This window comes from Falsiroseomonas sp. HC035 (assembly GCF_050563525.1).
Classification (GTDB): domain Bacteria; phylum Pseudomonadota; class Alphaproteobacteria; order Acetobacterales; family Acetobacteraceae; genus Falsiroseomonas.
This window is the reverse complement of the sequence record NZ_JBNXUN010000010.1, coordinates 1-182,513: the sequence shown is the minus strand read 5'-3', so window position 1 is coordinate 182,513 and position 182,513 is coordinate 1. Positions and strand designations below refer to the sequence as shown.

The following is a 182,513-nucleotide window of genomic DNA, read 5'->3' as shown; positions in this document are numbered from 1 at the left end:
TGCGAATTCCACGGCATCGTGGGCAGTGATTCCACGGCATCGTGGGCGGCGGTTCCACGGGATGATGGGCACGGATTCCACGGGATCGTGGGCACCCGGCTGAGGGTTGCCTGGGGTGAATTGCCGACAGTCTGAGCCGGCTAAGTGGGCCTCGTCCTGAACGGGGTCTGCCGATGCCTACCGAGAGATTGTCGATGCGCCGGATTCGCGACGTGCTGCGTCTGAAGTTCGAGGCTGGGCTGAGCGACCGCGTCCTGGCGACGGCGGTTGCCATCAGCAAAGGCGCGGTCGCGTCCTATGTGTCGCGGGCGCGGGCGGCGGGGCTGTCCTGGCCGCTGCCGGCTGGGATGGACGATACGGCGCTGGAGCGTCGGCTGTTTCCGGGTCAGCCGGCGCCAGAGGCGGCGCGGCCATTGCCAGACTGGGCGGCGGTGGAGCGTGAATTGCGGCGGCGCGGCGTGACCCGGGCGCTGCTGTGGCAGGAGTACCGTGCGGAACAGCCGGACGGCTTCGGCTATTCCTGGTTCTGCGAGGCTTACGACGCCTGGAAATCCCAGGTCTCACCGACCATGCGGCAGAGCCACGTCGGCGGCGAGAAGGTCTTCGTGGACTTCGCCGGCGACACCATCGGCGTGATCGACCCGGACAGCGGCGAGATCTGGCAGGCCAAGCTGTTCGTGGCCTGCATGGGCGCCTCCAGCCTGGTATTCGCCGAGGCCCGGGCCAGCGAGGGCCTGGCAGAATGGCTGGGCGCGCATGTGAACCTGTTCGCCGCGCTGGGCGGGGTGCCGAAATTCGTGGTCTGCGACAACCTCAAGTCCGCGGTCACCAACCCCGACCGCCATGATCCCGGGCTGAACCGGTCCTACCTGGAGATGGCGACGTACTACGGCACCGCCATCCTGCCGGCGCGGCCGGGCAAGCCGCGGGACAAAGCGAAGGTGGAGCAGTCGGTGCTGCTGGCGGAGCGGTGGATTCTGGCGAGGCTGCGCAACGCCCGGTTCTTCTCGCTGGCCGAGCTCAACGCGGCGATCAGCGCCCTGACGGCCGAATTGAACGCCCGCCTGATGCGCGGCTTTGGGGCCAGCCGGGCGGAGCTTTTCGCCAGCCTGGATGTCCCGGCGCTGCGGCCGCTACGGACGCCGCCCTATGCCTTTGCACGCTGGCGCCGCTGCCGGGTCGGCCCCGACTACCACGTCGAGGCCGATGGCCATTGGTATTCGGTGCCCTACGGCCTGATCCGCCAGCTGCTCGATGTCCGCATCGGCGAGGCGACGCTGGAGGTGTTCCACAAGGGTGAGCGGGTGGCCAGCCATGCCCGGGTGCCGAACCGGCGCGGCCACACCACCATCCCCGAGCACATGCCGAGCGCGCACCGCCGCCACGCCCAGTGGACGCCGGCGCGGCTGCTGGAGGAGGCCGGCAGGATCGGGCCCTCCGCCATGGCGCTGTGCGACGCGGTGATGGCGGCGCGGCCGCATCCCGAACAGGGCTTCCGCACCTGCCTCGGCATCCTGGGCCTGGCGCGGAGCTATGGCGCCGTCCGGCTGGAGGCTGCCTGCGCCCGCGGCGTCAGCATCCGCGCCCGCTCCGTCGGCTCCATCCGTTCGATCCTCCAGAACGGCCTCGACCGGGCCTTCCTGGATGCGGAGCCGGAGCGCCAGCCACCGCCGGCCCACGGCAACATCCGTGGCGGCGGCTATTTCCATTGAACAGCAAAGGAGAACCTATGCTCGCCCATCCCACCCATGAGCGCCTGATCGCGCTCGGCCTTGCCGGCATGGCCCGCGGTTTCGAGGACCAGAGACGATCGCCCGACATCGGCGCGTTGAGCTTCGAGGAACGCCTTGGCCTGCTGGTCGATCGCGAGGCCGCCGAGCGGGAAACCCGGCGCCTGACCACCCGGCTCAAGCATGCCGCGCTGCGCCACAACGCCAGCATCGAGGATGTCGACATGCGCACGCCGCGCGGCCTCGACCGGGCACTGTTCCAGAAGCTGGTGGCCGGCGACTGGATCGACCGGCATGAGGGGCTGCTGGTCACCGGCCCGACCGGCGTCGGCAAGTCCTGGCTGGCCTGCGCGCTGGCCCATAAGGCCTGCCGAGATGGCCGGCGCGTGCTGTACCAGCGGGTTCCCAGGCTATTCGAGGCCCTGGCTATCGCCCGCGGCGACGGCCGCCACAGCCGCGCCCTGAAGGCCCTGGCGAAGGTCGAGCTGCTGGTGCTGGACGACTGGGGCCTGGCGGTGCTGACCCAGGCGGAACGCGAGGATCTGCTGGAGATCCTGGAGGACCGCCATGGCCGCAGTTCCACCATCGTCACCAGCCAGGTGCCGGTGGCCCAGTGGGACGCCGTGATCGGCAATCCGACGCTCGCCGACGCCATCCTCGACCGCCTGATCCACAACGCCCATCGCATCGAGCTCAGGGGAGAAAGCATGCGTCGCACTGCCGCCAGGCGAGCCGCGTTAGCCGAAACGCTTGACGCCAATCGGCCTTCCTGATCCACAAAGCCGTCGGCATGACACCTGCCCACGATGCCGTGGAATTCGTGCCCACGATCGCCTGGAATTGGTGCCCACGATCACTGGAATACGCAATACGGCGGTGGGTTTGCTGGATGGCAAGGGATGGGCGCCATCCCTGCTGCGCGTGCCTTCTGTCACTGCGGCGCCAACCGAGGCACCGGCGCAAATGGCGGCCGAGTAGCCGCTTACCTTATAGAATTGGAGAGCCGCCGGTTAACTGGCGGCTCGCCTTCTATGCAGGCGTACATGGTACGACGAGCGTCAGTACAAGGCCGCGTCACCTGGTCGGGGACGACCCCATCGACCGTTCCATCTGGCTGCACTGCGCCATCATCTGCTGCATGCTGGCGGACTGGCTCGCCCCCGGCTGGGGCTGCTGCCGCATCTGAGCACAGTGGGCCATCATCGCCTGGTGGTCCATTCCAGACATTCCCCGGCCCTGCATGCTGGACATGTTGTGGCCCTGCATGGACGAGGCAGGGGTGCTCGACGCCGCTGTACCCGAAGTACCCTGCTGAGGCGCGCACGCTGCCACGCCAAGGCCGAGCAGGAGCGTCAGAGCCAGTGGTCGCGCCAGGTTTCGTTCCAGCATGTTCGTCTCCTCGTTTGGGGTCGGCCTGCCTGCGGTGTATTCTTCAACAGGCCGGCAGACATTTCCTGGTAACGTCGGCGACGGCAGTGCGGTAGTGCCCGACACACTTTGTCGGATTATTACCGTGTCCGCACCGTCTGGATCATCCGGATCCAGCGCACTGGGCCGGTGCCTCATGCCCCGGCGCCGCGCGCTGTGGCGCGGAAGCCTCGCAGCCGCAGCGCGTTGCTGAGCACGAAGACGCTGGACAGGCCCATGGCCACCGCGGCCAGGATCGGCGAAAGCAGCACGCCAAAAGCCGGAAACAGCACCCCCGCCGCCACTGGAATCAGCGCGGCATTGTAGGCAAAGGCCCAGAACAGGTTCTGGCGGATGTTGCGGATCGTCGCCTGGCTCAGGGCGATGGCATCCGGCACGCCGCGCAGGTCGCCTGACATCAGCACCACATCGGCGCTTTCGATGGCGATGTCCGTGCCGGTGCCGATGGCCAGCCCAACATCCGCGGCGGCCAGTGCCGGCGCATCGTTGATGCCATCGCCGACGAAGGCGACCTTGCGCGTACCGCCCGCCTTCAGCCGCTGCACCACGGCGACCTTGCCGTCGGGCAGCACCTCCGCCTCCACTTCGTCGATGCCGAGCTTGCGGGCAATGGCATCCGCGGTGCGCCGGTTGTCGCCCGTCACCATTGCGATCTTGAGGCCGAGCGCGTGAAGGCCTGCGATCGCGGCCGGCGTTGTCTCCCGGATCGGGTCGGCCACCGCGATGGCGGCGGCGAGGCGGCCGTCGATGGCGGCATAGAGGGGCGTCTTGCCCTCGTCACCCATCCGCGCCGCGACCTCCGCGAAAGAGGATACATCCACGCCGTTGCGGGTCATGAAGCGGTCCGCGCCGACTGTCACCAGCTGTCCCGCCACGGTTGCGGCGATGCCGAAGCCCGCCATTGCCTCGAAGCCCTCCGCCTCGCCAATGGCCAGCCCGCGCGCCTTCGCAGCCTGCACGATCGCTGCCGCGACCGGGTGCTCGGAGCGTGCCTCGGCGGCGGCGACGAGCGCCAGCATCGCATCGGCCTCGAAGCCCGGCGCCACAACGAGATCGGTCAGCTCAGGCCGTCCCCTGGTTAAGGTGCCGGTCTTGTCTAGCGCGACCACGCGCGCCTCGCGCAAGGTCTGCAACGCCTCGCCCCGGCGGAACAGCACACCCATCTCTGCGGCGCGGCCGGTGCCGACCATGATCGAGGTTGGCGTGGCGAGCCCCATCGCGCAGGGACATGCGATGATTAGCACAGCGACGGCATTGACCAGCGCAAAGGTCAGTGCCGGCTCGGGTCCGAAGATCAGCCAAGCGAGGAAGGTCAGCGCGGCTACTGCCATCACGGCCGGCACGAACCACAGGGTCACGCGGTCCACCAAGGCCTGGATCGGCAGCTTCGATCCCTGCGCGGCCTCGACCATCCGCACGATCTGCGCCAGCACCGTATCAGCGCCGACTGCGGTGGCGCGGAAGCGGAAGGCGCCCGTCGTGTTGACGGTGCCGCCCACGACCTGTGCACCGGCGGACTTCTCCACGGGGACCGGTTCGCCCGTCACCATGCTCTCATCCACGTAGGACCGACCATCCAGCACCTCGCCATCCACCGGCACGCGCTCGCCGGGGCGGACCAGCACGGCGTCGCCGGCGCGCAGCTCGGCCAAAGCGACCTCGACCGCCTCGCCGTCGCGCTCGATGCGCGCCGTGCGGGGCTGCAGGCCCATCAGTCGGCGGATCGCCTCGGAGGTGCGGCCCTTGCTGCGGGCCTCCAGGTAACGGCCGAGCAGGATCAGCGTCACGATCACCGCGGCGGCCTCATAATACACTGCCAGTGCCTGTGCCGGCAGCAGCGCCGGCGCGAAGGTGGCAACCACGGAATAGGCCCAGGCGGCGCCGGTGCCGAGTGCCACGAGCGAATTCATGTCAGGCGCGCCACGCAGCAGGTTGGGCCAGCCCACGCGATGGAAGCGCAAGCCCGGTCCCGCCATCACGGCGGTGGCGAGGATGAACTGCACGATCCAGGACGCCTGCGTGCCCACCGTCATCGCGATCCAGTGGTGGAAGGCCGGAACCAGATGCGCGCCCATCTCCAGCACGAAGAGCGGCAGCGTCAGGGCCGCCGCCAGGATCGTCGCGCGGCGCAATCCAGCAATCTCCCGCTCGCGCCGTTCCCGCCCGTCCTCTTCCCGGGCCACGGCTTCCGTCACCCCGGCTGGGCGTGCCGCGTAGCCCGCACGGCGCACCGCCTCGACCAAAGCGTCGGGCGCAAGGCCGGCAAGATGGCGCACCGTCCCCCGCTCGGTCGCCAGATTGACGCTCGCGCCGAGTACGCCCGGCACGGCCATTAGCGCCCGCTCCACCCGGCCGACGCAGGAGGCGCAGGTCATGCCTTCGATGGCCAGTTCCCCGGTCGCTTCGGGCACCGCATAGCCGGCACGGCTAATGGCGGCCGCGGCTGCGGGCAGATCGGGCGCGCCGGCGAAGCGCAGCTCGGCACGCTCCGTCGCCAGGTTGACTGAGGCCCCGGTCACGCCCGGAAGCGCAGCCAGGGCCCGCTCGACGCGGCCAACGCAGGAGGCACAGGTCATCCCTTCGACCGGGAGGCTGAGCATCGTGCCATTTCTTAAGTCGGCCCGCTCCGGACCGCCTATCATGCTCTCTGGCGACATGCGCCTACTCCTCAACTTGGAACAGTCGCCAAGGCAGGTAGGGCCTCCCAAAATGGGAAGGTCAAGAGGGCATGCCAGATTTCTTTCGTGGCACGGCTTGCTTCACCTCAGCCGGGCTGCATGCTCCGCAGCGCCTCGCCGCAGGCCCGTTCGCAGGCGCGGCAGGCCTCGGCGCAGATGCGGCAATGTTCGTGATGTCCCGCGTGTCGCTCGCACTCTTCGGCGCAGGCGCGGCAGGCTGTTTCGCAGGCCGTCAGCATGGCCCGGATCACGGCCTCGTTCGACCCGGTGCGGCGCGAGGCGACGGCTCCGGTCGCGAAGCAGGCATCGGCGCAGTCGAGATCGCTGCGGATACACTGCGCCAGTTGCGCCACCATGTCCTCGCCGAGGCAGGCATCGGCGCAGGCGATGCAGGCTTGACCGCAGTCGTAGCATTGCTCGATGCAACGGATCAGGGCGTCGTTCGTGTTGCCCTTTACCTGCGGGTGGGTGGCGATAATTTGTTGGGCGTGCATGAGGGGTCTCCTGCGTTCGTGGTGGCGGGTCATCCAGGCGCGACCGTGGCTGGCGCTGGCGGCCCGCCGCTGAACCCGGCGGCTCCCCTCGTGGTTCGCGGCCATAATGCGACAAACTATGTCCCGCGGTTGGATGCCTTGACCTTCCCCTTGGGTGAAGCACCATGTCTCCTCGCGGAAGACGAGAGAAAGCACCATGGTCCGGTTCCGCATCCTGAACATGAGCTGCGGCGGCTGCGCGAAGGGCGTGACGGCAACCCTGCGTGAGGCGGCCGCCGAGATGTCGCTTCGCATCGACCTCGATCGGCGAGAGGTCGAGGTGGATGCCGAGGCGAACGATGCCGCACGACTGGGACAGGCCCTAATGGCGGCCGGTTGGAAGGCCGAACTTGTCGCGTCCTGAAGCGGCGAGGCTTGCGCTCAGACCGGCTCGCCGCCGCGGAAGCGCATGAAGCTCATCCTGCCGTTTCCTTCATCAAAGGCAATGATGTCGTACGTGTCAGGCGTCACGCCCGGCATCTCCATTCCCGGCGAGCCGGCGGGCATCGCCGGCGCCGCCAGACCCCGGATGCTGGCCGGCCGTGTCGCCAGCAGGCGCTTCACCGCGGCGGCGGGAACGTGCCCTTCCAGCACGTACCCATCCACCAGGGCGGCGTGGCAGGACAGCAGGTCCGATGGAGTGCGCAGCGTGCGGCGCATCGCGGCGACGGATTGCACAATATTGTCCTCCAACGGGAAGCCTGCGGCCCGCATGTGGTCTACCCAGCCGCCGCAACAGCCGCAGTTAGCATCCCGCCAGACCTGGACCCGCGGCAGCGGCTGCGCCCGCGCCACCGCCGGCGCCACAAGAAGGCCGAATGCCGCAAGGGCTAGGCCGCGCTTCGTTGGAATCATGCCATATCCTCCTTCAATGCCGTGGTTTCGGCAGCACGACCGCGGCCAGCAATCCGCCGCCGGGTCGGTTCGAAAGCTGCAAGGTACCGCCATGCTGCTCGATGGCTTGGCGCGCGATGGTGAGCCCGAGGCCGCTGCCGCCTGTACCGCGGTTACGCGATTCTTCCAGCCGCCGGAACGGCTCGAACACCGCCTCTAGCTCCGCTTCCGGGATACCCGGGCCGTGATCCTGTACCTGCAGGATGAGCCTGTCGCTCCGGTCCTCAAGTTCCACCTGGGCGCCGCCGCCATACTTTGCCGCATTGTCGATGAGGTTGGCGAGGGCGCGCTTCAGCGTCACCGGTCGGCACGTCAGGCGTGCCTGGGGCGGACCGGCATAGGTCGCAGCCGCGCCAGCATCGGTGGCAGCGTCGCACAGCGTCTCCACCATGGCGACGACATCGGCCGGCCGCCGCTCCTCCGTCTCCGCATCGCCACGTAGATAGGCGAGCGTCGCCGACACCATCGCCTCCATCTCGTCGAGGTCTGCATCGATCGCCTGCGCCGCCTCGGCATCGTCCAGGAAGCCGGCGCGCAGCCGCAACCGCGCTATGGGTGTGCGAAGATCGTGGCTGACCGCGGCCAGGGCCTGGGTACGGTCGGCGATGAGGCGGTCAATGCGCCCCTGCATCCGGTTGAAGGCCTGCGCCGCCTGACGGACCTCGCGCGGCCCTTCGTCCGGGATTGGCGCTTGCGGCCCGGCCCCGCCAATCCGATCCGCCGCCTCAGACAGTGCGCGCAGCGGCCGGCCAATCAGCCGGACCACGAACAGCGCGAGGATGAGGATGCCAACCCCCATGGCCGTGGTGGACAGGAGTGTCGCATGTTCAGGCGAGCCCGAGCGCAGCAGCGTCGCTGAGAAGTTGAGCCAGCTTCCATCCGCCAGCGGCAGGGCACCCAGCAGCAGGTGGCGCGCCGGGTCGGCTTGCATCGCGCCCTGCCCAGCATAGCCTAGGCGAAGTCCGGCGAGGTCGGAGGCCGGCACCAGCTCGCCCAACCTGGCCCGGAGCGCTTCGATGCGCGAGCTTGCCTCCTCCACCAGGTTCACGGCCGGTTCTGCCGTCCAATGCAGGTCGAGGCTAGCGGATGACAGGGCATGGGCCGTGCCATCGCGTTCCGCCAGCGGCAGCGCGGCCACGGCCCGCTTGGCAGAAACCAGACGCTCAGCCAGCCCCGATTCCCATGTCGTGCCGAGCAGCGCCTCCGTTCCCGCCTGGTGCAGCCAAAGGCTGCCGACGTGGAAGGTGAGCAGGCCAACCAGTAGGACGAGGACGACGCGCCCGCCGAGCGTCCTGGGAACCAGCCAGCCGAGCCGCGTCACGCGCCGCGCTTTACGGCAGGCACCAGCATATAGCCGGCACCCCGGATGGTTTTGATCACTGCTGGACTCTCGTCCGTCGGCTCCAGTTTCCGGCGCAACCGGCTCACCATAACATCCACCGACCGATCGGTGCCGTTGAAGGCGTGCCGATTTCGAGCAAGGTCGAGCAGCTGGTCGCGGCTCAGCACACGCTGCGGGTGCTCGCAGAAGGCGAGCAAAAGGTCGTATTCGCCGCCCGAGAGGTCCACCGCTACGCCTTCTGGCGAAGCCAACTCACGTCGGCGCGCATCAAGCGACCAGCCACCAAAATTCAGCGTGTCGCCCATAGCGCCCGCCACCGGCTCGCCGGCCGCTCCGCTGGACCGGCGTAGCAGCGCGCGCACCCGCGCCAGCAGTTCCGCGCGGCCGAACGGCTTTGGAATGTAGTCATCCGCGCCCAATTCGAGGCCGAGAACGCGGTCCGCCTCCTCCCCGCGCGCCGTTACCATGATTATCGGCACGCCGGACTTGGTCCGCAGGGCGCGGCACAGGTCGAGGCCCGATTGCCCGGGCAGCATGACGTCGAGGAGGACGAGGTCCACCGGCGCATTGCCCAGCACGTCCCACATCTCCCGTCCGTCGCGCGCACCGGTGACGCGGAAGCCGTTCTGGCGCAGAAACTTGGTGATCAGATTCCGCATCTCCCCGTCGTCCTCGACAACAAGGAGATGTGCCTCGGGCGACAACTGATCGCTCCGCATCTCTGCCTACCTTCCTAAACGCGGCCTCGGCGGCATCAGAAAAGCGACCGGATGCCAATGACGGCGTAGCTGTTGGCGACACGCTCGCCATTGGCGCGCGCCAGGTTCGCCGTCTCGCCCAGCTGCCGCTCCCAACCCACCTGGACATAGGGCGCGATCTGGGGCGTGAATTCATAACGCAGCTGCAGCGACAGCTCCATATCGGTCACCCCTCGTCTGACCTCCAGCTCGCGGTCGTTGCCGGCACTCGCGTTGAGCTCGATGGCGGGCTTGAGGTAGAGCCCTGGCCCGGTATCGTTGAAGACGCTGCGGGCGATGAGCAATTCGGTCGCCAGCTCCAGACGCCCGCTCAGCACGCCTTCCTCGCTGACATAGGCGGTGGCCTCGACCTCGATGAAGTAGGGCGCGATGCCCGAGAAGCCGAAGGCACCGTAGTTCCTGTTGGTCCGAAAGAAGTCGCGGCGCCATCCGACATTGACGTCCCAGAATTCCGAAATCGGCCGGTTATAGAAGAGCTGGATCTCGGCTTTGTCTGTCTGGCCACGGATCTGCTCGCCTTCTGTGCGGAACAGCAGCCGGTGGTCATAAGTGCCAACCCGCGCATCGAGGTCCCAGGAGAAGCGGTCGCCCAACGATGACCCGCCGTAGTCGAAATTGTTGAGGCGAACCACGTAGCCGATGGCGTCGTGGTTGTGGGCGAGCGCAGGTGTTGCCGCCGCGAGGAAAGATCCCGCGACGGCGCCAAGCAGGATAGCCCGCATCAGCCGGCGCTCGCCACGCGGGCCGGCTCGACGATGAAGCGCGTCATCATGCCGGCCTCCATGTGGAACAGGAGGTGGCAGTGCAGCGGCCAGTCACCCACCTCGTCGGCGGTAAGAAGGACCGAGGCTTCGGCACCCGGACGGACGAGTACGACGTGCTTGTAGGGCAGCCGGTCGCCCGCGCCGTTCTCCATCTCCATGAACATCCCGTGCAGGTGCATCGGATGCGCCATCATCGTCTCGTTCAGGAAGCGAATGCGCACCCTGTCGCCCTGGCGGACGCGGATGGCCTCTTCCATGCCGAAGCGGCGATCGTTCAGCGACCAGGAATAGCGCCCCATCTGGCCGGTCAGGCGCAGGACGATGTCCCGCGACGGTTGCGGCGCATTTGGGCGAGCTTGCGTGCTGCGGAGGTCCGCGTAGCGCAGGGCACGCTTGCCTTCGGGCGTGCCGGCCTGTTCCCAGCCCAGCGGATTATTCGGATCGGCCATGGCCGCAGCGCCAGGCATCGCATGTCCCGCATGGGGATTAGCCGCAGCCGGCGCCGGGGCGGCTGTGCCGGTGCCGCTTCCACCCATCGGCATGCCGCCATGATTCATGCCAGCCATCGCCGAGCCGCCTGCCGCGGCGCCACCCATTGCCATGGCACTATGGTCCATGCCGGCCATCGCCCCGCTGCCCATCGCCATGCCGCCATGAGCCATGCCCATATCCGCCATGGTCAACACGGTCCGTGGCCGGCGTGGCGGGATCGGCGCCTCCATCCCCTCGCGCGGCGCCAACGTGGCGCGCGCATAGCCGCTGCGGTCGAGGGGCTCTGACATGATGGTGAAGGCGCGCGCCTCCGTCGGGTTGACCACCACGTCGTAGGTCTCGCCGACGCCGATGCGGAACTCGTCGACCGGCACCGGGATCACCGGCAGTCCATCCGCCGAGATCACCGTCATCCGCAGGTCAGGGATTGCCACGTCGTAGATGGACATGGCGGAGCCGTTGATAAAACGCAGCCGTACCCGCTCGCCCGGCGTGAACAGGAAGGTCTTGTTGTCCTGCGGACCGCGTCCGTTGACCAGAAACTTGTAACCGGTGACATCCGCCAAATCCGTCGGGTCCATCCGCATTTCCCCCCAGGACATGCGCTCGGCCATCGTGGCGCTCCAGCCGTCGCGGCGGACGTCGCGCATGAAGTCCACGAGCGTACGCTGGCCACGGTTGTAGTAGCCTTCGCGGTTTCGGAGATTGCGGAAGATGGCGTCAGGTGCCTCCGGGCTGTGGTCCGAGAGCATTACGACGTAGTCGCGAGTCACCCGCACCGGCTCCGGCCGTGCCGGCTCAATGACGATTGCGCCGTACATGCCCGCCTGCTCCTGCGCCGCGGAATGGCTGTGGTACCAGTAGGTGCCGGCTTGGCGCAGCTGGAAGCGGTAAGTGTAGGTCTGACCGGGCTGGATTGCCTCATAGCCGTTGAAGCCGGGCGCGCCGTCCATGACGCCGGCGAGCAAAAGGCCGTGCCAATGGATGGAGGTCGGCTCGCTCAGGCGGTTGGTGACGCGGATCACCACCTCCTCGCCCTCGCGCCAATGCAGCAGCGGGCCAGGTACCGTCCCGCCGATGGTCAGCGCATTGGTCTGCGCGCCATCAACGGTGATGCGCGTAGCCTCCACCGCCAGATCCTGAACCCGATGCGCATTGGCGAAGCTCTGGCGGCCTGGGAAGGCGGTGACCACGCCCGCCATCCCGGCGGCGGCGGCCAGCTTTAGGGAGTCACGACGGGAAAGCGGGCTGGTCATGTGCGTTCTCCGTCGTTCAGCGCGGCGTCACGACGAGTTCGGCCGCCATGCCGCTCTCGTAGTGGCCGGGAACGTTGCAGGCGATCTCAATGGTGCCGGCGCGCGTGAAGCGCCAGGAGATTTCGCCGGTCTTGCCCGGCTCCACGAGCACCGTGTTGGGCGCAGTGTGGTCCATGCGCGTGCCGTCCGGCATCGTCATCGTCAGGCTGACGACGCGCTCCGGCGTGATCATGCCGTGCTCGAACATGCGTGCCATCTCGGGCCGGTGCGCGGCCGCGACGGCAGCCGGTGCGAAGCTGAACTCATGTACGAACTGGCCGCGGTTCACTGCAACGAAGCGGATCGTCTCGCCGGCGCGAACCTGGACGCGCGGCACGCTGTAAGCGTTTTCCGTCATCTCGATCCGCACCACGCGGCCGGTGCCGCGCGCGGCCGGCTGGCCGAGCAACTGGGCGTTGTTGCCATGGCCTTCCGGTGCGGCGAGCGCAGGGGCGGGAACGAGAATCGCCGGCGTCACGGTGGCGGCCGCCAGCAACGTCAGGGCAGCCAGATGGGACAGCTTGATCACAGGTCTCTCCTGGAATGGTTGGACAGGGGGCGGGCGGAACAACCCCTCGGCATGGAGGATGCATTGCCAACATGTATGGGACACGTCCCGATCATGACAAAGCATTGCTGACCAGGACGTCTGGAGGATGGTCAGCGGACCGAATTGGACAGCCGCTGGAGGTTCCAGAGTGCCGCATTATGGCCCCCACCCATGTCGGGCATCGTGTGAGGCGCGGCGGCGGTCGCGGCCTCGTCGCACTCGCTGCTGGCGTTCTCCCCGCTTCCGACAATGCGTGGATTGACGCAGCTGACGACAGGCCTCGGTGTGGCGGAGGTATCGTATTCGATTTCGATGTTTTGCCCGCTGCCGGTCACGCGCCGAACCGGCAGAGAGGTCACCGGCGAAGCGCGGTCGGAGTAGATCATGACGGGCAGCCGTCCGAGATACATTGGCTCCAGGGAGACCACTGGCCGGCCATCGGCGCGCGCGAAGCTGGGCAGTGCGGCGATGCCGACCGCGATGGCCACGGCAAATGCGGTGCGGAATAAGGGGGACATGTAAAGATCTCCTGGAAATGCCCGCACCCCTTTGGGGCGGTACACCGGGAGGATGGCAACCGCATATGACGAGCGTCTTGCGCGACCAAAACAAAGTATGTGGACCGGGTCACTATCCGACAGAACGTTCATGATGCGACGCACGAGCAGGCCGGGAGGGCATCGCTGATCTGCTGACCTTACCTTCTCCGATGGGTAGCAGGGCGTCTCCCCGTTGTGGCGGGGCCGCGCCCTACTCGCGGCTCAGGCCGCTCCCGGAGCCCCGCTGCGCCGGTCTCCGCCCTCCAGGTAACGGCCGCTGACGCGGAACGCTGGCCGCGGACGCGGCCCACCGCGGGGCACCACGGGGCGCCGCCCCCAGGTTCCCCTCGGCATGCGACCTACGGCGCGGCAGGGCCGCTCCCTCGCAGGGCGCTGCGCACCCCGCTCCCTCGCAACCCGGCCGCGCCCTGCCGCATGCCACCCCTCCTTCCCCGGTCTCGCCGACGGGCAAGGAAGCAGCGCGGCTGCTTCCCGCTGCGCGAAGCAGAGAGAAAGGGCTCAGACACCATGTCGTTCATCAACACCCGTCATGCCTTCCGTCCAAACGGCGTCACCGCGCTCTCTGACGAGGACATCCGCCGCCTCGCCCCATCCGCCTTCGCGGCGGAGGCGCATGACAGCCGCAGCCATCGCTACGCCTATATCCCGACCGCCGAGGTCATCGCCGGCATGCGGGAGAACGGGTTCCTGCCGATGTCGGCGACCCAGGCCCGCACCCGCGACGCCGGCCGCATCGGGCACACCAAGCACATGCTGCGCTTTCGGCACGCCGGCGCCGCGCCGGCCGAGCGGCGTGTGGGCGACACCTTTCCTGAGATTGTGCTGCTGAACGCGCACGATGGCACCAGTGCCTATCGCGTGATGTCCGGCGTGTTCCGCCTCATCTGCCTCAACGGGATGGTGGTGGCTGACCGGCAGGGGGCCGAGGTCCGGGTGCCGCACAAGGGCGACGTGGTTCACCAGGTGATCGAAGGATCCTATGCGGTGCTTGACGATGCGCGACGCGCGCTGGATGCGGCGGAGGCCTGGCAGGGCGTGACGCTGTCCCGGGACGAGCAGCGGGTCCTTGGCGAGGCCGCACGGACGCTGCGGTTCGGCGACGCCGAGGGCCACACCGACACGCCCGTTACACCGGAGCAGATGCTGGCGCCGCGGCGTGCGGCGGATGCCGGCAACGACCTGTGGCGCGTGTTCAACCGTGTGCAGGAGAATGCCATCCGGGGCGGGCTGACGGCTTGGATACGCGATGCGCAGAACCGGCCGCGCCGGGTCACGTCGCGGGAGGTTACCGGCATCGATGGCGACGTGAGGCTCAACCGCGCACTTTGGCAAATTACAGAGAGGATGGCCGAGCTGAAGGGCGGCTGACTTCATCGGGCGGGGCTCGGCAAAGTAGACCCTGCGTAAGGATCGTGTCCGAGCGCCCTCCAATCAGACGGTACGGCCGAGGCGTTAGCGTCCTCGCCGTGCCCTGTAGCCGAACGCCGCCACCTGCCAAACGACAGCACCGGGCGTGGTGGCGCCGGGGACCAGCCAAACGGGATCCTGCCGCTTCGAGACAAAGGCTCACAGAAAAACGAACTCCTCAACAGCGACCTTGGCCGGTCAGGCCAGTATCAGTGCCAGGATTCAGGAGCTTGCCGTGGTGCTCATTATCGGCAGTTAAGGTAGCCGCCGTAGCCAATGCGCAGCGCCTCTCCGACCTCAAAAACTAGGTCCGCATCGCGACGCCCCGCTGTGCTGCCTTCCGCCGCAACGAAAGGCATGATTGACATCCGCACCGGGCTGGCCGTGAGCAACAGGCGTTCGGGCGTCTCCGTAGCGCCACTGGCGGGTTCCGCCTCCAATCGCACAAGATGTCCGTTCAGCTTCACCACGCCGCCGAGCGGCTGTCCCTCCGGCTGCGCCGCCACGGCCAGGACAGGCCGACCGGCGCTGGTGTAGCGGAACTCGCAGCGCGGCCCCATACCGATCACCGCACGGATTTCGGCGTCGTTCAGCGTGCTGGGATCAAGCGTTGCGACGACCGCGTTGGCAAGCGCCTCCGCTGCGGGGGTAATGCGGGTGATCTCCTCCGCCCGCGCATGCTGGACAAGGTCGTCCGGCGCATCACTCCCGTCACAGCCAGCCAGCAGCGCCAGGACAACGACAAACGGCAGCGATGCAGCGAAAGAGAGATTCCGGCCAACCATCAGTCTCGCCTCGCGAGGTCGCGAATCAGGTACTTCATTTCTGCAATCTCCCGCTCCTGCGCTTCGATAATTTCATCCGCAAGCTTGCGCACGCGCGGGTCAGAGATCTGCGCGCGCGAGCTGGTTAGGATTGCAATCGAGTGGTGTGGGATCATTGCCCGCATATAGTCCTGGTCGTTTACCGTCGCCTGACCGCGCACAAGCCAGAGGGACAGCGCGAAGACAGCGGTGGAGCCACCTAAGATGGCGAGGTTGAATGCTCGGTTCTGGTACATGCCCAGCATCCAGCCGAGCATGATGACAGACATCGTCGCTCCCATTAGAAGCGCCATCCAAGCGCGTGTTTCGCTCCAGAATACCTGCTCCCAGGCGTAGGTATTGAGGTACATCAGCCCGTACATTACGACCGTCGAGGTTGCGATCATCGCAGCGAAGCGCCAGTACGACATGCCCATCTTCCCGCTCTTATCCGCCATCACTGCGCTTGGCTCCCGCCAAGCGATGCATAGCGCTCGGGCGTCATGGCCGGCAGTTCCTTGACGAAGGCGGCAATGCGCCAGATCGTCTCGTCGTCATGCGTCGGTCCGAAGGCGGGCATCCCCGACATCTTCACGCCGTGCCGGACGAGCCAGAACACTTCCGACAGCTCCCAGTCCGCCGCAGCCTCCATCAGGTGTGGCGGCCTTGGACGCATTCCGCTTGCCCACTCCGCCTGCTCGACGCCCGGTCCGGCGTGACAGTGCTGGCACATCGCCTTGTAAGCGGCGGCACCCGCCGTAGGCGTCAGTCCGTCCGGCGGCACGAAGGTGGCAGCGCGGCGCTCGACGGAATGGTGGAAGGTTGTGTCAAAGGCCCAGCGCGTGACGGCGGCGTGCTCCTCTGTCGCCGCGACGTTGTAAGCTCCAGTATAAACGATGATCAGCCCTGTTGCCCCGAGTACGACCAGAACTCCAGCCGCGCCGGCAATCAAGCCAAGGACGATGCTACTCCGCCTTTCGTTCATGCGCTCCCTGCTCCCTGTCGCCCGTGCCCCCGCATCGGCAGAGGCAGAACTGGCGAAAGGACGTTCGGTTGCGAGTTTTACGCCCTGCCCGCCGAGGGTCAGGCGTTGCGCCCTCCAACTGGGAAGGAGGGGGGCTACAAGCCATTGAGATAGAAGAACTTAGTGTGCCATGCCTTCTCAGTACCGCGCGCGGCGCAATGCTTTGTCAAATTATGACGGGGCTCAATGGCTCGACTTTCGCGTTTTGAACGAGAGACGGTCCTTGACTCTCCCACAAAGGGAATCACCACCTCCCTGCAGCCGGAGAGGAGGCCGGACGCGATGGTGACAATCTCAGTTTCGAATATGACTTGCGGCGGCTGCGCCAAGGGCGTCCTCGCCACCCTGCAGGAGGCAGTGCCTGGTGTGGAGGCAAAGGTGGATCCCCAGCTACGGGAAGTGCAGGTCGCCGCCGCCGAGGACGCCGCGCGGCTTATTGCGGCATTGCGTGCCGATGGCTGGGACGCGGTCGCCAAATAGTGCAGCCGTCTCCGACGCGACGCTAAGTGGCGGAGAAGCAATGGCACCCGGCGGGTGCAGGACGGCAGAACATAAAGATGTCGTTGCGCCGGTCGCGCAGACAGCTTGGCCAGAACTAGCTTGGGAGGGCTCCATGAACGAGCACGGCCATGATCAGCCGCGGCACCAGAATCGCCCACATGCCGGGCGCGAACGGCAATCGCTGGATAACCAATTCCATGATCATCGGGAGCGCCATACTGATCTTGGGCCCGACGATGCCGGCGACACAGTCATCGACCTCGTCTGCGGAATGCAGGTCGACCCGCAAGTTACGCCTCACCACGCCAAGCACGCCGAGCAGACCTTCCATTTTTGCTCAAGTGGCTGCCGATCGAAGTTCATCGCAGACCCAACCCGCTACCTTGGTGGGCCAGGCGCCCCAAAGCTCAAGGCCGACGCCGTGGCGCCGGGCACCATCTACACCTGCCCAATGCACCCGCAGGTGCGCCAGATCGGCCCCGGAAGCTGCCCGATCTGCGGCATGGCGCTGGAACCCGAGATGGTGACCGCCGAGGTGGGGCCGAACCCCGAACTGGTGGATTTCACCCGGCGCTTCTGGATCGGTCTCGTGCTCACCCTGCCGGTGTTCGCCTTGGAAATGGGCGGCCACCTGCTTGGCCTCGACCACCTGATCGAACGGTCCACCTCGAACTGGGTGCAACTGCTGTTCGCGACGCCCGTGGTGCTCTGGGCCGGCTGGCCCTTCTTCCAGCGCGGCTGGTTCTCGGTGGTGAAGCGCAGCCTCAACATGTTCACCCTGATCGCGCTGGGCACCGGCGTGGCCTGGGTGTTCAGCGTGGTCGCCACCGTCGCGCCCGGCATCTTTCCGCCCGCCTTCCGCGGGCCGGACGGTTCGGTCGCTGTCTATTTCGAGGCGGCGGCGGTGATCGTGGTGCTGGTGCTGCTCGGCCAGGTGCTGGAACTGCGCGCGCGCGAGCGCACCGGTGGCGCCATCCGTGCCCTGCTGAACCTCGCACCCGACATTGCGCGGCGCATCCGCGACGACGGGACCGAGGAGGAGGTGCCGCTCTCGGCCATCGCCGTCGGCGAGCGGCTGCGCGTTCGCCCCGGCGACAAGGTGCCGCTCGACGGCGAGGTGCTGGAGGGCGCCAGCAACCTTGATGAGAGTATGGTCACCGGCGAGGCCGTTCCGGTGCGCAAGGAGGCGGGCGCGCGGGTGATCGGCGGAACCTTGAATGGCCAGGGCGCCTTCGTCATGCGCGCCGACCGCGTGGGCCAGGACACGGTGCTGTCGCGCATCGTGCAGATGGTGGCGCAGGCGCAGCGCAGCCAGGCGCCGATCCAGCGCATGGCGGATCGTGTGGCGGGCTGGTTCGTGCCGGTGGTGGTTGCGGTCGCGGCCATCGCCTTTATCGCCTGGCTGGTCTGGGGGCCAGATCCGCGCGCGGCCTACGCCATCGTCGCCGCGGTCACTGTTCTGATCATCGCCTGCCCCTGCGCGCTCGGCCTGGCCACGCCGATGTCCATCATGGTCGGCGTCGGCCGTGGCGCCGGGGCGGGCGTGCTGATCAAGAATGCCGCCGCGCTGGAGCGGCTGGAAGGCATCGACACGCTGGTGGTGGACAAGACCGGCACCCTCACCCAGGGCCGGCCCGAGGTGGTGGCGGTGGTGCCCGCGCCCGGCTTCGCGCCCGAATGGGGGGAGGAGGAATTGCTGCGCCTCGCTGCCGGGCTCGAGCGCCCGAGCCAGCACCCGCTTGCCGAGGCGGTGGTCCGGGCGGCGGAAGAACGCGGCCTCGTGGTCCCGGCCGTCGAGGACTTCGACGCACCGGCGGGGCGCGGCGTGACCGGCCGCGTCGAGGGAAGGCGCGTCGCGGTGGGCAATGCGCGGCTGATGGCCGAGCAGGGCGTGGACAGCGCGCCCATCGCCGCCGAGGCGGAGCGCCGGCGCGCCGAGGGCGCCACGGCCTTCTTCGTGGCTGTGGACGGCCAAGCCGCCGGCATCGTCGCGGTGGCCGACCCGGTGAAGGAGACGACGCCCGCGGCCCTCGCCGGCCTCAAGGATGCGGGCATCCGCGTGGTGATGCTGACCGGCGACAACCGCACGACGGCCGAGGCGGTGGCCAGGCGCCTCGGCATCACCGAGGTCGAGGCGGAAGTGCTGCCGGAGGACAAGCAGCGCATTGTCGAGCGCCTGCGCGCGGAGGGTCGCCGGGTGGCGATGGCCGGCGACGGGGTGAACGATGCCCCCGCCCTGGCCGCCGCCGAGGTCGGCATCGCCATGGGCACCGGCACCGACGTGGCGATCGAAAGCGCGGGTGTCACGCTGCTGGGTGGCGACCTCACCGGCATCCTGCGCGCAAGGCTGCTGTCGCGAGCCGTGATGCGCAACATCCGACAGAACTTGTTCTTTGCTTTCGCCTACAATGCGGCCGGTGTGCCAGTCGCGGCGGGCGTACTCTATCCGGTCTTCGGCATCCTGCTCTCGCCGGTGATCGCCGCAGCGGCGATGGCGTTGTCCTCGGTGAGCGTGGTCGGCAATGCCCTGCGGCTGCGGAGCGCGCGTATTGGGTAATGCGCGCGCGGGCCGCGTCAGCCGCGGCAAGCATCGACGATGCGCTTCACCTGCATCGGGTGCCACGCACGTCCGCCAGCAGGCGCCGGCACGCCACGCGCGGTGAGCGCTGCGGCGAGCGCGCGCAGCGTCGTCGCGCCGGCGCGCCGTGCCGCCTCGACATAGGGCAGTACGTCGACAGCACGGGCGCGCGAGACCTGCTGCTTCACCGCCGCTGCCGCGCGCGCCTGGTCGGGCGTGCCGGCGCGCAGGCGCGGATTGCCGAGCACCATGCCCCGCGCCTTCGCCATGGCAAGCGCCGCGCGCGTGCGCTGGCTGATCAGCCCGGCCTCGAGTTCGGCGACGGCGGCCATCTGCGTCACCAGGAACTTGCCGACCGGTCCGGGCGGCACGGTGGGGAGGTCGCAGAACACCACGCCCCCTTCCCCGCTTCCCTCGACGACGCCGAGCAGGAAGCGCGCGTTACGCGCCAGGCGGTCGAGCTTGGCGATTAGCAGCGTCGCGCGTTGCGCGCGGCAGGCGGCAAGTGCTGCGGCGAGCTGCGGCCGTTCGGCACGCTTGCCGCTCTCGACCTCCTGGAACGCGGCCACGACCGCGCCGCCGGCCGTGGCGACATGGCGCGCCACCGCCTCGCGCTGAGCCTCGAGGCCGAGGCCGGAGCGGCCCTGCCGTTCGGTGCTGACCCGGTAGTAGGCGACGAAGCGCACCGGCCCGCTTGGGGTGGCGGCGAGGCTCTGGACCGTATTCCTAGGATCGGAGGGCATGCTGAGGTGGTTCTACCCCCTGCCCTGGCGGCTTGTCACGGATCCAAACGAGCGTTTGACGGTCCGTGACAGACTGCGGGCGGGGTACCCCACCGTTCAATCATCGGAACTATGAGCGTGACGCCCGATCTTACTGGGCGTCGCACGAGCCGCCGGATTGGGGCGCCTCAAGCGTGCAACGGTGGAGTAGCAACCATCTCTGGTATCTCGAGATCAGGCTCAGACAGCTCGGTTCCGACGCTATTCCAGCCTGAAGGATTGAGATGAACTGAGACCGCCACCGGCCCTCGGCGATTAAACCTCAGTCGAAAATATACCTGATGTCCGACTTCAATTTCGTCGACTTCCGCTTCCTCGAACGCAGAGCGATGCGAAAATATACGCTGCGGGTAAGTGCCGCTTCGCAACATGAAGTGAGAATGCCTCACAGAATCCACAATGCCGCTATAGACGGGCAGACCTTTTGTTAATACCGAATCCGCCTTGGGTGCAAACCGTCGGAACTCCTTTGGTGCACGTCTTTCGATCTCATCGAAAACGGCCTCTGCCCTCTCAGGAAAACCGGTAGCAAATAAAAACTGTCCGAGCGTGAACCTCTCTTCAAAATTCGCGTCGTTCACCTGAAAGCTCGACCCCAGATGGTGCGATATGGCCTTCCTATCCCATTCAGCTGGATCAGCGCTGGAAAGCAGATGCATAGACATCTCAAAATGGGCTAGTTTATCCTCTGGATTACGGGACAGAGCTTCCTCTAGTACGGATCGAGCCGCATCGGGTCGCCCTGCACTTGTGTGGATCTTACTAATCCGGATCGCCGTGCCCGATCCGCGCGGCATCTTCTTCCATGCACGCTCCAGTGCACGCAAGGCCTTGGTTTTGTCTTTCATCAAGCTCCAGAGCCGTGCCTCTGTTTCGACCATCTCCGGATCTTGAGGAAACTGCTGCTGAGCCCTGGTCAGTGATCTCTCAGTATCCTGGAGTTTGTCAGCAAAAAACCTATCGTCGGTAACACGCTCCTGATCACTCAAGTTCTCGATAAGGTCCGCGATCTCATCAACGGCCAGCTTACACCTCGAAGATATGCAAAACCGGTCCTGCTTGGGCATCTCTTCAAGGAACCGTCGAGCTTGTCGGCGAAGCTGATCCCTCAGGACAGGCGAAGCCTCGGCATTCGCCCTTCGGCGAGCCACTTCCGCCTGGGTATGGATAAAAGATGAATTTTTCGAGTCCATAGCAGCTGCCTCGGCTGCTAGACGTTCTGCATCCCTCAGATCGCCGTGCTCGTGGTTCATTTCGAAAATAGCCCACTGCTGGCGAAGATACGCATGGTTTGGTGCGACAGAGGTCGCGGTGCCGAAGACATCCCTAGCCCCGTCTGGCGCTTGAAACTGCCTTGCCAGTACCCGCCCCTTGCAAATTCCCTCCAGTGTACGTCGGTCGCTTGAATACCCTACATCGAATCCTTGAATGAGCCGTACAAATTGCGCTGCTTTGGCCTCATCGTCGCCGCATACCTGTATAAAGATCATGGAAGCAATGCTTGGATGTCTTGTGCGGTAGAAATAGTCGTCGTACCGATCCTCGGCGACGATGATCATGTCTTTTAGCGGGACCATAAACTCTTTTTGGTAGTCTTTGAACCTGATGCCAGACACGCGGGATATCGTACCGGCCCGTACAGATACCGCGAACTGGTGCATGGTGGCGATGTCAAGATAAAGGCGTCTTGCCTTCTCTGGAACGCGCTCATACTCATCGAGCACAATCTTCTCGAATGGATAGCCCCGAGTCAGTTCATGGAGGGCGACAAGGAGTTGGCGATCGGCCCGCTCCTCGTCCATAAAGGCAGCGACCTGATCGGACCGCGTTTTACCCGTCAGATCTCCCAGACAATTGTGACGCTCCAGTAGATCCAAAAGATCTCCGACTTCGCGTGACGACAACATACCAACGCGAAGAAAAACTGGTGCCAAGATCGATTCCAGTGAGAGGCAGTAGGTTGTCCAGTCCGCTTCACGCTCTGCTCCGATCAAGACTAGCGGGACGCGCCGCGCTTTCATCGCCTTTAGCAAGAGGGCCAATTTCTCGACGTGAAGGGCCACCTGATCAACAAAAAGATAGATCGGCCGATGTGTCAGCTCAAAGATTTCGGAGAAAACGTCAGGGCGAAGTTGCCCGCTTTCTTCCAGCCATAAGGCAACGACGTTGTTAGCGGTCGCCGCATCGAAAGCTGCCCGCTTAAGCGCGATCGTCTTACCAGCACCTGCCGGACCTCTTAGTAGAAACAACAGAGGCTCCGTCGGATCCGCATGCTCCAGCAAAGCTTTGAAGAGAAGATCATCAGTGACCTTCCGTCTTGCGTCCATGCGATTTATGATGCCACCCCAACCAGTGTCGTAGCCCGAGTAGAAATGCTCTGCGGTCTGGTCCTTGAAGGCCATTGTGGCATGTACGAGAGTTAGGTCCTTCGCAAGTGATGTACGAAGGCCATCGGTCTCCTGAGACGTTTGGGTGGTGTAGTGGGCGCGCAAAGGGAAGTTTACTGTCTCCGCTGAAGGAGCAACGAAACGCAGCAGCTTAGGTATCGCTTCATCTAGCGCTTGCATAAAGTCACCGAAGCGGCATTTGATGACCTCGATGTTTTTGCTGTTCCAAAGCTTAGTATCCTCTTCTTCCGCGCCGGGGTCGACGATGTACCAGCGAGGTCGGGCGCTTGCTTCAAGTTTGTAGATCAGACTGCGGATATGACTATCAGCTAGACCATATCCGATGAATATAATCGGACACTCGTGCGCCAAATATGAGAGCCGACTGAATAGATGTTTCCGGTTCAGTCCGTATTCATCGTACTGTTCCCATGACAGGACCAATGGGATGTCTTTATCAAGCCGATGACGAAGGCAGCCATGCAGCTTCAGATACTCAACGGGGTTGACGACCTCGCCCTTCCGGGCGTCGATCGGTTCATCATCCTTGACGAAAGGAACAAGAACCTGGCGCCGCCGCCGAGTGTCGTCGTAGGCACCCTCAAGAAAGAGGTCGTAGTTTGTGCTGGCGATCGCGCGCCAATTGAAGTCGGTGACCATCCGATGCGCATCGGAAGGCGCAAACCCTTCGAAAGCAGCGTTTACGGCATCAAAGACCAAGCTTCGGCCCGCGCCTGTGTTGATCGCGAGTTCGGCGACTGACATTACAGGGCGGGTCGGCATTGGCTTCCCGAAGAATTTCTGTGCTATAAGATCACGAAGTTGGTTGCTGTCGGGCGGCGTGTTTCCAGCCGCGTCCCGGCATTCCTTTGATGCTCCCGCGCCTAGGAAGAGGATTGCCCTTCCATTCTTGACAGCGTCTATCAGCAAGAAAGGAATTGCTACCTTCTTTGAGGTCTTTCTTGGCGGGTTAGCCATCGGTTCTGCCCTGATCGGTCTTAGGGATCGTAGGCGCTTGGCGCGGAGCCGGAAAGCGGTCGTTATCGCGATGCGTCCCGCACCTTTCCAGCGGCTCCCCCTCTGCGTTTATTCGGTCCTGGGCCACGTTCGCGCTTAAATCTGAGGAGGCCGCGTCAGCGAGCCGATGGCCCCGGCGGGGCCACCGCAGCCGGCTGCTCCTTGAATGCGGGGGAGGCGGCGGCCTCCCACTCTGAGCCGCATCGCGCCTGCCCCTCAAGGAACGTGGAGAGGTTGGAATTGTGTTTAGCTGACGCAAGCTGAGCGTATGGAGCGCGTGCAGACGCCCGTCGCCAGATGGTGTTGCGTCGTCACCTGGTTGCTGCCGAGCTTCGTCAATCGTCCTTCCACAGCTGGGCGGGGGCGGAAGGAGGAGCAGGCTCCCCGATTCGCATGCAAACACCAATGCTATCCCGTGGGGTCTCCCGACGCCCGCCGAGTTACCCACAGTGCCGCCGATTCGCCCCGTGGGGTCTCCTGACAGCATTTGTGGGGTCAGGTGACGCGAATCGGGGTTACCCCGTGGGGTCTCCCGACGACTCTACTAGTAAGAATCTAATACCCTTCAAATAGCTTCGTCGGTTAACCCCACACTTGACCTCCACAGTCCAAATCCTTCAACTTGCTCGAAAGGCGCATGACAGGAAGAGGCCATGGGGGAGCTGCACCGGCTGGTCCTGCTGCACGGAAAAGAAAAAGCTCGGGAGATGGTCCCGGCCAAGCAGCGCACACTTGTCGACATCGCTGCCGAGGTACTCTGCGACGATGCGCAGCGGCTCGGCATCACCTATTCCGGCTTCTGCCTGACCGGCTTCCCGCACAAGAAGCTCGACGATGACGAGGTTTGGGAAAAGCGCGGGCACAACGTCACCCTGCTCGTGGAACCAGGCCGGCTGCTGATGGGTCCTGGGCCTGCAACGCTGCTTGGCGTCCCCTATGGCGCCCGCGCGCGGATGATCCTGATCTACCTGCAGACGCAGGCCGTCCGAACGGGCAGCCGGGAAGTCAGGCTCGGTGGCTCCATGCGTGACTGGATGGGGCGCATGGGCATGTCGGTCGGCGGCGAATCCGTCCGTGCGCTGCGCGACCAGGCGCGCCGCATCAGCGCCTGCTCGATTAAGTTCTTTTGGACGACGGCAGACGCACAGGGCCGCGCCCAGGATGGCTTCGAGCGGGGCGCAATCGTTCGCAGCGGCCTCTTCTTCCGCGAGGCCGAGGCAAATGGTCAGGCCAGCCTGTTCGACGATGTCGTGACGCTTGACGAGACTTTCTACAAGGCGCTCCGAGACCACCCCGTACCGCTCCTGGAGAGCGCGATCCGGCGCCTGAAGGACCGGTCCATGGCGCTCGACATCTACATCTGGCTTGCATACCGGCTGCACGCACTCGACCGCGTCACGCCCGTCGGTTGGACCTCCTTGCATGCGCAGTTTGGAGGAGGCTTCAAGCATGTGCGGCAGTTCCGTCCGCAGTTTCTGGACGCCCTCTCTGCTGCGACAGCGGCATATCCCGAGGCAAACATAAGTCTTTCCGAAACGGGCCTGGTACTCGCTCCGTCAAGCCCGCCGATCCGGAAGATCGCCTAGCGTCACAAGACCCCACACCCGAAAGGGGCTTGAACCAGTCGGTCAACTGGTTCTATCTCTCATTTATGTCCATCACCCATCCTGCCGCGACCGTTGTTGGCGCGCACGACGCTAAGACCCGGCTCGCAGAGCTGCTCGACCGCGTCGAGCGCGGCGAGGAGGTGGTCATCACCCGGCACGGGCGTCCGGTTGCAAAGCTCAGCCGCACCGGCCCGGGCCACAATGTCGCCGCAGCCCGCGCCGCCGCCGCCGCCCTCATGAAGCTTCGTGAGGAGATCGCCAAGGAGGCCGTAAGCCCCTTCTCCCTTTCCGAGATCCTCGCGCTTCGCGACGAAGGCCGGCGGTACTGACCCGGTGCCCGGCTTCGTGCTCGATGCCTCAGTGACCCTCGCATGGGCGCTAGCCGGTGAGGTGCGTGCCGAGGACGCCCGTGCACTGGTGAACCGCGTGGCTGAAGAGGCTGCCGTTGTGCCAGCACTGTGGCGGCTGGAGGTCGGCAACGGCCTGCTAATGGGCGAGCGGCGCGGCCGCATCCGGGCGGAACGGGTGGATGCGGTCTGGCGCCAGCTTGGCGAGTTGCCGATCGAGATCGACGCCGAGACCAATGCGCGCGCTTGGAACGGCACTGCCGCTCTCGCCCGCCGGCACGGTCTCACTCTCTACGATGCGGCCTACCTGGAGCTTGCCGCCCGCCGCAGCCTGCCGCTGGCGACCTTTGACGGTCAACTCGCCCGCGCCGCCGCGGCCGAGAAGGTGCCGCTCGCGATGGATGCCACGCCATGAAGACCCTCGTCGTGATGAACGAGAAGGGCGGCGTCGGAAAGACGAACATCGTTGCTCACGCCGCTTGGTACTTCGCCGAGCGCTACCGCACCCTCGTCATTGACCTCGATCAACAGGCCAATCTCTCCTACACGCTCCAGGCCTATGCCTGCCCCGTGGAGAGCGTGCAGCTCTTCGGCGAGCCGACCGCTGTCCGGCCACGCGACGGGGAGGGCGCTACCCTTACCCGCTCGACACGGGCGTTGATGGAGGTGGAGCGGGCTCCGGAATCCGTCGTCGGGATGTTCCGCGACAGCATCCGCGCCAACGATGACGCCTACGACATCTGCGTCATCGACACGCCCCCTGCCCTCGGCATGCGGACCTTCGCCGGACTGCTGGCGGCCGACGCAGTGCTCGCGCCAATCGGTGTCAACGACTACAGCCTCGCGGGCATCACCGAACTCATGCGCGCCATCAAAGGCGTAGCGACGCACTACAAGCGAGATGAACCAAACTTCCTCGGCCTCCTCCCCTCCCTTTTCGACCGTAAGAGCAAGCGCGAGCGTGAACTGTTCGAACAGCTCGCCGGCCAGCTCGGCAAGGTCCTGTTCCCCGGCATAGTCGCCAAGCGCGACGCCTACGCGAAGGCCGGCAGTGAGGGCATCCCGGTCTGGCGCATGAAGGGCCAGGCTGGGCGCGAGGCCGCCGAGGAGATCCGCGCCATCTTCTCCCACATCGAGACCAGCATGGAGCTGACCCATGGCTAAGGCGGCTTTCGGCGGCGGCATGCTGACCTCGCTCCGTGCCTCTCTCGGCGACGACACCGGCGCCGCGATGAAGCTGCGGCTCGACCAGGTGGAGGAAGATCCGGACCAGCCGCGGCAGGCCTTCGACCCCGAGGCGCTTGAGCAGCTCGCCGCCTCCATCCGCATGGTAGGCGTCCTGCAGCCGATCGCCGTGCGCCCCCTGGCCGGCGACCGCTACCGCCTAGTCTACGGCGCGCGGCGGTTGCGTGCGGCGCGGCTGGCCGAACGCAGCCACATCCCTGCCTACGTGGTGGAGGACGAGCAGGCCGGGCTGACGGCGCAGGTCATTGAGAACCAGCTCCGGGCCGGACTCAACAACAGCGACCTCGCCGAGGCGATCCGGCGCCTGTCCGAGGGCGGGATGAAGGTGAAGGAGATCGCCGTCGTCACCGGCTTGCCGGACTGGCGCCTGCGCCACTTCCGCGCCGTGCCGACCTTGCCGCCCTTCCTGCTCGCGCGCCTGGACCAAGCCGATATGCGGGCGCTCTACGAACTCCAGGGCGCGTGGGAGAAGGCAAAGGAGCCGGCGCGGGAGGCGCTGGAGGCTGCGGTCGGGCAGCTGCCGGATGGCGAGACGCTAACGGTGACGGAGGCGCGGCGGATCATCGGCGCCGTGACCGGAAAGCCGACGCACAGCATTGCCCTGGAGAGACCCCAGGAAGCTCCGGCGGGTGCCCCTGCCCTGCCCGTCGTTGGAGATCCCGCGAGGCCGGAGCCCCCGCCCATCAGCCCATCGGCCGACAAGTCGGGCGATCCGCCCGCTCCGCCCCCCAAGCCCTCGGCAACGCCACAGGCTCCCAAGCCTGGCAAGCGGCCGGAAGTCGTCGTCGCGATGGCCGACGGTAAGCGCGGCATCCTCGTGCTCGACAGGAAGCCCGCTGGCAGCGGCCTCGCTTTGGTGGAAGTCGAAGGCGAGGTGGTCGAGCTGCCCTGCGGCGACCTGCGCCTCGTCGAGGTGCGGTAGCTCCCTTTTCCCGGCGCCTCCGGCGCCGTTCGCAGGGGAACCACGGGGCGCCGCCCCAAGGTCCCCCAGGCACGCGCCCTACGGCACGTCAGACCCGCTCCGGACCGCATGGCGAAGCCGCCACGCGCCCGTCGCAGGCCGGCCGCGCCCTGCCGCATGCCACCCCTCCTTCCCCGGTCTCGCCGACGGGCAAGGAAGCAGCGGGGCTGCTTCCCGCTGCGAAGAAGGAGAGCATCAGATGGCGAACACCAACCCGGCCGCGGCGACGGTCAACCTGCCCCTCAACCGGCTCCACCCCTCCCCGGACAACGTCCGGCGCAGCGGGGGCGAGGAGGGCATGCGGGAGTTGAAGGCCTCCATCCTGGCCCATGGGCTGCTTCAGAACCTCAACGTGCGGCGCGAAGTGGGGTCACGCGGCGGGCCGACGGGGCGCTACTTCGTGGTCGCCGGCGGGCGGCGGCTCGCGGCGCTGCATAGCCTGGCCGAGGCCGGCAAGATCGGGCGCACGGCGCGCATACCCTGCCGGATCGTGGAGGATGCGGAGGCGACGGAGGCGAGCCTTGCGGAGAACGTGGTGCGCGTGGCGATGCACCCGGCTGACCAGTTTGAGGCCTTCTCCCGGTTGGCGCAGGAGGGCCGCAGCGTGGAGCGGATCGCCGAGCGCTTCGGCGTGACGACGCTGACCGTGCGGCAGCGGTTGAAGCTCGCCGCCGTGTCCCCTGCCCTTCTGGACCGCTACCGCGAAGGCGGGATGGGCCTGGACACCCTCACCGCCTTCGCCGTGACCGACGACCACGCGGCGCAGGAACGGGCGTGGCACCAGGTGGAGCACCAGGGTGCGCATCCCCACACGGTGCGGCGGCTGCTAACCGAGGGCCGGGTGCCGGCGGACGACCGGCGCGTCGCCTTCGTTGGACTGACCGCCTACGAGGAAGCAGGCGGGAGTACCGAGACGGACCTCTTCGCGGAGGACGGCGCGGCTTGGCTGACCGATCCCGCGCTGCTGGACCGGCTCACCGTGGAGAAGATGGCGGCGGAGGCGGAGCGTCTCCGCGCGGCCGAGGGATGGAAGTGGGCCGAGACGCACATGGCCTTCCCGCATGACCGCGCGTGGCGGATGGCGCGGGCGCGTCCGGAGACGGTGCCCCTCTCTGCCAAGGACGAGGCTCGGCGTAACGCGCTGGCCGAAGAGCACGACGAGCTCGCCGACGCGCTGAACGCGGGTGACGAGGACGAGGCGACGCAGGCCCGCTACGACACGGTCGCCGAGGAACTCGAAAGCCTTGAGGCGCGGGAGCGGCGCTTCCTGCCCAAGGATTTGGCCCGCGCCGGCATCATCGTCGCGCTGGACGGCGCCGGCGGTCTGCGGGTGGAGCGGGGCTTCGTTCGGGCCGAGGACGTGCCCGCGCCGGAGCCGTCGAACGACGACGCGGAGGAGGCCGACCGCGACGAGGGCGAGGTGCGGGAGGAGGAAGCCGAGGAGCCAAGCGCGAAGCCGGCTCCCCTGCCCTCCGCCCTGCATGCCGAGTTGCTGGCGCAGCGCACGGCGGCGCTCCGGGCGTCGTTGGCCCGGCAGCCCGACCTGGCGCTCCGCGCGCTGACGCATGCGCTGGCCTCCAAGGCGTTCCACGGTGAGAGCTACGGCAGCCCGATCGGGGTCACGACGCACGGCCCCGACCTGAGGCAGGCCTGCCCGGGCATCCACCACACCAGGGCAGGCGAGCGTCTCGCGGATGACCGCGCCGCCTGGACAGAGCGGCTTCCGAAGGACCGAGACGACCTCTGGACCTGGATCGCCGCGCAGGACACGGCGACCGTGACGGCGCTGCTTGCCTACTGCGTCGCGACGGCCGCCGACGCCGGGCATGCTGAATGGGGCGGCGGTCAGCCGGGGTCGCATGCCGCACTGGCGAGCGCGGTAGGGCTGGACATGCGCGCGTGGTGGCAGGCGGACCGGGAGAGCTACCTCGGGCGGGTGCCCAAGGCCGTGATCCTCGCCGCCGTGCGGGAGGGTGCCGGCGACGATGTGGCGCGGCGGATCGGCGGTGCGAAGAAGGAAGCCATGGCCGAGGCCGCCGCAGCGCTGCTGGACGGCAAGGGATGGCTGCCCGCCATCCTGCGCAGCCCGACCAGCCAGGTCGCCGTTGTTATCCCCGACGAGGCCATGCCGGTGCACATGGCCGCTGAATAGGGGGCAATTGGGGAGGCGCGCTGTGCGTGCCTCCCCACGCAGACGGCGAGGGCAGCATGGCCGGATACGACGATGAGATCAGTGCACTTCGGGCGGGGGTGGATTGCAGGACGGTGCTCGAACGGGCCGGGTGGCAGTTCGACAAGGCGGAGAGCACGCGCCGGGCGATGAAGTACCGGCTCGGTGCTGGGCGCATCGTGATTGTGACCCATGAGGGCAGGGGGTGGTTTGACCCCCTCGGCAGCGGGCGCGGCGACGTGCTGGCCCTGGCGCAGCACGTGTGGGGCGGCAGCCTCGGTCACGCGCGGCAGCGGCTTCGGCCGTTAGCCGGCATCGCGCCGAGCCTGCGGCCGGCCGAGATGGCGCCGGAGCGGCCGGATTTCGACCCGGACGCCTGGCACAAGGCGCCGCCGCCCCGGCCCGGCTCGGCAGGGTGGCGCTACCTGACCGGTGAGCGGGGGCTGCCCGCCTCGACAGTCTCCCGCGCCGTGGCCGAGGGCTGCCTGCGTGAAGGCATCCTCGGCACAGGCTGGGGCGCCCATGCCGACGCGGAAGGCCGGATCGTCGGGTGGGAGATGCGAGGCCCGCGCTACAAGGGATACGTGGCCGGCGGGACCAAGGCGCTCTTCGGAGCCGGCGCCGAGCGACCGCAGCGGCTCGCGGTGTGCGAGGGCATGATCGACGCCCTGAGCCTCGCCAGCCTGGAGGAATGGCGGGACGACACGCTCTACGTCTCGACAGGGGGTGGCTGGCGGGATGCCGCGGTCGACGCCCTGCGAACCCGGCTGGTGCCGGGGAGCCTGCTGGTGGCTGCGACGGATCGCGGCACGGGGGGTGAGCGCCTGGCGGAGCGGCTCGCCGAGGTCGCGGCCAGGTGCGGAGTGGCGTTCGGGCGACTGCTTCCCGCCGCCAAGGACTGGAACGACGACCTGCGGGCGGGCACCGCGTAGGGGTGCCGGTCGCAGGGACCGCACACCGTGTGCGGTCGGATGGATCGCTGATAGGAAGGGAGCAGGCTACGGGGCACTTCCTCCCTCATGCCCAATTTCCATCGCACACGGTGTGCGGTCGGAGGAAGGAAGACTGTTCAAGTCGGTCTAGGGCCGGATATGCTTGTTGTAGGTATTCTAAGAGACAGGCATGCCCGTTCCCGTCGGCAAGACGCTCCTCAACGCCTATGTGGACCGCGATCTCGCCGATCGCTTCAAGGCCTGGGCCAGGCCGCAGGGCGGCGTATCCGCCGCGCTACGTTGCGTGATCCAGGGCGCCGTCGCAGAACATGAGCCCGAGCCGCCGCCTGGCGCCGCAGGCTTCCACGTTACGGTGCGGCTGCGCGAGCGGGAGCGCGAGCTGCTGCTCGCTGCCGCGCAGGTGCGGGGCATGCCGGTGGCTGCCTACCTGCGCTCCCTTGCGGTCGTCCACCTAGCTGGGCGCCCGCAGTGGAGTCCGGTGGAGGTGGAGGCGCTGCGCGAGCTGGGCAGCGAGGTCCGCCGCATCGGCAACAACGTCAACCAGATCGCACGGGCGCTGAATGTCGCCGTCCACAAAGGTGAGTATCCGGCCGGGCAGGGATCAGAAGCGAAGGAGGCGGCGCGGCTCGTCCGTGCGGAGCTGCGCCGGCTGCTGGCGATCTACACCGGCAATCTTGAACGCTGGGGGCAGGCTGCAAAGGATGCTGAGCAAGTCCCGCGCGGGCTACTTTCCAAAGCGGAGGCCGAAGAGCGCGAGGGACGGGAGCGGGCGAAACGCCGACCGAAGCTGAGAAGGCCCTCACCCTTTAAGGGCTGACAATCTTCGTGACGCTTGAATGCGCAATGGATCGGCGTAGTATTACGGGAGCGGAGTGTCTCCCGTGCCGTCCACAATGGCGAAGCCTTCGGGGCAAGTACGATTTTTTGACGCGGCAACCTTTCTGATCGCGCCGAACGGTAGAGTGGACCTGCCTTCCAAGGCGCATCGGAAGGTGTGTGATGAGAATTTTCCTGCCCAACTCCACGCGGCCCAAGAAGGCCGCGAAACACTTGTCGCGTCTGCTTGGCGTTACCCTGTCACAGTCTCAGATGGGTGTGGTGCGCGCCTGCGGTTACCGAGACTGGCACGAACTTGAGAGCGGACTTGCGGGTTCGCAGCTCAGTCCGCTGGACCAGGAACTGGCGGACTACGACTTCGTCCAGCGACACGCGCAGCTCAGTCTCGAGCTTGCCGCAGCACTCGGGATATCGGACGGCGATGCACAGTATGCCCTGTCAGGGGCAAGGCTGACAGGCGATCGTCCGCCAAGCTTGGCAGACCAGATCGCCATCCGGCTGGCCTGCTTCCGGGCTACGTCTATGCCAGTTGCGGCGTCTCGGACGCCTGGTGCAGTTGGTCGGCTCAAGTCGCCGGGGCTCGACGGGATGGTGGTCATCCTGCGGGAGTTCGGCAGAGGGGCGCTAGTGATGTCACACGGCAGCGCCCGCATGTTGGTCGCCGACTTCGAGTATGTCAGCCCGAAAGTCGCGCTCCCTTTATTCCTGCCTATGCGGCTTTACATGCCATACGGCTTCTGGACGGAAGCCGACGGGTCGCAGGTGATATTCTCGCGTGACTACAAGCCCATGTGGCGGATCCATCCGGATCGGCCGGTCGAGCGGGTGGAACCGTGGCTCTGGATTCAGCAGGTCAGACAAACCTACCTCTGGAGCGAGGGTGAAGAGCCGTGGGACGATCCTGACTTGGCCGCAAGGCTGCAAGACTGGCTTGCTGAACGTGGTATTCGGGCGCTGCCCGTCCTGGCGGACGCTTTACCCGCACTGGTGCATGAGCAGGATGCCTCGATGAGTGACGCTGCGCGCCTCCTGAAGGAGGCGCGCCGCCCGGCAGTTTCGCCCGCCTTGGCCTAATGGAACCGCAAACCTTGCCCGTGGCGTATGGCTTCTAGGTCGCCGTTCGTCACGAGTAAGGCTGACGGATGGTTCTTCCAGCTGCCAACGACAAGAAGGATCGCACACGGTGTGCGGTCCTTACCGCCTTCGTTGTGGAGGTTGGGGTTTCAGAAAAGCCGTCGGCTGCTTGCTTTGCTCACGTATCGGAGCCTCAGGTTCTACCGGGCGCAGCAGCGCCGAGGCGGCTGTGTCGCGGTTGCGCCGCAGCTCCGCGGCGAGGACTTGCCGCCGGTTCAGTGGCACCGGCATGTCCGCGATGAATGCACGCACGTCGGCCGCGAGGCGCCGGTCGTCCTCGTTGCCCGCATCCAGAATTTCCGCGTGCGTCAGGTAGGCGGTCCGGATAGATGCCTGCCGCGCCTGGATCGCCCTCTCCCACCCCTGCGGCTCGTGCTGCGGCCCTGCCGCGTCGCCGGCAGCCTTGCGCCGCTCCTCGCGGACGGCGCGCGGCTCAAGGCCGCGCAACCGCACCTCCCGCACCACGGTCCGCTCCGCCTTTGCCACCAAGCCCCGGGCGTGCCGGGGCGTGGCCTCCGCCTCCACGCCGAGCCGCCGAAGTTCGGCGGCGAATCGCTCCCGCCATGCCTGAAGGTCGGCCGGGCCGGCGACCAGGCGCCGGCCGTCGCTGCCCACGGCCCGGACGGTGACGTGCACGTGCGGGTGGTCCCGGTCGTCGTGTCGGACCATCAGCCAATCGTGGCGGTCACCGAAAGTCTCCCGCGCCCAAACGCGGGCTGCGTCCTGCACGCGGTCGGGCGGCGCGCCGGCGGGCATGGACAAGATGATGCCGACTGACTGCGCCTTCTCTGGCCCGACGCGCACGCCGCGGTCGCGCTCCATCAGCGCGTTCGCCATGAGCCAGTCGTCGTGCAATTCCCGCAGGGCGGCGCGGTTTGGGACCTGCTGGCCGTCCTGCGTCTCGGCCTCAAGGCGGCCGTTGCGGGTCAGGTAGTCGAGGTGGGACTTCAGGTGGACGATGCCGCGCGAGCGGCCGGTGATCTTCACCATGACCTCGGGCGCGCGGCGCACGATGCGCGCCAGCCGCGCCTTGGTCTCAGGCGAGAGGGAAGGGCGGTGGCCGGGGGCGAGGAGCGTGTCCGTGCCGCGCCGGGTCTCCGGCAGGCGCCAGGGTTCCTCGTCGTCGCGCGGCATGGTCAGCGCCGCCGCGCGAGGCGCTGCTCGGGCTGTTCGGGCGGCGGTTGCGCGGTCGCAGGCGAAACGGGCACGGGCGCCGGCTGGCGGGGCTCGACGAGCCTGACTGCGGTCGTCGCGCCACGCTGCCTCGGCGTCAGGGAGACCGGCCCGTCCCGGCCTTCCTTCCGGGCCAGCTCGGCGACGGCGAAGGCCTTCAGCTCCGTCTTCGCCTCATTCGTCAGCTTGCGCATGGAGGCGTCGATCTTCGCCTCAATGGCGCGGAGGACGAGCTGCCCGTCGGCCGAGAGGCCGGCTTCCGCCGTACGGCGGGGCTGCGACGGGGCGGCGGCGGCAGCCGCTGCGGGCGGCGCCGGGGCGAGCTGGACCGGTTGCTGCGCCGGCTGGCGCAGCGTGCGTCGGCGATCCGCCTCCTGCTGGTCGAGGTCGCTCACACGGTGACCCTGCGCGGGCAGGTCGCGCGCCGTTGCCTCAATCCACGCCTCGCGCCGGAAGGCCGCAGTTCCCTTGAGCGCGACCTCGCGCCAGCCGTGCGCCTCGGCGACGTCGAGCATGGCGCGGATGGTGTTCAGGTCCTCGCGCTTCGACGACACGCGGTCACCACCCGCGCGGAAGGCGAGGTTCTTGCCCTGGTAGTCGTCGAAGTAGCGACGCTCGGTGCCCTTGTCCTGCGTGTAGTAGCGGCGGCGGACGGCCTCCGGATCGGAGGGCCGCACCTCGCTCTCGGCGCGGCGCGGGGCGACGACGGGCGCCGCCTGCTCGATGACGTTGCTCGGCGTCAAGGCCTCGCGGGCACGCTGAAGCATGGCTACCTCCCTCTCTCCGGCTGCACAGGCAGAGCCGCGACGACGGCCTCGATCCAGGCCCGGCCCTGTGCGGCGTCCACGACGTCCCCGGGGTCGCTGACCGCACACCGTGTGCGGTCGGCAATCTCGGCTGCGATCTCCTGGCGGAGCCGCGCGACCTCCCGCGCGAGCTGGTCGCGGACGCGCCGCGGCACGAGGAAGGGGGGCTCGTCCGTCATCCGATCTTCCTCGCCCGCGGCCGCGGCTTCTGGCGCCCGCCCTCACCCTTGTCCTCGCCCTGCGCCTCGGTCGCCGCCGGCTTCCGCGTCGTCGGCACGGCCGCGATCAGGGCGGCGACAGCCGCCTTGCCGTCGTCGAGGCCCATCTCCGAGAGATCGACGGGCGCGCCGGCGACAGCGGCCCAAAGCGCGTCGGCCTGGTGGGGCTGCACCTCAGCCGGCGGCGCGGGCGCCGGGGCAGGAGCGGCGGGTCCAGCCGCCGGCTGCGCCGGCTCTGGCGGCAGCGTGGCCCCGCCGTCGTAGCGGACGTCGATGGCGATCGGCGGCACGACCGGCGCCGGCCGCAGGAGGCGCGTGAACCGCTTCTCCTCGTAGTGGCGGATGCGCGTCGCGCGCACCGGCCGCATGCCGGCCCGCAGGACGATCTCCTCGCGTGCGCCGAGGCGCGCGATTTCCTGCGGTAGCATGAGCGCGCGCCGCTGGGCCGAGGCGGATTGGCTCTGCCGGTCGCGCTTCCACCAGGCGCCGAAGCGCGGCCCGGAGCGGGTGAGGGATTCGACGGTGTCGTAGCCTAGCCGCTCCGACAGCTCCTTCATCAACGCCAGGTCCTTCGTGCCGAAGACGACCTCGGCGCCGCAGTTGTCGAGGACGGTCGCCGCGACGTCCGGGCCGTAGGTCGCGCGCATCTGCGCCTTGCTCTGGAGCACGAGCAGCATCCGCACGCCGTAGCCGGCAACGAAGGCGAAGGCGCTCGTCAGCGTCGGCATCGCACCGAGCAGCGGGAACTCGTCGAGCACCATGAGCACCTGGTGCCGCGCCGCCGGGTCGTGCTGCGGCAGCGTCTTCACCGTCACATCCACGACTTGCTGGAAGAACAGCGCGAGCAGCGGCCGCAGCCGGTCGATGTTGTCCGGCGTGACGCCGACGTAGATAGCGTGGAGGTTGTAGCGCAGCCGGCGGAGGTCGAAGTCGCTCTCGGCCGTCGCGGCGTCGATGCGCGGGTTGAACCATAGCACGAGCTTCGTCGTGACGGATTTGCGGATGCCGCTGACAGTGTCGGCCGAGCCGGCGAGATAATCGTTCAGCGCGCTGATGCAGGCGGCGGTGTAGGGCTTCCCGGCGAGGCGCCGCGCCTCGATCGTTCCCGTCAGGTAGCCCTGCAGGTCGCGGCGCGTGAACATGCGCAGCACCTCGCCGAGCGTGAGCGGCAGCTCCGGCGTCTCGGCGAGGAAGGCCGTGACGCCGATGAAGGCGGAGCGCGCGCTGTTCGTCCAGAATTCCTGGTCGCCGGTCGCCTCAGGGTAGAGCATCTGCGCGATGCGCTGGATGTCGTCGAAGGCGTCGATCGTGCCGCGGCGAACGTAGCTCAGCGGGTTGTAGCGGGCGGTGCGCCCCTCCGGGTCGAGCGGGTCGAAGAGGAAGACGCGCTGCCCGGCCTCGGCGCGGATACCGGCGCTCGCCCCCCAGTTCTCCTTCTTCACGTCGAGGACAACGAGGCTGCCGTCCCACAGCAGGCAGTTCGGAATGACGACGCCGACGCCCTTGCCGCTGCGCGTCGGCGCGTAGAGCGCGACGTGCTCTGGACCGCCGAAGGTCAGGTAGCGGCGCCCTGTGCGGCCCACATGGATGCTGTCGCTGGCGTCCCGGAACCGGTTCTCGCGGATCTCCGCTTCGCCCGCGTAGCCGGTCTCGCCGTGCAGCGGCCGGTCGCCAGCACGGAGGCGGCGGATCGCAAAGGCGGCGACGAGGGCGACCACGAGGGCCGTGGCGGCGCCGCCGGCGATGCGAAGCCAGGGACCGACAATCGGGTGGTTCGGGTAGTGGCGGAGGTATGTCCAGAACTGCGCGAAGGGCACGTCGCGCTGGGCGTCGAGCAGCCCCGTGCCGACCAGGAAGACGAGCGACGCCATGCTCGACCACAGCGCGACGAGCGCGCCGATCGCGGCCGTGACGGCGAGCGCCTTCGCCGCCACCGGCCAGGAACCGAAGGGCGTCACTGGGCGGCCAGGTGTGCGGGAGGGAGGGACCGGCGCTTCGCCGCCGGGTCGAACCAGACCTCGGTGATGCGGAAGCGGCCGGTGCTGCGGTCGCAGTGCGCAACCACGTCCACCAGCTGGCGCAGCAGCGTGCGCACGTCGGCGTCGGCGAGGTGCCGGCCCGCCGGGTGCTCCTTCACCATCAGAGCCATCGCGTCGAAGGCGCCGCGCGCGCCGTCGGCGTGAAGCGTGGTGATGGAGCCGGGATGGCCGGATGCGGCGCCGCGCAGCCAGGTGAAGGCCGAGCCGTCGCGCAGCTCCTGGAGCAGCACGCGGTCGGGACGCATGCGGAGCGAGGCCTCCAGCAGGTCGCCGGCGGCTACCTGCGCGAGGCCCTGCGCGCCCTTCGAGTAGAACAAATGGACGCGGTTGGCGTGCGGCACCTCCAGCTCGGGCGTGTCCTCGATCGTGACGACGCGCTCGTGCTCGGGGATGGTGCGGATCAGCGCCTTGGCGATGGTCGTCTTGCCGCTGCCCGTCGCGCCGCACAGCACGACGTTCTTCCGCGCCTCCACAGCCGCCGCCAGGAAGCCGCTCCAGTCGCGCGCGGCCAGCAGCGCGAGCAGCCTGGCATCGGCTTCCGGCAGCGCCCCGTCCGCCGCGCCCGTGCCCTGGAAGGTGCCGCCCTCGCGGAGCGAGTCCAGCGACGGCGCGTAGGTGCTCGGCTTGCGGACTGTCAGGCTCAGCGTGCCGGCCGCGACCGCCGGCGGGCGGACCACCTGCACGCGCTGCCCGTCGGGCAGCACGGTCGCGCAGAGCGGGCGCGACGGCCCAACATCCTGCGCCGTCATCGCGGCGGCGAGGGTGGCGATCGCGTCCAGCCGGGCGAAGTCGAGGACCGGAACCTCGTGCCGCTCCCAGGCGCCGCGGCGTTCGACGAAGACCTCGCCGGGCCGGTTCACGCAGACCTCGGTCGTGGCCGTATCGGACAGCCAGGCCGCGAGCGGTTCCAGCAGCATGCGCAGCGTGCGCTCGCCATTCCGGGTCATCGGGCTGCGGGTCCCGCCAGGCGCACGTCGTAGACCCCGGAAAAGTCCAGGTCCCGCGCGACGAAGATCGAGACCTCCTCACCCTGGTTCTTCCGAAGTACGGGCGGGATGTTGATCGTGTTGCGGATCGCCTCGGCCGCCGCGCCGCGCCCGGCCGTCGCGCCATAGCCGTAGTAGCGGGCCGCACCGCCGTCGCTGGCCTGGTCGCCCGCGAAGGCAGCGCCCGCGTCCACGAGGGAGAGGAGCAACGCACCGCCGAAGCGGTCCCAGAAGCGCGTGTCCACCTCCCCGCTGAAGCCAGATCGGCCGAGCGCGTCGGCCGCTGGGCTGGCCAGGTTCACCACCACGCCGTGCGGCGTTTCGGCCCGGGTCCACAGCACGAAGAGCCGGCGCTGTCCCTGGCGCATGCCGCCGCGGAACTCGCCGACGACGCGCGTGCCCTTCTCCAGCAGCACGACGGTGCCGGTGGAGCCGAGCACGTCGCGCGGCAGCACGCAGGTCGCGAAGCCGGGCAGGGTGCTGTCGAGCGCCGTCTCCAGCACGCAGGGGAGGACGGTGCCCTGCGTCACCAGCATTGGTCGGTTCCGCAGGACGTTGGCGCGCACGCCTTCGAGCCGCGTCGGCACGAGGCGGGCGGCGAGCTCGTTGTCATCCGCCTCACCCGAGGCGGTTCCGCGAGGCTCGGCCGAGACCGCCGCGGCCGGCGTGCTGCCCTGGCCGCCGAACGCCATCAGCGGCGCCCGGCGCGCCGCGGCGAGGGGATCCTGCGCCGGGCCGCCGGGGAGCTGGAGCGGCTGGGTGGGCAATGCCGGGGCAGGGACGGCGACCGGCAGGGCCACGGGCGTCGCCGGCAGGGGAGGGGGCGGCGGCGGAAGCCGTGCCGGCTCGAAGGCGCCGCGCTGGCCGACGCGGAGCGCGGCGGCGTCCTGCTCCGCGCGCGGGTCGACGCGCGTCGGTTCGGGGCGGAAGAGGATGAACAGCGACGCCAAGCCCCCGGCGAGTGCGACGAGCGCGATTCCCTGCGACCGGCTCAGGCGGCGTCGCTGCTCGCCGGCGACGGCGGAGACCGTGCGCTCGCCCGCCACGGCCTCGGTGTTTGTGTCACTCATCGCCGGGTGCTCCGGGGCGTGCGCACCTCGCGGGCGACCTCGGGCGTCACGGTGCCGGTGCCGGGGTTCTGCCCGAGGGGGTCGTAGCCGTGGTTGAAGACGCAGAGCACCTCGGCGCCGCGCCGGAGCCGGAACTGCGCCGCGGTCGCATGCACCAGCACCAGCTCGCCGCGCACGGTGCGCGGCGCGATCGCCTCGGAGCCGTCCGGCGCCACGGTGTAGATCGCCGGCACCTCGGCGTTGGCGGGGAAGCGGAAGGCGGTCAGGCGGCCGTTATCGCTGACCTCCGTCGCCTCGATCGCGGCCGAGCCCTGCGCCGAGTAGCGCCAGTTGCGCGGGCCGTAGAAGTGATCGACGTCGAGCCGGTCGCGGGCAAGCCGCTCGGTGGCGGCCGCACGGGCCTCGGCGGCCCGTGCCGCGGCGGCGCGCCGCTCGTCGTTGGGGTAGCGGAAGATGACCTTGAACATCGCCTCGCCCGCGTCGGCGGTGACAGCGCCGTCACGTGCCCGCAGCTCGAACTGGTAGCTGCGGCGCTCCCCGCCGCCGCGGCGCGTGACGACCTGCATGTTGGTGGGGCCGCGCAGCTCCGTGGGCTTGAGGAAGAGCAGGTTGGCGGCCGGCGCCACCTGCCAGGCGGCGGCATCGCCGACAGCGATGTGGGCGATCTCCTCCTCCGGCCCGAACACCACCTGCGTCGAGGCGAGCAGGGTGCCGACGACGCGCACGACGTTCATCTCGTCGTAGACGACGGTGCGTACGCGCGGATCGCGCGCGCCCGCCTGCGGCTCCTGGATCGCCGCGGCGGGCGTGGCGGAGAGGCCGGCCAGCAGGGCCACAGCGATTGCCATGCGCATCACGGCGCTTCCGGATCGACGCGGTAGTCGGTGACGAGGAAGCCGAGCGGGTTTTCCAGCCGGTCCTGGTTGCCGATGGCGTTGCGCGACCAGTCGAAGCCGAGCGTCGAAACCCAGTGCGACGTATCGACGGTGCGGCTCTCGCCTTGCCGCACCTCCCGCGTCCAGCGGACCTGCGCAAGCTTCGGGCCGATGAAGCTGATGGAGCGGATGGTCACGCGCGCCGTGCCGACACGGCCGAGCGTGACTTGCGGGCTTTCGGGATTCGAGCCGCGGAACCAGGCGGCGTAGCGCGCCTGCTCGGCGGCCGTGCTCAGCAGGGAAACGGCACGAAACTGGTATTCCGCCTCGGTGAAAGCGTAGCCCTCGCGGGCGCGGACATAGCGGGCGATGAAGTAGCGTCCGACGGCCTCGGTCTGCGTTTGCGGGCCGCCCTGGAGGTCGTGGACGGCGTCCACAATTCCGGTCGCAGCGTCCACCCTGAAGACGAGCGGCATTACGGTCTTGAGCGGCGTGAGCCCGGCGACGGCCACGCACGCCGCGAAGGCGACACCGGAGGCGACGGCCGCGACCGTCCAGGCGAGCCTGCGGGAGCGGCGCTCGTCGCGGAGGCGCTCGGCCTCGAAGCTCCGCACCTGCGCGAAATAGGCGGCGAGCAGCTCCGGGTCGGCGGGAACCGGGCGCGCGGTGAAGGCGGCCTCGGCCAGAGCCGCGCCGGAGGGCGGGATGGCGTTCACGACGCGGCACCCCGGCGCGTAGCCTCGGCTAGCAACGGCGGCGGGCAATTGCCGAGGGCGGCAATGCGCTGCGCGGCTGGCGCCGCCACAAGGTCATTCGGCGAGGCCTGCCAACGGTCCGGATTGAGCTGCCGCACCGCACCCGTGCAGCTTGGCGGCGCCCTGCCTGCGCAACCGGCGAGCGCCAGGAGCGCGAGCAGGGCGGCGGCCAAGTGATTCCGGTTATGTTCCTTTCGTCGGGCAGAGTCCGCTTGGCGCGCACGCATGGGGCGGTTCCTAAGGCAGGCGGGAAGGGGGTGTGGGCAGGCGCGAACTGACGCTGCCGCCGCTGCGGGTCAGGGCGCGGCGCGTGGTCGCGGCGGTCCAGGTGCCGGCCTGGGCGACGGCGGTCCCCCGGGCACGGGCATCGGGCAGGCTCCGCGCTGTCTGGATAGCATTGCCGAAGGTCAGGCGGGCGAGACTGCCGGTATGGAAGGAGAAGCCGCCAGCGAGGCCCGAGGCCAGCCCGGGGAGCTGCATCGCCAGCATCGCGCAGATGATGAACAGGACGCAGACCGCGAGGAGCATCTGCAGCCGCTGCGCCGGCGAGGAGACGCGACTGGTTGCCACGATCTGATCGACGAGGGCGCCTTCCGCCAGGATCATCAACTGGAGCAGCATGACCGCCAGCACGCCCAGGACGATGAACTGCACGACCTGCCCTAGCCAGCGCTCGAACAGGGCGCGCGTGGCGGGGAACAGGGCGAAGGCGATAAAGATCGGGCCGACCGCGATGACGAGGGCGAGCCCGATCCGCGAGGTGAGCCAGACGAGGTAGGAGAAGGAGATCGCGACGCCGGCGCAGACCCACATGAAGATCACGGCGAGCGAGGGGCCGATGTCGCTCCAGCCGAGCGTGCTCCAGACCGACATGCCGACGCCGAGCGCCTTGCGCCAGACCGTGTCGAAGGCTGCCGCGGACGGCAGCGATGCACCCGTGGTGGCCGTAATCTCGTTCGCCAGCTCGGTCGGCAGCGTCGTCAGGAAAAGGTCGCGGACCCAGGTGTTGTAGGTGCCCGCGTTCATGACGATCCACGCGACGACGCAGAGCCGCACGATGCGACCGAGGACTGCGGCAAAGGTCTCCTGCGACAGACCGCGCATCATCATGAAGCCGGTGAGCGCGACGTAGATGACGAGCGCCGTCGCCATTGGCCCAGCGAGCCACGCGACGAGCACGCCGATCAGCGCGTCCACCTGCGCCAGGAACGGCACCTCGATGAGGTTGTTCACCTGGCTGAAGATGTCGGTAATCACCTGAGCTGCACCTCGGGCGGGAGGCGGCCGGTCAGGCGGAGCTGGTCGTTGACGATCGACTGCCGTGCCGGCTCACACAGGCCGTATTGCCGCCTGGCCTCCGCGTTCATGTTGCGGCACGCGCCGAGTGCTGTGCGCCGCATGTCGGGGTGGTGCGAGAACCATTCCGGCGTATTCGGGCTGCCCCGGTAGGTACCCGTGAGGCGGTTGCCGGCATCGGCGAGGTCGGCCCGCTGGGCATTGATGCAGTCTGGGTGGTTCCGCAGCCGCCCCGGGTTGTTGCGGCACTGGTCGAGCACAGTCATCCGCACATAGGGATTCTGACCATACCAGTCGACGGTCCGCCCATCCCGCGCGTCGGACTGCGCCGCGGCAGCGCCCGCCAGCGCCGTGGTCAGGAGTAGGGAAGCCAGGAGGGTCCGCATTACCATATCTCCGGTCGTGTTCATCGGAGCAAAGCGTCGGAGGTGGCTTCGAGGTCGCGGCGCATCTCCTCGCGCCGCCGCTGCTCGGTGCTGCGCTCCTCGGCCGCCTGCCACATCATCACCGCCTGCGCCTGCTGCTGCTGCGTGGCGATGAAGGCCTGCTCGGCGCCGATCCGCGCCTGGAGGTCCATTGTCTCCTTCGGGTCCTGCGCCGTCGAAAGCCGCGCCTGAAGCTCCTGGAGGCCCGGCAGTCGGTCCACGGCCGCTTGGTAGAGGCGCTGCGCCATGCCAAGCGAGCCGGCGATCGACTGCGCGTTCCGCACCAGCTCCGTCGAGTGGAAGTCGCTCCCCGAGGGCGCGAAGACCTGCGTGCGCCCGAGCGCGCCCGACACCATCCCGCCGAGCGCGCCGAGGCCGGAGGGGCTGCCCGTGCCGGAGAGCAGCAGGCCGGCGTCGTAGGCGTTCGACGGCAGGGGCGAGCGGATGCCGCCCGCCGTCAGGCTGCCGGCCAAGCCGTTGATGTCCGTCAGGCGCGACAGGGAGCCGTAGAGCTGCTGCGCCTGCGCGAGCTGCTGCTGGAGCATGTTGAGCTGCTGCGTGAGCTGCGTCACCTGCTGGATCTGCTGGGCGAGGCTCGCCGCATCGGTCACCGGGATCTGCGCCCGCGCCGCGCCCGCCGTCGCCAGGACGGCCACTCCAGCCAGAAGCATCTTCCGCATCGTCGCCTCCTTCCTCATGCCCCTGCCGTCCGCCATTCGCGCAGGAAGACCGGCAGCCACGCCTCCGGCGCCGTCCCGTGCGCCGCCCGCAGGCGTTCCATCAGCGCGACCGTCGCGGCTCGTCCGGACAGCACGGCGACCAGCTCCTCCAGCCCCGAAAGATCGAGGTCGCAGGCGACCGAGGCGGTGCCCTGCTTGACCAGGAACCGGCCGCGCGCGCCGACTGCCAAGTCTTCCCTGACCATCCGGAACTCCGGCCCGGTCAGCTTGAGCCCGTGGCGGTAGTCCTCCTCCGCCGCGCGCGGGTTCGGCATGAGGAGCTGTGTCGGGCACTGCTCGACGAGGGAATGCGCGATCGGGCTGGCGAGGGCGTCGCGCGGCGACTGCGTCGCCAGCAGCATCACGCCGTTCAGCTTCCGGATGGTCTTGAGCTTGTCATTGACCACGGCGCGGAACGCAGGATCGGCAAGGGCCTTCCAGAACTCGTCGATCGCCACGACCAGGCGCCGGCCGTCGAGTAGGGCCTCGATCCGGTGGAACAGGTAGGCCATGGCCGGGCCGCGGAGGACGGGATCGTCGAGCAGCGCGGTCATGTCGAAGCCGAGGAAGGGCGCGTCGAGCGAGACGGCATCGGCTTCGCCGTCGAAGGCCCAGCCGAGGGCGCGGCCGTCGCACCACCTTTCCAGCTTAGCGCCGGCGCCCTCCGGGTCGGACTGGCCGAGGAAGGCGCGCAGCTCGCCGAGCGAGCGCGCCTCGGGCGGCAACGCCATGACGGTGGCGAGGCCGAGCTCGATGCGGCGCTCGTCCTCGGCGGAGAGCGGGGCGCCGTCCGGCGCGATCAGGCCGCGTACCCAGCCCGCGAGGAATTCGAGGTCGACGGAGCCGTTCGTCAGCGCCTTGAGCGGCGCCAAGCCGGTCGGCTCGCCGGAGGGCAGAACGAGGTAGGTGCCGCCGACGGCGCGGGCGAGGATCTCGGCGCCGCGGTCCTTGTCGAACAGCACGACCTGCGCGCCGGCCTTCTCCGACATCGCCAGCAGGAAGCCGAGCAGCGTCGTCTTGCCCGACCCCGAGGGGCCGAACATCGCCACGTTACCGAGGTCGCCGACGTGGAAGTGGAAGCGGAAGGGCGTGCCGCCGGAGGCGCGGAACAGCGCGAGGGGTCCGCCCCATTGGCCGGCGGCGGCGCCCTGCGGGTAGCCGTGCAGCGGCGCCATGGCGGCGAAGTTGCGGGAGCTGACCACGCCAGGCCGGGCGCGGAGATGGGCGTTGCCGGGAAGCTGCGCCCAGTAGGCGGCTTCCAGCCCGAGATCCTCGCGGACCACAACGGCGCCGCCGTCCGCCAGGTCGCGCCGAGCCTCGGCGGCCGCGTCCGCGAGCTGCGGCAGCCCGTCCGCCAGGACCATGAGGGAGAGGTGGTGGTCGCCCATGACGAAGACGTTGGACTGGAGCTGGTCGGACGCCTCGCTCAGCGCCTCGCGCTGCGAGGCGGCCTTGTCCTGCGCGCTGACCATCTGGTTCTGCTTGCGCGTCAGTACGCCCTGCCCGGCGGCCTTCGACAGGAAGCCGAAGCCCTGCGTCAGCACGCAGCGGTACGGCGCGGCGAGGATCGCGTCGAACTGGCCGGGCCAGGTCGTCGCCGGGTACTCGCGCAGGCCGAACATGGCGGCGTAGGTCGACCCGGCCGGGCCGCGCATCTCAATCGCCTCTCGGCCGACGATGACGCGGTCGGTGTGGATCGCGCCGCCCAGGTGCCCATTCACGAGAGGCACCGCCATCTCTTCGCCGGTCAGCACCAGGCGGAGCGCCTCGCCGATCTCCGAGAAGGCGATGCCGTTCGCCGCGCGCAGCCCGAGCCGGACCGCGCCGTACCCGTCGAGGTCGGCGGCGAGCACCTGCATCGTCTCGTCGAGGATGCGCAGGTCGGCGGCCGTAGCCTCGGCCGCCGGACTGCGGCGGCGCGCGAGCCAGGAGCCCATGCGCTGCCCGGCCGGCAGGGGAGGGCGGCGGAGAACGGAGACGAAGATGTGGTTGCGGTAGAGCGTGCGCCCGAGCAGGCGTTCCCGGTAGGCCGCGTCGAGCGCCTCGGCGAAGCCGCTGCGGAAGCGGCCGGCGGGGTATTCGCGCGCATCCGCAAAGGTGCGCACGACGTGGACGAGGAGCACCAGGCGGTCAGAGGCGACGTTGCGGAGAAGCACGTTGAGGCGGGCATGGGCGCCGTTCACCTCCTCCGGGTCGGCGGTCTCCCAGGCGGCGCCGTCGAGGCGCAGCATGCCGAGCAGGCCCCCGCCTTCCAGCAGCATCGCCCAAGGCGCGGCATGGCCGAGGTAGGGGAGGTAGTCCCGTGCCGTCCGCTCCCGGCGAATCGCGCGGGCCGCCGCCGGGGGCAGCGCGGCCGCGGCGCCGCGGAGGCGGGTCGTGCCGTCAGGCATGGATGCGCAGCTCCCGCGCCCGACGGACCGGATGCAGGTCGAGCGGGCTGACCGACGAACCGCCCCAGAGGCTGCCGTTGCGCGACCGGCCCTTGGTCTCCAGCCAGAGGAACAACACGCGGAAACCGTTATGGTCGCGGTTGGCGAGCGCCCGGAAGACGACATGCAGGCCGACGCCGACGACCCCGTAGAGCGGGTTCTTCATCAGGATAAAGACGAGGCTGGTCAGCATGGCGTTGACCGCCATCGCCTCGATCGGCACCCCCCACACCATGGCCGGCCTTGTGCAGGCCAGGAATAGCGTGTCCTCGGTGAGGCGGGCCTCCTCCATCGTCAGATGCCGCCGCCGCCGGTGATCTGCTGCACGATCCAGGCCGCCGAGAAGACGATAGCCACGCCGGCGACGGTGCCGAAGAAGGAGCGTGGGGAGGCAGCGCCCATCATCCATGCGACGCCGCTGATGGCGATCGCGATCACCGCGATGAGCTGGCCGACACGGCCGGTGATGATGTTCACGATGTTGGTAAGGAAGGTCTCCAGCGACCCACCGCCGCCCACGCCCTGCGCAAGGGCCGGGTCGGCGGCGAGCAGCACGGCGCCGCCGGCCAGGAGGCCGAGGGTGAGCGTGTAGGAGGGCAGGCGGAGGGCAGACGCGGTCATGGGACGAGACTTCCTGCTGGCGTGGACGCGGTCGCGGTCCTGACCGGCACGGCGGCCGGGGCCTGGACGGGGGCTGGAGAGGGTGTGGGGAGAACCGACGGATAGACGTGCTGGCGGGCCTGCCGCGCCTGGCCGAACACATCCCAAGCGGGCAGCGCGGGCTGGGCAGGAGCGGCGGGTAAGGCTGACCCTGGCTGTGGCGCAGAGGGTGTGGGGTTAACCGACGCCTCGCCCCGCAGCCGGAGGGCAGGTACCACCCGCTCGGCCGACGCCTCGACGCGGCCGACGTAGCCGTTGGCGAAGCCGCGCTCCGGGTGGCCAGTGTTGTAGCGGCTCAGGGCGACACGAAGCGCCCGCTGTGGGTCGGCCTCGCTGCGCGCTGCGGCGGCGTAGCCCTCCGCCAACACGCGGGCCCCGGCCTCCATGCTGCGGCAGGGATCGAAGGCGTCGGCGATACTCAGGCCGAGGCGCCCGAGGTTGGCGCTGTTCACCTGCATCAGGCCGAGATCGACTGAGCGCCCACGCACGACGACCAGCTCCGTCGCCAGCGCGATCGCCTCTTCCCGCGAGCCCACAGGCCGCGTTCCGCCGCCTGCGCCGTTCAGGTTGATGGCGTGCGCGTTGAAGCCGCTTTCGGCACGGGCGATCGCGGCGAGCGTCTCCGGCGCTACGGAGGGGGCGCAGGTTGCGGCGAGTACGGCGAAGGCGGCGAGGTCGAGGATCACGCGGCCGCCTCCCGGCCGCGCGCGGGGTCAGTCCGCCGAACTGCCCTGGTCGTTGGCGCTCCGGTCGCGCAGCAGCGCTGCGACCTGGCGCTCCAGTTCAGCGATGCGGGCGGCGGTGTCGCGCTTGCCCTTGGCCTTGGCTGCCACGCGGGACTGGGCGCGTGCTTCCTCCCGTTGGGCCGCGTTATCGGGAGATGCCGCAGCGCGGGCCGCGGAGAGGGAGCGGTGCTTGGACAGCTTGGGGTCGTCCTCGAGTGCGAGCTGGATGATGCCTGTGTAGCGGAACTCAGTGCGCAGGAAGCGCACCAGGCGGTCGAGGTCGCGGTAGCCGCGCAGCCCCGGGCCGCGAAACAGGCCGAGCACGACGAAGCCGCGCCGCCAGCTCGGCAGAAGGTAGGGGACGTAGTCCGTCTCGCCGTCCGACCCCTTGGTGGCGAGGACAACAACGGTCTCGATCTCTCCGCCTCCGGCGAGACCCGCGCGCACGTCAGCTTCCTGGACCACGCAATCCACGATTCGATCCTACCCCTCTCGGGGACCGGAATAGTCGAATCGTGCTCCGGCGGGAACGCGCGCTTTGCCATGGCTGCGTCAATCCGGAAGGCGGCAGTGCTTGGTGAGGCGGTCATGGCCGAGCCATGGAGGGGACAGACCACGCCGGGGGTGGGCTGGCACTCGGTTTTGGGCGTGGGGGCAGGGCGGCAAGAGACGCTTGCGGCTTAGGTGATGCCGCAGCTTCCCTATCCGGGGATGGCAGCCGGGGACGCCGGGATAACCACGCAAAGCGGAGATGCAGAGCATGCCCTCGCAGCCCCCGAGGTTCTTGGCGCGGGCTGTGGGACGGGCCATCAATGCGGGCGTCACAGACTAAGAACATAAAACCGACCTATTCATCTCGGTCTTCAAAATACCACCCAGACGTGTGTCTAGCAGCAGCTCCTCGCGCAGGCCAAGACCTTTCGTTATCATGAAATGGAGCCGCAATCAGTCTTTGCGCATGGGAGGTGAGCGACGACTCAAATGCCGAGCGCCGTCCAATTCCTGAATGCGGGCGACTGATTGATCAGTCAGAATATCGATAGGCCGCGGACGCGGCCCTTGAAGGGGACCATGGGGCTCTGCCCCAGAGGTCCCCCCGGCACGCCGCCTACGGCATGGCAGGGCCGCGGGCCGCAGGGACCGAAGCCGCTCCCCTTGCCGGCAACCCTGCCACGCCCGCCCGCATGCCACCCCCCCTTCCCCCGGTCTCGGCGACGCCAGGGGAGCAGCGCGCTGCTCCCCAGACGAAAGGCAGAGACCAATGAGCGACACCAGCACGACCGACCGGGCCGACACCTACCGCCGCGTCACCGACCGCATCGTGGCGGCGATCGAGGCCGGGACCGCCAAGAGTAAAGATTGGCGCATGCCCTGGCACCGCAGGCGCGACGCCGGCGCGCCGACGAGCCTGCCCATGAACGTGACGAGCCGCAGCGGGTATCGCGGCATCAACACCGTCATCCTGTGGGGCGAGGCGGAGGCGAGGGGCTACGAGGCCGGCCTGTGGGGCACCTATCGCCAGTGGAAGACGTTCGGCGCGCAGGTGCGCGGCGGCGAGAAGGCGACGACAGTCGTCTACTGGCAGTTTCCCGACCGGGCGAAGGGCGACGACACCCAGGACGGTGAGGAGGAGGGCCGCAAGCGGGCACCCTGGGCGAAGGCCTACAGCGTGTTCAACGTGGCGCAGGTCGAGGGCTACGCAGCGCCAGCGGACGCCGTACCCGTCCTCCCCGAGGAGCGGCGCATCGCCGCGGCGGAGGGCTTTTTCTCCCGCCTGCCCGGCTTGCACGTGCGGCACGGCGGCACGAGGGCCTTCTACGTGCCGGCGACGGACCAGGTGCAGATGCCTCGCTTCACGGACTTCCGCGACGCCGAAAGTTACTACGGCACGCTGGCGCACGAGGTGACCCACTGGACAGGGCATTCGTCGCGGTTGGCGCGAGACCTTTCCGGCCGTTTCCGGACCGAAGCTTATGCGGCGGAGGAACTTGTGGCGGAACTCGGCGCGGCGTTTCTCTCGGCGACGCTCGGTCTGGCCACTGAGCCGCGCGAGGACCACGCTCAGTATGCCGCCGGCTGGCTGGAACTGCTGCGCGGTGATCCGCGGGCGATTTTCACGGCAGCCAGCAAGGCGCAGCAGGCGGCTGATTGGCTGCATACTGCAGCCGTGGCGGATGCCGCGGCTGCTTGAAGCAAAACGGCGCGGGCTTTGCCCGCGCCGGATGCGCGGCAGGATAGAGGTCTACGTGAGGCTACGTACATCCGCGACGAAAAATCGTCGCAACCTCAATACCTTCAACAACGTTCGAGGCGCAGGGAGGGCCGCAGGCCATGCATGCGCACGGGCACGCCGAGCAAAGCAAAAATCCGGGCGGCAAAGGCAAGCGCCTGCTCGGGGCGCTGGCGCTCAATGTCGGAATCACCGTTGCACAGATAGTGGGTGGGCTGATGTCAGGCAGCCTGTCGCTGCTCGCCGATGCCGCTCACAACGCGAGTGACGCCGCTTCCCTAGGCATTTCCTACGCTGCCTGGCGTATCTCGAAGCGCAAGCCCGACCGCCGCCGCACCTTCGGCTATGCCCGCGCGGAGACGGTTGGTGCCCTGATCAACCTGACCACGCTCTTCGTCATCGCGATCTACCTCGCCTACGAAGCGGTCTCACGCCTGCTGGACCCGCCGCAGGTCGGCGGCTGGACGATGGTGATCGTCGGCGCCATCGCCTTCGTCGAGGACGCGATCTCGGCCTGGCTGCTGTGGAAGGATCGCGGCAGCCTGAACATCAAGTCGGCCTTCCTCCACATGTTCGCCGACACGCTCGCGACAGTCGGGGTGATCGTGGGCGGCGTGCTGATCCTCCTCTACGACATCGCCTGGGTGGATCCGCTGATCACCGCGGCAATCTCGGTCTACATCTTCATCCATGCCTGGCACGAGATCCGCAAAGCTATCGCCGTGCTGATGGAGAGCGCGCCGAAGGATTTCGACTACGAACGGCTCGAGGCAGAGCTGCGCGGGATGGAGGGCGTCAAGGACGTGCACCACCTTCATGTCTGGCAGCCGGACGAGGAGCGCATCGCCGTTGAGGCGCATGTCGCCGTGACGGAGAGCGACCTTGCTGCGGCTGATGCCCTGCGCCGGCGCATCCAGCAGCGTCTTCGAGAGAGCTTCGGCGTGGAGCACGCCACCCTGCAGCTGGAGCCTGCCGATGCGATCCGGCACGACCGGTCGCTCGTCGGGCAGGGTTGATGGCCTGCGTCGCGACGGAGGGTCGAGATGGACGGTATCTGGTACGTCCTCCTGCTGTCCCTCCTGCCCGGTGCCGGCAACTTCGCCGGAGGGATGGCAGCCGAATTCCTGACGACGTCCCCGCGCCTGCTGAACCTCGCCCTGCACGCAGCCGCCGGCATCGTCATCGCTATCGTATCGGTTGAACTCATTCCCGAAGCGCTGGGCGTGCTCCCCGCCTGGTGGCTTGCCGCCGCCTTCGCTGCGGGCGGCGGGGCCTACCTGCTGACCGAGACGCTGGTCGAGCGTCTGCAGGGAGGCGGGGGAGAGGGCGGCCGGACGGGCATGTGGATGATCTACGTCGCGGTTGCCGTGGACCTGACGAGCGACGGGCTGATGCTGGGGACCGGCGCGGCGGTGTCCTCAGGCCTCGGCCTTGTGCTTGCAGCCGGGCAGGTGCTGGCCGACGTGCCCGAGGGCTACGCGACTGTTGCAAACTTTCGGAACAAGGGGGTACCGCGTCGCCGGCGGATCCTGCTCTCGGCCTCGTTCTTCCTGTTCGCGACCAGCGCGGCGCTGCTCTCCTACCTGCTGCTCAAAGGCGCGTCGGACGAAGTCAGGATGGCAGCGCTCGCCTTTGTCGCCGGACTGCTGACCGTGGCGGCCGTGGAGGACATGCTGGAGGAGGCGCACGAGGCTCGCGAAGACAACCGCCTTTCCGTAGTGGCCTTCGTCGGCGGCTTCGCTCTGTTCACTCTTGTATCGGCGGGTCTGAAATCGGTCGCCGGAGGCTAGACGTACAGCTTGCAGGCGTTGCGGTGTCGCGAGAAGGCTGAGGCTGTGGTCGACGGCGGCGAGGGTGACGTTGATGACCTAGCCTGCGACGCCAACTATGAAGCGCGGCGGCGATGGCCATCACTCTCCAGATGGTTCAAAGATCAAGCCAACAAGCAGTCCAATGGCAGTGAGGCGTGTGATGGCGGTGACCTTGCCCAGCAAGGCATCCAATCGCGAAGGGAAAGCCTGGATTTTCCTCTTCGCGGCTTGGACGGTTGCCCTGGTATCCACCTTGGGCGCCCTCTTCATCGGTGAAGTCCTGGGGCAGGTGCCTTGTACGCTGTGCTGGCACCAGCGCATCTTCATGTTCCCGCTGGCAGTGTTGCTGGCGATCGCCTGCTATCGCTCGGATGCCGCAGTGTGGCCCTACGTGTCTGGTCTCGCCGCAATCGGCTGGTTGCTCGCCGCCTGGCATAGTCTTCTTTACTTCGGCGTGGTGTCCGAGGCCATTCAGCCCTGCGGTGCCGGACCATCCTGCTCAGGAAGCAACATGATGCTGCTGGGTACGGTGCCCATTCCCCTTCTCTCGTTGCTGGCCTTCACGGCCATCCTTGTCCTGATGTTGGCCCTGATTCGGGAGGAACGGTCATGAACCGGCGTGTGCTCGTACTGGGGACGACCGTCGCGGCGATAGCCGCATTCGGCGGCGCCGCCATTTTTTATTCCCGAGGCGAAGCCGGAGGTCCGGCCACGACTGGACCGAGCGATGCGTTCGTCCGTCCGCATTCACCTGTCATCGGCGAATCGGACGCCCGCGTCACGGTCGTCGAGTTTTTCGACCCCTCCTGCGAGGCGTGCCGCGCGTTCCACCCCATCCTCAAGCAAATCCTTGCCAGGCACCCCAGCGACGTCAAACTGGTGCTGCGCTACGCAGCCTTCCACCAGGGTTCGGACGAGGCCGTGCGCATTCTTGAGGCAGCCCGGCGACAGGATCGGTTCGAGGTCGTTCTTCAAGCCTTGTATGAGCGCCAGCCCGAATGGGCCATTCATGGCGCCCCCAACCTCGAAAATGCCTGGAGAATAGCGGGGGCTGCGGGCCTTGACGTGGATCAGGCGCGGCGGGACGCGCGCCTGCCGGGTGTCGCCCAGGTGCTCGCGGTCGACATGGCCGATGTCCAGGCGCTGCAAGTGACCAGGACTCCAACCTTCTTTGTCAACGGGCGGCCGCTGGTCTCGTTCGGGCCGCAGCAGCTCTATGATCTGATTCTCAGCGAACTTCGCCCATAACCGGGCCTCGCATGATTCGGGTTGCTGCCTTGCCCACGGCGGTCTGGGCAAGGCGGCCTGCTCAGCGCCACCGACGCAAGTCTCGCGATCTGCCTCAGCGAGACGCAGCAAGCATCCGCAGCTTCTCAACCGCCACGTCCTCGCTTTCCTTGTAGTCGAGGGTTCCGGCAAATCGCCCCGCGGCATCGAGCAGGAACACGCTCGCCGAGTGATCCATCGTATAGCTGCCGCCTTCGAGCGGGACCTTCCGGTAGTAGACCCGGAAGGCGCGCGCCACGTCGCTAATCTGCGCCTCGGACCCGCTCAGTCCGACAATCCGCGGATCGAAAGCCGTCAGATTGTCGGCCATCGCCTGTGGCGTGTCGCGCTCCGCATCGACGCTGACGAAGATCCACTGCACCCGGTCCGCATCGGCGCCGAGTGCTGCGATGAAGTTCGTCATGTCGCCCAGGGTGGTGGGACAGACGTCGGGGCAGTGGGTGAACCCGAAGAAGACCGCCATCGGCTTGCCGCGGAAATCCTGCTCCGTGACCGCTCGTCCACGATGATCGGTCAGGCTGAACGGCCCGCCGATCGACAGGCTTGCCGGCCCGGTCGCGACGCGTTCGGGCCCCAGCGGCCCGTCGGTCAGGAGCCAGCCGCCGGCGGTCGCCAGCAGCAGCAGACACACAACGACAACGGCGGTCCAGGCCGCCCAGCGGATCGCGCGGAGCATTCTCAGTCTCCGCGATGTTCGCCGGCAGGCGCCCGGGCCCCCGCGGTGGCCACTTCCAGTTCCACCGTCACGGCGCCGGCGCGCTCGAAGCGCAGCGTCAGGGGCACGCGCTCGCCTGGCACGAAGGCCCTGGTCGGCCCGACCAGCATGAGATGCATGCCCCCGGGGCGCAGCCACGCCGTGCCGCCGGGCGGAAGCCGAATGCCCTCCGGCATCGGGCGCATGCGCATCACGCCATCCGTCATGCTCATCTCGTGGGCCTCGACGCTCTCCGCCATCGGCGTCTCGGCGGAGATAAGGCGGTCTGGCGCGGACCCACGATTCACGATCGACATGTACCCGGCGGCGGTCGGCGCCCGCGCTCCAACGGCACGGGACCAGGGATGGTTGATGACGAGGTCTCCGGCACGGAAGTCGTGCGCAGAGCTTGGGAAGGCGGGCAGCAAGGCCGTGGCAAGGCAGGCCAGGAGACCCGCGCGGAGGAGTGGGCGACGCATGTGATGATCCTTCCAATACGCAAACAGGCATGCACCGGCAGCGGCGCCGGCATGACGACCGTTCAGGCGAGCGTCGGAAGGATGGGCGGTGCACGCGCCGGCGGAGGTCCGCGGGCCGGCGGCGTTAAGGTCCACTCCTCCCGCACAAGCGCGACGGCGGGCGCTGCCAGGAGGCATGGCTCTGGAAGCCGGACGAAGGGAGGCGGGAGGCCAAGTGCGTCAGGAAGCCGACACAGCGCGCAGTGATCACCCCGGGCGGGCCGGGGTCCGTCCGTCGTGTCGTCGGGCGTGGGTAGTCCCGAATTGAGGCAGAGCTGTCCCTGCAACGCGAGGTCGAAGGCAGCCCTCTGCGTGACTGCGAAAGCCCCGAGCGGCATCAGCAGGCGCGCGACGAGGCCTAGCAGGACCAGGACCGATATCGCGCCACGCAGCTCGCCCCAGAGTGTCCTCATGCGCTGCGCGGCCCCCACAGAATGATGGAGGCACCAACGAGGCAGACGGCACCGCCGATCAGGTCCCACCGATCCGGCGGCACGCCTTCCACGAAGCGCAGCCAAACCAGGCTCGCCGCGACATAGACACCGCCATAGACCGCATAGGCTCGGCCGGCAGCCGCAACATCAACGAGGGTGAGCAGCCAGGCAAATACAAAAAGCGAACCCATCCCCGCTGCCGCGAACCAGAGCGGCTTTCCGAGGCGCAGCCAGCCCCAGAAGGCGTAGCAGCCGGCGATCTCCGCCATGGCCGCGCCGAGGAAGATCGCTGCCTGCCTCACCGCACCGGTGCTGCCTCAGCAATCTCGGTCAGGCTCGTGCAGGCGGTGCGCGTCAGCCATGGCCAGGGATCGACCGGGCGGCCGCCGCGCCGCAACTCGACATGGAGGTTCGCCCCCGTGGTGCGGCCCGTCCTGCCGACGGCGCCGATGGCTTGGCCCACATCAAGCCGCGTTCCAACGGCGAGGCCGGGCCCAAGGCGCGAGAGATGCGCATATCGCGACCGCGTCCCGTCCTCGTGACGGAGCTCCACCATGAGCCCGTAGTCGAAGTAGCGTCCTGCGAAGATCACGGTACCAGGCAAGACCGCACGAACCGGCGTGCCGACCGGCGCCCGCAGATCGACCCCCGAATGCATCCGGCCGTGGCGCGGCCCGAAGCCGGAGGAAAACTCTCCTGCAACGGGCATGGCGACTGGACAGGGGGCTGCCAGGGCCTCCGCGGGTAGGGCGAAGGCCAGGGCCAGGAATGCTGAACGCGGCTTCATCATCGGCCTGGCTGTGGCGCAGGATAGCCAAGCGCGCAACCTCAGCCGGCTCATAGGCGCGGAAGCACCCTAGGCGCCGGCGCAGGGGTTGAGCTTGGCGGCAGAAGCGGCTGCACCAGCTGAGCGAAGCGCTCGAAGGTCAGGACGCCAGGATGTACCCTGCCGCCGATGACGAAGGTGGGCGTCGCCTGGACGTTGAACTCACGTGTCGCTTCCAGCCGTGACCGGATAATCGGATCGGTGAAACCGCGGTCCGTCCAGCAGGCTTCCAGGCGGCTGGCGGAAACCCCCGCCAGCCCGGCCATACGGCGCAGCCAGCCGCGGGCATCCGGGCTGTGCGCCCAGGCCTCCTTGTTGGTGTAGAGCACGGAGAGCATGGCTTCGAACCGCTCCGGCCCGGCACAATGGACGAGCGCGGCGGCATCGACCGCCACCCGGTCGAGCGGATAGTCGCGCAGCACGAAGCGCACCAGGCCAGGATCCACATAGGCGACCTTGATCCGGGGGAAATGCTGGGTGTGGAAGTTGGCGCAGTTGCCACAGGTCAGCGAGTGGAACTCGATCACCGTCACCGGGGCGTCCTCTCGGCCGATCGCGCGCTCACCAGGCAGCGGGCGCGGCGTCTCCGGACCAGGCTCGGTGACCGCGAAGGGCGGGGCACCCGCCTGCTGCCCCAGGGCTGGAGCGGACAAGGCGAGCACGGCCAAGCCAGCCAGGGTGCCGCGGCGTGACAGATCTTCGTTCATCGGATTTCGCTCCCGGAGTCTTGTAGGGCAGTGCGGTTCGCGGCCGGTGCGGGACGCAGGCCAGTGAGGATGAGCAGGGCGACACCGCAGACAATCGCGACATCGGCCATGTTGAAGGTCGGCCAGTGCCAGCCCGCGTAATGCGCGTCGAGGAAGTCGACGACCGCCCCGATGCGCAGCCGGTCGGCGGCATTGCCGAGGGCGCCGCCGATGACGAGGCCAAGCGCCAGGGCCTCAACCTTCGATGTCGTGCGCCAGAGCCAGTGCAGCAGGAACGCGGTGATGGCGAGGGTGACCAGCACCAGCACCCAGGCGGCGCCGGCTGCGCTGTCGGCGAACATGCCGAAGGTCACGCCAGTGTTGAAGCCGAGCCGCAGGTTCAGCACGGGCAGCACCGTGATGCCCCCGCTGTAGGGCGGCCAGAGAGCGGAAAGCGCCCAAAGCTTGGTGGCCTGGTCCACGGCGCCCGCGGCCAGGGCCGCCATGATTCCAATCGAGCGCATCAGCCTAGCCTCAGCAGGAAGGGAAAGGTCTGGACAAACCAGCCCGCAATTCTGGTCATCTCGCCCAGCATCATCAGGACGCCCATGGCGGCCATGACGAGACCGGAGGCGACCTGCGCCCCGCGGCCGAAGCCACGCCATCGCCGCAACGTCGCCGCGGCCGCCGGCAGGTAGAAGGCGACCAGCAGGAAGGGCACGCCCAGCCCCAGCGAGTAGGCAAGCAGCAGAGGCGCCCCCGCGCCATCACCCTGGATGGCCGCGACCGCCAGCACGGCACCCAGGACAGGGCCGATGCAGGGCGTCCAGGCGAATCCGAAGGAGACGCCAAGCAGCGCCGCGCCGCCGGGCGTGCCGCCCGCGGCGAAGGCCGGCAGCCGCACGTCACGCAGCAGCCAGGAGGGGCGCAGCGCGCCGATCTGCACCAGGCCGAAGGCCAGGACCAGCGCCCCGCCCGCGATCTGGAACTCCAGGCTCCAGCGTCGCAGCCATTGCGACAGCGCCGATGCACCGAGCCCGAGCAGCACGAAGACCAGCGAGAAGCCCAGGACGAAGCTGGCACCCAGAAGCATGGCCCGGGCGCGCGGCGGCGCATCGCGTACGCCGGTGCCGCAGGCATAGGCCACCCAGCCCGGAACCAGCGGCAGCACGCAGGGCGACAGGAAGGAGACCAGTCCGCCGCCGAACGCCAGGAGCAGGCCGAGGGCCGAAAATTCAAGCGTCATGCGGCTCGCTTTCCCTGCGGTTCGCGGCCAGGCCGGTCAGTCCTGCGAACAGGACGGCCAGCAGCGGCCAATCTCCGAGGCGCGCATAGAGCGTCTTGCCCGGCAATGCCGCGGGCAGTGCCGCGTCCAGCACGCCGCGCGTACCGAGTGCCAGGCTCCGCCGTACACGCCCATAGGCATCGGCGACGAAGGAAATTCCACCATTCGCGACGCGCACCATGGGCAATCCCAGTTCCACCGCACGGATCCTGGCCGCCAGCGCATGCTGATGCGGTCCCCAGGAGCGGCCGAACCAGGCGTCATTGGTGAGCGTCAGGATCCATCCTGCGTCGCGGGCCGTTCCTCCGCCTCCTCTGGGAAAGATCGCCTCGTAGCAGATCAGCGTCATGGCGGCGGGCAGGCCGGGAACCGGCAATGGCGCCGGGTCCGTGCCCGGCGAGAAGTCCACCGCACCGTCCGTCAGCTTCGGCACCCCCGGCAGCCACGCGCGGAAGGGCACGTATTCGCCGAAGGGCACGAGCCGTATCTTGTCGTACGCCGAAAGGATCCGGGCCGCGCCATCAAGGACGAGCACGCTGTTCCGCATTGAGGGCTGGCCGGTCGCATCCAGGCTGCGCCGCACCCCGCCGGTAACGAGGGCACCGTCCGGCGGCACCACATCCGAGAGTGCCGCGCGGACCGCAGCCTCCTCCGCGATCAGATACGGTACCGCTGTCTCGGGCCAAAGCAGGTGCGTCGGCTCTGCGCCCGATGCTCCCGGCACGCGGCTGAGAGCGAGGAGATCGGCGAGGATGCGCGCCCTTTCGGAGGATTCCCATTTGAGGGATTGCGCCACGTCGGGCTGCACCAGGCGCAGCCGAACATCCGGCAGGTTAGGTGGCAGCGGGACCACGAGCCTCGCCGCGCCGCCGGCCCACAGCAGCGCCAGGCAGGCGGCCGCGATGCCCATTGGCCAGACCCGCCGAACGGAAAGCGCGAAGGACGGCAGCGCCGCGAGGAGGATGGTCGCCAGACCGAGGCCATGGATCCCGATGAAGGCGGCGAGCTGTAAGGGCGCATCGGCGAAGCCCCAGACATGCCCCGCAAGATTCCACGGAAAGCCGGTGAGGATCGTCCCGCGCAGCCATTCCCCCGCCGTCCAGCAGATCGCGAGAGCGACGAGGAGACGCATACCGCGCCTGGGACCCGCGACCCAGCGCGCAGCCGCCAGCGACAAGGCGGGAAACAGGGCAAGACCTGCCGACAACGCCGCGAGGGACGGCAGGGCGAGTGCACCGAAGGATTCGGCATCCACGGCAAATGCCTTGGTGATCCATCCGAGCCCGACAGCGAAGTTGCCGAGGCCGAACAGCCAACCAAGCAGGAAGGCGCCGCGGACCGAACGTGTCCGCTCCAGCAACAGGAACAATCCGCCGAAGCCGAGAAGGAAGGCCGGCAGAAGGTACAGCGGCGCGAAGGCGAGCGGCGTTACGGCCCCAAGGACCAGGCCCGCGGCATTCGGCAGCACCACAAGCTGGAGTGACGACAACCTCGCCTTCTCCACCGAGGCGGCGCAGGCAGACGCGTCCCGAACGCCTGCCCTCATCTCTGCTCCGTCGCGCGTGTCCTCCGCGCCTCCCCCTGCTCGTCCATCCGCGCGATGGTGATGGCGTAGAACACGGCTACGAGGGTGAGGAGCACCGCAAGGATTGCGCGAGAACGGCGCTTCTGGGCGGCCTTGCGCAGATCATCAGGAGGCGCCTTGCCGTTCAATGATCGTGACCGCGAAGCTCAACGGCGATTTCGCCGGCTCGTTCGAAGCGGAGGAACACGCGGATCGCGTCCCCTGGCCCAAGGGGCTGACGCAAGCCGTCCAGAGCAAGGTGTGGTCCACCGGGTTCCATCGTGAGGGTGCCGTCGGGCGGAATGGAAAAACCCTCGGGCGGCGATCGGAATGCCGTGGCAGAGACCGGATCGCGCTCCAGCATCCGTACAGCTTCGACGTCGGGCGACCAGGCGGAGACCAGACGGGCTGTCATCACGCCGGTATTCCGAACAACAAGGAATCCTCGGCTTTCGCGAGCTTCCGGCGGCACGGCCTGCGCCCAGCCGCCGCTGACGACGACCGACCCGCCCTGTCCATCCTGCGCGGCAGCCGGGCGGGAGGAGACTGCCTGCCAGGCGATGGCGATTGCCAGCGCCAGCCAGCGGCGTCGAGGTTCACGCTGGTCCTTCAATCGAACATCTCCCACAATCAGGATTTCCGGCGGGTATGATCGCCCCGCTCCTCATGCCCCGCTGGAGCCCGCCTTCCGGCCGCCCCCATCAAGCTCGGGGCCGCCACCCCAGCAGGCGCAAGGCATTCAGCGTGACCAGCACGGTGGCCCCGGTATCGGCCAGGATCGCCGGCCAGAGGCCGGTCAGGCCGATCAGCGTCGTCACCAGGAACACGCCCTTCAGCCCGACCGCCACCGCCACGTTCTGCTTCACGTTGGCCATGGTCGCCCGCGACAGGGAGACCAGCTCCGCCACGCCCGTTACGCGGTCCTTCAGCACCGCGGCATCCGCCGTCTCCAGCGCCACGTCGGTGCCGCCGCCCATCGCCACGCCGACGGAGGCTGCCGCCAACGCCGGCGCATCGTTGATGCCGTCGCCGACCATGACGACCGGGCCGCCCTCCATCAGGCGGCCGATCTCCCGCAGCTTGTCGTCCGGCAGCAGTTCCGCCTTCACGTCCAGGCCGAGCGAGACGGCGATGGCCTCGCCGGTGCGGCGGTTGTCGCCCGTCAGCATCACCGGCCGCACGCCAAGCGCCGAGAGAGCCGCGATACCTTCGCGCGCATCCGCGCGCGGCTCGTCGCGCAGCGCGATCAACCCAAGCATGGTGCTGTCAGCGAGCAGGACGGCGACGGTCTTGCCCTCGGTCTCCAGTCGCGCCAGCTCCTTGTCGAGGTCGCCAAGCTGGGCGCCGGCCTCGCGGGCATGGCGCGGGCTGCCGACGCCGATGAGGCGTCCGCCGATCGCGGCCGTGACCGCCTTGCCGGGAATGGCGGCGAGGTCGGTTGCAACCGGAAGGGCGAGGCCCCGCGCCTCGGCTTCGGCCAGAATGGCCTTGGCCAGCGGATGCGCCGAGCCCTGCTCGACGGCCGCCGCGAGTTCGAGAACCTGCTGCTCCGTCTGGCCGGGCGCCGGCAGGATGTCCGTCACGCGCGGGCGGCCCTCGGTCAGGGTGCCAGTCTTGTCGAAGGCGACGGTGCGGGCGGCGCCGATGGCTTCCAGCGCCGCGCCTCCCTTGACAAGGAGCCCGCGCCTGGCGCCGGCCGAGAGGCCGGAGGCCATGGCGGCCGGCACCGAGATCACCAGAGCGCAGGGGCAGGCGATCAGCAGCACCGCCAGGCCGCGATAGAGGCTGGTGCCCCAGTCCCAGCCCAGCAGGAAGGGCGGCACCAGGATCACCAGGGCCGAGACGATCATCGCCCCGGGAGTCCACCACTCCGAGAAGCGCTCGATGAAACGCTGGGTCGGCGCACGTGAGGCGGTCGCGTCCTCCACCATGCGGATGATGCGGGCGATGGTGTTGTCGGAGGCGGCGCGCGTCACGCGGACCCGCAGCGCGCCATCGGCGTTGATCGACCCGGCAACCACCGCCTCGCCCGGTCCGCGCGAAACCGGGATGCTTTCGCCGGTCACCGCACTTTCATCCAGTGCCGAGGTACCGTCCTCGATGGTGCCGTCGCAAGGTACCCGGTCACCTGGCCGCACCAATACCAGGTCGCCAACCGCCAACCTGTCGGCGGGCAACTGCTCGGTGCTGCCATCCGCGCGCAGGCGCAGCGCCACGCGCGGCATGAGGTCGGCCAGGGCGCGGATGCCGGCGCGAGCGCGACCGGCGGCGACATTCTCCAGCAATTCGCCCACGGCGAAGAGCAGCACGACGACCGCGGCCTCCTCCGCCGCGCCAATGACCGTGGCGCCGGCGGCTGCCGTCACCATCAGGGTTTCGATGGAGAAGGGCGTTCCGGCCCGGGCAAGCGCCCAGGCACGGCGCCCAAAGGGCACCAGGGCGATCAGCGTCGCGGCCAGGAACAGCGGGTAGGTCAGGCGCTCCGGCAGGGCGAGAGACAGCCCATAGGCGCCGACCACCAGGCCGCCGAGCAGCCAGACGAGCTTCGCCTTGGAGGTGGCCCACCAGGCCTTCTCGGCATCCGCGGGATCGTCATGGTCATGGCCGTGACCATGCGGGGCCGGCGCCGCATCGTGGTCGTGCCCGGCATGGTGCTGTCCAGGCGCCTGCTGATCCGAAGCCGCCGCCGGCGCCAGCGTCGTCGCCGTGTAACCGAGCGCCGCCACCTGCTTCACGACAGCCTCAGGCGTGGTGGCGCCAGGGGCCAGTGAGAGCGACAGCCGCTCCGCCATCAGGTTCACCTCGACGTCGCCCACGCCGGGCAGTCGTTCGACGGCCCGCGTCACCTTGGCGACGCAGCCGGCGCAATCCATGCCCTCGACCCGCCAGGCCAGCCGTGTTGTCGCGTTCATCCGCGTCATCCCATCCCGTTGGGCATGGTATGGGACTTCTAGTGGCTGGAGGTTCAAGCCCCTTTCTGAGGGAAACTGGCAGGCGGCGTGTTGGCCAGGGGCTGCAGCAGGAGGCGATCCAGCCTTTGCTCCTTGGCGGTGCGCCAGCCTGGCACCCCGATCACCGCGCCCTCGAGCCCCGCCGCCGGGGCGGCCCTGTAGCTGCCGAACAGGTGGTCCCACCAGGGCAGGCAGAAGCCGAAGCAGCTATCGGTCTCCGCCCGGACCTCGGAATGGTGGGTCCGGTGCATGTCCGGCGTCACCACCAGGCGCCGCAGCCAGCGTTCCATGCGAGCCGGAATGCGGATGTCGGCATGGTTGAACAGGCTGGTGGCGTTCAGCAGCACCTCGAAGGCCAAGACCGCCACGGGCGGCGCGCCGAGTGCCACGACAACCGCCACCTTGATGCCAAGCGAGAGCAGGATTTCAACAGGATGGAATCGCAGCCCCGTCGTGGCATCCAGCTCCGGGTCCGCATGGTGCATCCGGTGCAGCCGCCACAGTGCCGGGACATGGTGGAACATCCGGTGCTGCCAGTAGATCGACAGGTCCAGCACCAGGACCGCCAGCGGCAGGGCGAGCCAAAACGGCGCACCCAGGGCCGGCAGCAGGCCGAGGCCCCGCGCCTCCGCCCAGACCGCCACGCCTACCGCTCCGGCCGGCGCCACCAGCCGCAGCAGGGCGGAGCCGATCACCGGTAATGCCAGGTTGGCCGGCCAGCGCCGCCAGCCGAGCGGCCGCGCCACGCCGCGCGCCCAGATCCGCTCGGCGAAGACCATGGCCGCCAGCACGCCAAGGAACGCAGCAAGCCGGATTGTCGCCTCGGCGGCCATCTTGGCGAACTCGCCGGTCAGGCCGGTTAGGCGCCGTGGAAGCGCATGTAGGGGCGGTGCGGCGCCTCACCGAAGGCGATGACCTCGTAGCTGTCGGCGGGCTGCCCCGGCACTTCCATGCCCGGCGAGCCCACCGGCATCTCTGGCACGGCAAGGCCCCTCACGCCGACAGGTCGTTCGGCCAGCAGGTGCCGGATCGCCGCGGCGGGCACGTGGCCTTCGAGCGCGAAGCCCTCGACCTCCCCGGCATGGCAGGAGAGCAGGTCGGCCGGCGTGCCGAGCCGCCGGCGCACCGGGGCGACCGACCGCACCACTTGGTCGTCCACGGCAAAGCCCTCCGCGCGGAGATGCGCCACCCAGCCGGAACAGCAGCCGCAGCTCGGGTCGCGCCAGACGGAGATGCGCGTGACGCGCTGGGCAAGGGCGGGGATCGGCAACACCGCGAGCGCGGCGGCAGCAAGAAGGGAGCGGCGTGACGGCATCTGGCGTTCCTCATGGCAGCCGGGGCGGACGGCAAAGCGCACCGCCCGCGGCATTCTCGGGTTTACCCTAATGGGAAGGTCAAGTCGGAGCCGCCGCCGTGACACGTGTCCCGAGGGTGGCGATTAGGGGGCAGGACTGGTCGAGCCCTGCATCGCATAGCCGCACCGCTTCGGTCAGCACCGCTGCCATCGCCTGGAGATCGGCGATGCGCGCGTGCACGGCTGTGAGGTGCCCGGCCGCGAGCGCGCGGCTCTCCGCGCAGTTGCCGCCGGGCGCGCTGGCGAGCGCAACCAGGGCGCGGACCTCGTCCAGCGTAAAGCTGAGCGCACGGGCGCGCCGCACGAAGGCTAGCCGTTCGACATGCGCGGCTTTGAAGACACGGTATCGCCCGCGGCGCTCGGCACGCGGCAGGACGCCGATGCGCTCGTAGTAGCGGATGGTCTCGATCTTGCACCCTGTCGCTCGCGACAGGCCGCCGATCGTCATGGCGGGCGCATTGGCCACCGCAGCCTCCCTGGCGAATGGAGCTTGAGTCTATAGTCACTACAGATCGTAGCCTGCTGGCGGTACATTAAGCGAAAGGCATCGAGCGATGACCGAACCGACCCTCACCCCCTCGGCTGGCCAGGCGCGGCAGGCGGGCGCTGCGGTCCTGACGGCTGGTGGCATTCTCGCCGGCCTGGGTGCGGCGGCCTGCTGCGCGCTGCCGATCATGTTCGCGACGATCGGCGTCGGCACGACATCGCTGCTTGAGCTTACCGCCATCACGGGTCCCTACCAGGGCGTCCTCCTGGCGGCGGCCGTGGTCAGCTTGGCGGCCGCCGCCATCCTGCTCTGGCGCGGACGCTGGGCCGCGACGGCCTGCGCGCCGGGCGCGGCCTGCGCACCGGGGGGCACGCTCCGTCGCACCACGCTGGCCGGGCTGGCGGCCGGCATCGTGCTGCTGTCCCTGTCCGTGGCGATCGCCTGAGGTAATGGCGATCCTGCGCTCGACGCTGACCTGCCCGGACTGCGGACACGCTCGAACCGAAACCATGCCGACGGATGCGTGCATGTTCTTCTACGTGTGCACCGGCTGCGGCACGCGCCTGCGCCCGAAACGGGGGGATTGCTGCGTCTTCTGCTCGTATGCAGATGTGCCGTGTCCGCCCATCCAGGCTATCCGGGCCGGCGAAGGGAACGGCGCGGACTGCGGCGATCAGCTTGGATGTGGGCCGGTTACTACAACCGGCGAATGAGCCGGATTGACCGCCGCTCATCGGCGGCTTCCATCGCGCCCGCGCCCTGGCCGCTGACGCGCTGTATGGCCGCCTGCGTGCTGACCGCCCCCGACCCGGCCTCAGACAAACAGCGCCGTCAGGTACATCACCGCGAGACCCGCTCCGACACCGCCGAGGGCGGCAGGCGAGAGCAGCGCGCCGCTCCCCTCGCGCCGGACGATCAGCCCGGTGACCTCGATGATTACCTGCAGGATCGCGCCAGCGCCGATGCCGAAGCAGATCGCCATCCAGAACGGGCTGACCGCCTGCGCGCCGATCCAGACGCCCGGTACCGCTGGCAGCCCCGCCAGCGCGGCGAGGCCGACGAAGGTGAGTAGCCGCGGTCGCCGGCCGACGAGCGGCGCGGCAATGCCGAACCCCTCGCTGACATTGTGGATGGTGAAGCCGACCACGAGGAAGGTGGCCAGCGCGGCTTCCCCCGCCGCGATCGCCGCGCCGACCGCAAGGCCTTCACCAAGGTTGTGCAGGCCGATGCCGAAGGCGATGAAGGCGGCTAGTGCCGCGCCTTCCGGCGCGCGTCCGCCGCGGCGGCCAAGCAGCATAAGCGCGCCGGCGCTGATGATCATCGTCACCCAGACCGCAGCCTGAGCGCGCAGGCGCTCCAGCGCACCGGCCGCCTGTTCCAGCCCCTCGCTTAGCGTGTCAAGGAACAGGTAGCCGAGCAGCCCAACAGTGAGCGCCAGCACGAAGCGCATGCCGGCTGGGCTGAGCGTACCGAGCGCCGGGAAGGCGAGCAGCCCGGTCGCAACCGGTGCCACGCCCAGCAGGATGCCGACCAGCGCGAGGATGGCGAGCGTCGGCGCATCGAAGGTCGGCGTCGGGCGCGCCACCTCGATCTCCCGCTCGAACGCCGCGCCGGTCGAGGACAGCAGCACGACCTTGTGGCCTTCGCCATCCACCCAGGGGTAGGGGATGTCGATGCGCGCGGTGCCGAGCCGGTCGATCGGGCCCGGCGGGTCGACCGCGAAGGTGCGGAAGGCAGCGTCCACCTGCACCTGCGCGATCGTCACCGGCTGCGAACCATCGGCGCGGATTGAGACGGAGATCAGCCCGGGAGTCAGACGGACGCGCTCGAAGCTCACCTTCTCTACTGGCGGCGAGCCTTCGGTCAGCCGCTCCAACGGCTTGCCAAGGATCAGCAACGCCAAGATGCCGAACAGCACGGCCAGCGGCAGCAGCAACCAGAACGCGGTGCGCCACGGCGAGGCCGGGCGGGCGAGGGCTTGGGCGGGGTTAGTGTCGGGTGCCATCACACCACCTCGAAGTGGCTCATCCAGCCGAGTTCGGCGAACTCGGACTGGTGCGCATGGAACATGTACTGGCCGGGCTCGTGCTCGGACCAATCCATCTCGATGATGCCGCGCTGGCCCTGGCACTGCATGATCGTGTCCACCATGCGCGACGTCGGCGTCAGCGTGGTGCCGTGGTCGTAGTAGTCGAAGAAGTTGCCATGGACGTGGAAGGAATTGATCGGGTCGAATTCGGTGATGTTGACGAGGTAGATGCGCAGCTTGCGGCCGCGTTCTACGCGGATTGGCTTCTGCTGATAGGCGAAGGGGATGGTATTGGCGGCGTAGATCTCGTTCTCGTCATCAAAGTTGGTGTCGAAGGCGTTCATGCAGATCATGATCTCCTGCCATTCGGCATTGCGGCCGGAACCGAGCAGGCGGGATTCGGCCACGGCGATGGCATCGGGATGCCGGGCCGGATCAGGGTCCACGATGAAGGCGCCGTACATGCCCTTGTGGATATGCCGCTTCAGCGGCAGCGCGTGGCAGTGGTAGAGGTGGCAGCCGAAGGGCTTGGCGTCGAACTCGTATGTGAACGTCCCGCCGGGCTGCACCAGGCCGGCATAGGACACGCCGTCCATGCGCCAGGAATGGATGCCGTGGAAATGCATGGTGTGCGGATGGGCGCTTCCGTTGTTGAAGACGACGCGCAGCCGATCGCCCTCGGTGCAGCGCAGCGTCGGACCGGGAATGCGGCCGTTGAAAGTCCAAGCTGGGAACATCAGCCCGGGCGCCACCTCCACCTCCTTGTCCACCGCGGTCACCAACCATTCGCGCACCCGGCGGCCCTGCGCATCGGTCGTGACCTCGCCGACATCCCAATCGGTCAAGATTTCATGCGGATCGAAGCCGTTGCGGGCGTGATCGACCTGGCCAATCACAGCATTCTCGCCCTCCATACCCGGAGCGCTATGCCCGGCCTGATGCCCGCCATGCGATGCGGCAGGGGGCTGCGCCTGGCCCAGCGCGCTGCGCACAGCGACACTGGCCGCCAGCGGGGCAGCAATGGCTCCCAGCGACACGCCTGCGCCTGCCAGCAGGCGTCGCTTCGGTATCGAGAACATCCCGCTACATCCTCTTGCCAAGCCAACCAGAGCCAGCACAAACTTCTAAATTAAGCCAGTGCTACACTACCAAGCTGTTGCAAGATTGCAAGCACCGGCTTGCACCGGGCATCATGCGCACCCATGACGAGCGCGCCTCCCAAACGCCTGCCGCCCGCCGAAGACCAGGCCGCCCGCTTTGCGCAGCAGCGCGAGGCGGACCGGACGGCTATTGCGGAGGATTACGTCGAGCTGATCGCCGACCTGCTGACGGAGGAGGGCGAGGCGCGCGCGGTGGACATCGCCCGCCGAATGGGCGTGGCACAGCCCACCGTGGCGGCGACGGTGTCGCGGCTGCAGCGCGATGGGCTGGTGGAGACAAAACCCTATCGCGGCCTGTTCCTGACCGAGGCCGGGCTTGCGGTCGCCGCCGCCGCCCGCGCACGACACGAGTTGATGGTCCGCTTCCTGCTGGCGGTCGGTCTCGACGCCGAAACGGCAGAGGCGGATGCCGAGGGGCTGGAACACCACGCAAGCGACAAGGCCCTGGCCGCCTTCGCGCGATTCCTGGAAACCCGCAGCTCAGGAGGCGGATGATGGAGACCTATGCGATCGGCGACCTTTCCCGCGCCACGGGCGTCAAGGCGACGACGATCAGGTGGTATGAGCAGGAGGGCTGGCTGCCGCCGCCGGCCCGCACCGCCGGCGGCCACCGTGCCTATGGCGTGGCGCATCTGCGCCGCCTTGGCTTCATTCGCCATGCGCGAGAGCTGGGATTCGAGAGCGACGCGATCAGGGCACTTCTGGATCTTGCAGACCAGCCGGATGCCGACTGCACGCGGGCGCATGCCCTGGCCACCGCACAGATCGCCGAAATCGACGCGCGCCTTAAAAGGCTGGGGGCGCTCCGCGCCGAGCTGGTCCGCATGGCGACGAGTTGCGAGGGCGGGGTGGTTGGGGAGTGCCGCATCATTGAGACGCTGGCCGACTTTGCGCATGGCCACTGCACCAATGCGTCCCATGGGGGCGAGCCAGCTGGAAGCGTGCGCTTGCCGTAAAGTAGCCAGTCCGTGTCGAGGTGCGGCCTGGATTGTCCTGGCAGCTGAGCAGGTGCCGTACGGGACTGGGGCGGAAGCGAACGGAGTGTGCAGCTACCCCTCCCGAGCCAACGGCCGTTGGCGGCGCAGAAGCCGCCGCGCAACTCCGGCCAGGTTGAACACCAGCCGGCCGCCGGACGTGGTGGTGTCGATCGCCTCGGTGAGGGAGCGGAACCAAACTCTACGTCGCTCCAGCGCCGCCTCGGTCTCGATAAGGTGCGGCAGGCTCCGCTAAGGCGAGGTGCGCTGTGCCGACACCGCCGGAGGAGGGGTCAGGCGACCGGGGCCTCGAGATGGGGGCGAGCGCCCAGGCTCCAGATAGACGGTCACCGGCGGAGGTACTTGATGAGCGCCGCTATACCAAGGACGAGAAGGACAAGCAGCATGAGCCCAAGCAGGCCCATGCCGCCCATCATCCAGCCCATCCCCTCCATCCCGCCGTGCATCATCTGCAATCCTCCGCCCGCGCCCCTTGCCGATTAGCGGCTAGGCGGGGTTGCCGGGGTCGGTATTCCTGCTCGCTCCTCAAGCTGCCGGAGGCGGGTGTCCATCGCGGCCATCCGCTGCATCATCGGGCAGCCGCCCATCATCATGCCGCCCTGGCCCTGCATCATCGGCATCTGCTGCATCGTGTCGCCTTGAGGTTGCTGGCTGCCCTGGGCAAAGGCGCCCGCCGTTACCAGAACCCCGGCCAGCGCGACAACCGGAGAGATGGACTTGTGCATAGGGTTTCCTCTCCTGTTGTGGACCAGGAAAAGGAAACGCCCCTCCCATGTAGGAGGGTTTCAGATGGTGAGGGCTTTATCCGCTTTGCCGCCGCTGGAACGCGTTAACCCCCAGCAGAATTGACGACGCGCTTCACTTGCATCGGGTGCCAGACGCGCCCGCCGGCCGGCGCCGGCACGCCGCGCGCGGTGCCGCGGGGTGCCGAAGGCGCTCATCGTCGAGGCGGTCCGCCAGGGCGCCGGCGAGGCCGCCGCGCGTGGGCTGGCCGGCGCCAAAAAGGACGACATAGCCGATACGGCTGCGAATTCCACGGCATCGTGGGCAGTGATTCCACGGCATCGTGGGCGGCGGTTCCACGGGATGATGGGCACGGATTCCACGGGATCGTGGGCACCCGGCTGAGGGTTGCCTGGGGTGAATTGCCGACAGTCTGAGCCGGCTAAGTGGGCCTCGTCCTGAACGGGGTCTGCCGATGCCTACCGAGAGATTGTCGATGCGCCGGATTCGCGACGTGCTGCGTCTGAAGTTCGAGGCTGGGCTGAGCGACCGCGTCCTGGCGACGGCGGTTGCCATCAGCAAAGGCGCGGTCGCGTCCTATGTGTCGCGGGCGCGGGCGGCGGGGCTGTCCTGGCCGCTGCCGGCTGGGATGGACGATACGGCGCTGGAGCGTCGGCTGTTTCCGGGTCAGCCGGCGCCAGAGGCGGCGCGGCCATTGCCAGACTGGGCGGCGGTGGAGCGTGAATTGCGGCGGCGCGGCGTGACCCGGGCGCTGCTGTGGCAGGAGTACCGTGCGGAACAGCCGGACGGCTTCGGCTATTCCTGGTTCTGCGAGGCTTACGACGCCTGGAAATCCCAGGTCTCACCGACCATGCGGCAGAGCCACGTCGGCGGCGAGAAGGTCTTCGTGGACTTCGCCGGCGACACCATCGGCGTGATCGACCCGGACAGCGGCGAGATCTGGCAGGCCAAGCTGTTCGTGGCCTGCATGGGCGCCTCCAGCCTGGTATTCGCCGAGGCCCGGGCCAGCGAGGGCCTGGCAGAATGGCTGGGCGCGCATGTGAACCTGTTCGCCGCGCTGGGCGGGGTGCCGAAATTCGTGGTCTGCGACAACCTCAAGTCCGCGGTCACCAACCCCGACCGCCATGATCCCGGGCTGAACCGGTCCTACCTGGAGATGGCGACGTACTACGGCACCGCCATCCTGCCGGCGCGGCCGGGCAAGCCGCGGGACAAAGCGAAGGTGGAGCAGTCGGTGCTGCTGGCGGAGCGGTGGATTCTGGCGAGGCTGCGCAACGCCCGGTTCTTCTCGCTGGCCGAGCTCAACGCGGCGATCAGCGCCCTGACGGCCGAATTGAACGCCCGCCTGATGCGCGGCTTTGGGGCCAGCCGGGCGGAGCTTTTCGCCAGCCTGGATGTCCCGGCGCTGCGGCCGCTACGGACGCCGCCCTATGCCTTTGCACGCTGGCGCCGCTGCCGGGTCGGCCCCGACTACCACGTCGAGGCCGATGGCCATTGGTATTCGGTGCCCTACGGCCTGATCCGCCAGCTGCTCGATGTCCGCATCGGCGAGGCGACGCTGGAGGTGTTCCACAAGGGTGAGCGGGTGGCCAGCCATGCCCGGGTGCCGAACCGGCGCGGCCACACCACCATCCCCGAGCACATGCCGAGCGCGCACCGCCGCCACGCCCAGTGGACGCCGGCGCGGCTGCTGGAGGAGGCCGGCAGGATCGGGCCCTCCGCCATGGCGCTGTGCGACGCGGTGATGGCGGCGCGGCCGCATCCCGAACAGGGCTTCCGCACCTGCCTCGGCATCCTGGGCCTGGCGCGGAGCTATGGCGCCGTCCGGCTGGAGGCTGCCTGCGCCCGCGGCGTCAGCATCCGCGCCCGCTCCGTCGGCTCCATCCGTTCGATCCTCCAGAACGGCCTCGACCGGGCCTTCCTGGATGCGGAGCCGGAGCGCCAGCCACCGCCGGCCCACGGCAACATCCGTGGCGGCGGCTATTTCCATTGAACAGCAAAGGAGAACCTATGCTCGCCCATCCCACCCATGAGCGCCTGATCGCGCTCGGCCTTGCCGGCATGGCCCGCGGTTTCGAGGACCAGAGACGATCGCCCGACATCGGCGCGTTGAGCTTCGAGGAACGCCTTGGCCTGCTGGTCGATCGCGAGGCCGCCGAGCGGGAAACCCGGCGCCTGACCACCCGGCTCAAGCATGCCGCGCTGCGCCACAACGCCAGCATCGAGGATGTCGACATGCGCACGCCGCGCGGCCTCGACCGGGCACTGTTCCAGAAGCTGGTGGCCGGCGACTGGATCGACCGGCATGAGGGGCTGCTGGTCACCGGCCCGACCGGCGTCGGCAAGTCCTGGCTGGCCTGCGCGCTGGCCCATAAGGCCTGCCGAGATGGCCGGCGCGTGCTGTACCAGCGGGTTCCCAGGCTATTCGAGGCCCTGGCTATCGCCCGCGGCGACGGCCGCCACAGCCGCGCCCTGAAGGCCCTGGCGAAGGTCGAGCTGCTGGTGCTGGACGACTGGGGCCTGGCGGTGCTGACCCAGGCGGAACGCGAGGATCTGCTGGAGATCCTGGAGGACCGCCATGGCCGCAGTTCCACCATCGTCACCAGCCAGGTGCCGGTGGCCCAGTGGGACGCCGTGATCGGCAATCCGACGCTCGCCGACGCCATCCTCGACCGCCTGATCCACAACGCCCATCGCATCGAGCTCAGGGGAGAAAGCATGCGTCGCACTGCCGCCAGGCGAGCCGCGTTAGCCGAAACGCTTGACGCCAATCGGCCTTCCTGATCCACAAAGCCGTCGGCATGACACCTGCCCACGATGCCGTGGAATTCGTGCCCACGATCGCCTGGAATTGGTGCCCACGATCACTGGAATACGCAGACCGGCGATGGTGACGGCGAGATCGCGCATGTCGGTGAAGTCCGACAGGCCGAGGTGGCCGGGCTGATGGAGCTGGCGGAAGATCACCTCCTGTTCCGGTCCGTGCAGCGCCCGCCAGCCCCGGATCCGGCGCTCCAGCGTGCGGCGGATACCGGCGCCGAGTTCGGGATGACGGCGCCTGATCTCCTCGAAGACGGCAATCGGCCGCAGTCCGGGCGCGGACTGGAGCAGCGGGACGACCTCACCGTCCCAGATCGCCGCCAGCGGGTCCGGCCGACGCCGTCCGCGGGGCGTGGTGCGGGCCGAAGATGGTCGGGGGTCCCCCTCGATCCGATAGGCGGTGGCCGTGCTGAACCCCGCTCTGGCGGCGTCGATCGGCACGGGCTGGGTGCGGCGAAGTGTCATGTACAGCCTCATCTGGCAGTCGGTGACATGGCGGCCGGGCACCGGAAGACCCCTCGTAGCGAAGGAGCCATTCCGATGCCGGCCGGCCGCAACCGCCAGCCACCCACCCCCGGCAGGGGCGAGGCGCTCGCCTGCATGGCCCCGTCGGTCGGGCTACGCCCTCCCGCCGACGCCATGCAGGCGTTTCTCATCCTGATCGCCGCGCTTTCTCACCATGATCGCCGCGCAGCAGGCGCCGATGCCCACGGGTCGGGAGATGCGCGAGGATGTGGATATGCAGGCCCAGTCGCTTCGCGCGCTCGACGGCGTAGAGATAGACGGGGGGGATGCCGATGTCGGCCATGAACTTCGCCAGGACAGCATGCAGAGCCTTCCGGCGGCAGGTCTCAATGTGCTCAGAGGTGACATCGCCGCCGGGGTAGAAGCGCGAGCCGATGAAGCAGATGGTGATCCACGTGTTCAGTGGCTTGCCGATGGCTGCCGCGTAGTCCCTGGCATTCAACATGTTCAGTGCTGACGCACATGAGACCGAACGTGTCGGCTTCCTGGGTGATCTCTTGGATCGGGGCTTGCCTGGTGAAGCGATGCCAAGGCTTTCACTACCATAAGCAGGGGCCTCGGCCGGCGACGAAGACCCAGAAGTGAGGCGGGAGCTGGCGTGCAGCTCGATAGCCCGGGACTTCTGCCGGCTAATTCTGTCCTGGCGCTCCGATCGCTTTTCACTCCGGGTCTGGACGCTCTTCGTGCGGATCCATGGTGGAGCTGGTGGGCCGGGCTGGTCGCTATCGTCTTGCTGGCGGTCGCCGGGACGGTCCACGGCGCTGGAGGTCGGGGTCTGGGCTGGCATGATGACAACTCGTCCAGTGTTTGGTTCCACAGTAGGTGCCGGCCGAAAATCACCAACCGCCGACTGCAACAACGTTCTGGTGTTGCGAAATTGTCACTTGATCGGCCGCTGACGCCAGCCGATCGACGAGCGAATGTGTCCTGCTTTTTGGCGTCCGGGTCGTCGACGGAAGGGGGTCGGCCGGTCTCTGTTTCCTCTATGACTTCGGTCGCCGCGCAGGTCATGTCGAGCTGCTGTCGGTGGAGAGACCGTCGTCGCCTTCGCTGATGAGGTCGTCGTCTTCGTCATCGTCGTCGTGCATGTGCGCCAAGCCCTCGGCATCGTCGGCGAGCTGCTGGGCGCGCATCGCGGCGATCTCGGCCGGCGTGATCTCGCGTATCGGCAGCTCGGGTAGGTCGGCTTCGGTGATCGGGTTGATGGCGCCGAGGCCGGCCGCCGCCCTTTTGATCGTGGTGAGCCGGGCGAGAGCGGATGCAGCGAGGTCGAGCGCCCGGAGCGCGGGGATGCCACCACCGGCCACGGCGTCATTGACCGCCAGCATGGTCAGCGCCTCCAGGTGCACCGCGTTGACGTATGCGCTGTCGATTGCGCCGCGCTGCCGGTCGGCAGGTTTGGCGGGCGGCGCTGGGATCGGCGGCACCGCAAGAACACGCGGGGCGGGTCTGGCCCCGCCTTTCTTCGGCGAGCCGAGCCGGATCAGCGCCTGCTGGATGCCGCGCCGGGACATCCCGAACCTGGCTGCGAGGTCATCAGCCGTCATGCCGCCGGCGCTCCATAGAGCGACCAGGTCGGCATCCTCGGTCGGCTTCAGCTTGGCGTAGCGGCGGGCGGCGGGCATGTCCTGAACATCCTGACGAATGTGCTGATGTGCAGAGTCTACCACGCCTGGAGGGTGAGTATGTTGCCTTTTTAAGATTTGTCTCACGCTGAGAGAGGCACGGCTCTATCCTAGGTGGTCCCTGGGTTTTACCCCTCCTGCATCGGCCATGAGCGGTTCCAGTCGCTGACGGCGGCGACCTGGAGCGTGTGCTCGGCAACAGTCAGCTGCGCACAGTCAATACCCTGCATCGGTGGATGCAAGTTGCCACCGCAGCGGGCTGGAGGCTGCGGTAGCACGCTGCCGGAAGCCATCCACATGGCCACACCGCACCCAAAGTTCAAAAAGCTCCCAGGGGAGGTCGTTCGTGGCCTTTTGCCAGGTCGGGGGTGCGGCAGGTTCGTTCCGGGCTAGGCCTCAGGGACTAGCCCGGCGCGGAACCGGCGAGATCGCAGAAGTGAAACTCCGGACAGGAGGTAGCCCTGTCATGGGCGAGGCGACACATGGCTTGTCAACTGTCGCTCGAGCTGACGGCTGTCACTGACTGACATTGACGTGCCGCCTCCGGTAGATTGCTTGATGAACACGACGAAATACGAACGGCTATCGACGACAACCGTTGCCGCAGCCGAGTCATCGTCGGCAGCGGTCGCCCCTTTAGCTACAGCATAGGCGCGCGCTGCATCGTAGTAGAGGTCGGGAAAATCGGCCGTGGCAACCCCCGCCCCAACCATCCTTCTGACGCGACTTTCAATGGCATCGTCTCGACGAGACTTTCGAGACGCATAGAGGTAGATGCCGTAACCAACCAAGCCTAGCCAAGCAGGCGGGAAAAAGAACCCGCATACCAGCATCAACAGGCCGATGATCACCATGCCTAGGTCCGCACCGCTGCCCGAATGGCTCGTAGCACGGCATGATCCTGGGATGACCTCAAGTGGGTCCCGGCGAGGCTCTCAAACCCTTTGAATTTAAAGAGCATGAAGGTCTTGATCTTAAGACTCGTGACATAGGAGCTGTCGACAGGGCAGGTGACCATGACTTTCTGAAAGCCTTCGCAGATAATATCAATCTGTGTTTCGTCGAACCAGTGAGACTGTCCGCACGCGCACGCGAAGCTGTCTCGGTAAATGCTCATGTTCATCGTCGGCTTCGAGGCCCGTCCGAAGAAAGATCCAAACTCCTCGATCCCCATCATTTGCATCTGCCATGCCTCAACCGGTGGTTTACATGACCACCTTTCCGGATTGCTCGCGCAGCGTCAATCCCGTTAGCGGTTCGGGGTGAAATAGCCTCACTCGACGCCTCAGAAACCTCTGGCGGTGAACTGCCACGGGCGCTGCTGGCCGAGGTTAGAGGAAACATGCACCGAGCGGCGCTGACTCGCCCCCAAGGAGACGAGCATCGCGCTGTCCCAGATGGGCAAGCCCGTGTGAGTCGTCTCGAACTCGACCAGAAACGTCTCACAAGAATTATCCTTGACGGTTGAGACGGCCAAAGGGAAGATGTCTATGAGCCTAGTGAGACAGGAGCATTGTTATGCTGGTCGGATACGCCCGGACTTCCACCGTGGAACAGGAAGCTGGCCTGGAGGCACAGTTGCGGGACCTCATCGGCATTGGCTGCGAGAAGACCTACTCAGAGCGCGTGTCCTCGGTTGGCAAGCGCGCCGAGCTGGAGGCGGCCATCGACTTCATCCGACAAGGTGACGTGCTCGTGGTGACGAAGCCCGATCGTCTGGCCCGCAGCGTCGCCGATCTTCTGGCGCTCATCGCCCGGCTTGAGGCCAAGGGCGTCGGCCTGCGGGTGCTGTCCATGGGCGGGCAGGAAGTGGACACGCGGACCCCAACAGGCCGCCTGACCCTCACGATGCTGGGCGCGGTAGCCGAGTTCGAGCGTGCCCTGATGCTGGAACGTCAGCGCGAGGGGATCGCCAAGGCGAAGGGCGAGGGCAAGTATCAGGGACGGGTTCCCACAGCTCGCCGCCAGGGCGATGCGGTGCGACAGATGAAGGCCGAAGGGGTGAAGCCCACCGACATCGCGGTTCGTCTTGGCATTGGCCGGGCGAGCGTCTACCGGATCCTGAGCGACAATGCATTGCCGGAGTAAGCATGGCAGATAGTGAGAAGCTAACCGCCGAGAACATCGCGTCGATGACTAAATACTTCGCTAGAGCTGAACGATTAAGGGGGTTATTGAGGGAAAGTTTAACTATCCTCGGGCCGCGCTTTGGCCCCGATTTTTTTGAGAAACTTAATGACCAGATCCGACAAGGGGCTATTGTAAATAATCCAACCTTGGCGCGTGATGCCGTAGTGGTCGGCGACGCTATGATGTTTATAGATTACTGGCATTCGGCGCTCTGGGTGGTGCTAGAAGGTTATGGCAAGCTTGCAGCGCTTGGGGTCAAGGACAAGAACATCGACAGACTCCGAAGCAACCCCCTCACGTCCCGGCTGAAAGACTACCGAGACGGTATTTATCATTTTGATATGAATTACCATAATAAGAAAACTTACTACCTACTCGCGCACCCAAACGCTTATCAGTGGTCGAATGACCTTCATGAGGCATTTCATGAGTTTTTTGATAAGAAGTGGCGAGAGAATCCCGCCACGCAGGGAATACCGGACCCGATGGATCAATATCTGCTGCGTGAGCAAATGACCTCCAAGCTCCGAGACTCAGGTGTCGTTACAAATCGGAGAGATATCTCACGCAATGCGAAATGTTTTTGCGGCTCTGGAATTAGATACAAGCACTGCCACGGGATTGCGCCAGAATCTTCCTGAAGGGAGATGGACGGACTGGGGCAGCCAATGCGTGTGGGCATAGCTCTGGGTGGGTGAGGCGGCGCAGGAAGCAGCTTGGCAGGTTGCGGTGAGGGCCGGGTTCCGACAGCTCGTCCCCAGGGCGGTGCGGCAATCGTCTGAGGCAAATTCTGTCACCAACCCAACAAAAGGAGTAGTGTTATTTGTTTAGAAAGATCCCCCTTGGCAGCGTAGTTCCGCTGACTGAGTTTCTGTCAAAAGCTCTCGATCGACCGTTTCAGCAATACGATATCGAGAAGCTTGATTTCAGTTTAAAAACCGTGGAGGCGCTTCGAGATCAGTGCTTCGAGTATCAGAGGCAATTTCTTCCTAATATTGGACTTGGCAAACGAGCGCCGCATGACCGATATGTTGAGTCTCGTATTTACCCTGAAAAGCCAGAGACAGAGCTATGGCCCGGAATCTTCAATCAGCGAAATATCATTAAGGAGGAATCGGTAGGGCTAGAGATTTTTGTTCGGGGAGACAACCTTATACCGTTCATCAAGAAAGCACTTTTGTTTTGTCACGGGGTATTTGTCGAGCCTCCTCATTTTATCCTTCCTGGCCGAGCGTTTGACGAAGATGACTGCGTCGAACATGCTCGCCAAACGGTTCTCGATCTGGCACCAGTTAATACGCTTATTTCTCGGAAAATTGTCGTGCCTATAGATCCCTCTTATGATCCAGGAATGGTTTCAGGGAACGTCTGGAGCAGTTTCAACAAGCCATTAAAACTGGACCAATCAACTAAAAAAGAGATAAGCGCGATCGCGAAAAGGCTGGCGGGTCGAAACCATGGGGTGAAACAACAGGATGCTGAACGCGCGATCATCCAGGCGCTGCTTGACCAAAATGCCACCAAACAAAGGAGCGGCTTCTTTGATCCACTTTTTTATGACCGGCTCGAAGCAAAAGCCTATGGTGAGATCTTGTATCATCTAAACGCGAGTATAACTTCAAAGGAAAAGATCCAACCAATCCTTGCTCAGAAACTAGTATCCGGTTTCGGGATATCTCCTGACAAAGTATCTGCACGCGATTTAGTAGCCATGCGCGACGATCATGAATTGTTCCATGAGTGGCGTCAGATAATCAGCGGGGCACTGCTGCATCTCAGTGAGAACGAAGATGACTACCGGGACTCTGCTCGGGAGCTTCGCGAGTATTTGGCGGATAACCAAGCTAAATGGACTGAGCAGGCCGAGAAAGCGGTTGGGAAGGGCTTTCTCGGTCAGATGATCGATGGAGCTCAGGATGTTGCCAGCCATTTTGTCGCCGGGATGGTTGTCGGGGGACTATCGGGCGCGCAGGGAGGTCGATGGGCTGGTGGCGTTGCAGCGTCAGCGGTGCCGCTGCTCAAGCTCTTTATGAAGCTTCCGAAAAGCCTACCCGACGGTCGGAAGAGGGCGCTATTACGCAGTCATTTTTTGGCAATTGGGGCAAAACTCTAGTCGCACCAAGCACTTCTAGTTTTCCCGAACAGGCTGACGCCCTGATGCCGATGCTCATCTCGCCGAAGACCGCGTGCATGTCTCGATCCGAAGGGTCGAACACCGATCGCGGACGTTTCGCAAAACCGCGACTGCTACCCAGCTGAAGTCAACGACGGGCACAAAGGCGATAGCCCGATCCTCGTTCTGCCCCAGAGGAAGGATCCCCGCTCAGATGATCGGGCGCCGTATCCAGCGGCTTTCCACTTCCGCGAGCGCAACACAGGCTGTAACACCCACTTAGGCTAGCGCCCGCGCGAGGTCCGGGTTTCTGAGGCAGAGCTGATGCGAAATCGGTGGTGGAGATCCCGCTCATACCCACCAGCGCCCATCCACTTCGCGATCGAGAACATGGCCGCCGAGCCGAACTGAAATGCGGATGCCAGCTTCCCGCGTGGAGCCTTCCCGACGACCTGGCCCGCGCTACCAGCCGCAGTCAGCCCTGTGCTGCTTCAGGGCCTTCTCGCTGGGTGCCGAGGCCTCCGTTTTGGTCTTCCGAAGCAGCCGGCCATGCAATGCCCGATACACCGGGTCCTTTATGGTCGCGGCAACGAGGACCTCCTTGGTCTTCGGCTCCACGGCGATCAGACCAGCGTCGAACAGCGTGTGCAGGTCTGTGCGCAGCAGCAGCCCGTTGGTGACGTGGTTGGTCTGGGGGCCTAGGTATGGCGTGATGTGAGCGGCCTCCAGGATGTCGACGACGTCGCATCCGGTGACGGCGCACCGGCCCTGGTAGACGTCGATTAGCTTCTTGCGGAACTGAGGCTGCCCACGACGCGCCTTGATCGCGCGCAGCACCCGCTTGCGTGCATCTCGGGCGTTCTTCGGGTCAAACGGCTCAGTGTCACCATCCTCAGGTTCTATGGCTTTGCGGTTGGTCCTGGGCTTGCCGCTGCGGACGCCGTCCACCTCGACCTCAAAACCGAGCCGCTCCAGGGCTTTCTGCACGGTAGCTGACCCGCCGGAAAAGTCCTCGCGGTCAAGCGCCTGCCCGATGCCCTTCTGATACTTGAAGGCTACGCCCACGATGGCCTTGCTGTCGTAGCGCTCGCCGTTGTGCAGGAGCCAGAACTCCCGGGCTTCGCCGTAGCCATACTTCGCCAGGAAGGCTTCTCGTCCAAGGTCATCAAGTTCGCGGATAGCCTGGAGAACGGCGTTGGGATCTGTAAGCGCTGCAAGGTTGGCCACTGGAAGGGGTCCTAGCGTTTTGCGCGGAAGACTGCTGGTTCGAGATCCCACCCGTCATCCAGCGGCCCCTTCACGCAGTAAACCCGGGGCTCGTTGCTGAGGTTGTAGACGCGGTAGAGCCAGTAGGTATCCGGGTTGGCTCGCGACACCTCGACCTCGTTGGCCGTGACCAGGAAGCTGGTGGATGCCGAGCCGTTCGTCGTCTTCACCTCGATGAGCCGCTGGGTGCCATCGACGCTGAACGAGGCGATGTCGTATCCCGCGCCGTCACCCTGCTCATCAGCCACCCAGAATACCTTGTCGGCAAGGTCCTTGCATCCTGCGGCCACCAGGCGGGCCATCTCGAACTTGAGGACGAACTCTTCGCCTGCGCGGCCCAGTTCCCGGTTTTTTGCGTCCGTCAGTTCCCGGTCGAACTTCCTGACGTTAGACCCGGGCGGTAGCTGCGCTTTTGCGCCGGAGGGCGGAGATCGTGGTGGCGCGTCAGCGAACACATCAGAGCCAGTCCCGGGAGAAGCCGCTGGCGAGCCGCTGGAAGCCGGAACCTCGAGCCTTGCAGCCAGCTGTGCCCGAGTGCCGAGGAGCCGCATCACGGCATCCTGGATGGCCCCGGTCTGCGCGTTTGGTGCGGGCTTGTAGCCCTGGATCCAGCGGAACCCGAGCCGGTCCATGACTGCGGTGACATTGCCGAACTTGAACTCGACGGATCCCTTGGACCGACCTGTGGCTGCCTGAACGCGCCGGTTGAACGCGATTTTGCTGTAGGGCGTGCCGGCGATCTCCAAGTCGAGCATCTCCAGGTAGGCTTCAACACAGGCCTCGACTTCGTGTCGGGTCCAGTCTGATCCACGCTGCCCATCTACAGGATTAGCTTCATTATTTTCTTGTTTACCTTGATTTACTGAGCCATTCTCTTGTGAGGTATGTGTATTTTTGAGGGTGAAGGCACCTTTCCCTTGTGCAGCCAAGAGATTGTTCAAGGACATCTCCAGGGCATCTGATTGACCATGCTTATTCGGCTGATATTCAGGAAGCCACTCGAGACCCGCGCTCTGCAAGGCCCAACTAATGCCTCTAAAAACCTCGGCCACATCGGTGTAGCTACGATGCGTTTTTCGGCGAACTTTTATAGTAGCAGCGGCAATTTCTTTTGAGATGCTGATCATGGCTTCATGGTATGACGATACTGCTGCGGAGAGTTCATCTTGAGACCAACTTCCGCTGGGCGGTTCGCTTACGCGGGTGACGGACTGAATGCGTCTTGAAAGGCCCAGTTGAGCTTTGCGAAGTTCGGCATCTTTCGCGGACGACGACGACGCCCCCATTCTGAGGATGATAAAATCCGTCTCAAAGGGATCGTTCCTGTCACTTTCAGTCAAATACTGTTGCGCTTTTGCCAGTGGTATTTGGAGCACGTCAGCCATGGCACTAAGCTTCAAACCAGCTGCTTTTCCGCGGCGCAGTAGGAGGCCTAACTCACCTGGTTTGTGAGGCGCTTTGTAAACATCGAGATCAGTTTGAGCCCGTGCCCATTGCTCCCAGGTCCACGCATCTCGGCTAATGCCACGAGAAGCAAGAGCTTCCCAGATCCAGGCAGATGAGCGCACCGAAGGTGGATCGTCTGACGCCAACGAGTTTTCTTCTACTGACATCGAAGCCCCGGTATCCATAATTGTTTCGAGAACTGTAAGGCAGCTTGCGCCGCTTTCCTGACGCAGCCAAGACCGGGGGACGTTCGCCCGCCAGACCCCAAGACGTGCTGCGATCTTCGTCAGCCTGGAGCGCCAGCGCGAGGCATCGCCAAAGCCAGGGCCAAGGGCGATGGCAAGTGTCAGGGGCGGATGCTGGCTGCCTAGCAACAGGCCGCAACATTGCGGCAGATGCAGACTGAGGACACCTGCCTGACCGAGATTGCCCGTCGCCTCAGGATTGGCCGTGCAAGCGCCTACCACATGCTCGGGGCTAAAGCGGCCCGAAGTTATTCAGACGCCACTCCCTCCGCCGTCGGAACCTCGGCAAGGTGCTGACTACAGGAGGCGTTGCCCGTGATCGCAGAGCGGTGCTACATAACGAACATCGTCGCCGGGTTGAGTCCGTTGATTTTGTTGGATTTTTCTTTCCGTCTGGATAGTTCAATCCTGTCCAGCAGCACCACCGCAACCCTCCAATCCGCCCCCCGACCAGCCTCGCCCCAGTGGCGCGCGGCCTGTGCCGCGCGCGTTCTGGTGGTCAGCCGATCAACTCGGCGACCGAATAGGCCACGCGGCCTTCCGCCACGCCATAGCGCAGGAAGTGGTCCAGCGGGTTCATCCCCGCCGACGCGACGTCCGAATTGGCGGCCAGATAGCGCGAGCTGTCGAAAAAGCCCGAACTGTCGCGGTCCTCCAGGTGGCCATATTGGGTGAAGTGGTGCAGCGGGTTCATCCCCGCCGCCGCGACGTCGGCATAGGTGTTGAGGTACCAGCTGCCATCGAAGAAAGCGTTGGGGGCACGCCCCTCCAGGCCGCCATGCGCCATGTAATGCAGCCGCGCCGTGTCCAGGTTGAACCCTGCGGCGCCTACATCGGCGTTCTGCGACAGGTAGAAGCCGGCATCGAAGCCGTCCTGGCCAACGCCGACCGGGCGCCGCGCGGCAGTGTTGCCGTCCTCGAACACCAGCACCTCGATGCTGCGCAGCACATCGGTACCGGTGCCGGTGAGGATCACGCTGCCATCGGCCTGCTCCAAAATCGCATGGGCGTAGCGGCTGCCTTCGTACAGGGCGGCATCCAGCCCCACGCCGCCATCCAGCAGGTCGTCGCCGCCACGGCCTGCCAGCAGGTCGTTGCCACGACCGCCATGCAGGTGATTGGCGGCGTCGTTGCCGAACAGCCGGTCGTTGCCGTCGCCGGTGTAGAGGTTCTCGATCGTGGTTCCCCCGCCGATGCGGAAGCTGGCGCCGCCGATGCTGCCCTCGGTGCCGGGGGCAAGGTCCACGGAGACCGGGCCCAGGACGGCGGCGGCATTGATGGTATCCGTCCCGCCATCGGTATCGGCCAAAACGCCGCGCGCCGGGTCCAGCGCCAGGAGTTCCGCGTACTGGCTGGTATAGACGTAGCGGTCATCGGCGCTTGCCGCCGCGCCGGCCAGCGTCAGGTTCCAGCCCTCCAGCGTGCCGACCGTGCCGGCCTTGGTATCAACCACCTGCAGCGTCCAGGTGCCGAGTGAGCTTTCGCCATAGACCTGGGTGCTCATCAGCGAAGCCGTGTTGCCGCCGGACACGAAGGTGCCCTTGTCCAGCTCGGTCTGCGGCACCGCCTGGTTCGGCCGGATCAGATTGTAGATCCCGTAGTCCGGGTTGTGGATCAGGTGGCTTACCGTGCCCTGCGGCGAAACCAGCCGGATCTGCAGGTCGCCGATGGCGCCGTGCGGCAGGTTCACCTCCACCACCGCCGCCTCGACCCGGATATCGGTCTCGATGGTCACGCTCTGGCTGATGCCGTTCGGATCGGCATCGGGAATCGCCTCGGGGGCTTCGCGACCGGCCTGGGCGATCGCCAGGTTGGCGGTGGTGCGTGGGGCGGAATTCCAGGTTTCCGCCAAGCGCACCGCGGCGCGCGCATCGACCTGGCCCAGGCCGAAATCATGGCTGACGGTCAGCCCGCCGCCGTTCCAGTCCGTCGCCCCGTTGGTCACCACTGTCCAGGGGTAGCTGGTGACGCGCAGCGCCGCCGCCTCGATCGCCTGCCTCTGGGGGTCCGGCACCTGATCCGGGATCGTGGGCGTGCCGAGGATGTCACGGTAGACATCCTCGATCGTGAGCGGTGCGCCGTGGGTGTCGTAGGCCGACAGGCCGAGGATATCGAAGACGTCCCGGTAGCCGAGCCCGGGATTGGCCTGCAGGACCAGGGCTGCGACGCCGGAGACGATCGGCGTGGCGAAGGAGGTGCCATCGGTCAGGCCATAGCCATGCGTCTCCAGCCCATCGACCCCAAGGACGCGCGCGCCTGGGGCCGCGACGAAGACGTTGGCCCCGGGGCTGGAGAAGGCGGCAATGCGGCCATCATGGTCGGTGGCGGCGACGGTGATCTGGTAGGGCGAGTTCTGCGCATCGCCATGCGTCGCCAGCACCACCAGCGAACGCTCGTTGCCCGCGGCAAAGACATGCACGGTGCCAAGACCGCCTCGCCCGAGCGTCGCGCCCGGTGCCAGCGCATCGAGGCCGTTGTCAGGTACGGCGAACACCTCGTTGCCGTAGCTGTTGTTGGTGATGTCGAAGCCGATTGCCGCATTCAGGCCCTGCGGGATCGTCACGTAGTTTCCATCCGAATCGGCGATGTTGTAGGCGGTGAAGCGGGCGCCGTGGGCGACGCCCACCAGGCCAACGCCATCCAGCGCGGCGCCGAGGAAGCCTGCGACCTGCGTGCCGTGCGAATAGGTGCCGAGGCGCGGCGTCGCATCGCCCTGGCCGGACACGAAGTTGAAGTCGGCCACGGTCTCGTAGTTCGCGGCGAGGTCGGGGTGCTGGTGGAAGACGCCGTCATCGATGATCACGATACGCACGCCCTGGCCGGAATAGTCGCGCCAGGCGCCGTCGATCCGAATGTCCATGCCGGGCGTGCCGCCGGATTGTCCAGTATTCCGCAGGTACCATTGGTCGGCGAACAGCGGGTCGCGGGGCGTGAGGGTCATAACGAGGCCGGCTCCTTTTCCGGTGCCGGACGGTATAAATTATCCTTGATGTAATCAAGTTGCTTTAGAAGGCAATCCGCTAACCTGGGCGCGTACTGCCGGCAGTCGGGCCTGCCTGGCAGCACGCGGACCTGATCCCGGTCGGCCGCTATTCCGGTGTGACCGTCAGCGCATTGCCGGTGAAAATCGCGACTCCAGGCCCCGCAACCGTCAGCGGCGCCTCCAGCGTCGACCACGTCAGGGCGTTGCCGCCGGTCACGGCATCGAACAGCCCGATATGCGTCATGGTGCCCGCCGCGCCGGTGAAGGTGAAGCGGATCGCATCCACGTTGCGCTGCATGCCGGTACCCGTGAAGGTAGCACGCTGGCGGGCATACCCGGTGCCGGCGGGCTCGCCCGTCAGGCCCGTCGCATCGCTGCCGCCGGTGCCAAGCGCGGCGAAGACCGCCGTCGGCAGGGTCGGCAGCCGGGCGCACAGGGCGCGGGCCAGCAGGTTCTTGGCATGGTCGGTCAGATCGGTCATCCGGGGATTCCTCGGCAGAAAGGGTCAGAAGCTTCCGAGCAGGGCACGGAACAATTCCGGGCCAGCAGGCGAGAGGCCGGGCGGCGCCTCGATGGCGGCGTTGGCCGCGACCGCCACATAGGCGACGCCGTCGAAGCTGCGCATCGCGGTGCCGGCGGCCGGCAGGAAGCCGCCGATGCGGGGGTCCGGCAGCGCCGACGGCGCCTCATCCGGCCCGAACCAGCCAAGATTGCGCAGCGCGGCGGCCGCGGCCTCCGGCGTGCCCTGCCAGGCCTGCATCGTCCATTGGGTCATCGTGGATGTCCTGTCGTCTCGGGGTTGAGGGGCGGCGCCAAGCGGATCAGGGCGCCGCCGCGCCGGCCAGCAGCAGCAGCCGGGTGATGCCGCCATCCGGGCTGAAGGCGAGCAGCGTGGCCAGGCCGCCGGCGCGGATCTTCGTCAGGCCGTCGGGGTTGGATGGCGTGGTGCCGGCAAAGCCGGTCATCGTCACGGCAAGGTCGGTGGTGCCGCGATTGGCGACCAGGCAACTGAAGCCGTCGCCGGTCGCGGCCCAGTCGATGCTCAGGCTGGTGCCGGCATTGGCGCTGACCAGGCGGCCGTTGTGGGCGGCCAGTGTCAGCGGCGTGGCGGTGGCGGTCGCCAGCACGGGCATCCGCCGCGTGGTGAACTGCGCATCGACATAGCCCTTGCTCGCCGCCTGTGTGGCCGCGGTCGGGTCGCCCGGCAGCACCAGCGGCCCGGTGAGGGTCACGGTGCCGGAGGAGGCGACGCGGAAGCGTTCCGCCAGCCCGCCGCCGCCACGGGTCTCGACGACGAAGGCGCCGGCCTCCGCCCCCGTCGTCACCACCTCGCTGATGCCGCCGGCGCGGGCATATTCGGTCTGCGTGCCCGCCGCGTTGCCGCCGCTGAAGGCGAGGCGCCCCAGCGCATGGCCGGCGGCGGGGGTGGTGGAGGCGCGGCGCAGCGTGACCGTCATCGGCGCCGTCATCCCGGATGCGGCGCCGAACACCACGCCGCCATTCGGGTTGCCGTCGGCCTCTCCGCCGATGTTCAGCGGCGCCAGCGCGCCGGACCCGACGGTGAGCGAGTAGGTCACCAGTGCATCCTGGTTCTCCACATCCAGCGCGCCGCCCAGCAGGTCCGTCCGCCGCCGCAGCAGCGCGCGTTCCTGATCGGCGGAGGAGCCCAGCGCCTGCAGCCGGTTGCCGACCAGGGCGATGCGCGCCAGGTCGGCGCCGGTCTGCGCCTCGAAGGTGGCGGAGCGGGTGTCGGAGGCGACGACGGACAGGCTGTCGCCGGCGGTGGCGAGGTAGACGCGCGCCGCCGGCAGGTCGCAGGCCACCAGCGTCAGCCCGCCGTCGAAGACCTCGACCGCCCGGCCGCCGCCGCCGCCGCCGACCATGACGCCGACGAACTGGTTGTCGCCCTGGTTGGAGGCGTTGGAATTGACCCGGATGGCGGTGCCCTGGCTGCTGATGAAGCCACCGACCCACTTGGTTCGGAAGGCGCTGCCCTGGATCAGCGCGCCCACGGTGTTGGGGTCGGCGAGCGACAGCAGGTCGTCGACGCTGCAATTGTGCAACTGGATGGAAGCCGCGCCATCGCCGAGGTCGAAGCCACGATCGTAGCCGAAGCTGAAGCAGTTGACGAACTCGGCCACGTCGCTGCTCTCGATGCGGAAGCCGGTGCCGAGGCGCCGGTTGTTCCAGACCGCCACGGTGCCGCCGCTGGTCCAGGCGCCGGAGAAGCTCGACCCCTGCAGGTCGATCCGCGTGCTGTCGACGACGGTGGCGAGGAAGCGGTTGTTCGCGCCCGGCACGCCGCCCACGCCGTAGACGTTGACGATATCGCCCGTCACCAGCCCATGCGCGGCGGAGGTGGTGACGCGCACCGCACCGGCGCCGTTGTTCGCGACGCCCGAGACCGTGCGGGTGACGATGGAGACGTTCGCCAGATTGCCCGTGAGGAACGGCCACAGATGCACGTCGTGCACCCGGCTGATGTCAAAGGTGCGGGTCATGAAGATGCCGTTGCGGTTGTCGCCGCGCACCCGCCGCAGGTTCAGCCGCTGGCTGTTGTCGGACCGCACCGCCAGGTCGAAGCCGAGCACCAGGAGATCCTCGACCAGCACGTCGTGATGCGTGCCGGAGGCATCGCCGATGGTGATGGCGGTGCCGGCCATGGCGGCGCGCAGGTCGATGGCGGCGCGCATGGTGGTGGGCGGAGCAGGCATGCCGTCGCGGATCAGCGTGATGCCGCGCAGCGTGGAGGCGCGCAGCAACTGCACCGTGCGGTTGGAGGCCACCAGCAGCGTGCCGGGGATGTTGCGGTAGTCGCCCGCCAGGCGCTGGCCGCCGGGGAACTGCACCGGGCCTTCCAGGCAGACATTCTCCTTCACCACCAGGTTCGCGGCGCTGATGCGGTAGCGGCGCGGCCCGAGGCGGACGATGCCCCCACCGCCGGCCACCGCCGCATCGATCGCGGCCTGGATCGCCGCGGTGTCGTCCGTGGTGCCGTTGCCGACGGCACCAAAGTCGCGGACATGCAGCATGCGTTCGGCATGCACGCCGGCGGTGATCTGGGCGAAGGTGGCGCGCCGGGTCTGGGCTGCGACGCCGCTGCCCTGCACGATGGGGGCGAGGTCGGCGACGGCGAGCGCCGCGGCGGCGGGAAGGTCGGAGATCTTGGCATCGGCCATGTGTCGGGATTCCTGATCGTGGGCGGGAAAGGCAGGCCGATGCTCAGACCAGGACGCGGTCCCCGCTCTCCAGCAGCAGGCCGCCGCCGGATTGCAGCAGCAGCCCGTAGGGCAGCGTCACCGTGAAGGCCGGGGAGGTGGCGGCGACGCCGGGCTCGCCGGTCGCCTGCACGCGCAGTCGGTAGCCGGTGCCGGCGGCCGGCGCGGCGAAACTGGCGGAGGCGGTGCCGGCGCTGACGGCGGCAAGCGTCGGGCCACGCACGGTGGCGCCGGCCGCATCGCTGATGCTGAAGGCGACCTGCGTCACCGGCCCGGCAATGGCCGCCTGCGCCTGCACCGTCCCGCCCACCAGGATGCCGGCGGCGAGCGGCGCCAGCACCACCGTCATCACCACGCCGCTCGCGGCCTGCCGCGCAAGGAAGCGCTGCGCGGCGCGGATCTGCGCGCGGAACGGCGCGGCGGCGGTGTCCAGCACCAGCCCGGCCGCGACCACGTCGCCGGCCCGCACCGGCAGCAGCGACACGGCGTCGGAGGTCAGTGCGATGATGATGTCGCCGGTTTCGAGCCGCGCGGCGGCCGGGCTGAAATAGCCGGCGGCGATCGCCGTCGCGCGGGTGTCCGTGGTGCGGTACAGCCACATGGTGAAGCCGCTGTTGCTGAGCAGCGACACCAGGGCGCTGTTGTTGAAGGCCATGGGCGGTTCTCCGGTTCGGAATGCGCGGCGGGCCGGGCGGACGGCACCCGTGCGATCTATTGATCGGTATATTTTCCTAGACAGCGAGCGCGGTAAGGCCGGGGCGGGCCTCTCGGGGACGCCTGCGACGCAGTTCTCGCCTTGGTGAGCCATGACTAGCGCCGGGCTAGGAACAAGTCAAGAACAAATTCCTGTTTCCGTTCCGGATCCGCACCCCCCGTGCAGCATCGCGGCCGCGTGTTAGCATCGCTGTCGTTCCGCCTCCGGAGGTGCCCGAGATGCTGCGTCGCCTGGCCCTGATCGCCGCCCTTTTGCTGCCCCTGGCCACCGCGCCGGATGCCCGGGCGCAGGAACGGGTCGTCAACGTGTTCAATTGGAACGACTACATCGACCCCTACATGGTGCAGCGCTTCACCCGCGAGACCGGGATCCGCGTGCGCTACGACATCTACGACAGCCTGGAGACGCTGGAGGGCCGGCTATCTGCCGGTCGCAGCGGCTACGACATCATCGTGCCGACCGGCGAGCCCACCTTCTCCCGCCTCGCCCGCGCCGGCGGCCTGCTGCCGCTGGACCGCGCGCTGATCCCGAATCTGGCGAATTTGGACCCGGCCCTGCAGACGCAAGTCGCGTCTTCCGACCCGGGCAACCGCTTTGGCGCGCTGTACCTGTGGGGCAGTATCGGCCTTGGCCTGAACCCGGACCGCGTGCGCGAACTGGCGCCCGACGCACCGATGGACAGCCTTCGCCTGCTGCTGGACCCGGCGAATGCGCGGCGTCTCGCACGCTGCGGCATCAGCATGATGGACAGCGCGGCGGACGTGATCCCGACCGTGCTGCGCTTCCTCGGGAAGGATCCCAACAGCACCGACGCCGGTGACCTGCGGGAGGTGGAGCGCACGCTGCTGGCGGTGCGGCCCTTCATCCGCAACTTCTCGACCGGCGGCACGATCGAGGCGCTGGCCGGCGGCCAGGCTTGCCTCGCCTTCGCCTATTCCGGCGATGCGATCCAGGCCGGCGTCCGCGCGCGGGAAGCCAACCGCGGCGTCAGCGTGCAGTACGTGGCGCCGCGGGAAGGCGCGCAGCTCTGGTTCGACCTGCTGGCGATCCCGGCCGATGCGCCGAACCCGGCGGAGGCGCATGCCTTCATCAATTTCCTCCTCCAGCCGGACGTGATGGCCGCCATCACCAACCACGTCCGCTACCCCAACGGCGTGCCGGCCAGCCGCGCGCTGGTGGCGCCCGAGGTCGCGAATGATCCGGCCGTATTCCCGCCCGAGGCGGTGCGCGCGAACTTCTTCACCATCGGCCCCGTCGCGCAGGCCGCGGAGCGTGCCCGCAACCGCGTCTGGTCGCGCTTCAAGGCGGGGAGATGAGCCAGCCGGCCAGGCCGGGCACTGCCGAACCCTGGCGCGATCCGGCGGCCGAGCCCTTCCTGCGTATCGAGAAGCTGACGAAACGCTTCGGCGATTTCGTCGCGCTGGACGAGGTCAGCCTCCCAATCTACCGCGGCGAGCTGTTCGCGCTGCTCGGCGGCTCCGGCTCCGGCAAGTCCACCCTGCTGCGCTGCCTGGCGGGATTCCTGGAGCCCGATGCCGGCCGCATCCTGCTGGACGGCCAGGACATGGCCGGCGTGCCGCCGTATCGCCGGCCGGTCAACATGATGTTCCAGTCCTACGCGTTGTTCCCGCACATGACGGTGGCGCAGAACATCGCCTTCGGCCTGAAGCAGGACGGCACGCCGAAACCCGTCATCGGCGAACGCATCGCGGAGATGCTGGCCATGGTGAAGATGGAGGGCTTCGACGCGCGAAAGCCGGCGGCGCTGTCCGGCGGCCAGCGCGCCCGCGTGGCGCTGGCCCGCGCGCTGGCAAAGCGGCCGAAGCTGCTGCTGCTGGATGAGCCGCTTTCCGCGCTCGACAAGAATCTGCGTGAAGCCACGCAGTTCGAATTGATGAATATCCAGGAGCGCACCGGCACCACCTTCGTCATCGTCACCCACGACCAGGAGGAGGCGATGACGATGGCGACCCGCCTCGCGGTGATGGACCGCGGCACGCTGGCGCAGGTCGGCACGCCCAGCGAGGTGTACGAATTCCCCAACAGCCGCTTCACCGCCGAATTCCTCGGCACCGCCAACATCCTGGAAGGCGTCGTCGAGCGCATCGACGCGGAGGGTGTGCGCATCGGCAGCTCGGAGATGGATTTCGACATCCTGGCCGAACCCGCCGCCTCCAAGCCGCCCGGCAGCCGCGTCTTCGTCGCCCTGCGGCCGGAGCGGATGCGGATCGAGCGCGCCGCGCCGGATGCCCCGCACGGCGACAACCGGCTGGTCGGGCGGGTGCGCGACATCGGCTATTACGGCGACTTCTTCGTCTATTACGTGGTGCTGGACGGCGGCAAGGAGATCCGCGTCAGCCAGCCCAACCTGCGCCGCCGCACCGAACGCCCGGTGGATTGGGAGGATACCGTCGCCATCACCTGGGACCGCCAGGCCAGCATGGTGCTGCCGGAATGACCGCGCGCCTGCGCCGCGCCCTGGTGCTCGCGCTGCCCTGGGCCTGGATGGGCCTGTTCTTCCTGGTGCCCTTCGTCATCGTGCTGTCGATCGCCTTTGCCGAGCCGGCGGAAGGCCTGCCGCCCTATGCCGCGCTGCTGCGCTGGTCGGGCGAGGCGACTGCCATCCTCCAGCTCAACCTGGCCAATTTCCAGCTGCTGCTGGAGGATCCCTACTACCTCGACGCCTATCTCCGCAGCCTGCGCGTCGCGGCTGTTTCCGCCACGCTCTGCCTGCTCGTCGGCTACCCGATGGCGCTGGCGATCTCGCGCGCGCCGCAGCGGCAAAGGAACCTGCTGCTGATGCTGGTGATCCTGCCGTTCTGGACCAGCTTCCTGCTGCGCGTTACCGCCTGGATCGGCATCCTGCAGGACCAGGGCTGGCTGAACGGCCTGCTGCTTGGCCTCGGCCTGATCGCGGAGCCAATCCCGCTGCTCTACACCGAAGCCGCGATGTATCTCGGCATCACCTATTGCTACCTGCCCTTCATGGTGCTGCCGCTCTACGCCACCCTGTCTAAGCTGGACCCCGCGTTGCTGGAGGCCGCCGAGGACCTGGGTGCACCGCCCTGGCGTGCCTTCCTGTCGGTGACGCTGCCGCTGTCCCTGCCGGGCATCGTCGCCGGCTTCCTGCTGGTCTTCATCCCCGTTGTTGGTGAGTTCGTCATCCCCGAGCTGCTCGGCGGCCCCGGCGCGCAGCTCATCGGCCGGGTGCTCTGGACAGAGTTCTTCCAGAACCGTGACTGGCCGCTGGCCTCGGCGCTCGCCATCGTGCTGCTGCTGGCGCTGGTGGTACCCATCGCCGTGTTCCAGGCGCGCGCGGCGCGGGAGGGCCGGCGATGAAGCGCCTCGCCATCCCGCTCGCGCTGGGCTTCGCCTTCCTGTACCTGCCGATCCTGCTGATGGCGCTGTTCTCCTTCAACGACAGCCGCATGGTCACCAGCTTCACCGGTTTTTCGCTGCGCTGGTACGAAAGCCTGTGGCGCAACGAGGTGCTGATGGGTGCGCTGGGCCTGTCGCTGCGCATCGCCGCCATCTCCGCCACCATGGCCACCATCCTCGGCTTGCTCGCAGGCTTCGCGCTGGCCCGGTTCGGGCGGTTCCGAGGCCGGGCGGGCTTCGGTGCCGTGATGGCGGCGCCGCTGGTGATGCCGGAGGTGATCACCGGCCTGTCCCTGCTGCTGCTGTTCGTGGCGCTGGAATCGCTGTTCGGCTGGCCCGCCGGCCGCGGCGCCAGCACCATCGCCATCGCCCATGCCACCTTCGGCGCGGCCTATGTCGCGGTGGTGGTGCAGTCCCGCCTGGCAGATTTCGACCTGAGCCTGGAGGAGGCGGCGCTGGACCTCGGCGCGCGGCCCTGGACGGTGTTCTTCGCCATCACCCTGCCGCTGATCGCGCCGGGCATCGCCGCCGGCTGGCTGCTGGCCTTCACGCTGTCGCTGGACGACCTGGTGATCGCCAGCTTCGTCTCCGGCCCCGGCGCCTCGACCCTGCCGATGGTGATCTTTTCCTCCGTCCGCCTCGGCCTGACGCCGGAGCTCTATGCGCTGGCGACCGTCCTGGTCGTTGTGGTGGGGGTGGGCATGGCGCTGGCGCTGCGCTTCATACGTTCGCGATAACGCCGTCGCGCCATGGCATTGCCTGAATGACCGTGCATATGGGGTCCATGCGCCGCATCGCCCTGCTGCTGGTCCTGCTCCCCCTCCTCGCGGGCTGTGCCGAGCGCTGGTCGCGGCCCGGCACCTCGGAGGAAACCGCGGACGCCATGAATGCCGCCTGCGGCAACGAGGCGCAGCTTGCGGTGCCACCGCACATGGTCTGGCAGATGGTGGAACCCGCGCGGATCGAGCGGGATCGCCAATGCTGGCGCGACGGCAACCGCGAACGCTGCCGCGTCACCGAGCGTTTCCGGCCGGCGCGCTACGACATGGTGGACCTGGCCATCAGCGCCCGCGAGCAGCACCGCACCGCCTGTATGCGCGAGAAGGGTTTCACCTTCGAGGGCTACCGGCCGCTGCGCCTGAACTAGGGCCCGGATGGACGCGCCCTGCTGCCTTCGGTAGGAAATGCCGGCCCGCCCAGTCACGGGGCCGGGCAGGGACCCCGGGAACCGTCATGAACCTCATCGCCGACCGCCTCAACCGCATCTCGCCCTCGCAGACCATTGCCATGACCGGCAAGGCGCGCGCGCTGAAGGCGCAGGGCCGGGACATCATTTCGCTCTCCGTCGGCGAGCCGGATTTCGAGACGCCGCGCAACGTCAAGGACGCCGCCATCGCCGCCATCGAGCGGGGCGAGACGCGCTACACCGATGTCGCCGGCACGATGGAGCTGCGCCAGGCAATCTGCCAGAAGTTCAAGCGCGACAGCGGCATCGACTACAAGCCGGAGGAGATCCTGGTCGCCACCGGCGGCAAGCAGGTGATCTTCGACGCGCTGGTCGCCACCATCAATGCCGGCGACGAGGCCATCATCCCGGCCCCCTGCTGGGTGTCCTACCCGGACATCGTGGCGCTGGCCGAGGGCACGCCCGTCATCGTCCCTTGCGGCCCGAACCAGGGCTTCCGCATGACCGGGGAGCAGCTCGAGGCCGCGATCACGCCAAAGACGAAGTGGCTGATCCTGAACAACCCCTGCAACCCGACCGGCGCGGGCTACAACGCGGCGCAGCTCAAGGAGCTGACGGATGTTTTGCTGCGCCACCCGGATGTCTGGATCTTCTCCGACGACATCTACGAGAAGCTTGCCTATGACGGCATGAAGCCGGCCACCATCGTCGAGGTCGAGCCGCGCCTGAAGGACCGCACCGTCACCATGAACGGCTGCTCCAAGGCCTATGCCATGACGGGCTGGCGCATAGGCTTCGCCGGAGCGCCGATCCAGCTCATCAAGGCGATGGACAAGCTGCAGAGCCAGTCCACCTCCAACACCAGCTCCATCAGCCAGGCCGCGGCGATCGAGGCACTGACCGGCCCGCAGGACAGTGTCGAGGAAATGCGTCAGGCCTTCGAGCGCCGGCGCAACCTAGTGGTCGGCATGCTGAACCAGGCGCAGGGCATGCGCTGCGCGACGCCCGAGGGCGCCTTCTACGTCTTCCCGGACGTGCGCGGCTGCCTCGGCAAGACCAGCGCCGGCGGCGCGAAGATCGACAGCGACGAGGCGTTCTGCCTGGCGCTGCTGGACGAAACCGGCGTGGCGACGGTGCACGGCGCCGCCTTCATGTTCCCCGGCCACATCCGCATCAGCTACGCGACCGACGACGCGACGCTGACCGAGGCCTGCACCCGCATCCAGGATTTCTGCGCGAAGCTGACGTGACACCGGCGTATAGCCTCCGCTCCGCGGCGGAGGCGGATTTCGAGGCGCTGCTGGACCTGTCGATCCGCGTCATGCGGGCGCATCTGGAGCGCCTCGGCCGTTACGACCCGGCCCGCCGGCGCGCCCGGATGCGGACCGCCTTCGAGGGCGGCGGGATGCGGGTGATCGAGGTGCAGGGCCTCACCGCCGGCTGCATCGGCATCGAGCCGGGGCCGGAGGGCGTGGAACTGCACAGCCTGTACCTGGAGCCTGCGCTGCAGGGCCGGGGCCTGGGTGCCGCGGTGGTCGCCGATGTCCTGGCCATGCATGCGGGCGCTGCCTTCCGCATCGAGGTCCTGAAGCAGAGCCCGGCGCGCCGCTTCTGGGAACGCCAGGGCTTCGCGCTGGTAGGCGAGCAGCCCTATGACTGGCTGCTGGCCAGGCCGGCCCGTGGCGTGCCGTCCGTGTAGAAGGACCGCGCCGGCACCGCAGTCTTGGCCGGGGCCGCGCCGGCCGGCAGGAAGACGATCCGCGCCACCAGCCCATCGGGCGCGAAGTCCAGCGTCGTCGTCGGCATGTGGCCCAGGTCGGTCGGCAGGCCACGCTCCAGCAGCCGCGTGCCGAAGCCGCGTCGCTGCGGTGGCGCGGCGATTCGGGGACCATCGACCTCCTGCCACAGGATCTCGACCCGGCCCTGCGCGACCGCCTGCCGCCGAAGCCGAACAAAGCCCCCCTGCACCGACAGCGCGCCATATTTCGCGGCATTCGTCGCCAGTTCATGCAACGCCAGCACCAGCGCCTGCGCCTGCCGGGGCGAGACGATGAAACGGCCACCGCCCTCCAGCCGCACCTGCTGGTCGTCGTTCTGCCAGGGTGCCAGCGCGGCGCGCAGCACCTCATCTAGCTCCGCCTCCACCCAGCCGACCTGGGTCAGCAGGTCATGCGCGCGCGCCAGGCTGCGCAGCCGGCCGCGGAAGTCCCCGGCGAAGCGGTGCGGGTCGGCGCCGGCGCTGCGCAGTGTCTGGTCCGCCACGGATTGCACGCTCGCCAGCATGTTCTTCACCCGGTGGTTCAGCTCCGCCACCAGGACCGCCTGGTGTTCCTCCGCCACCTGCCGCTGCCGTGCCTCCCGTCGCAGGGTCGCCGCAACCTCCTCCACCTCGCGGAAGCCCGGGTCGGCGGCCGCCTCGCCCCGCCCGAGGGCCGAGAGCACACCGATGGTCCGGCCCAGCCGGCGGCCCAGCAGCAGCGCGGCGATCAGCCCGATGGCGGTAACCGTCGCCCCGATCGGCACCACCTGCCACAGCGCAGCGTGGAACGGCGCGGCGAAGGCCTCCGCAGGCACGGAGGCCGCGGCGACGTAGCCGCTGAGCGCGGCCCGGGCATAGGCCACGACCACCGGCTGACCGTGGATGTTCCGCGCCGCGCTCGACATCGCACCCTCGCCGACCCGCAGCGCCGCCTCCCGCAGGTCCGGCGGGGCCAACTGGCCGACGAGGTTGCCGTCGTCCCCGGTACGGGCGACGAACCGCATCTCGCGGTCGAACACCACGCCGGTCAGCCCATCCGTCAGCCGGTTCTGCACGACCAGCGCCGCCAGCCTCCCCCGCGGCAGCGTGGTGGCGAGAAGGCTGCTGGGGGACGTGGCGCCGGGCGGGATGATCGGCAGGGTGATGCTGATCGCGGCCCCACCCAGGCTGGAGGAATAGATCAGGTTGGAGATGGTGGGCTGCGCCTGCGCCCGGGTCGGACCGGTCCCGATGCTGTCCGGCGCATCCATCGGGCCCCGGCCCGGCATGCGGATCATGATGCTGAGCGGGGCGCCATCCGGCCCGATCAGGCCGATGGGCGTGCCGTGGAAGCTGCGTTCCGCGGCCTGCAGTTCCAGGTCGAAGCGATCCATCTCGCCACGTGCCAGGCTTTCTGATCCAGCCAGGGTGCGCAGCATGGCAAGGCTTTGCAGGAATTCATGATCCACTGCCGCCGCCAGCGTGCGCGCCTGGCCGACAAGGCTGACCCGGGCCCGCTCCAGCGCCGCCTGCTGGACCAGCCAGACGGAAAGACCCGTCAGGCTCAGCAGCAGCAGCGCCACCACGGCGATGACCGCCATCATGCGCCCCCTCAGGCTGGGGAGCCGCAGCGCAGGGCGTCCGGCGTCGTCTATGCGGGGGGCATTGAATGCCATCTACAAAATGTTTCACCTTCCCGACTTGGCGGCAAGCGCGTGGTGAGGTGGCGAGCCTTGGCGCATGCCGCCGCACGGCCTAACCTGCTGGCACACCCTTGCAGGACCAGTCCGGACCCATGCCCGCCCTTGCCAAGCGCCTCGACGACATTGCCATTTCCGCCTCGGCGGTGATGACCACCAGGGGGCGCGAGCTCGCGGCGCAGGGGATCAAGGTGATCAGCCTGGCGATCGGGGAGCCGGATTTCGATACCCCCCGCCACGCGAGCGACGCCGCCTACCAGGCCGCACTGTCCGGCGACACCAAGTATCCGCCGCAGGATGGTACCAAGGCCCTGAAGCAGGCGGTGCAGCGCAAGTTCAAGCGCGACAACAACCTCGACTACGCGCTGGACGAGATCATGGTCTCGAACGGCGGCAAGCAGGTCATCATGAATGCGCTGTTCGGCACCTGCGACCCGGGTGACGAGGTGCTGATCCCGGCGCCGTTCTGGATTTCCTATGCCGACATGGTGAAGCTGGCGACCGGCACGCCGGTGCCCGTCACCTGCCCGCAGAACAACGGCTTCAAGCTGCGGCCGGAGGATCTGGAAGCGGCGATCACGCCGAAGACCAAGTGGCTGATCCTGAACTTCCCGAACAACCCGACCGGCGCCGCCTGTTCGCCCGCGGAGATGAAGGCGCTGGCCGAGGTGCTGCTGCGCCACCCGCATGTCTGGGTGCTGACCGACGACATGTACGAGCACATGGTCTATGACGGCTTCGAGTTCTGCACGATCGCGCAGGTCGAGCCGCGCCTCAAGGATCGCGTGCTGACCGTCAACGGCGTGTCCAAGACCTATGCGATGACCGGCTGGCGCGTCGGCTTCTGTGGTGGCCCCAAGCCGCTGATCGCGGCGATGGTGAACATGCAGAGCCAGCTCACCTCCGGCATCAGCACCGTGGGCCAGGCCGCCGCCGTCGCGGCGCTCGATGGGCCGCAGGACCTGGTGAAGGAGCGTGCGCTGATCTACCGTCAGCGCCGGGACCTGGTGGTGGACATGCTGAACCAGGCACCGGGCATTTCCTGCCACAAGCCGGAAGGCGCCTTCTACGTCTTCCCGAACATCGCCGGCTGCCTCGGCAAGACCAGCAAGGGCGGCCGCAAGATCGAAACGGACACCGACTTCGCGCTGGCATTGCTTGAGGAAGCGCATGTCGCGCTGGTGCAGGGCGCGGCCTACGGCATGAGCCCCTATGTCCGCGTCTCCTACGCCACCGACACGGACAGCCTGCGCGAGGCCTGCACGCGCATCCAGGAGTTCTGCAAAGGTCTGTCGTGACGCTCCGCGAGGGACGGGATGCAGACGCCGAGGGCTTTATCGCCCTCGTCGGCAACTGCTGGGCGGAATACCCGAACTGCGTGCTGGACGTGGATGGCGAGGTACCGGAACTGCGGCACCTCGCCACCTATTTCGCCGAGGCCGGAGGTGCGTTGTGGGCCGCGGAACAGGACGGCCGCATCGTCGGCATGGCAGCGACCCGCCCGCTCGGCGATGACGCGGCGTGGGAGATCTGCCGCGTCTATGTGGCGAAGGACGCCCGCGGCACCGGCCTCGCGCAAAAGCTGCTGACGGCGGCGGAGGCACATGCCCGCGACGCCGGCGCGGAACGGCTTGTGCTCTGGACCGATACGCGGTTCGAGGCGGCGCACCGCTTCTATGAAAAGACCGGCTACGTCCGCCAGGGCTCCATCCGCATCCTGGACGACATCTCGAACAGCCTGGAGTTCCGCTACACCAAGCCGCTGCGGGGCCTCGTCGTCGAAGCGCTGGATGCCGCCGCGGCGGCGAGTGCGGAAGCGCAGTTGGCGCGCATCCTGGTGAACTGCGTTGCGGCCGGCGCCAGCGTGTCCTTCTTTCCGCCGCTCGCCCCCGCCGTGGCGCGCGACTTCTGGAAGCGCGTCTCCTCCGACGTGGCGCTCGGCAAGCGCGTGCTGCTGGCGGCCTGGATGGACGGCGTGCTGGTCGGCACCGTTCAACTGCTGCTCGACACGCCGCAGAACCAGCCGCACCGCGCCGAAGTGGCGAAGCTGCTGGTGGACCCTTCAGCCCGCCGCCGCGGCGTCGCCCGCGCCTTGATGCGCCGCGCCGAGCAGGCTGCGCGCGGCCATGGTCGCCGCCTGCTGGTGCTGGATACCGCGAAGGGGGAGGGCGCGGAGGCGCTGTACCGCGAACTCGGCTGGGTCGAGTTCGGCACCATCCCCGGCTACGCGCTCTGGCCGGATGGCAGCCCCTGCGACACCGTCTTCTTCTGGAAACACGTCTGATGGTGACCCCCGCCTGGTGCCACCTGATGGCGACCTACAATGCCGAGATGAACCGCCGGATCTACGCCGCCGCCGCCACGCTGACGGAGGCGCAGCGGCGCGAGGATCGCGGCGCCTTCTTCGGTTCGGTCCATGGCACGCTGAGCCACCTGATGTGGGGCGACGCCACCTGGATGGCCCGCTTCGCCGGCTGGCCCGCGCCCGAAGGCGGCATCAAGGACAGCCCGCTTCTGCATCCGGAGTGGTCCGCGATGCGGGCGGCGCGTATCGACCTGGATACCCGCATCACCGCCTGGATGGCGACGCTCGACCCCGCCGCTCTGTCCGGTTCGCTGGGCTGGTACAGCGGTGCGATGCAGCGGGAGGTCAGCAGGCCGCGCTGGGTGCTGCTGACGCATTTCTTCAACCACCAGACGCATCACCGTGGCCAGGTTCATGCCCTGCTGACCGGGCTGGGCGCCGCCACCGGCGACACCGATCTTCCCTTCATCCTGCCGTTCGACTGAGGAAGCCCTCCAGCGCCGCCAGCACTTCCGCCGGCGCTTCCTCCGCCAGGTAGTGCCCTGAATTCACCGCGTGCCCGCTGACGTCGGCGTTCGAATAATCCCGCCACACCGCCAGCGCGTCGTACCACACCGCGATCTTGCCCTTGGCGCCCCACAGCACCAGCAGCGGGCACGCCACCTTCTGCCCGGCGGCGCGGCTTTCGCGGTCGTGCAGCAGGTCGATGCCGGTTGCCGCGCGATAATCCTCGCAGATGCCCATCACCGTGCCGGGCTGGTGCAGCGCCGCGACATAATCCGCGCGCGCCTCGGGCGCGAAGACATCGCCCTGTGGCGCGCGCGTGGTGTGGCCGGCGAACCAGTCCTCCACATCCCGCAGGATCATGCGCTCCGGCTTCGGATGCGGCTGCGCCAGGAAGAACCAGTGATGGTAGCCCATGGCGAAGTCCATGTTCGCCGTCTCGAAGTGATGCAGCGTCGGCACGATGTCCATCACGCAGAGCCGTTGCACCGCCTGCGGTGCATCCAGCGCCAGCCGGTGCGCGACGCGCGCGCCACGGTCATGCGCGACAACCTGGAACCGCTCGAAGCCGAGGCCGCGCATCAGCGCCAGCATATCCGCCGCCATCTCTCGCTTCGCATAGGCGCCGCTGTCCGCCGAGGCCGGCGGCTTGTCGCTGAAGCCGTAGCCGCGCAGATCGGGGCACACCACGGTGAAGCGCTTCGCGAGGTCCGGCGCCACCAGGTGCCACATCGCGTGGGTCTGCGGGTTGCCGTGCAGCAGCAGCAGCGGCGGGCCGTCGCCGCCGCGCCGTAGCCGCAGCGTGATGCCATTCACCTCGCGCCGTTCCTCCACGAAGCCCTCGAACATCGCATCCTCCACTGGGTTGACCGCGGCCTGACTTGACCCCAGTCGGCCGCGCCCTCAGCCTTGCGTGAACAGCGTGGGGGAAAACGATGTCCGGCACCATCGGGCGGATCGGCTTCATTGGCATCGGGCGCATGGGCTGGCCCATGGCGCTGCGCCTCATCGAGGCCGGATTCGCGGTCGCCGTGCAGGATGCCGTGCCCGGCCGTGCCGAGGATTTCGTGCGCCGGCACGGCGGCACCGCCGGCGATGCCGCGCGCGGGGCCGACGCCCTCATCACCATGCTGCCCACCAGCCGCGAGGTGGCTCAGGTGCTGGCCGGGGCCGCGCCGCTGCTCGCGCCCGGCGCTGTGGTGGTCGAGATGTCCTCCGGCGAGCCTTCCGCCACCCGCGCCATCGCAGCCGATGTGGCGGCGCGCGGCATCGCCATGGTGGATGCCCCCGTCTCCGGCGGCGTCGCCCGTGCCGAGACCGGCAGCCTCGCCATCATGACCGGCGGCGAGGCGGCGGCGTTGGACCGCGTGGACCCGGTGCTGCGCGCCATGGGCACCACCATCACCCGCTGCGGCGACATCGGCGCCGGCCAGGCGATGAAGGCGCTGAACAACCTGGTCAGCGCCGCCGGCTTCCTGGTCAGCGTCGAGGCGCTGCTGATCGGCAGCCGCTTCGGGCTCGACCCTGCGGTGATGGTCGATGTGCTGAACGCCTCCACCGGCATGAACAACAGCACGCAGCGCAAGCTGAAGCAGTTCGTGCTGTCGCGGTCCTTCGATTCCGGCTTCGGCCTGGATCTGATGGTGAAGGACCTGTCCATCGCCCTTCAGGTCGGCCGCGAGACGGCCACCCCCGCGCCGCTGTCCGCCCAGACGCGGGAATTGTGGGCCGCCGCCGCCGGCCTGCTGGGCCCGGGCCAGGACCACACCGCCGCCGCCCGCTTCAGCGAGGCGCTGGTGTCCGATGAGTTGCGCTCGCCTCAAGTGAACCGGAAGGAATAGCCCGATGTGGCAGGTCTTCGCTTCGCGCTACGGTGCACATGAGGCGCGCGCCGCGCAGGCCAACTTCATCATGCCGCTGCCCGACCCGCACGAACTCATGCCGCTCGACTACTTCGTCTGGCTGCTGCGGGGGCCGGAGGGGCAGGAGGTGCTGGTGGATACCGGCTTCCACCCGGAGACCGCCGCGAAGCGTGGCCGCCCGCTGATGCGCCCGGTGGAGGACTGCCTGCGCGCGCTGGGCACCAGCGCGGAGGCGATCCGCGACGTCGTCATCACCCACCTGCATTACGACCATGCCGGCAACCTGGACCTGTTCCCGAACGCCCGTTTCCACATCCAGGACCGCGAGATCGCCTTTGCCACCAGCCGCCACATGTGCAGCCCCTGCCTGCGCCACGTCTTCGAGGTGGAGGACGTGGTCCGCCTGGTCCGCGCGCTCTACGCCGACCGCGTGGTGTTCCACAGCGGGGAGGGCGAGGTGACGCCCGGCGTCACGGTGCACGGCATCGGCGGCCATTCGGACGGGTTGCAGATGGTGCGCGTGGCGACCGCGCGCGGCCCGCTGGTGATCGCGGGTGATGCCAGCCACTTCTACGCCAACATGCAGCGGGAAAACCCGTTCCCGATCGTCTACGACCTCGGCGCCATGGTGCAGGGCTGGCGCCGCGCCCGGAAGCTCGCGGGCGGCGACGAGAGCCTGATCATCCCGGGCCACGACCCGCTGGTGCGCGCCCGCTTCCCGGTCTCGGAGCAGGACCCAGAATCCTGGCGCCTGGACCTCGCCCCTTATTCGTAGAGAAACGAATACACCGCCAGCGGCAGCCCAACCGCGGCGAACAGCATGGACAGCGCCGGCCAGGTCGGCCGCGGCCCGCGATGGCCGAACCACCAGTTCACTGCGAAGGACCCCAGCAGCGCCGAGGTGCCGTCCGCCCAGTGGCGGGTGGCGAAGCCGCGCAGGATCAGCGCCGCCCAGGCCAGCAGCGCGGCGAAAGCCAGCGCCCGCCAAAGCAGGTCGATCGATTCATGCTCCGGCCGCATCTCCGGCGTGGTGGAGCGGGTGTGCAGGTAGGCGGCTACCGAAAGCAGCAGCGCGGCAACGAAGAAGGCTGACATGGCGCAGGCTGTTACGCTGGGCGCGCGGGTGCGCGCAAGCGGCTCAGCCCGGCCGGCCGGCCGCCAGCAACCGCAGTCCCAGGCCGAGGAACAGCGTGCCTGCCGACGCCTCCAGCCACCGCGCATGCGCCGAAAGCCGCGCCGCCGCGCGTCCGGCGCCGGCGATCAGCAACCCGTAGGCGGGCAGGGACATCAGTGGCACCAGCGGCCCCAGGATCGCCATCTGCAGCCACACCGCGCTCCGCGCCGGATCCACGAATTGCGGCAGGAAGGCCAGGAAGAGAAGGATGACCTTGGGGTTGGTCAGGTTGGTCAGGAAACCGTCGCGAAACGCCCGCCGCGCCGGCGCCGCCGGCACCAGCCTTCCGTCGCCCCGCCAGGCCGCGCGCAGGGTACCGGCGCCGAGCCAGATCAGGTAGGCCGCCCCCGCCAGGCGCAACGCGTCGAACAGCAGGGGTGACGCCGCGATCAGCGCCGCGGCGCCGGAGGCCGCAAGTGCCACATGCACGATGGCCCCGCTGAAGATCCCGAACATTGCCGCCCAGCCGCGTCGCGCACCGCCTGCCAGGGTCTGCCCGACCACGAACAGCATGTCCGGCCCCGGGGTCAGGATCAGCACCCAGGCGGCGATCAGAAAGGCTGCGAAAAGCTGCGGGTCGATCGGCATGGCGGCAGCCTGCGCCGTGCGCCCTACGGTCGGAAACGAATTGCGATGATGCGCCGGATCAGCGGCGCTGATGCTCAGCCGAGCCCTGCCAGCTCCCGCCACTCGGCCTCGGTCAGCACCCGCAGCCCGAGTTCCGCCGCCTTCTTCGCCTTGCTGCCGGCATCGGTGCCAACCACCACGAAGTCCGTCTTCTTCGAGACGCTTTTCGTCACCTTGGCGCCAAGCCGTTCCGCCTGCGCCTCCGCCTCGTCGCGGGACATGGTCCCGAGCGTCCCGGTGAAGACGATGGACTTCTGGGCGAAGGCGCTGTCGGCGGCGGCGCTTTGCGCCGCATCCTCCGGCGTCACCTCGCGCGCCAGGTCGTCCAGCGCGGCACGGTTGCCCGCTTCGGCGAAGAACTCGGCGAGCTCGGTCGCGATGGCCGGTCCGATGCCCTGGATCGAGCCCAACTCCTCCCGCGCCTCGGACCCCACCACCGTCGCCGCCTGCATCTTCTCCCGCCATTCTGCGAAGGAATGGTAGTGCCGTGCCAGCAGCTTCGCGTTCGCCTCGCCGATCCGCCGGATGCCGAGCGCGAAGATGAAGCGTTCCAGCGGCACGCGCCGCCGCGCCTCGATGGCCGCCAGCAGGTTGGACAGGCGCTTGCCGGATTTCGCGCCCCAGCCTTCCCAGCCGCGAATAACCTCGGCGTGGTCCTTGAGGCGGAAGATGTCGGCGGGCGTCTTCACCAGGCCGCCATTGAACAGCGCCTGGACATTCTCCTCGCCCAGCCCCTCGATATCCATGGCGTTGCGGCGGGCGAAGTGGATCAGCCGTTCCACCGTCTGCGCCGGGCAGATCAGGCCGCCGGTGCAGCGCTTCACCACCTCCCCGTTCGGGCGGATGGCGTGGCTGCCGCAGGCCGGGCAGCGATCCGGGAAGACGTAGGGCGCGGCGCCCTCAGGCCGCTTGTCCAGCACCACGGAGACGATCTGCGGGATCACGTCGCCGGCCCGTTGCAGCACCACCGTGTCGCCGATCCGCACATCCTTGCGGGTGATCTCGTCCTCGTTGTGCAGCGTCGCGTGGCTGACCATGACGCCGCCGACGCTGACCGGCTGCATCACCGCCCGCGGCGTCAGCGCGCCGGTGCGGCCGACCTGGATCTCGATGTCCAGCAGCACCGTCGTCGCCTGTTCGGCCGGGAATTTCCAGGCGATCGCCCAGCGCGGCGCCCGGCCGACGAAGCCCAGGCGCTTCTGCCAGTCCAGCCGGTCCAGCTTGTAGACCACGCCGTCGATGTCGTAGCTGAGCGCCGCGCGCCCTTCCGCCATCCGCTTCTGGAACCCCAGCGCCGCATCCTCGTCCGGCAGGATCTCGGAGGCCGGGTTCACCCGGAAGCCCCAGCCGCGCAACCGATCCAGCCAGCCGGAATGGGTTTCGGCCGGCGCCTCGCTCGCCTCGCCCATGGCATAGGCGAACAGCTTCAACGGCCGCTGCGCCGTGATGGATGCATCGAGCTGCCGCAGCGATCCCGCCGCCGCATTGCGCGGATTGACCGGCACGACAAGGGCCGGGCCGAGCTTCTCGCCACGCTCCCGCCTCTCCTCCCGCTCTGCCAGCGCGCGCGCCTGCTGGTCGCGGAAGGCGAGGAAATCGGCCTTCTCCATGAAGACCTCGCCGCGGATCTCGATGCGGGCGGGGAAGGGGGCGCGCAGCTTGCGCGGCAGGTCGGACAGGGTCAGCAGATTGCGGGTGACATCCTCGCCCTCCGCCCCGTCGCCGCGCGTCGCGCCGCGGGTGAAGGCGCCGTTCTCGTACAGCAGGTTGATCGACAGCCCGTCGATCTTCGGCTCCCCGACGAAGACCAGTTTCTCCTCCGCTTCCAGCCGCAGGAAGCGGCGGACGGAGGCGGTGAATTCCAGGAAGTCGGCATCGGCAAAGGCATTGTCGAGCGACAGCATCGGCACGCCATGCCGCAGCTTCGCAAAGCCCTCGGCGGTATCGGCGCCGACCTTCCGGCTTGGGCTGTCGTCGCGGATCAACTCCGGGAAGCGGGCCTCGATGGCGCGGTTGCGGCGGACCAGCGCGTCATAGGCCGCGTCGCTGATCTCCGGCGCGTCCTCGCGGTGATACAGCACGTCGTGATGCGCGATCTCGGCAGCGAGCGCCGCGAGTTCCGCCGCCGCCTCCGCCTCCGTCAACTGTTCGACCGGTCGTTCCCTCATGAGGCCAGCGCCTCGAAGGCGGTGCCTTCCAGCAGGAAATCCGAGACCACCGCCTCCTCCGCCCCCAGGCTGCGATGGAAGTGCAGCGCCAGCGTGTCGCCCTCATCGGCGTTCCACCAGATGCAAGCCATGCCCTGCCGCCTGGCCGCCGCCGCGACGCCGCCCACCAGCGCCCGCCCCAGGCCACGCCGGCGGGCCTGGGGTGCCACATACAGGTCGTTGAGCCAGAGGCTCCAGCGGCTGCGGCCACTGTCATAGGTCGGATGCGCCACCGCCAGCCCAACCAGGCTTCCGGCCTCCTCCGCCACCAGGACCAGGGCGCGCGGGTCGCAGATCAGGTCGCGCGCCACGCTGTCCGGCGTGATCAGCTCCGGCCGCAGCCCGGGTTCGTCATTCAGCCCCCGCAGCAAGGCGGCAAAGACCTCGGCATCTGCCGCAATCGCCTCCCGGATCACAGCAGCCCGCCCGCGAGCAGGCTGTCTGCCGCCATCCGCGCCGCCTCCGTCACCGTCTCCCCGGCCAGCATCCGCGCGATCTCCTCCCGCCGCTGCGGCGCATCCAGCGGCGTCACGCGCGTCTCCGCCCGCCCGGCCTTCACCTGCTTGGCAACCGACAGGTGGCGGCTGCCGCGCGCCGCGACCTGTGGCGAATGCGTCACCACCAGCACCTGCAGGCGCTCCGCCACCCGCAGCAGGCGTTCGCCGACCGCCGCCGCCGTGGCTCCGCCGACGCCGCTATCCACCTCGTCGAACACCAGGGTCGGCACCGGGGAGCCGCGCGCCAGCACCACCTTCAGCGCCAGCATCAACCGCGACAACTCGCCGCCCGAGGCGACCTTGTCCAGCGCGCCCGGCGCCTGGCCAGGGTTGGTGGAGACCAGGAAGGTGACGCGGTCCACCCCCTCCGGCCCCCAGGCCGCCTCCGGCTTCGCCGCCACCTCCACCACCAGCCGCGCCCGGTCCAGCTTCAGCGGCGGCAATTCGCGCGCCAGCGACTTCTCCAGCTTCTGCGCCGCCTCCCGCCGCGCCTCCGTCAGCCTGCCCGACGCGGCCAGATAGGCCGCACGGGTTTCCGCCAGCCGCTTCTCGGCCGCCGCCACCTGGCCGGTTCCGGCATCCAGCGCCGCCAGCCGGTCCTTCAGCTGCGCCAGCAGGCTCGGCAGTTCCACCACCGGCACCATGTGCTTTCGCGCCGCCGCGCGAAGGCCGAAGAGCCGTTCCTCGACATGTTCCAGCCGGCGCGGATCGGGTGCCGCGTCCTGCACCAGGCGCTCCAGCGCCGTTTCGGCCTCCGCCAGCGCATCCAGCGCCCGGCCGATGGCTTCCAGCGCCGGTTCCGCGTCGGTGTTCGGGGCCGGCAGCCGCTCCAGCGCCCGCGCCGCACCACGCAGCGCATTGCCGGGATGGGCGCTGCGCCGGTCCCGTGGTTGCAGGCTGGAGAGCGCCTCCGAGATCGCCTCGCCACGCCGCTCGCCCTGTTGCAGGCGCTGGCGCTCCGCCGCCAGATCGTCCTCCTCCCCCTCGGCCGGGGCGAGTGTTTCCAGCTCCGCCACCGCGTGGCGCAAAAATTCCTCGTCCCGCTGCGCCGCCGCGATGCGCTCCCGCGCCTCCGCCAGAGCGCGCTCCGCCTCCCGCCAGGCCCGGTGCGCCAGCGCCGAGGCATTGCGCAGCGCCTCGAGCCCGCCCGAGGCATCGAGCAGCCCGGCATGGTTCGTCGAATCGGTCAGCCCGACCTGGTCATGCTGCCCCTGCACCTCGACCAGCAGCGCGCCCAGCCGGCGCAGCAACGCCAGCCCCACCGGCTGGTCATTGACGAAGGCGCGGGATCGGCCGTCGGCGGTGACGATCCGCCGCAGCACGATCTCGTCCTCCGCCTCGATCCCCTGTTCGGACAGCAGTGCCCGCGCAGGATGTGCATCCACCGGCGCGAAGGCCGCGGCGACACTGGCCTGGGACTGACCGGACCGTACCAGCCCGCTTTCCGCGCGCGCGCCGAGCGCCAGCCCCAGGCTGTCCAGAAGGATGGATTTGCCCGCGCCCGTCTCGCCGGTCAGCACCGTGAGGCCAGGGCCGAAGCCCAGGTCCAGGCGCTCGATCAGCACGACGTCGCGGATGGCGAGCGAGGTCAGCATGGCGCCAACCAGCCCCTGTCGCTCAGAAGATGGAGCCTACGACGCGCCGGACCAGGCCGGGCCGGTTCGGCTCGGAACCCTCCGCGCCCTCGACCAGCAGCGCGTAGCTGTCCTGGTACCAGGGGCTGCCCGGGTAGTTGTGGCCGAGCACGGCGGCGGTGCGCCGCGCCTCATCCACCAGGCCGAGCGTCAGGTACAGCTCCGTCAGCCGGTGGAGCGCCTCGGGGACGTGGTTGGTGGTCTGGTACTCATCGATCACGCGGCGGAACCGGCCGATCGCGGCCGTGTGCAGGCGCCGGGTCTGGTAGAAGCGCCCGATCGTCATCTCGCGCCCCGCCAGGTGGTCGCGGGCCAGGTCCATCTTCAGCCGGGCGTCGCGCGCATAGGGCGTGTTCGGGAAACGATTCGCCACGTCCTGCAGCGCCGCCATCGCCTGTTCGGTCGAACGCTGGTCGCGCTGCGTGTCGTTGATCTGTTCATAGTAGGACAGCGCGCGCAGGTAGTAGGCATAGGCAATGTCGCGATGCGCCGGGTGCAGCTGGATGAAGCGGTCCAGCGCGCCGAGGGCCTCCGTGTACCGGTTCCGCATATATTCAGAATAGGCGGACATCAGCTTCGCGTTGGTGGCGAAGGCAGAATAGGGGTGCTCGCGCTCCACCGTGTCGAAGGCCGTCACCGCGGCGGCATAGCGCTGTGCCTCCAGCGCCTCCATCCCGCGCGCATACAGCGCCTCGGGCGAGGTGTCCTGCCCGGTGGCGCCGGCCGTGGCCCCCAGCGTGTTCATGCGCCCGTCCCAAGCCGTGCAGGCGGCGATGGGCAGGATGAGGATCAAGGGCAGAAGGCGTCGAAGCATCGCGCACCGGTCCGGCATGGGGCTTCCCTATACCATGCCGCGGCATGGTCACGGCAAGGCGCGGTTCGCCGCCGTGTGTCTCCGCCAGTCCTAGGCCATCGGCGCCACGCTGTCACTTCACCGGGCAGCGGAACCCAGCTTCGCGTTCAGGCCATCGCCGGGACGGCGTCTAAGCCATAGCCGGCGCGGCGGCGGCCGGCAGGCGGGTGGTGACGCCGTCCATCGGCACCTCGCCATCCACCAGGCGCCAGGCGCGGTGGTCCGCGAACAGGGCGCGCAGCACCTTGTTGTTCAGCGCGTGGCCGGAGCGGTTGCCGACGAACCGGGCGGACAAAGCCGCGCCGGCCAGGGCCAGGTCGCCCACCACGTCCAGCATCTTGTGCCGCACGAATTCATCCGGCCGCCGCAGCCCGCCGGGGTTCAGCACCAGCGGGCCGTCGACCACGATGGCGTTGTCCAGGCTGCCGCCCTGCGCCAGGCCGGCGGCGCGCAGCCGCGCGATGTCCTCGGCCAGGGTGAAGGTGCGCGAATCCGCGAGTTCGGCACGGAAGCTGCCCGGGCTGAGGCGCAGATTGACCGACTGCTGGCCGATGGCAGTGGACGGGAAATCGATCGCCAGCGACGCCTCGAAGCCGGGCAGGGAGGCCGGCTGCAATTCGGCGAAGGCGTCGCCTTCCTCCACCCGCACGCGGGCCAGGACCTCGATCACCGGGGCGGCCACGTCCAGGCCGACGGTGCCGGCGCAGTCGATCAGGAACACGAAGGGCGCGGCGGAGCCGTCCAGGATCGGCACTTCCGGCCCATCCAGCTCGACGATCGCGTCGGTGACACCGGTGCCGGCGAGTGCCGCCATCACATGCTCCACCGTGCCGATGCGCGCCTGCGGCGCCCCTTCGGCAACCAAGGCGGTGCAAAGGCGGGTATCGACAACGCGGTCGAAGCGGGCGGGAATATCAATGCCGAGGTCGCTGCGGCGAAACAGGATGCCGGTGCCGGCGGGGGCCGGGCGCAGGGTCAGCGAGACGCGGCGGCCACTGTGCAGGCCGACGCCGACGCAGCCGATCACGGTCTTCAACGTCTTGCGCCGTCTCAGATCGACAGGAAGGAAACCGTCCATAGCTTGCTCGCGCCCCTGACCCCGCCCTGTGCCGCGGCCGCACCAGGCGGCCGAACCTCAGGGACGTGCCCTAGAAACCCGCTGCCGGCCGGGATGGGCCGATCTGGGAGGGACGCCAGACCCGGCGTCCCGAGTGGTTGATGCCACCACCACCCGGGAAACACCATTCAAGCGTTGTTTCTCCGTATTACGTCAGAACCCACTGAAAATGAACGATTTTTGCGGCGCAGCAACGCCGCAATTCTGCCCCAATCGCAGAGGGTGCGCCTCAGTTGCTCTGCCGGCGCAGGAAGGTCGGAATGTCCAGGCCCATCTCGTCCTGCTGCGTCGGCGCGGCCACCGGGCGCGGTGCCGCCTGCGGCTCCTGCCGCACGGGCTGTGCGGCCTGGGGCGCCGGCGCGTCCACGTCGCGGCGCCGTAGTCCCGTCGCCTGGAGGAACAGGTTCTTGAAGCCACCGGACTGAACCGGCGGCATCGGCGCCGCTTGGCGGGTTCCGGCCGGGGCGCGGAGCGACGCCTCGGCGGGCTGCTGCATGCTGACCGGTGCCTCGCTCGGCGGGGCCTGCACCGCCTGGACGTTGGCGGCCTGCATCGGAGCCGGCTGGGGTGCCGCGTAGGTCTGCGCCGGGCGCATCTGCGCCGGCTGCGCGCCACCGGAGGCCACGCGCGGCGTGAACCCGGCCGGGCCGCGCATGGAGGGCGGCATCGGCTGGCCCTGCGGCGCACCCTGGCTGGCCGCTTGCGGCACCGGCGCGCTGGCCACCGCCTGCACGGAACCACCGCCACCCATCGCCACCAGCTTCGGCCGCTCCGCCTCGCGCGTGTCGCGCGCGTCGATGCCCGTGGCGACCACGGAGACCCGCAGGCGGCCATTCATGGATTCGTCGACGGAGGATCCGAAGATCACGTTCGCGTCCTCGTCCACCTCCTTGCGGATGCGGTTGGCCGCCTCGTCCACCTCGAACAGCGTCATGTCGAGGCCGCCGGTGATGTTGATCAGCACGCCGCGCGCGCCGTGCATCGAGGTGTCTTCCAGCAGCGGGTTGCTGATCGCCTCCTCGGAGGCCTTCACCGCGCGGCCTTCGCCCTCGGCCTCGCCGGTGCCCATCATCGCCTTGCCCATCTCCGCCATCACGGTGCGGATGTCGGCGAAGTCGAGGTTCACCAGGCCGGGGTTGACCATCAGGTCGGTCACGCCGCGCACGCCCATGTACAGCACGTTGTCGGCCATTCGGAACGCTTCGGCAAAGGTCGTGCGCTCATTCGCCAGCCTGAACAGGTTCTGGTTCGGGATGACGATCAGCGTGTCGACGAACTGCTGCAGTTCCTCGATGCCGGCATCGGCGGCCTTGCGACGCTTCGGCCCCTCGAAGTCGAAGGGCTTCGTCACCACGCCGACCGTCAGGATGCCACGCTCGCGCGCCATGCGCGCGATGACGGGCGCCGCGCCGGTGCCGGTGCCGCCGCCCATGCCGGCGGTCACGAACACCATGTGGCTGCCTTCCAGGTGGCGCGCCAATTCGGTCTCCGCTTCCTCGGCCGCGCCACGGCCGATCTCCGGCTTCGCGCCCGCGCCGAGGCCCTGCGTCAGGTAGGAGCCGAGCTGCACGCGGCGATCCGCCTTGCTGTGCTGGAGCGACTGCGCATCGGTGTTGGCGACCAGGAACTCAACGCCCTCCAGCCCCATCGTAACCATGTTGTTCACGGCATTGGTGCCGCCGCCGCCAACACCGATGACGGTGATGCGCGGCGTGAAGTCGGTGTGCTGCTGGTTCGGGATCGTCAGGTTGAGGGTCATGAACGGGGCCTTTCCTGGAAGCTCAGCCAAGGGAAGTTGAAAATCGGTATCGGGTTGCACGTCGGTCGGACGCACACCGTGAATCAGTTGCGCGTCGGTCAGACGCGCACCCGTAGCCAGTCGATCAGGCGACGCACGCGGCCACGCGACCGGTCGGCGCCAGGGGCGATGTCGATCAGGGGCCGGCCCTCGCCGGCGCCCCAGGCCAGCAGCCCGATGGCCGCCGCGAAGGGCGGGCCGCCGGCGGTCTCCGGCAGGCCACGCACGCCGCGCGGTCGGCCGATGCGCACCTGCCGGTCCAGCACGCGGGCCGCCAGTTCCCGCGCGCCGATCAGCTGGCTCGCGCCGCCCGTCAGCACGACGCGGGACCCGGCCTCGCGCGCGACGCCGGCCTGCTCCAGCCGCTCGCGCACGAATTCGAAGGTCTCCTCCAGCCGCGGCCTGATGATGTTCACCAGCATGGTGCGCGGCACGCGCGCGATGTGGTCCTCATCCTCTCCGACCAGCGGCACAGGCAGCATCTCCCGCTCGTCATCCGCTGCCGCCATGGCGCCGCCATGCAGCGTCTTCAGCCGCTCGGCATGATTGATCGGCGTCGAAAGCACCCGCGCCAGGTCGTTCGTCACCTGCCAGCCGCCGACCGGGATCTGCGCCGTATGAATCAGCTGCCCCTCGCTGAACACGGCGATGGAGGTGGTGCCGCCGCCCATGTCGATGACGGTGGCGCCGATGCGCTTCTCGTCCTCCACCAGCGTCGCGAGGCCAGCGGCGAGCGGGGAGGAGACCAGTTCCTCCACCTCCAGGTCGCAGCGGGCGAGACAGGCGCCGAGGTTACGCAGCGCCGCCTGCGAGGCATCCACCAGGTGCACCCGTGCACCGAGCTGGTCGCAGACCATGCCACGCGGATCCTCGACACCGGGCGTGGCATCGACGGTGAAGGACACCGGCGAGCCATGCACCGTCTCCCGCCCATCCTCCGCACCACGGCGGCGGCCTTCCGCCAGGATCGCGCGCAGGTCGGCTTCCGTCACGGCGCGGCCGCTGATCGGCCATTGCAGGTTCATCAGCCGCGACGTCGGCTGGCCGCAGGACAGGTTGACGATGGCCCCGGTCAACTGCGTGTCCGACATCTCCTCCGCCTGGCCGACGGCGGCGCGGATCGCGCGCTCCGCCTCCTCCAGGTCGACGATGGAGCCACCCTTCACGCCTCGACCGCGCTGCCAGCCGAAACCGAGCACCCGCGGGTCGCCATCGCCCTCGATGCGCGCGATCAGGCAGACCACCTTCGTGGTGCCGATGTCGAGCACGCCGAAGGTGCCGCTGCGCGCACCGCGCCGGCGACGCTCGGAGGGCGGCTCGACGCCGATGGGCAGGCGCGACAGCGCGTTCATGCGCGGAGGACCTGGCTTGCGTTCATCCGCGCGTGCTCCGGGTGGCGTTGCGTCGTGCGGGCGGCGCCGGCTGTTCCGCCACCGGCTGCTGCCGCACCACCAGCCGGTCCGGCAGGCGCATGTCGACTGCGACCAGCGGACGGTCCAGCAGCGCGTTGCGGGCGTGCAGTTCCGCCAGCCGGTTCAGCGCCGGCGCCTCATGCCCTTCCGGCAGCAGCACATCCGTGCCGCTGTGCAGCCGCAGGTTCCAGCGCCGTTCGCCGATGCGCACCAGCGCCTGGGTGCGGGCCAGGATGTTGCGATGCGCCTGCAGCAGGTCGTACAGCTCCGCCGCGTGCTTTTCCGCACCGGCACCGACCACCAGCGGCAGAGGGCCGAAGGCGTCCAACGTTTCCGTCTCCACCACCAGCCCGTTGCGGTCGATCACCGCGAAGCGACCCTGGTGCTGCCAGATCGCGAAGGGCGCGCGTTCCTCCAGCCGCACCAGGATGGTGCCGGGCAGGCGGCGTTCCACATGGGCGGAGGCGATCCAGGCTATGCTCTGCAAGCGCTCCCGCGCCTCGCCCGGCGAGAAGCCGAGCATCGGGTCGCCACGCTCGACGCCGATGGCCGAGCGGATAAGATCGAGCGGCGCATTCTCGCGCCCCTCCACCAGCACTTCCGTCACCTCCAGCCCCGCCGCCAGGCCGAGTTCCGCCGCATTCTCCACCACTGCCCGCACGCGGCCGGCCGGGTCCGCGGCATAGACCGCATAGCCGGTCACGCCGAGCAGCCCGAAGCCGATGGCCCACAGCGCCGCCGGTCGCAGCAATCCGCGCCGCCGCTTGATCCACAAACGCAGCGAGCTGGGCCGGTCCGGCTCCCGCCGTGCCACCGGGGCGCGACGCGCGCTGCTGACGGGGCTACGCGCCATGCCGGGCCTCCCGCACCATCCAGGCACACAGCTCGGGGAACCCGATGCCGACATGAGCCGCCTGTTCCGGCACCAGCGAGGTCCGCGTCATGCCCGGCTGGGTGTTGACCTCCAGCAGGAACAGCCGTCCTGGTTCACCTGCCGTGTCGTCGTAGCGCAGGTCGGCGCGGGACACGCCGCGGCAGCCCAGCGCCTGGTGCGCCCGCAGCGCAATCTCCATCGCCTTTGCCCGCGTCTCGGGGTGCACGGGGGCGGGCAGGGTGTGGCGGCTGCCGCCGTCGGCGTATTTCGCCTCGTAGTCGTAGAACACGTGGCCGGTGTCGATTTCCGTCACCTCAAGCGCGCGGTCGCCCATCACGGCGACGGTCAGCTCCCGCCCGGGAATGAAGGCCTCCGCCATGATGCGCCGGTCGAACTTCCAGGCCCGTGCGACGTCGGCGCGCCGGTTGTCGCCCTCGCGAAGGATCTCGACGCCGACGGAGGAACCTTCGTTCACCGGCTTCACGACATAGGGCAGGGGTAGCGGGTCCGCCGCCTCCAGCTCCTCCGGCGTCACCAGCCGGCTTTCGGCGACGGGCAGCCCGGCCGCGAGGAACACCGCCTTCGCCGCGGATTTGTCCATGGCGACGGCAGAGGCGCGCACGCCGGAATGCGTATAGGGCAGGCCCATCCAGTCCAGCACGCCCTGGATGCAGCCATCCTCGCCGTAGCGGCCATGCAGCGCGTTGAACACCACATCCGGCTTCGCCGCCTGCAGCGCGCCGATCACCGCGCCGAGGTCGGCGCCCACGTCGATCGGCGCGACCTCGAAGCCCGCCGCGCGCAGCGCCGTCATCACCTGCCCGCCGGTCGCGAGGCTGACCTCGCGCTCCGCCGAGACGCCGCCGAACAGCACTGCCACGCGCGCGCTCATGCCGAAACCTCGCCGATCCGCTTGATTTCCCATTCCAGTGTGATGCCGGAATGCGCCTGCACGCGCGCCCGCACCTCCTCGCCGAGTGCCTCGAGGTCCGAGGCCGTTGCGCCGCCCGTGTTCAGCAGGAAGTTCGCGTGCAACTCGGACACCTGCGCGCCACCGCGCACCAGCCCGCGGCAACCCGCGGCATCGACCAGCGTCCAGGCCTTGTGGCCCGGCGGATTTTTGAAGGTGGAACCACCCGTCCGTGCCCGCACCGGCTGCGTCGCCTCCCGCGCCGCGCGGATTTTCGCGATCTGCGCCGCGATCGCCGCTGCGTCGCCCGGCTGCGCATGGAATCGCGCCCGCACCACGACGCCGCGCGTTGGCAGCGTCGCATGGCGGTAGGCGAAGTGCAGGTCTTCCGCCGAGAGGCGCAGAAGCCCATCCGGTGTCGCGACCTCCGCCCAATCCAGTGCGTCGCGCACCTCGCGCCCGTAGGCGCCGGCATTCATCGCGACCGCGCCACCGATGCTGCCCGGGATGCCCGAGAGAAACTCCAGGCCGCCAAGCCCCGCCGCCGCCGCATGTTCCGCGACCACCGCATCCAGCGCCGCCGCACCGGCCACGATGCCGTCGGCCTCCACGGTCACTTCCCCAAAACCGCGCCCCGCCAGGCGCAGCACCACGCCGCGCACGCCGCCATCGCGGATGATGAGGTTGGACGCGGCACCGATCACCGTCAGCGGCACCGCATCCGGCAGGTCGCGCAGCAGCAGAAGCAGGTCGTCCACATCGGCCGGCCGAACCAGCCATTCCGCCGGCCCGCCGACGCGGAACCAGGTGAAGGCCGCCAGCGGTGCCTCCTGCTGCACGCGCCCGCGCAGCGGCGGCAGGGTGGCGTGCGGGGCCATGTCGCGGCGCGCCGTCACGTGTTGCCGACCAGGCGCGGCCGCGTGCGCGACTGCAGCGCAGCAAGCTGTTCCGGCAGCGCATGTGCCCAGGTGGTGATGGTGCCGGCGCCGAGGCAGATCACGTAGTCGCCCGACTTGGCGATGGCGTTCACCATCTCCGCCAGGCTGTCCGGCCCCGGCAGCGGCACCACGCTGCGATGCCCGCGTGCGCGCAGCCCCTCGACCAGCGCGTCGCGATCCACGCCCGGCATCGGTTGCTCACCCGCCGCATACACATCCGCGACGATCACCGTGCCCGCGTCATTCATGCAGGTGCAGAAATCCTCGAAAAGAGAGGCGAGGCGCGAATAGCGGTGCGGCTGCACCACGGCCACCACGTCCCGCGCGCCGGCCTGCCGCGCCGCCTTCAGCACCGCGGCGATCTCCACCGGATGATGGCCGTAGTCGTCGATCACCGTGATGCCGCCGGCCTCCCCGGTGCGGGTGAAGCGCCGCTTGACGCCCTTGAAGCCCATCAGCGCCGTGCGGATGGTGGCTTCGGGGATGTCCATCTCCAGCCCGATGGCGATGGCGGCCAGCGAGTTCTGCACATTGTGGCTGCCGAGCATCGGCAGGCGCATCGGCTTCAGCAACCGGCTGCGCCCGGTGGCACGGTCGCGCACCGCAACCTCGAAGGTCGCACCGGTCCGGTCCGTGATCAGCTTCTCCGCCCGCACATCCGCCTGCGGGGAGAAGCCGTAGGTGATGATGCGACGATCCGACAGGCGCGGGATCATCGCCTGCACTTCCGCGTGGTCCGCGCACAGCACCGCAAAGCCATAGAACGGGATGTTGCCGACGAACTGGGCGTAGCCCTCCTTCATCGCTTCCTCGGTACCCCAATGGTCCAGGTGTTCCGGGTCCATGTTGGTCACCACGGCGCAGACGGCGGGCAGCTTCAGGAACGACCCATCGCTCTCATCCGCCTCCACCACCATCCAGTCGCCGGAGCCCAGGCGGGCGTTCGTGCCGTAGGCGTTGATGATGCCGCCGTTGATCACGGTGGGGTCGAGCTTCGCCGCTTCCAGCACGCAGGCGACCAGGCTCGTCGTCGTCGTCTTTCCATGGGTGCCGCCGATGGCGACCGCCCATTTCAGACGCATGAGTTCCGCCAGCATCTCCGCACGCCGCACCACCGGCACCAGCCGCGCGCGCGCCGCCTGCACCTCCGGATTGTCGCGCTTCACCGCGGTGGAGACCACCACCACCTGCGCCGTGCCGAGATTCGCCGCGTCGTGCCCGATCGACACCGGAATGCCGCTGGCGCGCAGCCGCAGCACATTTGTGCTTTCGGACAAATCGCTGCCCTGCACGGCATAGCCGAGGTTGTGCAGCACCTCCGCGATGCCGGACATGCCGATGCCGCCGATGCCGACGAAGTGGATGGGCCCGATGGAAAGGGGCAGCGCGCGCATCAACGGGACTCCGACTGCGCGATCGTGCGCGAGAAATCTTGCGGTGCAGGCCGGTGGACCAGCCCCTGCACCAAATCGGCCAAGCGCCGTGCCGCGTCCGGGCGGGCCAGGCGCGCCGCCGCGGCCGCTGCCTTCGCCAGCACCGCGGGCGTCGAGAACATCGCCGTCATCTGCCGTGCGAGCAACTCCGGAGTGAAGCCCGGCTGCGGCATGATCCAGGCGGCACCGGCGCGTTCCAGCGAACGGCCATTCGCCGTCTGGTGATCGTCGATCGCATGCGGCAGCGGCACCAGCAGGGAAGGCCGCCCGGCACAGGCGAGTTCCGCCACCGTCGAGGCGCCGGCGCGCGCGACCACGAGATGCGCCATCGCCAGCCGCACCGCGATATCGCCGAAGAAGGGCGAAAGATCCGCCGGGACGCCCGCTTCGCGATAGGCCGTCTCGACCCGCGGCAGATCCTCGGCCCGGGTCTGCTGCGTCACCACCAGGCGCTGGCGCAGCCGTTCCGGCAGCAGCGCCACCGCGCCCGGCACCACATCGGCAAAGATACGCGCGCCGAGGCTGCCACCCAGCACCAGCAGCCTGATCACGCCATCCTCCGGCTCCGCGAAGCCCTGGCCCGCGAGTGCGGCGAGCGCCGGCCGTACCGGGTTGCCCACCACCTCGACATGGGCCGAGGTCGGCACCCGCGTCGTATCATCCGCCGACAGCGCCAGCAGGTCCGCGCCGGGTGCCAGCAGCCGGTTGGCGCGGCCCAGGACGCCGTTCTGTTCATGCAGCGCCGTCGCCGGCCGCGTCGCCCTCGGCAGCAGCCGCGCCGCGATCAGCGGCGGGACGGAGGGATAGCCGCCGAAGCCCACCACTGCCGAGGCATCCAGCCGCGCAAGGATGCCGCGCGCCTCGATGGTGCCGGCCGCCAGTGCCAGGGCCCCGCGCACCGCGCCCTGCACGCCGCGGCCGGCGAGGCCGGAGCCCTTCAGCACGAAGCGTTCCGCATTGCCGAAGGCGGGGCTTTCGTAGGCGGCGCTGCGCGCATCCGTCATCAGCGCGATCCGTTCGCCACGCGCCACGAGTTCCGCCGCCAGCGCTTCCGCTGGAAACAGATGCCCGCCGGTGCCGCCGGCGGCGATGACGATGGGGCGCACGCTCGGTCCCCTCATCGCTCATCCTCGGCACGGGACAGGCGGCGGCGCGTCAGCGCCAGCAGCATCCCCATCCCGAGGGCAATGGCGAGGACGGAGGACCCGCCATAGGACACGAAGGGCAGCGTCATGCCCTTGGTCGGGATCAGGTGCAGGGTGGAGCCCATGTTGATGAAGGCCTGCAGCCCGAACTGCGTCAGCAGTCCGGCCGAGGCCAGCACCACGAACAGGTCGCCCTCGCCCAGCAGCCGCACCAGGCCGCGCACCACGACGAAGGCGAACAGCGCCAGGATGACCAGGCACATCACCAGGCCGAACTCCTCGCCGGCCACGGCGAAGACGAAGTCCGCATGCGCGTCCGGCAGCATGTTCTTCAGCCGACCTTCGCCGGGACCACGCCCGAGCAGTCCACCGTTGCCGAAGGCCTCCAGCGCCACCTCGATCTGGAAGTTCTCCGACTGCTCGCCGGTGAAGCGCGCCACGCGCGCCTGCACATGCGGGAACAGGAAATAGGCGCCAACGGCACCAGCGATGCCCAGCAGCCCGACGAAGCCCACGGCCAGCAGGTTCAGCCCGGCCACGAAGAACTGCGCGAAGAACACCGCCGCCACCACCAGCATCATGCCGATGTCCGGCTGGCTTTTCAGCATCACGCCGATCACGCCGAAGATCAGCACCGCCAGCACCGTCGCACCATGTCGGCGCGCCAGCTTGCCCTCCGCGATCAGCCAGGCGGCGACCACGGCGAAGCAGGGCTTTAGGAATTCCGAAGGTTGCAGCGAGCCGAAGCCCGGCAGCGAGATCCAGCGCCGCGCACCCTTGATCTCCGTGCCTACCACCAGCGTCGCCGCCACCATCAGCATCGCGCCCGCCAGCCCGGCCCAGGCCAGCAGCCGCACCTGCTTCACCGTCAGCATCGAGACAGCGACGAGCACCGCCGCCGCCAACCCGAGATAGACGACCTGCCGCAGGAAGAACATGTTGCGCGACGCGGCGCCGATCCGCTCCGCCACCGCGGGGCTCGCCGCCAGCATCATCACGTAACCGAAGCCGATCAGCGTCAGCAGCGCCGCCAGCGTCCAGCGGTCCACGGTCCACCACCAACGCCCGACTGTGGAGTTGTCCGCGCGCGAGACCTGGATCATGCCGCCCTCCCCACATCCGCGGAGGCCATCGCCTGGACCAGCGCCCGGAACCGGTCGCCGCGCGCATCGAAGCCGGTGAACTGGTCCCAGGATGCCGCAGCCGGCGACAGCAGCACCACCGGCGCATCGCCCGCCCGCGCCGCAGCGGCGGCGGCCGGCACCGCATCCTCCAGCGTCCCCGCGACCTCATGCGGCACGCCATGCGTGGTCAACGTCGCGGCGAAGGCGGGCGCATCGCGGCCGATCAGCACCGCACGGGCGATGCGCGGGAACAACGGCACCAGGCTTTCGATGCCACCCTCCTTGCCGGTGCCGCCGGCAATCCAGACGACACGGTCGTAGGAGGCCAGCGCGCGCGCCGCGCTGTCGGCATTGGTCGCCTTGCTGTCGTTGACGAAGCGCACGCCGCCGATCTGCCCGACCAGCTCCTGTCGATGCGGCAGCCCGCCAAAGCTGCGCAACCCGCGCGCGATGTCGGCCCGCGACACGCCGAGCGCCAGCGCCGCGGCCGCGGCCGCGGCGGCGTTCTGCGCGTTGTGGCTGCCGGGCAGGGCAGGGGCCTGGTCCAGGTCGGCGATCTCCCCGACCTCATCCCGCAGGCTACGACCCATCGCCCAGACGCCGCCCTCGACCGCCCTTTCGCCCGAAATCGGCACCCGCCGCGCCGCAGTCCCGAGCGCCATTCCGGCGGTCCAGGCATCGTCCTGGCCGACCACGGCAAAGTCACCGCTGCCCTGCCGCGCGAAGATGTTCGCCTTCGCAGCGGCATAGCCGGCCATGCTTCCATGACGGTCGAGATGATCGGGGCTGAGGTTCAACATGACTGTCCCGTTGAAGCCGACTTTCGCGATTCGCTCCAAGCTATAGGATGACATTTCCAGCGTGTAGACGCCGTCGGACCCCAACATCTTGAGTCCAAGCGCCGGAGGACCAAGGTTTCCGCCCACCTCCGATACGCGACCGGAACTGCAAAGGATGTGGTGCAACAGGGCCGTCGTCGTTGACTTCCCGTTGGTTCCGGTGATCCCAACGAAACACGCCGCGCTGCCCGACGCGCGGACGGCACGAAACAGGTACTCGACGTCGCACAGGATCGGCACGCCCGCCGCCCGTGCCGCCACCGCGGCCGGATGCGGCTGCGGCAACAGGTGCGGAATGCCCGGGGACAGCAGCAGCGCGTCGAAGTCGAACCGCCCGGCCGAGGGATCGCGTACCGAGAAACCCGCCGCCTCCGCCGCCGCGCGGGCCGGCGCGCCATCGTCCCAGCACGTCACGTCGCCGCCCCAGCCGGCCAGCCGCGCGGCCGCCGGCAGCCCGGCCCGACCGAGCCCCACCACCGCGATGCGCTCTCCCGCGAAAGGCTTCATCGCAGCTTCAAGGTCGACAGTCCGACCAGCCCCAGGATCATGGCGATGATCCAGAATCGGATGACGATGGTGGCTTCCGCCCACCCCTTCTTCTCGAAATGATGGTGAAGCGGCGCCATCAGGAAGACGCGCTGGCCGGTGCGCTTGAACCAGAACACCTGGATGATGACGGACAGGGTCTCCACCACGAACAGGCCGCCGACGATGGCCAGCACCACCTCATGCTTCGTCGCCACCGCCACGGCGCCGAGAGCACCACCCAGCGCGAGCGATCCCGTGTCACCCATGAACACCGCGGCCGGCGGCGCGTTGAACCACAGGAAGCCGAGGCTCGCGCCGATCAGCGCGGAACAGAAAACCGCCAGTTCGCCCGAACCGGCCACGGCGTGCAGTTGCAGGTGGTCCGCGAAGATGCGGTTGCCGACCAGATAGGCGATCAGCGCGAAGACGCCCGCCGCGATCATCACCGGCACGATCGCCAGGCCGTCCAGCCCATCCGTCAGGTTCACCGCGTTGGAGGCGCCCATCATCACCAGCATCGCCAGCAGCGGAAAGGCGATGCCAAGCGGGATCAGCGCCTCCTTGAAGAACGGCATCGCCAACTTGTCCGCCAGCGGTTCCGGCATCAGGAAGTACATCCACACCGCCGCGGCCAGGCCGATCGCCGCCTGCGTCACCAGCTTCTGCCGGCCGGACACGCCCTTGGTGTTGCGCTTCGTCACCTTCAGCCAGTCATCGGCGAAGCCCAGCGCGCCATAACCCAGCGTCACCAGCAGCACGCACCAGACGAAGCCGTTGCGCAGATCCGCCCACAGCAGGGTGGACCCGGTCAGGGCCAGCAGGATCAGCACGCCGCCCATGGTGGGCGTGCCCTTCTTGGTCAGCAGGTGGCTTGCCGGTCCATCCTCGCGGATCGGCTGGCCACCATTCTGCTTCGCGCGCAGCCAGCGGATCAGCATCGGGCCGAAGAACAGCGCGATGACGAGCGAGGTGATGCAGGCGGCGCCGGCGCGGAAGGTGACGTAGCGCACCACGTTGAACGGCGAGAAGCTGTCGGCCAGCGGGGCGAGCAGGTGGAAGATCATGCAGCGGAGCTTTCGTGAAGGCTTGCGGTCAAAGCCTGCACCACGGTCTTCATCCCGGTTGCCAGACTGCCCTTGACGAGAACGGCATCGCCATCGCGCAGCGCGGCGGCAACGATCGGCGCGAGTTCGGCTGAGGTTTCGGCCCAACCACCGATCTGCGCGGCAGGCAGCGTGTCCAGCGCATGGCGCATCAGCGGACCGCAGCCGAAGACCAGGTCGGCCGCCGCTGCGATATGCGGCGCAAGTCCGGCATGCTCATCCCGCGCGAAGGCGCCGAGCTCGCCCATCTGCCCCAACACGGCGACGCGCCGCCGCGCCGGCAGCAGCCGAAGCAGCGACAGCGCCGCGCGCATGGACGGCGGCTGCCCATTGTAGGCTTCGTCCAGCAGCACGGCGCGCCCACCATCCGGAGTCGAGATGGCGCGGCGGTCGCCACGCCCGGCCAGCGCGCGGAAGTCCGCCAGCACGCCCGCCACCTTCGCCACGTCACCGCCAAGCGCCGCGACGGCCGCCAGCGCCGCCAACGCGTTGCCCGCCATGTGCAAGCCAGGCGTGCCGAGCCGGAACGTCACGCGCGTGCCGGCGACCTCCGCCTCGATGTCGCTGCCCTCTGCATCGGCTGCGATCCGCGCTGCACGCACATCGCCGCCTTCGCCGAAGGTGACGACACGCGCACCGTGCGCGGCGTCCCGCAGCAACGGCAGGAAGGGGGAGGTTGCCGGCAGCACCGCGACACCGCCCGGCTCCAGCCCGCGCATGATCGCCGCCTTCTCCTGAGCGATCGCCTCGAGGCTGCCCATATGACCGATATGCGCGGCCTCCACCGCCGTGATGACGGCGACGTGCGGCCGCGCGAGGCGGGCAAGCGGTGCGATCTCGCCCGGGTGGTTCATGCCGATCTCGATCACGGCATAGGCACTGTCTCGCGACATCCGAGCCAGGGTCAGCGGCACGCCCCAGTGGTTGTTGTAGCTGGCCACCGCCGCATGTGTCGGACCCAGCACCGAGAGCAGGGCGCGCAGCATTTCCTTGGTCGTCGTCTTGCCGACGCTGCCGGTCACGCCCACCACCCGCGCCAGGCTGCGGCCGCGCGCTGCGTCCCCCAGGGCACGCAGGCCCGCCAGCGTGTCACCGACGCGCAGCAGCCGGGCATCCGATGACGTCCCGCCATCGATCATCGCCGCCGCAGCACCGCGCGCCAGCGCATCCGCGACGAATGCGTGGCCATCCCGCACATCCCGCAGCGCCACGAACAGATCGCCCGGCATCACCGAGCGGCTGTCGATGGACACGCCGGTGACAGCGACCTCCGCCGCCAGCGCCCCGCCGGTGGCTGCGCGCAACTCGGCGCTGGTCCACAGCGTGCTCATGCCAGGCCCGCCGCTGCGCGAACCACGGCCACATCGTCGAAGGGCAGTGTCACGCCACCGATGGTCTGGCCGCTCTCATGCCCCTTGCCCGCCACCGCCAGCACATCGCCCGGCCGCAGCGCCGCCAATGCGCGCGCAATCGCGGTGGCGCGGTCCCCGGCGTCGATGCCGCCGGGGCAGGCGGCCAGCACGGCGGCGCGGATCGCGGCCGGGTCCTCGCTGCGCGGATTATCATCCGTCACCCAGCAGACATCCGCCTGCGCCGCGCAGACCGCGCCCATCAGCGGCCGCTTGCCCGGGTCGCGGTCGCCACCGGCGCCGAACAGCGCATGCAGCCGCGCCCCCGGCGCGACATGCGCGCGCAGCGCCCGCAGCAGCCGGTCCAGCGCATCGGGTGTATGCGCGTAATCGACATAGACCGCCGCCCCACCCGCCAGCCGCGCCGCCAGTTCCATCCGCCCGCGCACGCCCTTCAGGCGCGGCAGCAGCGCCAACACCCGCGAAGGCGCCATTCCCGTGCCGATGGCCAGGGTCGCCGCCATCATCACATTGTCCAGTTGGAACCGCCCCGGCAGCGCCAGGTCCAGGCGCTCGCGCAGGCCGAAGCCCTCCAGCGTCACGTCCTGCCCATCCGGCCGCGCCTGATGCGCCACCAGGCGCAGCGCCTCACCGGCCTCGCCCACCGTCAGCAGCCGCAAGCCGCGCAGGGCGGCAGTCGCGCGCAATGCCTCGAGCGTCGCCGCGTCCATCTCCGTATTCGCCACCGCGCAGGCGCCCGGCGGCAGCAGCGTGTCGAACAGTCGCAGCTTGGCGGCGCGGTAGGCGGCCATGTCGCCGTGGTAGTCAAGGTGGTCCCGCGTCAGGTTGCTGAACCCGGCGCCCGCCAGCCGCACGCCATCAAGCCGCCGCTGTTCCAGCCCATGCGAGGACGCCTCCAGCGCCGCCGCGCCCACGCCCGCCTGCGCCAGCGCGGACAGCGCCGCATGCAGCGCCACCGGGTCCGGCGTGGTCAGGGACGGCCCGGGTGCGAACCCCTCCGCCACCAGCCCCAGCGTGCCCATGGACGCTGCGCGCTGCCCGTCCAGCGTCCAGATCTGTCGCAGGAAATCGACGCTGCTGGTCTTGCCGTTGGTGCCGGTGACGGCGACCACCGTCTCCGGTTGCCGTCCGTGGAAGGCCGAGGCGACCAGCGCCAGCACGCGCCGCGGATCGGCGGCGCGCATCATCGGCCTTACCTCGATGCCGGCCGGCCATTCCGTGCCGGTCGGTGCCAGCACCGCCGCCGCGCCACGTGCCACCGCCTCGCCGATGTAGCGTCTGCCATCCGCCTGGCCGCCGGGCAGGGCGGCGAACAGGTCGCCCGGTGCGACCTGGCGGCTATCCGCCGTCAGCCCGCCGAGCGGCGGCAGCGCGCCGTCCGGGACGCAAAGCTCCGGGATGGCCCGCAGTGCTTCGTCCAGGCGGCGCAGCGTGGGGGCTTCATCGCGGCGCAATGCTCACCTCCCGCAACAGCGCGGGCTCCGAGGCGTTGCGGCGCGGCGCCTGCGCGCGATCCTGCGAGGCGGGGGGCGCCACCGCGCCAACGCGTGGGGGAGCGCTCCGCGCCGGCTCGGCACGCGCCGGGGCGTTGCCAGGCGCGCGCGGGCGGCCCGGCTGCATCGGCATGGCGAGCGCGGCCTGGATCTCCGCCGCGCGCTCCGTCTCCGGTGCCATGCCGAGGATCGGCGCGACACGGCGCAGCACGGCGCCCGCCGCCGGCGCCGCGACCCAGCCCGCCGTGGCGAAGCCATGGCTGCGCGCATTCGGCTTCGGCTCGTCCACCATCACGTACAGCGCGTAGCGTGGCGCCTGCATCGGGAAGGCGCCGACGAAGGCGGCGATGCGCTTGTTCTCGAGGTAGCGCCCGTTCGGCCCGATCTTCTGCGCCGTACCGGTCTTGCCACCGAGGAAATAGCCCGGCACGTCGCCGCTGCGGCCGGAGCCTTCCGTTACCACCAGCCGCATCAGACGGCGCATGGTATCCGAGGTCCGCTCGCTGATCACGCGCGTGCCGTCCACCACCTCGCCATGCGGCCGCGCCATCAGCGTCGGCGGCCGCAGGATGCCGCCGTTGACGATGGCGGAGACACCGGTGATGACGTGCAGCGGCGTGACGGAGATGCCGTGGCCGAAGCCGATGGTCAGCGTGTTGATGTCCCGCCAGTGCTGCGGCCGTGGAATCAACGGCACCGCGGTTTCCGGCAGTTCCACCGAAAGCCGCGAGCCCATGCCCATGCGCACCATGAATTCCCGGTGCCGCGTCGGCCCCACCGCCGCGGCCATGTGCGCGGAGGCGAGGTTCGAGGAGTAGGCGAGGATTTCCGGCAGCGCCAGCCAGCGGTTCTTGCCACGATAGTCGTTGATGGTGAAACGCCCGACGCGAATCGGCCGTGACGCGTCATAGCCGCCCCAGACATTCACCGTGCCGAGGTCCAGCGCCATCGCCGCGGTCAGCAGCTTGAAGGTCGAGCCCGGCTCATACACGCCCACCGTAGCGCGGTTGAAGCGCGGATTGTTGCCCTGTTCATTGGCGCCCGGCGCCACCGCCTCGACCCGCGCCGGCTCGGCGAGGTCGAAGTCGGGCAGGGACACCATGCCGACGATCTCGCCGGTCTGGACATCCATCATGATGCCGGCGCCGCCGATGCCGTTGAAATCCGTGATCTGCTGCTGCACCGCGTCGCGCAGCGCCAGCTGCACCCGGACATCGAGGGACAGCCGCAGGTCCTCGCCGCGGCGCGTGCGCAGGCGCTCGTCATGGAAACGCTCGACGCCCGCCGTGCCGTTGCCATCGACATCGACGCCGCCGAGGATGTGCGCGGCAGCGCGACCCTGCGGGTAGATGCGGCGTTCCGCCTGCTCGAAATACAAGCCCGGAATGCCGAGCGAGTTCACCGACTGCTGTTCGCGCGGCGTCAGCGCGCGGGCGATGTAGGCGAATTGCCGCTCGCCGCTCAGCCGCGCCGTCACCGCCTCCAGGTTCAGCTGCGGCAGCACGGACACCAGCCGCCGTGCTGCGCCGGCCGGGTCCTGGATCTCGCGCGGGTTGGCGTACAGGGCCGTGATCGGCAGCGTTACCGCCAACAATTCGCCGTTGCGGTCAGTGATGGCGCCGCGACCGGGCAGGTGCTCGGCCGGCGGCGTGTTCTGCCGCACCATGGCCGCCAGCCGCACCGGCGCGACCGGTGAGATCAGCGTCGCATCGGCCAACCGCGCCGCCACGGCGCCGAACAGCACCGCGAAGCCGCCCGCGGCCAGCAGCAGGCGGGACCGCGTGCGTTCCAGAGCCGCACGGCGCACCAGCTCCGGCTGGCTGACGCGAACCAGCGCGCCCGGCGCGGCGGCCGTATGGCCGATCGTGCGTCCGGCGGGCGGAGCATCCGGAGGAGGCGGGAAGGACGGCATATCCGGGCCTACCGGCCGCGCGGCGGGGCGAGGCCGCTGTCGAGCGTCGCGGCGGCGGCGGAGGAGAACGGCACCGGCGGCGCCATCATCGGCCGGCCGAGCCCGAGGGAGGACGCCCCGCCGAGCGCGGAGACATAGGTCGGCGCTGTCGGAGCCGCCTGGGTGGTGCGGATCGGCGGCGCGGCCGGGCGGACGGGCGTGACATGCACGGCCGGCTGGACCTCCCGCGTCGGAGCCTGGCGCGCCGGCACCTCGCGCACCGGAGCGGCGGCGCGTGGTGCTGGAGCAGGCTGCGCCGCGCGCGTCGCGCGCTGCACGGCGACGGCGGCTGCCAGCACCTGCGGCGCCGGCGCCTCGGCCGCCCTCAGGCTGTCGTTGCGCGACGCCTCGGCCACAGCCTGCACCGGGGCGGCTGGCGCCGGGCGACGCGCGGCGGCGGGTGCCGGCTCCGGCGCCGTGGCCTGCGGGGCAGGCGCCTGGGTCGAAGCCATCATGATGGGCGCGCCGGCGGGCGTCTCCGGCACGAACAGGTTCGGCGCGCCTGCGAAGGCGACCGCGGCCGGCAGGCGCCGCTCCATCTCCGGCAGGCGGGTGAACTGCTGCGGCTGCATCGGCTCCAGCGGCAGGTGCCGCTGCACCACCTGGCGCAGGCGGTCCGGCTCGTTCAGCAGCGCCCATTCGGCGCGCAGGATCGAGGTACGGTCGCGTGCCTGCTCGATCTCCCGCCAGATGCCGCGCAGTTCACGGTCCTGCGTCGCGACCTGGTGCTTCACCTGGTACAGCCAGGCGCCCGCCCCGGCGAAGGCGCAGAAGCAGAGGATGGTGAAGGGCCGGATCATGTCGGCATTCCCTGTCTCGACGTCGCGCGGCGTTCCAGGCCGCGCAGGCGCGCGGACCGGGAACGTGGATTGCTGGCAGCCTCCGCGGCGCTGGGCCGCAGGGCACGGTAGGTCAGCAGATCGAACTCCGGCGCCGGCGCCGGCATCAGCGCCGCCGGATCGTGGCGGGACGCGGTGCCGGCGCGGCCGGCGGCACCCACCATGGCGCGCTTGACGATGCGGTCCTCCAGCGAATGGAAGGACACCACGACCAGCCGTCCGCCCGGCGCCAGCAGCGACTGTGCCGCGGCAAGCCCGCGCTCGATTTCGCCGAGTTCGTCGTTCACTGCGATGCGCAGCGCCTGGAAGGACCGCGTTGCGCCATCGATGCCAGAAGGGTCGCGCGGCACCGACCCGCGCACGATCTCCGCCAGCCGTGCCGTGGTCGTGATCGGCGCCTCGGCACGCTCCCGCAGGATGGCGCGGGCGACGCGGCGCGCATGCCGCTCCTCCCCCAGATCGGACAGGATCGAGGTCAATTCGCGTTCCGGCAGCGTGTTCGCCAGATCCGCGGCCGATGGCCCGGCGCGGTCCATCCGCATGTCGAGCGGCCCGTCATGGCGGAAGGAGAATCCGCGCTCCGATTCGTCGATCTGGAACGACGACACGCCGAGATCCATCACCACGCCGTCCAGCGTCGTGACGCCGCGTGCCGCCAGGCTGTCCAGCATGTCTCCGAATCGCGCATGCAGCAGGTGCAGCCGCCCGGAATGCTTCGCCGCCAGCGCCGCGCCACGCGCGATCGCATCCGGATCGCGGTCCAGCGCCCAGAGGGTACAGGCGGCGGCGGAGAGGATCGCGTCGGCGTAGCCGCCACCTCCAAAGGTCGCGTCCAGGTAGATGGCGCCGTCGCGGGGCCGCAGAGTTGCCAGCACTTCCTCCAGCATCACGGGAATGTGGCCCGTCATGACACGCCTCGCGGAGTCGTGGGGAGTACCGATGCAGCAACGGTCAGGCGCTTTTCGCGCATCTTCTGCTTGGCCTCGGCGACGTGGGCGCGTGCGGCGTCCTCGTTCCAGATCTCGAAGCGGTCGCCCTTGCCGAGGAACGCCACCTGGTCTCCCAGCTCGACTTCCGAGATCATGTCAGGCGGAAGGATCAGCCGGCCGTCGCCGTCGATGCGGAGCATCTCGCTGCCGGAGATGAGCGTGGCTTCCAGCACTTCACGCTCCTCCGAAAAATGTGGCAGGCCCTGGATGGATTCGATGATGTGCTGGAAGACCGGGCGCGACCGCGCTTCGATGCAGGGATGCTGGTGGGAGGTACGGAAGACGAGATGACTGGTCGCGGCGGACTCCAGTTCGGCACGGAACTGCGCGGGCACGGAAATGCGGCCCTTGCGGTCCAGCTTCCCGAAATGCGTGCCCACGAATTGGGTCATCGCGCTATGCTGCTGCTCCCCTCGCGACACGAGGTCGCGCCCCCTTGTTTCAGCGGGCCGACAAGGCCCCCCGACCTCGCCAGCCCGCCCGACCACCCCGTCCTGAAGCCCCAGAATGCCCCCAAGCCGGGCTCCAGATGGGATAAGATGGGAATACCTGGGAATTAGGGGGCGAGCAAGCTAATTTCGGGCTGCCGCCGCGGCCCGGTTCGCGCAAAGCCGAGCTTTTCCAAGCAATTAACGAACCAGCCTGATCTTCACATGAAGATTCCAGACATGACCCGTGCGTTGTGCTGATAATTCTTGATTTGTTCTTTTCGCGGCGCGTTCAGTGCCTGAATCGCATAGGTAACGAGTGGTGCCGGGTGGCCTGTAAGCCGGGTTCTGTCCCCATCCGAAGATGGTGGGCGACCATTCCTCTGGAGCCTGCGTCGCCGCAGGCTTCACGCGGCCAACCCGGGCTGCGGGGCGGAAATGCCCCTGCGTCCATCCGGAGCCCGGCTTGCGCCAGAATGCCGGATCAAGCTGGCAGCCCCTATTCGGCCTTGCTCCCGGTGGGGTTTGCCGTGCCGCCCCCGTTGCCGGGCGCGCGGTGCGCTCTTACCGCACCCTTTCACCCTTGCCGCGAGGTGCCTCCCTTGCGGGCAACACGCCGAGGCGGTTTGCTTTCTGTGGCACTTTCCCTGGGGTTTGACCCCCGCCGGCCGTTAGCCGGCACCGTATTCCCGTGGAGCCCGGACTTTCCTCCAGTACCTTGCGGCACCAGCGGTCGCCCAGCCACCCGGCACCGCGCCCCACATCGGCTGTCCGGGCCGCGCGGTCAATTGCCGAACAGCCTTAATCTTGGCCAACGTTCGCGCCAGCCTTTCGCCGCGATGCGCGCGGACATCGCGGCGCGGTCGCCGCCGGGCGGCGTGCGCAGCACGAAGCCCAGCAGATCCACCACGCCATGCGGCGCCAGGATCTCGAGTCGTCCGGCATGAAGCCGCGCCGTCACAGCCGTCGCCGTCTCCGGCCATCGTGCCAGCGCCGCGCCCAGTTCGGGGTAGGGCGCATGGCCGTGCCGGGCGGACATGCGCGCCTGGTTGGTGACGGACCATGGCAGCGCCGGCCGCACCGCGCGCAACGCAGCCTCGAAGACCGGATCAGCGTTCGCCCTGTCCAGATGCACCACGTCGAGGTCGGCCAGCACCGTCACATCCGGCGTCACGCCCGACAGCGCATCCCACACCGCGTTGCGCACGAATCCGGCGCCGATCCAGGCGCCGCGCGGACCTGCCAGCGCCAGTGCCTGCAGCGCATCCATGTGGCCGGGACTCGCCGCCAGCACCGCGGCGACCCGCTTCACCCCACGGCGGCCGCCACCGCCGCCAATCGCGCAAGCGTGCCGGCACTGGCCTGTCCGTCCACGCACTCCGGCCACCAGTGCCGCTGGAAGGCGCGCAGCAGCACGGGCAGGGGCAGATCCGTGCGGTAGCCGATGCGTCCGAGCAGGGTCAGCGCATCCCCGCCCGCTCCATGCACCGCGGCATCCGGCCACAGGCCGACTCCGTTGGCGGCCAAGCCCTGCCAGTCGAACAGCTCGCCCGGGTCCTCCTTGCGATCCGGCGCGATGTCGGAATGCGCCACCACATTGCGCGCCGCGATCCCGTGACGGGCAATGATCCCGAGGCACAGGTCGCACACCGCCGCCATCTGCAGTGCGGGGAAGGGACGATAGCCGAATTCATGGCCGGGGTTGACGATCTCGATGCCGATGCTGCGCCCGTTCAGCAGCGAGGCGCCGCGCCAGTGGGAGACGCCGGCATGCCAGGCGCGCCGATCTTCCGCCACCAGCCGGAATACAGCCCCATCCTCCTCCACCACGTAATGCGAGGAGACGCGGGAGGCCGGATCGCGGAGCCGCGCGATCGCCTCGGCGCCGCTGCGCATGCCGGTGTAGTGCAGCACCAGCATGTCCACCGGCTGCGGCCGTTCGTCGTGGTTCGGGCTCGGCAGGTCGCGGATGCGCAACGCCTACAGTCCGCGCTGCCGCTTGATGCGGTCCCAGGCCGCATTGATGTCGGCCACCTTGCGCGTCGCACGGTCAACGAATTCTGCCGGCACGCCGCGCGCCGCCAGCCCGTCCGGGTGGTTCTCCCGCATCAGCTTGCGCCAGGCGAGCCGTACCTCCTCATCCGTTGCCGAAGCCGGCAGGCCGAGCACGGCGTAGGCGTCGATCTCCTCCACCTGGCGCTGCGCCGCGCCGGTCTGGCCGCCCTTGGCGCGATCCCAGGCGGCATTATCGAGTGCGAATCGCAGATGCACGCCCTGCAGCATCCGCAACTCGCCCTTGGTCAGCGGGCCATCGGCACGGGCGATGAAGAACAGCGCGGCCAGCACATCCTCCAGCATGGCGCGGTTGTCGGCGAAGGCCTCGCCGAGCCGGTCGGCGAAAGGCTCCCACCCGCCGGTGTCCCGCCGCGCCTCGTCGAACATCTGCGCCACTTCACGCAGGTTCTGCGGCGGGATTCGGAACATCGCCTTGAAGGCGTCGATCTCGGTCCGCTGCACCGGCCCGTCCGCCTTGGCGAGCTTGGCCGACAGCACGATGACGGAAATCGCGAACAGGGTTTCCTTGTTGCCCAGCAGCGCCGCCATGTCGGCTGCGCCAGGCCCGATGCGCCCGCCGGGCCCCTGGTCCGCCGCATGGCCCATCGCCGCGCCGACCACGGCGCCGAGCGGCCCGCCGGTGACGAAGCCTGCAACCCCGCCCAGAAGTTTGCCCCAGATGCTCAAGCCGGCCTCGCGCGTTTCAACCCGGTCCTAGCATGGCCGGCGGCACGCCTACAGGGCTGCCCTCCGCCGGGCGCTAAATGGTCGCCGCCGCCCTTGCCGCCTGGTCGTAGAAGCCGGACAGTCCGCGCAGAAGCTCGGCAACCTGCGAAAGCTGCGCCTCCGCCGGGCCCGCCGCGCGCAGCGGCCGCGCCAGCAGGCGCTCCCGCACCTCCGCATAGGCGGCGCACAGCGCGGCGCCGGCCTCCGTTGCCGTCACCAGCTTTTCCTTGCCCGCCCGGCCGGTTGAGACCAACCCGGCTTCCTTCAGCTTGCGGATGGCGTAGCTGGCGATGTGCGTATCCTCGATGTCCAGCACCAGAAGGATATCCGCCAGGCGCTTCGGCCGGTCCCGGTGGCGCACCGTGTGCAGGATGAGGATCTCGGTGGCCGACATGCCGGGCCGACCGGCGGCGGCCATGCAGCGCACCATCCAGCGGTTGAAGCCGTGCCCGGCCAGGATCAGCCCATATTCCACCTCCGACAGCCCGGGGGAGGCGCCGGCGGCGAGGTGGGCGGAGGACACGACCGGCGTCGCGCTTGCTTTGGCTGGCATGGGGCGCCCTTGCGTCGATGCCGATCTGTATTGACGAAATGCTGATAAATTGTCAATGAAATGCGATCGTGCCGCCCGGCCTTGCATCGGCCCGGCCACAATGTGATCAGCGACGTAACCGAGGGGCAGGGCAATGAGCGGCTGGCAGTTCTGGATCGATCGCGGCGGCACCTTCACCGACATCGTGGCCCGCGATCCGGAGGGGCGCCTCGCCACCAGCAAGCTGCTGTCCGAGAATCCCGGCCGTTACCGCGACGCCGCCGTCGCCGGGATCCGCGCCTGCCTCGGCCTGGCACCCGATGCGCCAATCCCGCCCGGCACCATCGACGCCGTGAAGATGGGCACCACCGTCGCCACCAACGCGCTGCTGGAGCGCAAGGGCGAACGCGTGCTGCTGCTGGTCAACCGTGGCTTCGCCGACATGAGCCGCATCGGCAATCAGGCGCGGCCGCGCCTGTTCGACCTGAACGTGAAGCTGCCCGAACTGCTGCAGGAGGTGGTGGCCGAGATCGGCGGCCGCATGGCGGTCGACGGAACCGAGATCGAGCCGCTGGACGAGACGGCCGCGCGCGCGGCACTGGCCGCCGCGCACGCCCAGGGCATCCTCGCCGTCGCCGTCTCCTTCATGCATGCCTGGGCGCATCCGGCGCATGAGCTTCGCCTCGGCGAACTGGCGCGGGAGGCCGGTTTCACCCAGGTCAGCCTGAGCCACGAGGCTTCGCCGCTGCCGCGCATCGTGCCGCGCACGGATACCGCGGTGGTGGACGCCTACCTCTCGCCGATCCTGCGTCGCTACGTCGAACAGGTGGCGGGCGAGTTGCCGGGCGTGAAGCTGTACTTCATGCAGTCCTCCGGCGGCCTGGCGGAGGCACGGTCCTTCCAGGGCAAGGACGCCATCCTGTCCGGCCCCGCCGGCGGCATCGTCGGCGCCGCCCGCACCGCCGCAATGGCGGGCCTGGGCAGGATCATCGGCTTCGACATGGGCGGCACCAGCACCGACGTGGCGCTGTATGCCGGCGAGTATGAGCGCGCCTTCGAGACGCAAGTGGCCGGCGTGCGGATGCGTGCCCCGATGATGGCGATCAACACCGTGGCCGCCGGCGGAGGTTCCATCCTGAAATTCGACGGCGCCCGCTTCCGCGTCGGCCCCGAATCCGCCGGCGCCGTGCCCGGCCCGGCCTGCTACCGCCGCGGCGGGCCGCTGACGGTGACGGATGCGAATGTCATGGTCGGCAAGATCCAGCCGGCACAGTTCCCCGCCATCTTTGGCCCGGATGGCGACCAACCGTTGGATGCCGACATCGTCCGGCAAAAATTCGCGCAGCTTGCGCAGGAGATCGCCGCCGCCACCGGGCAGCCACAGGACCCGCGCGCGGTGGCGGAGGGATTTCTCCGCGTTGCCGTGGCCAACATGGCGAACGCCATCAAGCAGGTCTCGATCCAGAAGGGCCATGACGTCACCCGCTATGCCTTGCAGTGCTTCGGCGGCGCCGGCGGCCAACATGCCTGCCTGGTGGCGGATGAGCTTGGCATGGAGACGGTGTTCATCCACCCCTTCGCCGGCGTGCTTTCGGCCTATGGCATGGGCCTGGCCGACCAGAGCGCCATCCGCGAGGCCGCCGTCGAAGCGCCGCTGACGGAAGCCTCCATGGGCGATCTCGCCGCCCGCCTCGACGCGCTGGACGAGGCCGGCCGGGCCGAACTGGTGCGCCAGGGGGCCGCCGCCCCCGCCCTGCGCGCCGCGCGTCGGCTGCACCTGCGCTATGCCGGCACCGACAGCTTCCTGCCGGTGGCCTTCGGCAGCCATGCCGAGGTGCTGGCGGCCTTCACCGACGCCCACCGCCGCCGCTTCGGCTTCGCCACGCCCGAACGCCAGGTGGTGGTCGAGGCCTGCGTCGTCGAGGTCACCTCTCCCGGTGAGCAGGTCGAGGAAGCGACGCTGCCCGCACGGCCCGAGGGCGAAGCCGCGCCGCGCCTCGCCACCGTCCCTGTCTTCACCGCCGGCACCGAGCACGCGACGCCCGTGCTGGACCGCGGGTCGCTGCGCGCCGGCGACCGCATCCCCGGCCCGGCACTGATCCGCGAAGCCATCGCCACGACCGTCATCGAGCCCGGCTGGACCGCGGAGGTCACCGCGCGCAACCACATGATCCTGCGCCGCACCACGCAGCGGGAGGCCGCCCGCGTCGCCGACGCCACCCGCGTCGACCCGGTGATGCTGGAGCTGTTCAACAACCTGTTCATGTCGATCGCCGAGCAGACCGGCGCGGTGCTGCAGAACACCTCGCTGTCAGTGAACATCAAGGAACGCCTCGACTTCTCCTGCGCCATCTTCGACGAGACCGGCCGCCTGGTGGCGAACGCCCCGCATGTGCCGGTGCATCTCGGCGCCATGGGCGAAAGCGTGCGCACGGTCATCCGCTCCCGCGGCGCCACGCTGCGGCCGGGCGACGTGGTGGCGCTGAACAACCCGTTCAACGGCGGCACCCACCTGCCGGACATCACCGTCATCACCCCGGTCTTCGATGTGGCGGGGCGGGAGATCCTGTTCTTCGTCGGCTCCCGCGGCCACCACGCCGATATTGGTGGCCTCACCCCAGGCTCCACCCCGCCCGGTTCCGCGACGCTTGAGGACGAAGGCGTCGTCATCGACGATTTCCTGCTGGTCGCCGAGGGACGGATGCGGGAGGCGGAGTTCCGCGCGCTGCTGGCGGGCGCGAAGTATCCGGCGCGCAGCCCGGATGTGAACGTCGCCGACATCACCGCGCAGGTCGCGGCGAATGAGAAGGGCGTGCAGGAATTGCAGCGCGCCGTGGCCGACTACGGCCTCGACACCGTGCGCGCCTACATGCGCCACGTCATGCACAACGCCGAGGAATCGGTCCGCCGCGTGCTGGCCCGCCTCGCCGACGGCGCCTTCGAGACCACGATCGACGACGGCACGCCGCTCAAGGTCGCCATCCGCGTGAACCGGGAGGCGCGCAGCGCCACCATCGACTTCACAGGTACCGGCCCGCAGCGCCCGGACAATTTCAACGCGCCTGCGGCGGTCTGCCGCGCCGTGGTGCTGTACTGCTTCCGATCCCTGGTGGGGGAGGAGATTCCGCTCAACGACGGCTGTCTTGTGCCGCTCGAGATCATCGTGCCCGATGGCACCTTCCTCTCGCCGCGCCCCGGCGCGGCGGTCGTCGCCGGAAATACCGAGGTCAGCCAGATGACCTGCAACGCCCTGCTGGCGGCACTCGATGCCTGCGCCTCCGCCCAGGCCACCATGAACAACCTGCTGTTCGGCGATGCGGTTTACCAATACTACGAGACGGTCTGCGGCGGCACCGGCGCCGGTCCCGGATTCGCGGGAACTTCCGCCGTGCAGACGCATATGACCAACACGCGCATGACGGATCCTGAAGTGCTGGAACTCCGCTACCCCGTGCGGCTCGAGGAGTTCGCCATCCGCCGCGGCTCCGGCGGGGCCGGGCAGTGGCCGGGCGGCGATGGCAGCCGCCGGCGCATCCGATTCCTCGCGCCGATGGAAGCCGTCATCGTCGCCTCCCGCCGCACCGTCCCGCCGCATGGCCTCCATGGCGGGCTGCCCGGCGCGCCGGGTCGGCAATGGGTGGAACGTGCCGATGGACATATCGACCCGATGGCCGGCTGCGACCGCGCGGCCCTGCTGCCCGGTGACGTCCTGGCGCTCGAAACCCCCGGCGGCGGCGGCTGGGGCAGCCCCCCCGCTGCATGACGAATGCCGTCCCCCACCACCTCGCTTCGAAAGCCCTCTTCCCTACTTCTCGTGGGGGCGAGGGTTCGGTGAGGGGGCCGATCCGTGACCTGACCGAAACCGCGCCCCCATGAGGCGCCTTCTCGCCGGGCTCGCCCTGCTGCTGCTCGCGCTGGTCGCCGGCCTCTGGATCGGGCCCCGCTTCGTCGATTGGGAGCCGTGGCGCGGCCGCATGGCCGAACTCGCCAGCGAACAGCTCGGCCGGCCGGTGACGCTGGACGGGCCGGTGGAACTGCAACTTCTGCCACAGCCCGTGGTCCGCGTCGGCGGCGTCGCGGTCGGTCTGCCTGGCGAGGAATACGCCTTCACCGCGCGCCTGCTCCGCATCCGCCTCGACCTCGGCGCGCTGGCCGGCGGCCGGCTTTCGCCGCGCGAGATCGCACTGGTCGGCGCAGACCTGACCCTGCCCTGGCCGCCCGGCCCCCTGCTCAACCTGCGCCCGCCCTCCTGGATCACGCAGCTCGACGCCAACCTGGAGGACGGACGCGTCCGCATCGGCGGGGCGGTGCTGCAGGGCGTCACCGCGCGCCTCAGTTCCGGCGGCTACGCCCAGGTGCTGGACATCGCCGGCGCCTTCACCTGGAACGGCCGCGCCACCCGGTTCACCGCCGCGCTTGGCCGCCCAGGCTGGGACGGCATCGCCACCTTCGAGATGGCGGTGGTGCTGCCCGAGATCCTCGGCAATGCCCGCGGTGTGCTGATCCCCGGCACTGGCTTCGAGGGCCTGGTCGAGGCCAGTGGCCCGGACCTCGCGGCCCTGCTGCCAAGCCCGCCCGGCGCCTTCCGCGCCGCAGGCCGGCTCAGCGCCTCGGCAGAACTGATCGCCGCCGACGAACTCGCCATCGAGATCGCCGGCAGCCCGGCGCGTGGCGCGGTGGCCCTGCGCCTGCTGCCGGCCCCGCGGCTGGACATCGCCCTGGTCGCCAGCCGGCTGGACCTGGATGGCTGGGCCGCGGCGCTGCGGGCCGGCGGCCAGCGCCCCTGGCCCATCGCCATCGACCTGTCGGCGGAGGCGAGCAGCTTCCGCGGCATCCTGCTGCGTCGCCTGCGCGGCGCCGCCTTCCTCGAAGAAGGCCGGCTGACGCTGTCAGACGTCTCGCTGTTGCTGCCGGGCGAGACGCAGCTGGAGCTATCCGGTGCCACGGCAGGTGGCCGGCTGGAACTGTCGGCCCGCTTCGCTGGCCCCGACCTGCGCACCACCCTCACCACGCTCGGCCTGCCGGTTCAGGAACTGGACCCCACGCTGCTGCGCCAGGGCGAAGGCCGCATGCGCCTGGTGCTGGAGGATGCGCAGGCCGCAATGCCGGAATTCGCCGCGACGCTTGGCGAGATCCAGCTCTCGGGCGCCGGCGTTCTGCGGCATGGGGCGCGGCCGGCGCTTGGCCTCGGACTCAGCATCAACCAACTCGACCTGGCCCGCTGGCTGCCGCAGGGCTTCGACCTGCAGCGCGCCCGCCGCGGCCTGGGCTCCGTCGACCTCAACCTGCGCCTGGCGGCGGACAGCGTGCTGTTGCGCGATGCGGTGATGGAACGCGCCTCGCTGGATGCCGCGCTGGAGGGCGGGCGGCTGACGCTGCGGCGCCTGGCTGGGCGCGTGGCGGAGGTCGACCTGGCCGTCTCCGGCGTGCTGGCCCTGGCGCCGGCGCTTCGCTTGCAGGACCTGAACCTGGAGGCGACCGGCTCCTCCGCCCGGGGTCTTGCGTCGCTGTTCCCCGGCATCTGGCCCGACGGCACCCCGCTGGCGGACCTGCCTGTGGTGCTGCGCCTGTCCGGCGGCGGGCCGATGGAGGCGCTGGCGCTGCGCGGCAGCGCCGAGATGGGCGAGTTGCGCCTGGAGGCCTCCGGCACGGCCGATGCGCAACAGCGGCGTGGTACCGCCAGCCTGACGCTGCGCCACCCGGGCGCACCACGGCTGGTGTCCGAAGCCTTCAGCCGTGACGTCGGCGCCTGGCTGGGGGAGGGGTCCTTTTCCCTCATCGCCAGCATCACCGCCGGCCCGCAAGGCGTCGCCGCGGAAAGCTTCGAACTCGTCGCCGCCGCGCTGCGGGCCCGCGGTGCCCTGGCGCTCGCCACCAACGGTGGGCGGCCACGTCTGACGGGGCGCATCGTGGCGGAAAGCCTGCCGCTACCTTTTCCCGGCTGGCGCAGCACGGACCCGATCGGCCTGCGCAACCTGGCCGACCTCGACGCCGAGGTGGCGCTGGAGGCTGCCCGCATCCCGGTCGCCGGCATCACCGCCGAACAGGCAAGTGCGCTGCTGCGCCTGGCGGAGGGCCGGCTGCGGCTGGAGAACCTGCGTGGCCGCCTGGCTGGGGGGCAGTTCGAGGCGACCGTCACCGCGGAGGCACCAGCCGGGCTGCCGCCGCGCCTTTCCCTGGCCGGGCGGCTTGCGGATGCCACGATCGGGGAGAAGCTGTTCGGCCTGCCGATTGACATCGCCGCTGCCCGCGGCAGCCTGGGCTTCGCGCTGGAGGCCGTTGGCCATTCCGCGGCGGCCCTGGTCGGCTCCCTGACCGGGCGGGCGCAAGTGGATCTGCGCGACGGGGTGCTGGCCGGCTTCGATCTTGCCGCCGCCGCAACTGCGAGCGCCTTGCCGGACGCATTGGGTGCCGAGGCCGCCATTCGGGAGGCCTTGTTGACCGGCGCCACCGCCTTCGACCGGCTGGAGGGCGAGACCGCCCTGGTCGGCGGCCGGATGCGCCTGGAGACGGCGCGGCTCGCCACGGAGGCGGGTGCCACCGCGACCCTTGCCGGCGAGATCGACCTGGCCCGCGCGACGCTGGACCTGCTTGTGCTGGCCCGCCCGGCGGTACCGGAGGCGCCCGACCTCGGCCTGCGCCTGACCGGCCCCGCCGACGCCCCCCGGGCGCTGCCCGAAACCTCCGCCTGGGCCGTATGGCGCGCCGCCCAGCCTTGATCTCGCGACGCCCTCTCCCTCAACGGGGAAGGGGTGGGTGCGGGGGGGAGCGCCGCGTTATCGCCGCGCCAGCTGCCGGTTCTCCAGCCGCGACAGCAGCCGGACGCAGGGCCACAGCAGCAGGAAGTATATCACCGCCGCGACCAGGATCGGCGTGGCGTTGTAGGTGATACTTTGCGCCTGGCGCGCCTGGAACAGCAGTTCCGGCACCGCGACGACGCTGGCGATGGAGGTCAGCTTCACCACCTCCAGCGTGTTGCTGATCAGGTCCGGAAGCACGTTCCGCACCGCCTGCGGCAGCACCACGAAGATCCACACCTGCCAGCGCCGCAGCCCCAGCGCGCGCGCCGCTTCCGGCTGCCCGCGCGGCACCGATTCGATGCCCGCCCGCAGGATCTCGGCGTAGTAGGCGCCGGTGTTCAGCAGGAAGCCGAGTGCCACCGCGCCCCAGGCGCCAAGGTCGATGCCGCCAAAGGGCAGGGCGGCATACAGGAAGATCAGCAGCACCAACGGCGGCACGGCGCGGAAGAAATCGATGAAGCCGATCAGCGGCCAGCGCACCCACGGCGACTTCCGCGTGCCCAGCACCGCCAGCAGCAAGCCCGCCAGCATCCCGAGCGGTACCGTCATCAGTGCCAGCAGCATCGTCTGCACCAGCCCGATCCACAGCAGGTGGGAGGAGGCTACGGCGATCTCGGCATTGAGGAAGGCCTGGACGAAGTCGTTCATCGCTTCCACGCGAACTTCGTCTCGACCCAGCGCCCCGCCACCACCACCGGCAGGAACAGCACGAGGTAGGCCGCCGCCCCCAGCGTCAGCGGCGTCGGGTTGCCGGAAAACGCCATGCCGGATTGCGCCGCGCCCAGGATCTCGGAGACCGCCACGACGCTGCCCAGCGCCGTGCCCTTGGTGATGGCGATGGTGCGGTTGACCAGCGGCGGAATCGCGATCCGCACCGCCTGCGGCAGCACGATCTTCCTGAGTGTCGGCAGGAAGCGCAGGCCAAGCGCGCGGCCCGCTTCCCACTGCCCGACTGAGACGGCGGAAATGCCGGCCCAGAAGATTTCCTCGGCGAAGGCCATCAACACCAGGGTCAGCGACAGCCAGGTGGCCCAGAAGCCGGACATGGAAAGCCCGGCGGCAGGCAGCCCGAAATAGATCAGCACGATGATGACCAGCGGCGGCAGCGCGCGGAACAGGTCCACCACGAAGATGATGGCCCAGTTCAGCGGCCGGATGCCGAAGGCGCGCACAACAGCCAGCGCCAGGCCGAGCAGCAGGCCCGCCACGATGACCAGCAGCGCCAGCAGGATGGTGATCCCCAACCCCTGCAGGATCATCGGCGCGTAGCGCGCCGCGACCTCGGGGTTGAGGAAGTTGAAGGCGAAGGCCTCCCAACCCGTCATGAGGCGATCAGCAACGCGGCTCCCGCGGCGTCGCGTCGTAGCCGGGCAGGCCGGGGACGCCGGTGCCGGGGAACACGGTGTTCTCGGCGTCATCCGCCGCAGGTGCGACGCCGAACCACTGCTGCGACAGCCGCGCGATGGTGCCGTCCTTCTTCATGCACTCCAGCGCATTCTCCAGCTGCACGCGAAGCGCGGTGGCACCGATCGGCAGCGGCGCGGACCAATGCGCGCGGGTGTTGGTCAGCACCAGGTCGGGCACGAATTGCGGCGTGCGGGTCGCGGCGTAGCGCACCACGGTGTTGCCGCCGAGATTGGCATAGGCGCGGCCGGACACCACCGCCTGCACCGCATCCGTCTGCGTGTCGTAGGTCTGCACCGTGAAGCCCATGGCGGCGGCGTTGGCCTGTGCCCAGGCGTCGTAGGCGCTGCCCTTGTTCACGCTGATCGCCTTGCCGCGCAGTTCGTCCGTCGAGGCGATTGGCGCGCTGCCGCGGCGGATGCCGAACTGGAAGGCGGTATAGAGGTAGCCCTCGGTGAACAGCATGCTCTGGGCGCGTTCCGCCGTGACCGTCACCGGTGCGCAGAGGAAATCGTAGCGCCCGGCATTCATCGCCGGGATCAGGCCGGAGAAGCTGGCGCTGTCCACCGTCAGCTCACGCCCCATGCGCTTCGCCGCCTCGCGGAACAGGTCGATGTTGAAGCCCTGCACGCCGCCCTGGAGCGTCGGGAAGGCATGCGGCGCGAAGGTGCCGTCCACCGCGCAGCGCAGCGGCCCCGGCGCCTGCGCGCTGGCCGGGATCGGGGCGGATGTCGTGAAGGCCATGCCGAACAGGCATGCGGCGAGCAGGCGGCGCATGATGAAGTCTCCCGGTTTATCGATGTCTCCCGCAATGACGATCCCACTGCCGCCCACCCCGCGCAACCGCCGCCGGGGGTGCTTTGCCGCAGTGCAATGCGATCATGAAGGATTTGTCATGTGAAGCGGAGCTTTGCCCAAATCCTGCCGCTTCATGGTCGCGTCCCGGCCAAGCGCCCTGCGTAGACACCGTATGCAACATCGCAGCTTCCGGATCAGTCCCATGCCCCGTTTCGCGCTTCTGCTGGTCGGTCTTGGACTTCTCGCCATCATCCTGACGGTGGCCCTGGTGATGGGCGATGCGACTCTGCCCGGCCGGGTGCCGCTGCTGGGTGCCGCCGGTCTCGCCGGCTTCGGTGGCCTGTCGCTGGTGGTCGGGCTGTGGCTGCTGGAACCCGGCCCGCGGGTGCCCGAGGCCGGACTGCGCCACCGGTAGGGCCGGCTCAGATAGGTCCGGTTCAGGTAGGAACGGCTCAGGCCTTGTCCGGGTAGAGCCCGCGCAGCCCTGCCTCGCTGGCGTCGCAGCGGCCACGCTCGGTGATCAGCCCGGTCACCAGCCGCGCCGGGGTCACGTCGAATGCCGGGTTGGCGGCGGGGCTGCCCTCGGCGGCGACGCGAATTGTCTCGATCCGGCCATCGGCGGTGCGGCCGGTCAGGTCCGTGACCTCCGCCGCGCTGCGCTCCTCGATCGGAATCTCCGCCACGCCATCGGCCACCGACATGTCCAGCGTCGAATGCGGCAGCGCCACCCAGAACGGCACGCCGTTGTCGCGTGCCGCGAGCGCCTTCAGGTAGGTGCCGATCTTGTTGGCGACGTCGCCGTTGCGGGTCACGCGATCGGTACCGACGATCACCAGGTCCACCTCGCCATGCTGCATCAGGTGGCCGCCGGCATTGTCCGCGATGACGGTATGCGCAACCCCATGCCGGCCGAGTTCCCACGCCGTCAGCGCCGCGCCCTGGTTGCGTGGGCGCGTTTCGTCCACCCAGACATGCACCGGCAGGCCGGCATCATGCGCCATGTAGATCGGCGCCAGCGCCGTGCCCCAATCCACCGTCGCAATCCAGCCGGCGTTGCAATGCGTCAGCACGTTGACGCGGGATTTTCCGCGCGCCGCGGACTCGATCAACGGCAGGCCGTGCTCGCCGATGCGGCGGCAGGTTTCCGCGTCGTCGTCGCAGATCGCGGCGGCCTCGGCATAGGCGGCGGCGACCCGGTCAGCCGGTGCCCGGTTGTGCAGCGCCGCCCGCATCCGGGCCAGCGCCCAGCGCAGGTTGATCGCTGTGGGACGCGTCTCGCCCAGAGCCGCCACCACGCGGTCCAGGTTCTCCGTCGAGGCATCCGCCCGCAGAGCCAGCGCCACGCCATAGGCGGCAACCGCGCCGATCAGCGGCGCACCTCGTACCTGCATGGACCGGATCGCCTCCGCCACCTGCGAGACCTCAGTCAGCCGCAGGATGTCGAGCGACCAGGGCAGCTTGGTCTGGTCGAAGATGCGGATCGACCAGCCGTCCGAGGGTTCGACCCAGACGCTGCGATAGGGGACGCCGTCGATCTTCAAGCACTCGCTCCCACCCTGCCAGCGACGGCATGTAGCGACGCGAAACCGCTGCCGCCAGACGCAGTGCCGTCTTGCCCCGCCGCCGCTTCGGTCGCAAAGTCCGTGTTCGTTACGTCATCGAATCCAAGGATAGGAACATGGCCAGCGTCTGGGTCTACAACTGGAACGTATGGCCCGCCCCGTCTGCAAGCTGTGTCGACATCCTTGGCTTGAGCAGTCTGCGTGAACGTATCCGGCCTCGGAGCAAGCTCCCTGCCAAGATGGAGATCCGCGCGGCCCGGGCCTTAAAATCACAGCGGCCTCGGAGGCCGTTCAATACACCAGGCTGCCGTGCCGCCGATCGACTGTCAGGCCATCTTTGTCACCACCTCCCGCAGACCTCCTGGGCCAAGGCGACCGGTATTCCGCTCGCCCTGGCCGATCTCACCCTCGCGTCAAGCCGCCGCGGCCGCCGCCTCGTAGGTCCGCCCGCGCGCCAGCAGCGCCCATGCGATGCGCGCCAGCTTGTTCGCCAGCGCCACCACCACGGTGTTCTTGTGCGCCCGCTCGAGCAGGCCGCGTAGCCAGGCGCCCAGATGCGTCTCTGTCGCCGCCAGCCTTGGCAGCACCGCGCGGGCACCGTGGATCAGGTTCTTGCGCAGGTAGCGGCTGCCTCGCTTGGTGATCCCGAGCAGCTTCGGCTTGCCTCCCGTCGTTGCCTGCTTCGGTACCAACCCGAGCCAGGCCGCGAGGTCGCGTGCTCGCCCGAACGCGCTCGCATCGCCCACCGCCGCGACCAGCGCCGTCGCGTTGATCGGCCCGATGCCCGGCACCGTCGCCAACCGCCGCGCCGCCTCGTCCTGCCGTGCGCTCGCGGCGAACTCCTCGTCGAAGACCGAAATACGCCGGTCGAGTTCTGCCAATTCCGCCCGCATGTCACTCACCAGCCGACGGATACGCGGGCTCAGGCAGTCGGGTGCGTCCTCATCGCGAGGCGCGTCGACCCAGGCCGCTACGGCGCGGCGCCGCTGCGGCAGCACGATCCCGCGCTCCAACAGCAGGGCGCGCATTTGGTTGATCAACGCCGTCCGCTCCGCCACCAGGCGCTCGCGTGCCCTGTGTAGTGCTTGCACGTCGAGCTGCGCCTCGGCCTTGAGCGGAACGAAGCGCATCGTTGGGCGGGTCGCCGCCTCGGCGATCGCCTCCGCGTCACGGTCGTCGTTCTTTTGCGCCTTCACATATGGCCGGACATACTCCGGTGGCATCAGCCGGACCTGGTGCCCGAGCACCGCCGCGGCACGACCAACATAGTGCGCGCCGCAGCACGCCTCCATCGCCACCACGCAACGTGGCAGCTTGCCCAGCAGCGCCGGGATGCCGTCCCGCGCCACACGCCGCCGGAATACGACCTGCCCGTTCGCCGACATCCCCACAACGCTGCAGCTGGTCTTGCCCAAGTCGATACCGAGAACCGCAACTTCCGACATCGTGGCCTCCTCCTCCTCGAGAAAGGCAACCCTATCCCAGGGCGCCTCAGCGAGGGGCGGGCCATCCCATAATCACAGCCGCGGCGGCGATGGTGGCGCCTGGGGGCATTCCTCGCTCTGGATCGAGGGCGGTGCCTATATCTCCTGGTGGCCGGAGCAGGATGGGCGGCAATACACCGTGGACCAGGACACCCATCCACGGATGGCGGCGTTCCTCGGCAGGGTGATCGGCACAACGAACGTTTACAAGGTGAAGCATCGCTGCAACCCAAGCTACCAGCACGACGTGAGCGACGAGGGCGGCCGCGGCGCCGACATGATCGTCCGGATCGCCGCCGGCGTCCTGGACACGGAGGCGATGCAGCGCTGGTGGGCCGGCTACGCCTACGAGTCCGCTTCCTACCACGTCATCAAGAAGAACTGCTCCACGACCGTGATCCGCGCGCTGCGGGCCGGCGGCTCGGACCAGCACACCAGGGGCTTCCAGGCGACTGACTTCCTGTCCAAGCGGAAGGGGTGGGAGCCCACGGACATCGTGGCCTATCTGCGCGACATGAATCGGAAGCTGGGCGACAAGAAGGTCAACCTCGACGCCTCCATGAACACCCTGCCCAAAAACAACAGGCCGTTGCCGGATAATGGCGGCGTCGCGATGTGCGAGTCCCACAACCAGCCGCTGTTGACCTGCAGCATGTGCTGAGGTGCCGGCGGGTCAGATGCGCTGGTGCAGAGCGCAGACCAGGGTGAACAGCCGGCGCGCGGTTTCGAAGTTGATCTCGACCTTGCCGGCCAACCGCGCCGCGAGCAATTCCGCACCTTCGTTGTGCAGCCCGCGGCGGCCCATGTCGATCGCCTGGATGCGAGCCTCGGAGCCACCCTCCGCCACCGCCTTCTCATGGCTCTCGACCACCATGTGGTAGTCCTTGATCAGCCGCCGGAATGGCCCGAGCGCCAGGACCAGCGCGTGCAGCGGCGCATCCTTCGCGTCGCGGATCTCCAGCATCAGCCGGCCGTCGCGCACCGCGATCGCCAAGCCGAAGGGCCCCGGGCCGAGTCCCGCCGGGCGGAAGCGGTTGCCGGCGAGCAGGTCCTCCACCGCCTGGCGACGATCGGCTTCCGCGTAGGGGCTGGGCAGCAGCGCGTGACCATCGGGCAGCTCGACGCGCACCAGGTCCCGCTCCGGCTTCGGCGCCGCGCTGTCAGGCATCCGGCGTCCGCGGTCTGGGCGGCGCCTCGGGGGTGCCGTGCTCGCTGCCATCGAAGCCGAGGCGCACCATCCAGCCAACCGTCGCGCCCTTCACCGGTCGCAGCAGCAGGATGCAGGCGATGGTGAAGGCGGGCAGCCAGACCACCATGTGCAGCCACATCGGAGGCATGTAGGCGCGTTCGATCCAGAGCACCGGCGGGATCAGCAGGTGCCCGGCGATGAAGATGACGAAATACGGCGGCGCGTCGTCGGCTCGTAGCCGGCCGAGCGGCGTGCCGCAGACCTCGCAGGCATCCACCAGGCGCAGATAGCCCTGGAACACCTTGCCTTCTCCGCAGACCGGACAACGGTTGCGCGCGCCGCGCCAGATCGACGTCCAGGCAGAGGTCACCGGCGTGGTGTGCGGGGCGGGTGCCGAGCGGTCGGGCTCCCAGCGCGTCATTTGGCATTCCTTTCGGCGTGTCACCGCGCGGAAGTGTGTGCCCCTCCGCCGGTCCCGCCGTTGTGCGGTGCAATATGTCCTGCCGGGTGAAGGCGATCAAGGTCTGGATCAGGGCTTGCCCGGCACCGCCCGCCCGCCGATCTTGCCCCAACGCGGCATGCGGCGCGAGGGTTCTTCGCGGCCGACGGAGGAGACAGGGCGATGGCGGACCGGATCCTGGTGATCAATCCGAACAGCAGCGCCAGCTGCACCAGCGGGATCGACGCCGCTTTGGCCGGCTTTCGCGCCCCCGGACTGCCGCGCATCGAGGTGATGCAGATGGCAGGTGGCCCGCCCGCCGTCGTCACCTGGCGGGACTGGTTCGGCGTGGCGGAGCCGCTGTGCCGCCTGGTGGAGCGCGAGGCCGCGTCCGCCTACGTCATCGCCTGTGTCTCCGATCCCGGAGTCGACGCGATCCGGACGGTGACCCGCGCGCCGGTCTTCGGCCCGCTGCGCAGTGCCGTGGCCGCCGCCCTGGCGCGGGCCGACCGCTTCGGGCTGATCGCGTTCGGTGACCCATCCCTGCCGCGCCAGCGCCGCGCCCTGCAGGCGATGGGGGTGGAGGGCCGGCTTGCGGGCCACATCCCGCTGAACCTGCCGATGGAGTTGCTGACGGACCCCGCCGCCCCACGCACCGCCCTGGTCGGCGCGGCGCAGGCCCTGGTCCGGGAGGGGGCGGAGGCCGTGATCCTCGGCTGCGCCGGCATGGCATCGCACCGCGCGGCTGTGGAAGCCGCCTGCGGCGTGCCGGTCATCGAACCCTGCCAGGCCGCCGTGGCGCTGGCGTTGCAGGCGGTGATCGCAGCCCGGCCCGCGCTGGCCCAGGCTGCGGAATAGCGGCTGCTAGTTCAGCTTGGGCTACTTCAGCTTGGGGCCGGCGGGCTTGCCGTCCCAGCTTTCCACCATCCAGGTGAAGGCGGTGGTCCAGGCCCGGTCATTGCTGTGCGGCAGGCGGCCGGCGTTCAACTCCGCGAGGTCGGCATCGGCCAGTTGCAGATGCGGCGTTTCGCCGGGCTTGGAGACGAGGCCCTCCTCCGCGCCGACCTGATGCAGCCTGTCCCACATGTGCGACTGGCCTTCCTCCGCATCCCAGGACCAGCGGCCTTCCAGCGCCAGCACGAAATCCGCCGCCAGCCCGTACTGGTGCAGGCTCTCGAAGGCGCGGACCGGGGTCAGGATGCGGCCGGGGCGGCTGCGGCCGGAGCCATACAGGTGGTTCTGGCGCCAGGGGCCGCGCATGCCTTCGTAGATGCCGAACGGAACGCCTTCCTCGTTCAGCCGCGCCACCGTGCGCAGTGCGCGGTCGCGGAACGCCGGATGCAGCATCTTCGGCTCGCGGTTCACGCGGTCCACGTTGCGCCAAGGGAAGGTTTCGGTGACATGGCTCGGCGCCTTGGCACCCGCCACCTGCCGGCGCAGCATGGCGGACGGCGCGAAGCCCTTCTGGCCGGACGGCGCCTCCACCGGCACCCAGCCATCCGCGGCTTCCCCGACCAGCACCAGGACCTGGTCGATCGGCAGGGTGCGGATGGCCTTCTGGTCCTCGCCGGGTCCATCGCGCAGTTCTGTCGTCGCGACGACGCGGTACAGGACCGGGTAGGCGGAGGCTTCACTCATGCGGGGGACAACCTTGCGAACGGGCGCGGAGATTACCGCGATGCAGCGTGAACCGCCAGACGGGCCTCAGCCCGTGGGTGTCCAGATCGCTGGCGCCTCGCTTCCGGTCTGCGCCGTGATGCGGGTGTAGTGTTCCGGGCGCCGGTGGCGGGCGAAGTTGAAGATCGTGTTGCGGCCCAGCTCGCACATGCCGAGATCGCAGTCGGCGACGATCACCTCGTCGTCCCAGGAGGTCGCCTGGGCCATGATCTCGCCCTGCGGATTGCAGATGATGGAATGGCCGAACAGCTCGTGCCCGTCCTCCGTCCCCGCCTTGGCGACGCCGACGCCGAAGGTGGCGTTCTGGTAGCAGCCGGCCTGGATCGACAGGTGGCTGTGCGCGACCCGCAGGTGATGCGCCTCGAAGCCCCGGTTCTCCATGTTCAGGCTCGGCGTGTTGTAGCCGAGCATCACCAGCTCCACCTGCTGCAGCCCGAGCACGCGCCAGGCTTCCGGCCAGCGACGGTCGTTGCAGATCATCATGCCGACATTCACCGGCCCGGCGCTGCCGACCGGTGCGCGAACCACGGGAAAGCCGAGATCACCTGGCTCGAAATACCGCTTCTCGAGGTGCTGGACCTTCCGGACCGGGTCGTACTCGACATGCCCGGGCAGGTGCACCTTGCGGTACTTCAGCACGATCTCGCCGGAGGGGTGGACGAAGACCGCGGTGTTGTAGCGGTGCCCGTCCGGCGTCATCTCGGCGTAGCCGAGGTGGAACGCCATCCCCATGCGCCGTGCCGCATCGAACAGCGGCGCGGTCTCATTGGAGGGCAGGGCGTGCTCGTACCACTGATCCGCCTCGGCCAGGTCCTCATGGTACCAGCGCGGGAAGAAGGTGGTCAGCGCCAGTTCCGGGTAGACCACCACCTCCGCCCCGCGGCGATGCGCCGTCTCCATCAGGCGCACCATGCGGCCCACGGCCACGTCGCGGCCCTCCGCCTTCTGGATCGGCCCCATCTGGGCGGCGGCGACGGTGAGGCGGCGGGTCATGCGGCGGATGCTCCGGTTCGACAGGCGCGATATGCCGCGCCAGACGGCCCTTCGCCAAGCCCCGGCGGGTAACTTCAATCCGGCGCCACCACCCCGACCTGCTCGACGATCCGGCCATACCATTGCGGCCGCCGATGCGCGGCGAAGTTGAACATCTTCTCCTTGCCCTGCCGGCAGGCGTCGAAATCCACCTCGGCCAGGATGACCTCATCCGCCGTGGTCTGCGCCTGCGCCACCACCACGCCGTTCGGGTCGACGATACAGGACCCCCCGATCAGCCCGGCGCCGTCCTCCACCCCCGCCTTCGCCACCGCGATCGCCCAGGTGGCGTTCATGTAGGCGTTGGACTGCGCCGCCAGGATCGAGTGGAAGGTCCGCAGCACCTCGCTCTCCCCCTCGCCGCCATTCGGGTCATAGGCGGCGGAGTTGTAGCCGACCATCACCAGCTCGACCCCCTGCAGGCCCAGGCAGCGCCAGCCTTCCGGCCAGCGGCGGTCGTTGCAGACCAGCATCCCGAGAACCGGCCAGCCCCAGGCCTCCGGCCCGCGCGCCACGGGAAAGCCCATGTCGCCGTACTCGAAATACATCTTCTCGAGCTGCTGGTACTTCTGCCCGTCCTTCACGTGATCCGAGCCGGGCAGGTGGATCTTGCGGTACTTGAACAGGATGGTGCCATCCGGCCCCACGGTGATGGCGCTGTTGAAGCGCTGCCCCTCCGGCGTCAGCTCCGCATAGCCGATGTAGAAGCCGACGCCGAGCGCGCGCGCCCGGTCGAACAATGGCTGCACCTGCGGGTTCGGCATCGCGGCCTCGAAGCTGCCGAGCAGTTCCGGCGCATCGCGATCCATCGGCCAGCGCGGGAAGAAGGTGGTGAAGGCGAGTTCGGGAAACACCACCAGCTTCGCGCCGCGCGCGGCGGCCTGTTCCAGCAGCGCCACCAGCCGCGCCAGGGTCTGCGCCCGGCTGTCGGCGCGTTGGGTCGGGCCCATCTGGGCGCCGGCGATGAGGAGGGTTCGGCTCATTTGAACAGGTTCCTGATGTCTTGCCGCGTGCCGCCGAAGCCGCGCCACAGCAGGATGAAGCCGAGGCAGAAGCCGAGCCCTGCGGCGAAGCCCGGCACGCCTGGCCCTGCGCCGGCCACCTGCGCCAGCACCACGCCCACGATGCCGGTGGCGAGCCCGGTGCCGGTCGCCATCAGCGCATGCTGCCAGCCCGGCCCGACCCGCGGTGGCGGCGCCACAGGCTGTCCACGGGAAGGCCGGGGCGGGCGCTTGATCCAGCGCTGGCCCTGCGGCCGGCGCGAGTGGGGTTGCTTCATGCCGGGACCCTGAACGTGCTTTCAGGCCCCGGCGTTTAGCCGGATCACGGCGCCACGACCACCTGTCGGGACCTCACGCATCCAGCTCAGGCCGGATCGCCTCGACGATCGGCCGGTAGCGCGCCTGTTCCTCGGCGATGTGGGCCGCCGCCGATTCGGGCGTGCCCGGTGCCGCGGGCTCGATCCCGGCCGCGTTCAACGATGCGCGAAACGTCGCATCCGCCAACGCCGCATTGGTCGCCTGCGACAGCCGCGCCAGCACCGGCGCCGGCAGGCCGGGCGGCGCGAAGACCGCGTGCCACAGCACGGCGGTGAAGCCTGGCCGGCCGAGCACCTCCGCCGCTGTCGGCACGTCGGGGGCCTGCGGCGCGCGGGCGGCGGAGGCCACCGCCAGCATCCGCGCCCGCCCGCCCTGGTGCAGCGGCAACCCGGCGCCCAGCGTGTTCACCGCCAGCGCCAGCGTGCCCGCCACCAGGTCGTTCATCGCCGGCGCCGCGCCGCGGTAGGGGATGTGGCTGAGGGATACCCCCGCCTCCCGCTTCAGGATCTCGGTCGCCAGGTGCATCAGCGTGCCGGTGCCGGGCGAGCCATAGGCCATCGGCGGATTGGCGCCGCGTGCCGCCGCCAGGAAGTCCGCCAGCGTCGCCGGCTGGGAAGGATTGGCCAGCCAGCACAGCGGCCCGCCGCCCAGCGTCGCCACCGCCAGGAAATCCTTCGCCGCATCATACTGCGGCTGCCGCGTCACCAGGTTGTACAGCGCGTGGGTCGACGCCGTGCCGAACAGCAGCGTGTGCCCATCCGGCCGGGCGCGGGCCACTTCCAGCGCGCCGATGGCACCGCCGGCGCCGCCACGGTTTTCGGTCACCACGGATTGCCCAAGCTCGCGCGTCATCCGCTCCGCATAGAAGCGCGCATAGACGTCGGTGGGGCCACCGGCCGGGAAGGGGATCACCAGGCGGATCGGCCGATCCGGATAGCCCTGCGCCAGGGCAGGGGCGGCGAGCAGCACGCCGCCGGCGGCCAGCAAGGCGCGTCGCGAAAGGCTAAAGTCCGGCATCGCGCCAATTCTCCACGGGAGTTTCGGGGTGGGGCAGCAATCCCGCGGCCCGCACCCCGGCGATGGCCGCATATTCATCCTTGTCGGAGGCATCGCCGCTGACGCCGACGGCGCCGACCACGGCACCGTCGGCACGGCAGATCAGTACCCCGCCCGGAACCGGAATGAAACGCCCCTCGCTGGCCGCGGCGATAGCCGACTGGAAGGCCGGGCGGTCCCGCAGCCGGTCGCGGATCACCCGGCTGCCGATGCCCATGCCGAGCGCCCCGTAAGCCTTGCCGTGCGCGATCTCGGCCCGAAGGATACCGGAGCCATCCTCCCGCTTCTGCACCACCACATGACCACCGCCATCCAGCACCACCACGGTCAGCGGCAGCAACCCCGCATGGCGACCGGCCGCCAGCGTCGCATCGGCGATATGCTCCGCCACCGCCAAAGTGAGCTCCACCGCCAGGTGCCGGAGGGAGTGGTCCGCGCCGCTCATCCGTCGAGCGCGCTGCGCGTGTGCTGGCGCGGCACGAACCGTCCAGTGCCGGGCTTCGCCTTCACTTCCGTGCCGTTCCAGATCTCGGACCCGCGCAGGATGGTCGCGGCGACGCGCGCCTTCATGGCGCGGCCGTGATAAGGCGACCAGCGCGCATCCTCACGGTCCTTGATGATGCGCTCGTCGAAGACGAAGTCGCCGGTCTCCAGGATGCAGAAATCCGCGTCGGCGCCGATGCGGATGCCGCCCTTCTTCGGGTCGAGCCCGTGGTAGCGCGCCGGTTCCTCGGAACACATGCGGGCCATGGCGGTGGGGGGCAATCCGCGTTCCGCCAGCAGCGTGTACATCAGCGGCGCGAAGGACTGCATGCCGGTCAGGCCGGCGCCGATGGCGAAGATGTCGCCATTGTATTCCTTCTTCGCCTTCGGCCAGGGCGCGTGGTCGGTCGAGACATAGGCGACGGTGCCCGCCGCCATGGCGCCCCACATGCGCTCCACCTCCGCCGCGCTGCGGAAGGGCGGGTTGCATTTTCCGAAGCCCTGCAGTCGGACGATGTCGTCCTCCGTCATGCAGAGATACTGGATACAGGCCTCGCCCGAGGTCCGGGCCCCCATGCCGCGATACAGCTTCGCCAGTTCGAAGCCGCGCGCGATGGAGGAATGCGCGATGTGGACATGCGCGCCGGTCTCCAGCGCCATCTCGAAGATCTCGAGGTCCGCCATGCTCTCGGCCAGCGGCGGCCGCGTGCGGCAGTGCCAGATGGGGGAGGTATTGCCCGCGGCCTTGGCGGCATCCGAAAGCTTGACGACGAGTTCCTGGTCCTCGTTGTGCACCGCCACCATCAGGTTGGTCTTCGCCATCTCCGCGAAGGCGGCCAGCATGGTCGGGTGGTCGATGCGCGGGAAGCGGTGCGCATCGTATTCATAGGTCGAGACCTTGAAGGACGAAGCCCCGGCCTCGGCCAGCGCCGCCACATCCTCGGTCGGCGCGTCCTTCCGGATGGTGGCGTACAGCGCCATGTCGACATGCGCGAGGCGGCCCACCCAGCCCACCTTGTCGGCAAAGATGGCCGCCGAGGTCACCGGATTGGGCACGTCGTAGGGCATGTCGCAGACGGTGGTGACGCCGCCGGCCGCCGCCGTCATCGTCGCCCCCTCGATCCCCGGCCAGCCGGTGCTGCTCGAGGTGTGCATGTGGCCATCGACCAGGCCCGGCAGGATCAGCTTTCCGCGATGGTCCGCCACGGCATGCGAGGGCGGCGGCACGCCCTCGCCGATGGCGGCGATGCGCTCGCCGCGAATGGCGACATGGCCATCTGCCAGCACACGGTCGGACAGCACCACGGCGCCGCGCAGGATCAGGTCATAGGGCTCGGCGGCTTCGGACATGCTGTGCGCTCACTGCTGTTCGGCCGGAGGCTAGGCCGGCTTGGCGCGCACGCCAATCCGCCCCGGTGCCTTATCCCGGTGCAGGTCGGGCACGAAATGACGCAGTTCCACCCCGCAAGAGGGGCGCAGGGTGGTCTTCGTGCTGGCACGCCAATTGCTGATCCCCGCCGTGAAAAGCGGCGCCGCCGAGGCGCCGGCACGAAACCGGGAGACTTGGATGCAGCGTCGCAACATCCTCACCAGCGCCGCCGCCGGCACGGCCGGCGCGCTGGCCGCGCCCGCCGTCGCCACGGCGCAGACCACCTTCAACTGGCGCATGACCAGCTTCTACGGCCCGCAGGCCGCCTTCTATTCGACTGGCCCTGGGTCCGCGAAGGACCTGATCGACCGCATCCAGAAGATGTCGAACAACCGCATCCGCATCCAGTTCTTCGGTGCGGGCGAGCTGATTCCGGCGGGTGAGGGCTTCGATGCCGTCTCCTCCGGCATCGTCGAGATGAACTACGCGAACGCCTATTTCTGGACCGGCAAGACCTTCGCCGCGCAGTACTTCACCGCGGTGCCCTTCGGCCTGAACTACCAGGGCCTGAACGGCTGGATGTACGATGGCGGCGGCCTGGACCTGTGGCGGGAAGTGTATGACCGCTTCAACCTGGTGCCCTTCCTGTGCGGCAACACCGGCGTGCAGATGACCGGCTGGTTCCGCAAGCCGATCGAGACCGTCGAGGATTTCCGGGGCCTGAAGATGCGCATCCCGGGTCTCGCCGGGCGCGTCTACCAGCGGCTTGGCGTCGATGTCCGGCTGCTGCCGGGTGGCGAGATTTTTCCGGCGCTGGAACGCGGTGTCATCGACGCCGCGGAATTCGTTGGGCCCTACCTCGACCGCCAGCTTGGTCTGCAGCGCGTGGCGAAACACTACTACACCACCGGCTGGCATGAGACCGCGACGGCATCCGAGCTGATCATCAACAAGGCCGCCTGGGCCCGCCTGCCGGCCGATCTGAAGGCCATCGTCGAGAACGCCGTTGCCGCCTGCAACGTCATCTCCGAAGCCTGGTGCCAGAAGAACAATGCCGAGGCGATGGAGGACCTGGTGAAGAACCAGGGCGTCGACGCGCGCCAACTGCCGGATGCCGTCGTCGCTCGCCTGCGCACGGAAACCGAGACGGTGCTGGCCGAGGCCGTCGCGCGCGACGCGACCACCAGGCGTGTCCACGACAGCTATATGGCCTACAAGCAGAAGTTCGACGCCTGGTCGACCTACAGCGAAGTGCCCTACCACACGAAGATCCGCCCGGCCTGATGCAGGGTCTCGCCCGCACGGCCGATGCAATCGACACGCTCGTCGATCGCATCGGCCAGCTTTCCGCGCTCGCCGTCGCCGCCCTGGTGCTGGTGATGGCGAGCAATGTGCTACTGCGCTACGGCTTCTCGCTCGGCAGCGTCTGGGCTCAGGAGCTGGAGTGGCACCTGATGGCGCCCATCGCGCTGATCGGCGCGGCCTACGCGCTGCGGCACGGGGAGCATGTGCGCGTCGATGTGCTGTATGCCGGCTTCTCCGAGCGCAACAAGGCGCTGGTGGATGTGCTGGCCGGTGTCGCCGGCATCGTCGTTTCGGTGCTGGTGATCCAGCTTTCGTGGCGCTACGTGCTGCAATCCTGGGGCCAGGACGAGGGTTCCGCCAATCCGGGCGGCATTCCCTACCGCTACGTCCTGAAGGCCTTCATCCCGGCCGGCTTCGCCCTGCTGCTGCTGCAATTCATCGCGGAGACGCTGCGCGCGTTTGCGCGGCTGCGCTGAGGACCTCATGCCGCTTTCGGAAATCTACGCCATCCTCATGCTGGTGGCGTTCTTCGGGCTGCTCATGCTCGGCATGCCGGTGGCACTGACGCTCGCCGTCTCCGGCTTCGCCTTCGGCTGGCTCGGCTTCGGGCCGATGCTGTTCAACCTGCTACCGGCGCGCATCTACGGCGTCGTCACCAGCTATTCGCTGCTGGCGATCCCGCTGTTCGTCTTCATGGGCGTCGCGCTGGAGAAATCGCGCCTCGCCGAGGACCTCATGGAGGTGGTGGGCCGCCTGTCCGGCGCGCTGCGCGGCGGGCTCGGCCTCGGTATCGTCTTCGTCGGCGTGCTGATGGGCGCCACGACGGGCATCGTCGGCGCCACCGTCGTCACGCTCGGCCTGCTGACGCTGCCGGCCCTGCTGCGGCGCGGCTACGACCCGGGCCTGTCCTGCGGCGTCATCTGCGCCTCGGGCACGCTCGGCCAGATCATCCCGCCGAGCCTGATCCTGATCCTGCTATCGGACATCATGAACCTTTCGGTCGGCACGCTGTTCGCCGCGGCGGTGTTCCCCGGCATGATGCTGGCCGGCATCTACTGCGCCTACATCCTGGTGCTCGGCATGGTCCGCCCGCACATGGTCCCGGCGGTGCCGGCCGAGGAACGGGCGCTGACCTCGGTGCGGCAGCTGCTGGTGAAGCTGGTGCGCGTCATCGCGCCGCCGCTCGGCCTGGTCTTCGCCGTGCTGGGCTCCATCGTCGCCGGTATCGCGGCGCCGACGGAAGCCGCGGCCATGGGCGCACTCGGTGCCCTGATCGTCTGCGCGCTGGGGCGACGGCTGAGCTGGAGCCTGGTGGTGGAGACGCTGCGTTCAACCGCGCGCATCACCGCGATGATGATGTTCATCCTGATCTGCGCCCAGGTCTTCGCGCTGGCCTTCCGCGGCCTGCGCGGCGAGCAACTGGTGGAGGACCTGTTCGCCTTCCTGCCGGGCGGCGTCGGCGCGGACATCTGGTTCATGCTGGTGCTGGTCTTCGTGCTGGGCTTCTTCCTGGAATGGATCGAGATCAGCTACATCGCCGTGCCGCTGTTCCTGCCGATCTTCGCGCAGGCGGGGGTGGACCCGGTGTGGCTGGCGACGCTGATCTGCGTGATGCTGCAGACCAGCTTCCTGACGCCACCCTTCGGCTGGGCGTTGTTCTTCCTGCGCAGCGTGGCGCCGCCGGAGATCACCACCGGGCATATCTACCGCGGCGTGATCCCATTCGTCGCCATGCAGTTCGCGGCCGTGGCCATCGTGTATTTCGCGCCAGGGCTCGCCACCTGGCTGCCCCGCGCCATCGGCTGGTGAAAAAAACCCTCTCCCCGCTTGGGGGAGAGGGTTGGGTGAGGGGTACGCCCCGCGTTACGCCGCCAGCGCCGGATAGTCCGTGTAGCCGCGCGCGTCGCCGCCGTAGAAGGTCGCCTGGTCCGGCGGGTTCAGCGGCGCATCCCGGCGCAGCCGCTCCACCAGATCCGGGTTCGAGATGTACTTCGACCCGAAGGCCACCAGGTCACCGCGCCCGCTGGCCAGGTCCGCCTGGGCCCGCGCCCGGTCATACCCTGCGTTCAGGATGATCTTGCCGTCGAAGTGCTGCCGTGCAAGGCCGATCACGTCGAAGGCCGGCTTGGCATCGAGGAAGTGCAGATAGGCGAGCCCCTTGCCGGACAGGCCGTGCACCACCGGCGTGTAGGTTCCCTCCACATCCGGATCGGCGATGTCGTTGAATGGGTTGCCGGGGCTCAGCCGCACGCCGACGCGGGCCGGGCCGATCGCCTTGGCGGCGGCATCGGTGATGGCGAGGACGAAGCGCGCCCGGTTCTCGGCCGACCCGCCCCAGCGATCCGTCCGCTGGTTGCTGTTCGGCGCCAGGAACTGGCCCGGCAGGTAGCCGTTGGCGGCGTGGATCTCGACGCCGTCCAGCCCTGCCGCGATGGCGTTGCGGGCAGCCTGGCCATAGGCCTCGACCAGCGCCTCGATCTCCGACTCCTCCAGCGCGCGCGGCTGGCCAAGCGGCTTCATGCCGGAAGGCGTGTACATCTGCCCGGCGGGCGTCACCGCGGAAGGCGCCACCGGCTCCGCCCCATCCTGGAATTCCGGCAGCGAGATGCGGCCGACATGCATCACCTGGGCGAAAATCTTGCCGCCCTTGGCATGCACCGCATCCGCCACGGCGCGCCAGCCGGCCACCTGGGCCTCGCTGTAGATGCCCGGAATGTCGATGTAGCCGCGGCCATTGGCGGCGGGGGCGGTACCCTCGGTGATAATCAAACCGGCAGTCGCACGCTGTGCATAATATTCCGCCATCAGCGCATTGGGCAGGTTGCCCGGCGCGCGGCTGCGGGTCATCGGCGCCATCACGATCCGGTTGGCGAGCCTGATGTCGCCAAGCTGGACGGGGCCGAAAAGGTCGGTAGTTGCGGTCATAGGGCATCCTCTAGGCTGGGCGCGGCACGGATGGCGCCGCTGCGTTGAGGCGGAAGTTGGGGGTTCCGGTCCGGATGCGCCATGCCGCACGGGAGATGCCGTACATCAGCACGGGTGATGAAACGCAGCGCGTCCGGGTTCATTCTCTGCCGACCAACCGCGGGAGCCGCCCCATGCCCCAGCAGATCTCGGTCGTCACCCTCGGCGTCACCGACCTCGCCGCCTCCCGCCGCTTCTATGCCGGGGGCTTCGGCTGGGTGCCGGTCTTCGAGAACCCGGAGATCGTCTTCTACCAGATGAACGGCCTGATGCTGGGCACCTGGCTGCGCCGCCCGATGCAGGAGGACATGCGGAGGGATGGTGGTCCGTCGCCACCCGGTGCCGTCGCGCTCGGCCACAATGTCGGCTCGGCGGAGGAGGTGGAGGCGGTGATGCACCGCCTCGCCAGCGAAGGCGGGCGCATCCTGCGGCCCGGTGACGCGCCGCCGCATGGCGGCTATCGCGGCTATGTCGAAGATCCCGATGGCCACGCCTGGGAGATCGCCTGGAATCCGGCCTGGGCGATCGATGCCGAGGGTCGCGTCACCTTCGGCACCTAGCCGCCGCGGATCACCGTACGGATGGCGAAGCTCGACTGGATGCGCGCCACCCCCGGCATGCGGGACAGCGCCTCCTTGTGCAGGCGCTCGTAATCCGCCGCGTCGCGCGCCTCCACCCGCAGCAGGTAGTCGGCAATGCCGGTCATCAGGTAGCACTCCCGTACCTCGGGGCAGCGGCGCACCGCGTCCTCGAATCGGCGCAGATGGTCGTCTGTCTGGCGTTCCAGCGTGATCTGCACGATCACCACCACCACGCCCTGCACCGCCGGTTCCTCGACCAGCACGGTGTAGCCGCGGATGGTGCCGCGGCTTTCCAGCAGTCGCAGCCTCCGCAGGCAGGCAGAGGGTGAAAGCCCCACTGCCTCGGCCAGCGCCGCGTTTGGCATACGGCCATCGGCGCGCAGGTGGCGGATGATGGCGCGGTCCGTCTCGTCCATGCGCAACTTTCTGCAAATTTGCCGCAGATTAATGCACCGAACGAGTCATTGCGACCGATCCTGCGTGGAATGGGCAGGAAATTCGTCGCTTCCACCGGCTATCCTCATTCTTCGGTGCGGATGGGGGATGATGATGCGGGTGGTCGTGCTTGGCAGCGGCGTGGTGGGCGTCGCCAGCGCCTGGTACCTGGCCCAGGCCGGGCATGAGGTGACGGTCGTGGACCGCCAGCCAGCCGCCGGCATGGAGACCAGTTTCGCCAATGCCGGGCAGGTCTCGCCCGGCTACTCCGCGCCCTGGGCCGGGCCGGGCATCCCGGTGAAGGCGCTGAAGTGGCTGATGATGCACCACCGCCCGCTGGTGGTCTGGCCGCTGATGGATACGCGCCTGTACGGCTGGATGGCCCGCCTGCTCGCGAACTGCACGGAGGCCGCCTACAACATCAACAAGTCCCGCATGGTGCGCCTGGCCGAATACTCCCGGGATGCGCTGCGCGACCTGCGCGGTGCGACCGGCATCCAGTACGACCAGCGTACCCAGGGCACGCTGCAGCTGTTCCGTACCCAGAAGCAGCTCGATGCCGTGGGCGCCGACACCGCCGTGCTGCGCGAAACCGGCGTGCCGCATGAGGTACTGGACGCCGCCGGCTGCGCCGTGGCCGAACCGGCCCTGGCCCTGGTGCCTGGCAAGTATGTCGGCGGCCTGCGCCTGCCCGGCGACGAGACCGGCGACGCCTTCCTGTTCACCCAGCGCCTGGCCGCGCTGGCCGCGGCCGCCGGCGTCACCTTCCGCCACGGCATCACCATCCAGGCGATCGAGGCCGAGGGTGGCCAGATCACCGGCATCGCCACCGACCAGGGCCGCATCACGGCGGACCGCTACGTGGTGGCACTCGGCAGCTACGCGCCAAAGCTGCTGCGTCCCTTGGGCGTGAACGTGCCGGTCTATCCGGTGAAGGGCTATTCGCTGACGCTGAAGGTGACGGACCCGGAAGCCGCGCCGGTGTCCACCGTGATGGACGAGACCTTCAAGGTCGCCATCACCCGGCTCGGCGACCGCATCCGGGTCGGTGGCACGGCCGAGATTGCAGGATTCTCCACCACCCTGCGCGGCCCGCGCCGGCGTACGCTGGAACACTCGGTGTCCGGCCTGTTCCCGCGCGGCGGCGACCCCTCCACCGCCAGCTTCTGGACCGGCCTGCGCCCTATGACGCCGGACGGCACGCCGGTGGTGGGGCCGACTCGCTACCCGAACCTATTCCTCAATACCGGCCACGGCACGCTGGGCTGGACCATGGCCTGCGGCTCCGGCCGCGTGCTGGCCGACCTGATCAGCGGCAAGCCGCCGGAGATCGACGCTGGCGACCTGGCCCTGACGCGCTACGCCGCCTGAGCCAGCCGCCTGGCCACGAACTCCAGCCGGTCCTGGCCCCAGAAGATGTCTTCGCCAATCACGTAGCTCGGCGCGCCGAACACGCCGCGGGCCAGCGCCGCCTCGCTGTCCGCCTGCCGCATCGCTGGCCAGCGCGGGTCCTCGGCCAGCTTCGTGACGGCGGCGGCATCGAGTCCGACCTCGTCGATCAACCGGGTCAGCGTGGCGCGATCCGCGGGATTGGCCTCCTCCTCCCACAGCGCCTTCAGAATCCGGTGCGCCAGGCGCAGGGCAGGGGCGTCGCCCTGGGTTTCCCGGACCACGATGACGCAGGCGGCGGAAAACGCTTCGTCAGAAGGGAAGTGCTTCGGCTGCAGGTGGATCGGGATGCCCAGCGCCTCCCGCCACCGCCGCAACTCCTGCATCCGGTAGGCCTGGCGCTGCGGGCTGCGCTTCGGCAGCGGCAGGCCGCCGGAGCCGGGAAACACGGTGCCGCCGAAATCGCAGGGGATCGGCCGGATCGTCGCGCCATGCTGCGCGGCCAGGGCCTCGATCCGGGACGCGCCGAGATGCGTCCAAGGGCTGCCGAGGGACAGGTAGTAGTCGATGTGCATCGCCATCATCCTTTCGCGTCGCGCAGCGGAATCACCCGGCCCATGGTGCAGGACACCGCATCGCCGATGCCGAAGGCGGGGCTGGCCGCCGGCGTCACCACGAACAGCATGCCCGCCGCCGTCTCCACCTCATACTCCCGGGTCTGGCCGAGGAAGGCGGCGCGCTGAATACGACCGGGCAAGCCGGGCGCGCCCTCCGGCTGCGGCAGGATCGACTCCGGCCGCACCGCAATCTGCGCCGGCCCGGCCGGATGCGCCCGCATCGCCACGTCCAGCGCGACGCCTCCGAGCGCGATGCGCCCCGGCCCCAGCACCTCCCCGGCCACGACATTCGCCTCGCCCATGAAGTCGGCGATGAAGGCATCCGCCGGGTCGTCATACAACTCGGTCGGCGTGCCCATCTGCGCGATCTTCCCGGCACGCATGACGCAGACCAGGTCGGAGACCGCCAGCGCTTCCTGCTGGTCATGCGTCACATAAACCACGGACAGGCCGAGCTTGCGTTGCAGGTCGCGGATATCCTCCCGCACCCGCCGCCGCAGCCGCGCATCCAGGTTGGACAGCGGTTCGTCGAACAGCAGCACCTTCGGCCGCAGCACCAGCGCGCGCGCCACGGCGACGCGCTGCTGCTGGCCGCCGGACAGTTCGGAGGGCAGGCGCTGGCCCAACCCCTCCAGCCCGAGCGTCTTCAGCATGGCCGTCGCCTCAGCCTCGGCGGAGGGCTTGCGGGCGCCATTGACCAGCAGGCCGTAGGACACGTTCTCCAGCACGTTCATGTGGGGGAACAGCGCATAGGACTGGAACACCATGGCGATGCGGCGCTCCGCGGCGGCCAGCCCCGTCACGTCGCGGCCCTCGATCTCGATCCGTCCGCCGGTCGGCAGCTCCAGCCCCGCGACCAGCCGCAGCGTCGTCGTCTTGCCGCAGCCGGAAGGCCCGAGCAGCGTCACCAGCGCACCGCGCGGCAGTTGGAAGGAAACCTCGTCCACCGCGCGCACCGGGCCGAAGGCCTTGGTCACCCGGTCGAAGTTGATGGCGATATCAGACATCGGCTCAGGCTCCGGCGCGGATCGGGGGGGCGACCACGGCGACGGCGCGCCGCCCGGTCTGCACCCGCCCGACAAGTTTCTCGATGCCCAGCACCATCACCAGCATGATGAGGATCAGCACCGTGGAATAGGCGATGGCCAGCGCCATCTCCCCGGCCTCCACGCGGCCGACGATGTAGACGGTGGCCAGGTTGTGCCGCGCCGAGACCAGGAAGATCACGGCCGAGACCGCTGTCATCGCGGTGACGAAGGAATAGGCCAGCGCGGTGACGATGGCCGGCCGCAGCAGCGGCAGCACCACCCTCCGCAGCGTGTCGAAGGCGCCGCCGCCCATGGTGGCGCTGGCCTCGTCGAGCGACTTGTCGATCTGCGCCAGCGCCGCGATGCCGCCACGGACGCCGACCGGCAGGTTGCGGAAGACGAAGCAGAGGATGAGGATCAGCGCGGTGCCCGTTAGTTCAATCGGCGGCACGTTGAAGGCCATGATGTAGGACACGCCGACCACGGTGCCGGGGATGGCGAAGGACAGCATCGTCATGAATTCCAGCCCGCGCCGGCCGGGGAAATTTTGGCGCGCAATCAGCCAGGCGAGCAGGATGCCGAGGCCGGCGGTGAGTGGCGCGGCGATGGCCGCCACTTGGATGGTGGTGAACAGGCTGTCCCAGGCGCTGCCGATGAAGGCCGGCCCGTCGAACCAGCCCACCTCGAACCCCGTGCCGAGATGGCGCCAGGTGAACGAAAGATCGCCGCGGCCGATGTCGTGCACGAAGCCGCCGACCAGGATGATGCCGTAGACCGCACCCGTGAAGATCATCCACGGCCAGACCACGACGGAGCACGCCAGCTTCAGCCCCTTTGGCAGCGGCGCCGGCAGCCCGCTGTCGCCCTTGCCTGTTACGGTCGTGTAGCGCCGTTTGCCGAGCCATAGCGCCTGAAGTGCGAACACGCCCAGCGTGATCGCCAGCAGCAGCAGAGCGAGCGCGGCCGCCCGCCCCGGATCATGCCGCGCGCCGGCGATGGCGAAGAAGATGCGCGTCGACAGCACGTCGAAATCGCCGCCGAGCACCAGCGGATTGCCGAAATCCGCCAGGCTTTCCACGAAGCCGAGCAGGAAGGCGGCGGCCAGCGCCGGCTTCAGCAGGGGCCAGGTCACCGTGCGGAACACCACGCGCCGCTTCGCACCCATGGTGGAGGCCGCTTCCTCCAGGCTCGGCGCGATGGCGCGCAGCGCGCCGTCCAGCAGCAGGAAGGCGATCGGTGCCTGCGCCAGGATCTGCGCCAGCAGCACGCCCGGCAGGCCGTAGATCCAGCGGGAGCGCGGAATGTCGAACCAGTCCCACATCAGGCCGGTGATGATGCCGGTGCGGCCGAACAGCACGATCAGCGCCAGCGACACGACGAAAGGTGGCGTGATCAGCGGCAGGATGGTCATGGCGCGGAAGGCGCCGGAGCCGAGCGGCCCACGCCGCACCCCGCCGCGCACCGCCAGCAGCGCGAAGGCGAGGCCAAGCAGGGTGGAGATCACCGCCGTCAGCGTCGCCAGCAGCAGCGTGTTCCACACCACGCCGCAGCCCTGCGTGGTCGACAGGCAGGCGAGGCTCCAGGCCTCCGGCGCCGCCAGCCTTGCGCCGAAGGCCGCGGGGGCGAAGCGGCCGTCCTCATACAGCGCGGCGGACAGCATGGTGACCAGCGGCAGGAACACGAACAGCACGAGCAGGAAGCCGCAGCCGCAGACCAGGAAGGCCACGAAGGCATCCGCACCGAATTTTCCACGTGCGGCGAGTCCGGCCGCGACCAGCCCGATGCTGCCCCCCAGCACCAGCAGCGCGCCCCAGCCCAGCGAGGGTTGCGGCGGAGGCGCGCCCAGCAGCGGCGCCAGCCAGGGCCACTCCAGCCCGTTCAGCCCGATGCTGTAGCCAGAGCCGAGCACAGCCAGCACCAGCCCGGCGCCGACCGCCAGCAGCAGCCCCCCGGAGGCGCTTCGGCGCAGCACGCCGGGCACGGCCACCGCCAGCAGCAGCGCCACCGGCCACAGCCACCAGCGCGTGCCGGTCGCCAGCAACACCGCCAGCGGCGCCGCGGTGCCGCCGGGCCAGGCAGAAAGCTCAGCCAACCCGTCCTGCAGGCCATGCCAGGGGGCGATGAAAAGCCCGAAGACGGCGCAAGCCAGCGCCGCCCGGGCCAGGGTCGAAGCCCCCATGGCGTCAGAGCCTATCCAGGGTGGTCATGTGCAGGCCGGGCCGGAGGTCACTCCGGCCCCATCCCACAAGGATCAGCGCGCGCCGGCGCGGACTTCGCGTTCCCAGCGGCTGATCACGCGCGTGCGCTCTGCCGCCGAACCCCATCTCGCAAAATCGTAGTCGATCAGGCGGATATTCTCGAAGCGCGGCGCCTGTGGCGGGATCGGCGCGTTGCGGTTGGACGGCAACTGGTAGGAGTTGGCCTGCCCGGCGATGGCCTGTGCCTCCGGGCTCAGCGCCCAGTCATAGAAACGCTGCGCGTTTTCCATGTTCCGCGCGCCGCGGATGATGGACATGGACCCGATCTCGTAGCCCGTGCCTTCGCAGGGCGCGACGATCTCGACCGGCGCGCCGTTGATCTTCTGGCTGACGGCGTCGTGCAGGAAGGTGATGCCGACCAGCGTCTCGCCAGTCGCCGCCGCGCGCGCCGGCGCGGCGCCGCTGCGCGTGTACTGGTTCACGTTGCGGTGCATCGCCTTGAGGAAGGTGAAGGCCGGCTCCTCGCCCATCACCTGGAGCAGCGTCGCCAGCATGGTATAGGCGGTGCCGCTGGTGTTGGGGTCGGCAACCTGGATCTCGCCGCGGAACTCCGGCTTGGCGAGGTCGGCCCAGCAGGTCGGCGCGGCGATGCGCCGCCGGGCGAGTTCCGGCGCGTTGTAGGAATAGCCGAGCGCGCCGGCATAGATGCCGATGGTGCGGTGCCGCGCCTGTTCCGCCTGGCGGGTCGCCCAATCATGCAGTTCGGACATGCGGGGCGAGCGATACTCGGCCGTCAGATTCTCCTCCGCCGCCTGCATGTGCGGATCGCCGGTGCCGCCCCACCAGACATCGCCGCGCGGGTTCGCCGCCTCGGCGCGGATCTGCGTCATGGTCTCGCCGGAGGATTTGCGTGTCATCGCGACGCGTACGCCGGTGGCGCGCTCGAAGGCCTGCATCATCGGCCGGCACCATTCCTCCTGCACCGAGCAATAGACGGTCAGGTTGCCTTGCGCGCTGGCAGCAGCGGGCAGCAGGGCGGAGAAGGCGGCGGCGAGGCCGGTCGCCAGCAGATGGCGGGTGGTGATGGGCATGGACGGGGAACCTCCTGGTGGCGGCCTGCCTTATCGGGCAGGTCCGTGGCGCTGTTCGTGACGGTTCAGTTAAAGCCGGGCGACGCTGCCCACTCAAGCCTTCATCAAGGTTTCCAGGGTCATCCCGAGGCCTGGCGCGCCAATCCCGATGGGATTGCCCTCCGCGATCCAGTCGCCCTGGTCGAAGCCGTTGATCCAGCACCCTGCCTCCCGCGCGATGGCAACGGCGGCGCAGGCGTCCCAGGAATTGATGTGCTGCTCGATATAGCCATCGAGCCGCCCCACCGCTGATTCCACGAGACCGAGCGTGCCGGACCCCCCGACGCGCAGCCCGGCGCCCGCCGCCATGGTGCGCTGCGACAGGTCGTGGAAGGCAGCCAGCGGCCGGCGCATGGACCAGCCCACCTCGATGATGGCGCGCCGCATGTCCGTGGTGGTGGCGGGGCGGATCGGCTGGCCGTTCATGGTCGCGCCGCAGCCTTTCGCGCCGACAAAAACCTCGGCCGGCGCGTAGCGGGCGATGGCGCCCAGCACGGCGCGGCCGCCGAGCGCCATGCCGATGGAGACGCACCAGCGGTCGCTGCCGCGGGAGAAGTTGGAGGTACCGTCGATCGGGTCGAGGATCCACACCGGCCCGTCGCCCACCGCGACGCCGCCTTGCTCCTCGCCGATGATCGCGTCGTCCGGGAAGTGCTGCGCCAGCTTCGCGCGGATGAAGGTCTCGGTCGCGCCATCGGCCTCGGTGAGGAAATCCTGCGCGCCCTTGAAGGTGGTCTCCGCCAGGCCGTTGGCGCGCATCTGCCAGGCCAGCGCCGCGGCGGACTCCGCGATGGCGGCGGCGACCTGCATGCGATGCTGCAACTCGGATCTCGTCACGTATAGGCTCCCATCACGTTCTGGTCGAAGTCGATCAAGGCGCCGGTCATCATCTCCGCCGCATCCGACAGCAGGTAGGTCGCGAGGCCCGCGACATCGGCGGGCCGGATCAGCCGGCCGAAGGGCTGCGCCGGTTCCGACGTCTCCAGCCAATCGGGTGGGCGTCCGTCCCGCGCCTGGATGGCGTGCTCGCCCGGCGTGTCGGCCCAGCCGATGTTCAGGCCGTTCACCCGGATGCGGTGCTCCCGCAGCCCGAAGGCGGTGTTCTTCGTCAGCGTCGCCAGCGCGCCCTTGGAGGCGGAATAGCCGGTGAGGAAGGGCTGCCCGCCATGGCTCGACATGGTGATGATGTTGACGACCGCGCCGGGCCGCTTCGCCGCCACCAGTCGCCGGGCGAATGCCTGCGTCAACTGGAAGGGCGCGCGGGCGTTGACCGCGAACAGCCGGTCCCACAGCGCCACGTCGGTGTCGAGGATGGTGCCGCGGTCGGTCAGCCCCGCCGCGTTCACCAGCCCGTCCATCAGGCCCAGCGCCGCCTCGGCCGCGCCGACGATGCCGGCGGTGGCCTCGGCATCCGCCAGGTCCGCCTGCACGAAATGCGCCGCCGCGCCCAGCCCGCGCAGCGCCTCCACCACCTGCGCGCCACGGGTCGTGTCGCGCCCGGTGATGCAGATGGCGGAGGCACCCGCCTCGGCGGCGGCACGAGCGATGCCTTCGCCGATGCCCTGCGTGCCGCCGGTGACCAGGATACGGCGGCCGGCAAGTGAAATCCTCATCCGAGCCGCACCGGACGGCCCTCGGTCATCGACCGCAGCGCCGCATCCGCCAACACCAGCGCCTGCCGCCCATCCTCCGCGCCCACCGGCATCGGCGTGCCGTCCCGAATTGCGTCGAGAAACGCCGAAAGCTCGATGCGGTAGGCCTCGGCGTAGCGCTCCAGGAAGAAGTGCAGCGGCTTGTCGCTGGTCACCGCGATGGCGTCCGCCTGTTCGACCGTGGTGCCGATGCGGTTGCCGGCGATCAGCCGTCCGCCACTGCCATGCACCTCCACCCGCTGGTCATAGCCGTAGGCGGCGCGGCGGCTGTTGTTGATGTGCGCCATGCGGCCGGAGGCGGTCTTCATCACGATCATAGCGCTGTCGATGTCACCGGCCTCCGCAATGGCCGGGTCCACCAGGCAGGCGCCGGTGGCGTAGACCTCCACCGGCTCCTCGCCGAGCATCCAGCGAGCCATGTCGAAATCATGGATCGTCATGTCCCGGAACAGCCCGCCGGAGACCTTGATGTAGGTGACCGGCGGCGGGCCGGGATCGCGGCTGGTGATAACCACCTGTTCGACCGCCCCGATCGCGCCGGCCTGGATCCGGCGGCGCAGTTCGGCAAAATTGGGGTCGAAGCGGCGGTTGAAGCCGACCAGCATGGGCACGCCGGCCGCGGCCACCGCCTCCAGGCAGGCGTCGACCCGCGCGAGCGACAGGTCGATCGGCTTCTCGCAGAAGATCGCCTTGCCGGCCTGGGCCGCCGCGATGACGAGGTCCGCATGGGTGTCGGTCGAACTGGCGATGATCACCGCGCCGACCTCCGGGTCCGCCAGCGCGGCCGCCGTGTCGCTGACCCGGGCGCCGTGCCGCGCCGCCAGGGCTTCCGCTGCCGGGGCGTGGATGTCGACCACATGGCGCAGGCTGGCCCGCCCGCTGGCCGCCAGGTTGGCCGCGTGGATGGCGCCGATGCGGCCGGCGCCGAACTGTGCGAAATGCAGCATGCTTGTTCCCGAGTGGCCGCTTGTGGGGCCTGTCATCAAACCGTAACACTGGCCTTTCCGTCGTTCCGGCGGAAGACCGCCGAGGACGTCCAGGACCGAAATCATGGGCACCATACGCCTGACTGCCGCGGAGGCCACCTGGCGCTTCCTCGCCGCCCAGATGACCGAGCTGGAGGGCCGCACCATGCCGCTGTTCGGCGGTGTCTGGGCGATTTTCGGCCACGGCAACGTGGCGGGACTCGGCCCGGCGCTGCACGCCATGGGCCGCGCCCTGCCGGCCTTCCGGGCGCACAATGAACAGGCCATGGCGCACGCCGCCATCGCCTATGCCCGCACCCATGCGCGGCGCCGGATGATGGCCTGCACCACCTCCATCGGGCCGGGCGCGACCAACATGGTCACGGCGGCGGCGCTGGCGCATGTGAACCGGCTGCCGGTGCTGCTGCTGCCCGGCGACGTCTTCGCCGGCCGCGGGCCGGACCCGGTGCTGCAACAGGTGGAGAACTTTGGCGACGGCACCGTCTCCGCCAATGACTGCTTTCGCCCGGTCTCCCGCTACTTCGACCGGATCATGCGCCCGGAGCAGCTTCTGGCGGCACTGCCCGCAGCGCTGCGGGTGCTGACGGACCCGGCGGAGTGCGGCCCCGCCACCATCGCCTTCCCGCAGGATGTCCAGACCGAGGCCTTTGACTGGCCCACCGACTTCTTCCGCAAGCGCCTGCACCGCCCCCGCGCGCCGGAACCCGACCAGCACGAATTGCACGACGCCGTGGCGCTGCTGCGCGAATCGAAACGGCCGCTCATCCTGGCCGGTGGCGGCGTGAAGTATGCCGGCGCGGAGGCCGCGCTGGCCGATTTCGCGCATCGCCACGGCGTGCCGGTGGCGGAAACCCAGGCCGGCAAGGGCAGCCTGCCGTGGGACCATCCGCGCAATGCCGGCGCCATCGGCGTCACCGGCAGCGCCGCCGCCAATGCGCTGGCGGAGAAGGCGGATGTGGTGCTGGCCATCGGCACGCGGCTCGCCGACTTCACCACCGGCTCCCGCGCCCTGTTCCCGGCGGCGACGCTGATCGGCCTGAACGTCGCGGGCTTCGACGCCTTCAAGCATGGCGCGCTGCCGCTGGTGGCGGATGCGGCGCGTGGCCTGGCGGCGCTGGATGCCGGCCTCGGCCGCTGGGATGCGCCGCGGCCGTGGCAGGAAAAGGCGGTGACGGCGACGGGTCGCTGGCACCGCAGCGTGGAGCGCATCACGGCCGCGCCGAAGCCACGCGAGGCCGCGCTCCCCTCCGATGCGCAGGTGCTCGGCGCCGTCAACCGCGCGATGCCGTCGGATGGCATCATGGTCTGCGCCGCCGGCGGCCTGCCGGGCGAATTGCACAAGCTGTGGCGCGCGACGCATCCGGCCTCCTACCACGTCGAGTACGGCTTTTCCTGCATGGGCTACGAGATCGCCGGGGGGCTCGGCGTGAAGCTGGCGGCCCCGAAGCGGGAGGTGGTGGTGCTGGTCGGCGACGGCAGCTACCTGATGATGAACAGCGAGATCGCCACCAGCGTGATGCTCGGCGCGAAACTGACCATCGTGGTGCTGGACAACCGCGGCTTCGGCTGTATCAGCCGGTTGCAGCGGGCCTCGGGCGGCGAGCCCTTCCTGAACCTGCTGCCGGATGCCGCGCCACGCATCGATTTCGCCGCGCATGCGAAGGCACTCGGTGCCCATGCGGTGAAGGTCGATGGCATTGCCGGGCTGGAGGCTGCGCTGCCGAAGGCGCTGGCCAGCAAGCGCACCAGCGTCGTGGTCATCGACACCGACCCGGCCGCCAGCACGGCGGAAGGCGGCGCATGGTGGGACGTTCCGGTCAGCGCGGCGCCGCGCGGCGCGGCGCAGGTGGCGGCGCGGCAGGGCTATGAGACGGCGCGACGCAAGCAGGGGGTTCAGTGACGATGAAGGTGCGGCTCGGGATCAACCCGCTGACCTGGACGAATGACGACATGCCGGAGCTCGGCGCGGAGACTCCGCTGGAGACCTGCCTGGCGGAGGCCAAGCTGGCCGGCTTCGCCGGAGTCGAACTCGGCAACAAGTTTCCCCGCACCGCCGCGCAGTTGCGCCCGATCCTGGACCGGCATGGCCTGGCGCTGGTGTCCGGGTGGTACGGCTCCCGCCTGCTGGAGCGCGACGTGGAGGCCGAGATGGCGGAGGCGGAGCCGCATATCGCGCTGCTCTCCGCCCTCGGTTGCACCGCGATGGTGCATTGCGAGGTCACCGGCAGCGTGCACGGCGAAAAGCAGACGCCGCTGCACCACCGCCCGGTGCTGGCGGCCGCGCAGTGGGACGTGCTGATGCCGCGCCTGGACGAGATGGCGCGCCGCCTGCGCGACCGTGGCCTCGCCATGGCCTACCACCACCACATGGGCACGGTGATCGAGGCGGAGTCGGAGGTGGACCGCCTGATGGAGGGTACGCGCGACGTCGGCCTGCTGCTGGATACCGGCCATCTAACTTTCGCCGGCGGCGACCCGGTGCGCGCCGCGCAGCGCCATGCGGCGCGGGTGGTGCATGTGCATTGCAAGGATATTCGTGCGGCGGTGATGCAGGACGTGCTGGGGCGGAACCTGTCCTTCCTGGACTCCGTGTTGGAAGGCGTTTTCACCGTCCCCGGCGATGGCTGCGTCGACTACCCCGCGGTCTTCCGAAACCTGCCGAATTATGAAGGCTGGCTGGTGGTGGAGGCCGAGCAGGACCCGGCCAAGGCGCATCCGCTGACCTATGCGCGGATGGGCCACGACTACCTGGCGCGCATCACCTGATGCCCGCCCGCATGAAGGATTGCACGAACTGACGCTGGAACAGCAGGAAGCCGAGCAATAGCGGCGCCGAGGTCATCAGCGTCGCGGCGCTGATGATCGCCCAGTCGATGCCCTGGTCCGTGGAGGCGAAGACGGAAAGCCCCACCGTCAGCGGCCGCGTCTCGACGCTGTTGGTGATGACGAGCGGCCAGAGGAAGTTGTTCCAGTGGTAGGACACGCTGGTCAGCCCGTAGGCCAGGTAGGTCGGCTTCGCCAGCGGCACATAGACGCGCAGCAGGATTCCGAGCGTGCCGCAGCCTTCGACCCGCGCCGCTTCCTCCAACTCCTTCGGCACCTGCTTGAAGGTCTGCCGCAGCAGGAAGATGCCGAAGGCGCTGGCCATGTAGGGAAGGCCGATCGCCAGGATGGTGTCCACCAGGCCCAGCGTCCGCATGCTGCGGTAGTTCTCGACCAGCAGGATGTCCGGCATGATCATCAACTGCACCAGCACCAGCGCAAACAGGATGCCGCTGCCGGGGAAGCTGCCGCGCGCGAAGGCGAAGGCGGCCAGGGTGCACAGCACGAACTGCGCCACCAGCACCATCGTCACCAGGGCGAACGTGTTGAGGAAGTAGCGCGCGAAGGGTGCCGCATCCCAGGCGGCCGCGAAGTTCTCCAGCGTCAGCGGCGCGAACAGCTCGAACCGCGTCGAATAGCCGGTGGGGTGGATCGCGGCCCATATCGCGTAGAGCAGCGGCGCGACCCAGACCAGCGCCAGCAGCCAGGCGGCCGCGGTTTCCAGCAGGCGGGTCGCCTTCATCGGTAATGCACCCGCTTCTCCGCAAAGATGAATTGCAGCGCCGCCGTCGCCGCCAGGATCACCAGCAGGATGACGGTGAGGGCGGAGGCCGTCGCGGTATCCCAGAAGCGGAAGCCGACCTCGTAGATGTAGGTCAGCAGCAGCGCCGTGGCATTGTCCGGCCCGCCGCGCGTCATGACGATGATGTGGTCCACCAGCCGGAAGCCGTTGATCACCGCATTCACCGCGATGAACAGTGTGGTTGGCCCTAGCAGCGGCAGCGTGACGCGGAAGAACACCCGGGCGCGAGAGGCACCCTCGATGGCGGCGGCCTCGTACAGGTTGGGCGGGATTGCCTGCAACGCGGCCAGGTAGAAGATCATGAAGAAGCCGGCCTCCTTCCAGACCGCCACCACGATCATCGCGCCCAGCGCCGTCTCCCGCTGCCCGATCCAGTTGGTCGGCCCCCAGCCGAACAGGAAGCGCGTGACCTGGTCCAGCAGCCCGTAATCCGGCGTGTAGAAGAACAGCCACAGGTTCGCCACCGCGATCATCGGCAGCACGGTCGGCGTGAAGAAGGCGATGCGCAGCGCGGTGCGCCCCCGCATCTTGCCGTTCACCCACAGCGCCATCGCCAGCGCGATGCCGATCGACAGCGGGATGGTGGCGCCGGCGTAGATCAGGTTGTTCCACAGCGCCTGCCAGAACACCGGGTCATCGGCGAGTGCCGCGTAGTTCTCAACGCCGATGAAGCGTGCGGGCCGGTTGGCCCGCGGCGTGGTGAACAGCGAATGCCAGAATGTGGCGATCGCCGGGTAGTGGGTGAAGCCGACCAGCAGCACCAGCGCCGGGCTCAGCAGCAGCCAGGCGTGCAGCGTGGTGCGGGACGGCACCGGCTCAGGCCCGCCGGAACGAGCGCAGCACGCGGGTGGCTTCCGCCTGGGTGTCCGCCATGGCCTGCTGTGCCGTCTTCGACCCGGCCAGCAGCGCCTGGAGGTTGTCGTTCAGCGCCTTGTAGACGCGCTGGTTCTCGTACGTCGAAAGCTCCCCGGTTGCGACCGGGATCTGTTCCTTGGCGACCAGCGCCGCCGGCACCTGCTCGGTATGCTTGCGCAGTGCCTCGGTCTGCCAGGCATCCTCGCGAACCGCCAGGTAGCCGGTGCGGATGCACCAATCCGCCGCCATCTCAGGCGCCGTGACATGGCGGATGAAGCGCAGTGCCGCTGCGCGCTCGGCCGGGCTGGCGTTCTTGAAGATGTACAGGTTGCCGCCGCCGACCACGGTGCGCGGGCCTTCCTTGCCGGGCAGGCCTGCGACGCCGAAGTTGAAGCGGGCGTTGGTGCGCATGTTGGTGAGGTTGCCGGTGGTCGAATAGATCATCGCCGCCGTCTGGTTCAGGAAGTCCGGCGCTAGCACTGCCCAATCCGTCTGCCCCTGCGGCGTGATGCGGTGCGTGAAGGCCAGGTCGCGCCAGAAATTCGCGGCCTCCACGGCGCGCGGATCGGTGAAGTACACCTCCGTCCCTGCGTCGTTCATCAGCTTGTGGCCGACCTGGTTCGCAAGCGCGCCGAAGGTCCACTGCCCGTTGCCGCTGCTGTTGGACAGCTTGACGCCCCAGCGCCCATCCTTCGTCAGCGCGCGGCCGGCCTCGACCAACTGCGCCCAGGTGCGCGGCGGCGCCTCCGGGTTCAGCCCGGCCGCCTGGAACAGGTCCTTGTTGTAGAAATACACGCTGGTGGAACGCTGGAACGGCACCGACCAGGTCTTCTGGTCGGCGCGGCTGTTCGCCATGAAGGCAGGGAAGAAGCCGCCGAGCCAGTCCTGCACCCCGGGGCTGGCATCCACCTCCTCGACCGGGGCCAGGATGTCCATGTCCCGCAGGCTGTGCAGTTCCGCCGCCAGCAGGACCGAGAAATGCGGGCCGCTGCCGCCGCGGATGGCGGTGACGGCCTTGGTCAGCGTCTCGCCGTAGGACCCGGCATAGACCGGGTTCACCTTGATGCCGCTCTCGCGCTGGAAGCTCTCGCAGTAGCCGTCGATGATGCGCGGGATCGGGCCGCCCACCGCGATCGGGAAGTAGAAGGTCAGCTCGCGCACATTCTGCGCCGCGCCGATGCGCGGGGCCGCGAGCAGGCCGGCGCCGGCGACCAGCGCGGCGCGACGGGTGAGACGTGTCATGGCATTTATTTCCTTTTCTTCAGCGGTAGCTGCGAAGGATTCGCTCGGCCTCGGCCTGCGCATCGGCCATGGCGGGGCCTGCCTGCTTGCGGCCGGTCAGCGCGGCCTGGAGGTTGTCGTTCAGCGCCTTGGTCACGCGCTGGTTCTCCTGCGTCGAAAGCTCCGCCACCGCATGCGGCAACTGGTCGCGCGCGACGGCGGCGGGCGGGAACTCCGCGACATAGGCGCGCATCACCTGCGTCTCAAAGGCCGCGGGCGTCACGGCGACATAGCCTGTGTCGATGCCCCATTGTGCGGCGCGTTCCGGCGTCGTCAGGAAGCGGGCGAACTTCACCGCGCCCTCGCGCTGCGCGGCGCTGGCCGACTTGAACAGGTACAGGTTGCCGCCGCCGGTCGGGCTGCCGCGACGCTTGCCGGCGGGCAGCATGCCGACGCCGAACGGGAAGGGGGCGTTGCGGCGCACGTTGGTCAGGTTGCCGGTGGTGGTCCACATCATCGCCACCTTGCGCTCGAAGAAATCGCGCGGCGTGGTGCCCCACTCGACGATGCCGGGCGGATGCACGCGGTGCTTCATCGCCAGGTCCATCCAGTATTGCAGCGCCTCCGCCACCTTCGGGTCGGCGAAGTTGGTGCGGTTGCCCTCGGCGTTCATCAGCCGCACGTCGTTCTGCGTCGTCAGCCCCTGGAACAGCCAATAAGGGAAGCCGGAGGACGGGATCTGCATGCCCCACTGGCTGGTGGCGTCACCTTGCCGCTTCGTCAGTTTCTGCGCGAACTCGACCTGCTGCGCCCAGTCCGCCGGCGGTGTTTCCGGGTCGAGCCCAGCTTCCCGAAAAGCTTCCTTGTTCCAGTACATCACCACGGTGGACCGCTGGAACGGCACGCCCCAGGTCTTGCCGGCGGTGCGGCTGTTCTCGAGGAAGCTCGGATAGAACCCATCGAGCCAGGCACGGTCGACGCCGGGCAGGTCGTCCCAGGCCAGCACGGCGTCCTCGCCGATCAGGGTGAAGATATCGACGGCCAGCAGGCAGGCCATCTGCGGCGCGTCGCCGCCGCGCATTGCGGTCAGCGTCTTCGTCAGCGTGTCCTGGTAGGAGCCGGCATAGATCGGCTTCACGCGGAAGCCCGGATTCTCGCGCGCGAAATCCTCGCAGTAGCCGTCGATGATGCGGGTGATCGGGCCGCCGACGGCGATCGGATAGTTGAACACGATCTCCACCGGCGCCTGCGCCCGCAGGGCAGGCGCGGACAGCAGCGGGGCGGCGGCAAGGCCGCCAAGGGCGAGGCGTCGCGTGAGGGTCATGGCGGAAGGTCTCCCGAAATTCAGGCGAGGGCGGATTGGCGCACCGGTTCCGGCATCCGCCGTCCGGTCGCCGTGTCGAACAGATGCAGCGCCGGCGGCAGGCGCAGCCGCAGCGTGGTGTTGGCGGGCATGGCGTGGTGGCCCGGGATGCGCGCCTGCATCACCTCCGCGCCGTTGCCCACGGCGCAGGCCAGCACCGTCTCCGCGCCAAGGAACTCGGCCGCCAGCACGCGCACCGGCAGGCCGGCGCCATCGGTCGGCACCACTTCCTCCGGCCGGATGCCGAGCGTGGCCCCGGCGGCTTCCCGCGCCGCCACCGCCACGCCCGGCGCGCCCGCCACCTCCGCGCCCTGCGCGCCCGGCACCAGCCGCAGCAGGGACATCGGCGGGGTGCCGATGAAGCTGGCGGCGAAGGTGGTGGCGGGGCGCGCGTACAACTCGGCCGGCGTCGCATCCTGCTCGACATGGCCGTCGCGCATCAGAACCACCTGGTCGGCCATGCTCATCGCCTCGGCCTGGTCGTGGGTGACATAGACCATGGTGATACCGAGGCGCTGTTGCAGCGCGCGGATCTCGCGCCGCATCTCCGCGCGCAGCTTGGCGTCGAGGTTCGACAGCGGCTCGTCCATCAGGCAGATCGGCGCCTGCGCCACCACGGCACGGGCCAGCGCCACGCGCTGCTGCTGGCCGCCGGAAAGCTGGCTCGGCCGGCGATCCAGCAGGGCCGCAAGCCCCATCATCTCGGCGGTCTGCTTCAGCCGGGCCTGCCGTTCGGCGCTCGGGACGCTGCGTGCGCGCAGGCCGAAGACGATGTTCTCCGCCACCGACAGGTGCGGGAACAGCGCGTAGGACTGGAACACCATCGCGATGCCGCGCGCGGCCGGCGGCAGGCCGGTGGCCTCGCGCCCGTTGATGAACAACTGCCCCGCCGTCGGTGCCTCCAGCCCCGCGACCACTCGCAACAGCGTGGACTTGCCGCATCCGGACGGCCCCAGCAGCACCAGGAAGGTCCCTGGCCGGGCCGCCAGCGTCACCTGCTGCAAGGCATGGGTCGCGCCGAAGGACTTGGCGATGCCCTGGAGGCGAATCTCGCCAGGCGAGGCGGGTGTATCTGGCATGCCGGGCGTTTAGCCTCTTGTCGTGACAGTGCGATGACAGCCCGAGGTTAGGCCGATGACAGCGCCGGAGGCGAGGGGGTTTCGCGAGCCATGGCGGCGACTTCCTCCAGCAGCCAGTCCCGGAAGGCCTCGCCGCGGTCCCGCGCTGCGCCCGGCGGCAGCAGCAGCCAGTAGTGGTCGCCGGTTGCCGCCAGCACCGGCGACAGCCGCTTCAGGCGCCGCCGCCGCACATCCTCCTCGACGAAGCCCGGCGGGCTGATGACGGCGCCGAGCCCCTCCAGCGCCGCCTGGATTGCCAGCGAACTGCTCTCGAACAGCAGCGGCGGCGCGGCCGGCGCGGCCATTCCGGCGGCGGCGAACCAGCAGGCCCAGTCGCGTGGCCGCACCCGGCTGCCGAGCAGTGTCAACTGCCCGAGGCCCAGCCGGGCGGCACCCGGCGCGGCATAGGGCGCGACATCGACGGGTTGCAGCCGCACCGCGCCGCGCGCCGGTGGCGCCCCGGCCGGGCCGCTACGGATCGCCGCATCCAGCCCTTCCCGCGCGAAATCCACCACCGGGGTGGTGGAGGTGACCACCTCGACCTCGACCCCCGGATGCCGCGCACGGAAACGCGGCAGGCGCGGAATCAGCCAGCGCATCGCCCAGGTGGTGTAGGCCCGCACCCGCAACGGCGGCGCGGCGGCGCCCTGCAAGGCCAGTGTCGCGGCGGCAATGGCGCCGAAGGCGTTCTGCAGCGCCGCGGCATAGCGCAGCCCGTCCTCGGTCAGCCGCAGCGCATTGGCGCCGCGATGCACCAGCGTCACGCCCAGCGCCGCCTCCAACTCGCGGATCCGCCGGCTGACCGCGGGCTGGGTCAGGTTCAGCCGCGCGCCGGCCGCGGTCAGGCTGCCGGTTTCCGCGACCAGTGCGAAGGTGTGCAGCGAGATCAGCGGCGGCAGGGCGTCCGGCATGGGGCAAGCATAATGCAGGCTTGGGGTAGGGCAAGCATCCCAGGCTGGCCCTCGGGCCGCCGACAGCCCACACATCACCCTGCGCGGACCCGTCTGAAGGCCCGCCAAACAACGGAGGACACATCCCATGGTGAACCGGCGTTCCGCCCTTCTGGGCCTCACGGCCCTCGCCGCTCCCGCCTTCCTGTCCCGCGTCGCCCGCGCGCAAAGCTTCCCGACCCGCCCGGTGCGCATGGTCATTCCCTTCACCGCCGGCGGCAGCAACGACGTGGTCGGCCGCATGCTCGGCGATGCCATGGCGCAGCGCCTCGGCCAGCCCGTCGTCGTGGAAAATCGCGGCGGCGCTGGCGGCGTGCTGGGCAATGACGCGGTCGCCAAGGCGGAACCGGATGGCCACACCATGCTGCTGGCCGGGTCCGGCAGCTTCGTCATCTCATCGCTCGTCCAGTCGCGGCTGCCCTATGACCCCGTGCGCGACTTCGCGGCGATCGCCTATCTCGGCGCCTCGCCCAACGTCATCACCGTGCATCCCAGCGTGCGGGCCACGAACCTTCGCGAACTCCAGGCCCTCGGCAAGGCACGGCGGGAGCCGCTGCGCTTCGGCACGCCGGGCGTTGGCACCAACGGCCATGCGCTCGGCGCGATGATCGGCGTGGTGCTGGGCATCGAGATGGAGCCGATCCACTATCGCGGCACCGGCCCCGCCCTGAACGATCTGATTGCCGGCCGGCTGGACCTGCTGACCAACGCCTCCGCTCCGTTGCAGCCGCATATCGAGGCGGAGAAGATCCGTGCCATCGCCATCGCCGGCCAGTCGCGCAGCGTCGCCCTGCCGAACCTGTCCACCAGTGTGGAACAGGGCTTTCCGGAACTGGACAGCTCCACCTGGTACGGGCTTCTCGCTCCCGCAGGCACCCCGGCGGACCGCATCGCGGTGCTGCACGCCGCCGCCGTCGCCGCGATGAACCAGGAGGATGTGAAGCGCCGCCTGATCGCCTCGGGCGTCGACGAGATCGCCCCCAGCCCGGAGCCGGCGCATTTCACCCGACTTCTGGCCTCCGACCGCGAACGCTGGGCTCGCGTGGTCGAGCGCGCCAACCTGCGCGTGCAGTAAGGGACCGATCCCCATGTCCGACGCCATCCTGCTGACGGTTGAATCCGGCATCGCCACGCTCACCCTGAACCGCCCGGAGGTGCGCAACGCCATCGACGATGCCATGCGCGGCGAGATGATCGAGGCGCTGGAGGCAGTGGCGGCGGACGCGGCGATCAAGGCGCTGGTCGTCACCGGCGCCGGCACCGCCTTCTGCGCCGGCGGCGATGTGCGCGGCATGCAAGGCCGGCTCGCAGCGCCGCCGGAGGAGGTGGCGATCAATGGCTGGCGCCGGCAGTCCCGTACGCATCGCGCCGTGACGTTGCTGCACCACATGCCGAAGCCGGTGATCGCCGCGGTGAACGGCGCGGCGGCCGGCCTCGGCGCCGACGTCGCGCTGGCCTGCGACTTCATCCTGTGCGGCGAGAAAGCTCACTTCACCATGAGCTTCCTGGCCCGCGGCCTGATCCCGGACGGCGGCGGCATGTATTTCCTGCCGCGCCGCGTCGGCCTCGCCCGCGCCAAGGAACTGGTGTTCAGTGCGCGCCGCGTCGGCGCGGCGGAGGCGCTGGCCATCGGCCTGGCCGATCGCGTGGTGCCGGACGCCGAGCTGGCGGTCGCCGCGCAGGACTGGGCGGCGCAGATGGGCACGCATTCCGCCGCCGCCCTGTCGCTCGCCAAGGCGACGCTGGATCGCAGCCTCGAGTCCAGCTTCGAGCAGGTGCTCGCCATCGGCAGCCAGTCCCAGGCCATCTGCTACACCACCGCCGAACACCGCGCCTCCGTCGCCGCCTTCCTCGAGAAGACCAAGTGAGCGCCCTCGGCACCCTGCTGCGGCCGCGCAGCGTCGCGGTGGTCGGCGCCTCCGCCGATGCCACCAAGACCGGCGGTCGCCCGGTCGGCTACCTGCTGAAGCACGGCTTCGCCGGCGATGTCTGGCCGGTGAACCCGCGCGTGGCCGAGATCGCCGGCCTGCGCTGCTACCCCGATGTCGCCAGCCTGCCCGGCGCGCCGGATGTCGGCATCGTGCTTGTCGGTCCGGAACGCGCCGAGGCCGCGGTGCGCGACCTGGCCGCGCGCGGCTGCCAGGCCGCCATCGTGCTCGCCGGCGGCTATGGCGAGACCGGCGAGGCCGGCGCCGCAAAACAATCCGCGCTGAAGAGTGCCGCCGGGTCCATGCGGCTGCTCGGCCCGAACACCATCGGCGTGGTCAACCTGACCGACCACATCGTGCTCAGCGCCTCCGGCGCGCTGGAAGTCGAAAATCTTCCGCCGGGTGGGCTTTCCGTCGTCTCGCAATCCGGCGGCATCCTCGGCGCGCTGCTGTCGCGCGGCGCCGCAGCCGGCATCGGCTTCGCCAAGCTGGTCGCCACCGGGAACGAAGGCGATATCGAGGTCGCCGAGATGCTCGACGCGCTGGTGGACGACCCCGCCACCACCGCCATCGCCCTGTACCTGGAGGGTCTGCGCAACCCGGAGGCGTTCCGCCGCGCCGCCTGCCGCGCCGCCGCCGCCGGGAAGCCCGTGGTTGCCTTCAAGGTCGGGCGGTCCGAGGCCGGGGCGCTCGCCGCCATCTCCCACACCGGCGCCATGGCGGGGGCTGATCGCATGTACGACGCCTTCTTCCAGAGCCTCGGCGTGCTGCGGGCCGAGCGGTTTTCCGACCTGCTGGAAATCCCCGCCGCGCTGGCTCTCGGCCGTCGTGCCGCCGGCTTCCGCGTCGCGGTGCTGACTTCCACGGGCGGTGCGGGTGCGTTGGTCGCAGATGCGGTGGGCCTTGCCGGCGGCACCCTGCCGCCGCCCGATGCCGAGGCCACCGCGCGCATTGCGGCGCTGATCGGCGATGCCAGCATCGGCAATCCGGTGGACGTCACGCTGGCCGGGCTGCGGCCGGACCTGTTCCGGGGCGCCATCGCCGCGCTGCTGGACAGCCCGGGCTATGACAGCCTGGTGGTCGTGGTGGGCAGTTCCGCCCTGGCACAACCGGACCTCGTCGCCGATTCGATCCTGGAGGCGCGCGGCGGTTCGGCAAAGCCGGTCATCGCTTATGTCAGCCCGCACGCGCCGCACATCGCGGCCGGGCTGAACGCGCGCGGCGTGCCCGCCAGCACGACGCCGGAGGGCATTGCCGCCATCCTGTCCGCGCTGGCCCGCCCGGCCCCTGCGCCGGCAACGGAAAGCCGGGCCGCTGCGCTGCCGGAGCTTCCCACGGGCAAGCTGAACGAATCCGAAAGCAAGGCGCTGTTCGCGCATTTCGGCATCCCCGCCACCCGCGAGGCAACCGCCCGCACCCCCGCCGAGGCGCAGGCCGCCGCAGCCGGGCTCGGGGCCAGGCTGGTCGTGAAGCTGCTGGCTCGCGACCTGGCTCACAAATCCGACATCGGCGGCGTCGTGCTGAACGTGGCGCCCGACCAGGTCACCGAAGTCGGCGCCCGCCTGTTGGCGAAGCTGCCGGAGGCGGAGGGGCTGCTGGTGCAGGAACAGGTTTCCGGTGGCATCGAGATGATCCTCGGCCTCGTCCGGGATCCGCATCTCGGCAGCGCCGTGCTGCTCGGCGCCGGCGGCACCGCAGCCGAAATTTTCGGCGACACCGTGCTGCGCATGCTGCCGCTGACGGAACGGGATGCGCAGGACATGATCGCGTCCCTCAAGGTCTCCCGCATCCTGGCCGGGTATCGCGGCGCCCCCGCGGCCGATGTCCCGGCGCTGGTCGCCGCCATCCTCGGCTTTTCCCGCATGGGTGAGGCACTCGGCGACCGCTTGCTGGAAGCGGAGATCAACCCGCTGTTCGTGCTTCCGGCGGGGCAGGGGGTGCGGGCGGCGGATGGGCTGGCGGTGCTGGGGTAGGCCGGCGTCGCATCTGCTAGAAGGGCGGGATGGCTTCCCGCCCGATTCGCATCCTCGGCCTCGATCCCGGCCTTCAGCACACCGGCTGGGGGTTGGTGGAACATGACGGCTATCGCCTCCGCTTCTGTGCCGAGGGCGTGGTTTCGACCCATGCCGGTGACGACCTGCATCACCGCCTGCTGGCGCTGCATCAGGGACTGGCGCGCATCATCGCGGAACAATCCCCGGATGAGGCGGCGGTGGAGCACACCTACGTCGCCCGAAACCCCGAATCCGCGCTGAAGCTCGGCCAGGCGCGCGGCGTGGTGCTGCTGGCGCCGGCACTCGCCGGGCTGGTGGTGCGGGAATACGGCGCCATGGAGGTGAAGCGCGCCGTGGTCGGTAACGGCCATGCCGCCAAGGAACAGGTGCAGGCCATGGTCCGCCACCTGCTGCCCGGCGTCACCTTCAAGCGCGCCGATGCCGCCGATGCGCTGGCCATCGCCATCTGCCACGCGCATCACCGCAGCACCCGGAACGCCTTCTCCGCCGCCGTCGCGAAGGCCGCGGCATCATGATCGGGTCGCTGCGCGGCGTGGTCGAAGCCGTCGAGGAAGGCGCCTGCGTCCTTGACGTGGGCGGTGTCGGCTACCTGGTGCATTGCTCCCGCAAGACGCTGGACCGGCTGACGGCGCGGGAGGGTGTGCAGAAGCTGCTGGTCGAGACCCGCGTCAGCCAGGACGCCATCACGCTGTTCGGCTTCTTTGACGCCGCCGAGCGAGATGCCTTCCTAGCCCTGATCGAGGTGAAGACCGTGGGCCCGCAGAAGGCCCTGCTGGTGCTGTCCGGCCTGGCGCCCGGCGAACTCGCCCGCGCCATCGCCGCGAAGGAGAGGAAGCGGCTGGCCGACGTGAAGGGCCTCGGCGCCGCCACCGCCACCCGCATCGTCGATGAACCGGCGATGCAGAAATGGGCGGTCGGCCGCGCCATGCCTGATGCCGATGGCGTCGGCGCCGCCGGCCCCGGCCTGCCGCCGGAACCCGCCGGCCCGCAGGCGGATGCCATCTCCGCCCTGGTCAACCTCGGCTGGAAGCGGCCGGAGGCCTCCGCCGCCGTCGCCCGCGGCGCCCGGCGCCTGGGTGAGGACGCGACGCTGACCGCGTTGATCACCGAGGCACTGAAGGATATGGCTCCCAGATGAGCGACGACCGCCTCACCGCCGGCCGCCGGCAGGAGGAGGACACGGCGGAGGGCAGCCTGCGCCCGCAGAACCTGTCCGAATTCATCGGCCAGCGGCCGCTGCGCGAGAACCTCCAGGTCTTCATCGGCGCCGCGCGGCAGCGGGCGGAGGCGATGGACCATGTCCTGCTGTTCGGCCCGCCCGGCCTCGGCAAGACCACGCTGGCGCAGATCGTCTCCCGTGAGCTTGGCGTCGGCTTCCGGGCCACCTCCGGGCCCATCCTGCAAAGGGCCGGGGATCTCGCCGCGATCCTGACCAACCTGCAGCCGCGCGACGTGCTGTTCGTGGACGAGATCCACCGCCTGCAACCCGCCATCGAGGAAACCCTGTATCCGGCGATGGAGGATTTCTGCCTCGACCTGATCATCGGGGAGGGGCCGGCGGCGCGCACCGTGCGGATCGACCTGCCGCCCTTCACCCTGGTCGGCGCCACCACCCGCGCCGGGCTGCTGACCCAGCCGCTGCGCGACCGCTTCGGCATCCCGCTGCGGCTGCAATTCTACGAGGTGGACGAATTGCTGCTGATCGTCCGCCGCGGCGCGGAGAAACTCGGCTTCGCGCTGACCGAGGACGGCGCGCTGGAGATCGCGAAGCGGTCCCGCGGCACACCGCGCGTCGCCGGCCGGCTGCTGCGCCGCATCCGCGACTTTGCGCTGGTCTCCGGCCGCGCCGCGGACCGTCCGATGGTCGACAACGCCCTGCTGCGGCTGGAGGTCGATGCGCTCGGCCTGGATGCACAGGACCGCCGCTACCTCCGCCGCATCGCCGAGCACCACAATGGCGGCCCGGTGGGGGTCGAGACGCTGGCCGCCGCGCTGGCCGAAAGCCGCGATACGCTGGAGGAGGTGGTGGAGCCCTTCCTGATCCAGGAGGGCCTGGTGCTGCGCACCCCGCGCGGCCGCATGCTGGGCGAGCCGGGCTGGCGCCACCTCGGCCTGATGCCGCCCGCCACGCTTTCGGCACAGCTCGACCTTCTGGCCGCCCTGCCGCCGGCGCCGGATGTATCCGAATGAAACCGGACGATGGCTTCCCCATCAGGGTGTACTTCGACGACACCGACGCGGGCGGCGTGGCCTACCACGCCAACTACCTGAAATGGGCGGAACGGGCGCGCACCGAATCCTTGCGGGCCATGGGCTTGCCGCATTCGCTTATGATGGAAAGTTACAACACGATGCTCGTGGTGCGGCGCATCGAAGTGGAGTATGTGGCGCCCGCGCGACTCGATGAGGCGCTGCTGGTCACGACTCGCCTGCGCGACCTCCGCGCCGCTTCCATGGACCTGACGCAGACGGTGCTGCGGGGGGAGGCGGTGCTGGCGCGGATTCGGGTCGGGCTGGTCTGCGTCGCCGCCGACAGCCTGCGCCCCACCCGCCTGCCGCAGCCGTGGCGAGCGGCGCTGGGGGATCTGGCCACCTGATGCGACGCCACCGGGCCCATGCCCGACGGCGGGGATGATGAGGAGTTACGCCTTTGGGCAATGTTACCACGCAGGCCCTGGCCCCCATGGCGCACGACCTTTCGCTGTGGGCGCTGTTCCTGCAGGCCGACTGGGTGGTGAAGGCCGTGATGGTCTCGCTGCTGCTTGCTTCGGTCTGGGTCTGGGCCGTGGTGTTCGAGAAGCTGACGCAGCTGCGCAAGGTGAACCGCGCCGCCGATGGCTTCGAGGACCGCTTCTGGTCCGGCGGCAGCCTTGAGGACCTGTTCACCGCCGAGGGTGAGGCGCCGACCCATCCCATCGCCGCCGTCTTCGGTGCCGCGATGCGCGAATGGCGCCGGTCCTCCGGCCGCGCCATGACCAGCGACCTGGCGGTGACCGGCCTCAAGGAACGCGTCGAGCGCGCCATGATGGTGTCGATCCAGCGTGAGATGGACCGGCTCGAGCGCTGGATGGTTTTCCTGGCGACCGTCGGCTCGGCGGCGCCCTTCATCGGCCTGTTCGGCACCGTCTGGGGCATCATGAACAGTTTTTCCGCGATTGCCGGCATGCAGAGCACGAACCTTGCCGTCGTCGCGCCGGGCATTGCGGAAGCTCTCTTCGCCACCGCCATCGGCCTGATCGCGGCCATCCCCGCCACCATCGCCTACAACAAGCTGGCGACGGACCTGGCCCGCTTCGCCGGAAGGCTGGATGCCTTCTCCGCCGAATTCGGTGCCATCCTGTCGCGCCAGTCGGAGACCGCCGCGGCCGGCCCGGCCCGCGCCACGCCGGCGCGCCAGCCGGTGGAGGGCTGAGCCATGGCGGGCGGTGGCTTCGGAGGCCGTAAATCGGTGCGCGGCGGCCGCGCCAGCTACCGGCCGATGAGCGAGATCAACGTCACGCCGCTGGTCGACGTGATGCTGGTGCTGCTCATCATCTTCATGGTCGCCGCGCCGCTGATGACGGTGGGCGTGCCGGTGGACCTGCCGCAGACGCAGGCCGCCAACCTGAACCAGGAACAGGAACCGCTGACCATCTCCGTCACCGCCGATGGCCGCGTCTTCCTGCAGGAATCCGAAGTGGCCCTGGACGCGCTGGTGCCGCAGCTCCGCGCCATCCTGACCAGCCAGCAGCAGGCTCCGGGCACGCCGGAGCGCCGCATCTTCGTGCGCGGCGACCGCGCCATCAGTTATGGCCGCGTGATGGAGGTGATGGGCACGGTCAGCTCCGCCGGCTTCTCCCGAGTCGCGCTGCTGGCCGAATCCCCCCAGGGCCGGGCGCCGAGGTAGCCACTTGGTCGCCCTCCTCCTCCAGCCCGAGCCCGAGGACCGCGCCCTGCGGCGCTGGGCCGCGGTGTCGCTCGGCCTGCATGTGCTGCTGGGCGTCGCCGGGCTGCTGTATGGCTATGTCCGCCCGCTGCCGCCGCCGGTCGAGATGGCGATGACGGTGGAGTTCACGAACCAGGAGCCGCCGGCCGTGGCGCAGGGCGAACAGCCCGGGCCTGCCGCGCCGCAGGATCCGGTGCCGGCCCCGCCGGAGCCTTCGCCCTCGCCACCCTCGCCGGCGCCGCCCACCACGGCG

At 69.1% G+C, this 182,513-nt stretch carries 177 protein-coding genes, 1 other RNA gene and 2 pseudogenes; 63 read left to right on the top strand and 117 right to left on the bottom strand.

Annotated features, from left to right (window positions below; translation table 11 throughout):
- Positions 1–173: 173 nt before the first annotated feature.
- Entirely contained in the window at positions 174–1,712 is a 1,539-nt protein-coding gene (istA, locus tag ACLF3G_RS20490; protein WP_430671198.1) for an IS21 family transposase, read from the top strand.
- Between the two features lie 17 nt (positions 1,713–1,729).
- Complete coding sequence (gene istB / locus ACLF3G_RS20485; protein ID WP_430671197.1) at positions 1,730–2,503, top strand: IS21-like element helper ATPase IstB; 774 nt, start codon at positions 1,730–1,732, stop codon at positions 2,501–2,503.
- Between the two features lie 789 nt (positions 2,504–3,292).
- Here the strand turns inward: istB (ACLF3G_RS20485) and ACLF3G_RS20480 are convergent.
- Both ACLF3G_RS20480 and ACLF3G_RS20475 read right to left on the bottom strand, forming a co-directional pair.
- The gene (locus ACLF3G_RS20480; RefSeq protein ID WP_430671264.1) at positions 3,293–5,734 is read right to left on the bottom strand and encodes a heavy metal translocating P-type ATPase; all 2,442 of its coding nucleotides are present in this window, start codon (positions 5,732–5,734) and stop codon (positions 3,293–3,295) included.
- Between the two features lie 188 nt (positions 5,735–5,922).
- Positions 5,923–6,330, bottom strand: coding sequence for a four-helix bundle copper-binding protein (locus tag ACLF3G_RS20475; RefSeq protein ID WP_430671259.1), 408 nt, complete (start codon positions 6,328–6,330; stop codon positions 5,923–5,925).
- Between the two features lie 196 nt (positions 6,331–6,526).
- Here ACLF3G_RS20475 and ACLF3G_RS20470 point away from each other — a divergent pair, with 196 nt between their 5' ends.
- Positions 6,527–6,733: a heavy-metal-associated domain-containing protein gene (locus ACLF3G_RS20470; protein ID WP_304812798.1), complete on the top strand. Its 207-nt coding sequence runs from the start codon at positions 6,527–6,529 to the stop codon at positions 6,731–6,733.
- 17 nt (positions 6,734–6,750) lie between these two features.
- Here the strand turns inward: ACLF3G_RS20470 and ACLF3G_RS20465 are convergent, their stop codons facing one another.
- From ACLF3G_RS20465 to ACLF3G_RS20435, 7 genes are all read right to left on the bottom strand, one after another.
- Positions 6,751–7,083 carry a DUF411 domain-containing protein gene (locus ACLF3G_RS20465; protein ID WP_430671258.1) on the bottom strand — a complete coding sequence of 111 codons (333 nt, stop codon included), beginning with the start codon at positions 7,081–7,083 and terminating at the stop codon, positions 6,751–6,753.
- Between the two features lie 154 nt (positions 7,084–7,237).
- Positions 7,238–8,584 carry an ATP-binding protein gene (locus ACLF3G_RS20460; RefSeq protein ID WP_430671257.1) on the bottom strand — a complete coding sequence of 449 codons (1,347 nt, stop codon included), beginning with the start codon at positions 8,582–8,584 and terminating at the stop codon, positions 7,238–7,240.
- On the bottom strand, positions 8,581–9,324 hold the full coding sequence (locus ACLF3G_RS20455; RefSeq protein WP_430671256.1) for a response regulator transcription factor: 744 nt from the start codon (positions 9,322–9,324) through the stop codon (positions 8,581–8,583). Before ACLF3G_RS20455 ends, ACLF3G_RS20460 begins: the two co-directional genes overlap by 4 nt.
- 35 nt (positions 9,325–9,359) lie before the next feature.
- Complete coding sequence (locus ACLF3G_RS20450; RefSeq protein ID WP_430671255.1) at positions 9,360–10,085, bottom strand: copper resistance protein B; 726 nt, start codon at positions 10,083–10,085, stop codon at positions 9,360–9,362.
- On the bottom strand, positions 10,085–11,875 hold the full coding sequence (locus tag ACLF3G_RS20445) for a copper resistance system multicopper oxidase (RefSeq protein ID WP_430671254.1): 1,791 nt from the start codon (positions 11,873–11,875) through the stop codon (positions 10,085–10,087). Before ACLF3G_RS20445 ends, ACLF3G_RS20450 begins: the two co-directional genes overlap by 1 nt.
- A 16-nt stretch (positions 11,876–11,891) precedes the next feature.
- Entirely contained in the window at positions 11,892–12,485 is a 594-nt protein-coding gene (locus tag ACLF3G_RS20440) for a cupredoxin domain-containing protein (RefSeq protein ID WP_430671253.1), read from the bottom strand.
- Between the two features lie 89 nt (positions 12,486–12,574).
- A complete protein-coding gene (locus ACLF3G_RS20435) occupies positions 12,575–12,952 on the bottom strand; it encodes a hypothetical protein (protein ID WP_430671252.1) in 378 nt (125 codons plus the stop codon).
- A 579-nt stretch (positions 12,953–13,531) separates the two neighbouring features.
- On the opposite strand from ACLF3G_RS20435, the gene ACLF3G_RS20430 reads away from it, so the two are divergent.
- Complete coding sequence (locus tag ACLF3G_RS20430) at positions 13,532–14,392, top strand: DUF932 domain-containing protein (RefSeq protein WP_430671251.1); 861 nt, start codon at positions 13,532–13,534, stop codon at positions 14,390–14,392.
- A 284-nt stretch (positions 14,393–14,676) separates the two neighbouring features.
- Here ACLF3G_RS20430 and ACLF3G_RS20425 read toward each other — a convergent pair whose 3' ends face one another.
- From ACLF3G_RS20425 to ACLF3G_RS20415, 3 genes are read right to left on the bottom strand one after another with little or no spacing between them, the layout of a single operon-like run.
- Positions 14,677–15,216, bottom strand: a complete 540-nt coding sequence (locus tag ACLF3G_RS20425) for a DUF6692 family protein (protein ID WP_430671250.1) — start codon at positions 15,214–15,216, stop codon at positions 14,677–14,679.
- Complete coding sequence (locus ACLF3G_RS20420) at positions 15,216–15,692, bottom strand: DUF305 domain-containing protein (RefSeq protein WP_430671249.1); 477 nt, start codon at positions 15,690–15,692, stop codon at positions 15,216–15,218. The genes ACLF3G_RS20425 and ACLF3G_RS20420 overlap by 1 nt, the downstream gene beginning before the upstream one ends.
- On the bottom strand, positions 15,692–16,219 hold the full coding sequence (locus ACLF3G_RS20415; RefSeq protein WP_430671248.1) for a c-type cytochrome: 528 nt from the start codon (positions 16,217–16,219) through the stop codon (positions 15,692–15,694). Before ACLF3G_RS20415 ends, ACLF3G_RS20420 begins: the two co-directional genes overlap by 1 nt.
- A 321-nt stretch (positions 16,220–16,540) precedes the next feature.
- Between ACLF3G_RS20415 and ACLF3G_RS20410 the strand changes: the two genes are divergently transcribed.
- Entirely contained in the window at positions 16,541–16,738 is a 198-nt protein-coding gene (locus ACLF3G_RS20410; RefSeq protein ID WP_304812771.1) for a heavy-metal-associated domain-containing protein, read from the top strand.
- Positions 16,739–16,853: 115 nt separating this feature from the next.
- Here ACLF3G_RS20410 and ACLF3G_RS20405 read toward each other — a convergent pair whose 3' ends face one another.
- Positions 16,854–17,090, bottom strand: coding sequence for a hypothetical protein (locus ACLF3G_RS20405; RefSeq protein ID WP_304812911.1), 237 nt, complete (start codon positions 17,088–17,090; stop codon positions 16,854–16,856).
- On the opposite strand from ACLF3G_RS20405, the gene ACLF3G_RS20400 reads away from it, so the two are divergent.
- On the top strand, positions 17,031–19,316 hold the full coding sequence (locus ACLF3G_RS20400) for a heavy metal translocating P-type ATPase (RefSeq protein ID WP_430671247.1): 2,286 nt from the start codon (positions 17,031–17,033) through the stop codon (positions 19,314–19,316). The two genes, ACLF3G_RS20405 and ACLF3G_RS20400, sit on opposite strands and share 60 nt — an antisense overlap.
- Positions 19,317–19,333: 17 nt before the next feature.
- Here ACLF3G_RS20400 and ACLF3G_RS20395 read toward each other — a convergent pair whose 3' ends face one another.
- Together ACLF3G_RS20395 and ACLF3G_RS20390 are read right to left on the bottom strand one after the other, a co-directional pair.
- Entirely contained in the window at positions 19,334–20,080 is a 747-nt protein-coding gene (locus ACLF3G_RS20395) for a recombinase family protein (RefSeq protein ID WP_430671246.1), read from the bottom strand.
- Between the two features lie 167 nt (positions 20,081–20,247).
- Positions 20,248–23,271 carry an SIR2 family protein gene (locus ACLF3G_RS20390; RefSeq protein WP_430671245.1) on the bottom strand — a complete coding sequence of 1,008 codons (3,024 nt, stop codon included), beginning with the start codon at positions 23,269–23,271 and terminating at the stop codon, positions 20,248–20,250.
- A 905-nt stretch (positions 23,272–24,176) separates the two neighbouring features.
- Here ACLF3G_RS20390 and ACLF3G_RS20385 point away from each other — a divergent pair.
- The 9 genes from ACLF3G_RS20385 (at position 24,177) to ACLF3G_RS20345 (ending at position 32,717) form a co-directional block, all read left to right on the top strand.
- On the top strand, positions 24,177–25,109 hold the full coding sequence (locus tag ACLF3G_RS20385) for a replication protein RepA (RefSeq protein ID WP_430671244.1): 933 nt from the start codon (positions 24,177–24,179) through the stop codon (positions 25,107–25,109).
- 29 nt (positions 25,110–25,138) lie between these two features.
- Positions 25,139–25,459, top strand: coding sequence for a type II toxin-antitoxin system Phd/YefM family antitoxin (locus ACLF3G_RS20380; RefSeq protein ID WP_430671243.1), 321 nt, complete (start codon positions 25,139–25,141; stop codon positions 25,457–25,459).
- 4 nt (positions 25,460–25,463) lie between these two features.
- The gene (locus ACLF3G_RS20375; RefSeq protein ID WP_430671242.1) at positions 25,464–25,892 is read left to right on the top strand and encodes a type II toxin-antitoxin system VapC family toxin; all 429 of its coding nucleotides are present in this window, start codon (positions 25,464–25,466) and stop codon (positions 25,890–25,892) included.
- On the top strand, positions 25,889–26,641 hold the full coding sequence (locus ACLF3G_RS20370; protein WP_430671241.1) for a ParA family protein: 753 nt from the start codon (positions 25,889–25,891) through the stop codon (positions 26,639–26,641). Before ACLF3G_RS20375 ends, ACLF3G_RS20370 begins: the two co-directional genes overlap by 4 nt.
- On the top strand, positions 26,634–27,644 hold the full coding sequence (locus ACLF3G_RS20365) for a ParB/RepB/Spo0J family partition protein (RefSeq protein WP_430671240.1): 1,011 nt from the start codon (positions 26,634–26,636) through the stop codon (positions 27,642–27,644). The genes ACLF3G_RS20370 and ACLF3G_RS20365 overlap by 8 nt, the downstream gene beginning before the upstream one ends.
- Positions 27,645–27,882: 238 nt before the next feature.
- On the top strand, positions 27,883–29,835 hold the full coding sequence (locus ACLF3G_RS20360; RefSeq protein WP_430671239.1) for a ParB/RepB/Spo0J family partition protein: 1,953 nt from the start codon (positions 27,883–27,885) through the stop codon (positions 29,833–29,835).
- A gap of 56 nt (positions 29,836–29,891) precedes the next feature.
- Positions 29,892–30,785, top strand: a complete 894-nt coding sequence (locus ACLF3G_RS20355) for a DUF3991 domain-containing protein (protein ID WP_430671238.1) — start codon at positions 29,892–29,894, stop codon at positions 30,783–30,785.
- 190 nt (positions 30,786–30,975) lie between these two features.
- Positions 30,976–31,623 carry a MobC family plasmid mobilization relaxosome protein gene (locus ACLF3G_RS20350; protein ID WP_430671237.1) on the top strand — a complete coding sequence of 216 codons (648 nt, stop codon included), beginning with the start codon at positions 30,976–30,978 and terminating at the stop codon, positions 31,621–31,623.
- A gap of 182 nt (positions 31,624–31,805) precedes the next feature.
- The gene (locus ACLF3G_RS20345; protein ID WP_430671236.1) at positions 31,806–32,717 is read left to right on the top strand and encodes a hypothetical protein; all 912 of its coding nucleotides are present in this window, start codon (positions 31,806–31,808) and stop codon (positions 32,715–32,717) included.
- Positions 32,718–32,837: 120 nt separating this feature from the next.
- Here the strand turns inward: ACLF3G_RS20345 and ACLF3G_RS20340 are convergent, their stop codons facing one another.
- The 16 genes from ACLF3G_RS20340 to ACLF3G_RS20265 form a co-directional block, all read right to left on the bottom strand.
- The gene (locus ACLF3G_RS20340) at positions 32,838–33,911 is read right to left on the bottom strand and encodes a relaxase/mobilization nuclease domain-containing protein (protein WP_430671235.1); all 1,074 of its coding nucleotides are present in this window, start codon (positions 33,909–33,911) and stop codon (positions 32,838–32,840) included.
- A gap of 2 nt (positions 33,912–33,913) precedes the next feature.
- Complete coding sequence (locus ACLF3G_RS20335) at positions 33,914–34,717, bottom strand: LPD7 domain-containing protein (protein ID WP_430671234.1); 804 nt, start codon at positions 34,715–34,717, stop codon at positions 33,914–33,916.
- Positions 34,718–34,719: 2 nt separating this feature from the next.
- The gene (locus tag ACLF3G_RS20330; protein WP_430671233.1) at positions 34,720–34,935 is read right to left on the bottom strand and encodes a hypothetical protein; all 216 of its coding nucleotides are present in this window, start codon (positions 34,933–34,935) and stop codon (positions 34,720–34,722) included.
- Positions 34,932–36,932, bottom strand: coding sequence for a type IV secretory system conjugative DNA transfer family protein (locus ACLF3G_RS20325; RefSeq protein ID WP_430671232.1), 2,001 nt, complete (start codon positions 36,930–36,932; stop codon positions 34,932–34,934). The genes ACLF3G_RS20330 and ACLF3G_RS20325 overlap by 4 nt, the downstream gene beginning before the upstream one ends.
- Entirely contained in the window at positions 36,929–37,960 is a 1,032-nt protein-coding gene (gene virB11 / locus ACLF3G_RS20320; protein WP_430671231.1) for a P-type DNA transfer ATPase VirB11, read from the bottom strand. The genes ACLF3G_RS20325 and virB11 overlap by 4 nt, the downstream gene beginning before the upstream one ends.
- Positions 37,957–39,069 carry a type IV secretion system protein VirB10 gene (gene virB10 / locus ACLF3G_RS20315; protein ID WP_430671230.1) on the bottom strand — a complete coding sequence of 371 codons (1,113 nt, stop codon included), beginning with the start codon at positions 39,067–39,069 and terminating at the stop codon, positions 37,957–37,959. The genes virB11 and virB10 overlap by 4 nt, the downstream gene beginning before the upstream one ends.
- Positions 39,066–39,923, bottom strand: coding sequence for a P-type conjugative transfer protein VirB9 (virB9, locus tag ACLF3G_RS20310; RefSeq protein ID WP_430671229.1), 858 nt, complete (start codon positions 39,921–39,923; stop codon positions 39,066–39,068). Before virB9 ends, virB10 begins: the two co-directional genes overlap by 4 nt.
- Positions 39,923–40,660 carry a virB8 family protein gene (locus ACLF3G_RS20305; RefSeq protein ID WP_430671228.1) on the bottom strand — a complete coding sequence of 246 codons (738 nt, stop codon included), beginning with the start codon at positions 40,658–40,660 and terminating at the stop codon, positions 39,923–39,925. Before ACLF3G_RS20305 ends, virB9 begins: the two co-directional genes overlap by 1 nt.
- Positions 40,661–40,936: 276 nt before the next feature.
- Positions 40,937–41,956 (bottom strand): type IV secretion system protein, encoded by a 1,020-nt coding sequence (locus ACLF3G_RS20300; protein WP_430671227.1) that lies wholly within the window; start codon positions 41,954–41,956, stop codon positions 40,937–40,939.
- Complete coding sequence (locus ACLF3G_RS20295; RefSeq protein ID WP_430671226.1) at positions 41,953–42,381, bottom strand: EexN family lipoprotein; 429 nt, start codon at positions 42,379–42,381, stop codon at positions 41,953–41,955. Before ACLF3G_RS20295 ends, ACLF3G_RS20300 begins: the two co-directional genes overlap by 4 nt.
- 20 nt (positions 42,382–42,401) lie before the next feature.
- Positions 42,402–43,100, bottom strand: a complete 699-nt coding sequence (locus ACLF3G_RS20290) for a type IV secretion system protein (protein WP_430671225.1) — start codon at positions 43,098–43,100, stop codon at positions 42,402–42,404.
- 14 nt (positions 43,101–43,114) lie between these two features.
- Positions 43,115–45,529: a VirB4 family type IV secretion/conjugal transfer ATPase gene (locus ACLF3G_RS20285; RefSeq protein WP_430671224.1), complete on the bottom strand. Its 2,415-nt coding sequence runs from the start codon at positions 45,527–45,529 to the stop codon at positions 43,115–43,117.
- On the bottom strand, positions 45,522–45,860 hold the full coding sequence (locus ACLF3G_RS20280; RefSeq protein WP_430671223.1) for a type IV secretion system protein VirB3: 339 nt from the start codon (positions 45,858–45,860) through the stop codon (positions 45,522–45,524). Before ACLF3G_RS20280 ends, ACLF3G_RS20285 begins: the two co-directional genes overlap by 8 nt.
- Positions 45,861–45,862: 2 nt before the next feature.
- Positions 45,863–46,189 (bottom strand): TrbC/VirB2 family protein, encoded by a 327-nt coding sequence (locus ACLF3G_RS20275; protein WP_430671222.1) that lies wholly within the window; start codon positions 46,187–46,189, stop codon positions 45,863–45,865.
- A complete protein-coding gene (locus ACLF3G_RS20270; protein WP_430671221.1) occupies positions 46,186–46,914 on the bottom strand; it encodes a lytic transglycosylase domain-containing protein in 729 nt (242 codons plus the stop codon). Before ACLF3G_RS20270 ends, ACLF3G_RS20275 begins: the two co-directional genes overlap by 4 nt.
- A 27-nt stretch (positions 46,915–46,941) precedes the next feature.
- Positions 46,942–47,400, bottom strand: a complete 459-nt coding sequence (locus ACLF3G_RS20265) for a hypothetical protein (protein ID WP_430671220.1) — start codon at positions 47,398–47,400, stop codon at positions 46,942–46,944.
- 814 nt (positions 47,401–48,214) lie between these two features.
- Here ACLF3G_RS20265 and ACLF3G_RS20260 point away from each other — a divergent pair.
- The 5 genes from ACLF3G_RS20260 (at position 48,215) to ACLF3G_RS20240 (ending at position 52,242) form a co-directional block, all read left to right on the top strand.
- Entirely contained in the window at positions 48,215–49,144 is a 930-nt protein-coding gene (locus ACLF3G_RS20260; protein ID WP_430671219.1) for an ArdC family protein, read from the top strand.
- Between the two features lie 140 nt (positions 49,145–49,284).
- The gene (locus tag ACLF3G_RS20255) at positions 49,285–50,199 is read left to right on the top strand and encodes a cation diffusion facilitator family transporter (protein WP_430671218.1); all 915 of its coding nucleotides are present in this window, start codon (positions 49,285–49,287) and stop codon (positions 50,197–50,199) included.
- Positions 50,200–50,226: 27 nt separating this feature from the next.
- Entirely contained in the window at positions 50,227–50,973 is a 747-nt protein-coding gene (locus tag ACLF3G_RS20250) for a ZIP family metal transporter (RefSeq protein ID WP_430671217.1), read from the top strand.
- A gap of 181 nt (positions 50,974–51,154) precedes the next feature.
- Positions 51,155–51,607 (top strand): disulfide bond formation protein B, encoded by a 453-nt coding sequence (locus ACLF3G_RS20245; RefSeq protein ID WP_168055025.1) that lies wholly within the window; start codon positions 51,155–51,157, stop codon positions 51,605–51,607.
- Complete coding sequence (locus tag ACLF3G_RS20240) at positions 51,604–52,242, top strand: DsbA family protein (RefSeq protein ID WP_430671216.1); 639 nt, start codon at positions 51,604–51,606, stop codon at positions 52,240–52,242. The genes ACLF3G_RS20245 and ACLF3G_RS20240 overlap by 4 nt, the downstream gene beginning before the upstream one ends.
- A gap of 94 nt (positions 52,243–52,336) precedes the next feature.
- Here ACLF3G_RS20240 and ACLF3G_RS20235 read toward each other — a convergent pair whose 3' ends face one another.
- The 13 genes from ACLF3G_RS20235 to ACLF3G_RS20175 form a co-directional block, all read right to left on the bottom strand.
- Complete coding sequence (locus ACLF3G_RS20235; protein ID WP_430671215.1) at positions 52,337–52,957, bottom strand: SCO family protein; 621 nt, start codon at positions 52,955–52,957, stop codon at positions 52,337–52,339.
- Between the two features lie 2 nt (positions 52,958–52,959).
- A complete protein-coding gene (locus ACLF3G_RS20230) occupies positions 52,960–53,454 on the bottom strand; it encodes a copper chaperone PCu(A)C (protein WP_430671214.1) in 495 nt (164 codons plus the stop codon).
- Between the two features lie 448 nt (positions 53,455–53,902).
- Positions 53,903–54,229, bottom strand: a complete 327-nt coding sequence (locus tag ACLF3G_RS20225) for a YnfA family protein (RefSeq protein ID WP_430671213.1) — start codon at positions 54,227–54,229, stop codon at positions 53,903–53,905.
- Positions 54,226–54,717, bottom strand: coding sequence for a M23 family metallopeptidase (locus tag ACLF3G_RS20220; RefSeq protein WP_430671212.1), 492 nt, complete (start codon positions 54,715–54,717; stop codon positions 54,226–54,228). Before ACLF3G_RS20220 ends, ACLF3G_RS20225 begins: the two co-directional genes overlap by 4 nt.
- A 47-nt stretch (positions 54,718–54,764) precedes the next feature.
- Positions 54,765–55,460 carry a thioredoxin domain-containing protein gene (locus tag ACLF3G_RS20215; protein ID WP_430671211.1) on the bottom strand — a complete coding sequence of 232 codons (696 nt, stop codon included), beginning with the start codon at positions 55,458–55,460 and terminating at the stop codon, positions 54,765–54,767.
- Positions 55,457–55,945 carry a signal peptidase II gene (lspA, locus tag ACLF3G_RS20210; protein WP_171970295.1) on the bottom strand — a complete coding sequence of 163 codons (489 nt, stop codon included), beginning with the start codon at positions 55,943–55,945 and terminating at the stop codon, positions 55,457–55,459. The genes ACLF3G_RS20215 and lspA overlap by 4 nt, the downstream gene beginning before the upstream one ends.
- Positions 55,946–55,962: 17 nt before the next feature.
- Positions 55,963–56,685 (bottom strand): cytochrome c biogenesis CcdA family protein, encoded by a 723-nt coding sequence (locus ACLF3G_RS20205; protein ID WP_168055011.1) that lies wholly within the window; start codon positions 56,683–56,685, stop codon positions 55,963–55,965.
- The gene (gene lnt / locus ACLF3G_RS20200) at positions 56,675–58,213 is read right to left on the bottom strand and encodes an apolipoprotein N-acyltransferase (RefSeq protein ID WP_430671210.1); all 1,539 of its coding nucleotides are present in this window, start codon (positions 58,211–58,213) and stop codon (positions 56,675–56,677) included. Before lnt ends, ACLF3G_RS20205 begins: the two co-directional genes overlap by 11 nt.
- 220 nt (positions 58,214–58,433) lie before the next feature.
- The gene (locus ACLF3G_RS20195; RefSeq protein ID WP_430671263.1) at positions 58,434–58,760 is read right to left on the bottom strand and encodes a copper chaperone PCu(A)C; all 327 of its coding nucleotides are present in this window, start codon (positions 58,758–58,760) and stop codon (positions 58,434–58,436) included.
- Positions 58,761–58,989: 229 nt separating this feature from the next.
- Entirely contained in the window at positions 58,990–61,209 is a 2,220-nt protein-coding gene (locus ACLF3G_RS20190) for a heavy metal translocating P-type ATPase (RefSeq protein WP_430671209.1), read from the bottom strand.
- Between the two features lie 44 nt (positions 61,210–61,253).
- Complete coding sequence (locus ACLF3G_RS20185; RefSeq protein ID WP_430671208.1) at positions 61,254–62,072, bottom strand: sterol desaturase family protein; 819 nt, start codon at positions 62,070–62,072, stop codon at positions 61,254–61,256.
- Between the two features lie 26 nt (positions 62,073–62,098).
- On the bottom strand, positions 62,099–62,554 hold the full coding sequence (locus tag ACLF3G_RS20180) for a DUF411 domain-containing protein (RefSeq protein WP_430671207.1): 456 nt from the start codon (positions 62,552–62,554) through the stop codon (positions 62,099–62,101).
- Between the two features lie 79 nt (positions 62,555–62,633).
- Positions 62,634–63,059, bottom strand: coding sequence for a MerR family transcriptional regulator (locus ACLF3G_RS20175; protein ID WP_430671206.1), 426 nt, complete (start codon positions 63,057–63,059; stop codon positions 62,634–62,636).
- Positions 63,060–63,147: 88 nt separating this feature from the next.
- On the opposite strand from ACLF3G_RS20175, the gene ACLF3G_RS20170 reads away from it, so the two are divergent.
- Positions 63,148–63,525 carry a mercuric reductase gene (locus ACLF3G_RS20170; RefSeq protein ID WP_430671205.1) on the top strand — a complete coding sequence of 126 codons (378 nt, stop codon included), beginning with the start codon at positions 63,148–63,150 and terminating at the stop codon, positions 63,523–63,525.
- A 4-nt stretch (positions 63,526–63,529) separates the two neighbouring features.
- Positions 63,530–63,793, top strand: coding sequence for a GDCCVxC domain-containing (seleno)protein (locus tag ACLF3G_RS20165; RefSeq protein ID WP_430671204.1), 264 nt, complete (start codon positions 63,530–63,532; stop codon positions 63,791–63,793).
- Positions 63,794–63,894: 101 nt separating this feature from the next.
- Here the strand turns inward: ACLF3G_RS20165 and ACLF3G_RS20160 are convergent, their stop codons facing one another.
- Together ACLF3G_RS20160 and ACLF3G_RS20155 are read right to left on the bottom strand one after the other, a co-directional pair.
- Positions 63,895–65,085: a ZIP family metal transporter gene (locus tag ACLF3G_RS20160; protein WP_430671203.1), complete on the bottom strand. Its 1,191-nt coding sequence runs from the start codon at positions 65,083–65,085 to the stop codon at positions 63,895–63,897.
- Positions 65,085–66,188, bottom strand: coding sequence for a multicopper oxidase domain-containing protein (locus tag ACLF3G_RS20155; protein ID WP_430671202.1), 1,104 nt, complete (start codon positions 66,186–66,188; stop codon positions 65,085–65,087). Before ACLF3G_RS20155 ends, ACLF3G_RS20160 begins: the two co-directional genes overlap by 1 nt.
- A gap of 123 nt (positions 66,189–66,311) precedes the next feature.
- On the opposite strand from ACLF3G_RS20155, the gene mntR reads away from it, so the two are divergent.
- A complete protein-coding gene (gene mntR, locus ACLF3G_RS20150; RefSeq protein ID WP_430671201.1) occupies positions 66,312–66,764 on the top strand; it encodes a manganese-binding transcriptional regulator MntR in 453 nt (150 codons plus the stop codon).
- Positions 66,761–67,225, top strand: a complete 465-nt coding sequence (locus ACLF3G_RS20145; protein WP_430671200.1) for a MerR family transcriptional regulator — start codon at positions 66,761–66,763, stop codon at positions 67,223–67,225. Before mntR ends, ACLF3G_RS20145 begins: the two co-directional genes overlap by 4 nt.
- 518 nt (positions 67,226–67,743) lie before the next feature.
- Here ACLF3G_RS20145 and ACLF3G_RS20140 read toward each other — a convergent pair.
- Positions 67,744–67,989, bottom strand: coding sequence for a hypothetical protein (locus ACLF3G_RS20140; RefSeq protein WP_430671199.1), 246 nt, complete (start codon positions 67,987–67,989; stop codon positions 67,744–67,746).
- Positions 67,990–68,462: 473 nt separating this feature from the next.
- On the opposite strand from ACLF3G_RS20140, the gene istA (ACLF3G_RS20135) reads away from it, so the two are divergent.
- Both istA (ACLF3G_RS20135) and istB (ACLF3G_RS20130) read left to right on the top strand, forming a co-directional pair.
- Positions 68,463–70,001, top strand: coding sequence for an IS21 family transposase (gene istA / locus ACLF3G_RS20135; RefSeq protein ID WP_430671198.1), 1,539 nt, complete (start codon positions 68,463–68,465; stop codon positions 69,999–70,001).
- Positions 70,002–70,018: 17 nt separating this feature from the next.
- The gene (gene istB, locus ACLF3G_RS20130) at positions 70,019–70,792 is read left to right on the top strand and encodes an IS21-like element helper ATPase IstB (protein ID WP_430671197.1); all 774 of its coding nucleotides are present in this window, start codon (positions 70,019–70,021) and stop codon (positions 70,790–70,792) included.
- Positions 70,793–70,885: 93 nt separating this feature from the next.
- Here the strand turns inward: istB (ACLF3G_RS20130) and ACLF3G_RS20125 are convergent.
- The 4 genes and pseudogenes from ACLF3G_RS20125 to ACLF3G_RS20110 form a co-directional block, all read right to left on the bottom strand.
- A pseudogene (locus ACLF3G_RS20125) lies at positions 70,886–71,335 on the bottom strand (IS21 family transposase); the annotation flags it as partial.
- A gap of 145 nt (positions 71,336–71,480) precedes the next feature.
- Entirely contained in the window at positions 71,481–71,798 is a 318-nt protein-coding gene (locus tag ACLF3G_RS20120; protein WP_430671196.1) for a hypothetical protein, read from the bottom strand.
- Between the two features lie 562 nt (positions 71,799–72,360).
- Positions 72,361–72,978, bottom strand: a complete 618-nt coding sequence (locus ACLF3G_RS20115) for a hypothetical protein (protein WP_430671195.1) — start codon at positions 72,976–72,978, stop codon at positions 72,361–72,363.
- A 464-nt stretch (positions 72,979–73,442) separates the two neighbouring features.
- Positions 73,443–73,832: a hypothetical protein gene (locus ACLF3G_RS20110; RefSeq protein ID WP_430671194.1), complete on the bottom strand. Its 390-nt coding sequence runs from the start codon at positions 73,830–73,832 to the stop codon at positions 73,443–73,445.
- A 664-nt stretch (positions 73,833–74,496) separates the two neighbouring features.
- Here ACLF3G_RS20110 and ACLF3G_RS20105 point away from each other — a divergent pair.
- The 3 genes from ACLF3G_RS20105 to ACLF3G_RS20095 all read left to right on the top strand — a co-directional run bounded on the left by ACLF3G_RS20105 (position 74,497) and on the right by ACLF3G_RS20095 (position 77,221).
- On the top strand, positions 74,497–75,066 hold the full coding sequence (locus ACLF3G_RS20105; protein WP_430671193.1) for a recombinase family protein: 570 nt from the start codon (positions 74,497–74,499) through the stop codon (positions 75,064–75,066).
- Between the two features lie 2 nt (positions 75,067–75,068).
- Positions 75,069–75,749 (top strand): SEC-C metal-binding domain-containing protein, encoded by a 681-nt coding sequence (locus ACLF3G_RS20100; RefSeq protein ID WP_430671192.1) that lies wholly within the window; start codon positions 75,069–75,071, stop codon positions 75,747–75,749.
- A 182-nt stretch (positions 75,750–75,931) separates the two neighbouring features.
- The gene (locus ACLF3G_RS20095) at positions 75,932–77,221 is read left to right on the top strand and encodes a hypothetical protein (RefSeq protein WP_430671191.1); all 1,290 of its coding nucleotides are present in this window, start codon (positions 75,932–75,934) and stop codon (positions 77,219–77,221) included.
- A 462-nt stretch (positions 77,222–77,683) separates the two neighbouring features.
- Here ACLF3G_RS20095 and ACLF3G_RS20090 read toward each other — a convergent pair whose 3' ends face one another.
- The 7 genes from ACLF3G_RS20090 to ACLF3G_RS20060 all read right to left on the bottom strand — a co-directional run bounded on the left by ACLF3G_RS20090 (position 77,684) and on the right by ACLF3G_RS20060 (position 87,034).
- Entirely contained in the window at positions 77,684–78,448 is a 765-nt protein-coding gene (locus ACLF3G_RS20090) for an HNH endonuclease (protein ID WP_430671190.1), read from the bottom strand.
- Between the two features lie 11 nt (positions 78,449–78,459).
- Positions 78,460–80,100, bottom strand: coding sequence for a DUF3883 domain-containing protein (locus ACLF3G_RS20085; RefSeq protein WP_430671189.1), 1,641 nt, complete (start codon positions 80,098–80,100; stop codon positions 78,460–78,462).
- A gap of 577 nt (positions 80,101–80,677) precedes the next feature.
- Positions 80,678–83,119, bottom strand: a complete 2,442-nt coding sequence (locus tag ACLF3G_RS20080; protein WP_430671188.1) for a S8 family serine peptidase — start codon at positions 83,117–83,119, stop codon at positions 80,678–80,680.
- Between the two features lie 148 nt (positions 83,120–83,267).
- Entirely contained in the window at positions 83,268–83,642 is a 375-nt protein-coding gene (locus ACLF3G_RS20075; RefSeq protein ID WP_430671187.1) for a phage tail fiber protein, read from the bottom strand.
- Between the two features lie 24 nt (positions 83,643–83,666).
- Positions 83,667–83,936 (bottom strand): hypothetical protein, encoded by a 270-nt coding sequence (locus ACLF3G_RS20070; protein ID WP_430671186.1) that lies wholly within the window; start codon positions 83,934–83,936, stop codon positions 83,667–83,669.
- A 46-nt stretch (positions 83,937–83,982) separates the two neighbouring features.
- Entirely contained in the window at positions 83,983–86,340 is a 2,358-nt protein-coding gene (locus tag ACLF3G_RS20065; protein ID WP_430671185.1) for a glycosyl hydrolase family 28-related protein, read from the bottom strand.
- 43 nt (positions 86,341–86,383) lie between these two features.
- Complete coding sequence (locus ACLF3G_RS20060; RefSeq protein ID WP_430671184.1) at positions 86,384–87,034, bottom strand: hypothetical protein; 651 nt, start codon at positions 87,032–87,034, stop codon at positions 86,384–86,386.
- A 278-nt stretch (positions 87,035–87,312) separates the two neighbouring features.
- Here ACLF3G_RS20060 and ACLF3G_RS20055 point away from each other — a divergent pair, with 278 nt between their 5' ends.
- The 7 genes from ACLF3G_RS20055 to ACLF3G_RS20025 all read left to right on the top strand — a co-directional run bounded on the left by ACLF3G_RS20055 (position 87,313) and on the right by ACLF3G_RS20025 (position 93,357).
- Positions 87,313–88,410, top strand: a complete 1,098-nt coding sequence (locus tag ACLF3G_RS20055; protein ID WP_430671183.1) for a polyamine ABC transporter substrate-binding protein — start codon at positions 87,313–87,315, stop codon at positions 88,408–88,410.
- A complete protein-coding gene (locus ACLF3G_RS20050; protein WP_430671182.1) occupies positions 88,407–89,552 on the top strand; it encodes an ABC transporter ATP-binding protein in 1,146 nt (381 codons plus the stop codon). Before ACLF3G_RS20055 ends, ACLF3G_RS20050 begins: the two co-directional genes overlap by 4 nt.
- Positions 89,549–90,433, top strand: coding sequence for an ABC transporter permease subunit (locus ACLF3G_RS20045; protein ID WP_430671181.1), 885 nt, complete (start codon positions 89,549–89,551; stop codon positions 90,431–90,433). Before ACLF3G_RS20050 ends, ACLF3G_RS20045 begins: the two co-directional genes overlap by 4 nt.
- Complete coding sequence (locus ACLF3G_RS20040) at positions 90,430–91,209, top strand: ABC transporter permease subunit (protein WP_430671180.1); 780 nt, start codon at positions 90,430–90,432, stop codon at positions 91,207–91,209. The genes ACLF3G_RS20045 and ACLF3G_RS20040 overlap by 4 nt, the downstream gene beginning before the upstream one ends.
- A 26-nt stretch (positions 91,210–91,235) precedes the next feature.
- Positions 91,236–91,619, top strand: a complete 384-nt coding sequence (locus tag ACLF3G_RS20035) for a hypothetical protein (RefSeq protein WP_430671179.1) — start codon at positions 91,236–91,238, stop codon at positions 91,617–91,619.
- Positions 91,620–91,705: 86 nt separating this feature from the next.
- A complete protein-coding gene (locus ACLF3G_RS20030) occupies positions 91,706–92,908 on the top strand; it encodes a pyridoxal phosphate-dependent aminotransferase (RefSeq protein ID WP_430671178.1) in 1,203 nt (400 codons plus the stop codon).
- Positions 92,905–93,357 carry a GNAT family N-acetyltransferase gene (locus ACLF3G_RS20025; RefSeq protein WP_430671177.1) on the top strand — a complete coding sequence of 151 codons (453 nt, stop codon included), beginning with the start codon at positions 92,905–92,907 and terminating at the stop codon, positions 93,355–93,357. Before ACLF3G_RS20030 ends, ACLF3G_RS20025 begins: the two co-directional genes overlap by 4 nt.
- Here ACLF3G_RS20025 and ACLF3G_RS20020 read toward each other — a convergent pair.
- Positions 93,309–95,000 carry a sensor histidine kinase gene (locus tag ACLF3G_RS20020; protein WP_430671176.1) on the bottom strand — a complete coding sequence of 564 codons (1,692 nt, stop codon included), beginning with the start codon at positions 94,998–95,000 and terminating at the stop codon, positions 93,309–93,311. The genes ACLF3G_RS20025 and ACLF3G_RS20020 overlap by 49 nt on opposite strands.
- 191 nt (positions 95,001–95,191) lie before the next feature.
- Between ACLF3G_RS20020 and ACLF3G_RS20015 the strand changes: the two genes are divergently transcribed.
- From ACLF3G_RS20015 to ACLF3G_RS20005, 3 genes are read left to right on the top strand one after another with little or no spacing between them, the layout of a single operon-like run.
- On the top strand, positions 95,192–96,394 hold the full coding sequence (locus ACLF3G_RS20015; protein WP_430671175.1) for a pyridoxal phosphate-dependent aminotransferase: 1,203 nt from the start codon (positions 95,192–95,194) through the stop codon (positions 96,392–96,394).
- Positions 96,391–97,380, top strand: a complete 990-nt coding sequence (locus tag ACLF3G_RS20010) for a GNAT family N-acetyltransferase (RefSeq protein ID WP_430671174.1) — start codon at positions 96,391–96,393, stop codon at positions 97,378–97,380. The genes ACLF3G_RS20015 and ACLF3G_RS20010 overlap by 4 nt, the downstream gene beginning before the upstream one ends.
- Entirely contained in the window at positions 97,380–97,886 is a 507-nt protein-coding gene (locus ACLF3G_RS20005) for a DinB family protein (RefSeq protein ID WP_430671173.1), read from the top strand. Before ACLF3G_RS20010 ends, ACLF3G_RS20005 begins: the two co-directional genes overlap by 1 nt.
- On the opposite strand, the gene ACLF3G_RS20000 is transcribed toward ACLF3G_RS20005, so the two are convergent.
- The gene (locus ACLF3G_RS20000) at positions 97,867–98,754 is read right to left on the bottom strand and encodes an alpha/beta fold hydrolase (protein WP_430671172.1); all 888 of its coding nucleotides are present in this window, start codon (positions 98,752–98,754) and stop codon (positions 97,867–97,869) included. The two genes, ACLF3G_RS20005 and ACLF3G_RS20000, sit on opposite strands and share 20 nt — an antisense overlap.
- Before the next feature lie 86 nt (positions 98,755–98,840).
- Here ACLF3G_RS20000 and ACLF3G_RS19995 point away from each other — a divergent pair, with 86 nt between their 5' ends.
- Both ACLF3G_RS19995 and ACLF3G_RS19990 read left to right on the top strand, forming a co-directional pair.
- A complete protein-coding gene (locus tag ACLF3G_RS19995) occupies positions 98,841–99,746 on the top strand; it encodes an NAD(P)-dependent oxidoreductase (protein ID WP_430671171.1) in 906 nt (301 codons plus the stop codon).
- 4 nt (positions 99,747–99,750) lie between these two features.
- A complete protein-coding gene (locus ACLF3G_RS19990) occupies positions 99,751–100,542 on the top strand; it encodes an N-acyl homoserine lactonase family protein (protein ID WP_430671170.1) in 792 nt (263 codons plus the stop codon).
- Here ACLF3G_RS19990 and ACLF3G_RS19985 read toward each other — a convergent pair.
- From ACLF3G_RS19985 to ACLF3G_RS19850, 28 genes are all read right to left on the bottom strand, one after another.
- Complete coding sequence (locus ACLF3G_RS19985; protein ID WP_430671169.1) at positions 100,533–100,862, bottom strand: hypothetical protein; 330 nt, start codon at positions 100,860–100,862, stop codon at positions 100,533–100,535. The two genes, ACLF3G_RS19990 and ACLF3G_RS19985, sit on opposite strands and share 10 nt — an antisense overlap.
- Before the next feature lie 43 nt (positions 100,863–100,905).
- A complete protein-coding gene (locus ACLF3G_RS19980; protein ID WP_430671168.1) occupies positions 100,906–101,529 on the bottom strand; it encodes a LysE family translocator in 624 nt (207 codons plus the stop codon).
- A 74-nt stretch (positions 101,530–101,603) separates the two neighbouring features.
- Positions 101,604–103,736 (bottom strand): NAD-dependent DNA ligase LigA, encoded by a 2,133-nt coding sequence (gene ligA / locus ACLF3G_RS19975; protein WP_430671167.1) that lies wholly within the window; start codon positions 103,734–103,736, stop codon positions 101,604–101,606.
- Entirely contained in the window at positions 103,733–104,191 is a 459-nt protein-coding gene (locus tag ACLF3G_RS19970; protein WP_430671166.1) for an N-acetyltransferase family protein, read from the bottom strand. Before ACLF3G_RS19970 ends, ligA begins: the two co-directional genes overlap by 4 nt.
- A complete protein-coding gene (recN, locus tag ACLF3G_RS19965) occupies positions 104,188–105,867 on the bottom strand; it encodes a DNA repair protein RecN (protein ID WP_430671165.1) in 1,680 nt (559 codons plus the stop codon). The genes ACLF3G_RS19970 and recN overlap by 4 nt, the downstream gene beginning before the upstream one ends.
- A gap of 22 nt (positions 105,868–105,889) precedes the next feature.
- Positions 105,890–106,720 carry an outer membrane protein assembly factor BamD gene (locus ACLF3G_RS19960; RefSeq protein WP_430671164.1) on the bottom strand — a complete coding sequence of 277 codons (831 nt, stop codon included), beginning with the start codon at positions 106,718–106,720 and terminating at the stop codon, positions 105,890–105,892.
- Between the two features lie 169 nt (positions 106,721–106,889).
- Positions 106,890–107,795, bottom strand: coding sequence for a UDP-3-O-acyl-N-acetylglucosamine deacetylase (gene lpxC / locus ACLF3G_RS19955; RefSeq protein ID WP_430671163.1), 906 nt, complete (start codon positions 107,793–107,795; stop codon positions 106,890–106,892).
- A 310-nt stretch (positions 107,796–108,105) separates the two neighbouring features.
- Positions 108,106–109,635 (bottom strand): cell division protein FtsZ, encoded by a 1,530-nt coding sequence (ftsZ, locus tag ACLF3G_RS19950; protein WP_430671162.1) that lies wholly within the window; start codon positions 109,633–109,635, stop codon positions 108,106–108,108.
- Between the two features lie 98 nt (positions 109,636–109,733).
- On the bottom strand, positions 109,734–111,026 hold the full coding sequence (ftsA, locus tag ACLF3G_RS19945) for a cell division protein FtsA (protein WP_430671161.1): 1,293 nt from the start codon (positions 111,024–111,026) through the stop codon (positions 109,734–109,736).
- 22 nt (positions 111,027–111,048) lie between these two features.
- Positions 111,049–111,939, bottom strand: a complete 891-nt coding sequence (locus ACLF3G_RS19940; RefSeq protein WP_430671160.1) for a cell division protein FtsQ/DivIB — start codon at positions 111,937–111,939, stop codon at positions 111,049–111,051.
- Positions 111,929–112,852, bottom strand: a complete 924-nt coding sequence (locus ACLF3G_RS19935; RefSeq protein WP_430671159.1) for a D-alanine--D-alanine ligase — start codon at positions 112,850–112,852, stop codon at positions 111,929–111,931. Before ACLF3G_RS19935 ends, ACLF3G_RS19940 begins: the two co-directional genes overlap by 11 nt.
- Positions 112,849–113,748, bottom strand: a complete 900-nt coding sequence (gene murB / locus ACLF3G_RS19930; protein ID WP_430671158.1) for a UDP-N-acetylmuramate dehydrogenase — start codon at positions 113,746–113,748, stop codon at positions 112,849–112,851. Before murB ends, ACLF3G_RS19935 begins: the two co-directional genes overlap by 4 nt.
- Before the next feature lie 14 nt (positions 113,749–113,762).
- A complete protein-coding gene (murC, locus tag ACLF3G_RS19925) occupies positions 113,763–115,202 on the bottom strand; it encodes a UDP-N-acetylmuramate--L-alanine ligase (RefSeq protein WP_430671157.1) in 1,440 nt (479 codons plus the stop codon).
- Positions 115,202–116,362, bottom strand: a complete 1,161-nt coding sequence (gene murG / locus ACLF3G_RS19920; RefSeq protein ID WP_430671156.1) for an undecaprenyldiphospho-muramoylpentapeptide beta-N-acetylglucosaminyltransferase — start codon at positions 116,360–116,362, stop codon at positions 115,202–115,204. The genes murC and murG overlap by 1 nt, the downstream gene beginning before the upstream one ends.
- A complete protein-coding gene (locus ACLF3G_RS19915) occupies positions 116,359–117,489 on the bottom strand; it encodes an FtsW/RodA/SpoVE family cell cycle protein (protein ID WP_430671155.1) in 1,131 nt (376 codons plus the stop codon). Before ACLF3G_RS19915 ends, murG begins: the two co-directional genes overlap by 4 nt.
- A complete protein-coding gene (murD, locus tag ACLF3G_RS19910) occupies positions 117,486–118,856 on the bottom strand; it encodes a UDP-N-acetylmuramoyl-L-alanine--D-glutamate ligase (protein WP_430671154.1) in 1,371 nt (456 codons plus the stop codon). Before murD ends, ACLF3G_RS19915 begins: the two co-directional genes overlap by 4 nt.
- Positions 118,853–119,941 (bottom strand): phospho-N-acetylmuramoyl-pentapeptide-transferase, encoded by a 1,089-nt coding sequence (gene mraY, locus ACLF3G_RS19905; RefSeq protein WP_430671153.1) that lies wholly within the window; start codon positions 119,939–119,941, stop codon positions 118,853–118,855. Before mraY ends, murD begins: the two co-directional genes overlap by 4 nt.
- Entirely contained in the window at positions 119,938–121,311 is a 1,374-nt protein-coding gene (locus ACLF3G_RS19900; RefSeq protein ID WP_430671152.1) for a UDP-N-acetylmuramoyl-tripeptide--D-alanyl-D-alanine ligase, read from the bottom strand. The genes mraY and ACLF3G_RS19900 overlap by 4 nt, the downstream gene beginning before the upstream one ends.
- Positions 121,308–122,759 carry a UDP-N-acetylmuramoyl-L-alanyl-D-glutamate--2,6-diaminopimelate ligase gene (locus ACLF3G_RS19895; protein WP_430671262.1) on the bottom strand — a complete coding sequence of 484 codons (1,452 nt, stop codon included), beginning with the start codon at positions 122,757–122,759 and terminating at the stop codon, positions 121,308–121,310. The genes ACLF3G_RS19900 and ACLF3G_RS19895 overlap by 4 nt, the downstream gene beginning before the upstream one ends.
- A gap of 31 nt (positions 122,760–122,790) precedes the next feature.
- Positions 122,791–124,755 (bottom strand): penicillin-binding transpeptidase domain-containing protein, encoded by a 1,965-nt coding sequence (locus ACLF3G_RS19890; RefSeq protein WP_430671151.1) that lies wholly within the window; start codon positions 124,753–124,755, stop codon positions 122,791–122,793.
- 8 nt (positions 124,756–124,763) lie between these two features.
- A complete protein-coding gene (gene ftsL, locus ACLF3G_RS19885; protein ID WP_430671150.1) occupies positions 124,764–125,594 on the bottom strand; it encodes a cell division protein FtsL in 831 nt (276 codons plus the stop codon).
- Positions 125,591–126,541 carry a 16S rRNA (cytosine(1402)-N(4))-methyltransferase RsmH gene (rsmH, locus tag ACLF3G_RS19880; protein ID WP_430671149.1) on the bottom strand — a complete coding sequence of 317 codons (951 nt, stop codon included), beginning with the start codon at positions 126,539–126,541 and terminating at the stop codon, positions 125,591–125,593. The genes ftsL and rsmH overlap by 4 nt, the downstream gene beginning before the upstream one ends.
- Positions 126,538–127,002, bottom strand: coding sequence for a division/cell wall cluster transcriptional repressor MraZ (locus tag ACLF3G_RS19875; RefSeq protein WP_430671148.1), 465 nt, complete (start codon positions 127,000–127,002; stop codon positions 126,538–126,540). Before ACLF3G_RS19875 ends, rsmH begins: the two co-directional genes overlap by 4 nt.
- A 369-nt stretch (positions 127,003–127,371) precedes the next feature.
- Positions 127,372–127,799: RNase P RNA component class A (gene rnpB / locus ACLF3G_RS19870), an RNA gene on the bottom strand.
- Positions 127,800–127,834: 35 nt separating this feature from the next.
- Positions 127,835–128,362, bottom strand: coding sequence for a nucleotidyltransferase family protein (locus ACLF3G_RS19865; protein ID WP_430671147.1), 528 nt, complete (start codon positions 128,360–128,362; stop codon positions 127,835–127,837).
- Positions 128,359–129,027 carry an N-acetylmuramoyl-L-alanine amidase gene (locus tag ACLF3G_RS19860; protein ID WP_430671146.1) on the bottom strand — a complete coding sequence of 223 codons (669 nt, stop codon included), beginning with the start codon at positions 129,025–129,027 and terminating at the stop codon, positions 128,359–128,361. The genes ACLF3G_RS19865 and ACLF3G_RS19860 overlap by 4 nt, the downstream gene beginning before the upstream one ends.
- Before the next feature lie 3 nt (positions 129,028–129,030).
- Positions 129,031–129,792 (bottom strand): TerB family tellurite resistance protein, encoded by a 762-nt coding sequence (locus ACLF3G_RS19855; RefSeq protein ID WP_430671145.1) that lies wholly within the window; start codon positions 129,790–129,792, stop codon positions 129,031–129,033.
- 73 nt (positions 129,793–129,865) lie between these two features.
- Complete coding sequence (locus ACLF3G_RS19850) at positions 129,866–130,384, bottom strand: winged helix DNA-binding protein (protein ID WP_430671144.1); 519 nt, start codon at positions 130,382–130,384, stop codon at positions 129,866–129,868.
- 133 nt (positions 130,385–130,517) lie between these two features.
- On the opposite strand from ACLF3G_RS19850, the gene ACLF3G_RS19845 reads away from it, so the two are divergent.
- Positions 130,518–134,126, top strand: a complete 3,609-nt coding sequence (locus ACLF3G_RS19845) for a hydantoinase B/oxoprolinase family protein (protein ID WP_430671143.1) — start codon at positions 130,518–130,520, stop codon at positions 134,124–134,126.
- A 109-nt stretch (positions 134,127–134,235) separates the two neighbouring features.
- Positions 134,236–137,082: an AsmA family protein gene (locus tag ACLF3G_RS19840; protein ID WP_430671142.1), complete on the top strand. Its 2,847-nt coding sequence runs from the start codon at positions 134,236–134,238 to the stop codon at positions 137,080–137,082.
- Between the two features lie 57 nt (positions 137,083–137,139).
- Here the strand turns inward: ACLF3G_RS19840 and ACLF3G_RS19835 are convergent, their stop codons facing one another.
- Genes ACLF3G_RS19835 through ACLF3G_RS19825 form a run of 3 tightly spaced genes read right to left on the bottom strand, consistent with a single transcriptional unit; the run spans position 137,140 to position 139,344 of the window.
- Complete coding sequence (locus ACLF3G_RS19835; RefSeq protein ID WP_430671141.1) at positions 137,140–137,811, bottom strand: amino acid ABC transporter permease; 672 nt, start codon at positions 137,809–137,811, stop codon at positions 137,140–137,142.
- Positions 137,808–138,488, bottom strand: a complete 681-nt coding sequence (locus ACLF3G_RS19830; protein ID WP_430671140.1) for an amino acid ABC transporter permease — start codon at positions 138,486–138,488, stop codon at positions 137,808–137,810. Before ACLF3G_RS19830 ends, ACLF3G_RS19835 begins: the two co-directional genes overlap by 4 nt.
- Positions 138,489–138,495: 7 nt before the next feature.
- Entirely contained in the window at positions 138,496–139,344 is an 849-nt protein-coding gene (locus ACLF3G_RS19825; RefSeq protein ID WP_430671139.1) for a transporter substrate-binding domain-containing protein, read from the bottom strand.
- Between the two features lie 223 nt (positions 139,345–139,567).
- Between ACLF3G_RS19825 and ACLF3G_RS19820 the strand changes: the two genes are divergently transcribed.
- Entirely contained in the window at positions 139,568–139,780 is a 213-nt protein-coding gene (locus ACLF3G_RS19820; protein WP_430671138.1) for a hypothetical protein, read from the top strand.
- Positions 139,781–139,817: 37 nt separating this feature from the next.
- On the opposite strand, the gene mtnA is transcribed toward ACLF3G_RS19820, so the two are convergent.
- Together mtnA and ACLF3G_RS19810 are read right to left on the bottom strand one after the other, a co-directional pair.
- Positions 139,818–140,906 (bottom strand): S-methyl-5-thioribose-1-phosphate isomerase, encoded by a 1,089-nt coding sequence (gene mtnA, locus ACLF3G_RS19815; protein WP_430671137.1) that lies wholly within the window; start codon positions 140,904–140,906, stop codon positions 139,818–139,820.
- A 434-nt stretch (positions 140,907–141,340) separates the two neighbouring features.
- Positions 141,341–142,372: an IS110 family transposase gene (locus ACLF3G_RS19810; RefSeq protein ID WP_430671136.1), complete on the bottom strand. Its 1,032-nt coding sequence runs from the start codon at positions 142,370–142,372 to the stop codon at positions 141,341–141,343.
- A gap of 178 nt (positions 142,373–142,550) precedes the next feature.
- On the opposite strand from ACLF3G_RS19810, the gene ACLF3G_RS19805 reads away from it, so the two are divergent.
- Positions 142,551–143,072 (top strand): hypothetical protein, encoded by a 522-nt coding sequence (locus ACLF3G_RS19805; RefSeq protein WP_430671135.1) that lies wholly within the window; start codon positions 142,551–142,553, stop codon positions 143,070–143,072.
- Between the two features lie 12 nt (positions 143,073–143,084).
- Here ACLF3G_RS19805 and ACLF3G_RS19800 read toward each other — a convergent pair whose 3' ends face one another.
- Together ACLF3G_RS19800 and ACLF3G_RS19795 are read right to left on the bottom strand one after the other, a co-directional pair.
- Entirely contained in the window at positions 143,085–143,579 is a 495-nt protein-coding gene (locus ACLF3G_RS19800) for a UPF0262 family protein (protein WP_430671134.1), read from the bottom strand.
- Positions 143,572–144,021 carry a DUF983 domain-containing protein gene (locus ACLF3G_RS19795; RefSeq protein WP_430671133.1) on the bottom strand — a complete coding sequence of 150 codons (450 nt, stop codon included), beginning with the start codon at positions 144,019–144,021 and terminating at the stop codon, positions 143,572–143,574. The genes ACLF3G_RS19800 and ACLF3G_RS19795 overlap by 8 nt, the downstream gene beginning before the upstream one ends.
- A gap of 201 nt (positions 144,022–144,222) precedes the next feature.
- Here ACLF3G_RS19795 and ACLF3G_RS19790 point away from each other — a divergent pair, with 201 nt between their 5' ends.
- Entirely contained in the window at positions 144,223–144,897 is a 675-nt protein-coding gene (locus ACLF3G_RS19790) for an aspartate/glutamate racemase family protein (protein ID WP_430671132.1), read from the top strand.
- A 21-nt stretch (positions 144,898–144,918) separates the two neighbouring features.
- Here ACLF3G_RS19790 and ACLF3G_RS19785 read toward each other — a convergent pair whose 3' ends face one another.
- The 7 genes from ACLF3G_RS19785 to ACLF3G_RS19755 all read right to left on the bottom strand — a co-directional run bounded on the left by ACLF3G_RS19785 (position 144,919) and on the right by ACLF3G_RS19755 (position 150,956).
- Positions 144,919–145,677, bottom strand: a complete 759-nt coding sequence (locus ACLF3G_RS19785) for a hypothetical protein (protein ID WP_430671131.1) — start codon at positions 145,675–145,677, stop codon at positions 144,919–144,921.
- 66 nt (positions 145,678–145,743) lie between these two features.
- Positions 145,744–146,709: an N-carbamoyl-D-amino-acid hydrolase gene (locus tag ACLF3G_RS19780; protein WP_430671130.1), complete on the bottom strand. Its 966-nt coding sequence runs from the start codon at positions 146,707–146,709 to the stop codon at positions 145,744–145,746.
- A 74-nt stretch (positions 146,710–146,783) separates the two neighbouring features.
- Positions 146,784–147,731: an N-carbamoyl-D-amino-acid hydrolase gene (locus ACLF3G_RS19775; RefSeq protein WP_430671129.1), complete on the bottom strand. Its 948-nt coding sequence runs from the start codon at positions 147,729–147,731 to the stop codon at positions 146,784–146,786.
- Positions 147,728–148,027 carry a hypothetical protein gene (locus tag ACLF3G_RS19770; protein ID WP_430671128.1) on the bottom strand — a complete coding sequence of 100 codons (300 nt, stop codon included), beginning with the start codon at positions 148,025–148,027 and terminating at the stop codon, positions 147,728–147,730. Before ACLF3G_RS19770 ends, ACLF3G_RS19775 begins: the two co-directional genes overlap by 4 nt.
- A gap of 73 nt (positions 148,028–148,100) precedes the next feature.
- The gene (locus tag ACLF3G_RS19765) at positions 148,101–149,084 is read right to left on the bottom strand and encodes a Bug family tripartite tricarboxylate transporter substrate binding protein (protein WP_430671127.1); all 984 of its coding nucleotides are present in this window, start codon (positions 149,082–149,084) and stop codon (positions 148,101–148,103) included.
- Positions 149,071–149,568, bottom strand: a complete 498-nt coding sequence (locus ACLF3G_RS19760; protein WP_430671126.1) for a GlcG/HbpS family heme-binding protein — start codon at positions 149,566–149,568, stop codon at positions 149,071–149,073. Before ACLF3G_RS19760 ends, ACLF3G_RS19765 begins: the two co-directional genes overlap by 14 nt.
- Complete coding sequence (locus ACLF3G_RS19755; protein ID WP_430671125.1) at positions 149,565–150,956, bottom strand: dihydroorotase; 1,392 nt, start codon at positions 150,954–150,956, stop codon at positions 149,565–149,567. Before ACLF3G_RS19755 ends, ACLF3G_RS19760 begins: the two co-directional genes overlap by 4 nt.
- A gap of 217 nt (positions 150,957–151,173) precedes the next feature.
- On the opposite strand from ACLF3G_RS19755, the gene ACLF3G_RS19750 reads away from it, so the two are divergent.
- The 3 genes from ACLF3G_RS19750 to ACLF3G_RS19740 are packed head-to-tail and all read left to right on the top strand — an operon-like array spanning position 151,174 to position 154,089.
- A complete protein-coding gene (locus ACLF3G_RS19750; protein WP_430671124.1) occupies positions 151,174–152,259 on the top strand; it encodes a TRAP transporter substrate-binding protein in 1,086 nt (361 codons plus the stop codon).
- Complete coding sequence (locus ACLF3G_RS19745; protein ID WP_430671123.1) at positions 152,259–152,756, top strand: TRAP transporter small permease subunit; 498 nt, start codon at positions 152,259–152,261, stop codon at positions 152,754–152,756. Before ACLF3G_RS19750 ends, ACLF3G_RS19745 begins: the two co-directional genes overlap by 1 nt.
- A 7-nt stretch (positions 152,757–152,763) precedes the next feature.
- On the top strand, positions 152,764–154,089 hold the full coding sequence (locus ACLF3G_RS19740) for a TRAP transporter large permease (protein ID WP_430671122.1): 1,326 nt from the start codon (positions 152,764–152,766) through the stop codon (positions 154,087–154,089).
- Between the two features lie 54 nt (positions 154,090–154,143).
- On the opposite strand, the gene ACLF3G_RS19735 is transcribed toward ACLF3G_RS19740, so the two are convergent.
- Complete coding sequence (locus tag ACLF3G_RS19735; RefSeq protein ID WP_430671121.1) at positions 154,144–155,205, bottom strand: alkene reductase; 1,062 nt, start codon at positions 155,203–155,205, stop codon at positions 154,144–154,146.
- 173 nt (positions 155,206–155,378) lie between these two features.
- Here ACLF3G_RS19735 and ACLF3G_RS19730 point away from each other — a divergent pair, with 173 nt between their 5' ends.
- Entirely contained in the window at positions 155,379–155,804 is a 426-nt protein-coding gene (locus ACLF3G_RS19730) for a VOC family protein (protein WP_430671120.1), read from the top strand.
- Here ACLF3G_RS19730 and ACLF3G_RS19725 read toward each other — a convergent pair.
- Positions 155,801–156,241, bottom strand: a complete 441-nt coding sequence (locus ACLF3G_RS19725; RefSeq protein WP_430671119.1) for an Lrp/AsnC family transcriptional regulator — start codon at positions 156,239–156,241, stop codon at positions 155,801–155,803. The two genes, ACLF3G_RS19730 and ACLF3G_RS19725, sit on opposite strands and share 4 nt — an antisense overlap.
- Positions 156,242–156,374: 133 nt before the next feature.
- Here ACLF3G_RS19725 and ACLF3G_RS19720 point away from each other — a divergent pair, with 133 nt between their 5' ends.
- Positions 156,375–157,631, top strand: coding sequence for a D-amino acid dehydrogenase (locus ACLF3G_RS19720; RefSeq protein WP_430671261.1), 1,257 nt, complete (start codon positions 156,375–156,377; stop codon positions 157,629–157,631).
- On the opposite strand, the gene ACLF3G_RS19715 is transcribed toward ACLF3G_RS19720, so the two are convergent.
- From ACLF3G_RS19715 to iolG, 7 genes are all read right to left on the bottom strand, one after another.
- Complete coding sequence (locus ACLF3G_RS19715; protein WP_430671118.1) at positions 157,619–158,224, bottom strand: 2-hydroxychromene-2-carboxylate isomerase; 606 nt, start codon at positions 158,222–158,224, stop codon at positions 157,619–157,621. The genes ACLF3G_RS19720 and ACLF3G_RS19715 overlap by 13 nt on opposite strands.
- 5 nt (positions 158,225–158,229) lie before the next feature.
- A complete protein-coding gene (locus ACLF3G_RS19710; protein ID WP_430671117.1) occupies positions 158,230–159,273 on the bottom strand; it encodes an ABC transporter ATP-binding protein in 1,044 nt (347 codons plus the stop codon).
- A 4-nt stretch (positions 159,274–159,277) separates the two neighbouring features.
- On the bottom strand, positions 159,278–161,473 hold the full coding sequence (locus ACLF3G_RS19705) for an ABC transporter permease (RefSeq protein ID WP_430671116.1): 2,196 nt from the start codon (positions 161,471–161,473) through the stop codon (positions 159,278–159,280).
- Positions 161,474–161,545: 72 nt separating this feature from the next.
- Positions 161,546–162,583 (bottom strand): ABC transporter substrate-binding protein, encoded by a 1,038-nt coding sequence (locus tag ACLF3G_RS19700; protein WP_430671115.1) that lies wholly within the window; start codon positions 162,581–162,583, stop codon positions 161,546–161,548.
- A gap of 93 nt (positions 162,584–162,676) precedes the next feature.
- Positions 162,677–163,459 carry an inositol monophosphatase family protein gene (locus ACLF3G_RS19695; RefSeq protein WP_430671114.1) on the bottom strand — a complete coding sequence of 261 codons (783 nt, stop codon included), beginning with the start codon at positions 163,457–163,459 and terminating at the stop codon, positions 162,677–162,679.
- A complete protein-coding gene (locus ACLF3G_RS19690; protein ID WP_430671113.1) occupies positions 163,456–164,235 on the bottom strand; it encodes an SDR family oxidoreductase in 780 nt (259 codons plus the stop codon). The genes ACLF3G_RS19695 and ACLF3G_RS19690 overlap by 4 nt, the downstream gene beginning before the upstream one ends.
- The gene (iolG, locus tag ACLF3G_RS19685) at positions 164,232–165,221 is read right to left on the bottom strand and encodes an inositol 2-dehydrogenase (protein WP_430671112.1); all 990 of its coding nucleotides are present in this window, start codon (positions 165,219–165,221) and stop codon (positions 164,232–164,234) included. Before iolG ends, ACLF3G_RS19690 begins: the two co-directional genes overlap by 4 nt.
- A gap of 103 nt (positions 165,222–165,324) precedes the next feature.
- On the opposite strand from iolG, the gene iolD reads away from it, so the two are divergent.
- Together iolD and iolE are read left to right on the top strand one after the other, a co-directional pair.
- Positions 165,325–167,160 (top strand): 3D-(3,5/4)-trihydroxycyclohexane-1,2-dione acylhydrolase (decyclizing), encoded by a 1,836-nt coding sequence (iolD, locus tag ACLF3G_RS19680; protein ID WP_430671111.1) that lies wholly within the window; start codon positions 165,325–165,327, stop codon positions 167,158–167,160.
- A 2-nt stretch (positions 167,161–167,162) separates the two neighbouring features.
- Positions 167,163–168,026 carry a myo-inosose-2 dehydratase gene (gene iolE / locus ACLF3G_RS19675; RefSeq protein ID WP_430671260.1) on the top strand — a complete coding sequence of 288 codons (864 nt, stop codon included), beginning with the start codon at positions 167,163–167,165 and terminating at the stop codon, positions 168,024–168,026.
- On the opposite strand, the gene ACLF3G_RS19670 is transcribed toward iolE, so the two are convergent.
- Genes ACLF3G_RS19670 through ACLF3G_RS19645 form a run of 6 tightly spaced genes read right to left on the bottom strand, consistent with a single transcriptional unit; the run spans position 168,019 to position 174,353 of the window.
- Positions 168,019–168,825 carry a carbohydrate ABC transporter permease gene (locus ACLF3G_RS19670; protein WP_430671110.1) on the bottom strand — a complete coding sequence of 269 codons (807 nt, stop codon included), beginning with the start codon at positions 168,823–168,825 and terminating at the stop codon, positions 168,019–168,021. The two genes, iolE and ACLF3G_RS19670, sit on opposite strands and share 8 nt — an antisense overlap.
- Positions 168,822–169,697, bottom strand: a complete 876-nt coding sequence (locus tag ACLF3G_RS19665) for a carbohydrate ABC transporter permease (RefSeq protein WP_430671109.1) — start codon at positions 169,695–169,697, stop codon at positions 168,822–168,824. Before ACLF3G_RS19665 ends, ACLF3G_RS19670 begins: the two co-directional genes overlap by 4 nt.
- Positions 169,698–169,701: 4 nt before the next feature.
- Entirely contained in the window at positions 169,702–170,982 is a 1,281-nt protein-coding gene (locus tag ACLF3G_RS19660; protein ID WP_430671108.1) for an ABC transporter substrate-binding protein, read from the bottom strand.
- Between the two features lie 19 nt (positions 170,983–171,001).
- Positions 171,002–172,285 (bottom strand): ABC transporter substrate-binding protein, encoded by a 1,284-nt coding sequence (locus tag ACLF3G_RS19655; RefSeq protein ID WP_430671107.1) that lies wholly within the window; start codon positions 172,283–172,285, stop codon positions 171,002–171,004.
- A gap of 20 nt (positions 172,286–172,305) precedes the next feature.
- A complete protein-coding gene (locus ACLF3G_RS19650; protein ID WP_430671106.1) occupies positions 172,306–173,403 on the bottom strand; it encodes an ABC transporter ATP-binding protein in 1,098 nt (365 codons plus the stop codon).
- Positions 173,404–173,450: 47 nt separating this feature from the next.
- Positions 173,451–174,353, bottom strand: coding sequence for a LysR family transcriptional regulator (locus ACLF3G_RS19645; protein WP_430671105.1), 903 nt, complete (start codon positions 174,351–174,353; stop codon positions 173,451–173,453).
- A 127-nt stretch (positions 174,354–174,480) separates the two neighbouring features.
- On the opposite strand from ACLF3G_RS19645, the gene ACLF3G_RS19640 reads away from it, so the two are divergent.
- The 10 genes and pseudogenes from ACLF3G_RS19640 to ACLF3G_RS19595 all read left to right on the top strand — a co-directional run.
- On the top strand, positions 174,481–175,467 hold the full coding sequence (locus ACLF3G_RS19640; RefSeq protein ID WP_430671104.1) for a Bug family tripartite tricarboxylate transporter substrate binding protein: 987 nt from the start codon (positions 174,481–174,483) through the stop codon (positions 175,465–175,467).
- A 13-nt stretch (positions 175,468–175,480) separates the two neighbouring features.
- Positions 175,481–176,260: an enoyl-CoA hydratase/isomerase family protein gene (locus ACLF3G_RS19635; RefSeq protein ID WP_430671103.1), complete on the top strand. Its 780-nt coding sequence runs from the start codon at positions 175,481–175,483 to the stop codon at positions 176,258–176,260.
- Complete coding sequence (locus ACLF3G_RS19630) at positions 176,257–178,293, top strand: acetate--CoA ligase family protein (RefSeq protein WP_430671102.1); 2,037 nt, start codon at positions 176,257–176,259, stop codon at positions 178,291–178,293. Before ACLF3G_RS19635 ends, ACLF3G_RS19630 begins: the two co-directional genes overlap by 4 nt.
- A gap of 29 nt (positions 178,294–178,322) precedes the next feature.
- The gene (gene ruvC / locus ACLF3G_RS19625; protein WP_430671101.1) at positions 178,323–178,850 is read left to right on the top strand and encodes a crossover junction endodeoxyribonuclease RuvC; all 528 of its coding nucleotides are present in this window, start codon (positions 178,323–178,325) and stop codon (positions 178,848–178,850) included.
- Positions 178,847–179,473 (top strand): Holliday junction branch migration protein RuvA, encoded by a 627-nt coding sequence (gene ruvA, locus ACLF3G_RS19620; protein ID WP_430671100.1) that lies wholly within the window; start codon positions 178,847–178,849, stop codon positions 179,471–179,473. Before ruvC ends, ruvA begins: the two co-directional genes overlap by 4 nt.
- Entirely contained in the window at positions 179,470–180,525 is a 1,056-nt protein-coding gene (gene ruvB, locus ACLF3G_RS19615; RefSeq protein ID WP_430671099.1) for a Holliday junction branch migration DNA helicase RuvB, read from the top strand. The genes ruvA and ruvB overlap by 4 nt, the downstream gene beginning before the upstream one ends.
- On the top strand, positions 180,522–180,932 hold the full coding sequence (ybgC, locus tag ACLF3G_RS19610; protein ID WP_430671098.1) for a tol-pal system-associated acyl-CoA thioesterase: 411 nt from the start codon (positions 180,522–180,524) through the stop codon (positions 180,930–180,932). Before ruvB ends, ybgC begins: the two co-directional genes overlap by 4 nt.
- An 86-nt stretch (positions 180,933–181,018) precedes the next feature.
- On the top strand, positions 181,019–181,747 hold the full coding sequence (gene tolQ / locus ACLF3G_RS19605) for a protein TolQ (RefSeq protein WP_430671097.1): 729 nt from the start codon (positions 181,019–181,021) through the stop codon (positions 181,745–181,747).
- A gap of 3 nt (positions 181,748–181,750) precedes the next feature.
- The gene (gene tolR, locus ACLF3G_RS19600) at positions 181,751–182,221 is read left to right on the top strand and encodes a protein TolR (protein WP_430671096.1); all 471 of its coding nucleotides are present in this window, start codon (positions 181,751–181,753) and stop codon (positions 182,219–182,221) included.
- A gap of 4 nt (positions 182,222–182,225) precedes the next feature.
- Positions 182,226–182,513, top strand: a pseudogene (locus ACLF3G_RS19595) (hypothetical protein); the annotation flags it as partial.

Bases quoted from the DNA above. Each gene is read 5' to 3' on its own strand.
- ACLF3G_RS19810 (WP_430671136.1), bottom strand. From the start codon at position 142,372: ATGTCGGAAGTTGCGGTTCTCGGTATCGACTTGGGCAAGACCAGCTGC.
- ACLF3G_RS20065 (WP_430671185.1), bottom strand. From the start codon at position 86,340: ATGGCCGATGCCAAGATCTCCGACCTTCCCGCCGCCGCGGCGCTCGCC.
- ACLF3G_RS20295 (WP_430671226.1), bottom strand. From the start codon at position 42,381: ATGCGGACCCTCCTGGCTTCCCTACTCCTGACCACGGCGCTGGCGGGC.
- ACLF3G_RS19790 (WP_430671132.1), top strand. From the start codon at position 144,223: ATGGCGGACCGGATCCTGGTGATCAATCCGAACAGCAGCGCCAGCTGC.
- ACLF3G_RS20015 (WP_430671175.1), top strand. From the start codon at position 95,192: ATGCCCGCCCTTGCCAAGCGCCTCGACGACATTGCCATTTCCGCCTCG.
- ACLF3G_RS20110 (WP_430671194.1), bottom strand. From the start codon at position 73,832: ATGGTGATCATCGGCCTGTTGATGCTGGTATGCGGGTTCTTTTTCCCG.
- ACLF3G_RS19800 (WP_430671134.1), bottom strand. From the start codon at position 143,579: ATGCCTGACAGCGCGGCGCCGAAGCCGGAGCGGGACCTGGTGCGCGTC.
- ACLF3G_RS19745 (WP_430671123.1), top strand. From the start codon at position 152,259: ATGCAGGGTCTCGCCCGCACGGCCGATGCAATCGACACGCTCGTCGAT.
- ACLF3G_RS19765 (WP_430671127.1), bottom strand. From the start codon at position 149,084: ATGCCGGACTTTAGCCTTTCGCGACGCGCCTTGCTGGCCGCCGGCGGC.
- ACLF3G_RS20170 (WP_430671205.1), top strand. From the start codon at position 63,148: ATGACCGAACCGACCCTCACCCCCTCGGCTGGCCAGGCGCGGCAGGCG.
- ACLF3G_RS19990 (WP_430671170.1), top strand. From the start codon at position 99,751: ATGTGGCAGGTCTTCGCTTCGCGCTACGGTGCACATGAGGCGCGCGCC.
- ruvB (WP_430671099.1), top strand. From the start codon at position 179,470: ATGAGCGACGACCGCCTCACCGCCGGCCGCCGGCAGGAGGAGGACACG.
- ACLF3G_RS20180 (WP_430671207.1), bottom strand. From the start codon at position 62,554: ATGCCGTCACGCCGCTCCCTTCTTGCTGCCGCCGCGCTCGCGGTGTTG.
- ACLF3G_RS19890 (WP_430671151.1), bottom strand. From the start codon at position 124,755: ATGCCGTCCTTCCCGCCTCCTCCGGATGCTCCGCCCGCCGGACGCACG.
- ACLF3G_RS19670 (WP_430671110.1), bottom strand. From the start codon at position 168,825: ATGAAGGCGACCCGCCTGCTGGAAACCGCGGCCGCCTGGCTGCTGGCG.
- ftsA (WP_430671161.1), bottom strand. From the start codon at position 111,026: ATGAACGCGCTGTCGCGCCTGCCCATCGGCGTCGAGCCGCCCTCCGAG.
- murB (WP_430671158.1), bottom strand. From the start codon at position 113,748: ATGGCCCCGCACGCCACCCTGCCGCCGCTGCGCGGGCGCGTGCAGCAG.
- ACLF3G_RS20145 (WP_430671200.1), top strand. From the start codon at position 66,761: ATGATGGAGACCTATGCGATCGGCGACCTTTCCCGCGCCACGGGCGTC.
- ACLF3G_RS19655 (WP_430671107.1), bottom strand. From the start codon at position 172,285: ATGACCCTCACGCGACGCCTCGCCCTTGGCGGCCTTGCCGCCGCCCCG.
- ACLF3G_RS19845 (WP_430671143.1), top strand. From the start codon at position 130,518: ATGAGCGGCTGGCAGTTCTGGATCGATCGCGGCGGCACCTTCACCGAC.
- ybgC (WP_430671098.1), top strand. From the start codon at position 180,522: ATGAAACCGGACGATGGCTTCCCCATCAGGGTGTACTTCGACGACACC.
- murD (WP_430671154.1), bottom strand. From the start codon at position 118,856: ATGAAGCCTTTCGCGGGAGAGCGCATCGCGGTGGTGGGGCTCGGTCGG.
- ACLF3G_RS20165 (WP_430671204.1), top strand. From the start codon at position 63,530: ATGGCGATCCTGCGCTCGACGCTGACCTGCCCGGACTGCGGACACGCT.
- ACLF3G_RS20355 (WP_430671238.1), top strand. From the start codon at position 29,892: ATGGCCGGATACGACGATGAGATCAGTGCACTTCGGGCGGGGGTGGAT.
- ACLF3G_RS20055 (WP_430671183.1), top strand. From the start codon at position 87,313: ATGCTGCGTCGCCTGGCCCTGATCGCCGCCCTTTTGCTGCCCCTGGCC.
- ftsL (WP_430671150.1), bottom strand. From the start codon at position 125,594: ATGATCCGGCCCTTCACCATCCTCTGCTTCTGCGCCTTCGCCGGGGCG.
- ACLF3G_RS19720 (WP_430671261.1), top strand. From the start codon at position 156,375: ATGCGGGTGGTCGTGCTTGGCAGCGGCGTGGTGGGCGTCGCCAGCGCC.
- ACLF3G_RS19730 (WP_430671120.1), top strand. From the start codon at position 155,379: ATGCCCCAGCAGATCTCGGTCGTCACCCTCGGCGTCACCGACCTCGCC.
- iolD (WP_430671111.1), top strand. From the start codon at position 165,325: ATGGGCACCATACGCCTGACTGCCGCGGAGGCCACCTGGCGCTTCCTC.
- ACLF3G_RS20390 (WP_430671245.1), bottom strand. From the start codon at position 23,271: ATGTCAGTCGCCGAACTCGCGATCAACACAGGCGCGGGCCGAAGCTTG.
- ACLF3G_RS20370 (WP_430671241.1), top strand. From the start codon at position 25,889: ATGAAGACCCTCGTCGTGATGAACGAGAAGGGCGGCGTCGGAAAGACG.
- ACLF3G_RS20260 (WP_430671219.1), top strand. From the start codon at position 48,215: ATGAGCGACACCAGCACGACCGACCGGGCCGACACCTACCGCCGCGTC.
- murC (WP_430671157.1), bottom strand. From the start codon at position 115,202: ATGCGCGCGCTGCCCCTTTCCATCGGGCCCATCCACTTCGTCGGCATC.
- ACLF3G_RS20045 (WP_430671181.1), top strand. From the start codon at position 89,549: ATGACCGCGCGCCTGCGCCGCGCCCTGGTGCTCGCGCTGCCCTGGGCC.
- ACLF3G_RS20070 (WP_430671186.1), bottom strand. From the start codon at position 83,936: ATGACCCAATGGACGATGCAGGCCTGGCAGGGCACGCCGGAGGCCGCG.
- tolR (WP_430671096.1), top strand. From the start codon at position 181,751: ATGGCGGGCGGTGGCTTCGGAGGCCGTAAATCGGTGCGCGGCGGCCGC.
- ACLF3G_RS19915 (WP_430671155.1), bottom strand. From the start codon at position 117,489: ATGATCCAGGTCTCGCGCGCGGACAACTCCACAGTCGGGCGTTGGTGG.
- rsmH (WP_430671149.1), bottom strand. From the start codon at position 126,541: ATGACGGGCCACATTCCCGTGATGCTGGAGGAAGTGCTGGCAACTCTG.
- ACLF3G_RS19775 (WP_430671129.1), bottom strand. From the start codon at position 147,731: ATGAGCCGAACCCTCCTCATCGCCGGCGCCCAGATGGGCCCGACCCAA.
- ACLF3G_RS20275 (WP_430671222.1), bottom strand. From the start codon at position 46,189: ATGACCGCGTCTGCCCTCCGCCTGCCCTCCTACACGCTCACCCTCGGC.
- ACLF3G_RS19740 (WP_430671122.1), top strand. From the start codon at position 152,764: ATGCCGCTTTCGGAAATCTACGCCATCCTCATGCTGGTGGCGTTCTTC.
- ACLF3G_RS19935 (WP_430671159.1), bottom strand. From the start codon at position 112,852: ATGAGCGCGCGCGTGGCAGTGCTGTTCGGCGGCGTCTCGGCGGAGCGC.
- ACLF3G_RS19840 (WP_430671142.1), top strand. From the start codon at position 134,236: ATGAGGCGCCTTCTCGCCGGGCTCGCCCTGCTGCTGCTCGCGCTGGTC.
- ACLF3G_RS20000 (WP_430671172.1), bottom strand. From the start codon at position 98,754: ATGTTCGAGGGCTTCGTGGAGGAACGGCGCGAGGTGAATGGCATCACG.
- ACLF3G_RS20080 (WP_430671188.1), bottom strand. From the start codon at position 83,119: ATGACCCTCACGCCCCGCGACCCGCTGTTCGCCGACCAATGGTACCTG.
- istA (WP_430671198.1), top strand. From the start codon at position 68,463: ATGCCTACCGAGAGATTGTCGATGCGCCGGATTCGCGACGTGCTGCGT.
- ACLF3G_RS20155 (WP_430671202.1), bottom strand. From the start codon at position 66,188: ATGTTCTCGATACCGAAGCGACGCCTGCTGGCAGGCGCAGGCGTGTCG.
- ACLF3G_RS20100 (WP_430671192.1), top strand. From the start codon at position 75,069: ATGGCAGATAGTGAGAAGCTAACCGCCGAGAACATCGCGTCGATGACT.
- ACLF3G_RS20050 (WP_430671182.1), top strand. From the start codon at position 88,407: ATGAGCCAGCCGGCCAGGCCGGGCACTGCCGAACCCTGGCGCGATCCG.
- ACLF3G_RS20120 (WP_430671196.1), bottom strand. From the start codon at position 71,798: ATGTTGAATGCCAGGGACTACGCGGCAGCCATCGGCAAGCCACTGAAC.
- ACLF3G_RS20105 (WP_430671193.1), top strand. From the start codon at position 74,497: ATGCTGGTCGGATACGCCCGGACTTCCACCGTGGAACAGGAAGCTGGC.
- ACLF3G_RS20470 (WP_304812798.1), top strand. From the start codon at position 6,527: ATGGTCCGGTTCCGCATCCTGAACATGAGCTGCGGCGGCTGCGCGAAG.
- istB (WP_430671197.1), top strand. From the start codon at position 70,019: ATGCTCGCCCATCCCACCCATGAGCGCCTGATCGCGCTCGGCCTTGCC.
- ACLF3G_RS20185 (WP_430671208.1), bottom strand. From the start codon at position 62,072: ATGGCCGCCGAGGCGACAATCCGGCTTGCTGCGTTCCTTGGCGTGCTG.
- ACLF3G_RS19985 (WP_430671169.1), bottom strand. From the start codon at position 100,862: ATGTCAGCCTTCTTCGTTGCCGCGCTGCTGCTTTCGGTAGCCGCCTAC.
- ACLF3G_RS19780 (WP_430671130.1), bottom strand. From the start codon at position 146,709: ATGACCCGCCGCCTCACCGTCGCCGCCGCCCAGATGGGGCCGATCCAG.
- ACLF3G_RS19770 (WP_430671128.1), bottom strand. From the start codon at position 148,027: ATGAAGCAACCCCACTCGCGCCGGCCGCAGGGCCAGCGCTGGATCAAG.
- ACLF3G_RS20290 (WP_430671225.1), bottom strand. From the start codon at position 43,100: ATGCGGAAGATGCTTCTGGCTGGAGTGGCCGTCCTGGCGACGGCGGGC.
- ACLF3G_RS20420 (WP_430671249.1), bottom strand. From the start codon at position 15,692: ATGGCGGATAAGAGCGGGAAGATGGGCATGTCGTACTGGCGCTTCGCT.
- ACLF3G_RS20085 (WP_430671189.1), bottom strand. From the start codon at position 80,100: ATGTCAGTAGAAGAAAACTCGTTGGCGTCAGACGATCCACCTTCGGTG.
- ACLF3G_RS20410 (WP_304812771.1), top strand. From the start codon at position 16,541: ATGGTGACAATCTCAGTTTCGAATATGACTTGCGGCGGCTGCGCCAAG.
- ACLF3G_RS19825 (WP_430671139.1), bottom strand. From the start codon at position 139,344: ATGCGCCGCCTGCTCGCCGCATGCCTGTTCGGCATGGCCTTCACGACA.
- ACLF3G_RS20400 (WP_430671247.1), top strand. From the start codon at position 17,031: ATGCAGGTCGACCCGCAAGTTACGCCTCACCACGCCAAGCACGCCGAG.
- ACLF3G_RS20430 (WP_430671251.1), top strand. From the start codon at position 13,532: ATGTCGTTCATCAACACCCGTCATGCCTTCCGTCCAAACGGCGTCACC.
- ACLF3G_RS19640 (WP_430671104.1), top strand. From the start codon at position 174,481: ATGGTGAACCGGCGTTCCGCCCTTCTGGGCCTCACGGCCCTCGCCGCT.
- ACLF3G_RS20115 (WP_430671195.1), bottom strand. From the start codon at position 72,978: ATGCCCGCCGCCCGCCGCTACGCCAAGCTGAAGCCGACCGAGGATGCC.
- istB (WP_430671197.1), top strand. From the start codon at position 1,730: ATGCTCGCCCATCCCACCCATGAGCGCCTGATCGCGCTCGGCCTTGCC.
- ligA (WP_430671167.1), bottom strand. From the start codon at position 103,736: ATGAGGGAACGACCGGTCGAACAGTTGACGGAGGCGGAGGCGGCGGCG.
- istA (WP_430671198.1), top strand. From the start codon at position 174: ATGCCTACCGAGAGATTGTCGATGCGCCGGATTCGCGACGTGCTGCGT.
- ACLF3G_RS20020 (WP_430671176.1), bottom strand. From the start codon at position 95,000: ATGATGGCGGTCATCGCCGTGGTGGCGCTGCTGCTGCTGAGCCTGACG.
- ACLF3G_RS20475 (WP_430671259.1), bottom strand. From the start codon at position 6,330: ATGCACGCCCAACAAATTATCGCCACCCACCCGCAGGTAAAGGGCAAC.
- mraY (WP_430671153.1), bottom strand. From the start codon at position 119,941: ATGATCTTCCACCTGCTCGCCCCGCTGGCCGACAGCTTCTCGCCGTTC.
- ACLF3G_RS20220 (WP_430671212.1), bottom strand. From the start codon at position 54,717: ATGATGAAGCCGCGTTCAGCATTCCTGGCCCTGGCCTTCGCCCTACCC.
- ACLF3G_RS20360 (WP_430671239.1), top strand. From the start codon at position 27,883: ATGGCGAACACCAACCCGGCCGCGGCGACGGTCAACCTGCCCCTCAAC.
- ACLF3G_RS19735 (WP_430671121.1), bottom strand. From the start codon at position 155,205: ATGACCGCAACTACCGACCTTTTCGGCCCCGTCCAGCTTGGCGACATC.
- ACLF3G_RS19960 (WP_430671164.1), bottom strand. From the start codon at position 106,720: ATGCTTCGACGCCTTCTGCCCTTGATCCTCATCCTGCCCATCGCCGCC.
- ACLF3G_RS20385 (WP_430671244.1), top strand. From the start codon at position 24,177: ATGGGGGAGCTGCACCGGCTGGTCCTGCTGCACGGAAAAGAAAAAGCT.
- ACLF3G_RS20455 (WP_430671256.1), bottom strand. From the start codon at position 9,324: ATGCGGAGCGATCAGTTGTCGCCCGAGGCACATCTCCTTGTTGTCGAG.
- ACLF3G_RS20330 (WP_430671233.1), bottom strand. From the start codon at position 34,935: ATGACGGACGAGCCCCCCTTCCTCGTGCCGCGGCGCGTCCGCGACCAG.
- ACLF3G_RS19995 (WP_430671171.1), top strand. From the start codon at position 98,841: ATGTCCGGCACCATCGGGCGGATCGGCTTCATTGGCATCGGGCGCATG.
- ACLF3G_RS20480 (WP_430671264.1), bottom strand. From the start codon at position 5,734: ATGACCTGTGCCTCCTGCGTTGGCCGCGTCGAGCGGGCCCTGGCTGCG.
- ACLF3G_RS20340 (WP_430671235.1), bottom strand. From the start codon at position 33,911: ATGCCGCGCGACGACGAGGAACCCTGGCGCCTGCCGGAGACCCGGCGC.
- lspA (WP_171970295.1), bottom strand. From the start codon at position 55,945: ATGGCGGCCCTGGCCGCGGGCGCCGTGGACCAGGCCACCAAGCTTTGG.
- ACLF3G_RS19785 (WP_430671131.1), bottom strand. From the start codon at position 145,677: ATGAGTGAAGCCTCCGCCTACCCGGTCCTGTACCGCGTCGTCGCGACG.
- ACLF3G_RS19650 (WP_430671106.1), bottom strand. From the start codon at position 173,403: ATGCCAGATACACCCGCCTCGCCTGGCGAGATTCGCCTCCAGGGCATC.
- ACLF3G_RS20205 (WP_168055011.1), bottom strand. From the start codon at position 56,685: ATGACGCTTGAATTTTCGGCCCTCGGCCTGCTCCTGGCGTTCGGCGGC.
- ACLF3G_RS19835 (WP_430671141.1), bottom strand. From the start codon at position 137,811: ATGAACGACTTCGTCCAGGCCTTCCTCAATGCCGAGATCGCCGTAGCC.
- ACLF3G_RS20425 (WP_430671250.1), bottom strand. From the start codon at position 15,216: ATGGTTGGCCGGAATCTCTCTTTCGCTGCATCGCTGCCGTTTGTCGTT.
- ACLF3G_RS20030 (WP_430671178.1), top strand. From the start codon at position 91,706: ATGAACCTCATCGCCGACCGCCTCAACCGCATCTCGCCCTCGCAGACC.
- ftsZ (WP_430671162.1), bottom strand. From the start codon at position 109,635: ATGACCCTCAACCTGACGATCCCGAACCAGCAGCACACCGACTTCACG.
- ACLF3G_RS19795 (WP_430671133.1), bottom strand. From the start codon at position 144,021: ATGACGCGCTGGGAGCCCGACCGCTCGGCACCCGCCCCGCACACCACG.
- virB11 (WP_430671231.1), bottom strand. From the start codon at position 37,960: ATGACCCGGAATGGCGAGCGCACGCTGCGCATGCTGCTGGAACCGCTC.
- murG (WP_430671156.1), bottom strand. From the start codon at position 116,362: ATGAGGGGACCGAGCGTGCGCCCCATCGTCATCGCCGCCGGCGGCACC.
- ACLF3G_RS20035 (WP_430671179.1), top strand. From the start codon at position 91,236: ATGACCGTGCATATGGGGTCCATGCGCCGCATCGCCCTGCTGCTGGTC.
- ACLF3G_RS19715 (WP_430671118.1), bottom strand. From the start codon at position 158,224: ATGCACATCGACTACTACCTGTCCCTCGGCAGCCCTTGGACGCATCTC.
- virB10 (WP_430671230.1), bottom strand. From the start codon at position 39,069: ATGAGTGACACAAACACCGAGGCCGTGGCGGGCGAGCGCACGGTCTCC.
- ACLF3G_RS19635 (WP_430671103.1), top strand. From the start codon at position 175,481: ATGTCCGACGCCATCCTGCTGACGGTTGAATCCGGCATCGCCACGCTC.
- ACLF3G_RS20285 (WP_430671224.1), bottom strand. From the start codon at position 45,529: ATGCCTGACGGCACGACCCGCCTCCGCGGCGCCGCGGCCGCGCTGCCC.
- ACLF3G_RS19820 (WP_430671138.1), top strand. From the start codon at position 139,568: ATGCCCCGTTTCGCGCTTCTGCTGGTCGGTCTTGGACTTCTCGCCATC.
- ACLF3G_RS19760 (WP_430671126.1), bottom strand. From the start codon at position 149,568: ATGAGCGGCGCGGACCACTCCCTCCGGCACCTGGCGGTGGAGCTCACT.
- ACLF3G_RS20280 (WP_430671223.1), bottom strand. From the start codon at position 45,860: ATGGAGGAGGCCCGCCTCACCGAGGACACGCTATTCCTGGCCTGCACA.
- ACLF3G_RS20190 (WP_430671209.1), bottom strand. From the start codon at position 61,209: ATGACGCGGATGAACGCGACAACACGGCTGGCCTGGCGGGTCGAGGGC.
- ACLF3G_RS20060 (WP_430671184.1), bottom strand. From the start codon at position 87,034: ATGGCCTTCAACAACAGCGCCCTGGTGTCGCTGCTCAGCAACAGCGGC.
- ACLF3G_RS20445 (WP_430671254.1), bottom strand. From the start codon at position 11,875: ATGACCAGCCCGCTTTCCCGTCGTGACTCCCTAAAGCTGGCCGCCGCC.
- ACLF3G_RS19690 (WP_430671113.1), bottom strand. From the start codon at position 164,235: ATGAGGATTTCACTTGCCGGCCGCCGTATCCTGGTCACCGGCGGCACG.
- ACLF3G_RS19980 (WP_430671168.1), bottom strand. From the start codon at position 101,529: ATGCCGATCGACCCGCAGCTTTTCGCAGCCTTTCTGATCGCCGCCTGG.
- iolG (WP_430671112.1), bottom strand. From the start codon at position 165,221: ATGCTGCATTTCGCACAGTTCGGCGCCGGCCGCATCGGCGCCATCCAC.
- ACLF3G_RS20415 (WP_430671248.1), bottom strand. From the start codon at position 16,219: ATGAACGAAAGGCGGAGTAGCATCGTCCTTGGCTTGATTGCCGGCGCG.
- ACLF3G_RS20335 (WP_430671234.1), bottom strand. From the start codon at position 34,717: ATGCTTCAGCGTGCCCGCGAGGCCTTGACGCCGAGCAACGTCATCGAG.
- ruvA (WP_430671100.1), top strand. From the start codon at position 178,847: ATGATCGGGTCGCTGCGCGGCGTGGTCGAAGCCGTCGAGGAAGGCGCC.
- ACLF3G_RS20250 (WP_430671217.1), top strand. From the start codon at position 50,227: ATGGACGGTATCTGGTACGTCCTCCTGCTGTCCCTCCTGCCCGGTGCC.
- ACLF3G_RS20040 (WP_430671180.1), top strand. From the start codon at position 90,430: ATGAAGCGCCTCGCCATCCCGCTCGCGCTGGGCTTCGCCTTCCTGTAC.
- mntR (WP_430671201.1), top strand. From the start codon at position 66,312: ATGACGAGCGCGCCTCCCAAACGCCTGCCGCCCGCCGAAGACCAGGCC.
- ACLF3G_RS19830 (WP_430671140.1), bottom strand. From the start codon at position 138,488: ATGACGGGTTGGGAGGCCTTCGCCTTCAACTTCCTCAACCCCGAGGTC.
- ACLF3G_RS20350 (WP_430671237.1), top strand. From the start codon at position 30,976: ATGCCCGTTCCCGTCGGCAAGACGCTCCTCAACGCCTATGTGGACCGC.
- ACLF3G_RS20075 (WP_430671187.1), bottom strand. From the start codon at position 83,642: ATGACCGATCTGACCGACCATGCCAAGAACCTGCTGGCCCGCGCCCTG.
- ACLF3G_RS20240 (WP_430671216.1), top strand. From the start codon at position 51,604: ATGAACCGGCGTGTGCTCGTACTGGGGACGACCGTCGCGGCGATAGCC.
- ACLF3G_RS20215 (WP_430671211.1), bottom strand. From the start codon at position 55,460: ATGAACGAAGATCTGTCACGCCGCGGCACCCTGGCTGGCTTGGCCGTG.
- ACLF3G_RS20405 (WP_304812911.1), bottom strand. From the start codon at position 17,090: ATGGAAGGTCTGCTCGGCGTGCTTGGCGTGGTGAGGCGTAACTTGCGG.
- ACLF3G_RS19900 (WP_430671152.1), bottom strand. From the start codon at position 121,311: ATGAGCACGCTGTGGACCAGCGCCGAGTTGCGCGCAGCCACCGGCGGG.
- ACLF3G_RS19940 (WP_430671160.1), bottom strand. From the start codon at position 111,939: ATGGCGCGTAGCCCCGTCAGCAGCGCGCGTCGCGCCCCGGTGGCACGG.
- ACLF3G_RS20450 (WP_430671255.1), bottom strand. From the start codon at position 10,085: ATGCGGGCTATCCTGCTTGGCGCCGTCGCGGGATCTTTCCTCGCGGCG.
- ACLF3G_RS20140 (WP_430671199.1), bottom strand. From the start codon at position 67,989: ATGCACAAGTCCATCTCTCCGGTTGTCGCGCTGGCCGGGGTTCTGGTA.
- ACLF3G_RS20230 (WP_430671214.1), bottom strand. From the start codon at position 53,454: ATGCGTCGCCCACTCCTCCGCGCGGGTCTCCTGGCCTGCCTTGCCACG.
- ACLF3G_RS19710 (WP_430671117.1), bottom strand. From the start codon at position 159,273: ATGTCTGATATCGCCATCAACTTCGACCGGGTGACCAAGGCCTTCGGC.
- ACLF3G_RS19700 (WP_430671115.1), bottom strand. From the start codon at position 162,583: ATGCCCATCACCACCCGCCATCTGCTGGCGACCGGCCTCGCCGCCGCC.
- ACLF3G_RS19660 (WP_430671108.1), bottom strand. From the start codon at position 170,982: ATGACACGTCTCACCCGTCGCGCCGCGCTGGTCGCCGGCGCCGGCCTG.
- ACLF3G_RS19705 (WP_430671116.1), bottom strand. From the start codon at position 161,473: ATGGGGGCTTCGACCCTGGCCCGGGCGGCGCTGGCTTGCGCCGTCTTC.
- ACLF3G_RS19645 (WP_430671105.1), bottom strand. From the start codon at position 174,353: ATGCCGGACGCCCTGCCGCCGCTGATCTCGCTGCACACCTTCGCACTG.
- ACLF3G_RS20345 (WP_430671236.1), top strand. From the start codon at position 31,806: ATGAGAATTTTCCTGCCCAACTCCACGCGGCCCAAGAAGGCCGCGAAA.
- ACLF3G_RS19850 (WP_430671144.1), bottom strand. From the start codon at position 130,384: ATGCCAGCCAAAGCAAGCGCGACGCCGGTCGTGTCCTCCGCCCACCTC.
- iolE (WP_430671260.1), top strand. From the start codon at position 167,163: ATGAAGGTGCGGCTCGGGATCAACCCGCTGACCTGGACGAATGACGAC.
- ACLF3G_RS20235 (WP_430671215.1), bottom strand. From the start codon at position 52,957: ATGCTCCGCGCGATCCGCTGGGCGGCCTGGACCGCCGTTGTCGTTGTG.
- recN (WP_430671165.1), bottom strand. From the start codon at position 105,867: ATGCTGACCTCGCTCGCCATCCGCGACGTCGTGCTGATCGAGCGCCTG.
- ACLF3G_RS20245 (WP_168055025.1), top strand. From the start codon at position 51,155: ATGGCGGTGACCTTGCCCAGCAAGGCATCCAATCGCGAAGGGAAAGCC.
- ACLF3G_RS20255 (WP_430671218.1), top strand. From the start codon at position 49,285: ATGCATGCGCACGGGCACGCCGAGCAAAGCAAAAATCCGGGCGGCAAA.
- tolQ (WP_430671097.1), top strand. From the start codon at position 181,019: ATGGCGCACGACCTTTCGCTGTGGGCGCTGTTCCTGCAGGCCGACTGG.
- ACLF3G_RS20005 (WP_430671173.1), top strand. From the start codon at position 97,380: ATGGTGACCCCCGCCTGGTGCCACCTGATGGCGACCTACAATGCCGAG.
- ACLF3G_RS19755 (WP_430671125.1), bottom strand. From the start codon at position 150,956: ATGTCCGAAGCCGCCGAGCCCTATGACCTGATCCTGCGCGGCGCCGTG.
- virB9 (WP_430671229.1), bottom strand. From the start codon at position 39,923: ATGCGCATGGCAATCGCTGTGGCCCTGCTGGCCGGCCTCTCCGCCACG.
- ACLF3G_RS19725 (WP_430671119.1), bottom strand. From the start codon at position 156,241: ATGGACGAGACGGACCGCGCCATCATCCGCCACCTGCGCGCCGATGGC.
- ruvC (WP_430671101.1), top strand. From the start codon at position 178,323: ATGGCTTCCCGCCCGATTCGCATCCTCGGCCTCGATCCCGGCCTTCAG.
- ACLF3G_RS20465 (WP_430671258.1), bottom strand. From the start codon at position 7,083: ATGCGGGCCGCAGGCTTCCCGTTGGAGGACAATATTGTGCAATCCGTC.
- ACLF3G_RS20160 (WP_430671203.1), bottom strand. From the start codon at position 65,085: ATGGCACCCGACACTAACCCCGCCCAAGCCCTCGCCCGCCCGGCCTCG.
- ACLF3G_RS19750 (WP_430671124.1), top strand. From the start codon at position 151,174: ATGCAGCGTCGCAACATCCTCACCAGCGCCGCCGCCGGCACGGCCGGC.
- ACLF3G_RS20365 (WP_430671240.1), top strand. From the start codon at position 26,634: ATGGCTAAGGCGGCTTTCGGCGGCGGCATGCTGACCTCGCTCCGTGCC.
- ACLF3G_RS20395 (WP_430671246.1), bottom strand. From the start codon at position 20,080: ATGCCCTCCGATCCTAGGAATACGGTCCAGAGCCTCGCCGCCACCCCA.